The following is a 211,624-nucleotide window of genomic DNA, read 5'->3' as shown; positions in this document are numbered from 1 at the left end:
GCGCCTGATGCACCGCCTCGGACGCATTCCGCCGGCCGAAGCCGAAGCCCGCTACTATTCCCAACTCGTGACCGGTAGACCGGCCGGATCACAGAAACCTGAGGGTGCATGAAACCCGGGACGGTTCACACAACCCGGCACCATCGATCTCGGCAGCGATCTGCGCGATACGCCCATCAATGGCGTTGCGCTGACCCGCCAACTCCCCCAACTCCTCGAAAAACGCCTCAAGACGATCAGACTGACCCACCACACCACCAGTGCCAGTACCAGTCGGGACCCTCGAGGACATAACCCCATCCTCCCAGCACCCACCGACAAAAAACGGCCGCGCGAAACCGACTCAGGACGGCCTCTTTTCGCCGAATCGGCAGTAAACAGTCAGTGGTGAAATGACCGGGCCGTGCTGGTTCACTTGCTCTGCCTGTCTTGCTACGAAAAACGACATGCTTGCCGAGGATGCACGGCCTCGACCGGAAGCGCGCGCCCATTCCATACGACTCCGGGTCCGTAAGACGCTGCCACGTTCCACACCCCGGCTAGTCTCATGGGATGACTCGTGGCTTCCGGCGGGCGCCGGCGCTCACCTTGGCTGCTGCATGTGCGTTGACGGGCGGCGTGCTGTCCGCGGCGCCCGCGGCCGCGGCACCGTACGGCAGCAACGGCGTCTTCGGTGTCACCACCCAGCCCCGCGACGGCTGGGCGACCGCGTACATCCCGCCCGGGCACTACCGCGTAGACCAGTCCCCCAGCATGCAGCCTTACCAGAGCCCGCCCGGCCGCTGGTTCCGGTGCAGCGACTTCCCCTGTGCGCCAACATCTCCGGGGAACATCATCGGAATGGGCGCGGCCCTGCGGGACGTGCCGACGTTCGTCGAAATTCTGCCCAGCGACGTGGCCGTTGCGCTGCACAACGTGACGCTGACCCCTGCCTGAGGTTCAGCACACCAGGGCCGGATCGAAGGTGGCCCGCGCAGCGACGGAGGCCGCCGCAGCGGCCACCAGCACCGTGGCATCACCGTCGCGGCCCTTCGGGAGGACGATCTCCGCGCTGTCGGGACCGTCGCGGTGGGCCATCAGCCAGTCGTACAACAACCAGTCCAGCGCGCACGCGACGTCGTAGGGATCGGCATCGGTCTGCGCTGCAGATGAAACCACCTTCTGCATGGCCTCGCAGTGCTCACGGCGTGCGGCGTCCTTGTTGGTGCCCGAGCTGTCGTACAGCAACATCGACAACGTCAGCGGCAACCGGGTGCCCGCCTCGGTGCGCACCACCCAGCGGCCGCCTTTCCACGGCCGGGCATGGTCCACCTGCGCCATCTCGCCGTATCCGCCGACGACACCTGGCTTCGGTTCGTCGAGTTCACCGTCAAGGGGGGCCGGCCCCAGCATGTCCAACGGATGTCGGGCCAGAATCGACATCAGCACTGCGGTGCCGATGATCTGGCCGGCCCTGGAATCCGGCGCGAGTCCGAGACGCTCCACTGCTCGCGCATAGTCCAGGCACGCCCGGTCCACACTGCGATAGAGCTCGCCCAGATCCTGACGGTCCTGAACCGTCGGCCTCCGCCCGCCGCCGAGGAGCTCCCCGAACCGCCGGGAAGCATCGATCAGCGAATCGTCGAGCGCGGACAGATGCGTCGCCACCAACCGGTCGGGTTCGTCGTCCTCGCCGACGAGCACGTGCAGCGTGGTGGGCGCTCCGTCGGATGTCGTCCAGTAGAAACCGATCTGGCCGTCGTCCTGCACGATCAGCGGCCTCAAGATCGTCTCCAGATCATGACGCGGTTGTTGCCCGAGTCCGCAACGGCCAACAGATCGCCGTGCAGGCTCACGCCGTACGGCCAGCAGAGGGTGTCGCGCCCCACCAGCGACCAGCGGTTCTCGCCGTTGGACCCGAAGTCGGGTTGGGCCAGCACATGATCGGCCGGCCGACCCCCGAGCGCCCCCGCCTGCACACCGTCCCACACCAGGATTCGATTGTTGGCCGTGTCCGCCACGACGACGCAGCCACCGTCGAGGTCTATCGCGTACGGGAACCGGAACCTGTCACCGGTGTGCGGGCCATAGGGCCACTCCTGCGCGGTGACGAAATCAGGCTGTCCCAGAACGAGATTCGCGGGAGCATCGGCGGCCGGGTGCGGTGACCAGCCGAGCACGCGATGATCTCCGGCATCGGCGACCAGCAGCAGCTCCGACGTCCCGGCGATCGCATGCGGCCACCGAAAGCTCGCCGGTCCGACCGCCTGGCCCCGGTTCTCCTCCCTGGCACTCGCCGTCGGCTGCCCGAGCACGATGTCCGCCGCCTGCCCCGGTTCCGGGATGCCGCCGCTCCACCCCAACACCCTCCGGTTGCCGGTGTCCGCCACCCAGAACCGGTCACCGAGCCTTGCGAATCCGAAGGGCCAGTAGAAGGTCCCCGCCGAGCAGGCCCGGCCCGCATTGGGTTCCACGGATCCGGCGTCGGGCTGCCCGAGCACCACGTCGGGTGCCACATCGTCGGACTCGGGCACCCGGTTCCAGATCAGCAACCGATGATGCCACGCGTCGGCGACGATCAGCCGGCCGTCGATGATCGCGACGCCGGTCGGCAGGTTCATCCCGCGCTCGGGCCCGCGGCCTCCCGCCGCACGGCCCTCCGAAATCCCGTCCGGCTGACCGAGGACCACATCCGCGTCCTGCTCGTCGCTATCCGGCAGGCCGTGCCAGATCAGGACGCGGTGGTTGCCGGAGTCTGCGACGACGACGTGCTCGTCGTCGACGAAAACCCCACGCGGCGAATACATCCAGGCCATGCTTGGGGTCGCTTGGGGCAACGCCAACCCACCCGGCGCTGGTGCTCCCAGCCAGCGCAGCGGTCGCCAGCCGCCGCTGTTGTCCTCGGCCGGCGGCGCTTCCGGTGAGTGGCCGGCAGGCCGCCCGGCAATGGTGTGCCGCACCGTGTAACGGCTCATCGGCCGGTCCGAACCCAGACATCCCCATCGTCGATCCGCAACGGTAGCTGCTCCAGTTGCACCCCCGGCGCGGACAGGCACTCCCCCGACTCCGCGTCATAGCAGAACCCGTGCCACGGACACGTCAGCGTGCCCGCCGTGGCGTCGAAGACCGCATCGCCGAGCGGCAGCGCCTCGTGGGCGCACTCGTTGTAGAAAGCCGACAGTTTCTGTCCGATGTTGACCACGAGGACGTCGCCGCCGAGGACCCGGATCTCGTCGACGGCGATCGAGTCCACGCGGCCGACGTTCACCCATCCGTCCGCCTCCGCTCTGGGCGGTATCCGCAGCGCCTCGACCGGTATCAGCGTCGGTGTGGCCTCGCCGGACACCACCTCGACCGCCTCCAGATTCGGAACACCCTGCAACAGAGCGGCTTCGACGAGCTCGCGAAGAGTCACCGAGGCCATCGAACAACCGTTGCAGGCCCCTTCGAGCCGGACGAACGCCACGCGGTCGTCGACCCGCACCAGCGTCACGTCCCCACCATGGCTGTGCAGTTGCGGGCGAACGGCGGCCAGCGCCCGCTCGGCCAGCGTCACCGGATCGGGCCGGATGATGCCGTGCAGCGTCAGCAGCATCCGGACCACAGGGTCGTCGACCAGATCGAACAGCAGCGGCCGCGCAGCGTCGTCAGCCCGCATCCGGGCCACGATCGTCGTCAGCCCGGCGCGATGGATTTCCTCCACGGCCGCCTTGAGTTCTTCAGCCGCTGCCCGCGCGGTCGGGTCGAGTTCGGCCAGTGCCGCGACCGCAGCATCGACACGCCTGGCAAGAACCTCGAGATCGGCTGCGCCTGCGTCCACGGCAGTCATCGGGCGCCCTCGCGGGAGATCTCGTCGAGCACGCCGCGCACCGCGCGGACCGATTCGGTGTCCCCGTGCTCCTCGAAAAGGAAGCGCGCCTCGTACAGCCTGGCCTTCGCCTGGTCGAACAGACCGAGATGGGCAAGCACGTTGCCCTGGTTGGCCAGCACCCGTGCGCGCCCGTGCGGGTCGACGTCCCGGTCGCGGGCATCCAGCACGGCCTCGTAGATCTCAACCGCCTCGACAAGGTTCTCCTGGCGGTGACGAGAGGGGCTGTACACCAACGAGTTCGCCAAATTCAGCTGCACGCTCGCCCACCGTTGCGGATGCTCGTCGCGGGTGAACACCGTGAGCGCCTGGCGCAACGACTGCGCGGCGATGCCCAGCCGCAGCTGGCTCGACGCCTCCACCATCGGCATCGTCAGGTAGGCGGTGGCCAGATCGGCGTGACCCGAGGCCCACAGCAGCGGAGCGTCCTCGCAGCGGATCAACTGCAGTGCCGAGTGGTAGTGCGGTATCGCTGAGGGCATCAGCTCAGGTCGGAGCGCGGCCTGCTCGTGCAGCATGCCCGCGGCGGTGAGGTGCAGTTCGGCGCGAGCGACCTTCAGCCCGTCGGCACCGTCGAGCAGCGCAAGTGCCCGGTCCACCCGCGCCAGGGCGGACGGGTCGTCACCGTCGCGGCAGATACCGGCGGCCGCGCCGAGCAGGACGCCGGCCAGCGGTCTGCTCACCGGCGCCGCCGCCTCTGCGGCCGCGTCGAGCAGCTGCACGGCCTTCGCCGGTGCGTCCGCGGCGATCGCTGCCGACGCGGCGGTGGCGAGCACCGCGGCAGCAAGCTCGCCGCCGAGTCCGTCAGCGCCGGGGACCTCGTCACTGCGTCCGAGCGCGAACAACACCACGTCGACGAGCACCCCGAACTCGCCGAGATCTGCGCGTACCGCGTCGGGATCGGCCGAGTCGGGATCGAGAACGAACCGGTTGTAGCGCGCCACGGCATCGTCACCGGCCAGTGCCGCCAGCGCAGCGTCGCGGTCACCGACCAGCGCATGCCGGTGCCCGGCCAGCCGGTCGGGCCACACCTCGGGCAGGCGGCCGGCCAGCAGCGCAGCACGCACCGGGTCGGTGTCGTCGCCGGCGGGGATCAGCAGATAGCCGAGGGGAAGGCCGAACACACCGAGTGGTTGCGGTCGCGCCACCAGGTCCGCGGCGCCTCGCCCGGTCGGTTCAACGGCGGTGTCGGTCACGGCCCTCCCAGGGGACTCATCGCAGATCCCGTTCTGCGGCACGCTTGATCAGATCGGCCGCCAGATCCGCGCGGCGACGGGTGCGGTGCGTGCTGATCCGTCTGCGCACCACCGCGTCGTCGAACACGACGACGACATCGACGGCCCACTGTCCGCGTTCGGGCACCACCACTGCCTCGACGGCACGCGCATTGTCGTCACTCACGAGCATCACCGGTCCAGCCTCGGTTCGTCGCCGAGGGGAATGCGCAACGCCGACTGGTCATCGTCCCAGGATGCGCCCCGAACGCCCGTCATAGCGAGGTCCATGAGCACCTCACGAACCAGAACCGACCGGTCCCCGGCGGGTGTGCGTTGCTTGAGCAGCAGTCCGCCGCTTCGGGGGCCACGCAGCGGGATGAGCCATAAGGCACCGTCACGCACCACCGCGGCCACGGCGTCGGACGGAAACCTCGCGGCCGCGAGCTCGGCGTCCAGCCGCAGATATCCGTCCGCGGTGAACTCGACCGTGACCTCACGCCGGCCGGCGGGACGCAGCGGTGCCAGGTAGTCGCGCTCGACGATGGCCAGGACCTCTTCCATTGCGGTCGCCACCGGTTCCGAGAGGTCGGCCCCCATCTCGACGCTGTCGACCTCGATCAGGAACACGGTGATGTCGGTGGGACACGCGTCGCCCAGCGCCCAGCGCGCGAACGCGATCGCGTGATCCCAGCGGAACGAATGGGTGTGCAAACCCTGCAGCGGCGGCAACTCGGCGAGTTCCGCACCGGGCACCCGGAACGTCGTGCCGGGCGCCGAACCCGTGGCCGCCGCGTCGATGATGACCACCCGTCGAGCACCGTTCATCTGGAATGCGACGTCCATGCCGGCGGTGCCACCGTCGACGAGCTTCGCGCCGTCGGGCACGCCGCGCTCCCACAGGTGGCGGACCAGGACCGGACCGACCCCGTCGTCGCCGCGCAGCAGATTTCCGCAGCCGATCACCAGCAGCTCGCAACCCGGCGGCTGGAGGGATGCCGCCGGGCTGCAAGCTTCGGGATCTGTCCCAGGTGACGCCAGTTCACACCATCCCGTTGATCACGAACTTGCTCAGTTCCCGGCCGGTCTTGCCGTCGTAGGCATGCACCGTGCACACCAGGCAGGAATCGAAACTGCGGGCGACGTGGCCGAGTTCGACCGGATCCTCGGCGTCGACGATCGGGGATCCGACCAGCGCCCGCTCGATCGGGCCGAGCACCTCCGAGCCGTCCCGAGGTCCGATGTTCCACGCGGTGGGAGTGACCACCTGGTAGTTCTTGATCTTGCTGTCCTCGATCACGATCCAGTCCGACAGTGCACCGCGCGCGGCTTCGGTGGAACCGAAACCCTTGCCTTCGGCGTACTCGGTGGGCTTGGTGTAGAAGCTCTCCTTCAGCTCCAACGCATCGAGCCACTGCCGCGTCCACTTGTAGTACTTGGGTGCCTCGTGCATGCGGGCCAGTTGGCGCACCATCACCGACGGGCCGATGGTGTTGTAGATGTCGCCGAACAGCGGGTCGTTGTCCTGATGCGCGGCGGCGTCGGGTCCGGCCGCCGCCATGCGGCGCGCCAGCGGTCCTGCCTCCAACGGGATATTGCCCAGATCCCCCACGGCGTAGCGCGGCGACTTGGCCCAGCTGTACTTGCCCTGCTTGCGTCCCTGCTCGGGGTCGATCGGGATGGTCTCGCCGTCGAACGGGTGCAGTGGCCGGTCGCCCTGGTAGAAGGAGTGCGTGACGTCCTCGCGGACGTTGGCCTGGTCGAACTCGAAGTAACGACCGTCGGCGTACACCCCGGAGCGGCCGATCAATGCTGCGTTGCGGCCGTCGATCGTGGGGTTCTCGTACAGGGACGGCTCGAAATATGTTCCGGTGGCAAGGTAATTGCCCACCCCCTGGCCGTACTTGTCGAGCCCGACGTCCAGGCAGTACCTGATGAAGAACCCGCAGTCGCTGTTGTACTGCGCTTCGTTCTCGTCCACCCAGGCCAGTACGTCGTTCCAGGTCTTGTTTTCCAGCCAGCGGTCCACCGAACAGCCCAGCCACTGGCCTTCCAGCCAGGCATCGTTCCAGTGCTCGAGGATCGCGATGGAACGGGTGACGTCACTGAGCGTGGGGGCGCACATCACCCCGCCCGGAACCATGAAGCTCGAGTGGGGCCATTGCCCGCCGTAGATCGCATACACCTCAACAGGTTTGGCGCTCAACACGACACCGGGTTGGTAGCTGGTGCCGACATACGGCGCGAATCGGCGGACAGCCTCGTCATACAACGCCGACTTCGCATAGTTCTTGTTGGTCAGATCGATGGCGAACAGTGCATAGAAGTAGCGCGGGATCGACTGCAACGTCTCACACGCCTGACAGATGTTGCGCACCAGCGTCGCGTTGTGCGGCATGTGGGTGCGCCACGCGGTGTCCAAGGCATACGCGGACTTGTAGAGATGGCTTCCGCCGCAGATGCCGCAGATGCGCGGGCACACCACCAGTCCCGACTGAGGGTCCTTGCCCTGCAGGATGATCTCGAATCCGCGGAACATCGCCGCCTCGGTCCACGCCGAGGTGACGACCCCGTCCTCGATCGTGACGCGGACGTCGAGGTCACCCTCGACGCGGCCGAGCGGGCTGACGAAGAGATCCAGCTTTGACGCCATATGAAAAGTCCTTCCTCGGACGCGCTAGACCACGAACATGTCTTCTTTGGACCACTGCGGCGCCGCGATCCGCGCGGCCGCCGCCAGGCCCATGTACGTGAGGTGATCGGTTCCCTCGGGAACTTCCTTCGGGATCATGCCGCTGACCTTCTGCGTCTTGAACAGCGTCCCCGGCGCCAGGTCGAAGTGCGGGAACTCCGGTTCGGTGCAGCCGATGCAGGGCATCCCGGCCCGGGTCTTCGACGACTGCCGGTTCCACAGAATCCGGTTGCACGGGGAGTGCGTCATCGGACCGCGGCAGCCGAATTCATAGAACAGGCAACCGGTTCGGGTTCCCTCACCGAACGACAGGGTGGACTGCTTGTACTCGAAGAACTGCACCCGGGTGCAGCCGGTCTGGGTGAACGTCTTGAAGAACGTCTCCGGGCGGTGCAGGTCGTCGAGCGTGATGTCGCCGGCGCGGCCGGTGGCCAGCGCCACCAGGATCTGGGTGATCCAGTCCGGGTGAGCGGGGCAGCCAGGCACATTGATCACCGGGAGGCCCATCTTCGACCGGAAGTCGGGGCCGAGGAAGCCGCCCTTCTCCCGCTTGTGGAACTGCAGTCCGGTGGACCCCGACGGGTTGGGTTCCATCGCGGGGATACCGCCCCAGCAGGCGCAGTCACCGATCGCGACGACGATCTGCGCGGCTCCGGCCAGGTCGGTGACCCAGTCCTTCATCGGGCGGTCGGCGAACATGTCCGTGCGGCCGCCGTAGGCCTGCATGACCGTGCCCTCGAACACGAAGATGTCGAGCGGCCGCTGCCCGTCGGCGCAGTCCCGGAAGACCTTCTGGGCGTTCTCCCCGAGTTCGAGCCCCAGCGACGGGTGCCAGAGGAGATCGAGGCCGAAGTCGACGATCAGGTCGACGACGTTGGGCTCCTCGGCGTTGAGGAACGACATGGTGTTGCCACTACATGCCCCACCCTGGAACCACAGCACCGATGCCATGAGCACTCCTCTCGGTCACCGGAAGCGCAGGCCTCCGGAGCAATCAGTTCCCGAATTCAGTTGTGCGGGACCGCGTTGCGTGCGGTCAGACTCGTCGCCCGAAGGCCCGGGCCACTTCGAGCAGGTAGACGAGACCACGTGTGACGTCGGGATCCCTGGCGGCGCCGCGCAGCGTCTTCCACACCCCACGGACCCCGCGGGGCGACGCCGGCATCGACTGCCGCGCCGACACCAGCGCGTCGCCGAGGGCGGCGACCACGTCGGCGCCCTGCGGCTTGGTCAGTGAGGAGTTCAGCAGCGTGCTGATCGCCGGCGCCGCGTTCACCAGCCCACTCGTCAGAACGGCCAGGCTGGCCGACAACTCGCCGAGGTCACCGGTTTGGCCCTTGAGCTCACCGATCGCCGAGGTCAGGTTCGCGGTGATGTCGTCGCCGCGACGGACGAAACCGTCGAGCCCGGTGACCAGGACTGCCAACAGATCTGCATGCTCGAGCAACGTGTCCAGCGCTTCGGCGACCCGGGGGTCGTCGAGGCGGTCCCGGAGCGCGGCGGACGGTCCGGAGACGGTCGGATCCAGAACGGGAGTTGACGACCCACCGTTGGTGTTCACACTCGACCTCCCTGCCGACTCCCCCGCGCGGAGGGATGAACCTCAACGTACTCAGCCGTCGCGGCCCTGCCTATCGCTTTCGCGCAACCGCTATCAGGATTGCGCAGACATGACTACGCTGAAGCGAGTCCGATGTTTAGGAGACGTTGCCGTGCCGACGCGAATTCCGTTATCCCGCCTCGAAGTTAGCCTTCCCTATCTTGCGCGGAAATAGCGGTCCCGGTGTCGCGGCTGACGCGCTTGGGCTTCATCGACATCAGGCGCACGAGTGATCCGGTCCGTCGGAAGGTGCGTTCGCGCGGGGTGCCGCCGGCGCTCACCGAGCACGAGATCTTCTACACCGAGGACATCAGCAAGGCGAAGCGGCTGATCGGCCGCGCCTTGTCGCCGCTGACGCTGACGGTGGATCCCGCCGACGCCGACGGGTTCGCGGCCACCATGCACGGCATCCGGCTGCGCAACGTCAGCATGCTCTACCTCGACCTGCACGTGCCCGCCTCGATCGACATCCCGGAGTCGGGCCGCTACTACGCGGTGCACATGCCGATGAACGGGGTGGCCACGGTTCACCACCCGTCCTCGACGTTTCAGGCCAGCACGATGCGCTCACTGGTCTCAAGCCCGGGTGTGCCGCTGCGCATCGACCTCGGTGTCGACACCCCGCAACTGCTGATCCGCATCGAGCAGCAGGCGATGGCCGCCCATGTGACCCGGCTGATCGGCCGTAATCTGGCGCGGCCGTTGGTGTTCGAGCCCGAGTTCGACCTGGCCACCGAGGCGGCGATGCGCTGGCACGCGGCGGTTCAGCTCGTGCACACCGAGGTCTACCACGCCGGCTCGCTGATTCAGAAGGGTCGCGCGATCGGGCCGGTCGAGGAACTGGTGATGAGCAGCCTGCTGCACCTCCAACCGTCGAACTACCACGCCGACATCACCCAGCCCTCACCCCCGGATCCCCGCCGCACGGTCATCCAGCAGGCGATGGATTTCATCGACGACCATCTGGCGGAACGCATCACGATGGATTCGCTGGCGACCGCCGTGCACATGAGCGTGCGGTCGATTCAGCAGGGCTTCCGCTCCGAACTCGGCATGTCGCCGATGGCGTTCGTCCGTGAGCGGCGCTTGGAGCGGGTGCACGAGGAACTCGCCGACGCCATCCCGTCCGATGGTGTGACGGTGACCGCGGTGGCCGAGCGCTGGGGTTTCCACCATCTCGGCAGCTTTGCGGTGGAGTACCGGAAACGCTGGGGCGAGGCGCCGTCGGAGACGCTGCGCCGCTGAACCTCAGCAGATCCGTGGAAGTTGCTCCCCCAGTTCACGTTCCACCACCCGGGTGGTGCCGAACGGGGTGCGGGCCACCGCCATGCCGGGATGGTCGGCGACGACGCGCCCGATCACCGCGGCGCCGACGCCCTCGGGGCAACCACGCATCGCGGCGAGGACCGCCTCGGCGTGCTCGGGGGCCACGAACGCCACCATCTTGCCCTCGTTGGCGACCTGCAGCGGATCCAGCCCGAGGAACGAGCAGGCCGACGCCACGGTCTCGGGGACCGGAATGGCCGCCTCGTCGAGGTCCACGCCGACCGATGCGGCCCGGGCGATCTCGACGACCGACGCCACCAGGCCGCCGCGGGTGGGATCGCGCAGCGTGTGCACCGCACCGGGCTCGCCTGCAGCCAGCATCGCGCCCACCAGCCGGTGCAGCGGTGCGCTGTCGGTGGTCACCACGGTGCCGAAGTCGATCCCCTCGCGCACGCTCATGATGGCGACCCCGTGCTCGCCGATGTCACCCGAGACGATCACCACGTCGCCGGGGCGGGCCCGTTCCGGGCCGATCGCGACCCCCGGCGGGACGACTCCCACCCCGGCGGTATTGATGAAAAGCTGGTCGGCACCGCCCTTCCCGACGACCTTGGTGTCACCGGTGACGATGGGAACCCCGGCTTCGGCGGCGGCCCTGCCCATCGTCGCCGCGACGGTGCCGAGCACGTCGATCTCCAGGCCCTCCTCGAGGATGAACCCGGCGGTGATCCCGATCGGTTGCGCTCCGCTGCAGGCCAGATCGTTGATCGTGCCGTTGACCGCGAGGTCGCCGATGTTGCCGCCGGGGAAGAACAGCGGCTGCACGACGTAGGAGTCGGTGGTCAGCGCGATGCGGCCGGCGCCGGTGTCGAGCACCGCCGAATCGCGGCTCGGTCCGGGCTGAGATCCGAACGCCGGCAGGAAGAGGTTTTCGATCAGCTCCTCGGACAGCACGCCACCGCCGCCATGCCCCAGCACCACGCGTCTCGTCTCGCGCAGCGGCAGCGGGCACACCCAGTCGGCGGGGTCGACGGACACGGGCGTGTCAGGCATGCGCTGGCTTCGATGTCGGCGCCGGCGCGCCTCCGGCCGTTTCCAGCCGGCGGAACTGGTAGTACGCGGCACACGCGCCCTCGCTGGACACCATGGTCGCGCCCAGCGGTGTGCGCGGCGTACAGGTGCGGCCGAACGCCGGACACTCGTTGGGCTTGAGCAGCCCCTGCAGGACCTCCCCACTGTGGCACTCGGCGGATTCGGCCACCTGCAGATGCCCGACACCGAACCGCCGCTCGGCGTCGTAGTCCGCATAGCGTGGCGACAGGGTCCATCCGGACCGCGGGATCATGCCGATGCCGCGCCACTGCCGGTCGGTGACCGTGAACACGTCGGCGAGCGTCTGCTTAGCCACCACGTTGCCCTCGGCGCTGACGGCGCGGGGGTAGGCGTTGCGCAGCGCGGGTGTGCCCTCTTCCAGTAGCTCGACCACCTGCCGCACGCCTTCGAGCAGGTCCAGCGGTTCGAAACCGGTGACGACGATGGGCACCCCGAATTGTTCGACCAGGGGCTGATATTCGGCGGTGCCCATGACCGAGCAGACGTGGCCGGCGGCCAGGAAGCCCTGCACGCGGTTCGTCGGTGACGACAGGATCGCGGTGATCGCCGGCGGCACCAGCACATGCGAGACCAGCATCGAGAAGTTGGTCAGCCCGAGTCGCTGGGCGTGCAGCACCGCCATCGCGTTGGCCGGTGCGGTGGTCTCGAACCCGACACCGAAGAACACCACCTGCTTGTCCGGGTTGTCCGCGGCGATCCGGGTGGCGTCCAGTGGGGAGTACACGATGCGGACGTCTCCACCGCGGGCGCGCACGCCGAACAGGTCCTGGCTGCTGCCGGGAACCCGCAGCATGTCGCCGAACGAGCAGAAGATGACGTCCTCGCGCGCCGCGATGGCCAGGGCCCGGTCGATCATCTCCAGCGGCGTGACGCACACCGGGCAGCCCGGGCCGTGGATGAACTCGACCGCTCCGGCCAGCAACTGGTCGATTCCGTTGCGGATGATCGAATGTGTCTGTCCACCGCAGACTTCCATGATGGTCCAGGGCTTCGTGGCCCGACGGCGGATCGCGTCGACCAACACCGCTGCCGCCGCCGGGTCGCGGAACTCGTCGAGATATCTCATGCCGGGTCCCTCCTGCCCACCGGCTGCTCGCCGGCCAGTTCCTCGTCGAGGACGCCGAGCTCGGCGAACATGCGCAGCGTCTCGTGGGCCGACACCTCATCCAGTCGGGCGATCGCGAACCCGGCGTGCACGATCGTGTACTCGCCGACCTCCATGTCAGGGAGGTAGGCCAGGCACACCGTCTTGGTGGTGCCGCCGAACTCGACCGTGGACATCCGTGTCCCGGCCTCCTCCCAGATCTCGATCACCTTGCCGGGGATTCCGAGGCACATGGACCGCTCCTTTCCCGAAACATCCTTTGCGAGAGCGTTGCCGCTGCGACAGCCGCCTGCCCCAACGCCAGTCCGCCGTCATTGCACGGCACCACCCGGTGGGTGAGCACTTCCAGCCCGCGCGCGCGGAGGCCGCGGGTGATTCCGGCCAGCAGCCTGCGGTTGGCGAACACCCCGCCGGTCAGCCCGATGGTCGGGATACCCGCGGCCACCGCGGCGTCGCCCGCGGCCCGCACCGTCGCGCGCACGACGGCGTCGTGAAACGCCATGGCCAGATCGGCGGTGGGCACCCCGCGGCGCACCCCGTCGACCAACGCGGTGATCACCGGTGCCGGGTCGAGGACTCCGGCGGTCACCTCGAAGTCGACGGCCCGCCAGGGACGCCCGGCACGGGCCCGGTGCTCCAGCTCGATCGCGGCCTGACCTTCGTAGCTGACCTGCCGGCACACCCCGAGAAGGCTGGACACCGCATCGAAGAGCCGCCCCATGCTTGTGGTGGGCACGCATCCCACGCCGCGCCGCAGTTGCTGGGTGAGGATGTGCAGGCCGGCTGCGCCGAGGGCGGCCACCGGCGGGAGATCGTCGGACGCCTCGATCCCGGCCCGGTCGAGCAGGTCCAGCGCGATGCGCGCGGGTTGGCGCACCGCTCCTTCGCCACCCGGCAGCGCGAACGGTGCCAGGTGGCCGACCCGGGTGAAGCGAGCCGGATCGCGGACTGCGAGCAGCTCGCCACCCCAGATCGTGCCGTCGGTGCCGAAACCGGTGCCGTCGTAGGTGACCGCGATGATCGGCTCGCCGAGCCTGCGGTGTTCGGCGAGCAGCGAGACGACGTGTGCGTGGTGGTGCTGCACGGCCAGGAGCCGATCGCCCCGCCGTTGGGCCCACCGCGTGGTCGCGTACTGCGGGTGCAGGTCGTGCGCGAGCACGGTGGGCGCACTGCCGGTGAGAAAACCCAGGTGATCCACCGCGGCCGCGAAGCAGTCCTGGGTGCGCGGGTCGGCCATGTCGCCCAGGTGCGACGACAGATGTGCGCGGCCGTGCCTGCCTGTCAACGCGAATGTGGTCTTGATGTCACCGCCCGTGGCGAGGATCACCGGCAGGTCGTCGGGCTCGCCGGAACCGATGGACACCGGAAGTGGCGCGTAGCCGCGAGAGCGCCTCAGCGGGACCTCGTTTCCGTCATCGTCGATGCTCACCACGGAGTCTTCGCAGGGCACGTGAATCGGCCGGTCGTGGGTCAACACCGCATCGGCGAGGCCGTCGATCCAATCCAGGTCACCGTCGCGGAACACGATCGGCGAACCGCCCTGGTTGGCCGAGGTCATCACCAGTGCCGGCATGTCGGGCTCGGCGAACAGCAGGTGGTGCACCGGCGAGTAGGCCAGCATGACGCCCAGCTCGGTCAGGTTCGGCGCGACGTGGATGCTGACCGCTCCGGCCCGTGCCGGCAGCAGCACGATCGGGGCGGCCGCCGACGTCAGCGACCGAGCGGCGGCATCGTCGACATGGCAGATTCGGCGCGCCGCCTCGATGTCGGCGGCCATCACCGCGAAGGGCTTGGCAGGCCGGTTCTTTCGTCGTCGCAGCCGCGCGACAGCATCGTCGTCATCGGCACGGCAGGCGAGGTGGTAACCGCCCACGCCCTTGACCGCGACGATCAGGCCCGCGCGCAGCGCCGCGGCGGCCGACTCGACCGCACCGCCGTGCGGGCCCGGACCATGCCACGACAATGTCGGCCCACATTCGGGACAGGCGATGGTCTGCGCGTGATAGCGACGGTCGGCCGGGTCACCGTACTCGGCGGCGCATGACGGGCACATTGCGAACCCCGCCATCGTGGTGGTGGGGCGGTCGTAGGGCACATCGGTGATCACCGTGTACCGCGGTCCGCAGTTGGTGCAGGTGATGAACGGATGGCGGTGGCGCCGGTCGGCGGGGTCGAACAACTCGCGCAGGCAGTCTGCGCAGGTGGCGATGTCGGGTGACACCAGCGTGCGGTCACCGTCGTCACCGGACGGCGTGCTGTCGAGGATGCGGAAAACCGTCTCCCCGAGCGCCGGACGCATCTCGGTGGCGAACGAGTCGACACACGCCAGCGGCGGCGGGGCGTCGCGAAGGGTTCGGACCGCCACGTCGACGCGGGGTCCGGGACCCTCCAGTTCGCACCGGACAGCGCGCGCGTCGTTGAGAACAAAACCGGCCAACCGGTTCTGCGCGGCGATCCGCGCGACGGCGGGCCGGAAGCCCACACCCTGGACCACTCCGGTGATGGTCAACCGCACCCGCACGGTGTCACTCGGCACGGGCACCGCCGTGTTCTCCGAACGAGCGCTCATGGGCGCGGTCTCCTCTGAACTACAGCCGTCCTGCGTCCCTGGGCTGAGAGCGCAGACCGGTGTCGCCAGGTTAGCCCCGGCAACAGGTCACAACAATCGCAATCTCGCACAAGATGTCTGCGCGTTTCCGATGCCCGTGCGGGCTTATCCTTCGATCTGTGCACGAGTTGTCGTTATGTCACGCCATCGCCGGCGTGGTGAAGACGCATGCCGCCGGCCGTCGGGTCGATGTGGTGCGGGTGCGGGTGGGCGCGCTGCGCCAGGTGGTGCCCGACTCGCTCCTGTTCTGCTGGACGATCGTCCGTGAGCACGAGCACCTCGGCGACGCCGAACTGGAGCTCGAACGGGTACCCGCGGCGGTGGATTGCCGCGGCTGCGGACGGCAGTCCGAGATCGCCTCCCGGTGGTCGGTCTGCTGTCCCTCATGCGGCAGCGGGGATGTCGCCGTGGTGCGCGGCGACGAGTTCCTGGTGACCTCGATCGACGTGGCCTCCGAGGTCGGGCATGGGTAGGTTCCACCGCCATGACGACGGGACGGCGCACACCCACGACCATGACGGCAGCCCTTCCCACGACCACGGTGACCACAGCGGCTACCACACCGCCGCCGAGCGTGTCGACGTGCTGGAGGCCATCTTCTCCGAGAACGACCTGCGTGCCGCGGCGAACCGAAATGCCTTCGAAGAAAACGGGATCCGTGCGCTGAACCTGATGAGCTCGCCCGGATCGGGCAAGACCAGCCTGCTCGCGGTCACACTTGACGAGCTGGTCGGCGAGATCGCGATCGGTGTCATCGAAGGTGACATCGCCACCGACCTGGATGCCGCAAGGCTTGAAGGTCGGGGCGCGCAGATCTCACTCCTGAACACCGACAACGGTTTCGGCGGTGAGTGCCATCTCGATGCCCCGATGGTGCACCGGGCACTGGCCGGCCTCAATCTTGCCGGTCTCGACCTGGTCGTCATCGAGAATGTCGGAAACCTGGTGTGTCCCGCCGAATTCGACGTGGGCGAGCACGCGAAGGTGATGGTGTACTCACTGACCGAGGGCGAGGACAAGCCGCTGAAGTACCCGGTGATGTTCCGCGCCGTCGATGTGGTGCTGCTGAACAAGATCGACCTGGCGCCCTACCTGGACGCAGACGTCGCGACCTACACGGAGCGGATCCGGCAGGTCAACCCCACGGCCACGGTGCTGCCGGTGAGCGCGAAGACAGGCGAGGGCATGTCCGAGTGGTACCGGTGGCTACGGGCCTTCGCCAAGGACTGATGCTCACAGCGGCGAGGCGCCGCGCAGGTGCTCGAAGATCAGCGACGTCTGCGTGCCCGCGACGTCGGCGTCGGCGTTGAGATTCTCCACCACGAACGCCCGCAGGTCGTCGGTGTCACGGGCGGCCACATGCAGGATGAAGTCGTCGGCACCGGCCAGGAAATACACGTCCATCACCTGCGGCTTGCTGCGGATCTGCTGAATGAAGTTGCGGATCTTGCCGCGCGCAGTGAACTGCAGGCTGACCGAGATCATCGCCTGAAGTGTCAGCCCGATCGCCGCCGGATCGATGTCGGCGTAGAACCCGCGGATCACCCCCAGCTCCTGCAGGCGACGCACCCGGCCGTGGCAGGTCGACGGCGCGATGCCGACGAGTTCGGCCAGCGCACTGTTGGAGATACGCGCGTCCGAGTGCAGCGCGGTGAGGATCCGCCGGTCGATGTCGTCGACGGCGGCCCGAACATCCTTCGACGACACGGGCCCTTCCCCACGATAACCCGATGATTCTGCGGCCATAGCCCGATTCTAACGAATCTTCGACAAGAAGATTGCCAACAATCCGCTGTTTCTTCACACTTTGTCTAGCCAGTCATCACAGCGAGGAGCGATCATGCGCGTCGGCATCCCGACGGAGATCAAGAACAACGAGTACCGGGTCGCGGTCACCCCGGCAGGGGTTGCGGAGTTGGTGCGACGCGGGCACGAGGTCCTCATCCAGTCCGGGGCGGGTGACGGATCGGCGATCTCGGACGCCGACTTCAAGCGCGCCGGCGCACAGCTGGTCACCGGCGCCGACGAGGTGTGGGCCGAGGCCGAACTGCTGCTCAAGGTCAAAGAACCGATCGAAGCCGAGTACTCGCGGATGCGCGAAGGCCAGACCCTGTTCACCTACCTGCACCTGGCGGCGTCCAGGTCGTGCACTGACGCGCTCATGGCCTCACGCACCACGTCGATCGCCTACGAAACCGTCCAGACGGCCGACGGTGCGCTGCCGTTGCTCGCGCCGATGAGCGAGGTGGCGGGGCGACTCTCCGCGCAGGTGGGTGCCTATCACCTGATGCGCACCCAGGGCGGCCGCGGCGTCCTGATGGGCGGCGTCCCCGGTGTCGCGCCGGCCAAGGTCGTGGTCATCGGCGGTGGCATGGCCGGCGACAATGCCGCCGCCGTGGCCTGGGGCATGGGCGCGCACGTCACCGTGTTCGACCTCAACGTCAACACACTGCGCAAGATCGACGCCGAGTACGGCGGCGCCATCGAGACCCGTTACTCATCGAGGCTCGACCTGGAGGATGCGGTCAAGCAGGCCGACCTGGTGATCGGCGCGGTCCTGGTGCCCGGCCACAAGGCCCCCAAGCTCGTCACCAATTCGACGGTGGCGGCGATGAAGCCGGGTGCGGTCCTTGTCGACATCGCCATCGACCAGGGCGGCTGCTTCGAGGATTCCCGCCCCACCACCCACGACGATCCGACGTTCACGGTGCACGACACGGTGTTCTACTGCGTGGCCAACATGCCCGGCGCGGTGCCGCGTACGTCGACGTGGGCGCTGACCAACGCCACGATGCCCTACGTGCTCAAGATCGCCGACAAGGGCTGGCGGGATGCCTGCCGCGCCGATGCCGCGCTGGCGAATGGGCTCTCGACCCATGAGGGCGCGCTGCTGTCCGATGAGGTGGCCGCCGATCTCGATCTGCCCTACACCGATCCGGCCGACGTCCTGGCCTGAGGACATCAGTCGAACAGGTCACCGTCGACGTAGAACCACCGGCCGGCGCGCACCGCGAACCGGGACCGCTCGTGCAGGGCCCCGGTTCCGTGGTGGGCGAGGAACTCCACTTCGCCGGTCTGGTCACCGGGTCGGCCTGCGACGAAGTCGACCACCTCCAGCCGCGTCCACGTCACCGTGGCATCGTCGGCGATGCCGTCTGGTCGCGTGCGCGGATGCCACGTCCGCCAGATGTAGTCGGCCTCACCCGCGACGTACGCGCTGTAGCGCGACCTCATGAGCTGTTCGGCGGTCTGCGCCTGCCGCTCCCCTTGATGGAGCGGCAGGCAGCAGCGTCCGTACGGGTCACCGCTGCCACAGGGGCAGTCCTGGTCAGCTCGCATGGTCACAGTGTGCCTGATTTGACGGGTGTCAAGTACGATCGGCGGCATGGTTGCGCTGACCGACGTGCTCACCGACGTTCCGACCACCACCGCCGGGGCGCTGGAGCTCTTCGACTCCTGCCCTGCCATCGAGACCGACTTCATGCTCGGCACCTGGCACGGTGTGGAACTGCCGACCGGCCATCGACTGGACGGGCTGCTGGCCGCCAGCGGCTGGTGGGGCAAACACTTCAAGGACTGCGAAACAGTCCACCCGTTGCTCTTCCCCACCGCCGACGGCACCGGCCTGTGGCCGCTGAACCCGGTGCTGGCGTTCGCCGGCCTCGGAGCGGCCGCCAGGCTGCCCGCACTCGGGAGCCGCGGCTTCGCGGGCGTCATCACCGCGCTCAAACCCGCCCTCCGGGCGCGGGGGCCCAAGGCCAGGCTGCGCACCACCCGCTACCGCGGCGTGGACACCGCCACGATGATCTACGACCAGCTACCGGTCAACGACGTGTTCCGCTCGATCGACGACCGAACCGTGCTGGGCGCGATGGATCTGCGCGGTATCAGGACGCCGTATTTCTTTGTGCTGCAACGCGACAACTCGCTGCGACTAACCTAGTTCGGACAGCGCCAGCGCTGCCAGCTCACCGATGAGCGGGCGCAGACTCGGGGCGTCGGGGTCATCGATCGCGGACCTGGTCATCAGCGACAGCAGCACCTGCTGCCCGGCAGGACCGTACGCCACGCCGACATCGTTGGTGGTGCCGTAATCCCCGCTACCCGTCTTGTCCGCGCTGGTGTATCCGGCGGGCAGGCCCGCGCGCATGCTCGAGGTCTGATTGGCCAGCATCCAGTCCAGGAGCTGTCGGCGGGTCGGCGGATTCAGCACGTCGCCGGTCAGGATGTTGCGGTAACCGTCACCCAGCGCACGCGGCGTGCTGGTGTCCCTCGGATCCCCCGGCAGCGCGGAATTCAACTCGACCTCCCAGCGGTCCAACCGCGTGCGGTGGTCGCCGATGCTGCGTGCGAACACGGTGATCGCCTGCGGGCCGCCCAGCACGCGCAGCAGACCGTTGGCCGCTGCGTTGTCGCTCTGCTGCAGCGCGGCCTGACACAACTCGGCCAACGACATCGACGTCCCCACCCGCGGCTCGGTCACCGGCGAATGGGGACGGATGTCCCCGGGCTCGATCGGGATCGCGTCGTTGAGCGTCAGCTCACCCGTCTGGGTCCGCTGCAGCACCGCCGCCGCGGCGTAGGCCTTGAACGTCGAGCACATCGCGAAAGGTTCGTCAGCACCGAACTCGATACCCCGCTGCGTGTCCAGATCCAGTGCATACAAACCGATCTGAGCGTTGTGTCGCTGTCCGAGCGCCTCTATGCGTTGGTCCAGCGGAGGCAGCGGCTCGACCGGGTCGGCGAGAACGGTCTGCGGGGAACACGCGGCCAATGCCACCAGTGACACCCCGCCGAACAACACGTGTCGTCGGGAGAATTCCGTCATCGGGAGCCAGGCTACCGGTCAGCTCCCGATCCTCTGCAACGGCCGCGGCAGCGACCGCTTCCTGTGCACCGGGCCGAGCACCGCCGCACCGAAGGGTTTGGTGAGCAGTTGCCGCGCGACCGCGTTGACGTCCTCGAGGGTGACCTCGTCGATGCGCGCCAGCGTCTCGGCGATGCTGCGGTGCTTGCCGTAGTTCAGCTCGCTGCGCCCGATCCGGTTCATCCGCGACGCCGAATCCTCGAGACCGAGCACCAGCCCGCCCCGCAGCGACCCCTTCGCGATCCTGCACTCGTCGGCGGTGATTCCGTCACGGGCCACCTCGGTCAGCACGTCGGTGGTCACCCGCACGACCTCGTCGAACCGCTCCGGTAGGCACCCTGCGTAGATCGACAGCGCACCGCTCTCGGCGAAGGTGTCCACCGTGGAATACACCGAGTACGCCAGCCCGCGCGTCTCCCGGATCTGTTGGAACAGGCGCGAACTCAGGCCACCGCCGAGAGCGGTGTTGAGCACCGACAGCGCCCAGCGATGATCCCAGTTCCGTCCCGGGGTCCGCACCCCGAGCGACAAGTGGGTCTGCTCGGCGTCACGGTGCACCAGATGCAGCGACGGCTTGCCGTTCACCCGTCCCGCCCCCTTGCGGGGCGGCACCGGGGCCCGCCCGCGCACCAGCCGCGGACCGAAGTGCTCACGGACGAGCCGGACCACCTCGTCGTGCTCGACGTTTCCGGCGACGGCGACGACCATCCGATCCGGCGTGTAGCGGCGCAGGTGGAAGGAATGCAGCTGAGCCCGCGTCATCGCCGAGATCGACTCGACACTGCCGATCACCGGTCGGCCGACGGGGTGGTCACCGAACATCGCCGACAGGAAGACGTCGCCGAGCGTGTCCTCCGGGTCGTCGTCGCGCATGGCGATCTCTTCGAGCACCACGTCCCGCTCGATCTCGACGTCCTCGGCGAGGCATCGCCCACGCAGCACTACGTCGGCGACGAGATCGACGGCCAGCGCCAGATCCGAGTCCAGCACGTGTGCGTAGTAGCACGTGTGCTCCCGGGTGGTGAACGCGTTCAGCTCACCGCCGACCGCGTCCATCGCCTGGGCGATCTCGACCGCGGTGCGGGTCGGCGTCGCCTTGAACAACAAGTGTTCGAGGAAATGGGCCGCACCGGCCACGCTGCGGCCCTCGTCGCGGGATCCGACGTTCACCCACACCCCGACCGATGCCGAATGCACCGACGGGATGTGCTCGGTGACCACACGCAGGCCACCGGGCAACAGGGTGCGGCGGACCGCCTTCGACTCAGCTGCTCGGCGTCGCTGCATCAACCGGCGCGTCAGCGGGTGCGTCTGCGGCGTCTTCGGCAACCAGGACCAAGGAGATCTTGCCGCGGTTGTCGATGTCGGCGATCTCCACGCGGAGTTTGTCGCCGACCTTGGCGATGTCCTCGACCTTGGCGATCCGCTTGCCGCGGCCCAGCTTCGAGATGTGCACCAGCCCGTCGCGGCCCGGCAGCAGCGACACGAAGGCACCGAAGTCGGTGGTCTTGACGACGGTTCCGAGGAACCGCTCGCCGACCTTGGGCAGCTGCGGGTTGGCGATCGCGTTGATCTTGTCGATCGCGGCCTGCGCCGACTCGCCGTTGGACGCGCCGACGAACACGGTGCCGTCGTCCTCGATCGAGATCGACGCGCCGGTCTCCTCGGTGATCGAGTTGATCATCTTGCCCTTGGGGCCGATGACCTCGCCGATCTTGTCGACCGGAACCTTGATCGTGGTGATCCGCGGGGCGTACGGGCTCATCTCGTCGGGCCCGTCGATCGCTTCGGCCATCACCTCGAGGATGGTGATCCGAGCGTCCTTGGCCTGGGCCAGCGCGTTGGCCAGCACCTGAGACGGGATGCCGTCGAGCTTGGTGTCGAGCTGCAGCGCGGTGACGAAGTCCTTCGTGCCTGCGCACTTGAAGTCCATGTCGCCGAACGCGTCCTCGGCGCCGAGGATGTCGGTCAGCGTGACGAAGCGGCGCTCGGTCTTGCCATCGACCTCGACGTCGTCGGACACCAGGCCCATCGCGATACCGGCCACCGGGGCTTTCAGGGGCACACCGGCGTTCAGCAGCGACAGCGTCGAAGCACACACCGAACCCATCGAGGTCGAGCCGTTGGAGCTCAACGCCTCGGATACCTGGCGAATGGCGTAGGGGAACTCCTCGACGCTGGGCAGCACCGGCACCAAAGCCCGCTCGGCGAGTGCCCCGTGGCCGATCTCGCGGCGCTTGGGCGACCCGACGCGGCCGGTCTCACCGGTCGAGAACGGCGGGAAGTTGTAGTGGTGCATGTAGCGCTTGGACGTCTCCGGCCCCAGCGAGTCGATCTGCTGAGCCATCTTGACCATGTCGAGCGTGGTGACACCCAGGATCTGGGTCTCGCCGCGCTCGAACAGCGCGCTGCCGTGTGCCCGCGGGACGACCGCGACCTCGGCCGAGAGCGCGCGGATGTCGGTGACACCGCGGCCGTCGATACGGAAGTGATCGGTCAGGATGCGCTGGCGCACAAGCTTCTTGGTCAGCGCGCGGTAGGCGGCACCGATCTCCTTCTCTCGGCCGGCGTACTGCTCGGCGAGCCGCTCGAGCACCTCGGCCTTGATCTCGTCGAGGCGGTCATTGCGCTCGTTCTTGTTCGCGATGGTCAGCGCCTCCGACAGCGCCTCGGTGGCCACCGAAGCCACCGCGTAGTAGACGTCGTCGCCGTAGTCCGGGAACAGCGGATACTCGGCGGTCTCCTTGCCTGCGGCGCCCGCCAGCTCGGCCTGGGCGTCGCACAGCACCGCGATGAACGGCTTGGCGGCTTCCAGACCCTCGGCCACCACGGCCTCCGTCGGCGCACCGGCGCCACCGGCCACGAGATCGATGACGTTCTCGGTGGCCTCGGCCTCGACCATCATGATCGCGACGTCATCGTCCACCTTGCGGCCCGCGACGACCATGTCGAACACGGCATGCTCGAGCTGCTCGACGGTCGGGAAGGCAACCCACTGCCCACCCTCGGCGGTGCCGACAGTCGGATCATTGATGAGGGCGACGCGCACACCGCCGACCGGGCCGGAGAACGGCAGGCCGGAGATCTGGGTCGACGCCGAGGCGGCGTTGATGGCCAGCACGTCGTACAGATCCTTGGGATCCAGGCTCAGCACGGTGACGACGACCTGGATCTCGTTGCGCAGACCGCTGACGAACGACGGGCGCAGCGGCCGGTCGATCAGGCGGCAGGTCAGGATCGCGTCGGTGGAGGGACGGCCCTCACGGCGGAAGAACGAACCGGGGATGCGGCCGGCGGCGTACATGCGCTCTTCGACGTCGATCGTCAACGGGAAGAAGTCGAAATGCTCCTTGGGCGCCTTGCTGGCGGTGGTGGCGCTCAGCAGCATGGTCTCGTCGTCGAGGTAGGCGACGACGGCGCCGGCGGCCTGCTGGGCCAGCCGACCGGTCTCGAAACGAATGGTGCGGGTGCCGAAGCTCCCGTTGTCGATGGTGGCGGTGGATTCGAACACGCCTTCTTCGATTTCAACTACAGACATGGACGTCCGTATGACCTCTCTGATTCACATCAGCGGTTTCGCGTGAGCACGCGCGGTGTGTGCGGACAGCTCCGGAGACCCGGGATGCCGCGCCCGGATGCGTCGACGGCCGTCGATCGAAGCTGCCGGAGTGTTCCTCCGGCAGCCACTACCGAAGACCGCGCGATCGGGCGGTTCGTGTCATGTCACGCGGGAGCGGTGCACGCGGATCTGCGAGGACCGCACCCAGTGTTCGTGCCGTACGGCATCCGAACGCACCCATGCTACATCGCGGCATACCGGAAACCCCTAATCCACCGCACCTGGTCGAGCCGGAAACGCCCGTGGCCGTGACCGCGCGGGGCGGTCACGGCCACGGGGCTCGTTACGTGTGAGGATCCGGCGGTCAGACCGGACGCGTCAGCGGCGCAGGCCGAGACGCTCGATCAGCGACCGGTAGCGCTGCACGTCGACCTGGGCGACGTACTTGAGCAGTCGGCGGCGACGGCCGACGAGCAGCAGCAGACCGCGACGCGAGTGGTGGTCGTGCTTGTGCTGCTTGAGGTGCTCGGTGAGGTCAACGATGCGCTTGGTGAGCAGCGCGACCTGTGCCTCCGGAGAACCGGTGTCGGTGTCGTGCAGGCCGTACTGGCCCAGGATTTCCTTCTTCTGTTCGGCAGTGAGCGCCACGAAACAACTCCATCAATTCGGTCCGCGAACATTGGGGCCCGGTTCAGACACCAGCCCCGAAAAGCGCGGCCACCGCGAACTGCAGCACGCGCCGGGTCGGCGAGGAGTCTAGCAGCGGCCACAGCCGGCCGACGAATCGGCGAACGGGCCGGCTAGCGGGCCGACAAGATGGTGCGGGCACGTTCGGTGTCGGTATCCATCGCACTCACCAGATCGGCCACCGAGTCGAATTTCTCCTGCCCCCGCAGACGGGCGACGAAGTCGACGGCGACGTGCTGACCGTACAGGTCAGCGGTGGTGTCCAGCACGAACGCCTCCACGGTGCGGGTGCGCCCGGAGAAGGTCGGGTTGGTGCCGACCGACACCGCGGCCTGGTAGCGCTCGCCGGGAGTCACGGTGCCGACGACCGGACCGTGCCCGAGCACGGTGAACCACGCCGCGTAGACGCCGTCGGCCGGGATCGCCGAGTACATCGGCGGTGCGACGTTGGCGGTCGGGAAGCCGAGCACCCGGCCGCGTCCGTCGCCCCGCACCACCACACCCTCGACGCGGTGCGGCCGGCCGAGCGCCTCCGCCGCGGCGACCATGTCGCCGGCGTCGACGCAGGAGCGGATATAGGTCGACGAGAACGTGACGGTCTCGTCGCGGTGATGCTCGGCGACCAGCGAGAGCGAGTCCACCGCAAAGCCGAACCGCTCCCCCGCCTTGCGGAGCAGGTCGACGTTGCCCGCCGCCTTCTTGCCGAAGGTGAAGTTGTCTCCCACGACCACCTCGACCACGTGCAGCCGTTCCACCAGCAGCTCGTGGATGTAGCGCTCCGGGGTCAGCTTCATGAAGTCGGCGGTGAACGGCATCACCAGGAAAACGTCGATACCGAGTTCCTCGACCAGCTCGGCGCGCCGGGTCAGCGTGGTGAGCTGGGCCGGGTGACTGCCCGGGAACACGACCTCCATCGGGTGCGGGTCGAAGGTCATCAGCACGACCGGTACGCCGCGCGAGCGTCCGGCCTTGACCGCACGGCTGATCAGCTCCTGGTGTCCGCGATGGACACCGTCGAAGACCCCGATGGTGACGACACATCGGCCCCAGTCTGTGGGGATTTCGTCCTGCCCCCGCCAGCGCTGCACGCCGCTAGCCTACGACCCTTGCGCAACTCCGGCCTAAACACCGGCCGAGCGACACCCCCGGATCGAGTTTCGATTGCCTAAACTTCATCCTCGTGAGTCCTGACGGCAATTCCGCCAACCCCGCCGATCTGTCGACGGTCGCCCAGGACTATCTGAAGGTCATCTGGACCGCGCAAGAGTGGTCGCACGAGAAAGTCAGCACCAAACTGCTGGCCGAGCGGATCGGGGTGTCGGCCAGCACCGCGTCGGAGTCCATCCGCAAGCTGGCCGATCAGGGTCTGGTCGACCACGAGAAGTACGGCGCCGTCACGCTCACCGATGCCGGCCGCCGCGCCGCGCTGGCCATGGTGCGCCGGCACCGGCTGATGGAGACGTTCCTGGTCAACGAGCTCGGCTACAGCTGGGACGAGGTGCACGACGAGGCCGAGGTGCTCGAGCACGCCGTCTCCGACCGGATGCTCGACCGGATCGACGCCAAGCTCGGCTATCCGACGCGGGACCCGCACGGCGACCCGATCCCTGCAGCCGACGGCAAGGTGCCGACCCCACCGGCGCGTCAGCTCTCGGACTGTCAGAACGGCGAGGCCGGCACCGTCGCCCGCATCTCCGACGCCGACCCCGAGATGCTGCGGTACTTCGACACCGTCGGGATCAGCCTGGATTCACGGTTGCGGGTGGTGGCCCGCCGCGACTTCGCCGGCATGATCTCGGTGGCCATAGAGAATCCGGCGAATTCCGACGTGACGGCCGATGAAACCACTGTCGATTTGGGAAGCCCGGCCGCACAGGCGATCTGGGTCATAGCGTAGGAGTGCCGATGGCCAAGCTCGAGATGTCCCGTTCGCTACCGATGCCGGCCGAGAAGGCCTGGGGACACGCATCGGACCTGTCGACGCTGGGCGACTGGATGAGCATGCATCAGGGGTGGCGTTCGGAGCTGCCCGACCAACTCGACGTCGGCGTGACCGTTGTCGGGGTGGCCGGCGCGAAGGGCATGCGCAACCGGGTGACGTGGACGGTGCGCAGGTTCGATCCCCCGTCGGCGCTGGAGATCAGCGGCGAGGGTGTGGGCGGCACGCGCTACAAGCTGGCGATGAAGGTCGCGTCCTCCGGCGACGGCTGCATGTTCACCGTGCGGATGGACCTCGGCGGCGCCCCGCTGTTCGGCCCGATCGGCGCGGCCGCGGTGCGCGCCGTCAAGGGCGACATCGACAAGTCGATCAAGCAGTTCGAGCAGCTCTACGCGTAGCCACGGCCCAGTCGCACGTGTCGGCGTCTCGGCGTCGGTCGCGTACACATCCCGGCGGGCGGTCGCGGCAGGGCGGCGCTACAGCGTGGCAGGCCGGATCACCACCACGGACTTCGTCCGCGAGCCCGCGTCCTCCAAGAGCGCCATCACGCGCCCGTCCGGCGCCGTGGCGGCGTACACGCCCTCGATTCCGGCGGGCGGCAGGGGTCGCCCGTGGCTTGCGTCCACCGCCTCCGCGTCGGTGAGCTCGCGCCGCGGAAACGCCTGCAGGCACGCCTCGTCCAGCGAGTAACTGAGTTCCGGGCGCTCACCCAGCTGCTCCAGGGTGCGCGCCTGATCCAATCCGATTCCGCCCACCCGGGTTCGGCGCAGCGCGGTCAGGTGCCCGCCGACACCCAGCGCGGCGCCGAGGTCACGGGCCAGCGCCCGGATATAGGTCCCACTCGAACAGTCCACGGCCACATCGACATCGATGACGCCGTCGACTCCTTCGATCTCTCGCCGAACCTCCAGCACGTCGAAGCGGTCGATGCGCACCGGGCGGGCCGCCAACTCCACGGCCTGCCCTTCGCGGACCATCTGGTAGGCGCGCTTGCCGGCCACCTTGATCGCGCTGACCGACGACGGCACCTGCTCGATCGGGCCGCGCAGCGGCCCCAGCGCGGCCTCGATAGCCGAGTCGGTGAGGTGGGACGCCGAAATCGATTGCAGCGCTTCGCCTTCGGCGTCCTCGGTGGAGGTCGTCTGCCCCAGCCTGACCGTCGCCTCATACGACTTATCCGTCGCCGTCAGCAGACCGAGGATCTTGGTGGCGCGTTCGATCCCGACGATCAGCACTCCCGTCGCCATCGGGTCCAGCGTGCCCGCATGTCCGACCTTGCGGGTGCCGAACAGACGGCGGCAGCGGCCGACGACGTCATGGCTCGTCATACCGCACGGTTTGTCGACGACGACCAGCCCGGCTGCTGTCACAGGACGATCGCGGTCAGTGCGATCCCGTCGCGGATCGACCACCGCCCCGCCAGAGACGTCAGCGGCGGACCGGTCTCCGCTTGCGGGTCGATCAGGATCTCCGAGGTGAACGTTCCCGCCTGTCCGCAGGAGTCGACCTCGAACGTGATGTGCGCGTCCTCGAAACCCAGCCATCGGTGCGTCAGCGGGAACCACGCCTTGTATGTCGCCTCCTTGGCGCAGAACAGCACCCGGTCCCAGTGCACCCCGCCGGGCATCGCGGAGAGCTCGTGACGTTCGGCGGGCAGGCTGATCGCGTCGAGCACACCGTCGGGCAGCACGTCATGGGGTTCGGCGTCGATCCCCACCGACCGCACCTCGGCCCGCCGCCCCACGGCCGCGCCGCGGAAACCCTCGCAGTGGGTCAGGCTACCGACGATGCCGTCGGGCCAGCACGGTTCGCCCTTCTGGCCCTTGAGAATCGGTACGGGTTCCATCCCGAGGTCGACGAGAGCCTGGCGCGCGCAGTAGCGCACGGTGATGAACTCGTTGCGCCGCTTGGCCACCGACTTCGCGATCAGCGGCTCCTCTTCCGGCAGCGGAGCCAATTCCCGCGGATCCGAGTACATCTCGGCCGCAGCCAGCGCGTCGCTCTCGCCTGGGAGCACCCCGGCGAGCAGTTTGGCCGCGATCACGCCCGATCCCTGATCCGCTGCTGCATCTTGGCGGCGTTGTCGCGCATCTCCTGGGTGATCTGAAAGTGCCCACCGAACTCGTTGAGATAACCCGGCGCGTATTTCGGGTCCGGGAGAATCTGACGCAGCCAACGGTAGGGCCGCCGCCGACGCCACTCCCGCGGATAGCCGACCGAGACCTCTTCGAACCGCACGCCGTCGTACCAGGTGGTGCGTGGGATGTGCAGGTGCCCGTACACCGAGCAGACCGCGTTGTAGCGGGTGTGCCAGTCCGCGGTCGCGGTGGTGCCGCACCACAGCGAAAACTCGGGGTAGAACATCGCGTCGCAGGGTTCGCGCACCATCGGGAAATGGTTGACCTGGATCGTGGGCATCATCCAGTCCAGGTCCTCCAGGCGTTTGCGGGTGTAGTTCACCCGGTCGCGGCACCATGCGTCACGCGTCGAGTACGGCTCCGCGGACAGCAGATACTCATCGGTGCCGACGATATTGCGTTCCTTGGCGATCGCCAGCCCCTCGGCCTTGGTCCCGGCGCCCTGGGGCAGGAACGAATAGTCGTAGAGCAGGAACATCGGCACGATGGTCGCCGGCCCGCCCTCCTCGGTCCACACCGGGAACGGGTGCTCCGGGGTGACGATGCCCATCTCGTCGCACATGTTGACCAGGTAGTCGTAGCGGGCCTTGCCGAAGATCTGCATCGGGTCACGGTTGGTGGTCCACAACTCGTGGTTGCCGGGCACCCAGATCACCTTGGCGAAACGTTTTCTGAGCAGGTCCAGTGCCCACCGGATCTCGTCGGTGCGCTCGGCGACGTCACCGGCCACGATCAGCCAGTCGTCGGGAGAAGCCGGGTGCAGCGACTCGGTGACCGGCTTGTTGCCGGTGTGCCCGGTATGGAGGTCACTGACCGCCCACAGGGTCGGGCGCCGTTCGTCAGTGGTCACGACACCCAAGCCTACTGGTGGACCACAGGAGCCGGCCGGGCGGCAACTAGAACATGTTCTAGGTTCCCGCCCGGCGGCCCGGAGCCGACCGTTACACTCCCGGGCAGACCGGCGATGAACCAGGCGGCAGCCCGCGACGCGGCGGCCACGAGACCCAGGGGGTGTGATGGTCGCCAAGCTGCGACTGTTCTCGGCGCTGTGCGCGCTGGTCGCAGCGGTGGTCGTGGTGGTGCAGACCAGCCCGGCCGTGGTCACCGGCCCGGACGACGTGGACCTCCGCTCGACGTTCGTGCCGCTGCCGAACGCGACCACCACGATCAAGTCGCCGGTGCTTGACCTCACCGACCCCGATCCGTTCGACCCATGCCGGGACATCCCGCTCGACGTCGTCCAGCGCATCGGGTTGGCGTTCACCCCGCCGGCGCACGAGGACAGCCTGCGCTGCAAGTACGACGCCGGGAACTACCAGATGGCCGTCGAGGCGGTCGTGTGGCGCACCTATGAAGAAACGCTGCCGCCTGACGCGGTCGAACTCGACATCAACGGGCACCGCGCCGCCCAGTTCTGGATCATGAAACCGACCGACTGGAACAACCGCTGGTGGATCACCTGCATGGTGGCGTTCAAGACCAGCTACGGGGTGATCCAGCAGTCCCTGTTCTATTCGCCCATCTACTCCGAGCCGGATCCGGACTGCATGCAGACCAACCTGCAGCGCGCACACGAGCTGAGCCCCTTCTACATCTACTGATGAGATTGCTGGACCTACCGATATCCGCTGATGTCGCTCGGACATCTGGCGGCGGTGAACTGGCCAGTAGGGTTCGCTAGGTGAGCTCTGGAATCGTCCGCCGGACCCGGCACGCCGTCAGCCGCACCCTGGGGCTTCCGCCGCCGGTCTGCGATTTCACGGTGCACCGGGCGGTGCGGGTACCGATGCGCGACGGGGTCGAACTGGTCGCCGACCACTACGTGCCCCACACCGGCGTGCCCGCGGGCACACTGCTGGTGCGCGGCCCCTACGGGCGCGGTTACCCGTTCGCGGCGCTGTTCGGGTCGTTCTACGCCGCGCGCGGCTACCACGTCGTCTTCCAGAGTGTGCGCGGTACCTACGGCTCGGGCGGACAGTTCGACCCGTTCGTCAACGAGGTCCACGACGGCGCGGACACCGCCGCCTGGCTGCGCGACCAGCCATGGTTCACCGGCACGTTCGCCACGGTCGGGTTGTCCTACCTGGGCTTCACCCAGTGGGCGCTGCTCTCGGACCCGCCGCCGGAGCTCAGGGCCGCGGTGATCACCGTCGGCCCCACCGACGTCAGCGGGCCCCGCTGGGGCACCGGGTCGTTCGGGCTGAACGACTTCCTGGGCTGGAGCGATCTGGTGGGACGGCAGGAGGATCCGAACCGGCTGCGCACCCTGGTGCGTCAGGCCCGCGCACAGCGCCGCGTCACGGAGGCGTCGCTGGGGCTGCCGCTCGGTGCAGCCAGTCGCGCGCTGCTCGGTGACGGCGCACCGTGGTTCGAGTCCTGGCTGGACCACCCCGAGATCGACGACCCGTTCTGGAGCCGCCTCCGACTCCGCCGTGCGCCCGAACGCGCAGAGGTGCCGGTGTTGTTGCTGACCGGCTGGCAGGATCTGTTCGTCGAGCAGACTCTCGAGCACTACAGCCTGCTTGCCGGCCGCGGCGTTCCCGCCGGGCTCACGGTCGGGCCGTGGACGCACGGACACATGATGACCAAGGCCGCGCCGATCGTGCTCCGGGAAACCCTCGACTGGCTCGCCACCCATCTGGGCGGGGCGCCGCCGCAGCGCCGCTCGCCGGTCCGCATCCACCTGAGTGGCCGCGGCTGGCTCGACCTGCCGGACTGGGAACCCGCGATGCCGGCGCTGGTGCTGCATCCGCAGCCGGGCGGCGCACTGGCGGCGACGGCGCCTCATGACGGGGCATCGGCCACCTTCGTGTACAACCCGGCAGATCCGACCCCGACGGTCGGCGGGCGTCTGCTCTCCCCCGTCGGCGGCTACCGCGACGACACCGCACTGGCCCGTCGCGCCGACGTCGTCACGTTCACCGGCCCGCCGCTGGCCGCCGACCTGCACCTCGTCGGCGCGCCCGTGCTGGAGGTGGCACACTCGTGCGCCAACCCGCACAACGACCTGTTCGCGCGGATCAGTCAGGTCGACGCGCAAGGACGCTCCCGCAACGTCAGTGACGGCTACGTGGCGTCGGCACCGGACTCCGGCACCGTGCGAATCGAGCTCGACCCGACCGCCTGGACGTTCCCGGCCGGATCACGGATCCGGCTGCTGATCGCCGGCGGCTCCCACCCTCGCTTCCTGCGCAACCTGGGCACCGGCGAACACGCCGCCACCGCAACCGCATGTGCGACCGCCCGGCACACCGTGCACCTGGGAGCGGACACCCATCTGAGGCTGCCGGCCGGCCCACACCCGCCGTCAGCCGACTGAGCTCCGCACGAGCCCGGCGACGCGGTCCAGCTCGGAGTCGGTGTGCACCGGCGGGCCCCAGACCGGGTTAACGGGCAGCTGGACCCAGCTGGAACAACCGCGGTAGTCCGGGGTGCGCACCAGGCGGACCGGCTCGGCCAGCGGCACCGCCGAGACGACCAGTGCGGTCAGCCGATGCCGGGGGCGGAAGTCGAGCCGGTCGGACCGCACCGACTCTTCCGTCCAGATATGAAATGGCGCAACGGCTTTCAGCCCTTCTGGCCGCTCCACAGCGATAGCGGCAACCACGGTCGCACCCGCGCGCACCACGATGGCGTCCTCGGTGCTGTCGGCGGCTGCCGGCTCGAGCAGATCGCGGTGTTCAGGACGGACCCGCTCGGCGTGGCTGTGCGCGACGGTCGGGAACAACAGGAACCGCGACGCGGCCACTTCGGGAGCCACCTCGAAGCGCTTCTCGTGGATTCCCCCCTTGCGCAACAGCACGGTCTGCCTGCCGTCGAGCAGCGCGTGGATCGCCGCACTCCACTCCTTGAGGGCGGGCCGGGCCAGGGTGGCTGTCATGCCAGGTTCAGCCGTGCCCGCACTTCGGGGCGGCGCAGCGGCGGAACGGTCTTCGGGGGTTGCCGACGTGGCTGCAGGCCGGCCAGCAGTCTTCGGGTGGATTCGGTGACCTCGGCGACCGCGGCTTCGAACGCGTCAACGTTGGCCCCCGACGGCCGGGTGATGCCGCTGATCTTCCGGACGTACTGCCGGGCCGCGGCCTCGATCTCGTCAGCCGTCGCGGCCGGTTCGAGGCCGCGTAGCTCGGTGATGTTTCGGCACATGGAATCCACGATAGGGCGCGCAGGCGGGGGCCGATACGGTGTGGCGATGAGCACCGCAGAGGACGTCTTGCTGATCGACACCCAGGACCGCATCCAGATCCTGACGCTGAACCGGCCCGGGTCCCGCAACGCGCTGTCGGCCGCGTTGCGCGGCCGCCTGTTCGAGGCGCTACGTGAAGCGGAGGCCGACGATGACGTCGATGTGGTGATCCTTACGGGTGCCGATCCGGTCTTCTGCGCCGGTCTGGACCTCAAAGAGCTCGGCGACACCACCGAACTGCCCGACATCTCACCGAAGTGGCCGCCGATGACCAAGCCGGTGATCGGGGCGATCAACGGCGCCGCGGTGACCGGCGGCCTGGAGATCGCGTTGTACTGCGACATCCTGATCGCCTCCGAGCAGGCCCGCTTCGCCGACACCCACGCCCGGGTCGGCCTGCTGCCCACCTGGGGCCTGTCGGTGCGGCTGCCGCAGAAGGTCGGCGTCGGAATGGCCAGGCGTATGAGCATGACCGGCGACTACCTGTCGGCCGAGGACGCGCTGCGGTGCGGGCTGGTCACGCAGGTGGTGCCGCACGGCGAGCTGCTCGGCACAGCTCGCCAGATCGCGACGTCGATCGTCGGCAACAACCAGAAGGCGGTGCGCGCGCTGATGGCGTCCTACCACCAGATCGACGAGGCGCAGAACAGTGCGGCGCTGTGGCAGGAGGCGGCAGCGGCCCGCGAATGGATGAAAAGCACCAGCGGCGACGACATCGCGGCGAGCCGCAGCGGTGTGATGGACCGCGGCCGGACGCAGGTCCGGCAATAGGGCGAAGCCGGACGCAGGTCCGGCACCTACCTGGTACCGCGAACGTGCGTGTCTGTGCCCTCCGCCCCGGCGTGTCGCTCGCAGATCCGCACGCTCGGCGGCTTGACAGCGCCCCCGCCGGGTGCGCCAGAGTCGAGCCATGAGCGCAGTCGAACGCCCGGTCAACCACCATGGTGATCACCCGGGATTCTGCGGACTGACCGGTGATCTGTTCGCGGTGCTCTTCCTGCTCGCCGGCCGCCGCACCGCGGTGCTGGCGGCCGACCTGACCGACATCAAGGCGGGCGACCACGTCGTCGACATCGGGTGCGGGCCAGGCAACGGCGCCCGTACCGCGGCGGCGCGGGGTGCGCGGGTCACCGGTGTCGACCCGTCCGACTCGATGTTGCGGGTGGCGCGCGCAGTCACCCGGGGGCGTCCGGCGATCACCTGGGCCCAGGGCACAGCCGAGGTGCTGCCGGTGCCGGACGCGTCAGCGACGGTCGTGTGGGCTCTGGCCACGGTGCACCACTGGCGCGACGTCAGCCTGGCCCTGGCCGAGATTCATCGCGTGCTCGTGCCCGGTGGGCGGTTACTCGCCGTCGAGCGGCAGGTGGAGCCCGACGCCACCGGTTTCGCCAGCCATGGATGGACCGAACAGCAAGCGAGAACCTTTGCAACACTGTGCGACACCGCCGGACTGGGAGACGCCACAGTCGATGTTGCCCGCGCCGGCCGGCGCGAGGTGTGGACGGTCGCCGCGACACGGCGCCCGGCTGTATGAGGACGGTCTTGAAGGTGACCGTCAGCGGGTGCCGGGCACCAGCCAGCGGCCCGACAGCGCCCGCCAGCCGACGAACATCAGCCGCAGCACCATGAAGGTGCTCAGCCCGGCCCAGATCCCCAGCAGCCCCCACCCGAAGGCCAGCGACAGCCAGGTCAGCGGCAGGAAGCCGACCAGCGCGCTGATCAGTGTCGCGTTGCGCATGAACGTGGCATCGCCCGCCCCGAGCAGCACCCCGTCGAGCGCGAAAACGATTCCGGCGACCGGTAGCTGGGCCACCAGGAACCACCACGGCACGCCGATCTGGTCGAGCACCGAACGGTCGTCGGTGAACACCGTCGGGAACACCTGCGAACCCAGCGCGAACACGGCCGCCAGCACCACCCCGGCCACCGTTGAGAACAGCGTCACCCGCCACGCCACCGTCTTGGCGTGGTTCAGCTGACCCGCACCGAGCGCGGCGCCGACCAGCGACTGCGCGGCGATGGCCAACGAATCGAGGACGAGCGCAAGGAAGTTCCACAGCTGCAGCACCACCTGGTGCGCGGCGACGGCGGCGGCCCCGAACCGGGCGGCCACCGCTCCGGCGGAGATGAAGCAGGCCTGGAACGCCATGGTCCGCAGCACCAGGTCGCGACCCATCACCACCTGCGCGCGCAGCACTTGCGGCCGCAGCCGCAGCGGCACCTTCTCGACGACCAACGCGCGGGAGAACAATGCCGCCGCCAGGTACTGCCCCACCACGTTGGCCACCGCGGAGCCGGCCAGACCCAGGTCGGGGGCGCCCAGCCAGCCGTACACCAGCAGTGGGCACAGCACCGCCGAAACCGCGAAGCCGAAGATCACGTAGCGCAGCGGGCGCACGGTGTCCTGCACGCCGCGCATCCACCCGTTGCCTGCCGCCGCGATCAGGATCGCGGGCACCGCCAGACTGGCGATCCGCACCCAGGGCAGCGCCGCTTCGGCGATCTCGCCGCCGGCGGCCAGCGCCGACACCAGCGGCACCGCCGCCAGTTGGACGGTGATGACGATCGTGGTGCCGATACCCAGCGCCAACCAGGTGGCCTGCACGCCTTCCTCGACGGCCGCCCGCCGATCGCCGGCGCCGTAGAAGCGTGCCGCGCGTGCAGTGGTGCCGTAGGACAGGAAGGTCAGCTGTGAACTGAGCACGCCCATGATCAGCGCGCCGATCGCGAGTCCGGCCAGGCTCAGGGCGCCCAGCCGACCGATGACCGCCAGATCGAAGAGCAGATAGATCGGTTCGGCGGCGAGCACGCCGAGCGCGGGGAAGGCGAGCGCGGCGATCCGCCGGTTGGTCGCCGGGACCGGCTCAACCAAGGGCGGTACGCAGCGCCTCGACGAGGTCGTCGGCAGTTCCCGACGCGGAATAGCCGGCCGCCAACCGATGCCCGCCGCCGCCGAAAGTGCTTGCCACCGTGGACACATCCAGCGACTTCGACCGCATCGACACCGACCAGCGGCGGGGACCGATCTCCTTGAACACCGCCGCCACTTCGGCCTGCTGCGTGGTGCGCACGATGTCGACGATGCTCTCGATCTCCTCCGAGCGCGCCGCCGACCATTCCTCGTGGTCGACGACGGCGTAGACGAAACCGCGTCCGCCTGCCGCGTCGGTGTCCAGGCGCGCCGAACCCAGCACCCGCGACAGCATGGGCAGCCACGCGAACGGGTGGGTGTCGAGCAGAGTGCGGCTCACCGCGGCGTTGTCCACGCCGATCTCGACCAGTCGCGCCGCCAACCGGTGGGCGCGGGCACTGGCCCAGCGGAACGACCCGGTGTCGGTGGTCAGCCCGGCGTAGAGGCAGTGCGCCACCGCGAGATCGATCGGTTTGTCCCAGGCGTCGAGCAGGTCGGCGACCAGCATCGTCGTCGAATCCGCGGCGGGGTCGACGAAGTTGGCGGTGCCGAACAGCTGGTTCGACGCGTGATGGTCGATGACCAGGACGTCGCGGTCGGACTCGACGAGCTCGCGCAGCGCGCCCAGCCGGTTGATGCTGGGGATGTCGACGGTGACCACCAGGTCGGCATCCCGGCGCAGGTCCTGCGGCGCCACCAGCAGGTGCCCACCCGGCAGCGTGTGCAACGACTCGGGAAGCTCGTCAGGCTCGGCGAAGCTCACCTGGACGCTCTTGTCCGCCTGCGCGAGGACCAGCGCCAGCGCCAGTCCGGCGCCGATGGTGTCGGCGTCGGGAAAGACGTGACACACCACGCAGACACTGTCGGCCGCCGTCAGCAATTCGGCGGCTGCGGAGGCGTCGACGTGCGCGCCCAATCGGGCGGCGGCCGCACTGCTGACGGTGGCCGAGCCGCCGAATCGGGCGGTGGTCGGGACGTCAGTCGTCGCGTCTGTCATCGAGCGCGTCAAAGTCACCCGTGTCCTCAGCGTCCCCGGTTGCTTCGTCCTCCGCCCCCATTACACGGTACGGGTCGGTTTCCCCGGCGTGCTTGGCACCCTGCCGAACTCTCGCCAAATCCTCATCTGCGGCCCGCGCCCGGGCCAGCAGCTCCTCCATGCGGTGGGCCGCGTCGGGCACCGTGTCGCGGACGAACGACAAGGTCGGCGTGAACCGGACCCCCAACGAGGCGCCGACCCTGGTACGCAGCACACCTTTGGCCTTCTCCAGCCCGGCGGCAGCACCCTCGTAGTCGGGTTCCTCGTCAAGGGACCGGCCCAGCACCGTGTAGTACAGGGTCGCGTCGTGCAGGTCATTGGTGACCTTCGCGTCCGTGATCGTCACCCCGGTTAGCCGGGGATCTTTGATCTCGTACTCGATGGCTGAGGCGACGACCGTGGAGATCCGCTTGGCGAGCCGTTTCGCCCGTGCGGGATCAGGCACGACGCTCCTCGCGCGAGCGCTCGGTCACTACGCCCTCGCCTTCTCGACCAGCTCGTACGTCTCGATGACGTCGCCTTCCTTGATGTCGGAGTACGTCAAGGTCAGACCGCATTCGTAACCGTCGCGGACCTCGGTGACGTCCTCCTTCTCGCGGCGCAGCGACGACACGGTGAGGTTCTCGGCGACCACGACGTTGTCGCGCAGCAGGCGCGCCTTGGCGTTGCGCCGCATGATGCCCGACTGGACGAGGCAGCCGGCGATGTTGCCGACCTTCGACGACCGGAAGATCGCCCGGATCTCGGCGCGGCCGAGCTCGCGCTCCTCGTAGATCGGCTTGAGCATGCCCTTGAGCGCGCTCTCGATCTCGTCGATGGCCTGGTAGATCACCGAGTAGTACCGGATCTCCACGCCCTCGCGGTTGGCCAGCTCGGTCGCCTTGCCCTCGGCACGGACGTTGAAGCCGATGATGATCGCGTCCGACGCCGACGCCAGGTTGACGTTGGTCTCGGTGACACCGCCGACGCCGCGGTCGATGACGCGCAGTTCCACCTCGTCGTCGACCTGGATGCCCAGCAGGGCCTCCTCGAGCGCCTCGACCGTACCGGCGTTGTCGCCCTTGAGGATCAGGTTCAGCTGGCTGGTTTCCTTCAGCGCCGAATCCAAGTCCTCCAGGCTGATCCGCTTGCGGGTGCGGGCGGCCAGCGCGTTGCGCTTGCGCGCGCTGCGCCGGTCGGCGATCTGCCGTGCGATGCGGTCCTCGTCGACGACCAGGAAGTTGTCACCGGCGCCGGGCACTGATGTGAACCCGATGACCTGCACCGGCCGTGACGGCAGCGCCTCGGTGACGTCCTCGCCGTGTTCGTCGACCATGCGGCGGACGCGGCCGTAAGCGTCGCCCGCGACCACCGAGTCGCCGACCCGCAGCGTGCCGCGCTGGATGAGCACGGTCGCCACCGGGCCGCGGCCCCGGTCCAGATGCGCCTCGATCGCGACGCCCTGGGCCTCCATGTCGGGGTTGGCCCGCAGGTCCAGCGACGCGTCGGCGGTCAGGATGACGGCTTCCAGCAGCGCCTCGATGTTGGTGCCCGCCTTGGCGGAGATGTCGACGAACATCGTGTCGCCGCCGTACTCCTCGGGCACCAGCCCGTACTCGGTGAGCTGACCACGGATCTTGGAAGGGTCGGCGCCCTCCTTGTCGATCTTGTTGACCGCGACCACGATCGGCACATCGGCGGCTTGGGCGTGGTTGACCGCCTCCACCGTCTGCGGCATCACGCCGTCGTCGGCTGCGACCACCAGGATCGCGATGTCGGTGGCCTTCGCGCCGCGGGCACGCATGGCGGTGAACGCCTCGTGGCCCGGGGTGTCGATGAACGTGATGGGCCGCTCGTTGCCGTCCAGATCGACGGTGACCTGGTAGGCGCCGATGTGCTGGGTGATGCCGCCGGCCTCGCCCTCGCGGACGGTGGCGTTGCGGATCGTGTCCAGCAGGCGGGTCTTGCCGTGGTCGACGTGACCCATGACGGTGACGACCGGCGGCCGGAACTCGAGGTCCTCCTCGCCGCCCTCGTCCTCGCCGTAGGACAGGTCGAAGGACTGCAGCAGCTCGCGGTCCTCGTCCTCCGGGGACACGACCTGCACGACGTAGTTCATCTCGCTGCCGAGCAGCTCGAGGGTCTCGTCGCCGACGGACTGTGTCGCGGTCACCATCTCACCGAGGTTGAACAGCGCCTGGACCAGCGAGGCCGGGTTGGCGTTGATCTTCTCGGCGAAATCGCTCAGCGACGCGCCGCGGGCCAGCCGGATCGTCTCGCCGTTGCCGTGCGGGAGCCGCACGCCGCCGACGACCGGGGCCTGCATGTTCTCGTATTCGGCCCTTTTCGCGCGCTTCGACTTGCGACCACGCTTCGGGGCGCCGCCGGGACGGCCGAAGGCGCCTGCGGCGCCGCCGCGCTGACCGGGACGGCCACCGCCGCCACCGGGACGACCGCGGAATCCACCGCCTGCAGCGGCACCGCCGCCACCGCCGGCACCGCCACCGCGGTAGTTACCGCCACCGCCACCGCCGCCGGGACGGCCGACGCCGCCGGGTGCAGGGCGCGGGCCGCCACCGGGGCGAGGGCCGCCACCGGGGCGCGGGCCCTGTCCGGGACGCGCGCCGGCCGGGCGCGGCGGCATGTTGCCGGGCGTAGCGCCGGGGCGGGGGCCGCCACCGGGGCGGGGGCCGCCGGCACCGGGGCCGGACCGGGGCCCGCCCGGACCCTGCGGCCTGGGCGCCGGCCGCTCGACCGGTTGCTGCGAAGAGAAGGGGTTGTTGCCCACGCGAGGAGTCCTCGGCGCGGGCTTCGGGGCGCCCGGCCGGGGACCGCCGGGACCCGGACGCGGTCCGGGGGTCGGGGTGGGCCGTGCCGACGGTGCCGCGGGGGTCGCCTGCGGGGCCGCGGCAGCCGGGCTGGGCGGTGCGGCCGGGGGCTGCGCCGGCGCGGCCGGCGGTGCCGGAGGCGCAGGCGGTGCGGCCGGTGCCGCGGGCTGCTGGACTACGGGAGGGCCGGGCTTGGGCGCCGGCCGGCTCTGCGGCGCGGCCGGCTTGGCCGCGGCTGCTGCGGAGCCGTTTCCGCCGGCGGCACCGGCGGACTTGTCCGGCTTGGATCCGCCGAACGATTCACGCAGCCGGCGCGCGACGGGAGCCTCCACCGTCGAGGACGCCGACTTGACGAATTCACCCTGCTCACTGAGCCGGGCGAGCACTTCCTTACTCGTGACACCGAGTTCCTTAGCCAACTCGTGCACGCGGGCCTTACCTGCCACTACATCTCCTGTCTGGGAGGCGACAGCGGTGGTAGGCGCCGCGCCTCGGTTTAGCTATGACGCATGGTCATCGGGACTTCACGGTGTGCTCATGTTCTTCGCTTACCTGTTCTCTAGCCCGAGTGTGTCGTGGCGCCCCCGGTCGGGAACGCGTCGGACAACGCGGTGATGTCCGGTGAACCGGTGATCCGTAGCGCTCGGCTGAACGCCCGCCGCCGAACTGCGGCTTGCAGGCAACCCGGATCGGGGTGCAGCCAAGCGCCCCGCCCAGGAAGCCGTCTCGCTTCGTCAACGGTCACGGCGTGCTCGCCATTCCCGGAGTCGACAGCGACAACCCGGAGCAAATCGACGGCCAGCTCTCGTTTCCGGCATCCGATGCAGGTCCGCACCGGTGCACCCGAGGGTTTGACGGTGTTTTTCCGCATCCGAGCCGATGTCTCGCGCTGGACCACGGCTGAGTCTACCGTCACCGCAGTGCTGAGAGGAAAACCGGTGCGCAATGGCCAGTGGTGTCGGCTCAGTGTTCGCCGGACCGTTCGCCGGACCTCTCCGGTCGCGGCGCGTGCGCGGACGGGCCGGGATGCCCTTCGGCCGCCGCATCGTCGCTGCGGATGTCGATGCGCCAGCCGGTCAGCCGCGCCGCCAGGCGCGCGTTCTGACCTTCCTTGCCGATCGCCAGGGACAGCTGGAAGTCCGGCACGATGACCCGCGCCGCCCGTGCGGCCTCGTCGATCACCGTCACCGAGACCACCTTGGCCGGCGAGAGCGCGTTGGCAACGAACCGGGCGGGGTCCTCGTCGTAGTCGATGATGTCGATCTTCTCGCCGGACAACTCGCTCATTACGTTGCGCACCCGCTGCCCCATCGGCCCGATGCAGGCGCCTTTGGCGTTGAGCCCGGGCGCCCTGGACGCGACGGCGATCTTGGAGCGGTGCCCTGCCTCCCGCGCCACCGCGACGATCTCCACCGAGCCGTCGGCGATCTCGGGCACCTCCAGCGAGAACAACTTGCGCACCAGGTTCGGGTGCGTCCGCGACAGCGTGATGAGCGGTTCCCTGGCCCCGCGGGTCACCCCGACGACGTAGCAGCGCAGTCGGTCGCCGTGCTCGTAGCTCTCACCGGGCACCTGTTCGGCGGCCGGAATCACGCCCTCGGAACCCTTGGTCTCGCTACCCATCCGCACCACCACCAGACCGCGGGCATTGGCGCGGGCATCGCGCTGGATCACCCCGGCGACGATGTCACCCTCGCGGGCCGAGAACTCGCCGTAGTTCTTTTCGTTCTCGGCGTCGCGCAGGCGCTGCAGGATCACCTGCCGAGCCGTGGTCGCCGCGATCCGGCCGAAACCCTCAGGGGTGTCGTCCCATTCGTGCAGCACATTGCCGTCTTGATCGGTCTGCCTGGCCATGACCTTGACCACGCCGGTCTTGCGGTCGATGTCGATGCGGGCGTCGGGCTCGTGGCCTTCGGTGTGCCGGTAGGCCGTCAGCAGCGCCGTCTTGATGGTGTCGACCACCACGTCGACGGTGATTCCTTTGTCGGCTTCGATGGCATGCAGGGCCGCCATGTCGATGTTCATGCTCAGGCTTCCTCTCCGGAGACGCCGGCCAGCTCCAGCTCCCGTGGGTTCGGCGGCGAAAACTCCACCTGGACAACAGCTTCGGCGATCGAGTCGATCGCGATGTCGCGGACCGTCAGGTTGTTCCGGGCCTCACGCACGACGACCCCGACGGTGCCGTCGCCGACGCGGCCGATGCGGCCGGTCAGCGTCGAGCCGTCGACCAGCGCGATCCGGGCGAGCCGGCCCTGCGCTCTGCGGTAGTGCTTCTCGGTGGTCAGCGGGCGGTCCACCCCAGGTGACGTCACCTCGAGCACGTAGGGTGCGGTGTCGAGATCGTCGAGTAGCGCGGACGCCGTGCGGGACAGTTCGGCGATCGAATCGAGGTCCAGGCCCCGATCACTGTCGGTGACGACGGTGATGCGCGGCGGACGCGCGGCGGTGTCGATGACCACGTCCTCGATGTCGTATCCGGCGCGCGCGAATTCGCCGTCGAGCAGTTCGACCACCTGTCGTTGCGACGGTAATCCCGCAGACCGCTCCGCCACGGCGAGCTCCTCGTCTTGAGTTGTCCGGACACGGCCCGCAGGAAGGGCTCCTGCGAATCCGACACCCCACGATACGCCAGCGCCGAGGGGTCAAGGACCGAAAGCACGCGGCACCGGGACGGGGTGGCAGGATGTGGTCGTGCCGAGCCAGCCGCCGACCGTCAGCCGTCGACGTGTGCTCGTCGGTACGGCCGCCCTGGCCGCCTTGGGTGTCGGCGCTGCGGCCTGCGGCGCCCCGTCGCCTCCCCCTGACCTCGACGATCTCACCACCGCACTGGACCGGGCCCGCTCCGACAGCCGGCTCGCCGGCGACCTCGCCACCACGTCGCGCGGACAGCTCGCCGACGCGCTGACAGAGGTCGCCGCGCAGCGCTCGGCGCACGCCGAGGCGCTGGCCGAGGAGATCGTGCGCATGACCGGGCAGGCCGCCCCGACCACCAGCGCCACCGCCACGACGACGTCGACCCCGGCGTCGGTGCCCGAACCGCGGGTCGACGACGTGATCGGCGCGCTACGCACGTCGGCTGACAGCGCCGCGGCCGCGGCCGGCGCGCTGTCCGGATACCGGGCCGGACTGCTGGCGTCCATCGCCGCCTCCTGCACGTGCGCCTACACCGTCGCCCTGGCCGGCGCGGGGGGTGCGCGATGACCTCACCCCGCCCGGACGCGCCGTCGCGGCCCGACGACGCGGCCGACGGCGCGCTGTTCGACGCCCTGGCCACCGAGCACGCCACCATCTACGGGTACGGCCTGGTGTCCGCGCACTCGACTCCGGAGGTGAACTACCTGGTCTCGGACGCGATGGCAGAGCATCGCAAGCGGCGCGAAGCGGCCGTCGCCCTCCTGGAGGAGCGCGGGGTCGAGCCCGCCCTGCCCGCGGCCGGCTACCGGATGCCGTCGGAGGTGGACACACCGAAGGACGCGGTCAACCTCGCGATCACGATGGAGGAGGACGCCGCGGTGGCCTGGCGCGCCGTTGTCGAGCAGGCCACCGACCAGGACGTCCGAGCCTTCGGCGTGACCGCACTGACCGAATGCGCGATCACCGCCGCACGGTGGCGCACGATCCGCGGAGACACCTCGGTCACCGTCGCGTTCCCCGGCGGAACCGAATAGAGCCTCCCGTCACGCCCCGGCGAGCGCGGCGCTGATCAGCTCGGCCGCCTCCGCCGCGGGGATCTCGCGCTTGTCGCCGCCGAAACGGTCCCGCAGCTCGACCACCCCGTCGGCCCATCCGCGGCCCACCACGACGATCCACGGCACCCCGAGGAGTTCGGCGTCCTTGAACTTCACCCCCGGCGAGGCCGTGCGGTCGTCGAGCAGCACCTCGACACCGCGCCGGTCGAGTTGAGCGGCCAGTTCGGTGGCGCCGGTGCGCGCGTCGGCGTCCTTGTTGGCGATCACCACGTGCACGTCGAACGGCGACACCGACGACGGCCAACGCAGGCCGAGTTCGTCGTGGTGCTGTTCGGCGATCACCGCGACCAACCGCGACACCCCGATGCCGTACGAGCCCATGGTCAGCCGCACCGGTTTGCCGTCCTCGCCGAGCACGTCGGCGCTGAACGCATCGGCGTATTTGCGACCCAGCTGGAACACGTGACCGATCTCGATGCCGCGCGCGGCGACCAGCGGCCCGGCGCCGTCCGGGGACGGGTCACCCTCGCGGACCTCGGCGGCCTCGATGGTGCCGTCGGGGGTGAAGTCGCGGCCGGCGACCAGGTCGACGTAGTGCTTGCCCGACTCGTCGGCGCCGGTGATCCAGGAGGTGCCGTCCACCACCCTCGGATCGACCAGGTAGCGAACACCGTTGGCCAACAGCGCCTTCGGGCCGATGTAGCCCTTCACCAGGAACGGGTAGCGGGCGAAGTCGGCGTCGTCGAGCATCGCGTACTCGGCCGGTTCCAGCGCCGCACCGAGGCGTTTGTCGTCGACCTCGCGGTCGCCGGGCACCCCGACGGCGAGCAGTTCCCAGTCCCCGCCCGGCTCCCGCACCTTCATCAGCACGTTCTTCAACGTGTCAGCGGCGGTGACGGCCCGCCCGGAGAAGCTCGGCAGGTTCGCGCCGTTGGCCCAGTCGACCAGCGCGGCGATGGTCGGGGTGTCGGGTGTGTCGTGGGCGACGGCGTCGGGCAGGCCGTCGAAAGGGATCGGTTCGGGCGCGGTGGTGATGACGGCCTCCACGTTGGCCGCGTAGCCGGACTGCACGCAGCGCACGTAGGTGTCCTCACCGACCTCGCTTTCGGCCAGGAACTCCTCCGAGGCGCTGCCGCCCATCGCCCCGGACACCGCGGAGACGATCACGTAGCGAACCATCAACCGGTCGAAAATCCGTTGATAGGCCTCGCGGTGGGCGATGTAGGCGTTCTTGAGGCCGGCGTCGTCGATGTCGAACGAGTACGAGTCCTTCATCAGGAACTCGCGGCCGCGCAGGATGCCGGCACGCGGCCGCGCCTCGTCACGGTACTTGTTCTGGATCTGGTACAGCCGCAGCGGGAAATCCTTGTACGACGAGTACTCACCCTTGACGGTGAGGGTGAACATCTCTTCGTGGGTGGGCCCGAGCAGGTAGTCGTTGGCGCGGCGGTCCTGCAGCCGGAACAGGGTGTCGCCGTACTCGGTCCAGCGGTTGGTGGTCTCGTAGGGCGCACGCGGCAGCAGTGCCGGGAAGAGGATCTCCTGTCCCCCGATGGCGTCCATCTCGTCGCGGACGATTTTCTCGATCTTGCGCAGCACCTTCAGTCCGAGAGGCAGCCAGCTGTACAGGCCGGGGCCGACCGGCCGGACGTATCCGGCCCGGATGAGCAGCTTGTGGCTCGGGACTTCGGCGTCGGCCGGGTCGTCGCGCAGCGTGCGCAGGAACAGCTCGGACATGCGGGTGATCACAGGCGAACACCTTACTGACCCCGCACCTTCCGGCGGATTTCGGGACTTAGAGCTCCCCCGCGTCGATCGCGTCCTTGACTTCCTGGGCGTGCGCGACCTGCTCGGCGGTGTACTTGATGAACAGCGCCGCCCCGCCGACGACGATCGCGACCGCGGCCACCCACAGCAGGCCGTAGGCGTAGCCCTGATCCAGGGCGTGCAGCTGCGCGGGGTTCATGTCTTTGACCGGGCCGGTGGTGCCGCCGAGGTACAGCGTGCGCGACGTGATGACCGCCTGGATGATCGCGAGCACCACGGGACCGCCGAGGTTCTGCAGCATCAGCGCGATCGCCGACACCGGGCCGATCTGGTCGAAGCCGACGCCGGCGATCGCCGAGATCATCAGCGGCACGACGATCATGCCGATACCGAAGCCGCCGATCGTGATGGGCAGCACCAGATTCGGGAAGTACGGGATTCCGGCGTCCAGGGTCGAGCCGTAGAGCATCGCGGCCAGAACCAGGACGCCGCCGCCGATCACGAGCACCCGGGGCGGGAACTTCGACACCAGCGCCGAGGACAAGCCCAGCCCGATGCCGAGTGCGATCACGAACGGGATGAAGCCGACGCCCGCCTTCAGCGCGCTATAGCCCATGATGTCCTGCACGTACAACCCGATGGTCACGGTCAGGGTGAACATCACGCCGCCGGCGAGGAAGATGGCCGCGAACGTGGCGACCCGGTTGCGGTCGTGGAACAGCTCGAACGGCACGACCGGGTTTTCGGCGGTGCGCTCGACCCACAGGAATGCGAGCAGGCAGCCGACGGCGGCGACGCCCGAGGCGATGGTCACCGGCGAGACCCAGCCGGCCTCCGGGCCCATCGAGAACGCGAACACCGCCGCGGTGCAGCCCATGGTGGCCAGCAGGGCGCCGGCCGCGTCGAGCTTCAGGCGCTCGCGGTTGGTCTCGCGCAGAGTCTTGCGGGCCAGATAGATCATGATCAGCCCGATCGGCACGTTCACCAGGAACGCCAGCCGCCAGGACACCTCGGTCAGCGCGCCGCCGACCACCAGGCCCATCACCGAGCCGACGCCGGTCATCGCGGCGAACACCGCGGTGGCCGCGTTGCGTGCGGGGCCCTTCGGGAACGTTGTGGCGATCAGCGCCAGCGCTGTCGGCGACGCGATCGCCGCGCCCACCCCCTGCAGCAGCCGGGCGATGACCAGGGTGGCCTCGTCCCATGCGATGCCGCACAGGATCGAGGCGATGGTGAACAGCGTGACGCCGACGATGAAGGTGCGCTTGCGGCCGATGGTGTCGCCGAGTCGGCCACCGAGCAGCATCAGGCCGCCGAAGGTCAGCACATAGGCGGTGATGACCCAGCTGCGGCCCGCGTCGGAGAGGTTGAGTTCATCCTGAATCTTCGGCAGTGCGACGATGGCGATGGTGCTGTCCATCGTGGCCAACAGCTGCATGCCGCCGATCGCGATGACCGCGGCGATGAAGCGCCGCGACGGCAACCATGCCGGTGTCTTGCCAACTCGTGCTCCGTCGCCTCCGCGGCCGCCGGCCGTCTCACCCGTCCCCGTGACGCGGGCGGGCAGGGCTCGCTTCGGGGCCCGCTCCGAGCCCCGCTTGTCCCTGCCCTCTGCATCACGTCGGATGGCGGCACGCTCCGCATCGTTGAGAGCCGTCATAACGGGCTACCCTACAGTAATATTAAGAATCCTCTAAGCCCCGAAGCCGGCCACAGCGCCGATCACGATGATCGCCGGGGGCCTGATGCCGTCGGACCGGATCCGCTCAGGGGCGTCGGCGAGCGTCGCTCGCAAAGTCCGCTGCGCGGCGGTCGTGCCGTGCTGAACCACCAGAACCGGCGTATTCGCTGGTCTGCCGCCTCTTAGCAGCACTTCCACGAACTGTTCGATCCGTTCCACAGCCATCAGCAAAACGATGGTGCCGCTCATCGCGGCCAGCGCATCCCAATTCACTAACGATTCGGGGTGGTCCGGCGCAACATGGCCGCTGACCACCACGAACTCGTGGGTCAGACCGCGGTGCGTGACCGGTATCCCGGCCAGCGCGGGGACCGCTATGGCACTGGTCACACCCGGTACGACGGTGACCGGAACCCCGGCTTCGGCGCACGCGATCACCTCTTCGTACCCGCGGGCGAACACGAACGGGTCGCCACCTTTGAGCCGGACGACGAACTTGCCCTCCCGGGCCCGCGCGACGAGCACCTCGTTGATCGCGTCCTGCGCCATCGCGCGCCCGTACGGGATCTTGGCCGCGTCGATCACCTCGACCTCGGGCGAGAGCTCGGAGAGCAGGTCCTGCGGGGCGAGCCGGTCGGCGACCACGACGTCGGCATGCGCGAGCAGCCTGCGGCCCCGCACGGTGATCAGCTCGGGATCCCCGGGTCCCCCGCCGACCAGAGCGACGGTGCCCTTCGTCACCCCCGGCGCCGCCGAGCTGTCCACCCCGATCAAGCCCTGCGCAAGGGCCTCGTGAATCGCGGTGCGGATGCCGGCGGAGCGACGGTGCTCGCCGCCGGCCAGCACGCCGACGGACAGACCCTCGTAGTCGAAGGTCGCCGGCGTGACGGCGGTGCCCTCGACCGCGACGTCGGCGCGCACGCAGAACACATGCCTGCGCTCGGCCTCGGACACGATCGCGGCGTTCACCGCGGGGTCGTCGGTGGCGGCGATCACATACCAGGCGCCCTCCAGGTCGCCTTCACGAAACTCGCGCAGCGTCAGCGTGATTCCGTCGATGGCCTCGACCGCCGGGGTGGCGGCCTTGGTGATGACGTGGACGTCGGCGCCGCTGGCGACCAGCAGCGGCAGGCGCCGCTGCGCGACGGTGCCCCCGCCCACGACGACGACCTTCTTGCCGGCCAGACGAAGGCCCACCAGATAGGCGTTCTCGGAACTCACACTGCTCCTCGCGTCCGCCGAACTCACCCGGCGAGCTTAGAGGTTGCCGCGGCCGCGACGAAGCGGGCGACTGCCTGCGGGTGCGCGGCAGGGTGGGTGTGCAGATAGCCGGCGTGCACCCCGCCGAGCACCGCGCCGTCCTCGACCGGGCGTCCACCGCGGCCCGCGTAGCGCCATGCGGGTGTCCGGTCGGAGGCGAATTTCACTGTGGTCCGGTGGAATTCGTGACCGACCACCCGGTCTCCGACGGCGTGCAGCGACGAGTCCGCGACCGCCACCGCGTCACGGTAACCCAGCGTCAGCGAGTCGGTGAACGCCGCCGATCCGGACACCACGCCGCACATCGGGTGTCCGTCGAGGTCGTTCACCAGGTAGGTCAGGCCGGCGCATTCGGCGTGCACGGGGGCGCCGCGCCCGGCCAGCGCCCTGATCTGCGCCCGCACGGGTTCGTTGGCCGACAGCTGCGGCCCGAACTCCTCGGGGAACCCGCCGGGCAGCACCAGCGCCGCGCAGCCCTCGGGCAACGGCTCCGCCAGCGGGTCGAAGTCCACCACATCAGCTCCCGAAGCGGTCAGGATCTCGCGGTGCTCGGCGTATCCGAAGGTGAACGCCCGGCCCGCCGCGAGCGCGACGGTGACCCGCTCGGTCGGCGCGCACTGGGACGGGGTCCACGACGGACCGTCGACTCGGCTGGCGGCGACGGCGACGACGGCGTCGAGGTCGACGTGGCGGGCCACCAGCTCCGTCATCGCGGCGACCGCGGCGGTGGCCCGGCGGCCGTGTTCGACGGCGGTGACCAGGCCGAGGTGGCGCGACGGGACGGCGAGTTCGTCGGCGCGCGGGATGGAGCCGAGCACCGGCACCCCGGCCTGCTCACACGCTTGGCGCAGCACGTCGTCGTGGCGGGGCGAGCCGACCCGGTTGAGGATCACCCCGGCCAGCCGCACGGACCGGTCGAACGTGGCGAAACCGTGCAGCAGTGCGGCGATGCTGTGACTCTGGCCCCGCGCATCGACCACGAGCACCACGGGAGACCCGAGCAGCCCCGCCACGTGTGCGGTGGAGCCCCGGGCCGGGCCGGCAGCGATGTCGGCGATGCGGCCGTCGAACAGTCCCATCACCCCCTCGACCACCGCGATGTCGGCGTCGTCGCTGCCGTGCCGGTACAGCGGCCCGATCAGCGGCTCGCCGACCAGCATCGGGTCGAGGTTGCGGCCCGGCCGGCCGGTTGCCAGCGCGTGATAGCCCGGGTCGATGAAGTCGGGTCCGACCTTGAACGGCGCCACCCGGCGGCCGGCCCGGCCCAGCGCGCCCATCAGCCCGGTGGCCACGGTCGTCTTCCCGCTGCCGGAAGCCGGCGCGGCGATCACGACGGCCGGGGTGCTCACGCGCCGCTCCCCCACCTGCGCGAGCGTGCGTGTCTGCGGGCGACACTCCGCGGAAACTCCGAATATTGCGCACGCTCGGCGGCGGTACCACCGGTTGGGCGACACGCGTGCGCCGCGCTGGGACGAACCTGCGTTGATGGCGGGTGAGTGAGAGAGGCCGACCAACGTGCGCCGGCGCGGGACGAGTACAAGCTGAAACCGAACGAGCGTGCGCCGAATGCGGTGCGAGTGTGCGCTTTCTTCGGGAAATGCACGGCGTGTCGGTCGCAGACACGCACGCTCGCGCAGGGGGGGACGGCGCTCACCACTCGATGCCCTTCTGGCCCTTGCGGCCGGCGTCCATCGGGTGTTTGACCTTGGTCATCTCCGTGACCAGATCGGCCGCGTCGAGCAGCTTCTGCGGCGCGTCGCGGCCGGTGATCACCACATGCTGGGTGCCGGGACGGGCCGTTAGCGTGGCGACCACCTCATCGACGTCCACCCAGCCCCACTTGAGTGGATAGGTGAATTCGTCGAGCACATAGAAGTCGTGGCGCTCCTCGCCGAGGCGGCGCGCGATCTCGGCCCAGCCGTCCGCCGCCGCGGCTGCGTGGTCCACCTCGGAACCCGCCTTGCGCGTCCACGACCAGCCGGCGCCCATCTTGTGCCATTCCACCGGACCGCCGACCCCGCGCTCGTCGTGCGCGCGGCCGAGTTCGCGCAACGCGGTCTCTTCGCCGACCTTCCACTTCGCGCTCTTGACGAACTGGAACACCGCGATGTCGAAGCCCTGGTTCCACGCGCGCAGCGCCATTCCGAACGCGGCCGTCGACTTACCCTTGCCCGGCCCGGTGTGCACCGCCAGCAGCGGAGCGTTGCGCCGCGCGCGGGTGGTCAGGCCATCGTCGGGAACAGTCAGCGGTTGCCCCTGTGGCATCGCGCCACCTCCTATGCAGCGCCCCGGTCGGCCTGCGCCTTGACCAGGGAGGTGAGATTGTCGGCCCGCAGTTCGGCCAGCCGCACCGCCGGCGCGCCGAGCTGACGAGCCAGCTCCTGTGCCAGATCGAGCCTGATGTAGGACGTCTCGCAGTCGACGACCACCGCGGCCGCGCCTTCGGCGACGAGCCGGGCCGCCGCGGTCCGCGCGCGCCCCAGCGGGTCCGGCCCGCCGGTCGCGCGGCCGTCGGTCAGCACCACGACCAGACTGCGACGGGCGCGGTCCCTGGCACGTTCCCGGACCACCATGTCGCGTGCCGCGAGCAGCCCCTGCCCCAGGGGTGTCCGGCCGCCGGTGTCGAAGCGCGAAAGCCGCCGGCTCGCGATGTACACCGACGACGTCGGCGGCAGCAGCACACTGGCGTCCTGGCCGCGAAACGTGATGACCGCGACCTTGTCCCGGCGTTGGTAGGCATCCCGCAGCAGCGACAGGGTGGCACCCGCGACGGCCGACATCCGGTCCCGCGCCGCCATCGACCCCGACGCGTCGACGACGAAGATCACCAGATTGCCCTCGCGTCCCTCCCGGACCGCGCGTCGGACGTCGTCGGGGGCGGGCCGCACCGCGCCGGGACCGGCTTGCCGGCCCGCGGCCGTGAGCAGCGTGGCGAACACGTGCATCCCGTGGCCGGCGTCCGGCTCGGCGGTCTCCGACACCACGGTGCCGGTCCGGTTGCGTGCCCGGGAGCGACGCCCGGGCGCCCCTTCGCCGACGCCGGGGACGACGAGAGCGCGGGTTTTGAAGGTGGTCGACGGCGGTGCGCTCTGGCGCGGCGGCGCACCTGAACGGCGTTGCTGCCCTTGACCATCAGAAGGCTGCTCAGACTCGGGAGCCCCGCCGCCGGACGGATCCGGGTCCGGCTCGGGATCCGGCTGCGCCTCTGCTGATTCGGCCGCCTGCTCCATGGCCTCGTCGAGCCGATCCTGGTCCAGTCCGGGATCATCGAACGGGTCGCGGCGGCGGCGGTGCGGCAGCGCGAGTTCGGCAGCCACACGGATGTCCTCTTCATCGACCGTCACGTCACCCGTCGTTTGGCTCGCCCCGGGGGTCGAACCGCGCCACGCCGCGTGGGCCACCGCGGTGCGAGCCACCACCAGGTCTGCGCGCATGCCGTCGACGTCGAAGGCCGCGCACAGTGCCGCGATGCGCCGTAACTCGCTGTCGGGCAACACCACTTCGGCGACCAACGCCCGTGCCGCCGCGATCCGGGCGGCCAGTTCGGCGTCCTCGGCGGCGTACCGGGCGGCGAACGCGGCCGGGTCTGCCTCGTAGGCCAGCCGGGCGCGGATCACTTCGGCACGGACATCGACGTCGCGCGACGCCGCCACGTCGACGGTGAGCCCGAACCGGTCGAGCAACTGCGGACGCAGTTCCCCCTCTTCGGGATTCATCGTGCCGATGAGCACGAACCGCGCGTCGTGGCTGTGCGAGACGCCGTCCCGTTCGATGTGCACCCGCCCCATCGCCGCGGCGTCCAGCAGCACGTCGACCAGATGATCGTGCAACAGGTTGACCTCGTCGACGTAAAGCACTCCGCGGTGTGCGCGCGCCAGCAGCCCCGGCGAGAACGCGTGTTCGCCGTCTCGCAACACCTTCTGCAGGTCCAGGGATCCGACGACCCGGTCCTCGGTGGCGCCGATCGGCAGTTCCACCAGCTGCCCGCCCTCGTCGCCGGCCGTCCTGAACGCAGCGGCCAGCACCTGCGCAAGGCCGCGCACCGCAGTCGACTTCGCGGTGCCCTTCTCCCCGCGGATCAGGACTCCACCGATGTCGGGCCGAACAGCGCACAGCATCAACGCCAGGCGAAGCCGGTCGTGGCCGACGACCGCGCTGAACGGGTAGATCGGAGGGGACGGATCCAACGAGATCACGGCTTCACCATCGGCACGTGCGGGATCCCGTCGTCGAGGAACTCGTCACCGTTGCGGACGAACCCGTGCCTGCCGTACATCTCCTCCAGGTAGGTCTGGGCGTTGATATGGCAGGGGAAGTCACCCACCTCGGCCAGCGCGGCCTGCAGGAGCCGGGCGGTGTGTCCGCGGCCGCGGTCACCGCGTTTGGTGCACACCCGGCCGATCCGGAACGCCTTCTGCCCAGCCGGATGTTCCTCCATCAGGCGTAATGTCGAAATAACTTCTCCTTCAGGGTTTTCCAGCCAGAAGTGGCGCGTCTCGGCAAGCAGATCCCGACCGTCGAGCTCAGGGTAGGGGGTGGCCTGCTCGACCACGAACACCTCCACGCGGAGCTTGAGCAACTCGTAGAGGGTCGCGGCGTCGAGGTCCTTAGCCCAGCTGCGGCGCAGCGCCACTGTCATCCGGTGGTCCCGGCTCAGACGGTCGCCGCGGTGGTCGGGGTGTGTTCGGTGCCCGCCGTCGATCCGTCGCCGGTGATCGCCGGGACACCGCTGGCCGGCTGGTCAAGCTTGAGCACCTTGGTCCCGTGCGCCCATATTTGCTCGAAAAGCGCAGGCTCATCGGATAATTGGACCCCAAGTGACGGAACCATCTCCTTGAGCTTGGGTTCCCAGCCGGCGTAGCGGTCGGCGAAGCACCGCTTCATCACGTCGAACATGGCGGGCACCGCGGTCGACGCGCCCGGCGACGCGCCGAGCAGGCCGGCGATGCTGCCGTCGGCCGCGGCGAGCACCGTGGTGCCGAATTCCAGCACCCCGCCCTTGCCCTTGGCCTTGCGGATCACCTGCACGCGCTGTCCGGCGATGACGAGTTCCCAGTCGGAATCCCTTGCGCTGGGTGCGAAGTCACGCAGGTTCTCGACGCGGGCCGACTCACTGAGCAGCAGCTGACCGATCAGGTACTTCAGCAGCCCCATCTCGGTGAGGCCCACACCCAGCATGGACACCAGGTTGTCGGGTTTGACCGAGAACGGCAGGTCGGTGATCTTGCCCTGCTTGAGGAACTTCGGCGACCACCCGGCGAACGGGCCGAACAGCAGCCACGACTTGTCGTTGATGACACGGGTATCGAGGTGGGGCACCGACATGGGCGGGGCACCCAGCGGTGGAAGACCGTAGACCTTGGCCTGGTGGGCCGCAGTCAGCACCGGGTTGTCGGTGCGCAGGAACTGGCCGCCGACCGGGAAGCCGCCGAACCCCTTGGCTTCCTTGATGCCGGCCTTCTGCAGCAGCGGCAGCGCGCCGCCGCCGGCACCCACGAACACGAACTTGGCGTTGATGGTGCGCTTCTGCCCGGTGCGGCGGTTGACGATCTTGACCGTCCACGAGCCGTCGGAGTCCTGGCTGAGGTTGCGTACCTCGTGGCCGAACAGCGTGGTCATCCCGTTCTGGGCCCCGAAACCGATGAGCTGGCGGGACAGCGCGCCGAAGTCGACGTCGGTGCCGTCCTGCGTCCAGTTCAGGCCGACGGGCTCGGAGAAGTCACGCTTCTCGGCCATCAGCGGCAGCCGGCGCGCGAACTCGGCGGGATCGTCGATGAACTCCATCGTCGCGAACAGCGGGTTGGTGACCAGCGCGTCGTAGCGCTTGCGCAGGTACTGCACATTGTCGGCCCCGCTGACGAAGCTGACGTGCGGGATCGGGTTGAGGAAGCTGCGCACGTCGGGCAGCACGCCGGTCTCGACGGCGTAGGACCAGAACTGCCGAGACACCTGGAACTGCTCGTTGACGTTGACCGCCTTGGCGATGTCGATCGAGCCGTCGGGACGCGCCGGCGTGTAGTTGAGCTCACACAGGGCGGAGTGGCCGGTGCCGGCGTTGTTCCACGGATCGCTGCTCTCGGCGGCCGCGCCGTCGAGGCGCTCGACCAACGTCATCGACCAGTTCGGCTCGACCAGCCGCAGCAGCGCGCTGAGGGTGGCGCTCATGATGCCCGCTCCGACCAGCAGGACGTCTGTCTTCTGTGGTTCTGACACCTTTTCGATGGTCCTTCGTGGTCGCTGCCCGTTGAACACGGCTTACCGGTGTTCAGGTTATCCCGCCGACCTCCGGCGTAACCCGCCGACCACTGCCCCGACCACTAGGGTGGCGAACGTGTCTGGATGGGTGCCCGACGTGCTGCCCGGATATTGGCAGCGCACCTTCGCGCTGGGCCCCGACCCGGACGGCGAGGGCGCGCTGGAGGCGACGCTGGTGCGCCGGGGTGACCCGGATCCGTCGGCACGGCATGCGGTGTTGATGGTGCATGGTTTCACCGACTACTTCTTCAACACCGAGTTCGCCGACCACCTCGCGGCCCGGGGGTTTCGCTTCTACGCACTCGACCTGCATAAATGCGGACGTTCGCACCGCGAGGGACAGACTCCGCACTTCACCACGGACCTGGCCCGCTACGACGTCGAGCTGCAGCGTTCGCTCGCCGCGATCACCGCCGAGGCCCCGGGCAGAGTGCTGGTGTACGGACACTCGGCGGGCGGCCTGGTGGTGTCGCTGTGGCTGCACCGGCTGCGTGCCCGGCAGCCTGCCGCGCACCGCAGCGTGTCCGGGCTGGTGCTCAACAGCCCGTGGCTGGACCTGCAGGGTCCCGCGATCCTGCGCACGCCGCCCACGACGGCGGCGTTGACGGCCATGCGCCGGCTGCGCAAGCACTCGGTGGTGCGACGTCCGAGCCAGGGCGGCTACGGCGCCACGCTGCACCGCGACTACTTCGGTGAGTTCGACTACAACCTGCAGTGGAAACCCGTCGGCGGTTTCCCGGTGAAGGCCGGCTGGATCCATGCCGTACGGCGGGCGCAGGCCAAGCTGCACCGCGGCCTCGACGTCGGCGTGCCCAACCTGATCCTGCGCTCGGACCGCAGTGTGCGCGAGGTCGCCGACCCGGAGCGGATCCAGCGCGGCGACGCGGTGCTCGACGTCAGGCAGATCGCCCGCTGGGCAGGGTGCATCGGCAACCGGACGACCATCGTGCCGATCACCGACGCCAAGCACGACGTGTTCCTGTCCCTGCCGGAACCGCGCCGGGCCGCCTACATCGAGCTGGACCGCTGGCTGGACTGGCATCTGACCGGAACCGCTGGTGGTACAACGAATTTCGACGAAAGAAGAGGCCATGGCTGACTTCGACATCGCCATCATCGGGACCGGCTCCGGGAGCTCGATCCTCGACGAGCGTTATGTCGACAAGCGGGTGGCGATCTGCGAGCAGGGCGTGTTCGGTGGCACCTGCCTGAACGTGGGATGTATCCCGACGAAGATGTTCGTCTACGCGGCCGGGGTCGCGCATCAGATCGTCGAGTCGAGCCGTTTCGGCGTGGACGGCCGCCTCGACGGCGTGCGCTGGCCCGACATCGTGTCGCGAATCTTCGGCCGCATCGACCCGCTGGCCAGCGGCGGTGAACACTACCGGCGCTCGTCGCCCAACGTGGAGGTCTTCGCCGCCCACACCCGGTTCGCTGGGCGCAGGACCGGTGACGGCTACCGGCTGCGCACCGACGACGGTGACGAGTTCACCGCCGATCAGGTGGTGATCGCGGCCGGCGCGCGCGCCACCGTGCCGCCGGCGATCGCCGAGTGCGGGGTCAGGTACCACACCAGCGACACCATCATGCGGATCTCGGAGCTGCCCGAACACCTCGTCATCGTCGGCGGCGGCTTCGTCGCCGCCGAGTTCGCGCACGTGTTCTCCTCGCTGGGATCACGGGTGACGATCGTGCTGCGCGGCACCACGATGCTCTCGCACTGCGATGACACCGTCTGCGAACGGTTCACCGACCTCGCAGGCAAGAAGTGGGAGATCCGCAGCCGGCGAAACATCGTGGCCGGCGAATCCGACAGCTCGGGGGTGCGTCTGCGCCTCGACGACGACTCGACTGTCCACGCCGACGCGCTGCTGGTGGCCACCGGCCGCGTCCCCAACGGCGATCTGCTCGACGCGCACCTCGCCGGCGTCGACGTCGTGGACGGCCGGGTGGTCGTCGACGAGTTCCAGCGCACCACGGCGCGCGACGTGTTCGCGCTCGGGGACGTCAGCTCCCCCTATCAGCTCAAGCACGTCGCCAACCACGAGGCCCGGGTGGTCAAGCACAACCTGCTGCAGAACTGGGACGACACCGACGCCCTGATGCCCGCCAATCACCGCCACGTCCCGTCAGCGGTGTTCACCGAGCCTCAGATCGCCTGCGTGGGGCTCACCGAGAACGAGGCGCGCGCAGCCGGGTATCGCATCCGCTCCAAGGTGCAGGACTACAGCGACGTCGCCTACGGGTGGGCGATGGAGGACTCGACCGGGTTCGCGAAGCTGATCGTCGACGACGAGACCGGGCTGCTGCTCGGCGCGCACATCATGGGGCATCAGGCGTCGTCGATCATTCAGCCGCTGATCCAGGCGATGACGTTCGACCTGCCCGCCCGGGACATGGCCCGCGGCCAGTACTGGATCCACCCGGCCCTGCCCGAGGTGGTCGAGAATGCGCTGCTGGCGCTGTGCGGCGAGCCGCCTTGGCCGCCGTCGAAGAGGCACTGAAGACGCGGCAGAAGAACCCGCCCGGGATCTCCCGATGACACCAGCGGCCGGCCTCAGGCGGCCACGACGTTCCTCAGGTAGCCGCGGTCGACCGCGACATCGACCAACAACTTGCGCAGCGCGCGACGGCCACGGTGCAGTCGCGACATGACCGTGCCGACCGGAACGTCGAGAATGTGCGCAATCTCCCTGTAGCGCAAACCTTCTACGTCGGCGTAGTACACCACCAGACGCTGGTCTTCACGCAATGCGCCGATGGCATCCCTGACCTCGTCGTCTCCGAGCGCCTCGAGTGCTGCGACCTCGGCTGACGGCAGGCCGGTGGACGAATGGCGCGCTTGTCCGGCGAACTGGGCGTCGGTGATGTCTTCGGACAGAAGCTCTTCCGGCCGGCACCGAGCCCTGCGGTAGGAGGTGATCCACGTGTTGGTCATGATCCGCAGCAGCCAGGCCCGCGTGTTCGTGCCGTCCTCGAAACGGTGGAATGCGCGGTACGCCTTGACCATCGTCTCCTGCACCAGGTCCTCGGCGTCTGCGGGGTTGCCGGTGTGGCGGACCGCGGCGCGGTAGAGCTGATCGAGCAACGGCAGCACGTCGCGCTCGAATCGTTTTCCGACCAGGTCCTCCTGCACGGTGTCTTCGGACTGTCGCGCCATGGGTGAAACCTCCAATTGGATTCTCCGACTGTTGAATCCACTCTATGGACGAAATACGCGGCCAAGCGGTTCACATAGGAACCACAAACATTTGAGATTCGTGTGAATAGGTTCGAGGGCCGCACATGCAGGTGCACATATGAGATCTCTATGAGGGTGGTGACGTACCGCGGCACGGCGGCGACAATGGTCGGGTGACATTTGCGCCGATCGAGGACCAGGGGCCCCGTCGCGCGATCCTGGGCAAGCTGCCTCGGATGTACCGCGCGGACGGGTCACCGATCCGCGTGTTGCTCGTCGACGACGAGCGGGCCTTGACCAATCTGGTCAGGATGGCGCTTCAGTACGAAGGGTGGGAGATCGACGTCGCCCATGATGCCGCCGAGGCCGTCGCCAAACATCAGTCCGACACGTTCGACCTGCTGGTTCTGGACATCATGCTGCCGGACATGGACGGGCTCGGCGTGCTGGCGCGGCTGCGCGAGTCCGGTCCCTATACCCCCGCGCTGTTCCTGACCGCCCGGGACTCCGTCGCCGACCGCGTCACCGGCCTGACCGCCGGCGGCGACGATTACATGACCAAGCCGTTCTCGCTGGAGGAGCTCGTCGCGAGGCTGCGCGGACTGCTGCGCCGCTCGGCCTTTCTCACGCCGGCGGACGACGAGTCGCTGACGGCCGGAGACCTCACGCTCGACGCCGCGAGTCGGGAGGTGACGCGGGCCGGCGAGCCGGTCTCGCTGACCTCCACCGAATTCGAGCTGCTGCGACTGCTGATGCGCCATCAACGGAAGGCGTTGAGCCGCAGCGATATTCTCAGACAGGTCTGGGACTACGACTTCGGCGGACGCACCAGCATCGTCGATCTGTACGTGTCGTATCTGCGTAAGAAGATCGATGCGGGCCGGGAGCCGCTCATCCACACCGTCCGCGGCGTCGGCTACATGCTGCGGCCGGCCCGATGACACGCACCTGGCAGAGGTGGACGCTGTTGCGGCAGCTCGTCGTCGGGGTGTCGGTGGTCGTGATGCTCGCCCTCGTCTCCGTCGGCGCGCTGACAGTGATGACGATGCGGTCCTCGGTGCTGGGCATCATCGACACCCAACTGTCGGGCGCGGCCGACGGCAGCGTGAACTCGGTGGCCAAATATCGCAGCACACCGGGCCCGGACGGGCAGATGCCCGGACCCGCTGAGATGAAACCGCTGACCCATCTGATCGGCCAGGCACCCGGCAACGTCGTCGCGCTGATCCAGAACGGTCAGGTGGTGGACTCGGCCTACTTCGGTGACGGCGATGCGCAGGCGGCCCCCGCCGAGGCCGTCGCGAAGATCGCCGAACTGTCGTGGACCGACCCGCGGGCCCGCACCGTCGAACTGCCCGCGCTGGGCTGGTACCGGATGGTGAGCCGGCCCGGTGACGGAGACGAGGTGCTCGTCACCGGGGTGTCGCGGGCGCCGGCGTGGGACGTGATGGTCCGCGAGACCGTGATCGTCTCGGGGATCACCGCGGTCGCACTGCTGCTCACCGCGCTGAGCACGCTCGCCATCGTCCGATTCGCGCTGCGGCCGTTGCGTCGCGTCGCCGCGACCGCGGCGGAGGTGGCCGGTCTGCCCCTCGACCGCGACAACCACGCGATCACCGCGCGTGTGCCCGCCGGTGACACCGATCCCAGTACCGAGGTGGGGCTCGTCGGCCACACCCTCAACCGGCTCCTCGATCACGTCGAGCACGCGCTGGCCGATGCCGCGGCGTCCGATCGGCGGATGCGCCAGTTCATCACCGACGCCAGCCACGAGCTGCGCACGCCCCTGGCCGCCATTCATGGGTATGCGGAGTTGACCCGTCAGGACAGCTCGGTGCTGCCCGAAACCACCGAATACTCGCTGTCGCGCATCGAGTCGGAAGCCCGGCGAATGCACTCTCTGGTGGCCGATCTGTTGTTGCTCGCCCGCCTCGACGAGGGCCAGGACCTGCAGACAACCGAGGTGGATCTCACCGATCTGGTCGTCGACGCCGTCAACGACGCGACGGTGTACGCGCCGGAGCACCACTGGCTGGCCTCGGTGCCCGCCGATGTCACGCACGTGCTCGGCGATCGCGCCCGGCTGCACCAGATGCTGGCCAACCTGTTGTCCAACGCGCGCGTGCACACCCCGCCGGGCACCACTGTGACCACCACGGTTTGCCACGGCACAGCGGCCGACGGCACCGGGTACGTGGAGGTGACGGTGGCCGACGATGGACCGGGGATCGACCCGCACCTGTTGCCGCATCTGTTCGAGCGGTTCGTGCGCGCCGACAGGTCGCGGTCCCGCCAGACCGGCAGTTTCGGTCTCGGGCTGGCCATCGTCGCGTCGATCGTCGAGTCGCACGGTGGCGCGATCGCCGCCACCTCGGGGTCGGGGAAGACGACGTTCCGCATCCAGCTGCCCACCGTGGCGGTCAGGGCCGAGCAGCCGGCGTCAATGTGAGCCGACCGTGAAACCCCAGGGCAGTTCGAGGCGGTGTGCGGCAAGCAGTTCAGTGTCGGAGAGCACGTCTTCGACGGGCCCGTCGGCGACGATCACGCCGTGGTCCATCACGATCGCCCGTCGGCACAACTGAGCCGCATAGGGCAGATCGTGGGTGACGATGAGCATGGTCGCGTCCAGCCCGGACAACGTCTCGGCCAGCTCTCGGCGTGCGACGGGGTCGAGGTTGGCCGACGGTTCGTCGAGCACGAGCACCTCGGGTGCGCATGCCAGCACGGTCGCCAGCGCGGCGCGGCGCCGCTGCCCACCGGACATGTGGGCGGGGCTGCGTTCGGCGAGCTCGCTCATCGACACCGCGGCCAGCGCGTGGGCGACGCGCGCGTCCAACTCGGCTCCGCGCAGACCGAAGTTCGCCGGGCCGAAGGCCACGTCCTGGGCCAGGGTCGGCATGAACAACTGGTCGTCAGGATCCTGGAAGACAAGGCCAACCTTGCGCCGTATCTCGCGAAGGGTACTGCGGGACAACCGGATTCCGCCGATCTCGATGGTTCCTTCGAGCGCGGACAGCACACCGTTGAGGTGCAGCATCAGCGTGGTCTTGCCCGCCCCGTTGGGTCCGAGCAGAGCCACCCGCTCGCCGGGGGCGATGTCCAGGTCGATGCCCCCGAGCGCGACGTGCCCGTCGGGATAGGCGTAGCGCAGACCGCGCACCCGCACCGCCGGCGTCATATCGTCAGCCATGCGCTCGTGGCCACCACCGCGGCGGCCGCCGCGGGCAGCAGCGCCGCCGCCCACTGCCGCGGTGTCGCTGCGGCGGCGCATCCGGCGCCGACCGCGAGCGCGGGGACTCGGCCATCGAACCCGCGGGACAGCATCGCCAGGTATACCCGTTCCCCTCGCTCGTAGGACCGCAGGAACAGCGACCCGACGCCGGCAGCGGTCGCGCCGATCTGGTGCAGCATCCGCGGTGAGTCCCCGCGCGAGATGCGCGCCATCCGCATCCGGCGGACCTCGGCGGAGAGCACGTCCACGTAGCGGATCATCAGGGTCAGCACCGACACGATGACCGGCGGCACCCGAAGTCTGCTCAGCGCGACCGGCAACTCGCGGGCCGTGGTGGTGGCGGCGACGGTCAGCGACGCGGCCACGCCCAGAGTGCCCTTGATCACGATGCCCCACGCCGCATACAGACCGGCGACCGAGAGCTGCATGCCCGCGACGGTGATCCGCTCACCGCCCTCGGCGAACGGCAGCAGCACGGCGAGCACGATGAACGGCGCCTCGATCAGCATGCGCGGCGCGATCCAGGCCACCGGGATCCGCGCCACCCGCCACACGGCGAGCAGGATCAGCGCGTAGATCGCGAAGGGCCAGAACAGCTCTCGCGGGGTCGCCACGACTGCCAGGACGAAGACCACCAGGCCGACGATCTTCACCTCGGCCGGCGCGCGGTGGACCGGGGAGTCACCGTCGCGGTAGAGCGGATGCGAGTGACCGCCGCCCACGTCAATCCCCTACTGTGGGTTCGGGTTTGGACCGGGAACGCGCGATCAACCAGAACCCGGCGCCGGCGACCGCCACCGTGACGACAACGCCGATGATCCCGGCCAGCCCTCCGGTCCCGTCCCGGCCACCGATCGAGTAGTCCGCCAGTGGTGATTCACCGAGCGGGTGGTCCTCGGCATGCTGGGCGATGCACTCGCCGCGCAGTTGCTCACCGTCGGCGGTCTCGACGACCTCGCAGCCGCGCAGCGTCGCCGAATCAAGGCCGTCGGGGCTGGAACTGGCGAAGTACGAGACGCCACCGGCGATCAGCAGCGTGGCGAGCACGAACCCGATCCAGAACCACCGGCGGCGCGGTGTCGTCACGGTCATGCCGGAACCGCCGTCCGCGAGCGGTCGGTGCGCAGCAGGTACACCAGGTCCGGACGCGCCCTGACCACCGCCACCACCGTCAGCGCGGTGATGGCGCCCTCGCCGATCCCGATCAGGACGTGGGTGCCGAACATGTACGCCGCGACGGTGCCCAGTGATGTGGTCGCCGCCCCGCCGAGTGCGTACTCAAGCACGAATCCCATGGCCGCGCAGACCGTTCCTACCAGCCCCGAGACGAACGCGATGACCCCGACGCCCGCAACGGCGACGTTGTCGCGGCCGCGACGGATGAGCCGGTAGAGCAGCAGCGCCGTGCCGTAGCCGGCAGCCACCCCGAACACCGACATGTTCGTGATGTTCGTGCCGAGCGCGGTCACGCCGCCGTCGGCGAACAACAGCGCCTGCACGACAAGCACGATCGCCACGCACAGCGCTCCGGTGAACGGGCCCACCAGGATGGCCGCGAGCGCGCCGCCGAGGAGGTGGCCGCTGACCCCGGGCAGGATCGGGAAGTTCACCATCTGCACGGCGAAGATGAACGCGGCCACCAGTCCGGCCAGCGGCACCGTGCGCTCGTCGAGTTCCTCGCGGGCCCGCCACGCGCAGACCGCGAGCGCGGCGATCGCGACCATCATGAAGAACACGGAGACAGGCGCGCCGACGATGCCGTCGCTCATGTGCATCGCGACGAGTTGGGTGTTCACACCGCGAGCCTATTCCTGCATCTGAACATCTGTCTACCTGAACAGATGACTAGGGCGGGACCTGCCCGTCCGGACGGTTCAGCCGTGCCTGGCGCCGATCCAGTGCAGAAGATCGTGCACCGTCTCGTCCTCCAGGCGGTAGGTCACCGACCGGCCGGCGCGGGTGCTGTTGACCCAGCCCTGCTGGCGCAGCACCCGCAGGGCCTGCGACACGGCGTTCTCCGAACGTCCCAGCGCGGCGGCCAGATCGCTGACGCAGATGCCGGGCGCGCGGTGCAGGCACAGCAGGATCTCCAACCGGTGCGGGTCCGAAACCAGATCGAACCGCTGCGCCCAACCGGGAGTGTCCACTTCGGCCAGCGCCGACGACGCCCGCTCGACGAGTTGCTGATCCTCCACACGTGCAATCTAGCCCCCGCTCAGGACGCACTGACTGCCCGCTTCGGCGGCGTGTCGACGGGCCGTACGCGCCCCGGCGCCCCGATCTCAGTCCAGAAACCCGTGCAGCAGCGCCGCCGAACCCCACACGTGCGCGGCCATCGTCTCGGCCGCGGCGTCCGCGTCCCCGGCCAGGATCGCCATCACGATCGCCTCGTGCTGTTCATCGGAGTGCGCGATGTTGCGTGTCAGCAGCGGGATGCAATCCAGCAGTTCGTTCAGCCGCATCCGGTTCTGCGCCACCAACGGCACCAGTGACGGCACCCCGGCCGCCTCGGCGATCGCCAGGTGCAGCCGCGAGTCCAGCCGGCGGTAGTCCTCGGGGGCGCAACCGCGGACATCGAGCAACCGGCTCCACAGCGCCTCGCGTTCGGTCGCGGTCAAGGTACGCGCGGCCGCCATCCGCGCCGCGCCCGTTTCGAGGATCTCGCGCAGCCGCACCGCATCGTCGATGTCGGCCCGGCTAAACGCCACCTTCCCGGTCCTCGGCGCCGGAAGCGCATCGGCGAGAAACGTGCCGCCGTACCGTCCGCGACGCGACACCAGGTAGCCGGCGTCGGCCAACGACTTGATCGCCTCGCGGACGGTGTCCCGGCTGACGCCCATCTGCGCGGCGAGTCCCCGCTCCGGCGGCAGTGATTCGCCTGGCTGCAGCACACCGAGCCGGATCGTCTGCAGCAGCCGCTGGACGGTGTCCTCGAACGCGTTGAGCGGGCGCACCGGACGCAGGAGCGCATCTGTGGCCATCTCCTCGCGCAAGCGCTCGTCGGTAGCTGTCTGCTCCTCGCGCAAGCGCTCGTCGGGACCCTCCCGAGCATCCGGTTCCGCCATCGGGCACCTGCTACAGCGGCGTCACGTAGTGACCGCTGATGCCGCCGTCGACGAGGAAGGACGACGCGGTGATGAACGACGCGTCGTCGCTGGCCAGGAAAGCCACCGCGGCGGCGAGTTCCTCGGGCTCGGCGAATCGGCCGACCGGCACGTGCACCAGCCGGCGCGCCGCGCGTTCGGGATCCTTGGCGAACAGCTCCTGCAGCAGCGGGGTGTTGACCGGTCCGGGGCACAGCGCGTTCACGCGGATGCCCTGGCGCGCGTACTGCACGCCGAGTTCACGCGAGATCGCCAGCACACCACCCTTGGACGCGGTGTAGGAGATCTGCGACGTCGCCGAACCCATCACCGCCACGAAGGACGCGGTGTTGATGATCGAGCCCTTCTGCTGCGGCACCATGTGGCGCAGTGCGGCTTTGCAGCACAGGAAGACCGATTTGAGGTTGATGTCCTGGACCCGCTGCCAGGCGTCGAGACCGGTGTTCTCGATGAGGTCGTCCTCCGGTGGCGAGATGCCGGCGTTGTTGAACGCGATGTCGACCGAACCGTGCACCTCGGCCGCGGTGTCGAACAGCGCGTCCACCGCCACCTGATCGGACACGTCGACCTGGACGAACGTCCCATTCAGATCATCGGCCACGCTCTTGCCCGCGGTCGGGTCGATGTCGCCGATGACGATCGTGGCCCCTTCGGCGCGCAACCGGCGCGCGCTCGCCAGCCCGATACCGCTGGCGCCGCCGGTGATCACGGCGACCTTACCGGCGAGTCGTTGGGTCAGATCCATCTAGTTGGCCTCCTGAACTGCGAAGAAAACATTCTTGGTTTCGGTGAACGACAACGGCGCGTCCGGCCCGAGCTCGCGCCCGAGACCGGACTGCTTGAACCCGCCGAACGGCGTGTTGTAGCGCACCGAGGAATGCGAATTGACCGACAGGTTGCCGGCTTCCACCGCCCGCGACACCCGCATCGCGCGGGACAGGTTCTCGGTCCAGATCGAGCCGGACAGACCGTACACGGTGTCGTTGGCCAGTGCGATCGCGTCGGCCTCGTCGTCGAACGGCAGCACGGTGACCACGGGCCCGAAGATCTCCTCGGTGACCGTGCGGTCGTCGCGCTGCGGCGTCAGCACCGTCGGCGGGAACCAGAACCCCGGCCCCGACGGCGCGTCGCCGCGGAACGCCACCGGCGCCCCGTCCGGGACGTAAGCCGCCACCGAGTTCCAGTGCGCCTTGGACACCAACGGGCCCATCTCGGTGGCGTCGGAGGCCGGGTCGCCGACGGCCACACCCTTGACGGCGGGCTCGAACAACTCCATGAACCGGTCGAATACGTTGCGCTGCACCAGGATACGGCTGCGTGCGCAGCAGTCCTGCCCGGAGTTGTCGAACACCCCGTAGGGCGCCGTCGCCGCGGCACGCTCCAGGTCGCAGTCGTCGAAGACGATGTTGGCGCTCTTGCCGCCCAGTTCCAGGGTGACGCGTTTCACCTGCGTCGCCGCCCCGGCCATCACCCGCATGCCGACCTCGGTGGAGCCGGTGAACACGATCTTGCGGACATCGGGATGGCTGACGAACCGCTCCCCGACCACCGAGCCGCGCCCGGGCAACACCTGGAACAGATCGGCGGGCAACCCGGCCTCGGCGGCGAGTTCACCGAGGCGCATCGTGGTCAGCGGTGTCCACTCGGCGGGTTTGACCAGCACCGCGTTGCCTGCCGCCAGCGCCGGCGCGAACCCCCATGCCGCGATCGTCATGGGGAAGTTCCACGGCGTGATCACGCCGACCACGCCGAGCGGCTCGTTGAACGTCACGTCCAGCCCGCCGGCGACCGGAATCTGCTTGCCCGACAACCGTTCCGGCGCCGCGGCGTAGTACTGCAGCACGTCGCGGACGTGCCCGGCCTCCCACCGGGCGTTGCCGATCGGGTGACCGGAGTTCGCCACCTCGAGCTGGGCGAGCTCTTCGACGTGGGCGTCGACGATCGTGGCGAAGGCGCGTAGCGCGGCGGCCCGCTCGGCCGGCGCCTGCGCGGCCCAGCGGCGCTGGGCCGCCTTCGCCCGCGCCACCGCGTCGTCGACACCGGCCTCGTCGGTGTGCTCGACGCTGCGCAGCACCTCCTCGGTCGCCGGATTGATCACATCGCTGACGGTCATCGACTCACTTTCTGTCTCGTCTGCGCGGCATAACCGGCCGCGGCGCTCACCAGACCCGCGAACAGCCGCAGGTCGTCCAGTCGTTCCTCCGGGTGCCACTGCACCGCCACCACCCAGTGATCGGGGTAGCGCGCCGGGTCGGTCTCGACGGCCTCGATCACCCCGTCGGTGGTATCCGACGCACCGACGATCAGCCCGTCACCGAGCCGGTCGATGGCCTGGTGGTGGTAACACTGCGCCTGGGTGTCCGGCCCGACCAGGGCCGCCACCCGGGTGCCCGGCACGGTGGCGATCGACGACGTGCTGAACACCGCATTGCCCTGCTGGTGGCGGGTGTGTCCGACAACGTCGGGCAGGTGCTGGTGCAGCGTCCCGCCGAGCGCGACGTTGAGCACCTGCGCGCCCCGGCAGATGCCCAGTACCGGCACCCCGCGGCGCAGCGCGGCCCGCAGCAGCGCGAACTCGAACGCGTCGCGGGCAAGCCCGTCCGGAACGGCTTCGTCGGTGTTCGGATGCCGCCCAGCCCCATAGCTTGCCGGGTCCACATCGCGCCCGCCGGTGATGACCAGCCCGTCGAGTCCGTCGATCACACGCTCGGCGACGGCGTCGTCGGCCGGTTGCGGCGGCAGCAGCACCGAGATACCGCCCGCCATGCCGACGCCCTCGAAGTAGATGGCGGGCAGGAAACTGGCCCGCACATCCCACACTCCGGTCTGGGCTTGTTGCAGATACGTCGTCAGGCCGATCACCGGGCGCGCATCAGAGTCGCTCAAAGCCACGTTTCCTTTCCCAGTCCGTGACGGCGGCATTGAAAGCCTTGAGTTCAATCGCCGCATTGTTGAGGTAGTGGTCGACGACGTCGTCGCCGAACGCCTCCCGTGCGACCTTCGACTTGTCGAGCAGGTCGGCGGCCTCGGCCAGCGTGGTCGGCAGCCGGTCGGCGCCGCTGGTGTAGGCGTTGCCCTCCAACGGGTCGCCGAGCTCGAGCTCGTTGTCGATCCCGTACAGGCCGCCGGCGATCAACGCCGACACGGCCAGGTACTGGTTGACGTCACCGCCGGGGGCGCGATTCTCGACCCGCATCGCGTGGCCACGGCCGACCACGCGCATCGCGCAGGTGCGGTTGTCCAGTCCCCAGGCGACGGCGGTCGGAGCAAAACTGCCTTCCACGTATCGCTTGTAGGAATTGATGTTGGGCGCGTAGAACAACGTCATCTCGCGCATCGTGGCCAATTGCCCGGCGATGAAGCTGCGGAACATCTTCGACATTCCCAAGGGGTCCGAGTCGTCGGCCAACACCGCGCTGCCGTCATCCCCCCGCAACGAGATGTGGATGTGACAGCTGTTGCCCTCGCTCTCGTCGAACTTCGCCATGAAGGTCAGGCTTTGGCCGTGCTGGTCGGCGATCTCCTTGGCCCCGTTGCGGTAGATCGTGTGGTTGTCGCACGTCACACGGGCGTGGTCGTACCGGAATGCGATCTCCTGCTGGCCGAGGTTGCACTCGCCCTTGACGCCTTCGCAGTACATGCCCGCGCCGTCCATGCCGAGTCGGATGTCGCGCAGCAACGGCTCCATCCGGGTCGACGCGTGGATTGCGTAGTCGACGTTGTAGTCCGTCGCGGGCGTCAACCCGCGGTAGTCGGCCTTCCAGGCGTCGCGGTAGGTGTCGTCGAAGACCATGAACTCCAACTCGGTGCCGACGTAGGGCACCAGACCGCGCCCGGCGAGGCGATCGATCTGCTTGTTGAGGATGCTGCGGGGCGCCTGCGTGACGGGTGTGTGGTCGGTCCACGACAGGTCGGCCATGACCAGCGCGGTGCCCGGCAGCCAGGGCACCACCCGCAGCGTGTCGAAGTCCGGGGTCATCACCATGTCGCCGTAGCCGGTCGCCCAGCTGGAGATGGCGTAGCCGTCCACGGTGTTCATGTCGACGTCCACGGCCAGCAGGTAGTTACAGCATTCGGCGCCGTGGTCGGCGACGTCCTCGACGAACAGCCGTGCGGACACCCGCTTGCCCGTGAGCCGGCCCTGCATGTCGCAGAACCCGACGATGACGGTGTCAATCACTCCGTCCACCACCAGCTGCTCCAGCGCCGCCTTGGTCAACATGCCGCGTTTATTCATCACCAGCCCGACCTTCCTCGAGGTTTCGTCTGCCGACCGACCATTGCGGGGGCATCGGTGGCGGAATGCCCACTTTGCACGAACACATTTCCATGTCCAAAGGTAGGACACCAGACCAATAGCCGATCTGCTTGTGACGAGCGTCTCGATCTTGATCGCCGTGCCGGGGGTTAGGCGCGTTGACGCCGGGGTAATTACGACCGCACTGCCGGGCGTTGGCGCACGGCTGCGCCATTGGTCAGGTAGAGCCCGTCAAGCCGTCACAGAGTAGGGTCGAAAAGGTGTGTGGAGCCACCGGCGAGGTGCGCCTCGACGGAACAACCCCGAATATCAGCGCCGTCGCGGCGATGGCCGAGGTCATGGTCCCGCGCGGACCGGACGCCGCGGGGGCGTGGTCGCAGGGCCGCGTCGCCCTCGGACACCGGCGGCTGAAGATCATCGACCTGTCCGAGGCGGGCGCACAGCCCATGGTCGACTCCGAGCTGGGCCTGACCGTGGCCTGGAACGGCTGCATCTACAACTACGAGCAGCTGCGCGACGAACTGTCCGGCCACGGCTACCGCTTCTTCTCCCACAGCGACACCGAGGTGCTGCTGAAGGGCTACCACCACTGGGGCGACCGCTTCGTCGACCACCTCAAGGGGATGTTCGCGTTCGCGATCGTCGAACGCGACAGCGGGCGGGTGCTGCTGGGCCGTGACCGGCTCGGCATCAAGCCGCTCTACCTGAGCCGCACCAACGACCGGGTCCGGTTCGCTTCCTCGCTGCCCGCGCTGCTCGCCGGCGGTGACATCGACACCCGGATCGACCCGGTGGCGCTGCACCACTACATGACCTTCCACTCGGTGGTGCCCGCGCCCCGCACCATCCTGCGCGGCGTCGAAAAGCTGCCGCCGGCCACGCTGATGGCGATCGAGCCGGACGGCCAGGTCGCCACCACCACGTACTGGGAGCCCGACTTCACCCCCCGAGACGACCGCGCCGACTGGTCCGAGAAGGACTGGGAGGACGCCGTGCTGGAGTCGCTGCGGGTGGCGGTCAAGCGCCGCCTGGTCGCCGATGTCCCGGTGGGCTGCCTGCTCTCCGGGGGAGTCGACTCCAGCCTGATCGTCGGGTTGCTCGCCGAGGCGGGTCAGCACGGGCTGGCGACGTTCTCGATCGGCTTCGCATCGGTGGGCGGCGTGGCGGGCGACGAGTTCAAGTACTCCGACATCGTCGCCGAGCGCTTCGGCACCGACCATCATCAGATCCGCATCGGCACCGACCGGATGTTGCCCGCGCTCGGCGGGGCGATCGCCGCGATGAGCGAGCCGATGGTCAGCCACGACTGCGTGGCGTTCTACCTGCTCAGCCAGGAGGTCGCCAAGCACGTCAAGGTGGTGCAGTCTGGGCAGGGCGCCGACGAGGTGTTCGCCGGCTACCACTGGTACCCGCCGATGGGGGAGCCCGACGCGGCGTCGCTGGAGGGGTCGGTGGCCGGCTACCGGGCCGCGTTCTTCGACCGCGACCAGGCCGGGTACCGCGACATCGTCTCCCCCGCCTACCTGACCGCCGACGACCCGAGCGAGCTGTTCGTCACCGAGCATTTCGCCCGGCCGGGCGCACAGACCGGCGTCGACAGGGCGTTGCGACTGGACACCACCGTGATGCTCGTCGACGACCCGGTCAAGCGGGTCGACAACATGACGATGGCCTGGGGTCTGGAGGGCCGGGTGCCGTTCCTCGACCACGAGCTCGTCGAGCTCGCCGCCACCTGCCCGCCGCAGTACAAGACCGCCCACGGAGGCAAGGGTGTGCTCAAACAGGCTGCCCGACAGGTGATCCCGTCGGAGGTGATCGACCGCCCGAAGGGGTACTTCCCGGTGCCGGCGCTGACCCATCTCGAAGGCCCGTACCTGGACATGGTGCGTGACGCGCTGTACGAGCCGGCCGCCAAGGAGCGCGGGCTGTTCCGGCCCGAGGCGGTGGAGCGGCTGCTCGCCGACCCCAACGGCCGTCTCACACCGCTGCGCGGCAACGAGCTGTGGCAGATCGCGCTGCTGGAACTGTGGCTGCAGCGCCACGGCATCAACGGGCCGGCCGCATGACCGCAGACCCCACCGCCGACAACCCGGAAGCCATCACCCTGGCGCTGCACGAGGCCGCCACGCCCGACGTGCTCGACACCATGGCCGACGATGTGGTCCTCGAACTCGGTTGGGGCCGGCTGATTTTCGGCCAGACATTCGCCGATCCGGAGCATCTGGCCGACGTCCTGCGGCAGGAGGGACAGGGCCGGCGCGACATCTGCATCTACGCCCGCGAGCCGCACGTGCTGGTGTCCCGGGCCCCCGCCGAGCTGTTCATCGATCCGAGCCACACCTACCGGCTGAGGTTCGCCGACACCGCGATCGACACCAAATCACCGACCGGTTTCCGGGTCCGCGGACTGGAGAGCCGCGACGACGCCGACGAGATGAACCGGGTCTACGTGCGCTGCGGCATGGTGCCGGCACCGACCGACGTCATCTGGGACAACCAGCACGAACAGCCCGCCGTCGACTATCTGGTGGCGGTCAGCGACGAGGACGGCTCGGTGCTGGGCACCGTCACCGGTGTCGACCACCGCGCGCTGTTCTCCGACCCGGAGAACGGGTCGAGCCTGTGGACCCTGGCCGTCGATCCCGCCGCCGCCCTGCCCGGTGTCGGGGCCGCACTGACGCGCGGCCTGGCCGAGCTCTACCGCGAGCGCGGCCGCGCCTACATGGACCTGTCGGTCACCCATGACAACGACGCCGCGATCGCGCTCTACGAGAAGCTCGGGTTCCACCGGGTTCCGGTGATGGCGGTGAAACGAAAGAACGCGATCAACGAGCCGCTGTTCACCCATCCGCCCGAGACCGTGGAGGATCTCAACCCGTACGCCCGGATCCTCGCCGACGAGGCGCTGCGCCGCGGAATCTGGGTGGAGGTGCTCGACGCCGAGGCGGGCGAGATGCGGCTGTCCCACGGCGGTCGCAGCGTGGTGACCCGGGAGTCGTTGTCCGAGTACACCTCTGCGGTCGCCATGGCGCGCTGCGACGACAAGCGCCTGACCCGCCGCATCGTGTCGGAGGCAGGCATCGCGGTGCCGAAGGGGCGGCTGGCCACCTTCGACAAGGCCGACCACGACTTCCTGGCCCAGGTCGGCGACGTCGTGGTCAAACCCACCCGCGGCGAGCAGGGCAAGGGCATCACGGTCGGGGTCGACGGACCGGACGAGCTCGACGCCGCGTTGGCCCGGGCCCGCGAACAACACCCGGAGGTGCTGATCGAGCAGCGGGCCGAGGGCGACGACCTGCGCCTGGTCGTGATCGACGGCAAGGTGGTGGCCGCCGCGTTGCGCATGCCTGCCGAGATCACCGGCACCGGCCAGCACACCATCGGCGAGCTGATCGAGACGCAGAGCCGGCGCCGCGCGGCCGCCACCGGCGGCGAGTCACGCATCCCGATGGACGCGGTGACCGAGAACACGGTCCGGGAGGCCGGTTACTCCTTCGACGATGTACTGCCCGAAGGCGAGCGGCTGCGGGTCCGCAGAACCGCGAACCTGCATCAGGGTGGCACCATCCACGACGTCACCGCGATCGTCCATCCCGAGCTGTGCCGGGTGGGTGTCGCGGCCGCCGAGGCGATCGGCATCCCGGTGACGGGCATCGATCTTCTCGTGCCCGACGTCACCAAGCCGGAGTACGTGTTCATCGAGGCCAACGAGCGGCCCGGGCTGGCCAACCATGAGCCGCAGCCCACCGCGGCGGCCTTCATCGACTTCCTGTTCCCCGGCCAGCCCGGTCTGCCGCAGGCATGGACCCCGGACGAGGTCCCGGGCGCGCGCGCGTGACCGGCTACCAGGTGCTGGTGCGCATCACGATCTCGGCGGCCAACTGAGCGGTCGAATCGGCGGCGTTGCGCCGTCCGAGCAGATCGACGATGCGGTACTCGCCGTACACATAGCGCTGGCTGGCTTTGGCGACCGCTCGGGCGGCGCTGGTACTGACCAGTGCGGTGGTGTTCAGCTCCACCGGCGGACAGTGTTCGTCACGCACCACACCGTTGAGATCCGCGACCCGCGGGTGTCCCCGGTCGATGACGACCAGCCCGATGAACCGGTCCAGCCGGGTGGCGGCCAGCTCCCAGGCCAGCTCGCCGCCGAGCTTGTCGCCCACCAGCAGTGCCCACCGCACCTCGAGCGTGTCCAGGATGCTGATGACGGCCTTGGCGGTCAGGCGCGGGTCCGGGCCGATCACCACGGTTCTCAGCGAGGCGGTGTGCAGCCGCTGGCACACTCCCGCGTACGCGGCGGGTGACTGCTGGGCTGCACCGAGCAGCACCACCACCGACCCTCGCTCGGGACCGGTGACCTGGACGGGCACCGAGAAGCCGTCGACAGTCACCATGGGAGAGGGCATTGCGCCACGCTACAGTGCAGAGCCGAGTCGGCGCGGCGGTTTTCACGCTGTTGACCTGAGCCTGCGCCGGGCGTCAAACCGCTTGTGCGCGTTGGGCCTGCTTCCCGGTGACCTCCAGAAAGATCTGTGGGAGCGTGCCTTTGACGGCGATCGACGCGTCGTCGGTCGGGAACGCGATGCCGAAGACCGCCATCTGACCGACGTTCTCGAATGCGAAGTACACGCTGTTGTCGGCGCCGCGCAGGCGCATCGTCTGCTGATAGACCAGGGCGTCGCGACGCGGACTGGGCAGCGCCGTAGTAGTCATGGGGATGCCGGGGTCGCCCGGCTCGAAGAAGGTCTCGTACTCGGCGCACCGCCGCGCGGTGTCGGCGAGCCGCTCCAGATCCAGCCGCCAGGTCAGCAGCGTGATCACCATGCGGGCGCCGTCGTAGGCCGCCACATACTCCGCGGCGCTGCCCGGCCCCCATTCCGCGGTCACGGCGATGTCGCGGGTCAGCGCGTCGGCGCATCCTTCGGGGCGGGACAGCATGGCCGGGGGCCGTTCGACGTTGTCCCCGCGCGGTTCGTTGACGACGCGCTCGTAGCGCACCCCGGGAGGGAAGTCGGCCTCGGTGAGCACCGCACGCTCCAGCTTGGCGCCGGGCCAGGTTGCGGTGCCGGTGACGGCGTGACCGCACCCGGCGAGCAGGCAGCAGACCGCCACCGCGACGAGCCCGCGCCTGCCCATGGCGCCAGGCTACCGAGAACCTCAGAGTTGGGTGAGAATCTCTGCCCCGCTGTCGGTGACCACCAGCGTGTGCTCGAACTGGGCCGTCCACTTCTTGTCTTTGGTGGCCACCGTCCAGTCGTCGTCCCAGATCTCGTAGTCCAGGCTGCCCAGGTTGATCATCGGTTCGATGGTGAAGGTCATCCCCGGCTCGAGCACCGTCTCCACCGCGGGCTGGTCATAGTGCAACACCACCAGACCGTTGTGGAAGGTGGTGCCGATCCCGTGTCCGGTGAAGTCGCGAACCACGTTGTAGCCGAAGCGGTTTGCGTAGGACTCGATGACGCGGCCGACGATCGACAGGGCGCGGCCGGGTTTGACGGCCTTGATCGCGCGCATGGTGGCCTCGTGCGTGCGTTCGACGAGCAGCCGGTGCTCCTCGCTGACGTTGCCGGCCAGGAAGGTGGCGTTGGTGTCGCCGTGCACGCCGTCGATGTAGGCCGTGACGTCGATGTTGACGATGTCACCGTCCTCGATGACGGTCGAGTCGGGGATGCCGTGGCAGATGATCTCATTCAGCGACGTGCAGCAGGATTTCGGAAAACCCTTGTAGCCCAGCGTGGACGGGTACGCGCCGTGATCGACCATGTACTCGTGGGCGATCCGGTCGAGGTGATCGGTGGTCACCCCGGGCGCCACCGCCTTGCCGGCCTCGGCGAGCGCGCCCGCCGCGATCCGGCCGGCCACCCGCATCTTCTCGATCACTTCCGGGGTCTGCACCCACGGCTCGTGGCCCTCGGCCGCGGTCGGCTTACCGACATACTCCGGGCGCGGAATCGACTTGGGCACCGGCAGCACGGGCGAGACCGTGCCGGGCCGGAGGGCGGTCCTTACTGACATGTGGCAATGCTAGCGTTCCGCCATGCAGGTCACCCCGGGCCACTTGTTCGCCCAGATGGACTTTCGCGACGTCGAGGTCTCCGATGAGAGCGTGGTGATCGAACTGGACAACCGGCCCGATCTGACGAATCGGCGCGGCGCCCTGCAGGGAGGTCTGGTCGCGACGCTGATCGACATCGCCGCCGGCCGGTTGGCCGAACGCCACGTCGGGCCCGGCCAGGACGTGACCACCGCCGACATGACCATCCACTACCTGTCTCCGGTGTTGGAGGGTCCCGCCCGCGCCGAGGCGACCGTCGTCCGGGCCGGACGCCGCCTCTCGGTGATCGCCGTCGACGTCACGGACGTCTCCCGCGACCGGCTGGCCGCGCGCGGCACGGTCAGCTTCGCCGTCCTCGATCCGCGTTAGCGGAACGGGATCGACGTCAGTTCGTGCGCAGCGGTCCCACACGCCACGACTTGCGCGGTCCGCGGATGTCGACCGATCCGCACACCACCTTGCCGGTGAGAATCACGTGCGGGTTACCTTCGGCCGGAGCGTCCCTGCGGTGGTCACGGGCGCTGCCGACGTTGACCTCGACGTCGTCGATGGATGCGCTGGCCCCGTCGGGAAGGCGCAGGTCCAGACCGCCGAACTTCAGGTCCAGCTCGATGACCACGATGGGGCCCGCGAACCGGGCCTTGGTCAGATCGAGATCGACCGAACCCATCCGCCGGTGCAGCGCGAGCCGCGACGGCACCACCCACTCGCCCTGACGTTTGAGCGAGCCGAGCACGCCGCGCAGCTCGATGCGGTCGGCTGCCGACGTCACGATCGCGCCCGGGCCAGGCAGGTCGCCGACAAGGGCGTCGAGTTCTGAACGCATCCGCGCCTGCGACACCGCCGCCGACCGTTCCTCGAATTCGCCGATGTCGATGAGGCCGAGGGCCACGGCGTTGTGCAGCCGGCGCAGGGTGCCGTTGCGGTCGACGTCGGAGATGCGCATTTCGACGGCGTCGGCCGCGCGGGATCCCGAGTTGTCCGGGCGGCGTCGGCCGTGGTTGATGTCCGTCATGACGGTGTCCACGGTACCGCCGTGGGCGTCAGGCCAGATAGTCCGGCGGCAGGGCGTCGAGCATGCCCTTGAGCATCCGCACCGCGTACTCCGAACTGCCGCCGCCGACGATGAGCGCCGAGAACGCCATGTCTCCGCGGTATCCGGTGAACCACGAGTGCGATCCGCCGGCGAACTCGGCCTCGCCGGTCTTACCGCGCACGTCGCCGGCGCCCTGTAGGTCCTTGGCGGTGCCGTTGGTCACGACCAGGCGCATCATCGGGCGCAGACCGTCCACCACCTCGGCCGGGATCGGCTGCTGGTCGCCGGTGACCTGGGTGTCGCGCCCCTCGATCAGGCGCGGCACCGGAGTGCGGCCGGCTGCGACCGTGGCCGCGGCCAGCGCCATCCCGAACGGACTGGCCAGCACCTTGCCCTGACCGAAGCCGTCCTCGGTGCGTTCGGTGAGGTTCACCGTCGGAGGCACCGACCCGCTGACGGTGCTCAACCCGGGGATGTCGTAGTCGGCGCCGATACCGTACTGCGAGGCGGCCTGAGTGAGCCCCCGCGGCGGCATCCGGCTGGCCAGTTCGGCGAAGGTGGTGTTGCACGAGCTGGCGAACGCCCGGGACATCGGCACGGTGCCGAGGTCGAAACCGCCGTAGTTGGGCACGGTGCGGTGACCGATGTCCATACGCCCGGGGCAGCCCAACAGGGTGTTCGGCGTGGCCATCTGGCGTTCGATCGCCGCGCCCGCGGTCACGATCTTGAACGTCGACCCTGGCGGGAACAGGCCCATGGTCGCCAGCGGTCCCTCCCGATCGGCGGCGGTGTTCTGCGCCACCGCGAGGATTTCCCCGGTCGAGGGTTTGATCACGACGATCATGGCCTGCTTGTCGGTGACGTCGACGGCGTTCTGCGCCGCGGTCTGCACCGCACGGTCCAGGCTGATGCTCACCGACGGCGCCGGCTGGCCGGGCACCTCGTTGAGTACATCGACATCGACGCCGTTCTGGTTCACCGTGACGACGCGCCAGCCGGGGTCTCCGTCGAGATCCTCGGCGACCGTCTTCTTGATCTCGTTGACCACCGCGGGCGCGAATGTCGGGTCGGTGGGCACCATCTCCGGCTGCGGAGTGATCACCACCCCGGGCACCGACGCGAGGGCACCGGCCACCGCATCGTGGTCGGCCTGATTCAGCGTCAGCAGGCTCAGCGCGCCCTTCTTCGAGCTGGCCAGCTCGGCGAGGCGCTGCGCGTCGAGGGTGTTGTCGAACCGGTGCAGCGCGCCGACGATCTTGTGTGCGGTGGGCATCAGGTCGGCGCCGGCGGCCTCGGCGTCGAGCGCGAAGTGATACCGGTAGCCGGGCACCAGCACGTTGGTTCCCGTGCGCTCGTGCACCGAGGCCCGCGGCGGGGCGTCGGCACGCAGCGCGAACGTCTGGTTCTCCCCCAGCCTCGGGTGCAGTCCGGTGGCGCCCCAGCGCACCTCCCACCGGCCTTCGTCACGCACCATGTTGAGTTGGCCGTCGTAGGTCCAGGTCCGGTTCTTGGGCAGGTGCCACGTGTAGCGGTAGGTCACGCTGCCGGTGTCCTCCGCGTATTTCGAACTGAGGATCTGTGCGTCCAGCCCGGTCGCCTGCAGCCCCGCCCAAGCCTCGTTGAGCGCCGCCCGCGCCTCCTCGGGCCGGTCGGCCAGCTGCGCGGCGGCGCCGGTGTCACCGGTGGCCAGCGCGGCGAAGAACTCCTCGGCGGTTGGTTCGGGCCCGTTGGGCCGTGGCGTACACGCCCCGAGCGCCATCACCACCGCAGCCACGGTCGCGAGTCCGGTCATGCGCGTTGCAGATGTGAACAGTGATGCCATTGAGGCAAATGTTAAGAAGAAACGATCCGATTTCGGTGCAGGCGCGCGGCCCCTCCGCGCCGAAATTGCATTCCACGCGCGTCAAGTTGCGATATGCGCGCGCGGAACGCAATTTCGGCCGCGCGAGTGGCCCCCTGGGCGGTGGAGGTCACCCGCCGGCGGCGGGTGCGCGGACCACCAGCGGCACAGCCGGGAAGTAGGCGGCCATCTCCGAGCGCGACGCGCGCAGCGCCGCGGTGCCGTATCCCTGCTTGCGGTGAGCGGGGTGGATCCAGACCCGCACGCCGACCTCGCCCTCGGCCAGGTCGCCGAACACCATGCCGACCTTCGTCGATCCGACCTCGGCGACCAGCCAGGCAGACTCCTCGGCGGCCACCCGGGCCGCCGCCGCGGCGATCTCATCGCCGAGATCACCTGCGGGCGCGGCGGTTCCGTCCCCGGCCGAGCGCATGTCGTCGGTGCGCGCGGCGAAGATGTCGCGGTCCCGTTCAGGAGCGAACGGCCGCAGCATCAGCCGGCGCGCCGACCCGGCGGTCTGCTCGGGCGGGCGGTAGTCCTGCTCCTGACTGTTGAGGTCCTCCAGCTCGGCGGCGATCCGGCGCCGCGAGACCTTGGTGAGCCGGTCGAACGACAACCGCAGCACGGCCTCGGCAGCCTCGCCCGAGGTGTCGAGCAGATCGGCCAGCGCCTCGATCGCCGCGTCGTAGTCGTCGGAGGCGACGACCGCGTCGAGCACCTCGTGCCGGCGTTCCAGCGCCTGGACGAGCGCGGTCGCCATCTCGCGGCTCGCCGCGGCCGCCATCTCGCGGCTCGCCGTGGCCGCCATCTCGCGGCTCGCCGCGGTGGCCATCTCGCGGCTCGCCGCGGTGGCCATCTCGCGGCTCGCCGCGGTCGCGTCAGGCTCGGTCATAGAGGAAGCGTAGGCGCAGTTTCAGATCAGTCGAGCAGCACCGTCGCGAACGACGCGATCTCGGTGAAGCCGATACGGGCGTAGGTCGCCCTCGCCACGGTGTTGAAGCTGTTCACGTACAGGCTGGCGATACGGCCGCCGCCGACGATCGCGGCGGCGACCGTCGCGGTGCCGGCGGTGCCGATCCCCCGGCCGCGCTGGTCGGGGTGCACCCACACGCCCTGGATCTGCCCGACCGCCGGGGACTGCGAGCCGACCTCAGCCTTGAAGACCACCTCACCGCGGTCGAACCGGGCCCAGGCCCGCCCGGCGGCGATCAGTCCGGCGACCCGGCGGCGGTAGCCGCGGCCACCATCACCGACTCGAGGATCGATGCCGACCTCACCGATGAACATGTCGATCGCGGCGACGAGATAGGCGTCGATCTCCTCCATGCGCACCTGGCGCACGGCGGGATCGATGGCGCACAACGGCGCCGCGCTCAGCGCCATCAACGGCTGATGCGCCCGCACGTCGCGGGCCGGGCCCCAGACGGGTTCGAGGCGCTGCCACATCGGAAGCACCAACTCGGCGCGGCCGACCAGGGACGAACAGCGGCGGGCGCTGCTCATCGCCTTGTCCGCGAACGCATTCAGGTCGCCGGGGGCCCCACGCAGCGGAATGAGGTTGGCGCCGGCGAAGCACAGCGACTCGCTGGCGCGCCTGCGGGTCCACAGTTCCCCGCCGATCGCCGACGGTTCGATGCCGTGCTCGGCCACCCGCGAGGCGACCATGCAGGCGGCCACCGGGTCCTCGTCGAGAACCTGCCGGACGGCCACCATGTCGCGGATGTCGCGCACCACCGACACCCTTCGCTCATCTACGAGGCGAAATAGCGGAGGAGCCGACATCTGGACTCTTTCTGAGCTGACCCTGAGCCAATGGCCCCACGCGTGGGGCCGTCTCTCAGCTTACGGTCACAATAGGCGAACCGGTGGCACCTTCAGAACCCTGTGCGTCGCCCATCTCCGCACCCATCTCGCCGGCAAGGCGCAGCGCCTCCTCGATCAACGTCTCGACGATCTGCGCCTCCGGGACGGTCTTGATGACCTCACCCTTGACGAAGATCTGCCCCTTGCCGTTGCCGGACGCCACCCCGAGGTCGGCCTCGCGCGCCTCGCCGGGTCCGTTGACGACGCAGCCCATGACCGCCACGCGCAGCGGCACGTCCATGCCCTCCAGGCCGGCCGTGACCTCGTTGGCCAGCGTGTACACGTCCACCTGCGCGCGTCCGCACGACGGGCACGACACGATCTCCAGGCCGCGCGGCCGCAGGTTCAGCGACTCCAGAATCTGGTTGCCCACCTTGACCTCTTCGGCCGGCGGCGCCGACAGCGACACCCGGATGGTGTCGCCGATGCCCTTGGACAGCAGCGCGCCGAACGCGACGGCGGACTTGATGGTGCCCTGGAATGCCGGCCCGGCTTCGGTGACGCCGAGATGCAGCGGATAGTCGCACTGCGCGGCGAGCTGCTCGTAGGCGGCGACCATGACGACGGGGTCGTTGTGCTTGACGCTGATCTTGATGTCGCCGAAGCCGTGTTCCTCGAACAGCGAGGCCTCCCACAGCGCCGACTCGACCAACGCTTCCGGGGTCGCCTTGCCGTACTTCTGTAGGAAGCGCTTGTCCAGCGATCCGGCGTTGACGCCGATGCGGATCGGGATGCCCGCGTCGGCCGCCGCCTTGGCGACCTCGGCGACCCGGCCGTCGAACTCCTTGATGTTGCCCGGATTCACCCGCACCGCAGCGCATCCGGCGTCGATCGCGGCGAAGATGTACTTCGGCTGGAAGTGGATGTCGGCGATCACCGGGATCTTCGACTTCTTCGCGATGACCGGCAGCGCGTCGGCGTCCTCCTGGCGCGGGCAGGCCACCCGCACGATGTCGCAGCCCGACGCCGTCAGCTCGGCGATCTGCTGCAGCGTGGCGTTGATGTCGTGGGTCTTGGTGGTGCACATCGACTGCACCGAGATCGGGTGGTCACTGCCGACGCCGACGTCACGCACCATCAGCTGGCGGGTCTTGCGGCGGGGAGCCAGTACCGGCGCCGGCGCCGCCGGCATCCCCAGACCGATTGAGGTCATTGTTCGAGTCTCCTACTGGAACCTGCGTTCATTGGAACAGCGTGATCGGGTTGATTACGTCGGCGGTCACGGTGAGCAGCGTGAAGCCCAGCATCGCGATGATCACCACGTACGTCAGGGGCATCAGCTTGAGATAGTTGACGGGAGCCGCGGCGACTTTGCCTCGCGTCTGGCGGACCATGTTGCGGACCTTCTCGTAGAGCGCGATCGAGATGTGCCCGCCGTCCAGCGGCAGGAGCGGGATCAGGTTGACCGCGCCCAGCACGAAGTTCAGCTGTGCGAGAAAGAACCAGAACGCCACCCAGATGCCGTGCTCGACGGTCTCGCCGCCGATCCGGGACGCGCCGACCACGCTGATCGGCGTCTCGGGGTCGCGCTCGCCGCCGGTGATCGAGTGCACGAGCGCCCCGATCTTGGTCGGGATCTTCACGATCGCCTTGCCGAGTTCCACGGCGAGGTCCTTGGTGAACACCAGCGTCCCGGGGACCGCGGTGAGCGGGTTGTACTGCGTCGGCCCGAACTGCGCGGCCGTGACGCCGATGCTCCCGACGTCGACTGGCACGGCGGGACCCTCGTTCCCGCCGACGACGTAGCGCTGGCTCGGGGTGACGTCGACGGTGGTGGTGAACTCGCGCGTCTGACCGTTCTCGTCCCTTTGCACGGTCAGCGCGGTGGGGCCGTTCTCCTTACGCACCGCCTCGACGAGGGCGTCGAACGTGGCGACCTCGGTGTCGCCGACCTTGACGATGACGTCGCCGGCCTGGATGCCGGCGGCGGCCGCCGGGCTGTTGGCGATGCAGTCACCCAACTGGCCTTGCGCCACCTCGGATTTGATGCATGACGTCTCCCCGACCACCGCGGTGGTGGGGGCCTTGATGTTGGGCAGACCCCAGATGATCGCGATCGCGTAGATCAGCACCAGCCCGATGACGAAGTTCATCGCCGGCCCGGCGAACAGCACCGCGACGCGCTTCCAGGTCTTCTGCTTGTACATCGCGTACGGCCGGTCCTCGGGGTCGAGTTCCTCGACCGCGGTCATGCCGGCGATGTCGCAGAATCCGCCGAGCGGCACCGCCTTGACGCCGTACTCGGTCTCGCCCAGCTTGTTGGGCCGCCGGGTCGACCACAGCGTCGGGCCGAAGCCGACGAAGTAGCGGCGCACCTTCATGCCTGTGGCGCGCGCCACCCACATATGGCCGCATTCGTGCAACGCCACCGACACCAGAATGGCGATCGCGAACAGCGTCACGCCGAGCACGTACATCATCGGGCGGGGAGTCCTATCATCTGCGACCTGCGGGTTCCTGCTCGACCGCCTGTCGGGCCCGATCACGGGCCCAGTCCTGGGCGTCGAGTACGTCATCCACGGTAGCTGGTTCGGCCGCCCATCGGTCGGCAGCGCGCAGCACATGGTCGACGGTGCGCACGATGGCCGGGAACCGGATCCGTCCGGCGAGGAACGCCGCCGCCGCCTCCTCGTTGGCGGCGTTGTAGACCGCGGTCAGGCAGCCGCCACCCCGGCCGGCCTCGCGGGCCAGCGCCACCGCCGGGAACACGTCGTCGTCGAGCGGTTCGAAATCCCAGCGCGAGGCCGTGGTGAAATCGCAGGCCGCCGCGGCGCCGGGGACGCGTGACGGCCACCCCAGTGCGAGCGCGATCGGCAGCTTCATGTCAGGCGGGCTGGCCTGCGCGAGGGTGGACCCGTCGGTGAACGTGACCATCGAGTGCACGATCGACTGCGGATGCACCACCACCTCAATGCGGTCGTAGTCGATCCCGAACAGCAGGTGCGTCTCGATCAGTTCGAGCCCCTTGTTCACCAGCGAGGCCGAGTTCAGGGTGTTCATCGGGCCCATCGACCAGGTGGGGTGCGCAGCGGCCTGCTCGGGGGTGACGTCCTCGAGTCGCTCCGCGGTCCAGCCGCGGAACGGCCCCCCGGACGCGGTGAGCACCAGCTTCGCGACCTCGTCGCCGCTGCCGCCGCGCAGGCACTGCGCCAGCGCGGAGTGTTCCGAGTCGACCGGCACGATCTGGCCCGGGGCGGCCGCCTTCTGCACCAGCGGACCGCCCGCGATCAAGGACTCCTTGTTGGCCAGCGCCAGCCGCGCGCCGGTGGCCAGGGCGGCCAGCGTGGGTTTCAGGCCCAGCGCCCCGACCAGCGCGTTGAGCACCACGTCGGCCTCGGTGTTCTCGACGAGACGGGTGGCGGCGTCGGGACCCGAGTACATGGTCCCGCCCAGCGCGGCCGCGGCGGCCTCGTCGGCGACGGCGATGTTGGTCACCCCGGTCTCGGCACGCTGCCGCGCCAGCAGGTCGGCATTGCCGCCGCCGGCCGCGAGCCCGACGACCTCGAAGCGGTCCGGGTTGGCGGCGATCACCTCGAGCGCCTGGGTACCGATGGAGCCTGTGCTGCCCAGGATCAGCACACGCCGTCGCGCTCCGCTTTCGCTCACCGACCCATTGTGCCGGTCGCGCGGCCCCGGTCTCCAAGTGTGACGCGAGTGTGACGTCGGCGCCTGGGACCCATCCGCAGGCACGGCAGCTGGGAATCACCCGTGTGCGAACTCCAGTGCGGGCAACGGAGCCCCGTACTTGACGAAAGGGATCAGGAAATGATGACAGCTCGTCGGAAGACCGCTGCTGTGGCAGGAATCGCTGCCGTGGCCCTCTTCGGTGCCGCTTGTTCGAGCGAGGAAGCCGAAAGCACCGCGACGTCGGCCAGCGTCACAGCCTCGTCGGCCATGGAGTCGGCGACCAACGGGATGACGACGTCGTCGGCGGCGCCGATGGCGGATCCCGCGGCCAACCTCATCGGTTCGGGTTGCGCGGCCTACGCCGAGCAGGTTCCGGACGGGCCCGGCTCCGTGGCCGGGATGGCGGCCGATCCGGTGACGGTGGCCGCGTCGAACAACCCGATGCTCACCACACTGACCCAGGCGCTGTCCGGTCAGCTCAACCCGAACGTCAACCTCGTCGACACGCTCAACGGCGGCGAGTTCACCGTGTTCGCCCCGACCGACGACGCGTTCGCCAAGATCGACCCCGCCACGATCGAGACACTCAAGACCGACGCCGACCTGCTGACCAGCATCCTGACCTACCACGTGGTGCCAGGCCAGGCCGCGCCCGACCAGGTCGCCGGCGAGCACACCACGGTGCAGGGCGCACCCGTCACGGTCACCGGCGCAGGCAACGACCTCAAGGTCAACGAGGCCGGACTGGTGTGCGGCGGGGTCACGACTGCCAACGCCACCGTGTACATGATCGACACCGTCCTCATGCCGCCCGCTAACTGATCCACCAATCCATCACTGCAGGAAAGGAATTCACGATCATGACCGTCAAGTTGAAGTCTCTGGCCGGTGCGGGTATCGCGGTGGCAGCCGCCGTCGGGCTGTCCTTCGGAGCGGCCGCGACGGCCTCCGCGGCGCCGGTCGGGCCGGGGTGCGCGGGCTACGTGCAGCAGGTCCCGGACGGCCCCGGGTCGGTGCAGGGCATGGCGGCTTCGCCGGTGGCAACTGCGGCGTCGAACAACCCGTTGCTGACCACGCTGACCCAGGCCGTCTCCGGTCAGCTCAACCCGCATGTGAACCTCGTCGACACGCTCAACGGCGGCGAGTTCACCGTGTTCGCGCCGACCGACGACGCGTTCGCCAAGATCGACCCCGCCACGATCGAGACACTCAAGACCGACGCCGACCTGCTGACCAGCATCCTGACCTATCACGTGGTGCCGGGCCAGGCCGCCCCTGACCAGGTGGTCGGTGAGCACGTGACGGTGCAGGGCGCTCCGGTCACCGTGACCGGGTCCGTCGACGACCTGTTGGTCAACGACGCGTCGGTGGTGTGCGGCGGCGTGCAGACGGCCAACGCCACGGTGTACCTGATCGACACGGTGCTGATGCCGCCGGCAGCGTAGCCGGATCAGCACCACTGCAGAGGATCCCCCGCACGCAGTTCCCCCGGCCGGTGCGGGGGATCCTCCTGTCCACCGGAGTTGGGGCGGGAAGGTCTGGTCAGCGTCGCACCTTCGCGATCACAGTCTCGGCGAACCGCTCGATCGGCGCGCGGAACCGTTCCACGCCGCGGACGCCCCCGGTCTCGGCGCCCAGCCACGGCGCGACCATCACCGAGGTGATGCCGGCCTCCTCGGCGCGCAGATACAGATCGGGGGAGGCGGGCTCCATCAGGGCCAGCAGGATGTCGAACGGCTCGTCGGCCCGACCGTACTCTCGCCGCAGTTCGGTGAGTCGGCGCGCGTAGCCGACCGCGTCGTCCCACCGGTAGGCGTACCCGACCCAGCCGTCACACAGCCGGGCGGCGCGCCGCAGCGCGGCCTCGGACTCTCCCCCGGTCAGGATCGGCACCGGGCCCGGCGGGTGCGGTTCGATCATCATCTCGGGCACCCGGTAGTGCTCACCGCTCCAGGACACCCAGCCGCCCTGCCACAGCGCCCGAAGCGCCGGGATCATCTCGTCGAGCCGTCTGCCGCGGGTGCGGAAATCCTGGCCCATCAACGCGTACTCCTCGCGCATCCAGCCGATGCCTGCGGCCAGGCTCACCCGCCCGCCGGACAACACCGCCGCGGTGGCGACCTGTTTGGCCACCTCCAGCAGCGGCCGGGCCGGCGCGATGTACACGGCGTTGGAGAACCGCAACCGGGTGGTGACCGCAGCCATCGCCCCGGTCAGCACCCACGCGTGCGGCCATTCGGTCTCGGGCTGCCACGGCGGCGCCCCGCTCGCCGAATCGGGATAGGCCGAGTTCAGCGCGCGCGGATAGATCATGTGGTCGGAAGTCACCATGCCGTCGTATCCGGCTTCGTCGAGCATCCGCGCCAGCGGCACGGCCTCGGTCGCCTTCAGGAATGCCGCACCCGACCAGAACTGCACAGTGCTTACCCTTTCGTCACTTTCGCCGGCTCTTGTTTCTCTAGCGGAGTTTGGGGGCAGCATCAACGACATGCCCGCCGTGTTGTGGTTGCGCCGCGATCTGCGGCTCTCCGACCTTCCGGCCCTGCTGGCCGCCGCCGACGTCGACGGCGCCGACACCGAGGTGCTGGCCTGCTATGTGCTCGACCCCCGGCTGAAGGCTTCGTCGGGTCCACGGCGGCTGCAATACCTGTACGACGCGCTGCGCGACGTACACGACCGGCTCGACGGGCGGCTGCTGGTGACCGAGGGCCATCCCGGGACCCGGATCCCCGCTCTCGCGAAAGCCATCGGGGCATCGTCGGTGCACGTGTCGCAGGACTTCACCCCGTTCGGCCGGCGTCGCGACGACCAGGTGCGCGACGCGCTCGGCGACATCGAGTTGGTGGCGACCGGCTCGCCCTACCTGGTCTCCCCCGGCCGCGTGACCAAGGGCGACGGCACCCCCTACAAGGTGTTCACGCCGTTCTTCGCGGCGTGGCGCAAGCACGGCTGGCGCCGCCCCGCCGAATCGGGGCCGAAGTCGGCGCACTGGATCCACCCGTCCGACGTGAAGGGCGCTCGCGCGGTGCAGATCCCCGACGCCGGGGTTGAGCTCGAGCTCCCCGCCGGCGAGACGGCGGCGCTGCGGGCGTGGCGACAGTTCGTCGCCGATGGGCTCACCGGCTACGCGGAGGACCGCAACCGTCCCGATCTTTCGGCCACCAGCCGCATGTCGGCGCATCTGAAATTCGGGGCGATTCATCCGCGGACGATGGCCGCCGATCTGGGCCGAGGCAACGGCGCGCAGGCCTATCTGCGCGAGCTGGCGTTCCGGGATTTCTACGCCTCGGTGGTGTGTGAATGGCCGGACAGCACGTGGTGGAACTGGAACCGGAGTTTCGACACGATCGAGGTCGACGACGGCCAGGATGCCGAGACATCCTTCGAGGCCTGGAAGAAGGGCAGGACCGGTTTCCCGATCGTCGACGCCGGTATGCGGCAGCTGGCCGAGGTCGGCTTCATGCACAACCGGGTGCGGATGATCGCGGCGTCGTTTCTGGTCAAGGATCTGCACCTGCCGTGGCAGTGGGGTGCCCGCTGGTTCCTCGAACAGCTCGTCGACGGCGACATGGCCAACAATCAGCACGGCTGGCAGTGGGCGGCCGGCTGCGGCACCGACGCCGCACCGTACTTCCGGGTGTTCAACCCGACGACCCAGGGCAAGAAGTTCGATCCGTCCGGTGACTACGTGCGGCGCTGGGTGCCCGAGCTGGCCGGTGTCGACGACGTGCACGACCTCGGGGCCGACCGGCCCGAGGACTATCCGGCACCGATCGTCGACCACGGGCGGGAACGCGCCGAGGCGCTGCGCCGGTACGGCGCCATCGGCTAAAGCCGGTACGGCGCCATCGGCTAAAGCCGGTACGGCGCCATCGGCTGACTACTTCAGCGTCTGGCCCGCATCCAACGGGATCGCGGCGCCGGTCAGATAGCGGCCCGACGGCCCACACAGGTAGACCATCGTGTCGCTGACGTGGTGCGGTTCCATCATCGGCAGTTGCAGTAGCGCCTGCTGCGCGGCGCTGAACGACGGGTGCTCGCCGGCCCACTCGGCCAGTGCCTCGTTGAGCACCATCGGCGTGGCCACGCCGCCGGGGTGCACGGAGTTGACCCGGACGTTCTTCTCGGCCAGCGAGCGGGCGAAGTGGCGCATGACCCCGACGACGCCGTGCTTGGCGGCGGTGTAGCCGGCCGCGCCGTGGTTCATGGTGGCGAATTCGGTACTCACGGAGGTGAACCCGGCTGCCGAACTGGTGATCACGATCGCGCCGCCGTCTGGGTTGCGCAGCAGCGCGGGCAGGGCGGCCTCGATGGTGAAATACACCCCGTTCAGCATCACGGCGATCGCGTCGGTGAACGCGGTGATGTCGCGGCCCTGCGCTCCGGCGGCAGGAAGAATGCCGGCGTTGGCGAGTACGAAGTCGAGCCGGCCGAATTCTGCCACTCCCTTGGCCACCACGTCGGCGAGCCGGTTCCGGTCGCGGACGTCGCCCTGCTCGGCCACGATCCGGCGGCCGGTCTTCTCGACCAACCGCACCGTCTCGTCAAGGTCCTCGGGGGTGGCCATCGGGTAGGCGACGCACTCGAGTTGGTCGCACAGATCCAGCGCGATGACGTCGGCGCCCTCCTCGGCGAACCGAACGGCATGGGCGCGGCCCTGGCCGCGTGCCGCGCCGGTGATGAAAACGACCTTGTCCTGCAGGACCTGCGGTGCCATGACCGCCCAGCCTACCGAGTAGGCCCAAGGTCTACGGCGGTCCGTAGTAGGCCTGTGTCAGAATGACCGTTGACTGTCAGCCCGATCATGAGGAGCAGCCGTGGCAAGCACCGAGGTGGAACGACGCACTGGTGTCGACGTCGAGGACGTGCCGTCTGCCGAATGGGGCTGGTCGACGGAGAACTACCGCTTCTACCAGATCGGTGGGCTGCTGGTGGCGGGCTTCCTGCTGCTGATGATCCACGGCAATCACACCGGACGGGTGGAGGACTGGTTCATGGTCGGCTTCGCGGCCGTGGTGCTCGCGTTCGTCGCGCGCAGCTGGTACATCCACCGCCACCGCGACACGCAGTAACGGCGGGCGCCGGCGTCCACTAGCGATTCGGGAGCGGCACCAGATCGGCGCCGTCCGGCGGATACCAGAGCGCCGCGCTGACGAATTCCTCGACGGTCAGATCGGCAACGATCTGACCGGTTGTCTGCAATGCCCTGCTCTTGAACGCACGGGCGGCGGCACTGAGCCGGTGCCTTACCCGGTCGAATCGTCCGTCGGGACCGAACGAGCCCGCATCGCCCCAGACGGTGATCTCGGCGCGGGCAGCGTCGGCCAGAGCCGACATTTCTGCCCGCAACCCGGCGTTCTCCCGCAGCACTCGCGCGTCCATCGCCACGGCCGCGCCTGCGGTACCGCACAGCGCCTCGAGGAGGGACTCCTGCACCTCGACGTCAACCCCGAGGATCCTCAGGGCCCGGGTGTCGTGGCCCGGCGGAATCGTGACGGTGACCTGCCAGCCCGCCCGCGCGCGGTCGCACAGCCAACCGCCCGCGGCGCCGACCACGCCGTCGACGTCGGCGGCGAACACGGTCAGGTCGTAGGTGCGCAGGGTCTCGCCGGCGATGCGAACCCCGGACCGCCGTCGTTCGAACTGCGCGAAGTCGTCTGTCTCGAACGTCCGGCCTCTCACCGTCTGCCTCCAGTATGCGTCGCGCATCGCGTGACACTCCAGACAGGGTGACATTTTAGAGTCGATCTGTAAAGTCTCCATCCGATTTCCGCGCGCAGCGGCAGGACCTGCGACGCCGCGAAAGCGCGCGCCGATCAACAGGTTCCGAGGTTCAGAGGGCCGGAGCCAGCGGCAGGGTCTTCTCGACAGGTGTCAGCTTGTCTGACAGACCGGCCGCGGCGCGAATCTCGGCAAACGAGGCGATCAGCGCGTCGGTCGCCTCATGCGGGTCTTTCAGCGTCCGGTCGTCGGTGAGCACCGAGATCGACAGCTGGTCGACATAGCTCCACACCGTGATGTTCATCCCGCTGCCCGCGACGATCGGCCCCACCGAGTAGATCTCGTCCACGACCGCACCCTCCATCACCCCCCGCTCCTTCGGGCCCGGCACGTTGGAGATGGTCAGGTTCATCACCATCGCGGACTCCACCCGGCGGGCCTGCGTCCGGAAGATCGGCGGAGTGGCGGCCGGCGGCAGATAGGTCAACCAGGACGGCAGCAGTGTCGGCCCGAGCAGGCTGTGGTTCTCCTTCGCGATGGCGGTCGCGGTCGCGGTCAGCCGCACCCGCGCGATGGGATCGGGTACATGAACCGGTAAAGATGGTGTCATGTAAGTGAATTCGTTACCGACGAGCCGCCCGGGTGAGGTGTCGAAACTGACGGGCACACCCGCGATCAACGGCGAGTCGGCCTTCTTGTCGTAGCGCAGCTGCAGTTCACGTAGAGCTCCGGCCGCCGTGGCGAGCACGATGTCGTTGAGGGTGACCCCGAGGTGTCGGGCGGTCTCCTTGACGTCCGCGAGCGCCAGCGGGGCGGTGGCGAAGCGGCGGCCCGGCGTCACCACATGGTTGAGAAAGGTCGGCGGCGGCGCGAAGTTGCGCGCCAGGTCGGGATGCCGGCCACGCTCGCGGGCCTGCCTGCGCACCCGCGAGACACCGGCGGCGGTTTCGTTGACCAACCTGGGCAGCCGGCGCAGCTGACGCACGTGATCGCGGGCCGCGGCCTTGAGTAGGGCGCGCGGCGCTGTCGAGTCCGGGGGCGCCTCGGCGAGCTGACCCCCCACCTCGGGCTCGCGGGGCTGGATCGCCATCGCTAGCTGGTTCGCCGACGCGACACCGTCGGCGAGCACGTGATGTACCTTGTGGATCACGGCGATCCTGTTGTCCGCCAATCCTTCTGCGACATACATCTCCCACAGCGGGTATCGGCGGTCCAGCGGCGTGCTCGCGATCTCGCCGATGAGCTGGTCGAGCTCGCGCCGCCCGCCGGGAGCCGGCACCCGCGCTCGGCGGATGTGGTAGTCGACGTCGATCTGCGCGTTCTGCACCCACATCGGGTGATGGAACTTCAGCGGTATGTCCACCAGCTGGTAGCGCAACGGCGCCAGCGCGTGCAGCCGCGGCAGCGCGGCCCGGCGGAAGAACTCGAAGTCGAAGCCGTCGACGGCGGTCACATCGAGCACGCCGACCTTCAAGGTGTGCATGTGGATTTCCGGCGTCTCGCTGTAGAGCATCATGGCGTCCACGCCGTTGAGTCGTTTCACCCGCCACCTCGTTCGTCGTCCACCCGGCCTGCAGCGTGGTACCCGTTTCGTCGATTTTCGCCACTTCGCCGGTGCGCGGTCGCCCGAATCGCCGTTCCCGCGGGGGCGATGTCAGGAATGTCTCACCGTCCGGGCCCTCGAAGACGGACGCTGCTGTGACAATCCACCAGGAGTTTGTAAACTCCTGCAGGACGTCGCCGAGCGAAGGGAAACCGCTGTGATTTGTCCGAGAGTTGTTGGGGCCGGGGAATTTCGATGAGCCTGGTGGCCGGGCACGGTCCACTCAGCCGGGAGCGTGCCGGTCGGTTCAGTCCGCCGGTCGCCGGAGACCTGGTCTACCTTGAGCCGCATCCGCGGCGCGTACAGGCGTTTCTCGACGGCCTTTCGGTGATCGACACCGAGGACGCGTGGATGGTGCACCGCAGGGGTGCGCCGCTGAGCTACGCGTTCCGATCCGCCGACATCGGCGAGCTGCCGAGCACGCCGGTTCCAGAGCTGCCCGGTTATGTCGTGGTGGCCTGGACCGCGGTCGACACCTGGCTGGAAGAGGGGCGCCGTCTGGTGCACTACCCGCCCAACCCGTACCACCGGGTGGACTGCCGCCCCACCGCACGGAGACTGCGGGTGACCGTAGGGGGCAGCACGCTCGTCGACACCGACGACACGGTGATCGTGTTCGAGACGGCGCTGCAGCCTCTGCTCTACGTGGCCCCGGCGTTCGTCCGAACGGACGCGCTGCGGCGGTCGGACACCACCAGTTACTGCAACTACAAGGGCTACGCCACGTACTGGACCGCGGTCGTCGAGGGGACCGTCGTGGAGGACGTGGCGTGGAGCTATGCGGACCCGCTGCCCGAGAGCCTGGGAATCAAAGACATGCTCAGTTTCGACGGCGACAAGGTCGACATGACCGCCGACCTGCCGGGATCAGTTGCGGCCCGCTAGGGTCGACGTCTTGTGACAGGTGTCAAACAGAGCTGGATCGCCGATCTAGTGCGGTTCGATCGCCGCGACGACGTATTTGTGGCCTGCCCGGCGGCCGCCGGTCCCGGGTCGCGGTTGTTCGGCGGTCTGATCGCCGCGCAGGCGCTGGCGGCGGCCGGCGCCACGGTCGGCGCCGGCAAGCTGCCTCAGTCGCTACACCTGTGTTTCGTGCGGGGCGGCCGCTACGGGGTCGAGGTCGAACTCCACGTGGAGCGCACCCGGGACGGGCGCTCCTTCGACACCCGCCGCGTCACCGCGATCCAGCAGGGCGCAGTGATCCTGGAGATGATCGCGTCGTTCCACGTCCCCGAGCCCGGCCCCGATGAGCACCCCACCCCGGCGCAGTCGGTGACCCTGACCCGAAGCAGGGGGCAAGGAACCGGACATCGAGTTCGCCGACCGCTTCGACATCCGCACCAGGCCCGACGACGATTCGGTGTTCGCGGTACCGCCGTTCTGGATCCGCACCCGCGACGAGATCGAGGACGACCCGCTGATCCGGGCATGCACGCTGACGTTCCTGTCCGACTTCGGTCCGGTGCCGGTGGCGCGGCCGTCCGGGGCGCCGCTGGAGCCGGAAGCAGGGTCGGGGACCTTTGCGGCCAGCCTGGACCACTCAGTGTGGTTCCACCGGCCCTTCACACCGCACAACTGGCACCGCTACGAGGTGCATCGGCTCAACGTCGGCGATTCCCGCGGCCTGGTCCAGGGCTCGCTCTACGACACCGCCGGCACGTTGATCGCCACCACGACGCAGGAGGCGCTGTGGCGGTTGTGACCCGATAGGGGCTCGGCGGCAGTGTCGCTTCGGTAGGTTCGGCCGGGTGTCGACGTTGACGAACCGACAGATCGTGTTGCGCCACCGACCGCACGGGTTGGTCGCCCCCGGTGACACCGAACTGGTGACCGCCCCCGTGCCAGAACCCGCCGACGGTGAGGCACTGGTGCGTACGACGTACGTGGGCATCGATGCGGCGGTGCGGACCTGGCTCGACGATCAGCCGAGCTACCTTCCCCCGGTGCAGCTCGGCGAGGTGATCCGCGCGGCGGGGATCGGCGAGGTCGTCGAATCCCGTTGTGCCGCATACGCGGTCGGGGACATCGTGACCACGCTGACCGGGTTCCAGGAATACACGATCGTCCGCGACGACCTCTTCACCACACCGGTGCCGGGCCCCGGCGACCAGGTGGATCAGCTCGCGGTGATGTCCATCTACGGCCCCACCGGCGCCACCGCGTACTTCGGCATGACGGGCATCGGACGTCCGCAACCGGGCGAGACGGTCGTGGTGTCGGCCGCCGCCGGGGCCACCGGCTCGGTCGCCGGGCAGATCGCCAAGATCGCGGGCGCGCGGGTGGTGGGCATCGCCGGCGGCCCGCACAAATGCCGTGCGGTGGTGGAGGACTTCGGCTTCGACGCCTGCATCGACTACCGCAACGATGACCTGCGCGCGGCGCTGCGGGAGCACTGCCCGCGTGGGGTCGACGTGTATTTCGACAACGTCGGCGGCCCGATCCTTGACGCGGTGCTCGGCCGGCTCGCCCAGAAGGCGCGGGTGGTGCTCTGCGGGGTCATCTCCAGCTACCTCACCGGTGAGCATCCGGGGCCGGCCAACTACGTCAATCTGCTGTCCAAGACCGCGATGATGCAGGGATTCAACGCCCTCGACGAATGGGGCCGCTTCGACGAGGCGTTCGCGGCGCTGCGGAGCTGGGAGGAGCAGGGGCTGATCACCCACCGCGAGCACATCTTCGACGGCATCGAGTCCTGCGTCGACGCACTCAACGGTTTGTTCACCGGAGCCAACATCGGCAAGACCCTTGTCAAGGTCGCCGGGTGACCGGCATCGATGCGACGCGTGTCGCGGCTACTACGCCCCGATGACCGATCCGCCGAACTCCTCGATGGCCTCCAGCGTGTGCGCGAGGCTGTCCCCCGGCACGCTCACCTGAATCCAGGTGACTCCGGCCTTCTCGAGATCGGCGACGCCGGAGAGGAACTCGTCGGCGTTGAAGTCCGCGGCACCGGGAGCGCCACCCGCATCGTTGGTGAACGTGATGTCGATGTCCGACGGATCGCGGCCCTCGCCCTCCAGGCGACGGCGCAGATCGTCCACACCGGCCTGGAGATGGTCCACCGTCTCCAACGGCGCCGTACGGGCGGTCTGCGCCAGCACAGCCGGGGCCCGGAACGGACACCAGCCCTGCGCGTACCTCGCGACGCGCGCCCGCGCGGCCGAGGTGTTGCCACCCACCCAGATCGGCGGATGCGGAGCGCTGACCGGCCTCGGATGCGCGGTGATGCCTGTGGCGCTGAAATGCTTGCCGTCGAAGGTGATGTCATCGGTGGTCCAGACCTCGCGGATCACCTGCAACGCCTCTTCGAAGCGTACCGCCCGCTCGTCGAAATCCACACCAAGGGCGCTGAATTCGCGCTTGAGGTAGCCCACGCCCACCGCGAGGGTGAACCTGCCTTCGGAGATCAGGTCCAGCGTCGCACCGGCTTTGGCCACGACAAAGGGGTTGCGGTACGGCAGCACCACGATGTTGGGGATCAGCCGCAGCGTCGTGGTGTGGGCGGCGGCGAATCCCATCGCCACGAAAGGATCGAGTGCGTCGTGCCCACCGGCCTCCAGCCACCGTTGGGTCGGCGCGGGATGGTCGGTGAAGCCGAAGCCGGCGAACCCTGCCTTCTCGGCGGCCGCGGCCACCTTCGCGATCCCCGCGCCCGTGACGAGCTCGGGATTGTAGGGATGGCTGTGCATCGGATGGGTGATCGCGAACCGCATGGGCAGCCCTTTACGTCTCGTCGTCGTCAGAATTTGCTTCTCACTTTGCGAGAATGTCGTTACCATGCAGGCGACCGAAAGTACAGCACTGTCGATGGGGAGGGTGATGAGCAGGCCGGAGATCGGCATCTACCTGCCTCAAATGGGCTTCTCATTCGACGAGGTGTTGCACCGCGCCCGACGCTGCGAAGAACTCGGGATCGAATCGCTGTGGCTCTACGACCACCTGTACGGGCCCGGCATGCCCGACTATCCGTCGATGGAGGCCTGGACGCTGGCCACCGCGCTGCTCAGCCGCACCGACCGTCTGCGGGTCGGACATATGGTGCTGTGCAATCAGTTTCGGCATCCGGTCACGCTGGCCAAGATGGCCACCACGCTGGATCAGATCTCCGGCGGCCGGCTGAGCCTGGGCATCGGCAGCGGATCGATCGAGGACGAACACCGCCGGGCCGGTCTGCCGTGGGGCACCTTCGCCGAACGCTCCGAACAGCTCGGCGAGACATTGCAGATCTTGCATCAGGCCTTCACCGACGAGCGGATCGACTTTGCGGGCAAGCATTTCACCGTGCCCGACATGCCGATCAAACCGGGAGCGGTGCAGCAGCCGCGGCCCCCCATCGTCGTGGGCGGCGTCGGCGAGAAGTTCACGCTCCCTCTGGTGGCGCGATATGCCGACGTGTGGAACGTACCGACCTACGCACTGGGCCAGATCAAGGAGAAGATCGCGGCCCTGCGGTCCATCTGCGACGACGTCGGCCGCGACCCGGACACCATCACGCTCTCCATCGAGGCCGTGATGGCACTCGCGCCGGACGACGCCGCGCTGCCGAAGGTGCGAGGCCTGGCGGAAAAGCGGTTCGGTGGTGAAGGTTTCGGGCTACACGACACCGACTTGATCGGCACGCCGGCAGTGATGGTCGATCGGCTCGGGGCGCTGGTCGAGATGGGCTTCGGGCAGATCGTGCTTTTCACGCACGATCGGGGTTCCGATCAAACGCTCGAACTGCTGGCAGGGGAAGTGATTCCCCAGCTCTGATCACGCTTCGGTTTCGGTGCCCGCCAGGCGCTTCACGCATGCTTATCCACAATTGGCGAATCGGTTCACAGCCGGCCAACTACCGACCTGATTCGTCACAGCCCGCCGGTAGAATCGCACACATGTTCGAAGTATCGGTTCCGGAGCCCGGCCAGCTCACCGGGCTCTCGGATGCCGAGCTCATCGACGCCGCCGCGACCACCTCGCGGATGGAGAACGCGGTGTGTGCCCGCAAGCTGGCGGTGATGGCCGAACTGTTCACCCGCCGCGTCGACCTCGCCCCCGAAGACCGACTGGACTGGTGGGTCGACCCCGAAGCCGCGGTCACCGCCGAACTGGCCGCGGCGTATCGGATCACCCACGGGTTGGCGCTGCACCAGGCCTACCGCGCGGTGGAGCTGCGCGACCGCCTCCCCAAACTCGGGGCGCTGTTCCTGCAGGGGCTGATCAGCGAGATGTTGGTGCGCGCGATCATCACCCGCACCGACCTGATCACCGACCCGGACTTGATCGCCGCCGTCGACGCCGATCTGGCCGCCGACATCCTCGGCTGGGGACCGTTGTCGGTGAAAAAGACCGAAGCCGAGATCGACACCATCGTCGAACGCCACGACCCCGACGCCGTGCGCCAAAGCCGTGGAGGCGACTTGGGGCGCACGATCGAGTTCGGCAACCTCGGTGACGCGCCTGGGTTCACCACGGTGTGGGCGCGGATGTTCGACGGTGACGCCGCTGCTGGGGAACGCACCCTGACCGCGATGGCCTACAGCGTCTGCGACGCCGATCCCCGCACCCTCGACGACCGCCGCAAGGACGCCCTGGCCGCCCTGTTCCACGGGATCACCACCCTGGCCTGCCGCTGCGGCAACGGTGATTGCGAGGCTGCCACCAACCCCCGCCCAGTGCGCGAGATCATCGTCTACGCCCTCACCGACCACACCACCAAGCAGCAGGCAGACACCGACCGGGCGCCCGCCGAACTGCGCGACGACCCGCCCGGCGGCGCCGAGTCTGACGGGCCGCGGGGTGGGGGCACGGCGGCCACACCGCGGCGCAGCGCACCCACCCTGGTCCCGGGGCGCTCGGGCTATATCTTCGGGGCCGGGTTCATGCCTGCGCCGTTCTTCGACGCCATGCTCGACGGCGCCAAAATCCGCGAAGTCGTCCACCCCGGCAATTCCGGGCCGCAGCCTCGCTACACCCCGTCGGCCGCGCTTGCTGAGTTCGTGCGTTGCCGCGATCTGACCTGTCGCTTCCCCGGCTGTGACCAACCTGCCACCACCGCTGACATCGACCACACCGTCCCGCACCCTGTCGGGCCCACGCACGCGTCAAAGCTTAGGTGCTAGTAAACTACCCTCATGGCGAAGGTAAAGAGTCCAGGTCAGCGCGTCGGGGTGCGGTCAGTGGCGATCTATGCCCGAATTTCGGCGGATGTGGAGGGCACCGGGCTCGGGGTGGCGCGGCAGTTGGAAGATTGCCGCAAGCTCGCCGCCGATCGGGGCTGGCCGATCGGCGATGAATATGTCGACAACGACGTTTCGGCCTACTCCGGTAAGCCGCGCCGCGAGTATGCCCGCATGTTGGCCGACCTGACATCCGGTGCCCGGGATGCGGTGATCGTGTACAACCTCGATCGGCTGCACCGCCGGCCAGTCGAACTGGAAGAATTCGTGACGCTGTGTGAATCGTCGGGCGTGCGCGATGTCGCTACCGTGACCGCCGACATTGACCTGGGTAATGATGACGGGCTGTTCATGGCCCGCATCTTTGCCGCGTTTGCTGCCAAAGAATCCGGGCGCAAATCCGCCCGCGTGCGTCGCAAGCTGTTGCAGAACGCCGAACAAGGACTGCCGCACGGCTCGGTACGCCCATTCGGGTACGAGTCCGACAAGATCACCCTGCGCGACGCTGAGGCCAAGGTCATTCGCGAGATGGTCGACCGCTACCTGGCCGGCGCCTCGATCCGGTCATTGACCATCTGGCTCAACGATGCCGGCATTGCCCCGGCCGTCGCGAAGTCGTGGCAGACCTCCGCGGTACGCCAAATCCTTACCTCCGGGCGTATCGCTGGCCTGCGCGAGCACCACGGCGAGGTGATCGGCCCCGCGACCTGGACAGCGATCATCACTCCGGCCGAACGCGACCGCATCTTGGCCCGCATGGCGACCCGGGCACTGACCAAAACCCGCGCCCCACGCACCTACCTTCTGTCGGGCATGTTGCGCTGCGGGCGCTGCGGGAATCGATTGTTTTCCCAAGCACGCCACAGCAATCCAGACAACCGGGTCCGCCGCTACGTGTGTTTGAAAGGCCCCGATCACGGCGGCTGCGGCCGTCTGACGGTGGTGGCGTCGCCGGTCGAGGAACTGCTCACTGATGCTGTGTTGACCCGGTTGGACTCCCCGCAGCTCGCGGAGGCATTGGCAGGTAAGTCCAGTGTGGATGCTGATGTCGCCGCATTGGCGACCCAGCTGGAAGCCGACCAGGCCCGCTTGGATGAGCTTGCCGGACTGTATGCCGCCGGCGCGGTGTCTGCGCGGGAATGGATTGCCGCCCGCGACCCCATCACCGAGCGGATCGCCCAGGCTCGCCGCGACATCGCGCACGCTACCGACACTAGCTCGGTGGTGGATCTGGCTGGCTGCGGCGAGGTGCTGCGCGGCCAATGGGACGACCTCGACATCGACCGCCAACAAGCCATCATCAAATCAGTGCTCGATCACGCCGTCATCGCACCCGGCAACCCCGGCTCGCGCAGCCTCGACATCAATCGCGTCCAGCCAGCGTGGCGCATCTAGATGTCGTTCGGCGTGCCGTTGGCTTCTCGGATTTGAGCCAGCGTCGGTCGATCGCCAGTTCGCCCGGGGACGCGCCCACCGAGCGAGCGGCTGGCCAGGTCGGCGACGATTGACACGTATCGACGCGCTTCTCGTGCGGCTTTGCTTGCGCCCCAGAAACACTCCACTGGGAACCCTCCGCTTGCCGAACGTTTCAGGTGTGTCGTGGATATTGGTACCCGTCGCGGAGATCGGGCCGAGAGTCGATGTGTGCCCACAACTTTGACGAGTACGTTTTGTCCCTGCGGATGGTGTCGACGAGGTCGGCGAGCATCACCAGCCATGCCCATGGTGAGGCTGTCTGATATAGCTGCGGCTCGACGTGCTTGAATTTGTTGAGTACTGGTGGCGGGACGTCGGGAACGCGATGCCATACACGTGAGTGGTGAGCGCAGATGTTGCGCAGGACGACCATCGATCTCATGAGTGATGCGGTAAATCCGGAGTGGGGAAACCCGAAGGTTTTGCACACGGCGGTGCGCACGGTGTGCTGATCGAGCAGTCCATACATCTTCGACAGTGTTCCGAAGCTGAACACCTCCACCGCTGCCCATACCGGCGGCGTCTCGTTCTTTGCGGTGTGATGCGCCACGAATTTCTCTTTTGAGCGGGTGAGTTCGTCGTGGATGTCGGCGATCAGCAAATCGCGAAGAACGTTGCCGTAGCGGTCTCGCCTGTCGATGTAGGACGCCGGTTCCAGATAGCTATCCACCGGCATATGCATTGCGATGTAGTAGGCAAAGCGCGAACGGAAGGTCACTTCCAGGATCGACAGTCCCTCCATCAGGATGCAGCGAAGTTCGTGGTCGAAAGTGTAGGTCGCAGTGATCTGTGCCACGGTGCCGCCGGCGGTGAACCGGTTGTCCCCGTGTCCGGGCCGGACCTGGAAGTATCTCCAGTAACCCGAGAGTCGGTAGTAGTTGTTGTCGATCAGCAGGCGTACCGCTGCGTGGTACTCGGCCTTGCGCTGCTCGTAATCGTCGTCCGGTGGCAGCGGGATGGGCAGTCCTCGTTGGACCAGCAGCTCGATCTGCTTGTCAATCGGCAGTGCGGGTTTGGCCATTCCGGGGATACTAGCCAATAAAAAGCCCCGCCTGGTTGGGGAAGCTTGCGCTCTAGCCCTGGCGGGGTCTGTTAACTACAACCTACACGACTTTGGCGACAATGAAAACTGCCCGTGCATCGCGATGTTCACCACTGTAGATCACAGTATGTCGGGGAGGTTACCCGCTGTTGACCGTTCGTATGCATCGAAATGCCTGATGAGGTCGGTGTTCCGATGCCCACCAGTTGAGCGTCGGGGCCGACGAACGTCGGGGGCAGATACGACGTCATCGCTCGGGTAACCGTGTGCCGACCGAGGGGTCTGCCCGGCCAGCGGCGGGACTAGCAATGGGGACGACCCCGTCTGCCCGAGCAGTCGCGACGTGGTCACAGCGAACGGTGCGTTGCTGGGCATCTTCACGCCGGAACGTGATCCGCCGAGACCGTTCTCAGACGCACGAGGCAAGCACGCGGCGGCCAGCGTGCCTAGCCGATAGACAGCCTGCGCGAGATGGTGGTGTGCGCCCCCGTTCGGGATCAGTATCCACGTAGATCTTTGATCTCCGGGGGAACGTTGGTTGCGTGCTGTTTTGTCCAGGTGCCGTCGTTGTCGGGCGCGACGTGGAAGGTTCCTACGTCGCTGGACAGGATCCACAGCTGATTAGGTTCTGTCGATAGCCAGGTGAACAGCACGCCGTGGCGGGTGCTGTAGGCGGCATCGTCGCGGTAGACCTCGTTGCCGTCTTTGTCGCGGATGACATCGACCAACGTTTTCACGGTGTTCTGAGGAGCGCCGTCCTCGGCGTAGGCGGTATAGAGCCCTGATGGCGAGGGTTTCGGTTCGCCGGGGCGCACGGCGCGCTCATCGGTCTCGCTGTCGCGACCGAAGAGGCCGCAGCCCACAACGGCCGCAGCTACGGCGAGTACCAGCGTCACAGTGGTGACGATTCGGAATGTCATTGGTACGGGTAGCCTTTCGCGGTGACCAAAGCTCCGCTTTGGTCGAGGACAAACTCGGTTTGACTGTGCCAGCCGATGTGAATCTGGTAAGGGTGCGCCTGACCGAGGGTGATGATCTCGGCGATTCGGTCTTTGAACGTGTCCGTCGCATACTGAGCGTTGGCATCGATGATGTCGTTCCACTGATAGCCGCCGTCGACCGTCACCTTGTACGTGCCGGCGGATAGCGGTTCCACGTGGGTTGTCCCGTTGATTCTGAAGCCGCCCGCGTCATCGTTGGTGCCGTTGAGGTACTGGTATCCGGTGATGGATTCGCCGTTCTGCGTTGTCGCCGCGAACTGCGCAGAGTAGTCACGCTGCGCCCCGTGGCCGGCCAAGTACTCGTTGAGTGACTGTTGCGCCTGGCCACGTACCTGGCCGTCGAGTTCTCGGGCCAGCCCGTTGTGGTCCATCATGTACTGCGACCATTCGGGGTTGTCCTGGATGGTCCAGTCACGGCCACCGCCAACCAGGTAGCGATCGAGGATGGCCCGTCCCGCCCAGTCGCTGTCGAGCCAGTCAGCGCCGCCGCTGTCTCCGCCTTCGGGTCGCCGGAACAAGCCATCGTCGCGCACCCGCCGCCCGTACTCGCCGTCGGGATCGCGTTCGCGTCCGTCGGGATGGCGGGCGTCCCGATCGCGGGTTTCGCTGTCGACGAGCTGGACGGTGCCGTCGTGGCCACCGTTCTCCTCGACGAAGGTGATTCCGTCGAGTTCGGTGGCTTTGGCGGTGATCCGCCGGCCGATTAGGGTGTCGGTGGCTACGAGTTGTTCAGTGTTCCACCGGATGTTCTCGGTGTGCTCGGCGGCGGCAGTGTGGCGGGCGGCGATGGTCGACAAATCGAGGCGCCGAGTATCGGTCACGCTCAAGTCGTCGCCGACCCGAAACCCGTCGGCTTCGGCTTCGGCGATCGCTTCCAGCGCAGCCCGCTGGGCCGCCCGCAGATCGTCGGCGCCGGCCTGCGCTAGGTCGGCAGCGGCGCGCACGGTGTCACCGGCCGCGCGTACGACGTTGGTGTCCTGTGTGACCCGGTCGAGTGCGGCGTCTTTGGCGGTGCCTTCCCAGTCGGTGCCACCGGGCGCGGCGATGTTGCGGCGGTGCTGTTCGAACAGTTCCTCAGATTCACTGGCTGATATTCGCCATCGCGCTGCCGCGTGCTCAAGGTGGGTCCTGTCCCAGGTTTCGATCTGTGAGCGCGTCAGTAGCGCACCTACTGGTGTTGTCACCGCGCTCATATAGTCCTCGTCACGTTCTCGGCGGCGGCCTCGTCGCTGTGGGTGTACACCGTCGCCGCGGTCCGCAGATCACTGCCCTGGCCCGCGACCCGTCGGGATTGGCCAACCCGCAGCGCGGCCAGCGCGCGGTCCAGCGCCGCCACACCAGCATGGCTTGGCTGGCTCCCTCCTGCGTTACCACCGGAGTCGGTGGCAAGTCCTTGCGCGATCTCCGCACTGCCGACCGCAGCCTTATCGAGCCCCGCCGCGTCAACGGCCAGCCGATCTGTCACCACATCCCCCTCGACCACAGATAGCTATCCAGCACAGTATCACCTGACCACCACACTGTTCGCCAGCGTCGACGGGTTTGCTGTCACTCGATATGGCCCGCATAGGACCGGGTCGGACAGCCATCCCGACCGAGGAAACGGTGCCGTGCTCGTGGGGGCAGGGTGAAGAAGGTGAACGGCACGCCTTCGCTGGGCCAGAGGGCGCCATGCCGCATCAGCCAAGCGGCTTCAGCACTCACTGATTGTCTGAAGCTCCCCCGGCAGTGGTCGGGCGTCGACCGGCCGCAGTTCTTCGACGATCGTCTCGACTGCGCCTTGTTGGCGCATCGCCTCCGCGCGGTGCTGACCGTTCATGAACCTCAAGGGCTCGCCCGGTTCGCGGATGAGGCTGATCGGGTCCCACCACAACGACCGCGCGGCCTCAGCGATATCTGCCGGCAGGTCCGCGGGCAGATCGTGTTCGCTGCTGCCCTGCAGGGCAGCGATGCTGGCTGCGGCCCAGTCGACGGCCAGGTAACGCCCCATGTCTCGGAACGGCTGGCTGCCGGGGAGTTCACGCACCGGGATACGCCGGAGCACGACGGCATGGGTGGGAGGCGGCGGGGTGTAAGGGACGTATCCCCCGCCATGATCCCACTGGGCGCCCAGACGGTGCAGTGTTGCCAGTTCCTCGGCGTCGACCTCCCGGCAATGCGCGAACCTACCCTGGGTGTCGTAGTCGATCGCGACGACGTTCGGCCAGCCCTTGTAGCGAAGACGCGGGTTGAGCAGGTTGAAGATGAGGGTCGGCGGCGCTGTGTGCTTGCCGAAGAACTCCGCCCAGATGGTGCGTCGGTAGGCTTCGGCGGCGTTAACGTGACTGGCGCCGCGGTCACCGTCGCGCAAGGTGATCAGTGCCAGGCCGTGTCCCCGTTCGTCGCGGAACGCCTGGACGCGGGAAGTGGCGACAGCGTCGAGATGCCACATGTGGATGTCGGCCGTGCGGCCGGGGCGCTGCCACAATCTGCGCAGCGTTGCTGCTGCGTGGCGATGCCAACCAGTCATGAGATCAATTCTGACGGTGCGGCGCCCACCGTGGGTGCGACGCGCCGTGTCCTGCCGTAGCGAAGGGACGCGTGGTCATGTTGTGGCGATCTTCGGACACCGTGAGCAGGGAATCCCACCAGCGACCGCCACACCAATGCGGTCGCCGGCGGGCCGTTGGCCGGGGGGTTTTCTGGCCGCGACTGATGGTGCGCGGCGGCCAGGGGCTGGCGTCAAGGCGCGAACCGGGGTTCGCCCGCGTTGCAGCTGTGGCCTGGACATCAGCCCCCGCCCACCGCAAAGTGTCGTGATGCGCCCAGAGACCGAAAACAATGCTTGACCGGGCAACCTATCGGTAGTGCTCGCCCACGTTCGGTCAGGTGCTGCGCAGCAGGGTGGCGATATCGGCGAGAACAGCCGGGTTGGTGATGGTGACCGCGAGCTGTTGCCGCTCACAAGACTGCACAAGCCAGGCGGTGAATTCTTCACGACTGTAGGACTTTTCACTTTGGTGGTTGCTCACGTGCGCCTGTGGGTTAGCCATCGGGCACCTCGCCCTGCATGTCACGACGCTGGTTCTGTAGCGCTTCGCACGCAGTGCGTCGTTGCTGGATGCGGTGTAGTGCGGCGGTGATGGTCAGGGTGCGCTCACCGAGGCTGGTGTGGCCGGCGCGGTCGAACTCCCACGCCACCAGTTCATCGCCGTCCCCGTCTTGGGTGACCGGGTTGTGCTGGTGTGCAGTATTTTTCGCGTTCTGTTCGCGGGTCCAGGTGGCGCGATGTTGGCGTAGTGCGGTCATTGTGGTCGAGTAGCGGCGGGATTTGCTGGTGATGTGACCTCGGAACCCGAGGGTGTGCAGCCAGCGCCTGACGCCGCTGAGTCCTCTGTCGGCGAGATCGCTGATGGTGGTCAGGATTGCGCGCACATGCTCGGACACGTCCAGGTCGGGTATGGCTTCGGTGGACAGGCGGCGGGCGCTGATGCCGAGGTCGGCTAGGGATTTGGTGACGTATTTGGCGAGGTAGCGCGCTACCCGCCGGCCAGACAGTGACCGACCGGTCGACGAATCCTGCTCTGGTGACACCTTCTTCACCGGATCGGTGGGTGTGATGGGGCGGGTGTCGATTTGGCCGCCGAAGAGGATCACCCGCACGCCATCGTCCGCGCAGGGGTCGTTGACGGTCAGGCTGACGCTGCGGGCGGCGTGCTGGATGATCGCGGCGAGCTCGGTTGCGCCCACGGGTGATTCCCAGTCACTCTGCTGACTGTCGTCGTGGGGGTCCAGCCGGATCAGGGTGTGGATGTGTGGGATGGCGCGGGCTTGCAGTTCAACGACTTTGAGGAAGCTCACCCGGATCCAGTCGGGGTCGACCCCGACGGCTTTTAGGTTCTTGCGGAGTGCGCGGCGCAGGGCGATGGTGAATCGTCGCCACAGTTCGGGCAGGTGCCAGGTGAACAGCACGTGCCCGACATAGTCATAGCATTCGGCACACAATGGCTGACCGACCTGGTCGTCATCATCGTCATGGACAGTGCTGCACCACAACGGTTTTCCGTGGCGGCAGCGCTGATAGCCACCGGTGCGATGGTGGTCCCGACACACCCGCTGCTTGTGCGCGCTATCGCCTGTGGTGTGGACGGGGCCGAAGCTGGGCGCGGTCAGCGTGAGGAACACTTGCGGGCGATCGGCCACCGTGATGGGCATGTCGTGGTGGCCGCCGGCGGCACCGGCGTGCACGAGTTGCCAGGTGTCGCGGGCGTAGAGGTCCGAGCAGGAGGGGCAGATGTGGGCGCGGCGGTTGTTGCACCGCGTCCATACCACCCGCTGCCGCCCGTATTCATCGGCGCCGACCAGTTGGATGGGGTGGGCGCAGAAGCCGACCGATTCCGCACGCCGCCACCATGATTCGTACCCCATCGAGGCCGCGCGGCGCACCATCTCATCGATCACTGTGGCGGTGTCGACCGTATCCGGAATGCCGGGCAGGGCGAGTTGTGGTGGTGTGGGGTTATTCACCAGTGCCCTCGTTCGGCGTCCGGCCGCTGTCGGTGCTGCGTGGCCGCTGGTTGTGTGTCGGCCGCCGAGCGGGGCGCGGGAACTGTGTGGCGAGGGTGGTGATGTCGTGGTCGGTGACGTGGAAGGCCCGTACCCGCACGGGTTGGGTGGTTCCGTCGATGAGCATGTAGCCCACGCCCGGGGTGGCGTCGGAGATGCGGTCGCATTCCGCCCCGGCATCGCGGGCGCCTTGTCCGAGGACCATGGTGGTTTGGGTGGCTTCGGTCAGCCGCAGCCCGATCCGGACGGTGAACAGCTGCCGCACCGGGAGAGTGTCTTTGGCGGGGTCTTGCACCGCGGCCACCACCGAAATCCCCACCGCCCGGCCTTGGGAGAGCAGTAGCCCGAGCAGTTGTTCGATTTCGGTGCGGATCTTGCGGTCGGTCACATAGGCGGTGAGTGCGGCGATCTCATCGATCACCACCACAAACAACGGCTCAGATGGGGTCGGGGTGTGCAGCCGGGTGTGGCCGCGCAGCCGATTGGCCCGCTCGTGCATCACCGTGACGAGCGTGCGCAGGAGTTCGAGGGTGGTGTCGGTGGCGTCGTGGCTGAATACCGTGAACATGGGTGCGCCGGCGCCCAGTTCCATGCCGCCTTTGGGGTCGATGACACACAACCGGACCAGGCCGGTCTTGATCCCGGGCGCGATCCCGGCGATCAGCGACCACAACACGCTGCCTTTACCCGCGCCGGTCGCGCCCGCGACCAGGAGGTGATGCCCCAACAGCGGCATGTGCCAGGGGTGGCGGGTTTCGGTGATCCCGACCCGCACTGACTCCAGATCCACCGGTGTGGCCGGGGTGGGCATCGGTAGGGCGATCGGGTCGGCCAGCACATCCCCGCGCATCAGCGTGATCCGCAGTTCGCCGGGCGCGGTGGCGGTGATGGTGATCCGGTCGGCGCGCCAGGCCGCGGCCAGCGCCTCGGATTGTTTGTGCCAATCTGTCGGGGAGTGGCCGGTGACGATCCGCACCGCCAGCACATCGGTGGTTCTTCCGATCGTTACGGTGCGCAGGGTTGGTGTGAGGGTGCGGTCACCGAGTTTTGCGGTCAGTCCGTGCAGGGTGCATGTCGATTCCCAGGCGCGGGTGTAGCGCGACCAGGTCAACCAGCGGCGCCGTACCGGTTCGGTCACCCACGAGCGAAACGACCGCGGGTCCAGCCACGCCCACCCCGCATACCCGGCGCAGAACACGATCGCACAGACGATCCCGCCGCGGGGTCCGTGGGTGATGCCGAGCGCCAGGCTGGCGATGATCGGGAGACTGATGGCGGGGAACAGCACCGCCCACCACAGCAAGTATCCCGCGGCGGTGAAGAGTGACATGACCAGATCCCCGAGCCAGTCGTCATTGTCAGATTGAGTGTTGTTGGTGTTCTTATTGTTTGAAGTCATTGCAGGTGCCCTTCGTGAGCGAAGTGGTCGACGACAGACCCGGGGCCGGGCGTGACACGCTCTTGGTGCCGCGCCTCGGCCGCGGGGTGTTATTTCTGGGTGCGCGACCCCTGCTCACCTGTCGTGGCGCCGGTGATGGCATCGGCGCGGAAGGCCACGCCGCTGCGATCACCTTGCGCCCAGGGGATGGCGACCAGGCTGGTCACCGACACCGGTTGGGTGACCGTGACGTTCGGGTCTCCGGCTACCGTCACGTTCAACACTTCGCCGCCGGTGTCGTCCAATGCCAGCAGCTGCACCGAATGCTGGGGCAGGCCGGTGGAGGTGTCGATTTTGGGGCTGCCCGTCTCGAAGTTGAGTCGCGGCTCGGCCGCCCGGGTGACGATGAACCGTGTCCCGGAGGTATCGATTCTCAAACGCATTGTTCTGCTGTCCTTTACTGGGTTGTGGTGTGCGGTCGTGTGTGCCGCGATCCCAGGACAGCCCTCGGGTGGTGGTCGCCGGAAGTGACAGCCAGTAACAGCCGGTAGCACCCCGACACGCGCACGGCAGTGCTGAGCTGCGCTGATGTGTCAGGCATGATCGAAAGATGGCCGCCGCCGATCCGAACCGTGCGCGCAACGCGCAGCGGCTTCGCGATGCGCGCGCCGAGTACGGGTTCAGCCTCAATGAGCTGGCTGTGGAGGTGCAGAACGTTCGCCGGCTACGCGGCGATACCGAGATCCCGCAGCGGGAATCGTTGCGTCAGATGATTCTGAGTATCGAGCGTGGCGGTGCGTTCGGCGACATGTGGCGCGCCGATTTGGCCGCGGTGTTTGGCCGCGAGCCTGATGAATTGTTCAGCGTGCCGATCGCCTCACCGCTGCCGCACCCGTTGTTGTTGCGGCTGCCTGTCGACGAGGACATCCTGGCGGTGATCACGGCGCAACGCTCGGCGCATATTGAGGCCGAACATGCTCTCGGCCCGCAGCACGCCCGCCCGTTGGTGGAACGTGATCTCGATACCGTCGAAGCCCTCATCAAAACGGCGCCGCGACGGCTCAAACGCGCGGTGACTGAGGCGGCCGGAACGATCGCCGAGGTGGCCGGCTGGATCGCCCAAGACCTCGGTGATCACGCCGCCGCCCAAACTTTGACGCATAAGGCGTTTCTGCACCTGCGGATGGCCAGCCCCGAGGTGCAGGCGATGATCTTGATGCGCCAATCCAACATTCTGGCCCACAGTGAGGCGAGTCTGGCCGTCGATCTGGCCGCCGACGCCGCCGAACTCGTCGAGGGCCGCGAAGCGGGGCGCTTGAAGGCCAGCATTGCCCGCCAGCAGGCCCTGGCCGCGCTGCACAATGGTGATGAACGCAGTTTCTACCGGCACGCTGCCGCCGCACTCGATCTCGGTGATATCGACCCGGTGCCTGGTGATCGGGCCCCCTATGCCCACGCCGCCTATGTGGCCAGCGACATCGCCGCCGGGCATCTACGGCTCGGCAACAACGACAAGGCGCTGGAACTGCTCACCGGTCATCACGCGCAGTGGACCTCCCAGCAGCATCGCGACCGCGCCGTGGCCGATATGCGGCTGCTGCACGCCTACATCGCTGTGCGCGAATACCGCCTCGCGCTGGTGTTGGCCGACACCGCGATCCCCGCCTACCAATCAGCACCCTCACAACGCGCGCACCGACATCTTGCCCGGGCACACACGCTCGTGCGTAACCGCCGCCGCAACGACGCCGACCCGCTGCTACAAGCACTCGGTGCACGCATCCGAAACGCCACCCAAGGAGACCCGTCGTGAGCCACGACATCATCCCCGACCTCACCACCACCGACCCCGCCGCGACCAGCGCGGTCGCGGTGCTGCCGGTGGGGGCCTTCGAGCAGCACGGCCCCCACCTACCGTTGGGCACCGACACCCTGATCGCCTGCGCGATCACCGCAGCCATCACCGAGCACCACCAGGTTCTAGCGCTGCCGCCGATCACGTTCGGCTGCTCACATGAACACGCTGCCTACCCCGGCACCATCAGTATCAGCGCCACCACCCTGGCCGCGATCATCGCCGATATCGGCCAGTCCCTGACCGGCCAGGGCATGCGTGGGTTGATTGTGGTGAACGCGCACGGCGGCAACGCCGTGCTCACCAATGTCGTGCAGCAAGCCAACCAGCCCGCCGGCCCGCTGAACGTGGGCCTGTATCCGAGTCGTGAAGACTGGACCGAGGCCCGCACTGCCGCCGCCATCACCAGCAGCAACCACGACGATATGCACGCCGGCGAACTCGAAACCTCCATCCTCCTCGCCAGCCACCCCGACTACCTGCGCGACGGCTGGGCACAGACCGATCACACCGCCACCGACCGGCGCCACCTGACCACCCTCGGCATCAGCGCCTACACCACCACCGGCGTCATCGGCTACCCCTCACTGGCGACCGAAGCCAAAGGGCACGCCGCCCTCGACCACCTCGGCTGCCACGCCGCCACCCTCATCGACCTCCTCACCATGGTGCGCCGAACCTAGGCACCGCAGCGCAGCAAGGCCCCCGCCACCTGCCGGAACACAGCACTGCCACGAACCGAAACAGCCCCTGGTGTATCCCGAAACGAGGCGTCGCCCCCAGCCTTAACGACAGGGGGCGACTTCAGACAAGCCTCAGACTAAAGCGGCCGAACACCGCTCCCGAGGATCGCGGCGCGCGCGTTTCTCGACAAACAGCGGAACGAAATCCCGGATCCGACTCGCATCGAACCGCGCATACGCCCGCCGCACCGCAGCATCAATGTCCACGCGGGTAGTGCCAGGAAAATCCTGCACCAGCGTGCCCGTGATCTCCATCAGTAGCGTCTGCTCGGCCACCGCACTCATCACCCACCAGCATCCCCACACCACGGCAGCGCCGTCAACACACCGCAGCCAGCGCACGGACCTGTGCCGACGACCTCACAGCCACCGACACCGGGCCGAATCACCGAACGCTCTCGGCAGTCGTGTCCACCACCGCACTGGCACGTCGTCGCCCACGCACGCCATCACCTCATCTCTGACCACGGTTCCGTCACTTTGGCGGCTCCCTGCGGGCTTCGCTTCGCTCCCTGTGCTCCCGTCCGCTGGCGCTCCCGTCCGCGCCGGTCGCTACGCTTCACCCTCCGTCCGCCGCCCGTACGACCAAGCAGCCAGGACAATCATCCGACGCCCGCAGATCAACAGCCACCGCGACGATCCACAGCCTCATCGCGTCCGCCAGCACGACAACCGCCACCGGCAACCCAGTCGACAGCCCGCCCGGCAGTGGCAACACGAGCCGACGCCAACCATCAAGTCGCGGATAAAAGAACGTCTCTGACCTGCAATGTGAGAACTTTCTTTACTGGTATCGAGGAAAGTCCGGACGTTGACGGCGCTCATCGAAAATCCCCGGCTGTGCTCGCCGAAATTCCTCACCTGTGAGCAGCGGTCAGTGTAGTTGTTGGCGGGTGCCGGTGGTGGTCCGGCGTAGGGTTTCAGCGGCAGCGTGATGGTCGCGTAGCCGGTAGGACTCGCCGTCGAGGTTGATGACGACCGAGCGGTGCAGCAGGCGGTCGAGCATGGCGGCGGCCACGGTGGTGTCGCCGAGGATCTCACCCCAGGCTCCCACCCCGCGGTTGGTGGTGATGACGATGCTGGTCTTCAAATACCGTTGGGAGACAACCTGAAACAACGCCGAGGCGGCTTCGGCGGGCAACGGCAAGTACCCCAGCTCATCGATCACCAGCAGCGTCGGACCGGCGAAGAACCGCATCGTGGTGGCCCAGCGCCCCTCGATCGCTGCGCGATGACACCGGGCGGCCAGGTCGGCGGCGGTGGTGAAGTAGGTCCGGTAGCCGGCGTGTGCTGCAGCGCGGGCCAATCCGACGGACAGATGCGTCTTGCCGGTGCCCGGTGGCCCGATGAGCAGGATGTTGGTCGCCGATTCCAGGTAGCGGCAGGTGCCCAGTTCGTCGATGAGCTTGCGGTCGATCCCGGCAGCGGAGTCGACGTCGAAGTCGGCCAGGGTGGCCGGTGTGGGCAGGCAGGCGAACCGCAACCGGCCGGCCAGTCGGCGGGCGGTGGAGGCCTCGACTTCCACGGCCAGCAGCCGCTCCAATGCGACGGTCAGGGACAGGCCTTCGGCGGTGGCCTGGTCGAGCACCGCGGGCAGCGCTTCGGCGGCCGCGGTGAGTTTGAGTTCGGCCAGGTGTGAGCGCAGCTGCTGATAGCGGCTCGCCGCCGCCGACGGCGACTCCTGGGTGGCGGTTGTGGTGGTGGTCGTGGCGTTGGGCGGCGTGGCGGTCATTGGATGGTCCTGTTCTGGGCGGCCCGCTCGTAGGCGGACAAGTCGATGACGGTGGAATCGGTTGACGGAGTCGATGTTTCAATTGCGGTGGTGGATGGCCGCTTGATTGCAAGCAGTTGCGCGGCAGCGGCTTTGGCGGCCGGTCCCGGTGGGATGCGTTCCTTGCGGCGATGCGGACGCCCGGTGGCTGCGGTGGCCATCGCCGCGGTGTCCAAGGCGATGACATGCCCGCTGTCACGCACCATCACCCCAAGCCCGTCGGCGGCCATCCGGTGGCGAGCGACGATGATCCCGCTCGTGGTGGCGATGTCGCAGAACTCGCCGCCGACCGGATGGGACACCACGACCTGGGCGGCGGCCAGTTCCGGGGGCACCGAGTAGCGATTGCCGCGGTAGGGCACCAATGCCTGCCGGGACGCGGTCCGACGCTCGGAGACGATGACGGGATACGCCTGCGCCGGCGCCGGGTGTAGCGGTTCGGCCTTGGCCACGACAGCGACCGAGGACCGCCCGTCAGCGGTGGCCCGCATTCGGGTGTCACCACGGACCCGGGCGAAGCGATCCACGCTGGCCTGGGCCGCCTCCACGGTGGCCTCGTCGGCCAGGGTGCGCCACCAGCGTTGCGCGGCGGTGTGATTGACCTTCTCCACCACGCCCTTGCGGTTGCCGCGCCGGGCCGGGCAGATCGCCACCGCGACGCCGTAGTGCTTGGCCACCCCGGCGAACGATGCCGTCACCCGACCCGAGCCGGGGTCACACACGGTCGCCATCCGATCGAAGCGCCACACTCGCGTGAGTCCACCGAGGCCGCGGGTGACGCGGTCCAGGCCGGCGACCAGATGCGGCTGATCCTCCGAGGGCGCCAGATAGCCGCGCCACTTCCCGGAATGCGCCAGCGAGCCGACCAGCAGGTGCGCGGTCTTGCCCCAGCCCCACGACTGCGGTGGATCGGGCAATTCCAGCCAGTCCCATTGGGTTTCATCCCCGGGCTCGTGCGGGATCACCGCGTTCGGGCGCTGCGTGGCGGTCCGGCAAGCCTCACAGACCGGGCGCAGGCTGCGGGCGCGGATGTTGCGGGTCAGGCTCTGATACGACAACCCGAACCCCAGGTCCTCCAGTTCGTCGAACAGGGTGCGGGCCCACAGGTGCGGGTCCTCGGTCAGCCTCGCGGTGATGTAGTCGACGAACGGATCGAATGGATCCGGGTCGGGCCGGGCGCGGACCCCGGGCGTGCCGTCACCGGCCAGATACTTGCGGACCGTCTTGCGGTCGAAGCCGGTGTGGCGGGCGATCGCCGAGATCGTCCAACCACGTTTGTGCAGGGCATGTACTTCCACATCGTCCTCCCATGTGAGCATGAGAAAGCGGGCCTCCTTCGATGGAGCAACTGGCGTCAGACACCAGCAGCTTCGAGGGAGGCCCGCCCTTCTCGGCGGAGCCACACGGGTGGGGAATTTCGATGAGCGTCAGTGGGGAAATTCAGTGAGCGCGGTCAACGTCACAGAGCAGTGTGCTTGTCAACGGCAATCCGGGGAAACCCGCGGGACAGTGCCACAGAAAGTAGACCGCCACCCGCAAGGGAGGTAAGGGTGAAACGGTGCGGTAAGAGCGCACCAGCATCCCGGGTGACCGGGATGGCTAGTGTCCTGAGTCATTAATTACGGCTCAGTTGTTAGACTGGGTCATGCCCACTCCTCAGGCTGCTGCGATCGTGTTGACCGATACTGAACGTGCCGAGTTGGAGGGGTGGGCGCGGCGTCGGAGCAGTGCGGCGGGGTTGGCACTGCGGTCGCGAATTGTGTTGGCGGCTGCCGACGGCGGGTCCAACACAGAGTTGGCGGCCAACCTGGGGGTCTCGCGGTCAACGGTGAAACGGTGGCGCAATCGGTTCGTGGAGTTGCGCTGTGACGGCCTGCTCGACGAACCGCGTCCAGGCCGGCCGCGGGTCGTGGGTGACGAGCAGATCAAGGCGTTGATCACCCAGACGCTGGAGTCTGCTCCCAAGGACGCTACGCACTGGTCGACGCGGTCGATGGCCGAGCATCTCGGGTTGAGTCAATCGATGGTCTCCCGTGTCTGGCGGGCGTTCGGATTGGCGCCGCACAAACAGGACTCGTGGAAGCTGTCGAAAGATCCCTTGTTCGTGGAGAAGGTCCGTGACGTCGTCGGGCTCTACCTCGACCCGCCCGAACGCGCGGTGGTGCTGTGTGTGGATGAGAAAACCCAGATCCAGGCACTCAATCGCACCGCGCCGGTGTTCCCGATGCTGCCAGGCACCCCGGCGCGTGCCAGCCACGACTACGTCCGTCACGGTACGTCGAGCCTGTACGCGGCGTTGGATCTGGCCACCGGCCAGGTCATCGGCTCGCTTCACGCCCGGCACCGTAGCCAGGAATTCCTGGCCTTCCTCAAAAAGATCGACGCCGAAGTCCCCGCCGATCTGGACTGCCACGTCGTCCTCGACAACGCCTCCACCCACAAGACGCCGGCGGTAAAGCGTTGGCTGACAAACCATCCCCGGTTCGTCCTGCACTTCACACCGACAAGCTCCAGCTGGCTCAACCTCGTCGAACGCTGGATCGCGGAACTGACTACCAAGAAACTGCGCCGCGGAACCCACACCTCGGTACGCCAACTCAACGCCGACATCCGCGCCTGGATCCAGCACTGGAACAACAACCCCCGGCCCTACGTCTGGACCAAGACCGCCGACCAAATCCTGGCCAACATCGCCAACTACTGCACCCGAATTAATGACTCAGGACACTAGGTAAACCCCACCCGAAGCAAGGCCAAGAAGGCCGCAACCTGGTTGTGGCTGCGCAAGCGTTCAAGGGCTGCTCGCCCGAGTTTGCGGGTAGGCCGCTTGAGGCACCCGGCGACGGTGTGTCCAGATGGATGGTCGCCACCTCGCCGGAAGATCCCGGCGAGGTACAGAATCCGGCTTACAGGCCAACTCGTCCCACCGCTATTCACCACGCGATATATGGACGCTGAATCCCTCTGCTACGCAGCGACCACGCACGGCAGCTTACGATCCGGCTATGAAACATTCGGTGAGGTCAGGTGTCGAAGACCAGTGGCACCGGGCACGCCGCAAGCGGACGGGCAGGTGTTCTGCCCCGTAGCCAACTGGGGTTCCCCAGAAAAGTGCAGCGCGGCGGAACACGTGGAGAGTTGTTTACGACTCCACACCTATCCGGTGCCCGGGGTCAAACCCCGCCCTTCTCGCCACTCAACTCGCGGAAGAAGGCACTCGTGACACACTTCCTTCGCACGCCTTCAAAAATCTCTGTTGATAGCTGATGACATGGGGGCTGCTCGCCCAGCGCGCCAAATAGCGTGGATCAGTCGTGAGTAACACGCGATCCTGGAGATCGATGAACTCTGGCTCGACCAGCATCGACATCACCATCGGGAACAGCGTGTCTCCGTCGAGAGAACAGACGATCAATCGTGAATCAGGCAGATTTGATGCGCGCAGCCAGCGCACTGAGGCACGAGCGCTGTCCAAGCCATCGCTGCTTTCATTGTGGCGATAAGCCACCATCCGCTTGGCCTGAGACAGGGTTTCAAGGAGGTCGAGTTCAGCGTCGCCCTTACCCAAGTAGTGGTTCGCAATCAAGTACTGCCGAAGTTCTCTGATGAACCAGGAATCCTCAGTGGCTTCGAATGCGGCCAGCAACCCCGATATACGACGCGTGGCACTGAGCCGGTTACGTATGAAAGCGTTGATGAAATATGGCCGGATCTGCAATGCGAGAGGTGTCTGATACGGCTCGAACATAAGCGTGAAGTTGACGCGGTGACCCAACTCATGCAGCTTGTGCGCCAAGGAATGTCCGCGTAGGAGATCCTCGGGAGATCCGTCATAGTATCGGTTGTTCAGTAGACCATCGCCAGTCAGGAGCTGACTCGAAGCTGAGGGTGAGATCGCTCCTGTATGAGGGACTTTGACCACCAGGCGGTAGCGCGACAGGATATCCTCGTACATCTGAATCTCGTCGAGTATCTTGGCGAAGTCCTGTTCGTACGGATCGTGGAGTTCGACGGAGATGTCACACCCGGGGCCGACCTCGTCTCCTATTGCCTGTAACACTTCGTTGAGATCAGAGAATTGGCCGCCAACGTTGGCCTCCGGGTTGTTGAGAAAAAGGTCGTAGACGATCCCCGGATTGCAGGTCACATTGGCAATCAGATCGCGACATTCGGCGATTTCGTACGGGTTGGCAGAGTCTGCCGAGAACAGCAATGACGTCGGCCTACGTTGCCCATCCCGGGCATAGCCGATATCGCGAACGAGATCCAGGGTGACAGAGTGTGTCCCGGTGGTCTCCACACGGAAACCGGCTGGTGTGGATTCTCGCTTCGGCTCGAACAGATCAACAACCTCGCGGAAGCGAGCAGAGACATTCACCGCCGAACCAGTCTCGACCTGCGCCAGGATCGAGGGGTGAACTGCGTGAACGTATTCCGAGGCCCCCGACTCGACCCGCAACTGTCGTTCCCTGATCACTGTGGCGGAGTCGAGGTTTGGGTGAAGGGATGTTACGAGCACTGCACTTCCTTTATCTCAGTGGTGGCTTTTACCAGACTTAGGCTGTCTTGGAACGCTTTGCTGGCGGCGATGTCGTCCAGGCGCGTCATACAGGCGCGGCTATAGGCGGAATGGTCGAACTCGGTGAAGTGCGTGGTGCTGGCCGCCGCCGCCCATAGCGCCTCGCGCAAGCGGCTGTGGAAGCGATACATTCGCAGAGCCGCGAGCAGATATTCGAGTGAATCCCCCGTCGAGTTGTACTCGTCGGCGAATTGGCGTTCCTCGACGGCACTCAACTCCCACTTCTCGGCAAAATCACCACAATCGAAGAACCTGTCTCCGCCGCCCGCATACTCCCAATCGATGAGGCTTACGCCCGACTGCGAGACCAGCACGTTGCCAACCGAAAGGTCTGCGTGTAGCAAGCAGGGTTCGTACGTGCCTCGAGCCCGCTGGCAGCGCCTACTCAATTCGATCGCCCACGTGAAGGGAGCGGACGCCTGCGGGATCAATTCCTCGACCCTCCGGAATAGCCACTCAGCGCCATCGAACGGGTCCGAGATGTAGTTTCGCAACCGAGTCCCGCGGGTGTTCTTATGCAGTCGAGACAATGCGGCGGCAGCCAGGGTGATTACCCGCGAGCGGTCTTCGGGTCCGGATGCGCCGGCGTTCTCGAGGAAGTCAGTGATCAGAGCACATGGATCGCCTTGTCGCCATGCCACGAGTTTCGGGCCCAGCTTCAGTTCTTCGACAATCGGCATTACCTGCTTCTGAGTGTGGCGGTTGATTCCGATACGCGCTGCGAGCTCGTTGGAGAGCAACAGTTGAACGGCGAAATCCTCTTGTGCGCCACTGGAATCTGATTCGACGGTGACCCGCCAATTACGATTCGTCATGCCGCCGTCTAGCGCGACCGACTTCCAGGGTCGGCTCGGCCATTGCGCTCGAACGACGGTTTCCAAGTCACGCTGTGCGGTGGAATCTGAGTTAGTCATGGGTCGCCCTGGCCGCTACGCGTGTGTGCCGGAGTCGAGGAACGGTTCGTCCTTCTGAGCCAATCGCTCAGCGGTGGGTACCGCGATGTAGCGTGCCAGGACGATGGCGAGAATGGCCGCAGTCAGCTTTCCTACGAGCACAGCGCCGATCAAGTTTGGCTGGAAGTTGGCCGTGAATGACAGGTGATCGCCCAGCAAGAAGCCACCACATACCACGAACGCGATCGATATCACCTTATCCCGCGGCGACATGTTCTTGACGACGTGGAAGAGCGCGAGCGCATTTGCAGCACCGCCGAGCATTCCGGTGACTCCGGTTTCGCCGATTCCTACCCGATTCCCCAGGCGGCTCAGTGGCCCGGCGAGAAATTTGTTGATCGCGTAGACCATGGGAAACGCACCTGCGAGCATGATTCCGACCGCACCGACGACCTCGAGGGCACGGAAGTGGTCATCCGCCGTGGCAATGATCGGCTCGAATCCCCACGCTCCGAACATCTTCGTGAAGATACCGGTGAAGTACTCGACGATCGACAGTGCGAGGATTATCTTCACGGCCGCATCGATCAGGCGGCCAAAGATGATGAACGCCTTGATCATAAATCCCGGTGCGAACTTCAGTCCGGCGGCGATGGCTACGACGATCAGCAGCAGGGGGAGCAGATTGGCGAGTAGCTCTTGAATGTTGAGGCCGTCAATCACAGTCTCCGAAGGCCCGGTTGTTCGCACATCTCCACGGATGAGCGGACGCGTGATCATTATGATCACCATGGTCACCAAGACCCCGATCGGGATTGTGAGCACGCCCGACATGATGCCCAATGCCATGTATCGCTGGTCGGTCTTCTGTAGCATCGCGAGACCAACGGGGACGGTGAACACAATCGTCGCACCGGCCATGAACCCTGTCACCATTGCCGTGATCCACGCTCCGCTATCACCCGCCGTAGCGAAGGCAAGTTGATACCCGCCCATATCGGAAGCGATGAATGTGGTTGCCGCGATCGAAGGGTCGGCCCCCAATGCTTGCCAGATCGGCCCGGCGCCCTTCTCGACCGCGGTGGTCAGGTATGGGATGGACGCCATGATCCCCGCTACCGGGACGAACAAGTGGCCGATGGAATGAATACCTTGAAGAAATTCCTTCCCAATTCCGGAATCACTGTTACGTATCGCAAATGCAGCACCGATGAGGACGAACGCCATCATGGTGTAGAGAACTATGTTACTGACTATTTGCATGACCCCTCACTTCTGTATGCGGAGCCTTGACGTTCAGGAGTTCTAATAGATGTCTGTATTCGACTACTCCGTCAGTCATGCTCTCGTCCAAACCTTTCCCAGCGTTCTGTATCGGTTGGCCCGGGTCTCCGAGCTCGCTGACGACCACTGCTGCAGCGCTGAGATCTTCATGGATCGTGTAAGTGCTTGGTGTCGCGATTACAGCAGTGATGCCGGCTGTGAGCGCCGCCTGTACACCTATCGCGGAGTCCTCGACAACAACTGCGTCCCCGGCCTTGACGCCCAACCGATTGAGGGCAAGCAGATAAATGTCCGGTGCAGGCTTCTTCAGCTGAACATCATCGCCCGCGCACACAGTGAAGTGGCCGGCCAGGTCCGCTCCCATCACCTTGTTCAGGACCGCACGGACTGATTCGTGCGCAGAGGTCGACGCGACTGCGAGTAGCCAACCTTGTCGAAGCGCTTCGCGAGACAACCGTCGAACGCCGGAGCGAGCCTTAATTGCACCAGAGTCGAGCAATTCGACATATAGTTCGGTCTTTCGCCGATGCCATGTCGCGATCAGGGTTTCGAGTTCGATTCCATTGGTGAGTTCGTGTTGCTCGAGGAATTCTCGGGATAGGAGAGCGCGTAGCCGCTCCTTGCCGCCGCCGACCTGCAGAGCCTGCCGGTAAGTCTCGTCGGTCCACTGGAATGCGACTTTGTTTTCCGCAAAAACCCTATTGAACGCGACTCGATGGCCGTCCCGTTCGGTGTCGGCAAGAACACCATCGCAGTCGAGAATAAGCGCTTTCACGACGACACCGAGCCGGCACTGCCGAACTGTCGGATGTAGTGGACCACGATCTGTTGAAGGTCTTGCCGTACTTGCGCGATTACTGTCAGCGGTTCCGCGGCCGAGGGGTGCGCAGTGAGATAATTTCGGTATCCCTCGATAAAGGCACGCTTCAATGCGGTCGAAATGTTGACCTTTGCACACCCCGCGGCGATCAGTTCGCCGAATTGTTCTGCAGAGAGTCCCGATCCGCCGTGCAAGGCCATAGGGATGTTTGTGGCGGCGACGAGATCCCGGACCCGCTGGATATCCAGCTGGGGCTCTTGCTTATAGAGGCCGTGTGCGTTTCCGATGGCTGGTGCGAAACAGTCGATCCCGGTGACATTGATGAACTCGATGACCTTCTCGAGCGGGTACAGAGTAGGAGCGTCGTCGCTGCCGATGCCGTCCTCGACGCCTTGGATTCCCTCGACCTCGCCTTCGACGTTCACCCCGCGGGCGTGAGCTTCCTCCACCACCTCTTTGGTCTGGGCAGTCGCCTCGCCCAACGACAAGTGGGATGCATCGAACAACACCGAATCCCAGCCCTCGCGGATGCATTCTGAGATGACACCCCGGTCCGGGCAGTGGTCCAGGTGCAGTGACACCGGCGATCCGGAAGCTGAGGATACCAGCTTGAAATGATCCGATAGGCGCCTTGCGCCAATGGATTTCACTGTCTTCACAGATGTCTGGATGATGATCGGCGCTTTCTCTGCCTCTGCAGCCTCAACGGCGGTTCGCAATGTCAACTCATCAAAGACATTGAGCCCCAGGACGCCGTAGTGACCGGCCAGCGCCGCACTGACGATCTCGTTGAAAATGTTGCTTGCCAATTTATTTCGTCCGTTTCGAGGAGGTTGACCAGCGTCCGATACCGAAGGCGGCCAGCGGTACAACGCCCAGAACTGCCAGAACGACGGACACCAGTGGTAGATCGGATCTCTCTAGCGTGACCTCGGATCGCCACGCACCCAGCGAGGCCTTCACGACAATACGGCGGTCTTGGATATGGACACCGTCGACGGTTACGGGGAATCTCCCTACGGGCGACAAGACTTGCATGATCTTCTCCAGTGTTCGTGCCTCAGCGGAGGCGGCTGTCTATTTGACGGACGGTTTCGGTCGCCACAGCCAGCGACTCGTGATCTGTCTTTGGATCCGCCGTTGAAAAGCACTCGTAGACCGTCGGAGCGTCGGAGAACACGGCTCCCTCGATGTTGCGCATAGGAATTCGCCCGGCGGCCAGGATCACCGAGTCCGCGTGAAGCTCTACAGGACCGTCCGCAGTCTCGATCACGAGAGTGTGAAGGCGCGGAAAGCCAAGCACGGCTTTGGGAGTCGCCTGGTCGTATACCTGCACGCCTGCTTGCCATACACCTGTTCCCGGCCCGGCAGTCACCACGGTCACTCGCTCAGCACCCTTGCTCAGCAGCTTGCTGCTCAGGTGATGCGCCAACTCGCCGGCACCGATAACGACGGGTCGACGGCCAGGCAGTAAGCCGGCGTCCAGAAAGTGAAGGGCTGCTGATCCCGGCAACACGCCACTTCCTCGCTCACCACCGATGTTGAGCTCAGCTCGGGTTCGGGGTCGCGTTCCAGTCGCGAGAACGAGCGCTGTGATAGCGGTGCTGGTGGCGCCGTCGATACCCAGTGTCGACAGGCTTCCGTTACGGTATTCGACTGCCAGCGTGCCCAAGACCAGCTTGACACCCGCGGCTTGTGCCGCTTTGACCAGTGTCGCCGCATCGCGCTCAGGCTCCTGCCCCCCGGCCTGTGGGAGTCGTTCCACCAGAGTCACCGTCAACCCTCGTTCGGCCAGCATCCGGGACGCGTGAAGTCCACAGCGGCCACCGCCGGCCACCATCACGTCAGTCATTGGTGTTTCCCACCCCCAAGTCGGAGCCTTCTTCGTGATATGGGATCTGCCAGGGCTCATGGCCCGTGTAGAGCGAGGTGATGAACGAAACACCGGACAGACACGCTGAACCTTGGCACCGGCCCCATGTTGCGTGTGTTCGGCGGGCGACGCCGGCGATCGACGTCGCGGGCAAAGGCGATGACAGCGCTTGGTGAATATCAGCCGCAGTGACCTTCTCGCACGCGCAGATGACGGTGCGCCCGAGCGGGTCGGCGGCTGCGCGTGCACAATCCAGGTCCTGCCAGAGCGGGCTAGAGTAACTCAGGGTGCGAACAGGATTCGGCGCCGCATGGGTGCTAAGGCCTCGTTCCCAGAGCAGGGTGGTCACGTACGGGCCAATCCCCGGCGAAGCCGAGACGCCAGTGGAGCGAATTCCGGCGACTTGCAAGAGATTCTCGGCAGACTCCGACCATCCGATGCGATAGGTCGGATCGGAATTGGCGCGCACGCCGGCAAAACGTTTGGTCACATAGCTCAAGTCGATAGACGGCATCATGTCCATGCACCGACGCAGGACGGCGTCGAGCCCGTCCTCATCCGTTGACCGGTCGAGCTTGTCGTCTTGGTCTTCGGCTGTCGGTCCCAACAACACCGAGCCGTGCGCGGTGGGCAGCACCATCGGGCCGTGCCCAAGCTTCCCCGGGACCCCGGTCAGCATGCCCGGGACCTGGGCGCCGAATTCGCGGTCGAGCAACGCCCACTGTCCGCGTCGCGGCGTGACCGTGAACTCTTCGCCGCCGAGTGCGCGCGACACCTGGTCGGCACCGAGCCCGGCGGCGTTCACCACGAACCTGGGCCGGAAGGTTCGTCGTGAAGTCTCGACGGACAACACCCGGCCGTCGTCGTTCTTCGCGCTCTTGACCGGTTCCGAGAAGTAGAAACGGACACCGTTGAGCGCAGCCTGCTCGGCATAGGCCACCGATAGGCGCACCGAGTCGACCACGCCTTCGTCGGGGATGTGGAGGCCCGCGAGCGTTTTGGTGGACGCGTGCGGTGCCTCCTGAGACACCTCGTCCCCAGTCAGGAGATGGGCGTCGACCCCGTTTTTCTGGGCACGTTCGGCCCACTTCGGCAACTCTTTGACCTCGTCCTCGGTCAATGCGAGCATCGTGATTCCCACACGACGGAAGGCGACACCGAGATCTTCCGCGATCTTCTCCCACTGGGGCGCCGAAGCCAGGATCAGCTGCGCTTCCAGGCTGCCCGGGGCAGCCGACCATCCGCAGTTGGCCACACCACTATTGGCTTTGGACGTCTCTTCTCCGACGTCGTGCCATCGCTCAACCACGGCGACGTCGATGTCGAGGAGCGAGAGCTCCCGCGCGATCGATGTTCCCACCACCCCTGCGCCGATGATCAAGACGTCAACAGCGTTGTCTCGCAACGACAATCTGGCACCTCATTCGATTAAATCTTGGTCCACCCACTGCCCATTTGGACGTCCACCGAAGAATAGGATTAGCCGATATCAAAGGCCAAGGAAACGGCGTCGTATATATGCAAATGGCATATGACCGAGATCGGACCTCGGAATTACCAATAGGTGGACGGTAGCCAACGCGCACATTCACAGCGGGCAGGGTGAAGCGGTGGCCAGCTACGGGCTGGCGACGCCTCAGGTTCCAGATCCCTTGGCGATCGCTTCGGTGAGCAGCGCCTGGAAGTATCGATCAGCGGGTGCCTGGACTACGTTCCGCAATGTCACCGCACGGACATCCCGCTGGCCCCAATCGACCCCCGAGACCGTGAAGTCGACGAGCTCACCGCGCCGTCGCTCATCCGTAATGGCATAAATGGAAACGAACCCGATTCCGGTGCTCTGGCGAGCTACGCGCTTGATCGCGTCGATCGAGCCCATCTCCCACACCGCACCCCAACCCGGATCTGCCGTGTGCAGCCGCAGGGCTTGCGCACGGGTGCTCGAACCATGTTCCTGAACCAACAGTGTTCGAGACTTCAACTGGTCGAGGGAAACGCAGCCATCGGAGGAGATGTCGACTGCGCCGGGACTGCAGATGCCGACGATCTCGTCAGCGCCGATGCTCTCGGAGCGAAGACCGGGCAACTTGGACTCACTGCAGATGATGGCAAGAGTAATCCGCCCCTTGTGTAGCCACTCCATCACGGCTTCAGTCGAACCGACGGAGACCCTCACGGCGACGTCTGGGCAGCGGGCGATGAAAGACGCGACGACAGCGGGCAAGATGTAAGTACCTGGCACCGACGACGCGCCGACGGATAACACTCCCGATCGCAATCCGGCGCGCGCGGCCAGCGTTGATTCACCTGCAGCGAGGCTGGCCAGTGCCTGCGAAGCGCAGCGTGCCAGGATCTGGCCCGCGGGGGTCAGTACCAGTGACCGACCAGAACGTTCGGCTACGGGCTCGCCGGCTGCCGAGTTCAACAGACGTAAATGCTCGCTGGCCGAAGGCTGGCTGATTCCGATGGCAGCAGCCGCTGCGGAGAGGCTCGAAGCCCGATCCAGTTCGATCAGCAACCTCATCCGTGTGGAATCCCACACATCCATCAGTGTCGGCATGACGTCATAGTTCCCTAGTCGGGGCGACATGACCAGCCTGAATCGCTTTGAAGCGCCCGAACCGGCGCTGGCGTGAAGTCGATGAATCTCACGCTGCCTTATCACGCGCACGCCGTCGAAGCGGGCCGGGTCGGCGATCAGCACTCGCTGGCCTTCGGCCAGGACGGCGTTGTTGGCGGTGTTCCACGATACTGCCAAGGCTTCGGCGACGCCGGTGACGGTCAGGTGTTGGCAGACAATGGCTTTGAGCGCCCACTGCAGAGCGCTCCGGGATAGCTTGGCGCGTGGTTCGGCGGCGTTGCTGAGGTCTTGGCGCCACACACGGGCACAGCCGGCGCAGCGGTAGCAACGGATCGTGACCAGCAGTGTGGTGGGGCGCCCGAACGGCTCATGAGCCAGTTCTCGGGTGAGGCTGTCACGGGCACGGCCTTCCTCGCCGCAGCGGCGGACCAGCGGTCCTCGTCGGTGACTCGGCACGCCAGTACCGCGTGATCGGGGTGGACCTGCTGGCCGGTCACCTCCAACCCGAGGTCGTCGAGGCGGCAGAAAGTGGTCAGGTCAGCGCAGGCGAAGCCCGCTCGACCGGTAGCGTTGGGCACGTCGAGGTCTTTCGGATGAGGCGTGTAGGAACCTTCATCTTCGAGAGACCTCGACCCCTATCCGGCAGCGACGCGCCGATCACCTCTACACCCTCAACTGCGAAGAGCCCCTTTACCCGGCTAATCTTGAGCCTCCTGGCGACCGGTATCGCACCGCGCTCCTTCTATTCCGCCGAAAACGCAGAATCCAGGATTACCGCTCACTTTGACGGCCTGCCGGCAGATTTCGTCGCTGCGGCAGTTGCAGCACTTGGCTCACAGTTCGAAGAAGGGTTTCATTCGTACAACGTCGTCAACCCGCATGAAGACGCCGTATCGTTGGATGTCATCGTCGACTGGCTCATTGAAGCGGGCGAGCCGATCCGACGCATCGACCACTATGGTGATTGGTTTATGCGGTTCGATACTGCTGTCCGCGGACTGCCAGAATCATTACGGAAGTACTCCGTCTACACACTGATGGACGGCTACCGGCAACCGCAAACTGCGCTGAGCGGCTCAGCCGTCCCGGCGGATAAATTTGCCACAGCTCTCCGAGAATCGGGTAATGGCACCTCGTCCATCCCGCACATTACTCCGGGCCTCGTCGCGAAATACGATAGCGGACCTGAGGAAACTTGGCCTGGTGGGACTCGCGTGACCTACCGCTCGTTGTGGCAGTCACTGAGCTGATCATCCTGAGCGCCATCAACAAGTTGACACGGGCGAATAGAAGCAAGCCATTAGTTATATAAGGAGACGCAAATGATACGACCCGGAACTACTGCACTAATTACGGGAGCAAGCGGCGGCATAGGCGCAGAGTTCGCAGCACAGCTCGCTGATCGAGAGGTCGACCTCGTCTTGGTGGCACGTAATACCGATAGGCTCGCTGAAGTCCGCGACGTGCTCAACAAGCGCAAACCTCGCGTCCGTATTGATTTGATAGAAGCCGATTTGTCGACTCCTCAATCGGGAGCGGAGATTTCTCGGCAAGTAGCCTTACTCGACCGGCATATCGATGTTCTGATAAATAACGCGGGCGCAGGTATTCATGGTGATTTTTGACTCAGAATATTGAAACGCATTTAGCGCAAATTCAACTTAATAGTATAACTGTAGTAGACCTGACTGCGCGGTTCCTTCCGGGAATGGTGAAGGCAGGCCACGACCTTGTCATCAACATCGCTTCGACCGCCGCGTTCCAACCAACTCCCAGCATGGCGGTGTATGGAGCAACGAAGGCGTTTGTCCTCTCTTTCACCGAGGCTCTATGGCAGGAAACCCGCGAAGCCGGCGTCCGTGTGTTGACCGTATGCCCGGGACCAACCGAGACCGAGTTTTTCGCACGCTCGGGTGAGCAGTTCATGTCGGAAGCGCGACAGACGCCAAAACAAGTTGTAGACGCTGCCCTTAGTGCTGTTTCTAAGTCCACCCCTACCGTTGTATCGGGTGCACGGAACAGTTTACTTGCCTGCTGTTACCGCTTTATGCCAAGACGGGTCATGCTGAAGGTCACACAACGGATGATGAGGCCAGCAGCCGTTCACTAGTAACACAGGGGTGCGACCCGCGGCAACGAGTCGGGCAGGATTCCAATCAAGCCACCGAAGCAGGACCGGGCCGGCGTTGCCGCCCCCGATCGGATGGACAGATCCTCGGAAGAGCACCCTTCACGGGGGCCCGACGATTCACGAGTCACACCCAATCAGGAGGGCGACAGCGATCCTGTCAGCCAGCACAGGGCCAGCCATGCAAATACTTACAGACGGTTCACACTGCCCGAACACACCCCATAGCCAGGCCCGCAACACCAAAACACCGTGGGCTCCCGATGAAACCCCTTCAGTCCGAACGAACCCACGGGACTGGGACGTATTAACGACTTGTCACCAACTTGAAGTGTCTGTGCCGTTTTCATCATTTGCTGAAAACTTTTTGGACCGGACTCGGCGGGTGGCGTGACCGTCAAGACCCCGACGGCACCATCACCTGGACCTCGCCCACCGGCCACACCTACACCACCCACCCCGGCAGCCGTCTCCTCTTCCCGGCCCTGTGCAGGCCGACGGCCACCCTCTGGACCGGTGACCCACCCACCGTCCCCATGACCGACAACCGCGGGGCGATGATGCCCCGGCGCACACGCACCCGCGCGCAGGGCCGCGCCGCCTACATCACCGCAGAACGACAACGCAACGCCGAAACACGCGCCGAAGGCCCGGGCGGCAACGACCCGCCCTTTTAGCGGGGCGGCGAATAGTTCGGCCGGCCGAGCCCGAGGACGTGCTGGGCGATCATGTTGCGGAACACCTCGAGCGTGCCGCCGTAGATGCCGGTCGGTCCGGCCAGCCGGAACAGGTACTCGCCGCTGAGTCCGTCCGGCACCGCGGCCACCGCCCCGCGGACGTCCATCAGTTCCGGGGTGATGTCGCGGAGCGTCTGCGCGATGGCCACCCGGCCGAACATCTCCGGCGTGCTCAGGGCCGCTTCCAATCGGGCGATGCTGCGCCCCAGCCGGTATGCCACCGAGTCGTCGTCGAGCCGCCCGTTCGCGGATACCTCGCCGGCCACCCGGTCGACCTCGTCGGCGAGTAGTAACGCGTGTTCGGACATGACTGCGATCTTGCTCAGCCCGCCGGCGTCACGCTCGACGGTTCCGTGCTCGGCGTTGAGCGCCTCCCGCAGCACGGCCCAGCCGCCGTTGACGGCGCCGACCCGGTATCTGTCATCCACGCGCACATCGCTGTAGTAGGTGATATTGGTGCGGTCGCCGTCAACGGTTCGGATCGGCTGGATGTCGACGCCGGCCGAGTCGAGTGGCACCAGGAACATCGTCAGGCTCTGATGTTTGGGCGCCGCCGGGTCGGTGTTGGTGATCAGGAAGACGTACTGCGCGTGGTGGGCGTTCGACGTGAACATCTTCGAGCCGTTGATGATCCACCCGTCACCGTCACGCACCGCGCGGGTCTTGCACGTGGCTACGTCGGAGCCGCCCTCGGGCTCCGTGTAGCCCAGACAGAGCCGGAACCGTCCGCTCAGCACCTCGGGCAAGATTTCGTCCCTCAGCTCGTCGGACCCGAACCGGTCGACCGCATTCGCGACCATCGACGTGGTGCCCCAGTGGAACCACGGTGTGTGCGCCCGTCCGATCTCCAGCTCCCAGATCCGCCGTTGGACCGGGGTGAAGCCCCCGTCGTGCGCGGCGCGCCAGTCCCGTTCGAGATACCCCGCTGATCCGAGAGCCAGGTGGACCGTCTCGTCGAAGTTATCGCCTGTGCGCCGGTCCCTGGCGATGACGTCGTCAGTCACCACCGACGCCAGGAATTCCCGCAGCTCTGCCTGGAAAGCTCTGTCTTCCTCGGACAGTGCGACTTCGGAGAAGTCCATCGTGACACCTCCCGCTCTTGGCACCGCTGTGGCAAGCCACTCCGCAGCGTGACATTATGACGTGGATTTGTAAAGCACGTGGGACGTCGAAGAGGAGTCGGTGTGGGAATCGTGACGACGACGTCGGAGACCGCGTTCACCCAGTCCCCCGAAGTCATCTACGACTTCGTGACCAATCCGGTGAACTGGACGAAGACGTATCCGGGCAGCGCGCACGTCGGGAAGGTGCCGGACAAGTTGCCGCTGGAGGTCGGTGACACCTGGACCGAGACCGGCCCGGACGGCGAACGGATCTTCACCTGGCATCTGGCCATCGCGATGCGGCCGAAGTTGTGGATGTTCAACTCCTTGGGCAACCTCGGCCACGACCGGGACGGCAACGGCGGTATGCCCGGCCGGATCAGCGTCCAGTACAAGTTCACCCGGCCCGGCGAGGGAATCACCCTGTTCAGCAGGACCATGACGGTGGAGGCGTACAAGGACGCGCCGATGCCCGACGGCTTCTTCCGGATCGTGAACCCGGCCAACATCGACGCCTACCACCAGGCGATCGCCCGGGAATTAGCGAACGAAGGCACGGCGTAACGCCGCACCCTGGAGGTTGAAGAGCGCTTCGCTGATCTCCCATTCCGGGACCAGCGAATCGAAACCGTGGCAGGTGCCGCTGAACACATGCAGATCGGTGGCTACACCCGACCACAGCAGTCGTAGCGCATAGTCGATCGCTTCATCACGCAGCGGATCGAGCTCCGAGCAGGTGATCAAGGCGGGCGCCACTGCGGAGAAGTCCTGCGCGCGGGCCGGCACCGCGTCATCTGGAACCGGCCCGTCCGCCCCGTAGTGCCGCCACATCCAGTGCACGGCTTCGCCGTCGAACCCCGGCGTGGTGGTGAACTCCGCCTTCGACGGCGACGGACGGTCGTCGAGCACCGGTTGGTGCAGCATCTGGAACACCACAGGCGGCGCGTCGCCGGCCGCGGCCCGTTGCGCGAGGCCCGCCGCCAGGGCCGCTCCGGCACTGCTGCCCGCCACGGCGATCGTCGCGGCATCGACACCGAGCTCTGCGGCACTGTGGGCCGCCCAGTCCAGGATGGCAGCGGCATCGTCGAGCGCTGCCGGGTACGGGTGTTCGGGGGCCAGCCGGTAGTCGACCGACAGCACGATGCATCGTCCCCGGCGGGCCAGCTCGATGCACTGCCGGTGGTCGGTGTCCAGATTGCCGAGCACGAACGCCCCTGAGTGGCAATAGATCACCGCACCGCACCCGGGCGGTCCGCCGCGGTAGATCCGCACCGCGACCTGGTGCCCGTGCGGGACCGGGACGAAGCGCTGCTCGATCTCCACGCCGACGGGGTCGAGGGTCTCGGCCGTCTCGGCGCGCCGTTGGTTCAGCGAGTCCCGCACCGCGCCGAGGACCGGCGGCGACAGGTCGGTGCGAGCCTGCGCGAGGTGGCGCAGCGCCGGGTCGAGACGCTCGACGATGTCACGCTCGGTCACGGCGGCCTACCGCTGTCCCGCGGTCTGGGCGCCGACACGGATGGCCGACCGGCTCTGCGGTGCGGCGAAGACGTAGTCGCGCGGCCTGAACCGGCGCGTCATCTGCCAGAAGGCCCGAGCGCTGCGCGGCCACTGGGTCACCACGCGGCCGTTGGCGGCGCGGAAGTAACTGCTGCACCGGGTCAGCCACACGGTGCCCTGCATCCAGGCGTCGATCGACTCCAGGTAGCGCGTCATCACGTCGGACCGCACCTCGATGTAGGCCCTGTTCCTGCGCCGCATGTGCTTCAGCGCCCGCACGACGTAGTGCGCCTGCGCCTCCAGAATGAAGATGACGCTGTTGGAGCCGACGTTGGTGTTGGGGCCGTAGAGCATGAAGAAGTTGGGAAAACCGGGCACGGTCATCCCGAGGTAGGCGAACGCCCCGTCGCGCCAGGTGTCACGCAGCAGCGCCCCGTCGGCGCCCCGCACCTCGATCTGCCCGAGGTAATCTGCTGCCGCGTATCCGGTGGCGCACAACACGACGTCGACGTCGAGTTCGGTGCCGTCCTCGGTGACCAGTGATCGCGACCGGAGTCGGCGTGCGGGGCTGGACACCACCTCGACATGCGGCTGGGTCAGCGTCTGCATGTAGTCGGTGGCGAACACCAGACGCTTGCAGCCCAGCGGATGGTCCGGGGTCAGCTTGGCGCGCAGTTCCTCGTCGGGCACGGTCGCTTCCAGCGATCGCAGCGCAACGCTGGTGAATTCCTCGGTCTTGTCACTGCCGTTCTCGATGACCGAGATGTTCGATTCGCTGCGCAGCCACAGCCGGGTCCGGTAGATCTTCTTGGCCAGCGGGACGTGGGCGAACACCCACTTCTCCCGCGCGGTGTACTCGCGGTCCGGTTTGGGCAGCACCCAGGTGGGTGAGCGCTGCACCGAGTACACTTTGGCCGCCTGCTTGGCGACCTCCGGGACCAGTTGGGCCGCAGTCGATCCCGTGCCCAGCACGGCGACGCGGACGCCGCGCAAGTCGACGGAATGATCCCAGCGCGCGGTGTGCATCATCGTCCCGGTGAACGGTTCCTCCTCGACGAGGTCGGGCATCACCGGCTGGGTGAACATCCCGATGGCGGAGACGACGACGTCGAAAGTGTGTTCGTCGCCCGCGGCGGTGGTCAGCAGCCAAGTGCGGGATTCGGGAACCCATTCCGCCGACGCGATCTCGGTGTTGCAGCGCAGGTTCTCGTGCAGGCGGTAGCGCTGAGCGCAGCGTTCGAAGTAGTCCAGGATCTCCTGCTGGCCCGACCACAGTCGCGACCAGTGCGGGTTCAGTTCGAAAGAGTAGGAGTACAGGTGCGATTTCACGTCGCAGGCCAGGCCGGGATAGGTGTTGACGCGCCACGTACCGCCGACGCCGTCTTCGCGGTCGAAGATGGTGAAGTCGGTGAAGCCCGCCTTGCGCAGGAAGATCCCGAGTGCAAGGCCTCCCGGACCGGCGCCGATGATCGCCACGGAGAGCGTCTTGGCCATAGAGATCGTCATCCAATCTGCAGCGACTGCCCACCGTCGACGATGAGCTCCGAACCGGTGATGAAGGAGGCATGCTCGGAGACCAGAAACGCGACCGCGTCGGCGATCTCGGTGGGTCTGCCGATGCGGCCCATCAATGCCGCGCCCGCCAGCCGCGACTGGGTGGCCGGATCCAGCATCGGTGTCTCGACGGGCCCGGGGAACACCGCGTTCACCCGGATCCCCGCAGGCGCCAACTCGACGGCGGCGACCTGGGTCAGGCCGCGCAGAGCCCATTTGGACGAGCCGTAGGCGCTGTGGTTCGGGAACGGGCGGATCGCCCCGGTGCTGCAGGTGTTCACGATCGACGCGTTGGGGACGCCGCGCAGATTCGGCAGTGCCGCCTGGATGCCGAGGAACGGCCCCAGACAGTTGACCCGCCAGCTACCTTCGAAGCCTGCCGCAGTCTCGTCCGACAACGGAGCGCGGTGCAGCACACCGGCATTGTTCACCAATGCGGTCAGCGCACCGAACCTCTCCACTACCGACGCGACCGCGCCGCACCACTGTTCCTCGGAGGTGACGTCCAGGTCGACGGCAACTGCCCTGTCGCCGAATTCCGCCACGGTCTGCCGTAACTCGTCGGCACGCAGATCGCATGCGGCGACGCAGAACCCGTCGCGCACCAGCCGGGCTGTGATCGCCGCACCCTGCCCGCGGGCGGCACCGGTGACCAGTGCGACCCGGTTCGGCGCCATCAGGAGTACCTCGTCGACGCCGGCGCGTCGGTCTGCCCGCGCGCCTCGGCCAGGTGCGCGGCGGCGCCGCGGCGCAGCGCTTGCGACTCCGAGGCCAAGGTGATCATCCGGAATCCTCTCTGCGCCATCTCATTACCGACCAGGCCGGTGTTGGCGTGAACGCCGGCCACCAGGCCGGCACCGGTGGCGACGTGCTGGAGGCGACACATCGCGTCCAGCACATCGGGGTGCGTCCACGCGTCGACCGGGCCGTGCCCCATCGAGATCGCGAGATCGGCAGGGCCGACGTAGATTCCAGCCAGTCCGTCGACACCACAGATGTCGTCGATCGCGGCGAGACCACGGGCGGTCTCGACCATCGCGAACACCGACACACGTTCCTGCAACGCCCTCGGATCGCTGCCCAGGCTCGCGCGCAGCGGCCCGAAGCTGCGTACGCCGGCGGGGGCGTACCGGGTCGCGGCCACCGCCGCGGCGGCCTGTTCGCCGGACTCGACCATCGCTACCACCACACCGTCGGCGCCGGCGTCGAGCACCCTGCCGATCGGCGCCGCGTCGGGGCCCGGCAACCGCACGACCGTGGCGATCGGAACGTGCTCCAGCCGGCGCAGCATCAGCGCGACGTCGGCGTCGCGCAGATACCCGTGCTGGACATCGAATCCGACGTAGTCGTAACCCGCGGCGGCGAACTCCTCCGGCCCGAGCACCGTCGGACCAACCACCCAGCCGCCCCAGATCTGCGCCTTGCCCGACAGGGCCTCCTGCAATCGGCTCGCCATGTCAGGCCACGATCGCGATCTTGATGCGGCCAGGCATGGGGCGCGAGGCCATCTCGAACGCCGCCGTCGCCTCGTCGACCCCGAAGGTGTGGGTCAGGTAGCGGTCCAGCAGCCCCGGGTGGTCGCGGGCGAACGCGTCGGCTTCGGCGAGCACCCGCCTGCGCTCCAGGGTCACCCCCGACTTCAGTGTCAGGTTGTTACGCAGCATGGTGCGCATGCTGATCGGGTACCAGTCGTCGTCGGGCACACCGAAATAGAACACGGTGCCGCCGAACGCCGCGGCCTCGACCGCATGCGACAGCGTGGCGACCTGGTGTCCCACCGCCTCGATCACGATGTCGGGCTTGGTATCTGGACCCAGTCGGCTGACCCAGCGGTCGCTGGTGGCCCGCACCACCGTGTCGACCCCGAAGTCCGGGCCGGCGGCGGTACGGTCGACGGGGTCCACGCCGGTGACGTGCGCGGCCCCGGCGGCCTTGGACACATACGAGAACAGCAGACCGATCGAACCCTGCCCGAGCACGGCGACGTGGCGGCCCCTCAGGTCCGGTAGTTGCTCGACCGCGTACAGCACACACGCCAACGGCTGCAACGCCACAGCATGAGCGGGGCTCAGCGACCCCGAATAGGCCGCCAACCCGTCGCCGTCGGCGACCACCTGCTCCATCAGGCCGTCGAAGCCGGACGCCCACCCGACGACCCGGTCTCCGGTCCGGTGTTCGGGATGCCGGCTCGCGATCACCTCACCGGCGATCTCGTGGATCGGGAAGCCGTTCATCTCGGCAGCGCACGCACCGGTGTCGCCCGGAAGTTTGCCTTGGGCGCCCCGGAACCCGGGCAGATCGGACCCGCAGATCCCCGCGGCGAGGAAGCGCAGCAGCACCTGGCCCTCGGCGAGCGACTCCGGAGAGCGTTGCGGCACCTCGGTTTTCTCGAAGGTGAACGGCGCGACGAGACGGTAGGCCCACACGTCAAATCTCCACGGGGAGGTTGTTCCAGCCCCACTGGAAGCTCGACGGGGGCCGCGACGCGGCTTCGGTGTCGACGCGGAAGTCGGGCACCCGTTTGAGCCATTCGGTCACCATGATGGCGATCTCCAGTCGCGCCAGATGCGCTCCGAGGCAGAAGTGCTGCCCGCGGCCGAACGCGAGCAGCCTGGCCATCGGCCGGTTCCAGAGGAACTCGTCGGGCTGCGGGTATTCGCGCTCGTCCCGGTTGGCTGAGGCGAGCAGTGAGATGATGCGCTGGCCCGGGCGGATAGTGGTGCCGTGCAGGGTGAACGGCCGGCGCAGCGTGCGCGCGAACCACTGGGCGGGCGCGCAGTAGCGGATCATCTCCTCGCGCGCGACGGGCACGTTGGCGTCCAGATCCGAACGCACCTCGGCGAGTTGACCCGGCTGCGCCGACAGCTCCCACAGTCCGTGCGCGACGATCTTGGGCACGGTCTCGGTGCCGCCGATGAAGACACCCAGCATCTGCACCGCCGCTTCGGTGTCGGACAGCGCCGACCCGTCGGGCAGCCGGTAGGCCAGCAGGTTGTCGACGATGGGCAGCGCGTCGCCCTGCTGTGCGCGCCTGCGCTGCACCACCGGGGTGAGGTACTCCAGGTAGCCGGGCCGCGCGTTGGCCACTTCGACGCCGCTGCCCGGTTGCGCAAGGCTGCCCGCGTTGACAGTGGCCAGCACGTCGCCGGCGAGATCGGTTGGCAGGCCGACGAGTTCGCACACCACTGAGGCCGCGACGATCCCGCCGTAGTCCTGCGTCAGGTCGAACCGGCCCAGTGGTAGCAGTTCGTCGAGCCGCTCGTTGGCCAGCACCCGGATGCGCTCGCCGAGCCTGGCGACGTTCTTGGGCCGGAACGGCGCCGCGGTGCAGCGCCGGACCTCGTCGTAGATCGGCGCATCGAAGTTGGCGTGGAACGGCATCGGGTGCAGGGGCGGATCCGCGACCGGTCCGTCGTTGTGTTCGGCGAGCACCGCCGCGGCCGGCAGCGTCCCCTCCGACGCGACGAACGTCCCGTCGTCGATCTCCAGCACCCGCCAGATGTCGTCGAACCGTGACAGCGCGTAGGTGTCCCACTTGTCCAGGTAGTGGACCGGGTGCTCGTCGCGCAGAATGCGGTAGTACTTCAGCGGGTCGGCCATCACCGCCGGATCGAACGGGTCGTAGGTGAAGTCCGGTGCCACGGTCACATTCGCCCTCACTGCAGCGGGGACGGGGGCAGCGCGGCCAGGATGGAATCCTCCCAGCCGTCACGCAACGCGGGAGCGACGCTCATCCAGGTCACGATCTCGGCCGGCGGACTGTCCTTCCACGACGGGTAGTGGTTCTCGAAGCAGTCCCAGTCCCCTTCCAGCGCCCAGTAGTGGATCACCTCGTTGAACCGGAAGGTGGTGATGAACGAGCCCAGCCAGCGCTTGCCGGTCGATTCCGACCACGGCACGTAGAGACGTTCGAGCTCGCGGATGTAGTCGTCCTGGCGGCCGGGCTTGGTCTGCATGATCTCCTGAATCACCAGTCCGGCCTTGAAGTCCGACTGTTGCAGCTGTGCCAGGGTCTTGTTGCTGCGCCCGGCGTACATGATTCGGCCCTCGCCGCGCGCCCCGGTCTCGCGCAGGAATGCCGCCCACTTGCCTGCTGCGGCCTCGTGGCTGCCGCTGCGGGCCTGGGCTCGGCCGATGCGCGCGTAGTCGGCGAACGCGTCGATTTCCCAGACGACGGTGACCTGCGGCCAGTGTCCGTTGTACGGCGTTGTCTCCCAGAGGGCGAACAGCCGGGCGCCGAGCTCGGTCATCATCGGGTGGTACAGGCCGTCGAACTCGGCGACGAACCGCTGGCTGCCCGCCGACCCGAGGTCGATCGTCTCGTGCAGGTAGAGCAATGTGTGGCTGTGGTATTTCTTCATGTTCACGACATGCTCCCGGTTGACAGCTGCACCCAGCGAGCGTGACACTTATCCGGTGTTTTGTAAAGTCATGACATGACGTCCACTCCGCTGGCCAACGGCTTCTGCTTCGGCGAGGGGCCGCGCTGGTTCGAAGGCCTGCTGTGGTTCTCCGACATGCTCGGCGAAGCGGTGCACACCGTGACGCTGGCCGGTGAGATGAGCACACTCAGTCTGCCCGGCCACGCCCCGTCCGGGCTCGGTTTTCGGCCGGATGGATCGCTGTTGATCGTCTCGACCGAACACCGGCACGTGCTCGGCTACGACGGCGAGTCCGTGACCACCGTCGCCGACCTGTCCGCGATGGTCCCCGCCGCGCTCGGGGACCTGGTGATCGACCGGCACGGTTGCGCCTACGTCGGTTCCCAGGCCCGCGAGGGCGGCGTGATCGTGCGCGTCGATCCCGCCGAACAGCGCGCCGACGTGGTGGCCGACGGGCTGGCCTTCCCCAACGGGATGGCCATCACCGCCGACGGACGGACCCTGATCGTCGCCGAATCGACCGGGCGGCGCCTGACGGCGTTCAGCATCGACGACGGCGGATCTCTATTCGCTCCAAGGGTTTTCGCCGATAGCCTGGACGGCCCCCCGGACGGCATCTGCGTTGACGCCGCGGGCGGGGTGTGGGTGGCGATGACGCTGGCGCACCGGTTTGACCGCATCGAGGACGGCGGCACGGTCACCGACCGGATCGATGCCGACGGCCGCGCCGCCATTGCGTGCAGCCTGGGTGGCCCCGAGGACCGCACCCTGTTCCTGCTGACCGCTCCGGACGCCTACCCTGAGCGCCTGCGCGGCACCAAGCTGTCCCGTCTGGACGCCGTGACCGTCGACGTCCCGGCCGCCGCGCCGGCCTGACCCGCCCCGATCGGCCCCGAGAAAGGCAGCGATGTCCGATTCCTATTACGAACTCGTCGACACCGCCGAGGACCGCGGAGAGAAGTTCACCGCCACTGACTTGGTGCGCAGTACGTGGTCGGCGGCCATCCAGCACGCCGCACCGGTGTCGGCACTGCTGGTGCGCGCCCTGCAACGCTGCGAGCCGCGGGCCGACACCAGACTCAGCCGCGTGCTGGTCGACCTGCTCGGCCCGGTGCCCGCCGACGGTGAATTCTGGGTCCGCGCGCGACGGGAGCGTCCCGGTACGCAGATCGAACTGATCAGCGCCGAGATGCTGGCCCCGGGGCCCGACGGCCGGCTGCGGCCGGTGGCCAGGGCCAGTGGCTGGCGGTTGCAGACACTGGACACCGCCGCGGTGGCGCACGCCCCCGCCGAACCGCTGCGCCCGCTCTCGGAGGCCCGCGGCCGGGACATGAAGAAGGACTGGGACCGCAACTACGTCCACAGCCTGGATTGGCGGTGGCTGACCACGCCGATGGCCGCGGGTCCCGGCGAGTCGTGGATCAAACCCGAGGTCGACCTGGTCAGCGGCGAAGCGATGACGCCGCTCGAGCGGTTGTTCGCCGTGGCCGACGATGCCAACGGGATCGGCACAAGACTCGACATCCGCACGTGGACGTTCCTGAACACCGATCTGGCCGTCCACATCCATCGGGTGCCCGCCGGCGAGTGGATCGGGATCCGCGCCGAAACCAGCTACGGCCCGGATGGAATCGGCGCCACACTGGGCACGTTGTTCGACGAGTCCGGACCCGTCGGAGCGATCCAGCAGTCGGTCCTGCTCCGCCCCCGCCCGCCCAAACCCTCTCCCGCGGAATAGCGTTCCTGGCTGCCGCCGGGCCCTCGGCCACGACCAGGAACTCTATTCCGCGGCGAAGTACAGGGCGGCCGCGGGGCACTGCGTCACGGCCTGCTGCATGCGCTCCCGGTCCGACTCAGGACGCTCGGCGCCACGGATGACGACGGTGCCGTCGTCCTGCACCTCGAACACGTCCTCGGCGAGCGATTCGCAGATGCCGTGCCCGGTGCACTTGGTGAGATCGACTCCGACCCTCATGAACGCTCCGATCCTCAGCGCAGATTCCGCAGCTCCGTCTTGGCGGGCTGATCTCCCAGGCGGGGTGCAGTCACCGAAATAGCGTGACACTTAGCCGTAAATTTGTAAAGCTATCCTCATGCCGCAACGGACGCCGGATGCTCGGCCAACTCACGATGCCGACGACCCGGACATCTCCGCGCGTCAACGCATTCTGAGTGCTACGGCAGAAGTGTTGGGCCGCAACGGTATGACAAAGCTCTCGCTGTCGGAGGTGGCGGCCCAGGCCGGGGTCTCGCGGCCGACGTTGTACCGATATTTCGCCGACAAACGGGAACTGCTCGACGTGTTCGTGGTGTGGGAGCGGCAGTACTACGAACAGGCGATCGCGCGCGCCACAGCCGGCCTACCCGAATCCGAGCGCCTCGACGCGGCTCTGCGGGTCATCGTGGAATATCAACTGTCCTACCCAGGTTTGCGCATGGTCGACGTCGAACCCGACCAGGTGATCCGGCGACTGGCCCGCGTGCTGCCGCTGATGCGCGAGCGGCTGCAGCGACTGTGCACCGGACCGGACGCCGCGCTCGCCGCCGCCACCGCCGTGCGGGTCGCGATCTCGCAGTACCTGGTCCGCAGCGACGATGCCGAGCAGTTCCTCGACCAGCTGCGCCACGCCGCGCGGGTCAGGAACCCAGGACCGTAGATACGTCCGCGCGGTACAAGGATCGCCTATTCCGAGCTGAGCGCACGCGCAGCGACCTCGGCCAGCACCTCGTCGGTGTGCTCACCCAGACCGGGTGCAACACTACGTATTTGGGCGGGAGTGCCGTGAAAGTCGGCCGGGGTGGCAACCATCGGCACCGAACCGCCGCCAGCGTCGGGGACGTACACGATCCCGCCCGCGGCATGGAACTGTTCGTCGGCGACGACCTGCTCCAGCGAGTTGATCGGCGACCAGAACAGATCCGGCTGTCCGGCAAAGACTTCCGCCCAACCGGCGAGGGTCCTGCTGGCGAAGATCTCGTCGAGCTCGGCGATCAACTCGGTTGCGTGGGCGGCCCGGGCGCGGCCCGTGGCGAACCGTTCGTCGGTCAACCACCCGGGTCGCTGCACCGCCGCGCACAGCGCGGGCCAATGCCGATCACCCTGCAGGCCCACCAGCCAGAACCGTCGTCCGTCGCCGGCGGTGTAGTTGTTCATGCACGGGTTTGCCATCGACTCGCGTTGTCCGATGGCGATCGGATGGCCGGTGATCAGGAACGTGTTGAGGTCGAAGCTGACCGTGTAGGCGCCCTGGCGGTACAGCGAGGTCGTCACGAGTTGCCCTGTCCCGGTGCGGTTACGCGCCACCAACGCAGCACAGACCGCCCCGGCGAGCGTCATACCCGCCATGTGATCGCCCATGCCGCCGCGCTGAAACGGCGGGGTCTCCCCCGGGCGCGTGAGCAGATGGGCCAGGCCGGCCCTGGCCCAGAACGCGGCCACGTCGTAGGCCGGCCGGTCCGCGTCAGGGCCCTGGCTGCCGTATCCGGTGATCAAGCCGTAGACGAGCCGCGGGTTGGCCGTCGCGACCTCGTCGAAGTCCAGCCCGATGCGGCGCAACGCCCCGGTGCGGATGTTGGTCAGGAACACGTCGGCGCCGGCCAGCAGATCGCGCGCTGCGGTGTTGCCGTGAACCGTCGTCAGGTCCAGCACGACGCTACGCTTTCCGCGGTTGTCCATCTCGAACGGCGGGCTGACGTGGTGGCGATCCTGCGGATCGATACCGAGCATCCGGCCGAACGTGCGCGCCGGATCGCCCTCGGGAGGTTCGATCTTGACGACGTCGGCCCCCCAGTCGGCAAGGATTCCGCCGGCGGCCGGACCCGCTACCCACACGCCGAGTTCGACGACTCGAACACCCGCCAACGGACCCGTCATACCGACCACCTCGCGACACTTTACAAAATTACGTCGATTTGTAAGCCTTTGTGAGCTACCGGTCCAAGCCTAGGAGTCAACTGGTGTCCGTCATCGCCAATCGGATCGTTCCCGCCGCGGGGTTGGCCTCCCATCTTGGCCGCGGTATCCGCCGGATCGGGACCGACGCGCTGATCGGCCACCGGCGCGCACTACCCCGCACCCTCGCCGACCTCGACGCGACGGCGATGTCGTCGCTCATGGGACGCACCGTCACATCGGTGACGGTGCTCGACGGCGACGCCGGCACCTCCTCTCGTGCCCGGCTGGCGCTGACCGGCGACGACGTGCCGGGGTCGGTGTTCGTCAAGATGGCGGCGGAGACCGTCGCCATCCGAATCATGGGTGAGCTGGGCAACCTCGCCGCGACCGAGACGCGCTTCTACCGCCAGCTCGCCCCGGAGCTGACCGGCGTACCGGGCAGCTACGGCTCGCGGTTCGACCCGGTCACCGGACGCTTCGTTCTGGTGCTGGAGGATCTGGCGGACCCCTCGAAGGCGCCGTGCGAGTTCCCCGACACCCTGCACCCGATCGATCCGGAGCGGGCCGCTCTGGTGGTCGAACTGCTCGCCCGGCTGCACGCGACGTTCTGGGGCCGATTGCCGGAGCGCAGCGGGACCGGTCCGCTGGGCTGGCTCTACACCGCGTCCGGCGACAGCGCGTCACTGCTCACCGCGCCGCTGCTGCGGACCTCGGCACGGCGGCTGGCCGAGCGCACCGATCTACCGGTGTACCGCGGCCACTTCATCTGCGAGAACTACCGCGCCGCGGCCTCGCTGATCGACCGGCCGCCACACACCGTGATGCACGGCGACGCCCACCCCGGCAACCTGTACTTCCGCGCAGGCCACCCCGGCCTGCTGGACTGGCAGGCGGTCAGGCGTGGACACCCCAGCCGGGAGCTGGCGTACACGCTGGTCACCAGCATGACCGGCGAGGACCGGCGACAGTGTCAACGCGATCTGCTCGACGTGTACCGGGGGGCGCTGGCGGCGTCCGGCGGTCCGGAGCTCGACCGCGACGAACTCTGGGACCGCTACCGGCAGGGCGCGATGTACCCGTATGTCGCGGCACTGATCACCGCCGGGATGGGCGGAATGCAGGACGAGCAGATCGCGGTCAAGGGAGTGGAGCGCAGCCTTGAGGCGCTGGAGGACCTCGACACCGTCGCGTTGCTCGACAAGAGTTTGTGACCGACAGGCCACGCTTTACGATCGACACCGAACCCGTAAGTGAGGCCCCTACGTGAATCAATCCGCAGCCGACGCCGCCGAGGACACCTCGACGAGGACCAGGATTCTCGCGGCCACCGCAGAGGTGCTGGGCCGTTCCGGTCAGACCAAGCTGAGCCTGTCCGAGGTCGCGTTGCAGGCCGGGGTGTCGCGACCGACGCTGTACCGCTGGTTCGCCGACAAGCAGGCGCTTCTCGAGGCGTTCGGCGTTCATGAACGGCAGATGTTCGAGACCGGCATCGCCAAGGCCACGGCCGGCCTGCGGGGTAACGACCGGGTCGATGCGGCGATGCGGTTCATCGTCGAATATCAGCAGTCCTATTCGGGAGTGCGGCTCGTCGACATCGAACCCGAGGTCGTCATCTCCCGGTTGTCCCACATCATTCCGGTGATGCGCGCGCAGTTGGAGAAGCTGCTGCCGGGCACCAACGGTGCGGTCAAGGCCGCCACCGCGATCCGAGTTGCGGTCTCGCATTACATCGTGCGCGCCGACGACGACGATCAGTTCCTGGCTCAGTTGCGCCATGCGGTGGGAATCAAGACAAGCTAACCGAAACGCGTGACACTCGGCGGAAAACTTGTAAAGCTGTCCCCATGACGACAGCGGAGACCGAAACCGGAGTGCTCGCCGGCGACGAGCGCATGCTCATCGACGGGGAACTGCAAGCCACCGGAAGCGGAGCCACCTTCGAGGTCATCCATCCGGCCAGTGAGCAGGTCGCCGGACACGCCACCGACGGCACGGTCGAGGACATCCAGCGTGCCGTCGGCGCGGCGCGGCGGGCCTTCGACGAGACCGACTGGTCGCGCGATCTCGACTTCCGCTATCACTGCCTCAGCCAGTTGCACGATGCGCTGGAGCGCAACAAGGAGCGGCTGCGTCGCATCTTGATCACCGAGGTGGGCTGTCCCGTCTCGGTGACCGGCAGCCAGATCGAGAGCCCGATCGAAGAGGTCAGGCACTGGGCAGAACACGGCCGCAACTTCGACTATCTAATCGACAACGGCGTCCATGACACGCCGCTCGGGCCGGCACGACGCAAGATCCACTACGAGGCGGTCGGCGTCGTGGGCGCGATCACCCCCTGGAATGTGCCGTTCTATCTCAACATCGCCGAGACGGTGCCGGCGTTGATGGCCGGCAACACCGTGGTGCTCAAGCCCGCCCAGCTGACCCCGTGGTCGGGCACCGAGTACGGCCGAATCGTGGCCGAGGAGACCGACATTCCGGCCGGGGTGTTCAACGTAGTGGTCTCCAACGCCAACGAGGTGGGTGCCGCGCTGTCCGCCGATCCCCGCGTGGACATGATCACGTTCACCGGGTCCACCGCGACCGGGCGGGCGATCCTGGCCGCGGGCGCGCCGACGGTCAAGAAGACGCTGCTCGAACTCGGCGGCAAATCGGCCCACATCGTCCTCGACGACGCCGACTTCAACGCCGCGCTGCCGATGGCGGCGATGATGGCGTGCGTGATGTCAGGCCAGTCCTGCATCCTGCCGTCCCGGATCCTGTTGCCGCGCAGCCGGTATGACGAGGGCATCGATACGCTTCGGACGATGATGGAGAACTTCCCGGTCGGGGATCCGTGGACGCCGGGCAACATGCAGGGACCCCAGATCAGCGAGACGCAGCGGCAGAAGGTCCTCGGCCTGATCTCCTCGGGTATCGACTCCGGTGCGCGGCTGGTCACCGGCGGTGGCATCCCGGAGAACCTGCCGGTGGGGTACTACACACAGCCCACCCTGCTCGCCGACGTGGATCCGAATTCGGTGGTGGCGCAAGAGGAGATCTTCGGGCCGGTACTGACCGTCACCCCCTACGGCACCGACGACGAAGCCATCGCGATCGCCAACAACACGATCTACGGTCTGTCCGGCGAGGTCAGCAGCGCCGACGTTGACCGCGCGTTCGCCGTCGCCTGCCGGATGCGCACCGGCAATGTGACCATCAACGGCAAGAGCCACTTCGGCATCGGCAGCCCGTTCGGCGGCACCAAGCAGTCCGGCCTGGGGTACCGCAACGGTGAAGAGGGTTACAAGGAGTATCTGGAGGCCAAGACGATCGGCATGCCGGACCAGTGAGTCTGCGGCAGCTGGCCGATCGTCTGGAGATCGAGAACCTGCTGACGCGCTACTGCCGTGCCGTCGACTTCAAGGACTGGGCGCTGTACCGGTCGATGTTCGCCGACGGCGCCCGCGTGGACTATTCGGCGGCCGGCCTGTTCGCAGGCACCTCCGACGATGCGGTCGGATATCTCACCAGGCACCAGGGGTCGATCACGGTCGGCATGCACTACGTCACCAACATCGAAGCCGAGATCGACGGCGACACCGCCCGCGTGGTGGCCATGTGGTTCAACGCCGTTGAGCTGCCCGGGAAGTCGGGCATCAGTTTCTTCGCCGGGCGGTGGCACGACGAGATGACACGGACTCCGCAGGGCTGGCGGATCCGCGCCCTGCGACTGGAGGTGGTGTGATGACCGACGCTTCCCGGGTGAGCGACGAACTGGAGATCCGTGATCTGTTGAGCCGCTACGCCCGCGGCGTCGACACCAAGGACTGGGAGCTGTACCGCTCGGTGTTCACCGAGGACGCGGTGATCGACTACTCGTCGGCAGGCATCCCGCCGGGCTCCCGGGACGAGATCACCGGCCTGTTCAGCAAGGCGTTCGCGGCGATTCCGTGGACGATGCACTACATCACCAACATCGAGGCCGAGTTCGATTCGGGGCCCGATGGCGACACCGCCACCGTGCGCGCGATGTTCTACAACCCGATGCAGCTGCCGGGCATGGCGGAACAGAGTTCGTGCGGCGGGTACTACTTCCACGACCTCGTCCGCACGCCGGACGGCTGGCGCAGCCGCCACCTGCGGGAGGACAACGTGTGGTTCGTCAACCGGCCCGGCGCCACGCCGTGACGCGTCAGCTCTGAGCAGCGAGTTGGCCGCAGGCGGCGGCGATTTCGCGGCCGCGGGTATCACGCACGGTGCAGGAGACCCCACGCTCGCGCACCCGCCGGACGAACTCGCGCTCGACCGGCTTGGGGCTGGCGTCCCACTCACTGCCCGGGGTCGGGTTCAACGGGATCAGGTTCACGTGCACCAGGGGGCCGAGCTTGCCGTGCAGCTTCTTGCCCAGCAGATCCGCCCGCCACGGCTGGTCGTTCACGTCGCGGATCAACGCGTATTCGATCGACACCCGGCGCCCGGTCACGTCGGCGTAGTAGCGGGCCGCGTCGAGGACTTCGTCGACCTTCCACCGGTTGTTCACCGGCACCAGGGTGTCGCGCAGCTCGTCGTCGGGGGTGTGCAGCGACACCGCCAGCGTCACGTTGAGCCGCTCGTCGGCCAGCTTGCGGATCGCCGGGGCCAGGCCGACCGTCGACACCGTCACCGACCGGGCCGAGATGCCGAAGCCGTCCGGCGCGGGCGCGGTGATTCGCTTCACGGCGGCCAGGACGCGGTTGTAGTTGGCCAGCGGTTCGCCCATGCCCATGAAGACGATGTTGGACAGCCTTCCCCCATCGCGGTTGCGCAGTTCGGCGCCGGCGAAGCGGACCTGTTCGAGGATCTCGGCCGTCGACAGGTTGCGCTTCAGTCCGCCCTGCCCCGTCGCGCAGAACGGGCACGCCATCCCGCAGCCGGCCTGTGACGAGATGCACACGGTGTTGCGGTCGGGATAGCGCATCAGCACCGACTCGAACGTGGTGTTGTCGCCCGCGCGCCACAGCACCTTGCGGGTCTCACCGGAGTCGCACTCGATCTCGCGATCGGCGTGCAGCAGCGTCGGGAACAGCGTGGCGCCGACCTGGTCGCGTACCGCAGCGGGCAGGTCGGTCATCTCGCGCGGGTCGGCGATCAGCCGGCTGAAGTATTGGTTGGCCAGCTGTTTTCCCCGGAAGGCGGGTAACCCGAGCTCGGCGACCGCGGCTGACCTCTCGGCGTCGGTGAGGTCGGCGAAATGCTTCGGCGGCAGCGCGCGGCGCGGAGCGTCGAAGACCAGAGGAAGTGGATTCGGCATGACTGCCGTCCAGTATCCCCTGCTGACGGGCGCTCAAGCCAACAGCGGCGGTCAGGCCAGCAGCGTCAGCACGATCCAGGTGGCGACCGCCGACGGCAACATGGCGTCGATGCGGTCCATCATGCCGCCGTGGCCGGGCAGCAGATTGCTCATGTCCTTGATGCCGAGGTCGCGTTTGAACTGGGACTCGACCAGATCCCCGAGGGTGCCCGTGATCACCAGCATCAGGCCGAGCGCGACGCCGGCCCACCACGGCTTGTCGAGCAGGAAGACCACGGCAAGCACCGACGCGGTCACGCCGAACAGCAGCGAGCCGGCCAGTCCCTCCCAGGACTTCTTGGGACTGATCGCCGGGGCCATGGTGTGCTTGCCGAACAGCACTCCGGCGATGTAGCCGCCGATGTCGGAGAACACCACGCCGAGCATCAGGCAGAACACGCGGTTGGCGCCGTCCTCGGGGTAGATGAGCAGCGCGCCGAAGCTGGCGAACAGCGGCACCCAGGTCGCGAGGAACACCGCGGCGCCGATGTCACGCGAGTAGTTCTCCGGCGCGTGTTTGAGGCCCTGCCCGACCAGCCGCCAGATCATGCACACCACGACGGTGGCGGCGAAGCCGCCCAAGGCTCCCGCCGGACCGAACGGCCAGGTCAGCCACAGCGTGGCCTGACCGCCGACCAACAGCGGCACCATCGGGATCCGATATCCGGCCTCCCGGAGGCGGCTGCTGACCTCATAGGTGGCGATCGCGACCGCGGACGCCACCAGGGCGAGCCACAGGTAGGGCGCGAAGAGCAGGATCGCGATCAGTCCGCCGCCGAGGGCGGCGCCCACGGCGATGGCGGCGGGCAGATTGCGCCCGGCACGTGACGACTTCGTCGGCGGCTCGTCGACCGGCTGGGGTCCCACGGGGGTCGAGTGCTGGTCGGTCATGGTCAGACCTCCAGCAACTCGCCTTCCTTGTGCTTGACCAATTCGTCGATCTGGTTGGTGTACTGGTGGGTGGTCTTGTCGAGGTCCTTCTCCGCGCGGGTCACCTCGTCCTCACCCGCGTCGCCGTCCTTCTTGATGCGCGACAGCTCCTCCATCGCCTTGCGGCGGATGTTGCGCACCGACACCTTGGCGTCCTCGCCTTTGGCCTTGGCCTGCTTGACCAGGTCGCGGCGCCGTTCCTCGGTGAGCTGCGGGATCGACACCCGGATGACGTTGCCGTCGTTGGTCGGGTTCACCCCCAGGTCGGAGTTGCGGATCGCGTCCTCGATGTTGCGCAGCTGGTTGGACTCGTAGGGCTTGATGACGACGAGCCGGGCCTCGGGCACGTTGATGCTGGACAGCTGGGTGATCGGGGTGGCGGCGCCGTAGTAGTCGACGTGGATGCGGTTGAACATCCCCGGGTTGGCGCGGCCGGTGCGAATCGACGCGAGGTCGTCGCGTGCCACCGAGACGGCCTTCTCCATCTTCTCCTCGGCATCGAAGAGGGTTTCGTCGATCACTGCTTGTCTCCCGTCGCTGTCGCTGCCCCGGTGCCCACGGCTAGGTGGTGACCAGTGTCCCGATCTTCTCACCCGCGACGGCGCGCGCGATATTGCCGTCGACGAGCAGATTGAACACCAGGATCGGCATACCGTTGTCCATGCACAAACTGAACGCCGTCGCGTCGGCGACTTTGAGCCCGCGGTCGATGACCTCGCGGTGACTGATCGCGGGGAGCAGTTCTGCGTTCTGGTCCACGCAGGGGTCGGCGGTGAACACCCCGTCGACCGCCTTGGCCATCAGCACCACGTCGGCCCCGATCTCCAGCGCACGCTGGGCGGCGGTGGTGTCGGTGGAGAAGTACGGCAGCCCCATGCCGGCGCCGAAGATCACGACGCGGCCCTTCTCCAGGTGCCGTACCGCGCGCAGCGGAATGTAGGGCTCGGCCACCTGTCCCATGGTGATGGCCGTCTGCACGCGGGTGTCGATGCCCTCCTTCTGCAGGAAATCCTGCAGCGCAAGGCTGTTCATCACGGTGCCGAGCATGCCCATGTAGTCCGAGCGGGTGCGCTCCATGCCCCGCTGCTGCAGTTGGGCACCGCGGAAGAAGTTGCCGCCGCCGATGACGACCGCGACCTGCGCCCCGCTGCGGACGACTTCGGCGATCTGGCGGGCCACCAGTGCGACCACGTCGGGATCGAGCCCGACCTGCCCGCCGCCGAACATCTCGCCGCCGAGTTTCAGCAGGACCCTGCCGTACGCGGGTCTGATCGGGGAGGACGGGTCGGCGATCGGCTTGGCCGTTGGGTCTGCCATCGGGCTCCTTCCGGACTGCGAACGCGACACGATTGCCCCAATCCTGCCAAACTCGCGCGCCACTTTTTCCCGCGACCGTGCGAGTCTGCGGCCGCCACGCCGAGAAATCCTCCGACTCGGCGCACGCTCGCCGCCGCCACACGTGTCGCCGCGGTCTCGCCAGCCCAGGTAGAGGGGGTGACGCCACGGCTTTTCCCGGCGCTGACCCCGGCCGCCGGCGCCGCGCCGGCGGTGGTCGGGAGGTAGGTGAGTGCGTTCGGCTCAGGACTCCAGGGCCCGGTCCGCCACGGGCAGGGCGGCGTGACCGCTGTGGCAGGCCTTGGGTGGTGACGGCGGCAGATCCAGCGCCGGGTTCCCGTCGAAGAAGCCGATCGGCTTCAGATGGAACCCGGTGTACGCGCACGGCATCACCGGCCAGTCCTCGGGCCGCACGACGTGGTGGGCGCCGAGGGTGTACCAGAGCACGACGTCGGTGTTCTCCAGCGGCGCGTCGTCGGCGATGAACTCAGGCAGACCCTGGACGTCCGCCGACTGGTACATGTAGTCGCCCGCCGCGAACCGCTCGGCCGGGTCGTACTTGGTCACCCAGAGATTGTGTTGCAGGAACCGGGCGCGGTCGTAGATGTAGGACCCCTCCTGCACCATCACCGGCACGATGTCCTTGGGCACCAGCTTGTAGGCCACCGGGATGCCGAGTTCGTTGGTTTTCGACGGGTTGGTGATCTTCCAGTACCGGCCGGTGGACCAGTTCCAGTCACGCGCGCCGCAGGCCTCGGAGGCCACCACGGTGTCCTTGGTGATCCACGCGTTGCGGTGCGGGTTGAGCGCCGGATCCGGTTCCGGCACCGAATCGACTTCGTAGACACTGTTTCCCGGACCGTCGATGCACATGTCGAGGCGGAAGTTGAAGAAGTGCCGGTGATTCGGGCCGTAGATTCCGGGCGCGACCATCTTGCCCCAGCGCGGCTGCTCCCCCGGACCGACCTCGACCGCCCCGGTGGTCAGCACACCGGAGAGCTTGACCTCGACCTCGATTGACGCGTCGTTGTAGAAGTACCAGAAGAACCCGTACTCGTAGTTGCCCACGGTGCAGATCATCGAGATCACCAACCGGCGGGAGCGCCGGACCTCCACCTCGCCGGTGCGGAAGTCGGTGTGCTTCCAGGAGATTCCGAAGTCCTCTTCGTGCATGCAGATCGCGTTGGGGATGGTGACGGCGTTGCCGTTGGAATCGTTGACCGTGCCGTCGAAATAGTGGATCTCGCCGAGGCAGTCGCAGCCGAGCGTCAGTGGGTTCGCCGAGAACCCCATCCCGACCTCGCCCATGTCGAAGACGTTCTTGTTCCAGTGGGTGGGCGCGCTGTCGCCGTAGGGCACCACCATCTCCGACAACGATGCCCGGTACATGATCGGGCGGGTCTCGCCGCGGTCGGTGTAGGTGCCCTCGTGCAGTGTGATGCCCTCGCGAGGGTTGAACCCGATCCGCAGAGACCACTTCTGCCACTGCACTTTCCAGCCGTCGACGGTGAAGCTGGGGCCGTCAGGCTGGGTGATCTCGATGGCTTTCACGTCGTCGCGGAACTGGGTGAACGCCGGCCGGTTGTTCGGGTCGAACATGAACTGCTCGGTGTAGTTGCCCGCGGTCGGGGGCAGCGGCACCACGCCGTGGTCTTCGACGTCGAGGACGGTCATGGCGTCGAGGTCGAACGTGACGATCAACCCCTCGACCGGACGGGCATACCCGTGTTCGGAGGGGGCGGCACGCACGAAGGTCAGCGGCCGGCAGATCAGCGCGGAGCGCTCGTAGTGGTCCTGCGCACCGTAGTAGCCCGCCGGCCACGGGTCGATCATCGCCAGGCCGAAATCGGTGACCCCGCGCTTTCGCATCGCGTCCTGCCAGCGGGGGTCCTCCCGGACCTTCTCCTCCACCCCCGTCATGTGCTCGACGAGATACGACGGAAATCGTCCCGGGATGGGGGTCCAGGAGTCGATCACGCGCGCGGTGAGGTCGACGACGGCCTCGTAGATCAGCTTCGCCGCGGCGTCGTACATGGTCAGGAACGCCCGCCGGGCGACGGCCTGCCCCTCGAAGGTCAGCGCCGGGTTCTTGTCCGGCTCGGCAAGCTGGATCATCACGAATTTCAGCGTGGTCGTTGCATATTCGGAGGCCGTCACCACCGCCGCGGCGGCCTCGATCTCAGCTCCGGTCAACGGATCGAGCGGGTAGGCCCCGAGCGCCGCATCGTGCTCGCCGCGAGTGCGGGTGTCCTCCATCGTCATTTCGCGGTTTCCTCTTTCCCTGTGGTTTCTTCTGTGGTGGTGAGATCGAAGACCGCAAGGTGTGCCAGCGCGTCCTCCTGACTGACCTTGTGCGCCGACCGCCGGCCGAAGATGTACACCGTCAGGCCGAGGACGAACATGCCCAGGCTGATGCCGCCGACCCAGGTCATCCAGGTGGCGCCGGGCACGTCGATCCACGGCGTGGCGAACGAGTAGTAGATGCCGCCGACGGTGCCGACAGACCCGACGACGACCGCAGTCCACACCCCGGCCATACCACCGGGAATCCGCCAGAACTGTTCGCTGGCATACCGATCCGCGTACTTCTTGCGTGCCACCACCACCGGGATCAGGAAGAAGAAGCCGGACAGCAGCCACACCGTCGACAGGCCGCCCTGCAGGTAGATGGTGACGTTGGCCATGCTGCTCTGCGAGTACAGACCGACCAGGATCACCGAGGAAATCACGCCCTGGATCAGGATGGCGGTCACCGGGTTCCGCGTGCGCGGGTTCAGATGGGTGAAGAGCCGGGGCAGGTGGCGCTCCAGACCGGACACGAAGATCAGTCTCGAGTAGGCGACCTGGTAGGTCATCAGGGCCACGATGATGATGAACGCCAGCACGACCGCGCAGACCTCCATCAGACCGGGGAAGCCGGCGACGTCGAGCATGCCGATGACGCCGGTCACGGGATCGATTTCGTCGCCGGGCAGCGCCATCATGGTCCCGAGCGTGGTCATCAGGTAGATGGCGACCAGAGCCGTTGATCCCCAGAGGATCATCTTCGGACCGCTCTTGCGCACCGACAGGAACTCCGCGCCCATGTTGTAGGGCGTCTCGACGCCGAGCAGGTACAGCAGCACCGTTCCGTACAGGAATCCGGCGACCGCGAAGTTCGGGATGGTGGCTTCGGCCCAACTGAACGGAGTCGCCGACCCGTTGTCGACGGCAAACAGCAGACCACTGAGGAAGATGGTCAGTGCCAGCACCCCGTAGACCACGAAGACGACATTCATGATCTTCTGGTTGGCGGCCAGCTTCGCCAACGCCAGACCGATCACCGTCCACAGGATGACCAGCTGACAGATGATGCTGGTGGTGAGGCCGAGTTCGGCGTGGAAGGCCAGCAGCAGGAACTGCAGCACCACCGCCGGCGAGGACGCGGCGTTGAGGATCACCGGCACCCAGGACAGATAACCGCCGATGAATCCCCACGTCTCCCCCATGGTCCGGGTGGCCCAGATGTAGACCCCGCCCTGGCCCGGCCACAGGTTGCCGAGTTCGACGACCGCCATCCCCGCGGGGACCAGGAAGGTGAGGATCCCCAGCACCCACATCGGAATCGCCGTCCACCCTCCGGCTGCCATCACCGAGGAGCCGGTGATCCAACAGATGATGAAGACGTAGGCGGCCGTGAGGCCGAAGGTGGTCATCACCTTGGGCAGGATCTGTTCGGGGACCAATTCGGTGGTCATGAGTTTGTCGCGCTGAGCCGACGCCGCGGGCTCGGTTTGGGTCATTGTGCTCTCCCACTGGGATTCTCGTTCAGTTGACGATCTGTCCGTCTTTCATCCGGACGACACGGCTCGCTTCGTCGGCCACCGTGGGGTCGTGGGTACTCGCGACCACGGTCACGCCGAGGGTCGAGCACAGGTCGCGCAGCATCCGCACCACCGTCTCGCCGGTGCGGTGATCGAGATTGGCGGTGGGTTCGTCGGCCAGCACCAGCTTGGGGTTGCTGATCAGCGAGCGGGCGATCGCGGTGCGCTGCTGTTCCCCGCCCGACATCTTGGTGGGCTGATGGTTGATGCGATGTCCGAGCCCGACCAGCTCCAGAAGCTCGATGGCGCGGGTACGCAGCGCTTTGCGGTCATAGGGCTCGAACATCAGTGGCAGCTCGACGTTCTCGACGGCCGACAGGAACGGGATCAGGTTGTAGCTCTGGAAGATGAACCCGATCGTGTCGTGGCGCAGGGCCGCGTACTGGCTCTCGGTCAGCGTCGCGGTGTCTTGACCGGCGATGCGCACGGTGCCCTTGGTGGGCCGGTCCAGACCGCCGATGATGTTGAGCAGCGTGGACTTTCCGCTGCCGCTGGGTCCCATCAGGCACACGAACTCACCGGGTGTCACCGTCAGGTCGGCGGCCTTGAGCGCCTTGACGACCTCGTCGCCGAGTTTGTGCAGCTTCCACACGTCGGCGATCTCGATCACCGGTGCGGCGCCGGTGGTCTCCTCGAGAGCGGTCACGGTCAGCCTCCTGAGGCCAGGGAGCGGATCGGCGGCCGCGACGCCGCCTTCCAGGTGGGCACGATGCTGGTGGCCAGCGCGGCCACGACGCTGACCAGGACCGCGACCGCGGCCCCGACGGCCAGACCCGGGTAGGAGACCCCGGTCGCGACGACGCCCAGCAGCGCCAGCACGATCCCGGCCGCGACCGCCAGGGCGGCACCGGCCAGCGCGCCGAGTACGGCGGCGGTCACCGGCTCGACGAGCAGCGCGGCCACCACCGGCCCGCGCCGCACACCGTTGGCGGCCAGCACACCGAGTTCGCGGGTGCGGTGGGCAACGGTCCTGGTGGTCGCCACGGCGACCTCGGCGATACCGACGAGAAGGACGGCGATGGCGATCAGCACCACGGCACGGGCGATTTCGTCGGCATGTCCGAGCGAGGCCGATTGGGCGCGGATGCCGTCGGACATCGCGAAGACCAGCACGACCAAGAACGCGCCGGTGGCCGTCGTGACGGCGGGCAGCACCAGTTCCTGCGCCCGCCGGCGGGTCGCCAGCCAGCCGTATGCCAGACCTCTGCGGGTGCTCATCGGTCCCCCAGCAGCGCGACCGGCCGTTGTTGCAACAGGCGGTGGACCGGGACCAGCGCGCCGACGATCGCCATGGCCGGTAGGAACATCGCGGTCAACGCCGCGCCCTGCAGCCAGGACCCCAACGACGAGATCTCCGGAATCACCACCGCGACAACAGCACCGGCGGTCACGACGCCGACGACGTACGCGGTGAGGAAGATGAGTGCCGACTCGACGAGAAAGAAGTACAGCACCTCGTCGGCGAGGCCGATGCTCGACATGATCCCGAACTCGCGTCGCCGTTCGGTCACCGCGGCCAGGAACGACGACACCGCGATCACGAAACCCAGCCCCAGCCCGACGGTCGAGATCAGTCCGAGCGTCGATCCGGTAACCTTGCCCGAGAACAGCGCGGAGTACTTCTGTTCGAACGTCAGGGGTCCGGAGCCGCCGACGGTGTCGTAGATCAGCCCCGCTCCGGCGGGATCCGGTGCCACCGCTGGATCCGGCGTCGCCGGAAGACCCACCGCCGCGCCGAAGATCTGGGCGAGATCACGGCGTTGCTGCTGGCCCTCGGGCGCCCACACCGTCCACCAGCCGTGGTCACCGATCACGGACCGCGCCACCGAGGTCGGGACCGTCAGCGACTGCCCGGTGCCGTCGATCGAAACTGCCAGTTGTCGGGTGCCGACGGTGATACGGTCGCCGTAGGAGAGCGAAAGACGCTCTGCTGCAGCCCCTCCCAGCAGAGCGTCACCGGTGGGGACATCATCTGCGCCGCGCAGCGCTACGGTGTGACCGCCGAGTTGGATGACGCCGGATACCGTGCGCGTCGCGGTCCAGCCGTCGGGTAGGGCGATGGCCGGGGGCGGTCCGTCGGCGACCAGCGCCTCCGCGGCGGGGTCGAAGTGCACGCCCGCGGCGGGCACCACCCAGAGTTGTGCTCCGCCAAGCACTTCGGCGACCGAAGCTTCACCGGTGGTGGCGAATCCGGCGGAGACGGTGCGCACCACCGTCACTCATGCGATGGCCAGCGCGATGCCGAGCACCGAGAGCACGAAGCGCTCCGGGCGGCGTGCGACATTGGCCAGCGCGAACCGGATCAGGCACATGAACGTGCTTGCTGACCCGGTGGGGAGCTGCGGCGATCGCACTGCGGTCGGCGCTGCACCGGCCTGACTGGTCTCCACGAGAAGCGATGGTGCGAGCCGAACGTTTCGCGCACCGCGCTGCGCAGTGTCGGGGTTGTTAACAGCACCCCGGTGCCGTTACGGCGTCGTGTCGTCGCCGCAACGGATTTCGCCGGTGGGGCCGGTCAATCCTGGATCCGACGCCAGGGTTGCGCCTCTTCGAGCTCGAACGCCAGCCGCAGCAGGCGGGCCTCCTCTCCCACACCGGCGGAGAACATCATGCCGACGGGGAGCCCGTCCTCGGACTGCGCCAGCGGCAACGAGATTGCCGGCTCGCCGGTGGCGTTCTGCAGCGGGGTGAACGCCACCCAGTCGACGAGCCGGTCGATGATCTGCCGGTACGGCGCGGTCGGGTCGAGATGCCCGACGCGCGGCGGCACGTCGGCCAGGGTCGGCATCAGCACCACGTCGTAGCTCGCGTGCAGTCGCGACGTGACGCGGCGGACCCGGGCCAGCCGCGCGATCGCGGTCGGCAACCGGTGCAGATTGCGGGCGGCGTGCTGCTCGAGGCCCAGCGACAGGTTGTCGAGGCGACTGCGGTCGAAGGTCGGACCGAAGCTGCGCCGGCCGCCACGCACGAGGGCGAACGCCAGGAACGACCAGTAGAGCAGGAAGTCGTCCATGAACCGCTGCGGCACCGGGTTGTCGATGACGGTGATGCGGTGGCCGAGGGACTCCAGAAGGGCCGCCGTCTTGAGGGTGAGTTCGCTGACCTCGGGCCCGGCTTCACGTGCGATGGACTGCGTGCACACCGCGATGCTCAGGCGCCGCGGGTCGGGTCCGGCGACGTCGCCGATCCTCGGCAGCTTCGGGTTCATCACGACCTTCTCCATCTCGCGGTAGAAGGCCGCGGTGTCGCGCACCGACCGCGTCACCACGCCGTTGGCCACGATGCGCAACGGCATCTGACGCATTTCCTTGTCCAACGGCAGCCGGCCGCGGGACGGCTTGAGCCCTACCAGCCCGTTGCACGAGGCCGGGATACGGATGGAGCCGCCGCCGTCGTTGGCGTGCGCGATCGGCACCACACCGGCGGCGACGAACGCCGCGGATCCGGAGGACGAGGCGCCGGCGGTGTGGTCGGTGTGCCACGGGTTGCGCACCGCCCCCAGTCGGGGGTGCTCGGCGGCGGCACTGAATCCGAACTCCGACATGCGGGTCCGCCCGAGGGGTACCAAACCGGTGGCCAGGTACGCGGCGGCGAAGTCACCGTGGTCGGGGGCGGGCACCGGATCCCAGGCGTCGGTGCCGTTCATCGTGGGCATTCCGGCGACGGCCACGTTGTCCTTGACGAAAGACGGCACGCCGTCGAAGAACCCGCCGTGGGGGCGATGCGCCCGGCCGCGGGCCCTGGCCCGGTCGTAAGCCTCGTAGGCGAGACCGTTCAGAGCGGGGTTGACCTTCTCGGTGCGGGCGATGGCGGCCTCGAAGAGTTCGCCGGCGGACACCGCCCCGCGCTTGAGTGCGTCGACCAGGCCGACGGCATCGGAGTCACCCAGGGCGTCGTCGCCGAACGCGTGCACACGATCCATGGCCGAACGGTACCAAAGCGTACCGAGTGGGACGGGATGTTCGCCGCGGCCGTCACTCCGCGCGGCGCAGCACCGCTCCCACGGTCATCGCCAGGACCTTCCAGTCCAGCCACAGCGACCAGTTCTCGATGTAGAAGTTGTCCCATTCGGCGCGGTCGGCGATCGAGGTCTGCCCGCGGAGGCCATGCACCTGCGCCCAGCCGGTGATACCGGCCTTGACCCGGTGCCGATCGCCATAGCGCGCGATCTGGATGTTGAACAGGTCGACGTACTCGGGTCGTTCCGGCCGCGGTCCGACCAGGCTCATCTCGCCCTTGATGACGTTGATCAACTGAGGCAGTTCGTCCAGCGACGTGGCCCGCATGATCTTGCCGATCGCGGTGCGCCGATCCTCCCCCTCGACACCGCCGGGCGCCGAATCCGGGTTCAGCGTGAACGCGGCATCGGATTCCCTGGGCGGGCGCATCGAACGGAACTTCAGGCATCTGAACACCCGGCCGTCGCGGCCGACCCGAGGCTGACCGAAAAAGATCGGCCCCGGGGAGCTCAACCGCACCAGCAGCATCAGGGTGAGGAACAGCGGCGAGATCGCGACGAGGCCCAGTGTGGCGACCACGCGATCGGACACGTGCTTGGCCACGAACTGCCAGCTTCGCGGATCGGTGCGTGGCGCGGCGATCAGCGGCAGGCCACCGATGTGGTCGATGCGGGCGTGCACGCCGATGGTGTCGAAGATCCGCGGCACGATCCAGACCGCCACCCCACGGTCGTGCGCGATGCGGACCGCCGCGGACAGCGCCTCGTCGCGGGTGCGGGAGAACGCGACGACCATGCATTCGGCGCCGGTGAGGGTGATCGCCTCATCGAGGCGGTCCAGCTTGCCTAGATACGGGATGCTCGACGGCTTGTCCCTGTCGATCCCCATCGACGGCGCCTCGTCGTCGACCAGTCCGACGGGCCTCAAGCCGTACTCCGGGGTGACGTCGAGCCGGTCGACGACCTTGGCGGCGATGCGCCCGTTGCCCACGATCAGGGTGGGCGCGGTGAGGATGTTGCGCCGGAACAGCCGGCGCCTGATCGAGAAGCGCAGCAGCCTGCCGAGGGGCACCAGGATGGCCGCGCACATCCAGATCCGGGCCACAGCTCCGCTGCGAGATCCCTCGATGGTGGTGTTGAGAACGAGACCGGACAGCAACAGCATCGCGGCGAGCGCCGTGACCGCCTGGATCGTGGGCAGCTCGTCCAGAAAGGTGCGCTGCAGGGAGCGCTGGTAAAGGCCACGGATCGCGCTCATCGCGACGATCGTCGGTGCGAAGAACCATAGCATCCAGATCGGAGGACCTTGCACGTCCGCGTGGGTGGCCCACGTCATTCCGACGGCCACCGAAATCGACCCGGTCGTCAGGTCGACCAGCGGACCTGCAACCGACTCCCAGGCCTTGCGCAGACGTAACTGTCCGAAGTCGACTTCTTCGTCGACCGCATAATCTTCCCCGACATCGCTGTTTGCCGTGCGGCGGGACTCAACGGTGTCGGTCACCGCGGACCATGGCGGTTTTGCCCGGCGAACATGCAGTGAGGTTAACTCTGAACCGCCAGATTCTGGCAAAAATTGAGCCTTGACGCGGCCATCAATTGGCAACCGGGTTAGCTGTAGGTTTTGCTGCGTGTAATGATCTTGATCGGCGGCAAAGACTGGGGAAGCCCGACTGGCGCACGTGGGCGATGTTGCGCCGGTTGCGTCAGGTACAGCAAACAACCCGGGCCGGAGCGGCATTCCGTGCGTCGCACTCCTGGCACCAAGCACAAGGCCCCCGAGACGTGGTCTCGGGGGCCTTGGCGGATGTCAGCGGGTCAGGCCTGACCGACCTCGAAACGGACGAAGCGCGTCACAGTGACGCCGGCTTCGTCGAGCAGGGCCTTGACCGACTTCTTGTTGTCGGACACCGACGGCTGGTCGAGCAGCACGACGTCCTTGTAGAACCCGGTGACGCGACCTTCGACGATCTTGGGCAGCGCCTGCTCGGGCTTGCCCTCGTTGCGGGCGGTCTCCTCGGCGATGCGCCGCTCGTTGGCGACGATGTCCTCGGGCACGTCCTCACGGGTGAGGTACTTGGCCTTCAGCGCGGCGATCTGCAGTGCGACCGCGTGCGCGGCCGACTTGTCGTCACCGGTGTACTCGACCAGCACACCCACAGCGGGCGGCAGGTCGGCGGCGCGCTTGTGCAGATACGTCTCGACCGTGCCGTCGAAGTAGGTGGCACGGCGAAGCTCCAGCTTCTCACCGATCTTGGCCGACAGGTCCGCGATGGCCTGTTCGACGGTGGTGTCTCCGAGCTTGACGGCCTTGAGGGCCTCCACGTCGCCCGCCTTGGCCCCGGCGGCCGCGGCGACGACCTGGTCGGCCAGCGCCTGGAACTCGCTGTTCTTCGCGACGAAGTCCGTCTCGGAGTTCAGCTCGATCAGCGCGCCGTCCTTGGCGGCGACCAGGCCCTCGGCGGTGGCGCGTTCGGCCCGCTTGCCGACGTCCTTGGCGCCCTTGATGCGCAACAGCTCGACGGCCTTGTCGAAGTCGCCCTCGGCCTCGACCAGCGCGTTCTTCGAATCCAGCATGCCGGCACCGGTCAGCTCCCGGAGGCGCTTGACGTCGGCGGCGGTGTAGTTAGCCATAGGTGTCTTTCCTTAAAAGGCGTCGCGAATTAGGAGGACTGCTCGGGCGCGGCGGCCTCGCCGGCCGCCGCCTCGGGTGCGGCGGTGGTGGCACCGGCAAGGAGCTCCTGCTCCCACTCGGCCAGCGGCTCGGCGGCCACCCCTTCTTGGCCGGCGGCCTGCTTGTCCGAACCGGCGCCGGCACGAGCCTGCAGGCCCTCGGCGACCGCGGAGGCGATCACCCTGGTCAGCAGCGCGGCCGAGCGGATGGCGTCGTCGTTGCCCGGGATCGGGTAGTCGACGAGATCCGGGTCGCAGTTGGTGTCGAGGATCGCGATGACCGGGATGCCCAGCTTGCGGGCCTCACCGACGGCGATGTGCTCCTTGTTGGTGTCCACGACCCACACGGCGCTGGGCACCTTCTGCATGTCGCGAATACCGCCGAGGCTGCGCTCGAGCTTGTTCTTCTCGCGGGTCAGCATCAGGATTTCCTTCTTGGTGCGACCCTCGAACCCACCGGTCTGCTCCATGGCCTCGAGTTCCTTGAGGCGCTGCAGACGCTTGTGCACGGTGGAGAAGTTGGTGAGCATGCCGCCCAGCCAGCGCTGGTTCACGTACGGCATGCCGACGCGAGTCGCCTCCTCGGCGATGGATTCCTGGGCCTGCTTCTTGGTGCCGACGAACATGATCGAACCGCCGTGCGCGACCGTCTCCTTGACGAACTCGTACGCCTTGTCGATGTAGGTCAGCGTCTGCTGCAGGTCGATGATGTAGATGCCGTTGCGGTCGGTGAAGATGAACCGCTTCATCTTGGGGTTCCAGCGACGGGTCTGGTGCCCGAAGTGTGCGCCGCTGTCGAGCAGCTGCTTCATGGTTACAACAGCCATAATCGGCCATACCTCTTTGGTTGTCGGTTGTCGTCCGGCATCGGGTGAGCCGAACCCTGGCGACTGCTTCGATGCCGGACCCGCTTTCGAGGAGAACCCCGGGGGCGGGACCGCCCGGCATACGAGGTAACGAACCGGTGGGTTCGTGCCACAGACGCGCGAAGTCAGCCCGCGCAAACGAGCTGCGGGTAGGAGTTTACACGCTCGGAGCAGGTGCTTTTACCACCCAGCGGCGCTTCGGCCGGTGATCCACAGGTTCGAATTCTCCGACTTCATCTTTCTCGCGACACTCCGCTGAACTGGGAAGATGCGAATCAACGGGGTGGCCGGCGGGGTGGCCGTGGTCGTCGGGCTGCTCTGTGCGCCGTCGGCCGCGGCCGACGAGGGCCGGCTCGGGTGGCCGCTGCAGCCGCGTCCGGCGGTGGTCCGAACGTTCGACGCTCCGTCGCCGAACTGGCAGCGCGGGCACCGCGGGGTTGATCTGGCCGCTTCCGCCGGGCAGCCGGTGTATGCGGCGGCGGCGGGCACGGTCGTCTTCGCCGGTGAGCTCGCGGGCCGGCCGCTGGTGTCGATCGCCCACCCGGGCGGGCTGCGCACCAGCTACGAACCCGTCGATCCCGCCGTGAGGCAGGGCCAGACGGTGGCACAGGGCTCCGCGCTCGGTGTGCTCGTCGCAGGGCATCCGGGGTGTGCCGCAGCCACCTGCCTGCACTGGGGCGCGATGTGGGGGCCGGCGGCGCGCGCCGACTATGTCGATCCGCTGGGGCTGGTGGCCACCACACCGATACGGCTGAAACCGGTGCGCTGAGCATTTCAGGCGAACACTGCTGCGGCGCAGACGGATCGGGCTCACCTATGCGCGCGGATGGGCCTGATCGTGCACGGCACGCAGCCGCGCGACGGTGACGTGGGTGTAGAGCTGGGTGGTGGCCAGCGTCGAGTGGCCCAGCATCTCCTGCACGACGCGCAGGTCGGCACCGCCCTCGAGCAGATGGGTCGCGGCGCTGTGCCGCAACCCGTGCGGCCCGATGTCGGGTGCGCCGTCCACCGCGGCCATCGTCTGGTGCACCACGGTCCGGGCCTGGCGGGGGTCGAGGCGTCCACCTCGGGCACCGAGCAGCAGTGCGGGCCCGGAGCCGGCGGTGACCAGTTCGGGACGACCGTCGGTCAGCCAGGAGGTCAGCGCGGCGTGTGCCGGTTCCCCGTACGGCACGGTGCGCTGCTTGTTGCCCTTGCCCAGTACCCGCACCAGCCGCCGCGACGTGTCGACGTCGTCGATGTCCAGCCCGCAGAGTTCGCTGACGCGGATCCCGGTGGCGTAGAGCAGCTCGACGATGAGGCGATCGCGCAACGCGAGCGGATCCCCCTGCTCCGCACCGGAGGTCGCGGCCTCCATCGCGTCGCGGGCCTGATCCTGGCGCAGCACCGCGGGCAGCGTGCGGTGCGCCTTGGGCACCTGCAGCCGGACCGCCGGATCCTCGGTCAGCAGTCCGCGCCGCACCGCCCAGGCCGTGAACGTCTTGACCGCAGAGGTGCGGCGGGCCAGCGTCGAGCGGGCCGCGCCCGCGCTCGCCTGCGCCGCCAACCAGGATCGCAGGACCGGCAGGGTGATCGCCCCTGGTCCCGCCCCGGGGCGGCGTTCGTCCACGAAGTCGAACAGCGAGCGCAGATCGCCGAGGTAGGCGCGGCGGGTGTGGTCGGAGCGCCCGCGTTCCAGCGCGAGGTATTCGTCGAACTCGTCGAGGTAGGCCTCGATGGCCGGGTCGCTGCGCTCCTGACCGCCGGTCTGCACGCCCCTACCGTGGCAGAACCCCGTCCGGGGTTTCAGAGGACGCGCCGCACCGTGTCCGGAGTGAGATCCGCCAGGCTGCGATAGCCGTCGACGGCCATGATCAGATCGGTCTCGGCCAGCAGCGACCGCAGCACATGCACGAGCCCGTCCTCACCGCCACCTGCCAGACCGTAGGCATAGGGCCTGCCGACCCCGACGGCGGTGGCGCCGAGGGCGAGTGCCTTGACGATGTCGGCACCGCTGCGGATCCCCGAGTCGAACAGGACCGGCAGGCCGTCGGCGGCCGCCACCACCCCGGGCAGGCAGTCCAGTGCCGGCAGTCCCCCGTTGGCCTGACGTCCGCCGTGGGTCGAGCAGTAGATCCCGTCGACGCCGGCGTCCTTGGCGCGGCGCACGTCGTCGGGATGACACAAGCCCTTGAGCACCAGCGGCAGGTCGGTGAGTGAGCGCAGCCAGGGCAGGTCGTCCCACGTGAGCGGATTGCCGAACAGCCCAACCCATTTGAGGACGGCGGCCTGCATGTTCTCCTCCGGCGGCTGGGCCAGGGAGGCCCGGAAGACGGGGTCGCTAGTGTAGTTGGCCAGGCAGCGCCCGCGCAGCTGCGGGAAGTTCGACATCGCAAGGTCGCGCGGTCGCCAGCCCGGGATCCAGGTGTCGAGGGTGACGATGATCGCCTTGTAGCCGGCGGCTTCGGCGCGGTGCACCAGGCTGGCGGCCAGGTCCCGGTCGGTCGGGGTGTACAGCTGGAAGAAGCCCGGGGTGTCGCCGAACTCTGCGGCGACATCCTCCAGCGGGTCCTCGGTGAGCGTGGAGACGGTCATCGGGACCCCCGTGCGCGCCGCGGCACGGGCGGTCGCCAGATCGCCGTGGCCCGTCTGCGAGCAGATGCCGATGACGCCGATCGGCGCCATGAACAGCGGCGACGGCAGCCGCATCCCGAACAGGTCGACGGTGAGGTCACGTTCGGTGGCACCGACGAGCATCCGCGGGATCAGTCCCCAGCGGTCGAACGCGGTGCGGTTGGCGCGCTGGGTCTGTTCGTCCCCGGCCCCGCCGACGACGTAGGACCAGACAGATGGCGGCATCGCCGACTCGGCTTTGGCCTCCCATCCGGCGTAGTCCATCGGGAAATTGGGCAGAATGCCGGACAGGCCCTGCAGATAGATCTCGAGCTGGTAGTTGCCGAAGGTCATGGGGCTAAGCGTGCCATCGACGTGCCAGCCCGACGGTCATCGGGCTGTGCCAGCGTTGGTTCGGCGCGCCCTACGTCGACTCGGCCTCGGCGAGCTCGCGCTTCCACTGCCGGAACGTCTCCTCGGTGCGGCCGCGCCGCCAGTACCCCGAGATCGAGGACGCCCACTTGGGCTCGACCCCGCGTTCCTTGCGGATATAGGGCCGCAGGTTGTGCATCACCGCCTGAGCCTCACCGTGGATGAAGACCTGCACCTGCCCCGGCAACCACGGCGTCTCCTTGACTGCTGCGATCAACGGGGCGTGGTCGCCCGCCACGTCGTCGAAGACCAGATCCGCGCGGCCGCCGCGATAGATCCACGACACGTCGACGCCGGGGGGCGCGTTCAATTCGATCTCGTCTTCCGGACCGGCGACCTCGATGAACACCTTGCCGATCGCATCGTCGGGCAAGGCTTCCAGCGCGACGCTGATCGCCGGTATCGCCGACTCGTCGCCGGCGAACAAATGCCAGTCGGCGGCAGGATCAGGGGCGTAGGCGCCGCTAGGTCCCATCACGAACAAGCGCTGCCCCGGCGCGGCTGATGCCGCCCACGGACCGGCGACGCCGTGTTCGCCGTGCACGACGAAGTCGATGGTGAGCTCCCGCCGTTCGGTGTCGGCGCGGCGAACGGTGTAGGTCCGCACGGTGGGCCGCCGTTCGGGCGGCAGCGCGTTGAAACTGTCCTGCGTCAGAGGCTGCGCGAGTTGCGAGGCGTCGACGTCGTCGGCGACGAACACCAATTTGACGTAGGAGTCCGTGTACTGGCTCGGCGTGAACGTATCGAAGCCGTTGCCGCCGAGTACAACTCGCACGATATGAGGGCCCAGTTGCTCGGTGCGTACCACCTCGAAGGTGTGCACGGGACGTCCTGCCACTTCACTTCCTTTGCTACTCAGCTGTCCTTGACGACTATACGAGCGGAAGCCGCCGCGCAGCGGCCTCCCCGGCCGGGCACTTACCCGCTACGTGACCGCCGATGCCAGCGCCGCCAGTTTCGCGTCGAGTTCGCGGGCCGCGGCCGACAGCTCCGGATTCGGTGTGACCACCATCAGCGACGACGGTTGCACGTAGATGAGGCTGCTGCGACCCGCGGGCTCGTCGGTGATGAGCAGTTCGTGGTGATCCAGCCGCCGTGGTCCAGCGTCGCGAACAGCATGAACCCGTGCGGCCCGGCGTGCGGTGCGACGCGTGCACGGTAGTCGGCCCAGTCGGTCGATGCCGCGGCGATGTCCTCGATTCTCACGGGTTCCTCGCCGACGTCGGTGTTCAGCGCCCGCACCAGGTCGTCGAACGTCTTGCCGCTGTCGTACCCGATTCGCACACCCTGAAACGGGATCCGTTGCGGCACAACATCGGACATGATCTCTCCCTTATAGCGCGCGTCGCGGGCATCACCTGGACATCGGCGGCCGATGCGCTCACCCCTGGCTCCACGCCGGCGGCCGGTGATTTCATTTCCCCGGGACCGGCTCAGGTCAAGCGCCACTGACCCCCCTCACACTCGACGAGGCCGTCGATCTCCATCAGCGCCAGCGGGCCCAGCACCTGTTCGGGCGCCACCCCGGCACTGACGGCGATCTCGTCGACGGTGCGCACGCCGCGCCGCGGCAACGCCTCGTAAACCTGGCGCTGCACCTCGCTCAAGTGGTCCAACGGCGTGACCGGATGCTCCAGATCGGGGGCAAACTCGCCGATGTGTCCCATCACCTCGACGATCTCCGGCGCGCGCGTCACCAGCACGGTGTGTTCCCGCCGCAGCAACTCGTGACAGCCCGCCGACGCGGTCGAGGTCACCGGGCCCGGAACCACACACACCCGCCGGCCCAGCGACCTGGCCCAGGCCGCGGTGTTGGCCGCCCCGCTGCGCAGCCCCGCCTCGACCACCACCGTCGCGCCCGTCAGCGCGGCCACCAGCCGGTTACGCGTCAGGAACCGGTGCCGCGCAGGGCGCACACCCGGCGGATACTCGCTGACCACGAGGCCGTTACGCGCGATGCGATGCAACAGCGCCGAATGCCCGGCCGGATACGGCACATCCACACCGCACGCCAGCACCGCCACGGTCTGGCCGTCCGACCCGAGCGCCGCGCGGTGCGCCGCGCCGTCGATGCCGTAGGCACCGCCGGATACCACCGCGACGTCACGCTCGACCAATCCTGCGGCGAAGTCCGCGGCGACGTACTCGCCGTAGGCCGTCGCCGCGCGTGTCCCGACGATCGCGACGCTCCGTTCAGTGAGGTCCGCCAAATGTGCAGGGCCCAGCACCCACAGCGCGAGCGGCGCCAGACCCTGCGGTCGCTCGGCATGGTCGACGCCGGCGAACGAACGGAATGCCAGGGTCGGCCACTCCTGGTCCCCGGCGGTCAGCAGCCGCCCGCCCATCCGGTCCAGAGTCTCCAGATCTGTTGCCGCGCAATCGACGGCGTGTCTGGCTTCGGTGGCCCCCAGCAGGTCGCCCCCGACGACGCGGCGGCGGACGCGCTCGGCGGCCGCGACCGCCCCCTCCTCGGACACCAGCTCGGCCAGCGCCTGATTGGGCGGTTCGGCCACCCTCGACAGATAGGCCCACGCCCGGCGCGTGGTCTCGTCCATCAGAACCCCCGTCCCTGACGGAAACTCATCGCGGTGGCGACGTCGTCGAGGTTCGGTGTGGTGCGACCTGCCAGATCGCACAATGTCCACGCGACGCGCATCGCCCGGTCCATGCCGCGGATACTCATGGTTCCGCGGTCCACCGCCGCGCGCAGCGGCTTCATCGCCTGCGGGCTCAGCCGGAACCGGCGCCGCAGCAGAGCTCCGCTGACCTCGGCATTCGTAGTGATCCCGTGTGGTCGCCAACGGTCCTCGGCCGCAGCCCGTGCCGCCCAGACACGCTGCCGGACAACCGAAGTCGTCTCCACTTCCTGATCGGTGAACGTCCCCTCCCGCGACGCGTGCATCTCCACCCGCAGATCCACCCGGTCGACCAACGGCCCGGACAGCTTGCTGCGGTAGCGTCGCTTCTCGGCCACCCCGCAGATGCAGTCGCGGGGATCCGGCGGCGCGCACGGGCAGATGTTCGCGGCCAGGACCAACTGGAAGCGGCAGCGGTAGCACGCCACGCCGTCGCGCCGGGCCAGCCGGATCTCGCCGTCCTCCAACGGGGTTCGCAGCGCCTCCAGCACCGCCGAGTTGATCTCGGCGAACTCGTCGAGGAACAGCACTCCGCGGTGGGCCCGACTGACCGCGCCGGGGCGCGCCATCCCCGAGCCGCCGCCGACGAGCGCGGCGACACTGGTGGTGTGGTGTGGGGCAACAAAGGGCGGCCGGGTGATCAACGGTGCGTCACCGGCCAGCAGACCCGCCACCGAGTGGATCGCGGTGACCTCGAGTGACTCGGCATCCGACAGGGGCGGCAACAGTCCCGGAAGCCGCTGCGCCAGCATGGTTTTCCCGACCCCGGGCGGGCCGGTCATCAACAGGTTGTGAGCGCCCGCTGCGGCCACCTCGACCGCATAGCGCGCCTGGGTCTGCCCGATCACATCGGCGAGGTCGGGCACCTGCTCGGCCATCTGCGGTATCTGCTCGACCGGCCGCTCCAGATCCCCTGTGCCGGCCAGCCACGCGTGCAGCTGCCGCAGGGTGCCCACGCCCCACACCTCGATTCCGTCGACGAGGCTCGCCTCGGCCACGTTGGCCATCGGCACCACCGCCGCCGGCCAGCCCTGTCGCTGGGCGGCCAGCACCGCGGGCAGCACGCCGTTGATCGGGCGCACCCGCCCGTCCAATGCCAGCTCGCCGAGCAGCACCGTCTTCTCCAGCCGCGGCCAGGACTTCTTCTGGTCGGCCGACAACACCGCCGCAGCCAGCGCGATGTCGTAGACCGAACCCATCTTCGGCAACGTCGCCGGTGACAACCCCAGCGTCAGCCGCGCCATCGGCCACTCGAAGCCGCAGTTGCTGATCGCCGCGCGGACCCGGTCACGCGACTCCCGCAGCGCGGCGTCGGCCAGACCGACCAGATACACCCCGGGCAGGCCCGAGGAGATGTCAGCCTCGATCTCCACGATCTCGCCCTCGACCCCGCGCACCGCCACCGAGAACGCCCGGCCCAGCGTCCCCATCACCCCACCGCCTTCACATGGGTGAGCTCCGGGGTGCGCCGGCGCCCGACCCGCACGGTGATCACGTCGACCCGCACCGCAGCCCAGCGCTCGCTCTGGGTGGCCAGCCACAGCCCGGCCAGTCTCCGCAACCGGCGCACCTTGGCCGGGGACACCGCCTGCGCGACCCCGCCGTAGTGCTCAGTGGTGCGGGTCTTCACCTCGACGAACACCACCACGCGGCCGTCCGCGGCGATGACGTCCAATTCCCCGTAGCGGCAGCGCCAATTACGCGCCAGCACCCGCAACCCCAAAGCCTGCAGGTACTCCACCGCGAGCTGTTCGCCCAGCGCCCCGATCTCGGCGCGGCTTTCTGTTCCGGTCATACAGCCACCGTTGTCGATGGCGCCGACAGAACCGCCGACCCATCCCCAGACCCGAATCGATCCCCAGAATGCGACAGTTGTGGGAACCCACAGTTTCTGTGAGAGGACAGATCTGGCATATCCGGCTCGCCGCCACCACGCGAGTGTCACGCTGGTGACACCGAGGTCGTCTCTGGGGAAGATGCGGTGGCACCAACGGGAAGCCGTCGTCGCTCTGGAACTTCGCGGCGAACACCGCGCTGCCGCATCCACCGAGAACCAGCCAGAACGTTCCGATGAACTCGGCTGCAAGACGATGAAAAAGTGTGGGATCGCGCATGGTGCCGCACTCCTGCGAACCCGATACCCCAGAACCTGCGCGATCCAGTAGGACGGCAGTGCCCTCCATTCCACCCGTCGCGCCAGGGCTGCGCCCAGCGTCACCGCGGGGTTGAAATGCCCGCCGGAGATCGTGCCGAACGCGTACACACCGGTGAGGTCTGCTCGCCGGCCTGGTGATCTTCGTGGTCGCGCGCGGCCGAGCCGGCTGGACGGCGACCGGCAACATGGCCGCCAACGGATACGGCGCCCACTCCCCCGGCGGCTACACACTGTGGGCGGTGCTCCTCGCCGAGGTCGTTCTGACCTTCATGTTCCTGCTGGTGATCCTCGGCGCCACCGATGATCGCGCGCCCAAGGGATTCGCCGGACTGGCGATCGGCCTGACGCTCACACTCATCCACCTCATTTCCATCCCGATTTCGAACACCTCGGTCAACCCGGCGCGCTCGACCGGCGTCGCCTTCTTCAACGGCGACGGCGCACCCGCGCAGTTGTGGGTGTTCTGGCTGGCTCCTCTGATCGGCGCCGCGATCGCCGGGCTGGCCTACCCGTTCCTGTTCGGCCACCGGGAAGAACTGGCCGACCGCCCGGTGCGCACCGACTCATTGGATGTCGACCTGGAAGTCGACGACACCCGCTGACTCTCGGTGGGCTCTGCGGACGATCGCTACGCTCCGCTGACGCCGGACGCCCGTCTTCGGGAACGTCGTTTCACCGGCGTCAAATCGGGGGATCCCGGGACCATCAGTCGACCAGGAGGACCTCCGATGGGTACCCGACCTTCTGCAGCGTCGCTGCACCGCTCCGCCCACGGCGCCGCCGACCGCGCCACCGACAGCGGCGCGTTCGAGTATCTTGCCCGGGCGGGTTTCGCCGCCAGCGGTGTGTTGCACCTGCTGGTCGGCTTCATCATCGCCCGGCTGGCGTTCGTCGGCGGCGGGTCTCCTCAGGGCAACGCCGACCAGTCCGGTGCGCTAGCCACGCTGGCCCACCAGACCGGCGGCACCGTCATCCTGTGGGCGGCGGCGGCGGGACTGGTGGCTCTGGGGTTGTGGCGCGTCGCGGAGGCCGTGATCGGCGCCAAACCGGGTGAGAGTTCCGGGCGCCGGGGCGACAACCCGGCATGGAAACGAGGCAAGGCTCTGGCGCTGGCCGCGGTGAACTTCGCGATCGCGTTCTCGGCCGCCCGCTACGCGATGGGCTCCGGCCAGTCCAGCACCCAGCAGAACGCCGGTATGTCCGCGCAGCTGATGCAGTCCGGGTGGGGCAAGGCCGTGCTGATCGCCGTCGGCGTCGGCGTCGCCGCGGTCGGCGCCTACCACGTGTACAAGGGCGTATCGGAGAAATTCCTGGACGACCTGCGCGTCTCGGGTGGCACCGCGGTCACCGCGATCGGCATCACCGGATACGTGGCCAAGGGTCTGGTCCTGGCCGGTGCCGGTCTGCTCGTCGTGATCGCGACCCTGCAGGCCGATCCGTCCAAGGCCACCGGCCTGGACGCCGCGGTCAAGACGCTGGGTCAGGCGCCGTTCGGAAAAGTACTGCTGATCGCCGCGGCGCTGGGTATCGCCGCGTTCGGTGTATACAGCTTCATCAGGAGCCGGTACAGCCGGATGTGACGGCTGGGGCCCCGAGGTGAGGTGAGGGTATCTTCACTCGGGTGGACAGGCTGGTCGACCATCTGCGCGGTCACGGTGACCGTCCCGCGCTGTTCACCGTCGACCAGCAGCTCAGCTACCGCGAGCTCGCACAACGGGTCGACGACTGCGCGCAGACGCTGGGACCGCGTCGTCGGCTGATCCTGCTGGAAACCAGGAACGACGTCACCGCGCTGGTCCGCTACCTCGGTGCGCTGGCGGGCGGACACGTCGTACTGCCCGTCCCCGCCGGGCGCGACCACAGCGACATGATCGCCACCTATCAGCCCGACGTGGTCATGAACACCGCAGGCGTTCACGTCCACTCCGAGGCGGCCCATACACTGCACGACGACCTCGCGCTGGTGATGTCCACGTCGGGCAGCACCGGCTCTCCCAAGCTGGTCCGGCTGTCGCGCACCAACCTGCTCGCCAATGCCAGGTCGATCGCCGAATATCTGCAGATCCGCCAAACCGACCGCGCCGCAACCACCTTGCCGATGTCGTACTGCTACGGCCTGTCGGTCATCCACAGCCATCTGCTCATCGGCGCGGCGCTGATCCTGACCGAGAAGTCGGTGACCGACGACTGTTTCTGGGAGTTGTTCAACGGCCGACGCGGCACCACCTTCGCCGGCGTCCCATACACCTTCGAACTGCTCGACCGAATCGGCTTCGAGTCCCTTCACCTGCCGGATCTGCGCTACGTCACCCAGGCCGGCGGCCGGATGGCCCCCGAGCGGGTCCGCAGATACGCAGCCCTCGCCGACCGGCAGGGTTGGGAGCTGTACGTGATGTACGGGGCCACCGAAGCCACGGCCCGCATGGCCTACCTACCCCCCGATCTCGCCCGAACGCGCAGCACCGCGATCGGGCGCCCGATCCCGGGTGGGTCGTTTGCCCTCGAACCCGTCGACGAGTGGCCCGAGCCCGGCGCCGGCGAGCTGGTGTACCGGGGCGCCAACGTGATGATGGGCTACGCCCATCACCCGGCCGACCTCGCCCGCGGCCCGGAACTCGACGCGTTGCGCACCGGTGACATCGCCCGCCGGGGCGCCGACGGGTTGTACGAGGTGATCGGCCGCAGAAGCCGGTTCGTGAAGATGTACGGTCTGCGCCTCGACCTCCAGCAGCTCGAGGACACGCTGGGCGACGCCGGGGTGCGCGCGCTGTGCACCGACAACGGCGACCGCCTCGCCGTGGTGGCCACCGCCGACCACGACGCGGACGAGGTGCGACGCATTGCGGCCGGCGCGGCCGGGGTACCGGCGGGCGCCGTCGACGTCGCCTGCGTGCGCGAACTGCCCACCTTGCCGAGCGGCAAGCCCGACTACCGCGCCGCCCGGGCCCTGACCGCGCGCGCTCCCCGCCCGGCGAAGCACGACGGTGACCTGCGGCGGCTCTTCGCCGACGTACTGCATCTCGACCCGGACACGATCGACGACCACGCCAGCTTCGTCGATCTCGGTGGCAACTCACTGAGCTACGTCACCATGTCGGTACGGCTGGAGCGCACCCTCGGTCGGCTGCCCGCCGACTGGCAGCGACTGTCGCTTCGCGAACTGCAGAACCTGCCCGCGCCGCGACGGCCACGGTGGCAGGTGTGGGCCGGCACGCTGGAGACCAGCGTGGCGCTGCGCGCCGTGGCGATCCTGCTGATCGTCGGTTCGCACGCCGAACTTTTCGAGCTGTGGGGCGGCGCGCACATCCTCCTCGGCGTCGCCGGCTACAACTTCGGCCGGTTCTGCCTGACGCCACTACCACGCACCACCCGCATCAGGCACCTGCGCGCCACGATCGCGTGGGTCGCGGTCCCGTCGATGCTGTGGGTGGCGTTCACGCTCGCCGTCACCGATGACTATCACGCGTCGAACCTGTTGCTGGCCAACAAGTTCCTCGGGCCGCACGACAGCATGACCGCCGGGCGGCTGTGGTTCGTCGAAGTGCTGGTGTGGACGCTGGTCGCGCTGGCCGCGCTGTTCTGGATACCGGCCGCCGACCGCCTGGAACGCCGCCAACCATTCGCCGTCGCGATGGCGTTCCTGGCATTGGGAATGCTGCTGCGTTACGGCGTTCTCGGCGGCGACACCAGAGACGCCTGGTTCACGATGTTGGCGTTCTGGTTCTTCGCGGCGGGATGGGCCGCCGCGAAGGCCTCCACCGCGTGGCAGCGCGCCGCCGTCACCGCGGTGCTGTTGGCCGGCATATACGGCTACTTCGACGACCCACTCCGCCAGTTCCTGGTGTTCACCGGTCTGGCGCTGTTGATCTGGCTGCCCGCGGTCCGCTGCCCATCAGGTATCGCCGTGGTGGCCGGTGTCATCGCCGAAGCGTCGCTGTACACCTATCTGACGCACTACCAGATCTATCCGCTGTTCGGCAGCCACGAACTGGTCGGCGTCGTCGCCTCGGTCGTCGTGGGTGTCACGGTGTCCGCGGCGGTCACCCTGGCCCGGCAGCGGTGGCATGGGCGCAGACTCAGCCGGCCGGGTCCGGCGCGGGCTCCCGCTCTGCGATGAGTCCCTCCTGAACGAGGGTCGCCGCGACGATGCCGTCGGCGCCGATGAGGCTGGCGGTCACCACGCCGCGGCCCCGCGCGGCGGCCGGTGACCGGCACTCGAGCAGGTTCCATTGATCGGCACGCAGCTCCCGGTGGAACCACACCGACGAATCGGTGGTGCCGCTGCGGTGGGTGCGCGCCCGCATCGAATGGCCGTGGACCTGCAGGGCGGGATCGATCAGGTACACATCGGTGACGTAGACGGCGACGAGCGTGTGCAGCAACGGTTCGTCGGGCAGGTCGACAGTGGTCCGCCACCACAGCCGCCGGACGAAGTCCTCGCCGGTGCCGGAGTCGACGAAGCGGAGGTCGAGTTCGTCCAGCGGCATCGACGGCGCCGGCCCGGCCGGCCCGGTCTTCGGCAGCGTGCCGGGATCCACGTCCGGCCGTATCCTGCGGCCGTGTTCGGGACCGGGCAGCGCGGCCGCGAAAGACACCGTGGCCGTGGTGAGCGGCCGCCCGTTCTGCGCGGAGTCGATCCGCCGCGATGCAGCGGTACGGCCGTCGTGAACCTTCGCCACCCGGTAGTCGACCGGTTCACCGGCCTCGCCGCCGCGCAGGAACTGCAGGTGCATCGCCGTCGGCGCCTTCGCGGGGTCCACGGTGCGGGCGGCCGCCGCGAGGCTCTGCGCCACCAGCTGTCCCCCGTAGGCGCGTTTTCCCGCCGGCCCGCCGGCACGCCCCCGCCAGATGTCGGGCCCGCTCGCGGTGACGTCGAGCAACTCGCGCAGCACGCTCACGCGACGGTGCCCGACCCGTACAGGTCCTCGATCTGGCCGCGGTCCATGGCCAACCAGTCCTCCAGTACCGCGGCGGTGTCGTCGCCGAGTGCCGGGGCGGGCACAGCGCGCGGATAGGCGCCGTCGATCGACACCGGCAGACCGGCCGCCAGGTAACGACCCACCCGCGGCTGATCGAGCTCGGTGAACAGCGGGTTGTGGGTCACCCGGGGATCGGCGGCGGTCTCGCCGAAGGTCTGGTAGCGCTCCCACAGCACCGATGTCGTCGACAGCGCGGTCGCGATCTCGGCGCCGGTGCGGGCGCTGAACCACTCGGCGAACAACGCGCTCAACGCTTCCCGGTGCCGGTACCGCTCACCCTCGTCGGAGAAGTCGGCGCCCAGCGAATCTGCGAGCGCGGCAACGGCTTCGGTGGTCCCGGTCAGGGAGGTCAGGTCACGGAAGTGCCGGCCGGTCAGCGCGACGACCATGTAGGAGACTCCGTCGCTGCTGGTGAAGTTCTGCCCGTAGGTGCCGTAGACGGCGTTGCCGATGCGTTGGCGCGAGGTGCCGTTGATCATCGCCTCGGTGAGCAGGCTGAGGTTGCCCGCGGTCGCCAGCGCGACGTTCTCCAGCGGGATGCTGACCTGCTGGCCGCGCCCGGTGGCGTCGCGGTGGCGCAACGCAGTGAGCACCGAGAGTGCCGCGTAGAGACCGCAGCTCACGTCCCACGCCGGAAGCACGTGATTGACCGGGGTGCTCAGCTCCGCGGGACCGGTCACCAACGGGAACCCGATGGCGGCGTTCACCGTGTAGTCGACTCCGGTGCCGCCGTCGTGGCGCCCGGACACCTCGACATGGATCAGGTCGGGGCGCACCCTGGCCAGGGTCTCGTAGGAATGCCATTGCCGCCCAGCGACATTGGTGATGAACACGCCGGCATCGGCGACCAGGCGGGTGACCAGTTGCTGCCCGTCCTCGGAGCGCATGTCCACGGCCAGCGACCGCTTGCCCTTGTTCAGGCCGGCCCAGTAGATGCTGTCGCCGGATTCGGTGAGCGGCCAGCGGCGGTAGTCCGCAGCCCCGCCGACCGGATCGACGCGCAGCACCTCGGCGCCGAGCTGAGCCAGGGTCATCCCCGCCAACGGGACTGCCACGAAACTCGAGATCTCGACGACCCGTACTCCGGCCAACGGCCGCGCCGGGTCGGGCGCTGATTCGGTCATCCGCTCAAGCTAGCAAGCGCCGGATCACACCAACTCGATCGCCTCGGCGATCGACGGCAGCACCCGGCTGGGGCGGAACGGGTAGCGCTCGACGTCCTCGATGGTCGTCGACCCGGTCAGCACCAGGATGGTCTCCAGCCCGGCCTCGATACCCGCCACCACGTCGGTGTCCATCCGGTCCCCGACCATCACGGTGGATTCAGAATGCGCCGCAATGCGGTTCAGCGCGCTGCGGAACATCATCGGGTTCGGCTTGCCCACGAAATACGGTTCCCGCCCGGTGGCCTTGGTGATCATGGCCGCGACCGATCCGGTGGCCGGCAACGGCCCCTCGGCCGACGGTCCAGTGACGTCTGGGTTGGTCGCGATGAACCGCGCGCCACCCAGGATGAGGCGCACGGCCTTGGTGATCGCTTCGAACGAGTAGGTGCGGGTCTCGCCGAGCACCACGAAGTCCGGCGAGATGTCGGTCAATGTGTAACCGGCCTCGTGTAGTGCCGTGGTCAACCCCGCTTCCCCGATCACGTAGGCGGAGCCGCCGGGCAGCTGGTCGGCCAGGAACGCCGCGGTCGCCAGCGCGGAGGTCCAGATCGAGCCCTCCGGGACGGCCAGCCCGGAGCGGACCAGCCGGGCGGCCAGATCCCGGGGGGTGAAGATCGAATTGTTGGTGAGCACCAGGAACGGCCGCTCCCGGTCGATGAGACGCTGCAGGAATTCTGCAGCACCCGGAAGCGCGTGTTCTTCGCGGACGAGCACGCCGTCCATGTCGGTCAGCCAGCACTGCGGTGTGGAACGCACGCCCTCCAGTGTGTCAGCCGTGGCAAGTGGCCGCGTCGTCACTCACCGCTGAGCACGGGCATCCGCGCCCAGCCCCGCACGCTCGACGTCCGGGCCCGACGGGCGTTGTCGTAGTCGACCTCCCAGTCAGCCCACCGTTTGAGCACCTCCTCGAACGCCACCCGGGCCTCCAACCGCGCCAGCGCCGATCCCAGACAGAAGTGCAGACCCTGCCCGAAGCTCAGGTGTCCCCCCGTGCGATGGATGTCGTAACGGTCGGGATCGATGAAGTGCTTGTCGTCACGGTTCGCAGATCCGTTGAGCAACAGCATGAACGAGCCCTCGGTGACGGTGTGCCCGTAGAGTTCGACGTCGCGGGCCACGTAGCGCGCTTGCACCGGTGACGGTGGCTCGAAGCGCAGAGTCTCCTCGACCGCGGACGGGATCAGTGACGGATCGGCGGCCAGCTCGCGACGCTGGTCGGGATGGGTGCCGAGCAACTCTCCCATGAATCCGATCAGCCGGGCCGTCGTTTCGCCACCGGCACCGGCGATCATCGCGGTGTAGGCGAGAACCTCGGTGCGGTCCAACGGGCGCCGGGTGCCGTCCGGTTCCTCCACCTCGGCGTTGAGCAGTTCGGTCATCAGGTCGTCAGACGGATGTGTGGACCGCCACTCGATGTACTCGGCGAACAGAGCGAGCGACTCGGCGAAGACCGTCGCGCTGACGTCGCCGACGTCGTCGCCCACCGCGATGTTCTTGTCGGTGCGGTCACGAATCTTTTGCTGACCCTCTTCCGGGATGCCGAGCAGATAGCCGATGGTGCGCATCGGCATGATCGCCCCGAGGTCGGCCACGAAGTCGAACCCGTCCCCATCCATCAGTGGATCCAGGGCACGGGAACAGAATCCGCGCACCAAATCCTCCACCGCCAGCATCCGGCGCGGGGTGAAGACCCGCGACAACAGCCGACGGTGCAGATCGTGCAACGGTGGGTCCTCGAACAGCAGGATTCCCGGCGGCACCTCGATGTTGTTGAACAGGATGTCTGCGGTGGTGCCCTTACCCGACCGGTAGGTCTCCCAGTCCGGAAGTGCTTTCACCACATCGTCATAGCGGCTCAGTGCGTAAAAACCGTACTTGTCGTTGTAGTACAGCGGCGCCTCCTCCCGCATCCGCCGCCACACCGGATACGGGTCGTCGTCGATCGCGTAATCGTAGGGATCGTAGTACAACTCACCAGTCACGGCGCTTACCTATCTGGGCTGATTCTCGATGGGGGGCCACAACTGCTCTGTCGGCCCCTCAGTCACAAAGCCGCCCAGCTTGGTCGCCAAATGTGGCGCGAACACCGCGCCGTACATGACGTGGCCGACGACCACCACGGCGGCAACCGACAACAGTGCCGAGCCGACCTTGCTCGGGGATCGTTTGTCCGACCAGACCTCAATGACGTTGCGGCCCTGTTCGTCGGTGCGGCCGAGCAGATAGGTCAACACCATCATCTGCAGTCCCATCGCGACCGCGTCGTAGACCGGGTACTGGTACCTGGTGCCCTCAAACAGTGCCAGACCGTCGATCACGTAGCCGTAGACGAATACCCCGAGCCGCGGGCCGAAGAAGCCGTTGAACAGCAGTGCCCAGCAGAAGCCCACCCCGAAGCCGACCGCCAGCAGGGTCTGCGGCCTGCGCCAGCCGAACCGTTCGACGGCCCTGCGACCCAGTCCCGCGCCGATGACCGCGGGCAGCACGAAGTAGGCGATGTAGCCGATGGGTACCGCCGACGGCAGTCCCCCACCCCAGGTCATGTTCAGAGGCCACCATGACGGCATCCGCGGCAGCTCCGGCGGGAACTGCGCGTACACCGCCCAGTCGTACGGAGCCTCCACCCACGAGAACGAGATCGCCGAGATCGACACCAGCAGAAGCGGATGCAGGCGGCCGCGCCGCACGCTCAGGTAGACCCCGAACGCCAGGAACGCGATGCCGCCGATGTAGGCGAAGGCCTGGCCGACCACCAGCGCGGGGGGCATCCCGGAGTCCATCAGCGGTCCCGCCTTCCGCTCGTCACGCCACCGTCCTTCGTGGTCGGCTCCACGCAGGGCCTCATCGGTCGCGAGCCTCCGGGTCGAGGTAGACGACCAATCCCACGATCAGAACCGCGATCCCGATCAGCGTCCCGAGCATGATGAGAGCTCCCACACCCGTTCCTTTCCGTCGCCGACTTTAATAGTGGACACTATTACATAGCCCACGGTCAAGACCCGGCTATGGTGAAGTCCAGTGCACCAGCGAAGTTCGTCCCCGAAACAGGCACCGACCGCCCGCCGCCCCCGCGGCGAGGCGCGGCGCCTGCTGCTCGATGCGGCCCGAGACCTCTTCGCCCGCAGGGACTATCGGTCCACCACTACGCGCGAAATCGCCGAGGCAGCCGGGGTCAGTGAGTACCTGCTGTTCCGCCACTTCGGGTCCAAGGCGGGGTTGTTCCGCGAAGCCCTGGTGCTGCCGTTCACGAGCTTCCTCGACGAGTTCCGCGACACGTGGCGGTCGGTGGTGCCCGAGGAGACCGACGAGGAAGAACTGTCCCGGCAATTCGTGGGACGGCTCTACGACGTGCTCGTCGACCATCAGGGACTGCTCCTCACCCTCGTGGCCGCTGACGGGCTCAGCGACGACGACATCGAAGCAGCCGGCATCGCCGACATCCGCCGGGCTCTGAACATGCTCGGCGAGATCAGCGCCGAAGGAATGCAACTGCGCGGCAAGCGATCACGTCAACCCGACATGCCCGCGCACTCGACCGTGGCGATGATCGTCGGCATGGTGGCGCTGCGGTCGACCTTCTTCGGCGGCACCCCGCCGCCGCGGGAAGCGATCGTGGACGAACTCGTCCAGGCGATACTGCACGGCTTCCTGCACCGGCCGGACTAGGCCCGCTATCCCCCAGGTCCATTGGGCCACTTGAGCAGTGATCCCGCGTCGACGCGGATCTGCTGGCCGGTGATATAGCGGCTGTCGTCGCTGGCCAGGAAGACCCCGAGATGGGCCATGTCCTCGGGCTCGATGTACGGGATCGGCATCGCCTGGAAGAGGCTGAACAGCGGTTCGGCGTCCTCGCGGGTCGCGGTCTTGCCCTCCATCTTGAGGTCGGGCCGGAACACCCCGTACATCCCCTCGTTCTGCAGCAGATGAGTGTTGCAGTTGGTCGGATGGATCGCGTTGACCCGGATCATCCTCGGTGCCAGATGCAAGCTCATCTCCTCGACGTACTCGATCACCACGCGCTTGCTCCACCCGTAACCGGCGCCGCCGGGCCCCATGTCCGGGCTGGTGGTGGTGCCGCGGATCATGCCCGCGGTCGAGCCGGTGACGATGATGGACGCACCGTCGGGCAGGTGCGGGATCGCCACGGCGACGGTGTTCATCACCCCGAGCAGGTCGACATCGGAGGCGTCGACGAAACCCATCGGGTCTGGGTTGCCCATCGCCATCGGCAGGATGCCGGCGTTGGCGACGACGATGTCGATCTTGCCGAGATCGGCGACGCCCGCCTCGACGGCCTCACGCAGTTCGTGACGTTCCCGCACGTCCGCCACCCGCGCCAGCACCCGTCGGCCTGCCTCCTTCACCGCGCGCTCGGTCTCGGCGAGATCCTCCGGCGTGGCCAGCGGGTAGGGGTTGGAGGGAATGTCGCGGCAGATGTCGACGGCGATGATGTCGGCGCCCTCCCGGGCCATCGCAACCGCGTGCGCACGGCCCTGGCCGCGCGCCGCGCCGGTGATGAACGCAACCTTGCCTTCCAGCTTTCCGGTCATTGTTGCTCCCTCTCACCCGGCGGGTGTGAACGTGATGTGCAGCTCGGACAGGCCGCGCATGATGAATGTGGGTTCGTAGCTGTACCGGCGGGCGTCGGCGGGCCCGTGATGCGGCTCGGAGATCGCGATGTCCGTCATCCGGTCCAGGATCCGCTCCAGCGAGATGCGGCCCTCGGCCCGGGCCAGCGGTGCGCCGGGACACGAGTGCACACCGCGGATGAACGCGATCTGTTCCCGCACGTTGGCGCGGTCTGCCTGGAATTCGTTGGGAGCATGGAACTTTCGCGGATCACGGTTGCATGCCCCGGGTAACACCATCACGGTCGTTCCTGCGGGCACCTCGACGTCGCCGATGGCGGTGGTCGTGCGGGCCATCCGGAAGTGCGACTTGACCGGGCTCTCCAGCCGCAGCGTCTCCTCCAGGAACGCCGGGATCTTGCTGCGGTCCCGGCGCAGCATCCCCTCGAAGCCCGGGTTGTCGGCGATGAACCGGACCGCGGAGCTCACCAGCTTCGTCGTGGTCTCGGTGCCCGCCGCGAACAGAAACGTCGAGAGGTTCATCACGTCGTCGATGTCCGGTGTCGATCCGTCCTCGTGTTTGGCCAACGCGAGCTCGGTCAGCACATCCTCGCGCGGGGAGCGCCTGCGGTCCTCGATGTAGGCGTGGAACTTGTCGTTCAACCACTGCAGCGGATTGTGCGTGGTCGGCGCCTCCTTGCCGAGCTCGCCGACCGTCTCCAGCGCGAACGCGGCCTTGAACTCCTCGTGGTCCTCGGCGGGCACCCCGAGCAGATCGGCAATCACCAGCAGCGAAAACGGCTTGGCGTAGTCGGCCAGGAACTCGGCGCTGCCGCGCTCGATGAACGTGTCCAGCTGCCGATCGGCCAGCCGCCACATGAAGTCCTCGTTCTCCTTGAGACGCTTCGGGGTGATCAGCCGGCTGAGCAGGCCGCGGGTGCGGGTGTGCAGCGGTGGGTCCTGGGAGGTGATGTGCTCGGACATCGGCACTGCCATCCGATGTTCCTCGATCAGGTCGGACACGTCGTCACTGTCCCCCGGACCGAACGGCATACCGGAGAACGGTCCGGCCACCGAGTTGCACGACGAAAAAGCAGGGTTCTTGTACACCGACAGGGCCTCGTCATAACCGGTGACCGCCAGTACCCCGAACGGGGTCGCCTTGGCCACCGGGCACTGGGAGCGCAGGTGGTCGAAGTACGGATAGGGATCCGGCACCAGGGCCTCGTCGGTGAAATAGTCGACGGTCTCGAAATCGACGGACCGAGTGGGATCTGTCACTGTCAGCTCCTCTGGGCCTCGAACAGCACCGGCAGCGACGTCGGTGACCGGAAGACCTGGCCGCGGATGTGCGGATCGTCTTCGTCGGGGTCGAGCCGCAGATTGGGCAGGCGGTCGAGCAGAAGATTGACCGCCGTACGCATCTCCAGGCGCGCCAGGTGCATGCCCAGGCAGACGTGCACACCGTGCCCCCAGCCCAGATTCGCCTTCGGCTGCCGGAAGATGTCGAAGCGGTCCGGATCCGGATAGCGCTGCTCCTGCCGGTTCGCCGCACCCAGCATCGGCATCACCGTCGCCCCTGCCGGGATCGGCACGCCGCCGAGCACCGTGTCCCGCGTGGCCACCCGGGTGATCGTCAGAAGCGGGGACTCCCAGCGCACCGCCTCCTCGATCGCCTGTGGCAGCAGCGACCGGTCGGCCTTGACCGCTTCCAGCTGGGCCGGATCCGACAGCAACGCGAACAACAGGCTGCCCAGAGAGCGGTAGGTCGTCTCGACGCCGGCGGGCAGCAACAGCCGCAGGAACGAGAAGATCTCCTCGTCTTCGAGCTTGTTGCCGTCGATCTCGGCGGCCGCCAGCGCACTGATCAGATCTTCGCGGGGCTCGGCCCGGCGGGCCTGCAGGATCGGCGCGAAGTAGTCGCACAGTGCCGCCGACGCGGCGAGCCCGCGCTCCGGGTTCATCAGCCAGCTCAACAGCGAGATCGACCATCGCTGGAACTGCGGGTAATCCTCCTCGGGCAGGCCGAGCAGTCCCGCGATGATCTGGCTCGGATAGTCGAAGGTGAACTCCTTGACCAGATCCGCGCTGCCGTTGGGGGCGAAGTTGTCGATCAGGCCGTTGGCGACCCGCCCAACCAGTTCATCTTCCCAGCGCGCCAACGCCTTCTGTGTGAACGCCTTCTGCACCAGGGCGCGCAACCGGCCGTGCACCGGCTCGTCCATACCGAGCATCACCCTCTCGCCCAGCACCGGTCCGAAGGCGGCGATGACGCTGGCCGACGAGAATGTCTCGTTGTCGCGCAGCATCTGCTGGACTTCCTCGTGCCGGTAGACGATGAACATCGGTAGCGATTCCTCGTGCGGCAGCGCCCCGGAGGTTTCCAGGCGCTGCACAGGTTCCTCACGACGCAACCGCGCCAACTCGGTATACGGGTCACGCACGTCACCCGAGATCGCATCGTCGAAGGACCCGAAGTCCTCGAGGTCGTCAAAAAGCTGTTCCATGGTCGAACTCCTTCAGGCGTTCTGAGCTGGGTAGGCCACCGATTTCACCTCGGTGTACTGGCTGAATCCGACGATGCCGTTCTGGCGGCCGACGCCGCTCTCCTTGTAGCCGCCGAACGGCGTGTCGGCGCCGTAGCCGGCGGTGCCGTTGAGTCCGATGAAGCCCGCCCGCAGCCGTCGCGCCACGGCCAGTGAGCGTTCCAGCGACGCGGACATCACGTTGCCGGCCAGCCCGTAGGGGCTGTCGTTGGCGATCCGGACCGCGTCGTCCTCGTCCTCGTAAGGGATCACGGCAAGCACCGGACCGAAGATCTCCTCCTGCGCGATGGTCATGGAGTTGTCCACGTCGGTGAAGAGCGTTGGGCTGACCCAGAATCCCTTGTCGAACTGTGCCGGCGCATGGGTGCTGCCGACCAGCAGGGTCGCTCCCTCCTCGACGCCCTTGCGGATGTAGCCGAGGATGCGGGCCTGCTGCTTGGCCGAGATCACCGGGCCGCACAGCGTGCCTGGATCCTGCGGATCCCCGGCGGCGATGTTCTCGTAGATGCCCTTGAGAATCTCGACGCCTTCGTCGTAGCGGGAACGCGGCAACAGCATTCGCGTCGGCGCCGCGCAGCCCTGGCCGGCGTGCATCAGCGGACCGATCCCGATCAGGCAGGCGGTGTTGAAGTCGGCGTCCTCCAGAACGATCGTCGCCGACTTGCCGCCGAGTTCGAGGAAGAGCCGCTTCATGGTCGCGGCACCCTTTTCCATGATCCGCTTGCCCACCAGGGTAGAGCCGGTGAACGAGATCATGTCCACCTTCGGCGACAGCGTGAGCTCCTCGCCGACGAAATGGTCCGATGCGGTCACGACATTGACGACACCGGCCGGAAAATCGGTTTTTTCGGCGATGAGCCGACCGAGCCTGGTGGCGTTGAAGGGTGTATCGGGTGCGGGTTTGAGCACGACGGTGTTGCCCGCCGCCAACGCCTGCCCGAGTTTGTTGATGGTGACCTCGAACGGGAAGTTCCACGGCGTGATGGCGCCGACCACCCCGACCGGTTCGTGCCACACCTTCCTGGTGGTGTTGACACCGGTGACCGATACGACGGTGTCGCCCAGATCGGTTTCCCAGGGGAAGGTTTCGATCAGGCGGGCCGGATACCTGAGGCCGTCGGCGAAGGGCGCGTCCAGTTGCGGTCCGTGAGTGACGGCGCGTGGGGCCCCGACCTCGCGGATCAGTTCCTCCCGCAGGTCCTCCAGTTCACTCTCGATGGCCTCGTGCAGCTGCTCGAGGCACCGCTTGCGGAGTTGGCGGTTCGTGGACCAGTCGGTCTCGTCGAACGCGCGGCGGGCGGCGTCGATGGCGCGGTGCATATCGGCCTTCGACGCGTCGGCGACCTCGCCGAGAACGTCTTCGTTCGCTGGGTTGATGTTGGTGAACGTGCCCGCCTCGCCCTCGACCAGCTTGCCGTCGATCATCATCCTGGACTCGAAAGCGTGCGCGTCAGCCATTACCATTGCTCCCCTGTCGGGCGGTGCGTTGGGCCGCCCGTTCTGCCAGTCGTGTCATCACCGGTTGCGGTATCACCTTGGCCGCCAGAACCATTCCGCGTTGTGCGATCGTCAGCGGCCAGGCCCCATTCCGCATCGCGCCCTGCCGAGGAATTCCCAGCGCCAGTCGCGACATGTGGTGCATTCCGACCGACGGAAGAATCCTGTTGAAAATCAACAACATCGACGCGTCGGGGCCCACCCCGTGGCGACGGAACGCTCCCGTGTCCGCCAGCGCCTTTACGAGGCCGTCCGTGAACCGCTCCGGTGGCCGGGCGAACTTGATCGCATACCGGCCGCGGCTGTTCATCGTCTGGTGCAGGCGTGCGTACGGCCCGGCGAAATCACGGTCGTCGGTGGTGCCGGCGTCGGTGATGATGTCGGTGTCGTAGGTGCCGGTGATCAGGCTCGTGACCCCCAGGCCGAACGGGGCGATCTCCGCGGCCAACGATTCGCCCCAGCGTTCCATGGCGCCCTTGCTGGCCGAGTAGGGCGCGGTCCCCGGCTGGCCGCGCACCCCCGCCGAGCTGCAGACCAGCACTATGCGTCCCTGCCCCGCAGCCCGCATCGACGGCAGCAACGCCTTGGTGAGCGCGACCGGGCCCATCACGTGGGTGGCGAACATGCGCTGCCACAGGTCGATCTCCGCCTCCTCGACCATGCCCGCCGCCGAGATCCCGGCGTTGTGTACGATCGCGTACGGCGCCCCCACGCGATCTTCGATCACTTTGGCGGCGGCCGCGATCGACGCCGAATCCGTGAGGTCCAGCTGGACACCGATCAACCGATCGTCGTCTTCGCCGGCCCCCGTCGCCTCACGAAGCAACGGCATTCCCGTGTCGGGCGTGCGCATCGCGGCGACCACCAGCCAGCCCTCCCGGTAGAGGCGCGCCGCCGAGGCGAGCCCCAGACCACGGGCCGCGCCGGTGATAACGACAACACGCTCTTCGCGCGAGCGCTCATCGGCGGCCCGAGGCTCAGCCATTCTGCTGCTCGGGTGCGCACCGGTCGCTCTTCGAACCCAGCTCGACGTCAGGGTTGCGCAGCGGCCCCTGCTGCCAGGTGGACCACTTGCCCACCGAGTACGGCCCCTCCGCTCCGTTCGCCCTGTAATATCCCTGCGGGTCATAGATCTTCGCTTCCGGATACGGCCACGGGCACGCGACGGACGTCGCCAGCCCGCTGGCCTTGATTGCCCAGAACCAGCCGCCGTAGGCGAAATACGACACGTTGATGATCGCGAACATCACCAGGAACGTGCCGAGCACCGGCTTCCTGGGGAACAGCCTGGCCTTCGCAGCGAGCTTCTCCGCCACCGACTTTCCCGTGTCGTCGCGGTACACCAGGATGGCCGCCGGAATCATCACGAACGTCACGGACAGTGACTCCCAGATGAGCGGGAATTGAAAGGTGGTGCCGGCGAACAACGTGCCGAACGGAATGGCCTGCGAGTAGATGTACAGCCCGGTGCGGACCAGGCTGACTTCGAGGACAGCGTCGAAGATAAACCCGATTACCAGCACCAGTGCGCCCAAACTGATCAGAGGGTGTCGGGTGACGAATGCCTCCGGACCACGCTTGGCCTGCATCTTGCGGAGAATCCACACCGCCGGGAAGTACGGGCCGAAATAGAACAAGACGTAGCCGAACACGATGAAGGGTTCGACAGTCGGCGACATCATGATCAGGTACCAATTCTCCGGCCAGTGCAGGAGCATCGGGTTGTACACCGCATACGGTGACCAGTTCATGATCGGGTCCTGCCACACGATCAGCGTCGTGCACAGGACCATGAGCAGCACCGGACTGCCAGGGTTCTTCCGCCAGCCGCGGATAAAGGCAATGGTGAAGGCCACGACGATGATCACCGCACCCACCTGCGGGATGACCTGCCAGTCATCGAACGCCGTCAGGAACTCGACCGGCCGGGGCCGCCCCTCGACGTTCGGGTTTGCCACCCGTGGGTCGACCTCCGTCCGCCCGACGGCGGCGAACAGGCCAAGGAAGCCGAGCCACGCGAGCAACGAGATCACCCGGCCCCAGTTCGGTCCCTTGCGCCCCGGAGACGGCGAATCAGCCTGCGTATCAGGAGGTCTGGATTCCTGGGTGGTCATCGATTCAGCCTTCCTCTCCGAACCGGTCGACAAGATGCGAGTTCACCCCGTCGGCGTCGAGCGTGCGTGCGACCAGGTACCCGGCGCCCATCCACGCGCGGCGCGTCCATTTGCCGAACGACACCCGGGTGCCGGGCGCCCCGGAGGCGGCGGGCATCATCTTGACCCGTTCCAGCGCCTCTTTGACACCGCGAGGACTCAGCGGATGGGCATCGGTGAAAGCGCGCACCAGCGTGGCGGCGACGTCGTGGTTGACCACCGACACGCAGTACTCGGGCCGGCTGCCGTCGTACCTCTTCGCATACCGGTCCAACCAGGCCTGGCCGATCTTGTTGCCCTCGTCGTATTGATCGACCCCGACCCACCCGAGGAACGCGTTCCACATGATCGGGTTGACCCACGCGTTCTGGAACGCGGTGGTGGTGAACCGCGGCGGATCCCAGTCGACGGCTTCCAGTGCCGGGTTGATGAAGACGATCCCGAAGCCGAACCCGAGGTGGACAATCGCCTCCGACTTCGCTTCGTGAAGCGTACGGACCGCGTCGTTGATGTCCTGGGCGGTCTGGGCGATAGCAGCCTCAGCGACGATGCGGATTCCCTTGCGCGCAGCTGCACTTCGGAGGTTCCGCAGATAGCTGTCGCCGATCAGATTCTGCTCCACCAGCACACCGATCTCGGTGATGCCGCGCTTGGCAACCAGGTCGATCAGGAAAATCGGCTCGTCAGTCATCGAACCCTGCGGAAAAGCGAAGGTCCACTCCCCCAGCCAGTCGTCGGTGCCGGTCACACTGATCGCCGGCACCTTGAAGCGTTCCTCGATCGCCTCGCGCAGAGGCACGCAGTTGTCCGTGATGTTGGGACCGAACACCGCCAGGCAGCCCTCATCGACCAGTTCACCGTAGGCGTCGATGACCGCCTTGACCGACCCTTTCGGCAGCCCCTCGACTTCGCGATAGATCATCTGGACCGGGCGATCCATCAGCCGCTGTTCGACGGCCTCCTCGAAGACCAGGTCAAAGGTGCGGGTGAACGAGGCCTGCAGTTCCTCCGAAAATCCCGGCGGCAGGGTGAAGTCCATCAGGTAGCCGACCTTGATGGGCTCAGCAGTGCTCTCGTAGGACATCCGACCTCCTCGGCAGACGTGCGCTTTTCGCAGCGCCTGCTAGCCCTGACCTAATATTTGTTCTGACCCTAGCGGCGCTGCCCTGCAGCGTCAATCACCGGTCACCGGCTGGCCGAGGTAGACATCGATCATCTCGGTGAGACCGCGGATCACGTTGGCGTCGTCGGTGAGCGGGCCGGCGATCGCCGCGCGGGCCGCCTCGCTGATGGTCAGCCCCTCGACGGTCAGCCTGCCGGCGGCGATCAGAACACGGGTGGAGGCCACCTCGCGCAGGCCCCCGGTCTCCAATCGGCGGATCGCCTGACCGAAGCGCACCAGCGCGGCGGCGGTGGCGGTGTCGACACCGGCTTCGTGCGAGACGATCGACTCCTCCAACTCTGGCGCAGGGAAACCAAACTCGATCGCCACCATCCGCTGCCGGGTCGAGTCCTTGAGGTCCTTGAGCACGCTCTGATAGCCGGGGTTGTACGACACGACCAGGCCGAACCCGGGTGCGGCGTCCAACGTCAGGCCCAGGCGTTCGATCGGCAGCTGACGACGGTGGTCGGCGAGTGGGTGCAACACCACCGTCGTGTCCTGCCTGGCCTCGACCACCTCGTCGAGGTAGCAGATCGCCCCCTCTCGGACGGCTCGTGTCAGCGGACCGTCGACCCAGACGGTCTCGTCACCGCGCAGCAGGTATCTGCCGACGAGATCCGCGGTGGTGAGGTCGTCGTGGCACGCGACGGTGATCAGGGGCCGGCCGAGATCGTGCGCCATGGCCTCGACAAACCGGGTCTTGCCGCATCCCGTCGGACCTTTCAGCACGATCGACAGACCCTGGCGGTATGCCGCCTTGAAGACCGCCTCCTCATTCCCCACCGGCGCGTAGTACGGAGGTTGGCTCTCCGTACGTTGCGCGCCGTTCTGGTGGGCGACCTCGGGCGCGAACCCTTCCGCCAACCCTTCTTCGATGGCCATTGCGTTCCTTCCTCGACCGCCTCGTTGCGGTGTCAGGAGCCTATATCGGAACAGATATTTGTTTCAACCATCATCACGCGACTCGCCGACGGACCTCCGCCGCGCGCAGCGCAGACCGGAAGAGCGGGCCGATCACGCCGGAAAGCTGGTCTGGGCGCCCGATCGTGGCGTGTGCCGCGCTGCCGAACACGCTGCGTAGCGATGGGGCATCGGTGTTCGCGCCCACGGTCAGGCACACGCAACCGGTCCCGCGGCGGCGGGCCTCGGTCAGCGCGCGGCGCGCGTCGGCGGCGCCGTAGTCGCGTTCGTAGCCGTGGTCGTAGGCCAGGCCGTCGGAGAGCACCACCAGCAGTCGCCGCGACGTCCCGCCGCGGGACTCCAGTACCGTCGACCCGTGGCGGATGGCCGCGCCGAGGCGTGAATAGGCGCCGGGTTCAAGGCTATTGAGCCTTCGGGCCACACGGGCGTCTAGGTGGTCATCAAATCGCTTGACCGGCACCATCGTGATGTCTTTGCGGCCATGGGAGAAGTACGCGTACAGCGCGACACGGTCGCCGAGGTCGTGAAGCGCAACAGCGAGGTTGGCCACCGCCTCACGCTGCTGCTGATGGACCGTGCGCCCGACGGTGCCGGGTTCGGCTGTGGAGCCAGAGATGTCGAGCAGCAAGAGGACCGACAGGTCGCGCCGGCGGCGCAGGCTGTCGAGATAGACAGCCTCGTCGGGAACCGAGCCCGCCCTGGCTTCCACTCGCGCCTCGATGGCGGCGTCGATGTCGATGTCGTCGCCCTGGGATTGACGGTGGCGGCGGTGCAGACCCATCCCGAGCCGTGCGAGCGGCCGGCGTACCCCGAGGGCCGCGTCAATGCCTTGGGCGGCCGACGCCTTCACCCGGGGCTCCACCTCGCGCACCGTGCACCAACCCGGTCGGTAACTCTTGCGTTTGGCGTCCCATTCCGGGTAGGTGAAGCCATCGGCTTCGATGTCGGCGCCCTCCTCGGCCGACGCGGACGCCAGCGACGACACGGCATGCACACCGCGCTTGGCTGAGTTGATGCGGTGTGTCGGCGAGTCGGCGCCCGGCGGTCCCCCGCCACTGCCCGTCTTGCGCGACGCGGACAGCATCTTCTTCAGCCACTTGCCAAGGGCTCCGCCGCCGCCGACGGGGCTGGTGAATAGGTCGGGATCGTCGGTGTCGTCGACCTCGCCGTCATCGAGTTCCTCTAGCTCCTGCCTGCTGTCTTGGGGGCGCGGTATGTGTCCGGGTGTCTCGTGGTCCACCTGTTGGGCCGCACGGCTGGTCGCGGCCAGCACCTTCTTCGGCCGGAGGACACCGAACACATCGGGCGGTTCGCCGAGCTCATCCTTCCCCGAAGCGATCGACAACGAGGTCGCGGCCGAATCACTGCGTCGTCCGATGCCGCGATCGGCAAGCGCGCCCAGAACACCCGGCAACAGGGCGCCGTTGGCGAGCAGCGCGCGGTGTCCCTCGACGGCCAGATACCGCTTGGCGATTCGGGGATGACGCACCATGGCCTCGACGACGTCGGGCACCAGGCTGCCCGCGGCGACCAGCGAAGCCGCAACGGCGACCGCCTCCAGGGTGTCTCGCGCCGCTGCCGATGGGTCGACGAAAACGGTCTGGCCGTCGGTCCACGGTGGCTCGCCGGATTCCGACGGCGCCACCGCCATCGCGCGGCCGGCGAGCGCAGACGCCAGCATGGCGAGGCCGGGATACCGGTCGTGATCAGCACCCTCGGCCACTCGACCACCTCCGCATTCACCCACCGTTGTTGACCAAATATCTGTTCCACCGTAGAGTTCCGGCCGACCATAGTCAATCAACGTGAGGTCGCCGGAGAGACGTGGATTTCTCGTACCCCCAAGAGGCTGAACAGTTCCGCAAGGAATTGCGCGCATGGCTGTCAGCCCATCTGACCCAGGCCGTGATCGACAGCGGTGAGCGGCGCGGCGCGGACGACGCCGCGTTCGAGACGTTGCGCGCATGGAACACGACCGTCGCCGACGCAGGCTGGGCGGCAGTCTCCTGGCCGACGGAGTACGGTGGCCGCGGCGCCTCCCCTGTCGAGCAACTGGTCTACGCAGAGGAGATCACCCGCGCGCGAGTTCCGCTACCGCTGAACATCATCGGGATCAACAACATTGCGCCGGCGATCATGCAGTACGGCACCGAAGCCCAGAAGCGGGACCTGCTTCCCCGCATGCTGCGCGCCGATGACATCTGGTGCCAGGGCATGTCCGAACCGGAAGCGGGATCGGATCTGGCGTCGTTGCGCACCCGAGCTGTCCGCGACGGCGACGACTTCGTCGTGACCGGCCAGAAGATCTGGACCTCGCTCGGTCATCGCGCTGACTGGTGTCAGCTCTACGTCCGGACCGATCCGGACGCGGCCAAGCACGAAGGGATCTCGTGCCTGATCGTCGACATGTCGTCGCCCGGTATCGAGACCAGGCCTCTCGTCACGCTCAACGGCGAATCCGATTTCGCGGAGGTGTTCTTCGACGACGTCCGCGTACCGGCCGATGCGCTGCTCGGACCGCTCAACAGAGGGTGGCAGGTCGCCACCACCACGCTGAGCTTCGAACGCGCGGCGGCCGCGCGGCTTTACGCCGAGATGCAGGTGCGTCTGCACGACCTCGTCACTGATCTGGAACGCAGCGACGGATCCCCGCTCGACGATCCGTCGACGCTGCGCGGCCTCGGTGAACTCGATGTCCGGATCAAGAACCTCGAAGTGCTGTGTCTGCGCTCCATCTCGGCCGGCATGCACGGCGGAGACGGCTTCGCCACGGCGAGTCTGGCCAAATCCGTCTGGGGCGAGATCGGCAAGGACATGGCCGCGTTGGCTTTCGACACCCTCGATCCCGGCGCGGCCGACGGTCGCTGGGACGCCTTCCGTCTGACCTCCCACGCGTTGACCATCGCGGGCGGCACCACCCAGATCAACAAGAACATCACCGCACAACGCGTGTTGGGACTCCCCCGCTCGTGAACCTCGAACTCACCGATGAGCAACTGGCTCTCCGCGATACGGTTCGGAAGTATTTGTCGGAGAAGGCGAGCGTGGCCGGCCATGTGCGGCCGATGCTCGACGATCCGACGGGCACGACCGCTGCGGTCTGGCGCGGCCTGGTCGACCTCGGGACCACCTCCCTGCTGATCCCGGCGGATCGCGGCGGTGACGGCACGTCGATGGTCGAAGCCGGGCTGGTGTGCGAGGAGTTGGGTGCTGCACTTCATCCGGGCCCCTGGTTGTCCAGCGCGGTCGCTGCGCCGCGGGCGTTGGCACGATTCGGCGCCGACGGCGATCGGGCCCGCGAGCTACTGGCCGGGATCGCCGACGGCTCGGTGGTGGCCACGGTCGCCGTTCCCTCGCGGGACGGCACATCCTTCGTCGTGGACCGGCGCGAAGACGCGGTGACCCTTCGCGGGGAGATCGGCCGGGTTCCCGATGCGGCGGCGGCAGACGTCCTGCTGGCGGTCGGGGATCATGCGGAACTGTACGCGGTGAGCCTGGACTCGCCCACCGTGGACGTCGACGAGATCGTGGGAATCGATAAGAGCCGGAAAAACTTCCGCTTGACGTTCGACCATGCCGCCGGCCACGTCGTCGCGGTGGCCGACGGCATGAACTGGGCCGCCGAGGCGCTCGTCGACGACATGATCGTCGCATGGGCGGCCGATGCGCTCGGTGCCGCCAGACAGGTTCTGCAGATGACGGTCGAATACGCGAAGGTGCGCCGCCAGTTCGGTGCCCCTATCGGCAGCTTTCAGGCGGTGGCGCACCTGTGCGTCGACATGCACGAGACGGTCGAACTCGCCCGCAGCGGCGTGCAGTACGCACTGTGGGCAGCAGACTTCGCCGACCGGGAAGAACGTCACCGCGCCGCGCTGCGGGTCAAGGCGTTCGCCGGAAGTCTGGCCAGCGTCGGCGACCTGGCGATCCAGGTGTTCGGCGGAATCGGGTTCACCTGGGACCACGACGCGCAGCTGTACCTCAAGCGGCTGCTGAGCAACAGCCGGTTCCTCGGCAGCCCGGGAAAGTACCTCGAACAGGTGGGGCGCCAACTCGTAGGGAGTTAGCATGATCGATTTCACCGACAGGGTGGCCGTGGTGACCGGGGCCGGACGCGGGCTCGGCCGGCTCTACGCCCTCGACCTGGCACGCCGTGGAGCGTCGGTGATCGTCAACGACCTCGGCGGCACCATGCACGGCGACGGATCGGACACCGCCGTAGCCGACCAGGTGGTCGAGGAGATCACGAAGGCCGGAGGCCGGGCGGTCGCTTCCTACGATTCGGTGGACTGCCCTGAGGGCGGGCAGGCGATCGTCGACACGGCGGTGGAGCGTTTCGGCCGGCTCGACGCCGTGGTCAGCAACGCAGGAATCTTCAACAGCATCCCGTTCGAACAGCTCTCGGCAGACGACTGGCGGCGCATGCTGGCCGTCCATCTCGACGGCGGCTTCTACCTGAGCCAGCCTGCGTACAAGGTGATGATGGAACAGAAGTACGGGCGCTTCGTCTTCATCTCCTCCTCGGCAGGCAACTTCGGTCAGCCGATGGAGGCCCACTACGCCGCGGCCAAGGCCGGCCTCGTCGGCCTGTCCAACGTCATCGCCATCGAGGGCGCGGCGCACGGCATCAACTCCAACACTGTTCTGCCGACCGGCTTTTCGCGGATGGTGACCGAGACGGTCGGTGACGAGAAATTCCTCACCGAGTCCGGGTTCATGCGGGCCATCCGGGCCGAGCTCGTCGTCCCGCTGGTGAGCTTCCTTGCGAGCAGCAACTGCACGTTCACGCATCGCAACTACTCGGCATGCGCAGGGCGCTACGCACGGGTCTTCGTCGGACTCGGCGACGGCTGGCTGGCCGACACCGACAACGAGCCCACGGCCGAAGACATCGAGACGCACCTGGACGAGATCTCGTCCACCGATGCATTCATCATCCCGGATTCGATCGTCGACGAAGTGTTGCAGCTGTGCGACCGGCGAGGAATCAGCGCGATGCCCGACCACGCGGACGTCGCATTTCCGGAGCCCAAGGGCTGACGAGGGCAGCCAACTATGGACGCTGGCGAGCTGCTCACCACGACGCGATCCGCGCGCAAGGCGCTGGACCTCGACGCGGCAATCGATCTCGACGAGGTTCGCGACTGCCTGCGGATCGGCCTGCAGGCCGCCAATGGATCCAATCAGCAGTCGTGGCGGTGGGTGATCGTCACCGAAGCACGTCTGCGCGACGCGATCGCGCAACTCTACCGCCAGGCTTACCTCGCCATGGTGGGAGGGCAGCTGATCGCTGGGCTGATGCCGTCCGGAACCCCGGAGCACCGGCTGATGTCGTCGACCGAATGGCTGGTCGAGAACATGGCACGGGTACCCGCGCTGGTGATCCCGTGCTACGAACCGGTCATGCCTCGCTCCGACGGCGACGAATCCTTCTACCTGGCAGCACTGTACGGTTCGATCTTTCCTCCGGTGTGGAACTTCCAGCTCGCGTTGCGCACCCGCGGCTACGGCACCTGTGTGACAACGCTTCACCTCCATCACGAGGCGCAGGTCGGCCAACTCCTCGGTATCCCCCGATCGTACGTTCAGGGTTGTCTGCTTCCCGTTGCCCGACTGCGCGGGGGGATCACGTTCTCTCCTGCTCCACGGCGGCCATTGGACGAGGTCGTCGCGATGAACGGTTTCGATGTGGAGGCGCGATGACCGACGATCTGCACGACACACTGCGCCGGCTCGTCGACCGCGCGGAGATCTCCGACTGCATGCAGCGCTACGCCAGGGGTATGGACCGTCAGGACCGTGCCCTGCTGCGGTCTGCCTACCACGACGGCGCGGTCGACGACCACGTCGGCTTCGTGGGGCTTGTCGACGATTTCATCGACTGGGCGTTCGCCTATCACGGCACGCAGACGCGCTACCAGCACTACCTGCTCAACCACACCTCAGAGATCGACGGCGACGAGGCGCACGCAGAGACCTACTATCTGTTCGTCGGCACCGACAAGGAGCCCGCGAACCACATGACGCTGTCCGGCGGCCGCTACATCGACCGTCTCGAGCGCCGCGAGGGCAGGTGGGCGATCGCCGAGCGCGTCTGCGTCGTGGAGTGGAATACGGAGTCGACATCCCAGATCACCGACGAGGTGATCGCGATCATGGCGGGGTCGATGCGGGTTGCGACGCACGACAGCACCGATCCGTCCTATGAGCGTCCCCTGGTCGCGGCACGCGGTCGGTAGGATCACCACCGTGCAAAGATCCTCTGGCAGCGTGCGCTAGCGATGGCGCGCGCCGACGCCACCGGGCGCAACCCTAGACGCGGCCGTCCCGCGGCCAAGAAGCGCGCCGGGGACGCGAAGCTCACCGCGGTCTCGGACTCGCCGCCGGTCGACGCGACACGGCGGACCGAGATCCTCAAGACGGCCAACACCGTCATCGCGACGACCGGTCTGCGCAGTTCCCTGCAACAGATCGCCGACGCAGCGGGCATTCTCGCGGGCAGCCTCTACCACCACTTCGAATCCAAGGAAGCCATTCTCGTCGAGTTGATCAGGCTCTATCACGCCGACCTGGATCGCATCGGCGAGGTTGCGCTCGAACGACTCGACGAGGCCGACCCGCGCACCGTGACCGAACAGATCACCGCGCTCGGATGCGCGATCGCCCGGTGTGCGGTCGAGCATCGGGCCGCTCTGCAGATGTCCTTCTATGAGGGGCCGAGCAACGACCCCGAGCTGATCGAACTGACCAAGCGCCCACCGACGAAGATCCAGGCCGCGATGCTGCAGGCACTGCGGGCCGGCCGGTGGAGCGGTGATATCCGCTCCGACATCGACCTACCGACCCTGGCGGACCGGCTGTGCCAAAGCATGTTGCACGTCGGTCTCGACGTGATCCGCCACGACGCCCCTACCGACGAGGTGGCCACGCTGAAGTGCCGGATCGCTCTCGAGGGTCTCGCCGCCCAGCCGCCCTCCGACGCGGACCTGGATCGCTCGGACGCGTTCACGGTTGCGGACAACATCATCCAGAGCTGGGGTGACATCGAGGATGACACCGACCTCAAAGCCGCGCACGTGCGTGCGGTGGCGCGCGCGGAGTTCGGCCGTCGCGGTTATGAGATGACCACGATTCGCGACATCGCCTCCGCGGCGGGCCTGGGCACCGGTACCGTCTACCGGGTCATCGGCTCGAAGGACGAACTGCTGATGTCGATCATGCTCGAGTTCGGCCACAAAGTCGGCGGCGCATGGACGGACATCGTGCGCTCGGACTCCACAACGGTGGAAAAGCTTGATGCCCTGAGTTGGCTGAACATCAACGCTCTCGACCAGTTTCCCGACGAATTCCGGATCCAGCTGGCCTGGCTGCGCCACTCGCCGCCGGATTCGGCGAATCTCGCGTGGTCATTCACGACACGGATCCGCCAGATGAAAGCCCTTCTGTCCGAGGGAATCCGCAGTGGAGAGATTCACATCGACAGCGCCACAGACATGCTGACCCGCTGCATCATCGGTGAGCAGTGGATCCCGGAGAACATCCTTCAGGAGATCGGCACCCGAAATGCGTTGATCCTGGCCCGGGACACCGTCTTGCGTGGAGTGATGGTCCGCCGTTCGTGAGGCGTGCCCGATTCCATCGGTGACCGCCCCCTGACCGGAGGCGGTCCACCTGGCGTGGATTCAGTCCTTCGTGCCGGTCAATTCCTTCGCACTCGCCGCGAAGTCCGCGAAGGTGGCACCGGTCTTGTCCTTCTTCGACAGCGCCTGCACGGACACGTCGTGGCCCTCGGCGGCTTTGCGCAGCGCGCCGACGGTGGCCCGCTCTTTGGAGATGTGGGAGAAGGGGTCCCAGTGGTACCAGCGCATCGCGTTCTCGTAGGTCATCTTGTTGACATCGGCGTCGGGCACATCGTGTTCGGACAACACCTCGTGCAGTTGTTCGGGCGCGCCCGGCCACATCGAATCCGAGTGCGGGTAGTCGGCCTCCCAGCAGATGTTGTCGATTCCCACCTGGTGGCGTAACGCCACTCCCACGTGGTCGGAGATGAAGCAGGTCAGGAAGTGGTCGCGGAACACCTCTGAGGGCTTCTGCTTTCCGAAATCCTGACCGGTCCAGCCGGAATGCATCTCATAGGTGCGATCCGCACGCTCGAGGAAGTACGGGATCCACCCCGTCCCACCCTCGGACAGGGCGATCTTCAGATCCGGATACTTCTTCACCGGGGCCGACCACAGCAGATCCGCGGCGGCCTGCACGATGTTCATCGGCTGCAGCGTGATCATCACGTCCATCGGCGCATCCGGCGCCGTGATCGCCAGCCGGCCCGACGACCCGATGTGCACATTGAGGACGGTGTCGGTGTCGACCAGCGCCTCCCACAGCGGCTTCCAGTACTCCAGATCATGGAAGGACGGATAGCCCATCGCGGCCGGGTTCTCGGTGAACGTCAACGAGTGCACCCCCCGCGCGGCGTTGCGGCGAATCTCGGCCGCACACGCCTCGGCGTCCCAGATCACCGGCAGCGTCATCGGGATGAACCGCGCCGGATAGGCGCCGCACCACTCTTCGACATGCCAGTCGTTGTAGGCCTGCACCAGCGCCAGCGAGAACTCGGGGTCCTCGGTGGCGAACAGCCGGCCCGCGAAGCCGGGAAACGACGGGAAGCACATCGACCCGAGGATGCCGCCGGCGTTCATGTCCTTGACCCGCTCGTCGACCTTCCAGCACCCCGGCCGGATCTCGTCGAGCCCCTGCGGTTCCAGCCCGTACTCTTCCTTGGGCCGGCCCGCGACCGCGTTGAGTGCGACGTTGGGGATGACCACGTCGCGGAACTGCCAGGTGTCTGATCCGTCGGGGTTGTGGACGAGTCGCGGCGCCTCGTCCAGATACTTCTTCGGCAGGTGGTTGGCGAACATATCCGGCGGCTCGACGATGTGATCGTCGACGCTGATCAGAATCATGTCGTCTTTGTTCATCAGTCAGTCACTCCATCTGTTGGTTGGCAGGGTCTTCACGCACTCATACAGCTGCAGCAGAGACTTCGGGCAGCACGACCTCGGCAACGCGCCTCAGGTACGGCCACGCGATCTCAGGGGGCAATCCGCCACATAGGGGTGCGAGATTGAGCAGCCCTCCCCCATGGACGAACTCGACGGCTTCGGACACCGCGAAGATGCGATGGGAGGCCGATGTGTCGCGGAGATCGGCGACGGACTCGGCTGCGGAGATGCCGGCAGACGTGTCGTTGCCCGGGTTCCACTGCGCGTACATCCGCGCGTCGTGGAGCAGGTGGTGTCCGATCTCGTCCCATGCGTGATCCACGTCGTCGGCCACGAAACACACTGTCGGAGTGTCCCGGTCGGGCAACACCGTCAGCCCCGGCTCGAAACCGTGAGCCCGGCAGGCGGCCTCATACGCCTCCTGCATGCCCGATACCTTGCCGTTCGCCAACAGACCCAGCCCATATCTACCGGCGCGTCGCGCCGCGGCAACGCTGCCACCGCCCCACATCAGCATCGGGCCGCCCGGGGTCAGCGGCCGGGGAGTCAACGTCGCCGAGTCGACGGTATGCCCCGCCAGTAGCCGCCGCAGCACTGTGATCTTCTCGTCGGCCAACCGGCCACGGTCGTGGATGTCGACGCCGAAATGCGCGAATTCCTCAGCGCGGTAACCCAGGCCGAAGATGTAAGATGCCCGGCCATTGCTGATGAGATCGAGGACGGCGATGTCTTCGGCCAGGCGGACCGGGTCGTAGAACGGCAGGATCACCGTCAAGGTCAGCATCATCTTTTCGGTTCGCGAAGCGATGGCAGATGCGAGGACCATCGGCGACGGCAGGTAGCCGTCGTCGGAACCGTGATGCTCACAGAGCACGGCGGCGATGCAGCCACGTTGCTCGGCCCATGCACACATCTCCGGGGCGGCCCTGTACAGCGAGTCCGCGGATGCGCCGCCTGCGGGTGCGCGCATATCGAACCGAAGCGTGTACACGACGCCTTCCGCTTTGACCAAATATTTGTCCCACCCACGCTAGGGGCCGTCGTGGAAAGTGTCAATCAATCGAATGCGTGCCGCGGCAGGGTGGGCTGCAGGTCGAGCGAGCTGAGCAGGCCCGCAGGCGCGTCCACGACGAAGGGGATCGCATTGACCACGCGCATTGCAGTGGCCGCCATGGCCGCCCGGCCCGCTCCGTGGCCTTGGGCGTCCCCCAGGTTCATTGCACAGTGGATGTCGGGGTCGCCCTCGATGTCCACCCGGTAGGTCGCGTCGAATTCCGATGCCGGCCAGTCCGGCGCCACATCCCTCGACATCCGGATGATGTGCTCGACGACGATCGCCTCGTGGCCGTTGACGACCCCGGCGGCGCGGGTGCACACCGCTGCGCACGTGCCCGCAGGGATGGCGCCGAAGGCCACCTCGATGTCCCGATCGGTGGTGCGCCGGTCAAGGGTGCCGCGGATCTCGGTCACCTCCACGCCGAGGGCATCCGCCATCAGGTGAATCGGTGCCTTCCAAGCCATTTCGATGAAACCCGGCGTCTTGAGCATCGGCTCGAAGTCCAAGGCGCGGGCGAAGCCCATGCCGTCCATCATCACGTCGGCCACCGGGTAGTGGTCGTTGAGCGCCACCTCGGTGACCTTCAGGCACGTGATCGTCTTCGACTGTGTCGCCAGCAGGAGCGCCAGCTCATCCGAACCGAAGCCTGGGAAGATGCCCGAGGCGTAAAACGAGACGTTTCCGGACTTCGCCGCCGCGGCGAGTTGATCGCGCCACTCGGCCGAGTAGTAGGCAGGCGGGTAGATCAGACTGGTGGAACTGGTTGACACGACGTTGATCCCGGCCTCGAGTAGCTTCAGGTAAACGGGAACGGCACCCGCGTCGCGGTCCGGACCGCTCGCGGCGTAGACCACACAGTCGGGTTGCAGGGCGATCAGCGCGTCGGCATCTCCGGTTGCCGCCAGGCCGAGCGGGTCACGGCCTGCGAGTGTCCCTGCGTCCTGGCCCACCTTGTCCTGTGAGTGGACCCACACACCGACGAGTTCGAGATCGGGTCGCCGGGTGACCGCGTCGATGGCGATGGACCCGACTCCACCGGTCGACCAGACCACAATGCGCAAGGGCCGTAGGGGTGCGGACATTCGAGCTCCTTCAGTCAGGTCCCGAGGCAGCCAGAACGGCGCGTTCGAAATAGGGCCAGGCCACGCCTGGCGGGACGCCCCCGCACAGCGGCAGCAGGGGCAGCGGCGCGCCCTTGGCGACGTGTTCGGCGGCCTCAGCCGATGTGAATATCCGGTACGGGCCGCCGGATTCACGGAGTGTTTCCACGGTGTCGGCGCGGCTGATGCTCGCCACCGAATCGTCACCGTGCCGGTAGGACGCGGCCGTCACGGCGTCGTGCAGGAGGTACGGCCCGAGTTCGGCCCACGCCGCGTCGACGTCGTCGGCAACGAACACCGTGGTGGGCGCCCCCGTAACCGGGAACTGCATCAGCCCCGGCTCGTGGCCGTGGGCACGGCATTGCGATTCGTAGAAGTCGCGCAGCGCAGGCGAATCGGTCTGGGAGATGAAGCCCAGGCCGTGTCTGGCTGCACGGCGCGCGGCCGCCTCGCTGCCGCCGGCGATCAGCAGTTGGCGCCCTCCACTCGCGCACCCCGGCGTCACGCGGACCCTTCGCCCGCGATACTCGACCTCCTCGCCCCGAAGCAGTCCGATGAGCACCACGAGGTTCTCGTCGGCCAGGCGGCCGCGCTGATGGATGTCGACCCCGAAGTGCTGGTACTCCTGCGGTCGATGGCCAACGCCGAACGCGTACATGACCCGGCCCCGACTGATGATGTCGAGTGTGCAGATCTCCTCCGCCAGGCGCACCGGATCCCAGAACGGAATCGGCACCGCGGCCAGCATGATGGCCAACTGCGAGGTGCGGGCGGCGATAGCCGAAGCCAGCAGATGCGGGGCGGCAAGGTGCCCATCCTCGGTGCCGTGATGTTCAGACAGCACCGCGACGACGGCTCCGCGGGTCTCGGCCCACGCGCACATGTCGACGGCCGCGGCGTACAGATCCGCGGTCGATGCGCAGCCTCCCGGTGCCCGCATGTCGAAGCGCAGCGTCAACATCAGAGCCGCCTCGGTGCTGGCATTCGCACGCCGACCAATCTAACCTAATTTTTGTTTCAGTCCTCGGGTTACCCCACCCTTGACCGAACGGATGAACGGCTGCTAGTTTGCGGAGCAAACATTAGGTTCAATGTGCTGACGACGGATCCGAGGTTCCACGATGGCCCACACCAACGCGGTCGGCCCCGCGGGCACCGCTTTGGCGAACCGTTGACCCGGCCGGCTTCGCACCCACATCTCACCGGCCTCGCCGCCACGCCCGGCCGGCTCGGATACTACTGCGCTGCAGCAGCTTTCGTCGTATTCCCGATGGCCTTTCCAAGTACGCAGACCGACCCGCAGGGACCGCTCAATCGCTGACGCGTTCACCATCAGGAGGATCGAATGACAACGGAGAGCCAGCGCGTCGTCGTGTGGGCCACCGGTGGCATCGGATCCATCGCCATCCGCACCATCACCGATCGGCCGAATCTTGATCTGGTCGGTGTGTGGGTGCACTCGCCGGACAAGGATGGCAGGGACGCCGGTGAGCTCGCCAACGGTGAAGCGATCGGACTCAAGGCCACCTCCGATGCCGATGCGCTGATCGCGTTGAAACCGGACTGCGTGGTCTACGCGGCGAGCGGACCCGAGCGTGACGCGTTGGCGATGCCTGACTACGTCAAGCTGCTCTCCGCCGGAATCAACGTGGTCACCACCAGCACCACGCGCTTGGTCAACCCGCACGCCTACGTGCCGGTGGAGTGGCGGGACCAACTCGCCACGGCCGCGAAGGAAGGCCAGGCCACGCTGTACGCGTCGGGCATCGAACCCGGCTTCGCCGCCGACTACCTCCCGCTGGTGCTGTCCACCCAGTCGTCGTCGATAGAGAAGATCCACGCGTACGAGATCGGCCTGTACGACGACTATGGAGTGCCCGACATCATGAGCGATGCACTCGGATTCGGGCGCCCACTTGACTACCAGCCCTGGATCAGCTTCCCGGGCGCGATCGCCGGCGAGTGGCAGGGACAGCTCAGGTTGGTCGCCGACGCCCTCGGCGTCGAGTTGGACGAGGTCCGGGAGACCTTCGATCGTGCCGTGACCGATCGGCCGCTGGAGGTCGCCATGGGTACCGTCGAGGCCGGTACCTGCGGCGCACTGCGGATGCAGGCGATCGGCGTGGTCAACGGACGTGAGGCCATCGTCATCGAGCACGTCACCCGGTTGGCCCACGACGTCGCGCCGGATTGGCCGCGGGGCATCGGCGACCTCTCCTACCGGGTCGCGATCACGGGGTCGCCGGACATCGACTGCACCCTGGCCGCGACGCTGCGCGACCGCCGCAGAGCGGGGATCGAGGGCATGACATCGGGAGCCGGCGCGATGGTGGCCACGGCGATGCGGGTCGTCAACTCGATCCCGTATGTCGTGGCCGCAGAGCCGGGATTGGTCAGCTCGGTGGATCTGCCGCTGACGATTCCCCGTGGATCGTTCGGGGCCTAGCGCACCAACCACGTCGCTGGGGGAAAGGAGTACGGGGTGCGACCTGCACTGGCGCGTCCGCTAGCCGGGTTAGTCACTGTCGCGACTGCGGTTGCGGTAGTGGCGGTGTCTGCCGCCCTGTTCCGCGACGACTTCTCCGATACCGTTCCGCTGACCGTCATCTCGCCGCGAGCCGGCCTGGTGATGAATCCCGACGCAAAGGTGCAGATCCACGGCGTGCAGATCGGAAAGGTAGAATCGATCGACGAGCGTTCCGACGGTACCGCCGCGCTCCACTTGGCGATCGATCCCTCCCGGCTGCAGATCATTCCCGAGGACGTTTCCGTCGACATCGCCTCCACAACGGTGTTCGGCGCGAAAGTGGTGCGCCTCATCGCGCCCCACGACGCCTCACGGGACTCGGTGAGACCCGGGCAGATTCTCGGCGCCGACCACGTGATGATCGAAGCCAACACACTGTTCGAGCAGCTGGTGTCCGTGTTGTCCACGATCCAGCCCGACAAGCTCAACGAGACTCTGGGCGCGATCGCGACCGCGATGAGGGGACGCGGCGAGAAGATCGGCCAGAGTCTCACCGACCTCAACTCGGCACTCGGGCAGCTCAACCCGCACCTCGACGCGCTCAACCGTGATCTCGCGGCGGCCCCCCCAGTGCTCGGCGCCTACGCCGACGCCGCTCCGGACCTGATGTCGATCGTCGACAGCGCAACAAGAATCAGCACCACCGTCATCGCCACCGAACACGACCTGGACGCCGTCCTGGTGAGTGCCATCGGCCTCAGCGACATCGGAAGCCCCGTGCTCGCTGAGAACGGGCAACCGCTCGCCGACGTGTTGAGCCTGCTGGCACCGACCACTGCGTTGGTGCGCGATTACCATCCAGCGCTGACCTGCGGTCTCGGTTCGATCACCGTCATGGCCAACAATCCGCCGCTCAACGTTCCCGGTGTCGAGGTGCTCGCCGGCTTCTTCTGGGGTCAGGACCGTTACCGGTACCCGGCGGATCTGCCGAAGGTCGCTGCGACCGGCGGCCCGCAATGCACGGACCTTCCCAAGATCCCCTACGGTAAGGCGCCCCCCTTCGTCATCGCCGACACCGGCGCCAACCCGTGGAAGAACGCAAACCGCGGGCCGATCGTGAACTCCGACCTGTTGAAGCAGATCATGTTCGGGCCGATCGACGGACCGCCCCGCAACAGCGCGCAGATCGGGCAACCGGGATGAGGCGTCGTGGTGTCCTCGTCAAGTTCGGCGCCTTCGTCGCGGTGATGGTGACACTCACCGCATGCCTGTTCGCCGTCTTCGGACAGTACCGCAACGGGTCGACCAACACCTATTCCGCTGTGTTCAAGGATGTTTCGAATCTACAGGAGGGCGAGAGCGTCAGGTTCGCGGGCGTGCGTGTCGGCACGGTCAAGGGCCTGTCGATGCAACCGGACAAGACCGTCGTGGTCTCGTTCGACGCCGACCGCAAGGTGGTGCTGACCAGCGGCACCCACGCAGTGGTCCGCTATCTCAATCTCGTCGGCGATCGATTCCTGGAAATCGTCAACGACGATGGCTCGACAAAGATTCTGCCCCCAGGTTCGCAGATCCCGATCGGACAGACCGCCCCCGCGCTGGATCTGGACTTGCTGCTCGGCGGGCTCAAGCCGGTCATCAAAGGTCTCAATCCGCAGGACGTCAACGCGCTCAGCGCGTCTCTGATCCAGATCATCCAGGGCCAGGGTGGCACCGTGGAATCCCTGCTGTCGCGAACGTCGAGGTTCTCCAACGCCCTGGCCGACAAGAACCAGGTGATCGACCAGCTGATCGACAACCTGCGCACGACCCTGGCCACCCTGGGGACCCAGCGAGATCAGTTCGCCGGCGGTATCGAACGCCTCGAACACCTGGTCACCGAACTCGCAGCCCGACGGGAACCGATCGGTACCGCCATCGACTCGCTCAGCGCCGGGACCGCCTCCCTGTCCGATTTGCTCACCGATACCAGGCCACCGCTGGCGGCGTCCATCGACCAGCTACACCAGTTGGCACCGAACCTCGAGAGCAAACTCGATCGCGTCGAAACCGCCATAACCAAAGCACCTGAGAACTACCGGAAGCTGGTCCGCATCGGTTCCTACGGCAGTTTCGTCAACTACTACATCTGCTCGCTCGGTGTCCGCGTCACCGACCTGCAGGGCCGTACCGCGGTCTTCCCGGTGTTCAGACAGGACAACGGAAGGTGCGTAGAGAACTGATGCTGAAGTATCGGGGGGCGAACACCATCCGGGCCGGGTTCATCGGCGTGGTGCTGCTCGTCCTGGTGATCGCGGTCGGGCTGGCGCCCGAGCGAATCCTGGCCTGGGCCACGTCGATCCGCTACCAGGCGGTGTTCGCTGACCTCAGCGGGCTGGCGGTCGGCAACGACGTCACGGTCTCGGGAATGAAGCTCGGCACGGTGACAGCGGTGTCACTCCAGGACCCCAATGCGCTGGTGACCTTCACCGTTGACAGCAAGACCGCACTCGGCTCGCAGACCACCGCACATATCCGCACCGGAACGCTTCTGGGACAACGGAATCTGACCCTGGAGTCGTCGGGTCAGGGCACGTTGTCCCAGATGGCGGTCATCCCGCTGACCCGGACGTCGTCGCCGTACACCCTGACCGACGCCATCGGCGAACTGACCAGCAACACCGCCGGGACCGACACGGCCGGTCTCAACCAATCCCTGGACACGCTGTCGGCCACCATCGACCAGATCGCCCCGCAGCTCGGCCCGATGTTCGACGGATTGTCCCGCGTCTCGGAGGCTCTCAACGCCCGCAACTCCGCGCTCGGCGAGCTGTTCACCAGCGGACGGGAGGTCACCGAGGTGCTCGCCTCCCGCAGCGACCAGGTGTCGGCGCTGATCCTCAACGCCAACGATCTCGTGGGCATGCTCTCCGACCGCAGGCAGACGATCGTGGAACTGCTGATCTACACCTCGGCCGTCGCCAAGGAGGTCACCGGGCTGGTACACGACAACGAAGCCGCGCTCGCGCCCACCCTGGAGAAGCTGAACAAGGTGCTGGCGATGCTGGAACGCCAGCGAGACAACATCGCGCTCGCGATCCCGCGTCTGGCGAAATACCAGACCACTCTCGGCGAGACGGTCGCCAGCGGTCCCTACTACTCCGCCTACATTCCCAACCTCGATCTGCCGCCCATCCTTCAACCCTTCCTGGACTACGCGTTCGGATTCCGGCGCGGCGTCAACGCCGGACAGCCGCCCGACAACACAGGACCACGGGCCGAGCTGCCCTTCCCCCGCAACGGGATTCCGGAAAGGCCTCCGCGGTGAAACGGGCGACGCTGACCAGACTGACCGCCGTCGCGCTCGGCGTGCTAATCCTGTCTTCGGCTGCCTTCCTGACGGTGAGTCACGTCTTCGCCCCCACCACGATCACCGCGATCTTCGCCAATGCCAACGCCATTTATCCCGGCGACGACGTGCGCATCGCGGGCGTAAAGGTCGGGACCATCGCCGGCATCCGGCCCGACGCCACACAGGCGGTCTTCACCCTGGACATCGATCACGGCGTGCGGGTGTCCGCCGGCGCGAAAGCCGTTGTGGTGGCCCCGAATCTGGTATCAGCACGTTTCGTCCAGCTCACGCCGGGCGGGACGACGGGTCCGGCCATGGGTGACGGGGCCACCATCCCCCGGGAGCGGACGGCAGTACCCGTCGAGTGGGACGAGGTCAAGGAGCAACTGAACAGGCTGGCCACCGATCTCGGGCCCTCCGCAGCGACGTCGACCGGCTCGGTGGGCCGGTTCATCGAAAGTGCGGCAGATGCGATGGACGGCAACGGGGAGAAACTCCGGCGGACCCTGCGCGAGCTGGCGGGCATCAGCCGGGTGATCGCCGACGGCAGCGGCGATATCACCGCGATCATCGGCAACCTGCAGACGTTCGTGGCTGTGCTGCGGGAAAGCAACGAGCAGATCGTGCAGTTCCAGGACCGGCTTGCCACCCTGAGCAGTGTCCTCGACGGCAGCGGCAGCGACCTGGACGCGGCGCTGGTCAACCTCTCCGATGCCGTTGGCGAGGTGCAACGCTTCGTCGCCGGCAGCCGCGACCGCGCGTCCGAACAGGTCACCCGACTGGTCAACGTCACCCAGAACCTCGTCGACCACCGCGCGGATCTTGAACAGGTGATGCACGTCGCGCCCTCGGCACTGGCGAACGCCTACAACATGATGGATCCCCGCACCGGGGGTGCCAGTGGCGTGTTCGTACTCAACAATCTCGCAGACCCGAATGCGTTCTTCTGCGGCATGCTCGGCGCGCTGGCCAATGTCACCGCGATCGAATCCGGCAAGTTGTGCCAACAGTACCTGGGACCGGGTCTGGACACCATGAGGCTCAACTACCTGCCGTTCCCAGTGAATCCGCTTCTTACCCCGGTCCCCTCCGACAGCAAGTTGATCTACACCGAGCCGCACTTGCGGCCCGGCGGCGCCGGCACCCGGTCAGGGTTCATGCCCATCGCTCCTTCGGACTCGGCGTACCAGCCCGTGCCCGGCGCCCCACCACCACCGGGCCCATCGCCGCCCGCCGCGACGCCACCGACGCTTCCCGAGATACTTCTGCCCGCTGAAGGACCGACGCCATGACGCGCACTGCCATCCGCCGCACCATCGCCCTCAGCGCGACGGCGATCGTGTGCGTGTCCGCATGCGGTTTCCAGGGGGTCAACTCACTGCCCCTGCCGGGCACCGTCGGCACCGGCAAGGCGGCCACCACCTACACCGTCGAGCTTGCGAACGTCGGTACGTTGGAACCGAATTCACCAGTGATGATCGACGACGTCGTGGTCGGCAGTATTCGCGATATCCAAGTCGCGGGCAGGCACGCCGAGGTGAAGATCTCGGTCGAACCCGGGGTCCGGCTGCCGGCCGACGCCACCGCCGCGGTCGGCCAGACCAGCCTGCTCGGCTCGATGCACCTCGAGCTGACTCGGCCCGCAGGCAGACCATCGGCCGGCGCCCTGCCACCCGGCGCGACCATCGCGCTGGACCGCTCCTCGACCTATCCGTCCACCGAGCAGACACTCGCAGCACTGTCATCGGTCGCCAACGCCGGCGGGTTGGGACAGCTCGGCGAGATCATCCACTCGTTCAACGGTGTGTTCACCGGACGACAGAGTGACATCCCGGAGCTACTGGGCCAGCTGGACACTTTCGTGGGCACGCTGAATGACCAGCGGGACAACATCATCGCCACCGTGACCGAATTGAATCGGTTCTCGGCCACGCTGGCCGATCAACGCGACGTCGTCTCCCGCGCCCTACAGAACATCCCTAGGGCACTGGATGTCCTGTTGCGCGAGCGACCGCGATTCACCGAGGCGTTGGACAAGCTGCGGACATTCAGTGACACGGCGACAAGCGTGGTACAGAAGGTCACGAGCGACCTGGTTGCCAACCTGGCGAATCTTGAACCGGTCTTCCGCGCGCTGGTCGACGTCGGGCCCGACATCGACACCGGACTCGGATACGCATTGACGTTCCCGCTGAACCAGAACATCATCGACCGCGGGATTCGCGGCGACTACATGAACCTGTTCGTGACGGTGGACTTGACGCTCGACCGGTTCAAACGCGGATTGCTGGCGGGCACGTCGTTCGGTGACGAGAACTCCCCGCTGGTGCCGGCGCCCGGGGACCCCGGCTACGACTCGTTCTATTCGAAGAATGCGCAGGGCGAGGCGGTGGCACCGCCGCCCGGGGTGATGGGTCCGGACCGGCTACCGACAGGTGGCGGCTGATGTTGACCCGCTTCGTCCGAATCCAGTTGGTGATCTTCATGATCGCCGCGATCGTCGGCGTCACCACGATGATCGTCAAGTACATCCAGGCGCCCACGCTGCTCGGTATCGGTCGTATCGAGGTCACCCTGCAGCTGCCCGAGGCCGGCGGCCTGTACCGGTTCGCCAATGTCACCTACCGAGGTGTCCAGATCGGCAAGGTGACGGCGATGGACGTCAACCGCAACGGTGCGGTCGCCACGCTGTCGCTGTCGAGTTCGCCCGAGGTTCCGGCGGACCTGACGGCCGAGGTACGCAGCGTCTCGGCCGTCGGCGAACAGTACGTCGATCTGCAACCGCGCAGTCACTCCGGCCCCTACCTTCGCGACGGCTCGGTGATCCCCGCCTCCGCCGCCGTGGTGCCACAGCAGGTCAGCCCGATGATGGACCACCTCAGCGCGATGGTCGCGACCATCCCCAAGGACAAGCTCGACAAGCTGCTCGACGAGTCGTTCACCGCGTTCAACGGTGCCGGTTACGACCTGCAGACTCTCGTCGAGTCCACCTCCACGATCGCGCGCGATACCGACGCGGTCGCCAGTCGCACGTCGGCACTGATCGAGGACACCGGGCCGGTGCTCGACGGCCAGATGGCCAGCGCCGACGCACTCCGTACCTGGTCCGCGCGGCTGGCCGGTGTCAGCGGGCAACTGGTGGCCGACGACCCCGCGATCCGGACCATTCTGCAGACCGGACCCGGTGCCGCACAGGAGGTTTCGCGACTTCTCGAGCAGGTCAAGCCGACGTTGCCGGTGTTGCTGGCCAACCTCACATCGCTGGGACAGGTCGCGCTCACCTACCGTCCCGGACTCGAGCAGCTGCTGGTGCTGCTCCCCCCCGCCTCCGCCTTCTACCAATCCGCGGTCGGCTCGAACAACGCGACCGGTATCCCCGTCGGCGACTTCAGGATCTCTGTCGACGATCCCCCGGCCTGTACCGTGGGATTCCTCCCGCCGTCGTCGTGGCGCTCCCCCGCCGACACCACCACCCTCGACACCCCCGACGACCTGTACTGCAAACTGCCCCAGGACTCGCCGATCGCCGTGCGCGGGGCCCGTAACTTTCCGTGCATGGACGTCCCCGGCAAATACGCCCCGACAGTCGCACAGTGTAAGAGCAACAGGCCTTTTCAACCGCTCGCAACGCGCCAGCACGCGCTGGGACCGAGTCCGTTCGATCCGAACCTGATCGCCCAGGGAGTTCCTCCCGACGACTGGGTCACCAGGAACGAAAACATCTTCGGGCCGCTTCAAGGCACGCCGCCGCCCGGACCGGCCGCTCCTCCCGCACCGCCACCGGCCGCCCCCAGTGGCTTCACCGGTACGCCCGGCGCGGGCCCGTCGGTAGCCGTCGCCCATTACGATCCACAGACGGGGCGGGTCGCCGCCGACGGCGGAGCCCAGCAGCAGACCGATCTCGTCGCTCCCGCCGCGAGTTGGAAGGACCTGGTGTGGCCCGCGCTTCCGTGATCCGGCCGGTCCGGGTTGCCGTCTGCGCGCTCGCCGCGGCGCCGGCCATCGCGGGCGCACCGGCGGCTCATGCGTGGGACGACAACAGCCCCGCCCTCAACGGCACGTTCACTGCTTTCTCGGACGGAAAATGGGCGAAGACGAACGAGATCATGGCCTACCAAGCCGATGTGATCGCCACCTGGACGATCACCTCGTCGTGCACCACCTTCCAGGACTGCACCGGCACCGTCGTCAGTGATCAGGGCTGGACGGCGGAACTCATCTATCAAAGCCAGCGATGGCGCACCACCCACACCGTCGAAGGCTGGGAGAAGTGTCCCGACGGCACCACCGCACCAGGTGAGCAGTCCTTCACGTTCTGGGCGGATCGGCTCGACGCGCCCGACCGTCACGACAAGCTCAGCGGCTTCGATCAGACCATCGGCCCCACCGGCGCCTGTGGGGTCAACCGCTCGCTCAACATCCGGATGCCGCTCACGCTGACCCGGATAGCCTGACCTGGCCTCCTAGAACACCAGCGTCCATGATCCTCGATTAACGCGTCTGACGAACGCGTACTGACCCAGCACGAGTCGGGGACGAACCACGCCGCTTGGACCGCACCTCACGGGCTGCTTACACATCGCGCCCGACTTCCTCGGGTGCGGGGTTCCCCCTCGGTTCGAGATTTAGCCTCGCCCAGCGAGCTTTCAACGTGCCGCCCGCCGCACTCCGCCCTCCGGGACCCCTTTCCCGGATGGTCGTTCGCCAAACGCCTCCGGCAGATGAAAATCCCTCTCACAGAAGCGATTCGGCTGGGCCAGATCCGTACCGACAGTTCCTCCAAAGAGATGCTGGCTCGGTCGGTTAATGGAATCGGCTGGGTCCCGGAGTACATCCGCCGCGAACGAGGCACGCCCCGCCGATCCCCTGGGCTACTCGGGCAACCGCAACTCGGGCTTCTCGACCTCTTCGATGTTGACGTCCTTGAACGTGATCACCCGGACCTGCTTGACGAACCGCGCCGGCCGGTACATATCCCAGACCCACGCGTCGCCCAAACGCAGCTCGAAGTACACCTCGCCGTCGGCGTTGCGCGGGATCATCTCGACGCTGTTGGCCAGATAGAACCGCCGCTCGGTCTCCACGACATAGCTGAACTGCCCGACGATGTCCTTGTACTCGCGGTAGAGCGAGAGCTCCATCTCGGTTTCGTACTTCTCGAGATCTTCGGCACTCATCGGCTCAGCTGTCCTTCGGGTTGATCGCCGTCCATCGGCATGTCCACCAGCATTGTCCCGCACACCAGTTCTGCATGCTCTTGGGGTTCCCCGTCGATCACCAAACGCCGCACATTGATGAACGAGTACCGGTGCTGACGGGACGGTCCCAGCCGGTTCAGCGCCGCACTGTGGGCGCGCGTGCTGTATCCCTTGTGCTCGGCGAAACCGTAGCCCGGATGCTCGTCTTCCATCGCCACCATCAACCGGTCGCGGCTCACCTTGGCCAGCACACTGGCTGCGGCGATGCAGGCCGCGGCCGCATCGCCGCCCACCACCGGCAACGACGGCATCGGCAGACCGGGCACCCGGAATCCGTCCGAGAGCACGTACCCCGGCCGCACCGACAACCCGGCGACCGCGCGCCTCATCCCCTCGATGTTGGCCACGTGCACCCCGCGCCGGTCCACTTCCTCCGACGGGATGAACACCACGTGGTAGGCCAGCGCGTAGCGGCGGATCAGCGGGAACAGTCGTTCACGCTCGGCTTCGTTGAGCTTCTTCGAGTCGTCGAGGGCAGCCAGGCTCTCCAGCCGGTTGGGTCCGAGCACACATGCGGCCACGACCAGCGGGCCGGCGCAGGCGCCGCGGCCGACTTCGTCGACGCCGGCGACCGGGCCCAGGCCGGCCCGGTAGAGCGCCGACTCCAGGGTCCGCAGTCCCGACGCTTTGCGGATGACGGTCCGTGGCGGCCAGACAGGCACGTGTCCCCCGTTAAGTCTGCGGGTTCACCGAGCTCACAGCGCCCCACCGCCCGGGCGGCCAGGCGATGAACCGGGCCTTTCCGATGACATTCTCCTCCGGGATCGTCCCGGCCGTCGGGTCACCGGTGCAGAGCAGGCCGCGCTGTGCGTCGGCGGGCACGTTCGCGCAATGCGTCCGCGAGTCGGCCGAATGGGTGCGGTTGTCGCCCATCACCCACAGCCGGCCCTCGGGCACGGTCACCGGCCCGAACTCGTTGCCCAGGCACGGGTACACCGCGGGGTCGGCCATCATCGTCTCGGGGTCGAGGTACGGCTCGTTCAGCCGCTTGCCGTCGACCGTCAGACCGGTGTCGACCCGGCACTGCACGGTCTGTCCGCCCACGGCGATGATCCGCTTCACCAGATCGTTCTGGTCGGGAGGCACGAAACCGATGACCGACAGCGCGTTCTGCACCCATCGAACCGCGGTGTTGTCGGAGCGGATCGATTTGTAGCCGATGCTCCAGTTGGGCGGACCCTTGAAGACGACGACGTCGCCGGGCTCGGGCGAGGAGAACCGGTAGGTCAGCTTGTCGACCATGATCCGGTCACCCACACACCCGTTGCAGCCGTGCAGGGTCGGCTCCATCGACTCCGACGGGATCAGGTAGGGCCGCGCGATGAACGTCAGCATCACGTAGTACAGCACCAGCGCGATGCTGATGAGGATCGCAGCCTCACGGACCGCACCGCGCTTCTTCTTGCCCGGCAACTCGTCGCTCTCGGTCGCGACGGGATCGGGCTTTTCGAGTGTGCGCTCGGCGGACGAATCGTCGGGACCCGAGGATCCCGCGGGCCCGGAGGGGTCGGAAGCGGATGTCACGGGATCAGCGTAGCCACCGCGGCGTCACCGCCTGCGCGGTGAGCAGGCTCAGCGCTTTTCCTTGATCTTGGCCTTCTTGCCACGCAGCTCGCGCAGGTAGTACAGCTTGGCCCGGCGGACATCACCGCGGGTGAGCACGTCGATGTGATCGATGTTGGGCGAGTGCACGGGGAAGGTGCGCTCGACGCCGACGCCGTAGCTTTCCTTGCGGACCGTGAACGTTTCGCGAACCCCGCCACCCTGACGGCGGAGGACGACACCCTTGAAGACCTGGATGCGTTCCTTGGAGCCCTCGATGACCTTCACGTGGACGTTGACGGTGTCACCGGGGCCAAAGTCCGGGACATCGTCACGCAACGACGCCTGGTCGACGAAATCCAGCGTGTTCATCGGTGACACTTCCTTGCTGTTCGCGGCTCCGTACCGGCGTCGTGGTGACGCACACGGGACCGATGGGGTTTCGGACGTCTTGGGCAGGTCGTGCGGCGTGGACGTACCCGCCGTGCACAGACAACTGCCCAATTGTGCCAGACGCGGGGCTTATCCCCGAAATCCGGTGGCCACCGCCACGTCGGCGACGTGTTTGCGCCACCCGCGGCCGGTCTGTACCCGTTACCCTGGCTGTACCGGGCGGCAACGGCACGCTGTCCGGATTCGGGGACAGCGTCGGCCCACACATTACGGAGGAAGCACGATGCGACGGCCGTCACGGCTGTTCACGACCACCGCGGCGCTGACCGTCGCCGCGGCCACCGCCGCAGGGTGCACGGCCACGGGCAATTCGTCCTCACCGCCCCCGAACGGTCCGCACCTCACGGTGGTGGCGCCGCTGGGCACCATGGCCCCGCTGCCTGAGGCTCCTCCCGACGAACCTCCGGCCGCCTTCTCCGGTCTGCCCGACCGCGCGGCCCAGGCGACCGCGCAGGCCGCGGATGCCGGCGCAGAGATCACCACGGCGGTGCTGGACCGCAACACCGGCCAGCTGGTGACCAACGGCAACGACATGACGATCGCGATCGCCTCGGTGGTGAAGCTGTTCATCGCCGACGACCTGCTGCTTCAGGTCGCCAACGGGGATACCGAGCTGTCCTCCAAGGACCGCGCGTCGCTGGACCTCATGCTCCGGGCCTCCGATGACAGCGCCGCGGAGGTTTTCTGGAACCGCAGCGGCAGAAGCGCGATCATCGACCGGGTGGTCAAGCGCTACGGGTTGTCCGCCACCCGCCGGCCCGGTAACGGCCGCTGGTTCAACACCACCAGCACCGCGACCGACCTCGTCCGCTACTACGACATGCTGCTGTCCGGGGCCGGCGGCCTGCCGCCCGAGCAGGTGAAGATCATCCTGTCGAACCTCGCGGCGTCCACTCCCACGGCGCCGGACGGGATGGTGCCCGGCGGGGTCTACCCGCAGCGGTTCGGCATCCCGGAGGGCTTGTTCGCCGAACGCGTCGCAGTCAAGCAGGGCTGGATGTGCTGCGTCGGCGCCGACTGGATGCACCTGTCGACCGGTGTGGTCGGCACCGATCGCCGCTACATCGTGGTCATCGGTTCGATGCAGCCGGCCAGTGACGATGTCGCGCGTCAGACCATCACCGACGCCGTCAAGACGATGTTCCCCGGCGGCCGGATCTAGTCGGGCCGGTCCTGGCCGTCGTTGCGCTCCAGCAGGTCCGGGCGCCGCTCCTGCGTGCGCTGCAGCCCCTGCTCGCGTCGCCAGGCGGCGATCCGGGCGTGGTTACCGGAGAGCAGCACCTCGGGAACATCGAGTCCGCGCCAGCTCGCGGGCCGCGTGTAGCTGGGCCCCTCCAGCAGACCGCCGACCAGTTCGGAGTGCGAATCGTCCTGGTAGGAAGCAGGATTGCCCAGGACGTCGGGCAGCAGACGCACGACGGCCTCGATCATCACCACCGCGGCGGACTCACCGCCGGGCAGCACGTAGTCGCCGATCGAGACCTCTTCGACCCGCATCCGCCGGGCGGCGTCGTCCATCACCCGCTGATCGATGCCCTCATACCGCCCGCATGCGAACACCAGGTGGCGCTCCCCCGCCCACCGCTGCGCGGTGGCCTGTGTGAACAGCCGTCCTGCCGGCGACGGCACCACCAAAAGGCTTTCCGGCGTGCAGATCTCGTCGAGCGCCGCACCCCAGACCGGCGCTTTCATCACCATTCCGGGGCCGCCGCCGTACGGCGAGTCGTCGACCGAGCGGTGCACGTCGTGCGTCCAGTCCCGCAGGTCGTGCACCGCCAATCCCACGATCCCCGCCTCGATCGCTTTGCCGGGCAACGCCTGCCGCAGCGCGTCCAGGAACGCGGGGAAGATGGTGACGACATCAATCTTCACGGGCTCTGCATCCTCAGAGGTCGAGCAGACCCTCGGGAGGGTCGACCTCGATCGCGTTGTCCGCCAACGACACCGACACCACGATCGCCGACACGAACGGCACCAGCACCTCGGCGCCGTCGGGATCACGCACGGCCAGCAGTTCGCCCGCGGCGGTGTGCAGCACCTCGGCGACGGTACCCACAGGCCGGCCGTCGGTGGTGGTGACGACCATGCCCTCGAGTTGATGGTCGTAGAACTCGTCGGGGTCCTCGATCGGCGGCAGATCCGCCGAGTCGACCAGGAAGATCGTGCCCCGCAACGCGTCGGCGCCATCGCGGTCGCCGACACCCTGCAGGCGGACGAGCATCCGATCCCCGTGGGGACGCACGGTCTCGATGACGTAGTCACGCTCGGCGCCACCCCGCGACGGACGGCCACGCAATACGGCGCCGGGAACAAAACGGGCTTGGGGGTCGTCGGTGCGAACCTCGACCGAGAGTTCACCCGTGACGCCGTGCGCTTTGACGACGCGCCCGACAACCAGGTCCATCAGGTGCGACGCTACTGGTCGGTGTCCACCACGTCGACGCGGATCCCTCGACCGCCGATGCCCGCCACCAGGGTGCGCAGCGCAGTCGCGGTGCGACCGCCCCGGCCGATGACCTTGCCGAGGTCATCGGGGTGGACGTGGACCTCGACGGTGCGGCCACGGCGATTGGTCACCATGTCGACACGGACGTCATCGGGGTTGTCGACGATTCCGCGGACCAGATGCTCGACGGCGTCGACGACGACAGAGCTCACGTCCGCGCTCAGCTCTCGGACTCAGCAGGAGCCTCGGCGGCGGGCGCCTCGGCCCCGGTGGTCTCGGCCGACTCGGCGGCCTCGTCCTTCTTGGCCGGCGCCTTCTTCTTCTTCGGCGTGGTGGCCGCGGTGGCCGGGGCGCCGTCGGCCTCGGCGAGGGCGGCGTTGAACAGGTCCAGCTTGGACGGCTTGGGTTCCTTGACCTTCAGCGTGCCTTCCGCACCCGGCAGGCCCTTGAACTTCTGCCAGTCGCCGGTGATCTTCAGCAGCTGCAGCACGGGCTCGGTGGGCTGGGCGCCGACGCCCAACCAGTACTGTGCGCGCTCCGAGTCGATTTCGATGACGCTCGGCTCTTCCTTCGGGTGGTACCGGCCGATGACCTCGATGGCGCGACCGTCGCGGCGGTTGCGCGCATCGGCGACGGCGATGCGGTACTGCGGATTGCGGATCTTGCCGAAGCGGGCGAGCTTGATCTTGACAGCCATGGTTGAGCGACTTCTCCTGTGATTGCCACGTTTGCAATTCGAGCGATCACCGGCGGGATGCCGGGACCCGGTTTTGCCTTACGCGTGTGACCGCCACACGGCACATCCCGTCGAGGAAGCCGTGCGCGGACAGCCGCCTATTGTGCCAGACCGGCGCCCACCCGAGGAAATCCGCGGACCACCCGCCGCCTGTACCTTTACAAAACTGGCCCCGGATGTCACCTTCTAGCCATGGATGACGCCGCCGTGCTGGTGGAGATCGAGGCGATCAAGCAGCTCAAGGCACGCTACTGCAGATACCTGGACACCAAGGACTGGAACTCCTGGCGGTCGCTGTTCACCGACGACTTCCACAGCGACACCACCGGGGCCGGCGGCACAGTGATCGACGGCGCCGACGAGTTCGTCGCGTTCACCCGCAAAAGCCTCGGCGCCCGCGCGACCGTGCATCAGGTACACGCGCCGGAGATCGCGCTGTCGTCGCCGACGACCGCGAACGGGGTCTGGGCGCTGGAGGACGTGGTGCGGCTGGCGCCCGGGGTGAACATGCGCGGATACGGCCACTACACGGAGGCCTACGCGAAGATCGACGGCCGCTGGGTGATCACCTCGTCCACGCTGACCCGGCTGCGCGAGGACATCTTCAACCTCGCGGTGTCGGTGTACGTGTCGGACCGGATCAAGCGGACCGTGGGCCGGGTGGGCCGCCGGTTGGTGCGCTGAGCGCACAGCACCGTCAGGTCTCACATCAGCTTGTCGAAGCACTTCTCCTCGACCCGCCGGCTCATCCGCCACCCTTGCCGGGTGCGAACGAACTCGTCGACGTACCAGATCCCGACGAAGTAGATCTGCGGGTTCTCCCCGCCCATCACCATCGGATTGAAACAGATCGCCCGGCACGACGCCCTGTCGCCGTCGATGCGGATGTCGGCATTGCTGACGAGGTGGTAATACGCCGGGAAGTTCGGCAGCACTTCCTTCAGCCACGCCTTCACCTCGGGGAAGGCCCCGTCGACGCCGCCGCTGACGCGGTAGTCGATGTAGGCGTCCGGGGTGAAGACGGCGTCGAGGTCGTCGAACCGCCGTCCGTCGATCGCGCTCGAGTAATCGATCAGCAGTTGCTGGATCTCCAGCCGGTCCGAGATCTCCTCAAGGCTCAACATGGCTCGATTGAACACGACCGGGGCGCGGTTTAGGCTCACCTGTCGTGCGAACGCTTCTCGCGTGCCTCGGCGCCGTGCTGTGCCTGACCGGTGGGTTCTCCCTTCCCCCGGCCGCCGCAGTGCCTGTCACGGGGATCGTGCAGCCCGCAGGGTCGACGCCGATCCCCGACGGCCCCGCCCAGGCCTGGATCGTCGCCGACATGGACACCGGCGAGGTGTTGGCCGCCCGCGACGAGCACGGGCATTACGCCCCGGCCAGCACCATCAAGGTGCTGCTGGCCATGGTCGTGCTCGACGAACTCCCGCTGGACGCGACCATCGTCGCCAAC

At 67.6% G+C, this 211,624-nt stretch carries 206 protein-coding genes, 1 other RNA gene and 9 pseudogenes (1 of these 216 cut by a window edge); 70 read left to right on the top strand and 146 right to left on the bottom strand.

The window, feature by feature from the left end; all coding sequences use genetic code 11:
* Nucleotides 1-130 precede the first annotated feature (130 nt).
* A pseudogene (locus ACTWP6_RS03105) lies at nucleotides 131-292 on the bottom strand (HNH endonuclease); the annotation flags it as partial.
* A 260-nt stretch (nucleotides 293-552) separates the two neighbouring features.
* On the opposite strand from ACTWP6_RS03105, the gene ACTWP6_RS03100 reads away from it, so the two are divergent.
* On the top strand, nucleotides 553-936 hold the full coding sequence (locus ACTWP6_RS03100; protein WP_260751620.1) for a hypothetical protein: 384 nt from the start codon (nucleotides 553-555) through the stop codon (nucleotides 934-936).
* A 3-nt stretch (nucleotides 937-939) separates the two neighbouring features.
* Here the strand turns inward: ACTWP6_RS03100 and ACTWP6_RS03095 are convergent, their stop codons facing one another.
* The 9 genes from ACTWP6_RS03095 to ACTWP6_RS03055 form a co-directional block, all read right to left on the bottom strand.
* A complete protein-coding gene (locus tag ACTWP6_RS03095) occupies nucleotides 940-1,764 on the bottom strand; it encodes a hypothetical protein (RefSeq protein WP_222881202.1) in 825 nt (274 codons plus the stop codon).
* A complete protein-coding gene (locus ACTWP6_RS03090) occupies nucleotides 1,761-2,954 on the bottom strand; it encodes an NHL repeat-containing protein (protein WP_222881201.1) in 1,194 nt (397 codons plus the stop codon). Before ACTWP6_RS03090 ends, ACTWP6_RS03095 begins: the two co-directional genes overlap by 4 nt.
* Entirely contained in the window at nucleotides 2,951-3,808 is an 858-nt protein-coding gene (locus ACTWP6_RS03085) for a NifU family protein (protein WP_260751618.1), read from the bottom strand. The genes ACTWP6_RS03090 and ACTWP6_RS03085 overlap by 4 nt, the downstream gene beginning before the upstream one ends.
* Nucleotides 3,805-5,043, bottom strand: a complete 1,239-nt coding sequence (locus tag ACTWP6_RS03080) for a hypothetical protein (RefSeq protein WP_260751617.1) — start codon at nucleotides 5,041-5,043, stop codon at nucleotides 3,805-3,807. The genes ACTWP6_RS03085 and ACTWP6_RS03080 overlap by 4 nt, the downstream gene beginning before the upstream one ends.
* A 16-nt stretch (nucleotides 5,044-5,059) precedes the next feature.
* On the bottom strand, nucleotides 5,060-5,254 hold the full coding sequence (locus ACTWP6_RS03075; RefSeq protein ID WP_260758059.1) for a hypothetical protein: 195 nt from the start codon (nucleotides 5,252-5,254) through the stop codon (nucleotides 5,060-5,062).
* Nucleotides 5,254-6,027: a hydrogenase maturation protease gene (locus tag ACTWP6_RS03070; protein ID WP_222881198.1), complete on the bottom strand. Its 774-nt coding sequence runs from the start codon at nucleotides 6,025-6,027 to the stop codon at nucleotides 5,254-5,256. The genes ACTWP6_RS03075 and ACTWP6_RS03070 overlap by 1 nt, the downstream gene beginning before the upstream one ends.
* Nucleotides 6,028-6,103: 76 nt before the next feature.
* Nucleotides 6,104-7,714 carry a nickel-dependent hydrogenase large subunit gene (locus ACTWP6_RS03065; RefSeq protein WP_105388585.1) on the bottom strand — a complete coding sequence of 537 codons (1,611 nt, stop codon included), beginning with the start codon at nucleotides 7,712-7,714 and terminating at the stop codon, nucleotides 6,104-6,106.
* Between the two features lie 24 nt (nucleotides 7,715-7,738).
* Nucleotides 7,739-8,704 (bottom strand): hydrogenase, encoded by a 966-nt coding sequence (locus ACTWP6_RS03060; RefSeq protein WP_222881197.1) that lies wholly within the window; start codon nucleotides 8,702-8,704, stop codon nucleotides 7,739-7,741.
* Nucleotides 8,705-8,789: 85 nt separating this feature from the next.
* Entirely contained in the window at nucleotides 8,790-9,314 is a 525-nt protein-coding gene (locus tag ACTWP6_RS03055) for a DUF1641 domain-containing protein (RefSeq protein WP_222881196.1), read from the bottom strand.
* Nucleotides 9,315-9,602: 288 nt separating this feature from the next.
* Here ACTWP6_RS03055 and ACTWP6_RS03050 point away from each other — a divergent pair, with 288 nt between their 5' ends.
* A complete protein-coding gene (locus ACTWP6_RS03050) occupies nucleotides 9,603-10,598 on the top strand; it encodes an AraC family transcriptional regulator (RefSeq protein ID WP_260751612.1) in 996 nt (331 codons plus the stop codon).
* Between the two features lie 3 nt (nucleotides 10,599-10,601).
* Here the strand turns inward: ACTWP6_RS03050 and hypE are convergent, their stop codons facing one another.
* From hypE to hypF, 4 genes are read right to left on the bottom strand one after another with little or no spacing between them, the layout of a single operon-like run.
* The gene (gene hypE, locus ACTWP6_RS03045) at nucleotides 10,602-11,672 is read right to left on the bottom strand and encodes a hydrogenase expression/formation protein HypE (RefSeq protein WP_222881194.1); all 1,071 of its coding nucleotides are present in this window, start codon (nucleotides 11,670-11,672) and stop codon (nucleotides 10,602-10,604) included.
* Nucleotides 11,665-12,798: a hydrogenase formation protein HypD gene (gene hypD / locus ACTWP6_RS03040; protein ID WP_260751609.1), complete on the bottom strand. Its 1,134-nt coding sequence runs from the start codon at nucleotides 12,796-12,798 to the stop codon at nucleotides 11,665-11,667. The genes hypE and hypD overlap by 8 nt, the downstream gene beginning before the upstream one ends.
* Entirely contained in the window at nucleotides 12,795-13,070 is a 276-nt protein-coding gene (locus tag ACTWP6_RS03035; protein ID WP_222881192.1) for a HypC/HybG/HupF family hydrogenase formation chaperone, read from the bottom strand. Before ACTWP6_RS03035 ends, hypD begins: the two co-directional genes overlap by 4 nt.
* A complete protein-coding gene (hypF, locus tag ACTWP6_RS03030) occupies nucleotides 13,043-15,406 on the bottom strand; it encodes a carbamoyltransferase HypF (protein ID WP_260751606.1) in 2,364 nt (787 codons plus the stop codon). Before hypF ends, ACTWP6_RS03035 begins: the two co-directional genes overlap by 28 nt.
* 158 nt (nucleotides 15,407-15,564) lie before the next feature.
* Between hypF and ACTWP6_RS03025 the strand changes: the two genes are divergently transcribed.
* Together ACTWP6_RS03025 and hypB are read left to right on the top strand one after the other, a co-directional pair.
* Complete coding sequence (locus ACTWP6_RS03025) at nucleotides 15,565-15,918, top strand: hydrogenase maturation nickel metallochaperone HypA (RefSeq protein WP_260751605.1); 354 nt, start codon at nucleotides 15,565-15,567, stop codon at nucleotides 15,916-15,918.
* Nucleotides 15,911-16,675, top strand: a complete 765-nt coding sequence (gene hypB / locus ACTWP6_RS03020; protein ID WP_011779583.1) for a hydrogenase nickel incorporation protein HypB — start codon at nucleotides 15,911-15,913, stop codon at nucleotides 16,673-16,675. The genes ACTWP6_RS03025 and hypB overlap by 8 nt, the downstream gene beginning before the upstream one ends.
* Nucleotides 16,676-16,678: 3 nt before the next feature.
* Here the strand turns inward: hypB and ACTWP6_RS03015 are convergent, their stop codons facing one another.
* Complete coding sequence (locus ACTWP6_RS03015; protein WP_041306267.1) at nucleotides 16,679-17,191, bottom strand: Lrp/AsnC family transcriptional regulator; 513 nt, start codon at nucleotides 17,189-17,191, stop codon at nucleotides 16,679-16,681.
* Nucleotides 17,192-17,285: 94 nt separating this feature from the next.
* Between ACTWP6_RS03015 and ald the strand changes: the two genes are divergently transcribed.
* Complete coding sequence (gene ald / locus ACTWP6_RS03010) at nucleotides 17,286-18,401, top strand: alanine dehydrogenase (protein ID WP_260751603.1); 1,116 nt, start codon at nucleotides 17,286-17,288, stop codon at nucleotides 18,399-18,401.
* A gap of 5 nt (nucleotides 18,402-18,406) precedes the next feature.
* On the opposite strand, the gene ACTWP6_RS03005 is transcribed toward ald, so the two are convergent.
* Complete coding sequence (locus tag ACTWP6_RS03005) at nucleotides 18,407-18,784, bottom strand: YchJ family protein (RefSeq protein ID WP_260751602.1); 378 nt, start codon at nucleotides 18,782-18,784, stop codon at nucleotides 18,407-18,409.
* Between the two features lie 46 nt (nucleotides 18,785-18,830).
* Here ACTWP6_RS03005 and ACTWP6_RS03000 point away from each other — a divergent pair, with 46 nt between their 5' ends.
* The gene (locus ACTWP6_RS03000) at nucleotides 18,831-19,388 is read left to right on the top strand and encodes a DUF4334 domain-containing protein (protein WP_041306264.1); all 558 of its coding nucleotides are present in this window, start codon (nucleotides 18,831-18,833) and stop codon (nucleotides 19,386-19,388) included.
* On the opposite strand, the gene bla is transcribed toward ACTWP6_RS03000, so the two are convergent.
* The 5 genes from bla to ACTWP6_RS02975 form a co-directional block, all read right to left on the bottom strand.
* Nucleotides 19,380-20,273, bottom strand: a complete 894-nt coding sequence (gene bla, locus ACTWP6_RS02995) for a class A beta-lactamase (RefSeq protein WP_260751601.1) — start codon at nucleotides 20,271-20,273, stop codon at nucleotides 19,380-19,382. The two genes, ACTWP6_RS03000 and bla, sit on opposite strands and share 9 nt — an antisense overlap.
* 18 nt (nucleotides 20,274-20,291) lie before the next feature.
* The gene (locus ACTWP6_RS02990) at nucleotides 20,292-21,599 is read right to left on the bottom strand and encodes a M16 family metallopeptidase (protein WP_443186764.1); all 1,308 of its coding nucleotides are present in this window, start codon (nucleotides 21,597-21,599) and stop codon (nucleotides 20,292-20,294) included.
* Nucleotides 21,577-23,850: a polyribonucleotide nucleotidyltransferase gene (locus tag ACTWP6_RS02985; RefSeq protein WP_443186763.1), complete on the bottom strand. Its 2,274-nt coding sequence runs from the start codon at nucleotides 23,848-23,850 to the stop codon at nucleotides 21,577-21,579. The genes ACTWP6_RS02990 and ACTWP6_RS02985 overlap by 23 nt, the downstream gene beginning before the upstream one ends.
* A gap of 399 nt (nucleotides 23,851-24,249) precedes the next feature.
* Nucleotides 24,250-24,519, bottom strand: coding sequence for a 30S ribosomal protein S15 (gene rpsO, locus ACTWP6_RS02980; RefSeq protein WP_260751597.1), 270 nt, complete (start codon nucleotides 24,517-24,519; stop codon nucleotides 24,250-24,252).
* A gap of 152 nt (nucleotides 24,520-24,671) precedes the next feature.
* Nucleotides 24,672-25,646, bottom strand: coding sequence for a bifunctional riboflavin kinase/FAD synthetase (locus ACTWP6_RS02975; RefSeq protein ID WP_260751596.1), 975 nt, complete (start codon nucleotides 25,644-25,646; stop codon nucleotides 24,672-24,674).
* Nucleotides 25,647-25,738: 92 nt separating this feature from the next.
* Between ACTWP6_RS02975 and mntR the strand changes: the two genes are divergently transcribed.
* Together mntR and ACTWP6_RS02965 are read left to right on the top strand one after the other, a co-directional pair.
* Nucleotides 25,739-26,455 (top strand): manganese-binding transcriptional regulator MntR, encoded by a 717-nt coding sequence (gene mntR, locus ACTWP6_RS02970; RefSeq protein WP_260751594.1) that lies wholly within the window; start codon nucleotides 25,739-25,741, stop codon nucleotides 26,453-26,455.
* An 8-nt stretch (nucleotides 26,456-26,463) separates the two neighbouring features.
* Nucleotides 26,464-26,895 (top strand): type II toxin-antitoxin system Rv0910 family toxin, encoded by a 432-nt coding sequence (locus ACTWP6_RS02965; RefSeq protein ID WP_260751593.1) that lies wholly within the window; start codon nucleotides 26,464-26,466, stop codon nucleotides 26,893-26,895.
* A 78-nt stretch (nucleotides 26,896-26,973) separates the two neighbouring features.
* Here ACTWP6_RS02965 and truB read toward each other — a convergent pair whose 3' ends face one another.
* From truB to ACTWP6_RS02950, 3 genes are read right to left on the bottom strand one after another with little or no spacing between them, the layout of a single operon-like run.
* Nucleotides 26,974-27,867 (bottom strand): tRNA pseudouridine(55) synthase TruB, encoded by an 894-nt coding sequence (gene truB, locus ACTWP6_RS02960; protein WP_396884392.1) that lies wholly within the window; start codon nucleotides 27,865-27,867, stop codon nucleotides 26,974-26,976.
* Entirely contained in the window at nucleotides 27,864-28,541 is a 678-nt protein-coding gene (gene pptT, locus ACTWP6_RS02955; protein WP_313901309.1) for a 4'-phosphopantetheinyl transferase PptT, read from the bottom strand. Before pptT ends, truB begins: the two co-directional genes overlap by 4 nt.
* Entirely contained in the window at nucleotides 28,538-29,485 is a 948-nt protein-coding gene (locus tag ACTWP6_RS02950) for a metallophosphoesterase family protein (protein WP_260751592.1), read from the bottom strand. Before ACTWP6_RS02950 ends, pptT begins: the two co-directional genes overlap by 4 nt.
* 166 nt (nucleotides 29,486-29,651) lie before the next feature.
* Here ACTWP6_RS02950 and ACTWP6_RS02945 point away from each other — a divergent pair, with 166 nt between their 5' ends.
* Entirely contained in the window at nucleotides 29,652-30,236 is a 585-nt protein-coding gene (locus ACTWP6_RS02945; protein ID WP_260751591.1) for a DUF3558 domain-containing protein, read from the top strand.
* An 80-nt stretch (nucleotides 30,237-30,316) separates the two neighbouring features.
* The gene (locus tag ACTWP6_RS02940) at nucleotides 30,317-31,954 is read left to right on the top strand and encodes a CocE/NonD family hydrolase (protein WP_443186762.1); all 1,638 of its coding nucleotides are present in this window, start codon (nucleotides 30,317-30,319) and stop codon (nucleotides 31,952-31,954) included.
* On the opposite strand, the gene ACTWP6_RS02935 is transcribed toward ACTWP6_RS02940, so the two are convergent.
* Together ACTWP6_RS02935 and ACTWP6_RS02930 are read right to left on the bottom strand one after the other, a co-directional pair.
* Nucleotides 31,943-32,515, bottom strand: a complete 573-nt coding sequence (locus ACTWP6_RS02935; RefSeq protein ID WP_443186761.1) for a DUF1802 family protein — start codon at nucleotides 32,513-32,515, stop codon at nucleotides 31,943-31,945. The genes ACTWP6_RS02940 and ACTWP6_RS02935 overlap by 12 nt on opposite strands.
* A complete protein-coding gene (locus tag ACTWP6_RS02930) occupies nucleotides 32,512-32,778 on the bottom strand; it encodes a DUF2277 domain-containing protein (protein ID WP_443186760.1) in 267 nt (88 codons plus the stop codon). Before ACTWP6_RS02930 ends, ACTWP6_RS02935 begins: the two co-directional genes overlap by 4 nt.
* Nucleotides 32,779-32,824: 46 nt before the next feature.
* Here ACTWP6_RS02930 and ACTWP6_RS02925 point away from each other — a divergent pair, with 46 nt between their 5' ends.
* Both ACTWP6_RS02925 and ACTWP6_RS02920 read left to right on the top strand, forming a co-directional pair.
* Nucleotides 32,825-33,589, top strand: a complete 765-nt coding sequence (locus ACTWP6_RS02925; protein WP_260751586.1) for an enoyl-CoA hydratase — start codon at nucleotides 32,825-32,827, stop codon at nucleotides 33,587-33,589.
* Between the two features lie 139 nt (nucleotides 33,590-33,728).
* Entirely contained in the window at nucleotides 33,729-34,352 is a 624-nt protein-coding gene (locus ACTWP6_RS02920) for a class I SAM-dependent methyltransferase (RefSeq protein WP_443186759.1), read from the top strand.
* Between the two features lie 21 nt (nucleotides 34,353-34,373).
* Here ACTWP6_RS02920 and ACTWP6_RS02915 read toward each other — a convergent pair whose 3' ends face one another.
* From ACTWP6_RS02915 to rimP, 7 genes are all read right to left on the bottom strand, one after another.
* Entirely contained in the window at nucleotides 34,374-35,690 is a 1,317-nt protein-coding gene (locus ACTWP6_RS02915) for an MATE family efflux transporter (protein WP_443186758.1), read from the bottom strand.
* Nucleotides 35,683-36,726, bottom strand: a complete 1,044-nt coding sequence (locus tag ACTWP6_RS02910) for a DHH family phosphoesterase (protein WP_443186757.1) — start codon at nucleotides 36,724-36,726, stop codon at nucleotides 35,683-35,685. Before ACTWP6_RS02910 ends, ACTWP6_RS02915 begins: the two co-directional genes overlap by 8 nt.
* Nucleotides 36,707-37,210, bottom strand: coding sequence for a 30S ribosome-binding factor RbfA (gene rbfA / locus ACTWP6_RS02905; protein WP_260751582.1), 504 nt, complete (start codon nucleotides 37,208-37,210; stop codon nucleotides 36,707-36,709). Before rbfA ends, ACTWP6_RS02910 begins: the two co-directional genes overlap by 20 nt.
* Nucleotides 37,211-37,237: 27 nt before the next feature.
* On the bottom strand, nucleotides 37,238-40,018 hold the full coding sequence (infB, locus tag ACTWP6_RS02900) for a translation initiation factor IF-2 (protein ID WP_443186756.1): 2,781 nt from the start codon (nucleotides 40,016-40,018) through the stop codon (nucleotides 37,238-37,240).
* A gap of 113 nt (nucleotides 40,019-40,131) precedes the next feature.
* Entirely contained in the window at nucleotides 40,132-40,443 is a 312-nt protein-coding gene (locus ACTWP6_RS02895; RefSeq protein ID WP_396884386.1) for a YlxR family protein, read from the bottom strand.
* A gap of 92 nt (nucleotides 40,444-40,535) precedes the next feature.
* Nucleotides 40,536-41,597, bottom strand: coding sequence for a transcription termination factor NusA (gene nusA, locus ACTWP6_RS02890; RefSeq protein WP_260751580.1), 1,062 nt, complete (start codon nucleotides 41,595-41,597; stop codon nucleotides 40,536-40,538).
* 2 nt (nucleotides 41,598-41,599) lie between these two features.
* Entirely contained in the window at nucleotides 41,600-42,124 is a 525-nt protein-coding gene (gene rimP / locus ACTWP6_RS02885) for a ribosome maturation factor RimP (RefSeq protein ID WP_260751579.1), read from the bottom strand.
* A 139-nt stretch (nucleotides 42,125-42,263) separates the two neighbouring features.
* Between rimP and ACTWP6_RS02880 the strand changes: the two genes are divergently transcribed.
* Nucleotides 42,264-42,773 carry a hypothetical protein gene (locus ACTWP6_RS02880; RefSeq protein WP_260751578.1) on the top strand — a complete coding sequence of 170 codons (510 nt, stop codon included), beginning with the start codon at nucleotides 42,264-42,266 and terminating at the stop codon, nucleotides 42,771-42,773.
* On the top strand, nucleotides 42,770-43,240 hold the full coding sequence (locus ACTWP6_RS02875) for a ferritin-like domain-containing protein (protein WP_260751577.1): 471 nt from the start codon (nucleotides 42,770-42,772) through the stop codon (nucleotides 43,238-43,240). The genes ACTWP6_RS02880 and ACTWP6_RS02875 overlap by 4 nt, the downstream gene beginning before the upstream one ends.
* 9 nt (nucleotides 43,241-43,249) lie before the next feature.
* Here ACTWP6_RS02875 and ACTWP6_RS02870 read toward each other — a convergent pair whose 3' ends face one another.
* The 8 genes from ACTWP6_RS02870 to mqo form a co-directional block, all read right to left on the bottom strand.
* Nucleotides 43,250-45,010 carry a proline--tRNA ligase gene (locus ACTWP6_RS02870; RefSeq protein ID WP_260751576.1) on the bottom strand — a complete coding sequence of 587 codons (1,761 nt, stop codon included), beginning with the start codon at nucleotides 45,008-45,010 and terminating at the stop codon, nucleotides 43,250-43,252.
* 46 nt (nucleotides 45,011-45,056) lie between these two features.
* Nucleotides 45,057-46,688, bottom strand: a complete 1,632-nt coding sequence (locus ACTWP6_RS02865) for an MFS transporter (RefSeq protein ID WP_260751575.1) — start codon at nucleotides 46,686-46,688, stop codon at nucleotides 45,057-45,059.
* A 33-nt stretch (nucleotides 46,689-46,721) separates the two neighbouring features.
* Nucleotides 46,722-47,930 (bottom strand): uroporphyrinogen-III C-methyltransferase, encoded by a 1,209-nt coding sequence (cobA, locus tag ACTWP6_RS02860; protein ID WP_260751574.1) that lies wholly within the window; start codon nucleotides 47,928-47,930, stop codon nucleotides 46,722-46,724.
* Between the two features lie 23 nt (nucleotides 47,931-47,953).
* A complete protein-coding gene (locus ACTWP6_RS02855; RefSeq protein ID WP_443186755.1) occupies nucleotides 47,954-49,318 on the bottom strand; it encodes a cobyrinate a,c-diamide synthase in 1,365 nt (454 codons plus the stop codon).
* Nucleotides 49,319-49,619: 301 nt separating this feature from the next.
* Entirely contained in the window at nucleotides 49,620-50,234 is a 615-nt protein-coding gene (gene cobO, locus ACTWP6_RS02850; RefSeq protein ID WP_260751572.1) for a cob(I)yrinic acid a,c-diamide adenosyltransferase, read from the bottom strand.
* A gap of 11 nt (nucleotides 50,235-50,245) precedes the next feature.
* Nucleotides 50,246-52,087 (bottom strand): VWA domain-containing protein, encoded by a 1,842-nt coding sequence (locus ACTWP6_RS02845; protein WP_260758055.1) that lies wholly within the window; start codon nucleotides 52,085-52,087, stop codon nucleotides 50,246-50,248.
* 74 nt (nucleotides 52,088-52,161) lie between these two features.
* Entirely contained in the window at nucleotides 52,162-52,608 is a 447-nt protein-coding gene (locus ACTWP6_RS02840) for a GNAT family N-acetyltransferase (protein WP_260751570.1), read from the bottom strand.
* Nucleotides 52,609-52,622: 14 nt separating this feature from the next.
* A complete protein-coding gene (mqo, locus tag ACTWP6_RS02835; protein WP_260751568.1) occupies nucleotides 52,623-54,182 on the bottom strand; it encodes a malate dehydrogenase (quinone) in 1,560 nt (519 codons plus the stop codon).
* Between the two features lie 118 nt (nucleotides 54,183-54,300).
* On the opposite strand from mqo, the gene ACTWP6_RS02830 reads away from it, so the two are divergent.
* Both ACTWP6_RS02830 and mtr read left to right on the top strand, forming a co-directional pair.
* A complete protein-coding gene (locus tag ACTWP6_RS02830) occupies nucleotides 54,301-55,323 on the top strand; it encodes an alpha/beta hydrolase (protein ID WP_260751566.1) in 1,023 nt (340 codons plus the stop codon).
* The gene (mtr, locus tag ACTWP6_RS02825) at nucleotides 55,316-56,728 is read left to right on the top strand and encodes a mycothione reductase (RefSeq protein WP_260751565.1); all 1,413 of its coding nucleotides are present in this window, start codon (nucleotides 55,316-55,318) and stop codon (nucleotides 56,726-56,728) included. The genes ACTWP6_RS02830 and mtr overlap by 8 nt, the downstream gene beginning before the upstream one ends.
* Before the next feature lie 53 nt (nucleotides 56,729-56,781).
* Here the strand turns inward: mtr and ACTWP6_RS02820 are convergent, their stop codons facing one another.
* Nucleotides 56,782-57,384 (bottom strand): sigma-70 family RNA polymerase sigma factor, encoded by a 603-nt coding sequence (locus ACTWP6_RS02820; protein ID WP_260751563.1) that lies wholly within the window; start codon nucleotides 57,382-57,384, stop codon nucleotides 56,782-56,784.
* Between the two features lie 257 nt (nucleotides 57,385-57,641).
* Between ACTWP6_RS02820 and ACTWP6_RS02815 the strand changes: the two genes are divergently transcribed.
* Complete coding sequence (locus ACTWP6_RS02815) at nucleotides 57,642-58,346, top strand: response regulator transcription factor (protein ID WP_260758054.1); 705 nt, start codon at nucleotides 57,642-57,644, stop codon at nucleotides 58,344-58,346.
* Entirely contained in the window at nucleotides 58,343-59,854 is a 1,512-nt protein-coding gene (locus tag ACTWP6_RS02810) for a sensor histidine kinase (RefSeq protein WP_260751562.1), read from the top strand. The genes ACTWP6_RS02815 and ACTWP6_RS02810 overlap by 4 nt, the downstream gene beginning before the upstream one ends.
* Here ACTWP6_RS02810 and ACTWP6_RS02805 read toward each other — a convergent pair.
* From ACTWP6_RS02805 to ACTWP6_RS02760, 10 genes are all read right to left on the bottom strand, one after another.
* Nucleotides 59,846-60,595, bottom strand: a complete 750-nt coding sequence (locus ACTWP6_RS02805; RefSeq protein WP_260751561.1) for an energy-coupling factor ABC transporter ATP-binding protein — start codon at nucleotides 60,593-60,595, stop codon at nucleotides 59,846-59,848. The two genes, ACTWP6_RS02810 and ACTWP6_RS02805, sit on opposite strands and share 9 nt — an antisense overlap.
* Nucleotides 60,580-61,359, bottom strand: a complete 780-nt coding sequence (gene cbiQ / locus ACTWP6_RS02800; protein ID WP_260751560.1) for a cobalt ECF transporter T component CbiQ — start codon at nucleotides 61,357-61,359, stop codon at nucleotides 60,580-60,582. The genes ACTWP6_RS02805 and cbiQ overlap by 16 nt, the downstream gene beginning before the upstream one ends.
* Before the next feature lies 1 nt (nucleotide 61,360).
* Nucleotides 61,361-61,729, bottom strand: a complete 369-nt coding sequence (locus tag ACTWP6_RS02795) for a PDGLE domain-containing protein (protein ID WP_260751555.1) — start codon at nucleotides 61,727-61,729, stop codon at nucleotides 61,361-61,363.
* A complete protein-coding gene (locus ACTWP6_RS02790; RefSeq protein WP_396885468.1) occupies nucleotides 61,726-62,412 on the bottom strand; it encodes an energy-coupling factor ABC transporter permease in 687 nt (228 codons plus the stop codon). Before ACTWP6_RS02790 ends, ACTWP6_RS02795 begins: the two co-directional genes overlap by 4 nt.
* A gap of 99 nt (nucleotides 62,413-62,511) precedes the next feature.
* Nucleotides 62,512-62,832 carry an ArsR/SmtB family transcription factor gene (locus tag ACTWP6_RS02785; protein ID WP_396884377.1) on the bottom strand — a complete coding sequence of 107 codons (321 nt, stop codon included), beginning with the start codon at nucleotides 62,830-62,832 and terminating at the stop codon, nucleotides 62,512-62,514.
* A gap of 87 nt (nucleotides 62,833-62,919) precedes the next feature.
* Nucleotides 62,920-63,618: a FadR/GntR family transcriptional regulator gene (locus tag ACTWP6_RS02780; protein WP_260758052.1), complete on the bottom strand. Its 699-nt coding sequence runs from the start codon at nucleotides 63,616-63,618 to the stop codon at nucleotides 62,920-62,922.
* A gap of 94 nt (nucleotides 63,619-63,712) precedes the next feature.
* Nucleotides 63,713-64,486, bottom strand: a complete 774-nt coding sequence (locus ACTWP6_RS02775) for a 3-oxoacyl-ACP reductase (protein ID WP_260751553.1) — start codon at nucleotides 64,484-64,486, stop codon at nucleotides 63,713-63,715.
* Nucleotides 64,487-65,854: an aldehyde dehydrogenase family protein gene (locus ACTWP6_RS02770; RefSeq protein ID WP_260751550.1), complete on the bottom strand. Its 1,368-nt coding sequence runs from the start codon at nucleotides 65,852-65,854 to the stop codon at nucleotides 64,487-64,489.
* A complete protein-coding gene (locus tag ACTWP6_RS02765; protein WP_396884375.1) occupies nucleotides 65,851-66,663 on the bottom strand; it encodes a gamma-glutamyl-gamma-aminobutyrate hydrolase family protein in 813 nt (270 codons plus the stop codon). Before ACTWP6_RS02765 ends, ACTWP6_RS02770 begins: the two co-directional genes overlap by 4 nt.
* Nucleotides 66,614-67,978, bottom strand: coding sequence for a glutamine synthetase family protein (locus ACTWP6_RS02760; RefSeq protein ID WP_260758051.1), 1,365 nt, complete (start codon nucleotides 67,976-67,978; stop codon nucleotides 66,614-66,616). The genes ACTWP6_RS02765 and ACTWP6_RS02760 overlap by 50 nt, the downstream gene beginning before the upstream one ends.
* Nucleotides 67,979-68,259: 281 nt before the next feature.
* Between ACTWP6_RS02760 and ACTWP6_RS02755 the strand changes: the two genes are divergently transcribed.
* Both ACTWP6_RS02755 and ngg read left to right on the top strand, forming a co-directional pair.
* Nucleotides 68,260-70,065, top strand: coding sequence for an N-acetylglutaminylglutamine amidotransferase (locus ACTWP6_RS02755; RefSeq protein ID WP_443186754.1), 1,806 nt, complete (start codon nucleotides 68,260-68,262; stop codon nucleotides 70,063-70,065).
* Nucleotides 70,062-71,837, top strand: coding sequence for an N-acetylglutaminylglutamine synthetase (gene ngg, locus ACTWP6_RS02750; RefSeq protein ID WP_260751544.1), 1,776 nt, complete (start codon nucleotides 70,062-70,064; stop codon nucleotides 71,835-71,837). The genes ACTWP6_RS02755 and ngg overlap by 4 nt, the downstream gene beginning before the upstream one ends.
* A gap of 4 nt (nucleotides 71,838-71,841) precedes the next feature.
* Here the strand turns inward: ngg and ACTWP6_RS02745 are convergent, their stop codons facing one another.
* The 3 genes from ACTWP6_RS02745 to map all read right to left on the bottom strand — a co-directional run bounded on the left by ACTWP6_RS02745 (nucleotide 71,842) and on the right by map (nucleotide 74,014).
* Nucleotides 71,842-72,405 (bottom strand): alpha/beta fold hydrolase, encoded by a 564-nt coding sequence (locus ACTWP6_RS02745; RefSeq protein ID WP_260751543.1) that lies wholly within the window; start codon nucleotides 72,403-72,405, stop codon nucleotides 71,842-71,844.
* Between the two features lie 73 nt (nucleotides 72,406-72,478).
* Nucleotides 72,479-73,135, bottom strand: a complete 657-nt coding sequence (locus ACTWP6_RS02740) for a hypothetical protein (protein WP_260751542.1) — start codon at nucleotides 73,133-73,135, stop codon at nucleotides 72,479-72,481.
* Nucleotides 73,136-73,156: 21 nt separating this feature from the next.
* Nucleotides 73,157-74,014: a type I methionyl aminopeptidase gene (map, locus tag ACTWP6_RS02735; RefSeq protein WP_260751540.1), complete on the bottom strand. Its 858-nt coding sequence runs from the start codon at nucleotides 74,012-74,014 to the stop codon at nucleotides 73,157-73,159.
* 22 nt (nucleotides 74,015-74,036) lie between these two features.
* Between map and ACTWP6_RS02730 the strand changes: the two genes are divergently transcribed.
* Nucleotides 74,037-74,423 (top strand): PaaI family thioesterase, encoded by a 387-nt coding sequence (locus ACTWP6_RS02730; RefSeq protein WP_260751539.1) that lies wholly within the window; start codon nucleotides 74,037-74,039, stop codon nucleotides 74,421-74,423.
* Nucleotides 74,424-74,439: 16 nt separating this feature from the next.
* On the opposite strand, the gene ACTWP6_RS02725 is transcribed toward ACTWP6_RS02730, so the two are convergent.
* The 7 genes from ACTWP6_RS02725 to dxr form a co-directional block, all read right to left on the bottom strand.
* A complete protein-coding gene (locus ACTWP6_RS02725) occupies nucleotides 74,440-75,069 on the bottom strand; it encodes a DUF1707 SHOCT-like domain-containing protein (protein WP_260751538.1) in 630 nt (209 codons plus the stop codon).
* Nucleotides 75,070-75,097: 28 nt separating this feature from the next.
* Entirely contained in the window at nucleotides 75,098-76,912 is a 1,815-nt protein-coding gene (locus ACTWP6_RS02720; RefSeq protein ID WP_260751537.1) for a penicillin-binding transpeptidase domain-containing protein, read from the bottom strand.
* Nucleotides 76,913-77,060: 148 nt separating this feature from the next.
* A complete protein-coding gene (locus ACTWP6_RS02715; protein ID WP_260758050.1) occupies nucleotides 77,061-77,714 on the bottom strand; it encodes a GNAT family N-acetyltransferase in 654 nt (217 codons plus the stop codon).
* A 134-nt stretch (nucleotides 77,715-77,848) separates the two neighbouring features.
* A complete protein-coding gene (locus tag ACTWP6_RS02710) occupies nucleotides 77,849-78,712 on the bottom strand; it encodes a GNAT family N-acetyltransferase (RefSeq protein ID WP_260751536.1) in 864 nt (287 codons plus the stop codon).
* A gap of 55 nt (nucleotides 78,713-78,767) precedes the next feature.
* Complete coding sequence (gene ispG / locus ACTWP6_RS02705; RefSeq protein ID WP_260751534.1) at nucleotides 78,768-79,946, bottom strand: flavodoxin-dependent (E)-4-hydroxy-3-methylbut-2-enyl-diphosphate synthase; 1,179 nt, start codon at nucleotides 79,944-79,946, stop codon at nucleotides 78,768-78,770.
* 28 nt (nucleotides 79,947-79,974) lie between these two features.
* Nucleotides 79,975-81,213 carry a M50 family metallopeptidase gene (locus ACTWP6_RS02700; RefSeq protein ID WP_260751533.1) on the bottom strand — a complete coding sequence of 413 codons (1,239 nt, stop codon included), beginning with the start codon at nucleotides 81,211-81,213 and terminating at the stop codon, nucleotides 79,975-79,977.
* A 16-nt stretch (nucleotides 81,214-81,229) separates the two neighbouring features.
* Nucleotides 81,230-82,399 (bottom strand): 1-deoxy-D-xylulose-5-phosphate reductoisomerase, encoded by a 1,170-nt coding sequence (gene dxr, locus ACTWP6_RS02695; RefSeq protein WP_260751532.1) that lies wholly within the window; start codon nucleotides 82,397-82,399, stop codon nucleotides 81,230-81,232.
* 159 nt (nucleotides 82,400-82,558) lie between these two features.
* Between dxr and ACTWP6_RS02690 the strand changes: the two genes are divergently transcribed.
* Nucleotides 82,559-83,242 carry a fasciclin domain-containing protein gene (locus ACTWP6_RS02690; protein WP_443186753.1) on the top strand — a complete coding sequence of 228 codons (684 nt, stop codon included), beginning with the start codon at nucleotides 82,559-82,561 and terminating at the stop codon, nucleotides 83,240-83,242.
* A gap of 38 nt (nucleotides 83,243-83,280) precedes the next feature.
* Complete coding sequence (locus ACTWP6_RS02685; RefSeq protein ID WP_313901308.1) at nucleotides 83,281-83,865, top strand: fasciclin domain-containing protein; 585 nt, start codon at nucleotides 83,281-83,283, stop codon at nucleotides 83,863-83,865.
* A gap of 97 nt (nucleotides 83,866-83,962) precedes the next feature.
* Here ACTWP6_RS02685 and ACTWP6_RS02680 read toward each other — a convergent pair whose 3' ends face one another.
* Nucleotides 83,963-84,838: a TIGR03619 family F420-dependent LLM class oxidoreductase gene (locus tag ACTWP6_RS02680; RefSeq protein ID WP_260751529.1), complete on the bottom strand. Its 876-nt coding sequence runs from the start codon at nucleotides 84,836-84,838 to the stop codon at nucleotides 83,963-83,965.
* Nucleotides 84,839-84,908: 70 nt separating this feature from the next.
* On the opposite strand from ACTWP6_RS02680, the gene ACTWP6_RS02675 reads away from it, so the two are divergent.
* Complete coding sequence (locus ACTWP6_RS02675; RefSeq protein ID WP_260751528.1) at nucleotides 84,909-86,252, top strand: cryptochrome/photolyase family protein; 1,344 nt, start codon at nucleotides 84,909-84,911, stop codon at nucleotides 86,250-86,252.
* A gap of 48 nt (nucleotides 86,253-86,300) precedes the next feature.
* Here the strand turns inward: ACTWP6_RS02675 and ACTWP6_RS02670 are convergent, their stop codons facing one another.
* On the bottom strand, nucleotides 86,301-87,137 hold the full coding sequence (locus tag ACTWP6_RS02670) for a mycofactocin-coupled SDR family oxidoreductase (protein ID WP_260751527.1): 837 nt from the start codon (nucleotides 87,135-87,137) through the stop codon (nucleotides 86,301-86,303).
* Between the two features lie 100 nt (nucleotides 87,138-87,237).
* Between ACTWP6_RS02670 and ACTWP6_RS02665 the strand changes: the two genes are divergently transcribed.
* Nucleotides 87,238-87,492, top strand: coding sequence for a DUF2631 domain-containing protein (locus ACTWP6_RS02665; RefSeq protein WP_260751526.1), 255 nt, complete (start codon nucleotides 87,238-87,240; stop codon nucleotides 87,490-87,492).
* Nucleotides 87,493-87,511: 19 nt separating this feature from the next.
* On the opposite strand, the gene ACTWP6_RS02660 is transcribed toward ACTWP6_RS02665, so the two are convergent.
* Nucleotides 87,512-88,102, bottom strand: coding sequence for a hypothetical protein (locus tag ACTWP6_RS02660; protein WP_443186752.1), 591 nt, complete (start codon nucleotides 88,100-88,102; stop codon nucleotides 87,512-87,514).
* Between the two features lie 151 nt (nucleotides 88,103-88,253).
* The gene (locus ACTWP6_RS02655; protein WP_443186751.1) at nucleotides 88,254-89,684 is read right to left on the bottom strand and encodes a WS/DGAT/MGAT family O-acyltransferase; all 1,431 of its coding nucleotides are present in this window, start codon (nucleotides 89,682-89,684) and stop codon (nucleotides 88,254-88,256) included.
* A 255-nt stretch (nucleotides 89,685-89,939) separates the two neighbouring features.
* On the opposite strand from ACTWP6_RS02655, the gene ACTWP6_RS02650 reads away from it, so the two are divergent.
* From ACTWP6_RS02650 to ACTWP6_RS02640, 3 genes and pseudogenes are all read left to right on the top strand, one after another.
* Nucleotides 89,940-90,629, top strand: coding sequence for a DUF427 domain-containing protein (locus ACTWP6_RS02650; RefSeq protein WP_443186750.1), 690 nt, complete (start codon nucleotides 89,940-89,942; stop codon nucleotides 90,627-90,629).
* A gap of 12 nt (nucleotides 90,630-90,641) precedes the next feature.
* A pseudogene (locus ACTWP6_RS02645) lies at nucleotides 90,642-91,446 on the top strand (acyl-CoA thioesterase).
* Nucleotides 91,447-91,492: 46 nt separating this feature from the next.
* Nucleotides 91,493-92,509: an NADP-dependent oxidoreductase gene (locus ACTWP6_RS02640; RefSeq protein ID WP_260751518.1), complete on the top strand. Its 1,017-nt coding sequence runs from the start codon at nucleotides 91,493-91,495 to the stop codon at nucleotides 92,507-92,509.
* Between the two features lie 30 nt (nucleotides 92,510-92,539).
* On the opposite strand, the gene ACTWP6_RS02635 is transcribed toward ACTWP6_RS02640, so the two are convergent.
* Nucleotides 92,540-93,457, bottom strand: a complete 918-nt coding sequence (locus ACTWP6_RS02635; RefSeq protein WP_260751516.1) for an LLM class F420-dependent oxidoreductase — start codon at nucleotides 93,455-93,457, stop codon at nucleotides 92,540-92,542.
* Nucleotides 93,458-93,563: 106 nt separating this feature from the next.
* Between ACTWP6_RS02635 and ACTWP6_RS02630 the strand changes: the two genes are divergently transcribed.
* The 3 genes and pseudogenes from ACTWP6_RS02630 (at nucleotide 93,564) to ACTWP6_RS02620 (ending at nucleotide 97,297) form a co-directional block, all read left to right on the top strand.
* Nucleotides 93,564-94,496 (top strand): LLM class flavin-dependent oxidoreductase, encoded by a 933-nt coding sequence (locus ACTWP6_RS02630; RefSeq protein WP_260751515.1) that lies wholly within the window; start codon nucleotides 93,564-93,566, stop codon nucleotides 94,494-94,496.
* A gap of 122 nt (nucleotides 94,497-94,618) precedes the next feature.
* A pseudogene (locus tag ACTWP6_RS02625) lies at nucleotides 94,619-95,842 on the top strand (DUF222 domain-containing protein); the annotation flags it as partial.
* A 15-nt stretch (nucleotides 95,843-95,857) separates the two neighbouring features.
* Nucleotides 95,858-97,297 carry a recombinase family protein gene (locus ACTWP6_RS02620; RefSeq protein WP_073908059.1) on the top strand — a complete coding sequence of 480 codons (1,440 nt, stop codon included), beginning with the start codon at nucleotides 95,858-95,860 and terminating at the stop codon, nucleotides 97,295-97,297.
* Between the two features lie 193 nt (nucleotides 97,298-97,490).
* Here ACTWP6_RS02620 and ACTWP6_RS02615 read toward each other — a convergent pair whose 3' ends face one another.
* The 9 genes from ACTWP6_RS02615 to ACTWP6_RS02575 all read right to left on the bottom strand — a co-directional run bounded on the left by ACTWP6_RS02615 (nucleotide 97,491) and on the right by ACTWP6_RS02575 (nucleotide 105,787).
* A complete protein-coding gene (locus tag ACTWP6_RS02615) occupies nucleotides 97,491-98,399 on the bottom strand; it encodes an Abi family protein (protein ID WP_051558597.1) in 909 nt (302 codons plus the stop codon).
* A gap of 518 nt (nucleotides 98,400-98,917) precedes the next feature.
* The gene (locus ACTWP6_RS02610) at nucleotides 98,918-99,316 is read right to left on the bottom strand and encodes a hypothetical protein (RefSeq protein ID WP_185291709.1); all 399 of its coding nucleotides are present in this window, start codon (nucleotides 99,314-99,316) and stop codon (nucleotides 98,918-98,920) included.
* 20 nt (nucleotides 99,317-99,336) lie between these two features.
* Entirely contained in the window at nucleotides 99,337-100,614 is a 1,278-nt protein-coding gene (locus ACTWP6_RS02605; protein ID WP_067991401.1) for a hypothetical protein, read from the bottom strand.
* A complete protein-coding gene (locus ACTWP6_RS02600) occupies nucleotides 100,611-100,886 on the bottom strand; it encodes a hypothetical protein (RefSeq protein WP_036376325.1) in 276 nt (91 codons plus the stop codon). Before ACTWP6_RS02600 ends, ACTWP6_RS02605 begins: the two co-directional genes overlap by 4 nt.
* 228 nt (nucleotides 100,887-101,114) lie before the next feature.
* Entirely contained in the window at nucleotides 101,115-101,930 is an 816-nt protein-coding gene (locus ACTWP6_RS02595) for a hypothetical protein (RefSeq protein WP_051558595.1), read from the bottom strand.
* Nucleotides 101,931-102,285: 355 nt separating this feature from the next.
* Entirely contained in the window at nucleotides 102,286-102,453 is a 168-nt protein-coding gene (locus ACTWP6_RS02590) for a hypothetical protein (protein WP_165804665.1), read from the bottom strand.
* A complete protein-coding gene (locus ACTWP6_RS02585; RefSeq protein WP_229480067.1) occupies nucleotides 102,446-103,927 on the bottom strand; it encodes a replication initiator in 1,482 nt (493 codons plus the stop codon). Before ACTWP6_RS02585 ends, ACTWP6_RS02590 begins: the two co-directional genes overlap by 8 nt.
* On the bottom strand, nucleotides 103,920-105,365 hold the full coding sequence (locus tag ACTWP6_RS02580) for an FtsK/SpoIIIE domain-containing protein (RefSeq protein ID WP_036376246.1): 1,446 nt from the start codon (nucleotides 105,363-105,365) through the stop codon (nucleotides 103,920-103,922). The genes ACTWP6_RS02585 and ACTWP6_RS02580 overlap by 8 nt, the downstream gene beginning before the upstream one ends.
* A gap of 89 nt (nucleotides 105,366-105,454) precedes the next feature.
* Complete coding sequence (locus ACTWP6_RS02575) at nucleotides 105,455-105,787, bottom strand: hypothetical protein (RefSeq protein ID WP_036376243.1); 333 nt, start codon at nucleotides 105,785-105,787, stop codon at nucleotides 105,455-105,457.
* A 167-nt stretch (nucleotides 105,788-105,954) separates the two neighbouring features.
* On the opposite strand from ACTWP6_RS02575, the gene ACTWP6_RS02570 reads away from it, so the two are divergent.
* Entirely contained in the window at nucleotides 105,955-107,157 is a 1,203-nt protein-coding gene (locus tag ACTWP6_RS02570; RefSeq protein WP_067991398.1) for a hypothetical protein, read from the top strand.
* Entirely contained in the window at nucleotides 107,154-107,882 is a 729-nt protein-coding gene (locus ACTWP6_RS02565; RefSeq protein ID WP_036376238.1) for a creatininase family protein, read from the top strand. The genes ACTWP6_RS02570 and ACTWP6_RS02565 overlap by 4 nt, the downstream gene beginning before the upstream one ends.
* A gap of 132 nt (nucleotides 107,883-108,014) precedes the next feature.
* On the opposite strand, the gene ACTWP6_RS02560 is transcribed toward ACTWP6_RS02565, so the two are convergent.
* The 3 genes from ACTWP6_RS02560 to ACTWP6_RS02550 all read right to left on the bottom strand — a co-directional run bounded on the left by ACTWP6_RS02560 (nucleotide 108,015) and on the right by ACTWP6_RS02550 (nucleotide 111,032).
* The gene (locus ACTWP6_RS02560; RefSeq protein WP_036376236.1) at nucleotides 108,015-108,227 is read right to left on the bottom strand and encodes a three-helix bundle dimerization domain-containing protein; all 213 of its coding nucleotides are present in this window, start codon (nucleotides 108,225-108,227) and stop codon (nucleotides 108,015-108,017) included.
* A 589-nt stretch (nucleotides 108,228-108,816) separates the two neighbouring features.
* Nucleotides 108,817-109,674, bottom strand: a complete 858-nt coding sequence (istB, locus tag ACTWP6_RS02555) for an IS21-like element helper ATPase IstB (protein ID WP_070356438.1) — start codon at nucleotides 109,672-109,674, stop codon at nucleotides 108,817-108,819.
* The gene (locus ACTWP6_RS02550) at nucleotides 109,671-111,032 is read right to left on the bottom strand and encodes a Mu transposase domain-containing protein (RefSeq protein WP_070356439.1); all 1,362 of its coding nucleotides are present in this window, start codon (nucleotides 111,030-111,032) and stop codon (nucleotides 109,671-109,673) included. The genes istB and ACTWP6_RS02550 overlap by 4 nt, the downstream gene beginning before the upstream one ends.
* 142 nt (nucleotides 111,033-111,174) lie before the next feature.
* On the opposite strand from ACTWP6_RS02550, the gene rnpB reads away from it, so the two are divergent.
* Nucleotides 111,175-111,326, top strand: an RNA gene (gene rnpB, locus ACTWP6_RS02545) — RNase P RNA component class A.
* Nucleotides 111,327-111,358: 32 nt separating this feature from the next.
* On the top strand, nucleotides 111,359-112,444 hold the full coding sequence (locus tag ACTWP6_RS02540; protein WP_036376233.1) for an IS630 family transposase: 1,086 nt from the start codon (nucleotides 111,359-111,361) through the stop codon (nucleotides 112,442-112,444).
* Nucleotides 112,445-112,909: 465 nt separating this feature from the next.
* Here the strand turns inward: ACTWP6_RS02540 and ACTWP6_RS02535 are convergent, their stop codons facing one another.
* The 9 genes and pseudogenes from ACTWP6_RS02535 to ACTWP6_RS02495 form a co-directional block, all read right to left on the bottom strand.
* A complete protein-coding gene (locus ACTWP6_RS02535) occupies nucleotides 112,910-114,172 on the bottom strand; it encodes a transaldolase (RefSeq protein ID WP_133167750.1) in 1,263 nt (420 codons plus the stop codon).
* 50 nt (nucleotides 114,173-114,222) lie between these two features.
* Nucleotides 114,223-115,206: a phosphotransferase gene (locus tag ACTWP6_RS02530; RefSeq protein WP_073908056.1), complete on the bottom strand. Its 984-nt coding sequence runs from the start codon at nucleotides 115,204-115,206 to the stop codon at nucleotides 114,223-114,225.
* Nucleotides 115,207-115,221: 15 nt separating this feature from the next.
* Nucleotides 115,222-116,415, bottom strand: a complete 1,194-nt coding sequence (locus tag ACTWP6_RS02525) for an ethanolamine utilization protein EutH (protein ID WP_158498048.1) — start codon at nucleotides 116,413-116,415, stop codon at nucleotides 115,222-115,224.
* Nucleotides 116,416-116,431: 16 nt separating this feature from the next.
* Nucleotides 116,432-117,244, bottom strand: a complete 813-nt coding sequence (locus ACTWP6_RS02520) for an HAD-IA family hydrolase (protein ID WP_073908053.1) — start codon at nucleotides 117,242-117,244, stop codon at nucleotides 116,432-116,434.
* On the bottom strand, nucleotides 117,241-118,098 hold the full coding sequence (locus tag ACTWP6_RS02515) for a class II fructose-bisphosphate aldolase (protein WP_067991392.1): 858 nt from the start codon (nucleotides 118,096-118,098) through the stop codon (nucleotides 117,241-117,243). Before ACTWP6_RS02515 ends, ACTWP6_RS02520 begins: the two co-directional genes overlap by 4 nt.
* A gap of 251 nt (nucleotides 118,099-118,349) precedes the next feature.
* Nucleotides 118,350-119,141: an FAD-dependent oxidoreductase gene (locus ACTWP6_RS02510; RefSeq protein ID WP_067991389.1), complete on the bottom strand. Its 792-nt coding sequence runs from the start codon at nucleotides 119,139-119,141 to the stop codon at nucleotides 118,350-118,352.
* Complete coding sequence (locus ACTWP6_RS02505; protein ID WP_082902014.1) at nucleotides 119,134-120,573, bottom strand: NAD(P)/FAD-dependent oxidoreductase; 1,440 nt, start codon at nucleotides 120,571-120,573, stop codon at nucleotides 119,134-119,136. The genes ACTWP6_RS02510 and ACTWP6_RS02505 overlap by 8 nt, the downstream gene beginning before the upstream one ends.
* Before the next feature lie 225 nt (nucleotides 120,574-120,798).
* Nucleotides 120,799-121,686: a LysR substrate-binding domain-containing protein gene (locus tag ACTWP6_RS02500; protein WP_229480072.1), complete on the bottom strand. Its 888-nt coding sequence runs from the start codon at nucleotides 121,684-121,686 to the stop codon at nucleotides 120,799-120,801.
* Between the two features lie 135 nt (nucleotides 121,687-121,821).
* Nucleotides 121,822-122,321: pseudogene (locus ACTWP6_RS02495) on the bottom strand (ISL3 family transposase); the annotation flags it as partial.
* Between ACTWP6_RS02495 and ACTWP6_RS02490 the strand changes: the two are divergent.
* The 4 genes and pseudogenes from ACTWP6_RS02490 to ACTWP6_RS02475 form a co-directional block, all read left to right on the top strand.
* Entirely contained in the window at nucleotides 122,220-122,993 is a 774-nt protein-coding gene (locus ACTWP6_RS02490) for a hypothetical protein (RefSeq protein ID WP_185296625.1), read from the top strand. The pseudogene ACTWP6_RS02495 and the gene ACTWP6_RS02490 sit on opposite strands and share 102 nt — an antisense overlap.
* 72 nt (nucleotides 122,994-123,065) lie before the next feature.
* Nucleotides 123,066-123,368 (top strand): SDR family NAD(P)-dependent oxidoreductase, encoded by a 303-nt coding sequence (locus ACTWP6_RS02485; RefSeq protein ID WP_084182408.1) that lies wholly within the window; start codon nucleotides 123,066-123,068, stop codon nucleotides 123,366-123,368.
* Nucleotides 123,365-123,853 carry an SDR family NAD(P)-dependent oxidoreductase gene (locus ACTWP6_RS02480; protein WP_306666500.1) on the top strand — a complete coding sequence of 163 codons (489 nt, stop codon included), beginning with the start codon at nucleotides 123,365-123,367 and terminating at the stop codon, nucleotides 123,851-123,853. Before ACTWP6_RS02485 ends, ACTWP6_RS02480 begins: the two co-directional genes overlap by 4 nt.
* 338 nt (nucleotides 123,854-124,191) lie before the next feature.
* A pseudogene (locus ACTWP6_RS02475) lies at nucleotides 124,192-124,548 on the top strand (HNH endonuclease signature motif containing protein); the annotation flags it as partial.
* Here ACTWP6_RS02475 and ACTWP6_RS02470 read toward each other — a convergent pair.
* Entirely contained in the window at nucleotides 124,545-125,690 is a 1,146-nt protein-coding gene (locus ACTWP6_RS02470) for an acyl-CoA dehydrogenase family protein (RefSeq protein WP_443186749.1), read from the bottom strand. The pseudogene ACTWP6_RS02475 and the gene ACTWP6_RS02470 sit on opposite strands and share 4 nt — an antisense overlap.
* Nucleotides 125,691-125,792: 102 nt before the next feature.
* Here ACTWP6_RS02470 and ACTWP6_RS02465 point away from each other — a divergent pair, with 102 nt between their 5' ends.
* The gene (locus ACTWP6_RS02465) at nucleotides 125,793-126,275 is read left to right on the top strand and encodes an SRPBCC family protein (protein ID WP_260751512.1); all 483 of its coding nucleotides are present in this window, start codon (nucleotides 125,793-125,795) and stop codon (nucleotides 126,273-126,275) included.
* Here the strand turns inward: ACTWP6_RS02465 and ACTWP6_RS02460 are convergent.
* From ACTWP6_RS02460 to ACTWP6_RS02430, 7 genes are read right to left on the bottom strand one after another with little or no spacing between them, the layout of a single operon-like run.
* Entirely contained in the window at nucleotides 126,252-127,187 is a 936-nt protein-coding gene (locus ACTWP6_RS02460; protein WP_260751511.1) for an alpha/beta hydrolase, read from the bottom strand. The genes ACTWP6_RS02465 and ACTWP6_RS02460 overlap by 24 nt on opposite strands.
* Nucleotides 127,188-127,193: 6 nt before the next feature.
* On the bottom strand, nucleotides 127,194-128,702 hold the full coding sequence (locus tag ACTWP6_RS02455) for a flavin-containing monooxygenase (RefSeq protein WP_260758048.1): 1,509 nt from the start codon (nucleotides 128,700-128,702) through the stop codon (nucleotides 127,194-127,196).
* Nucleotides 128,703-128,710: 8 nt separating this feature from the next.
* The gene (locus tag ACTWP6_RS02450; RefSeq protein WP_260751510.1) at nucleotides 128,711-129,439 is read right to left on the bottom strand and encodes an SDR family NAD(P)-dependent oxidoreductase; all 729 of its coding nucleotides are present in this window, start codon (nucleotides 129,437-129,439) and stop codon (nucleotides 128,711-128,713) included.
* A complete protein-coding gene (locus ACTWP6_RS02445) occupies nucleotides 129,439-130,218 on the bottom strand; it encodes an HpcH/HpaI aldolase family protein (RefSeq protein WP_260751509.1) in 780 nt (259 codons plus the stop codon). The genes ACTWP6_RS02450 and ACTWP6_RS02445 overlap by 1 nt, the downstream gene beginning before the upstream one ends.
* A 1-nt stretch (nucleotide 130,219) precedes the next feature.
* Nucleotides 130,220-131,188, bottom strand: coding sequence for a zinc-binding dehydrogenase (locus tag ACTWP6_RS02440; protein ID WP_443186748.1), 969 nt, complete (start codon nucleotides 131,186-131,188; stop codon nucleotides 130,220-130,222).
* 1 nt (nucleotide 131,189) lies between these two features.
* Nucleotides 131,190-132,362 (bottom strand): cytochrome P450, encoded by a 1,173-nt coding sequence (locus ACTWP6_RS02435; RefSeq protein WP_443186778.1) that lies wholly within the window; start codon nucleotides 132,360-132,362, stop codon nucleotides 131,190-131,192.
* A 56-nt stretch (nucleotides 132,363-132,418) separates the two neighbouring features.
* Entirely contained in the window at nucleotides 132,419-133,123 is a 705-nt protein-coding gene (locus ACTWP6_RS02430) for an NIPSNAP family protein (protein ID WP_260758040.1), read from the bottom strand.
* A gap of 75 nt (nucleotides 133,124-133,198) precedes the next feature.
* Between ACTWP6_RS02430 and ACTWP6_RS02425 the strand changes: the two genes are divergently transcribed.
* A complete protein-coding gene (locus tag ACTWP6_RS02425; RefSeq protein ID WP_443186747.1) occupies nucleotides 133,199-134,020 on the top strand; it encodes an SMP-30/gluconolactonase/LRE family protein in 822 nt (273 codons plus the stop codon).
* Nucleotides 134,021-134,051: 31 nt separating this feature from the next.
* Nucleotides 134,052-134,882, top strand: coding sequence for a thioesterase family protein (locus ACTWP6_RS02420; RefSeq protein WP_443186746.1), 831 nt, complete (start codon nucleotides 134,052-134,054; stop codon nucleotides 134,880-134,882).
* Nucleotides 134,883-134,924: 42 nt separating this feature from the next.
* Here ACTWP6_RS02420 and ACTWP6_RS02415 read toward each other — a convergent pair whose 3' ends face one another.
* Nucleotides 134,925-135,119, bottom strand: coding sequence for a ferredoxin (locus ACTWP6_RS02415; RefSeq protein ID WP_260751505.1), 195 nt, complete (start codon nucleotides 135,117-135,119; stop codon nucleotides 134,925-134,927).
* A 118-nt stretch (nucleotides 135,120-135,237) separates the two neighbouring features.
* Between ACTWP6_RS02415 and ACTWP6_RS02410 the strand changes: the two genes are divergently transcribed.
* The gene (locus tag ACTWP6_RS02410) at nucleotides 135,238-135,801 is read left to right on the top strand and encodes a TetR/AcrR family transcriptional regulator (protein WP_260751504.1); all 564 of its coding nucleotides are present in this window, start codon (nucleotides 135,238-135,240) and stop codon (nucleotides 135,799-135,801) included.
* Nucleotides 135,802-135,827: 26 nt separating this feature from the next.
* Here ACTWP6_RS02410 and ACTWP6_RS02405 read toward each other — a convergent pair whose 3' ends face one another.
* Complete coding sequence (locus tag ACTWP6_RS02405) at nucleotides 135,828-137,018, bottom strand: CaiB/BaiF CoA transferase family protein (protein ID WP_260751503.1); 1,191 nt, start codon at nucleotides 137,016-137,018, stop codon at nucleotides 135,828-135,830.
* 80 nt (nucleotides 137,019-137,098) lie between these two features.
* Here ACTWP6_RS02405 and ACTWP6_RS02400 point away from each other — a divergent pair, with 80 nt between their 5' ends.
* From ACTWP6_RS02400 to ACTWP6_RS02380, 5 genes are read left to right on the top strand one after another with little or no spacing between them, the layout of a single operon-like run.
* On the top strand, nucleotides 137,099-138,250 hold the full coding sequence (locus ACTWP6_RS02400) for a phosphotransferase (protein WP_443186777.1): 1,152 nt from the start codon (nucleotides 137,099-137,101) through the stop codon (nucleotides 138,248-138,250).
* 52 nt (nucleotides 138,251-138,302) lie between these two features.
* Nucleotides 138,303-138,839 (top strand): TetR/AcrR family transcriptional regulator, encoded by a 537-nt coding sequence (locus ACTWP6_RS02395; protein WP_443186745.1) that lies wholly within the window; start codon nucleotides 138,303-138,305, stop codon nucleotides 138,837-138,839.
* Between the two features lie 44 nt (nucleotides 138,840-138,883).
* A complete protein-coding gene (locus ACTWP6_RS02390; protein ID WP_260751500.1) occupies nucleotides 138,884-140,371 on the top strand; it encodes an aldehyde dehydrogenase family protein in 1,488 nt (495 codons plus the stop codon).
* On the top strand, nucleotides 140,368-140,766 hold the full coding sequence (locus ACTWP6_RS02385; RefSeq protein ID WP_260751499.1) for a nuclear transport factor 2 family protein: 399 nt from the start codon (nucleotides 140,368-140,370) through the stop codon (nucleotides 140,764-140,766). The genes ACTWP6_RS02390 and ACTWP6_RS02385 overlap by 4 nt, the downstream gene beginning before the upstream one ends.
* Nucleotides 140,766-141,209, top strand: coding sequence for a nuclear transport factor 2 family protein (locus ACTWP6_RS02380; RefSeq protein WP_260751498.1), 444 nt, complete (start codon nucleotides 140,766-140,768; stop codon nucleotides 141,207-141,209). Before ACTWP6_RS02385 ends, ACTWP6_RS02380 begins: the two co-directional genes overlap by 1 nt.
* A 4-nt stretch (nucleotides 141,210-141,213) precedes the next feature.
* On the opposite strand, the gene rlmN is transcribed toward ACTWP6_RS02380, so the two are convergent.
* From rlmN to rpsB, 13 genes and pseudogenes are all read right to left on the bottom strand, one after another.
* Nucleotides 141,214-142,311: a 23S rRNA (adenine(2503)-C(2))-methyltransferase RlmN gene (gene rlmN / locus ACTWP6_RS02375; RefSeq protein ID WP_260751497.1), complete on the bottom strand. Its 1,098-nt coding sequence runs from the start codon at nucleotides 142,309-142,311 to the stop codon at nucleotides 141,214-141,216.
* Nucleotides 142,312-142,362: 51 nt separating this feature from the next.
* A complete protein-coding gene (locus ACTWP6_RS02370; protein WP_443186744.1) occupies nucleotides 142,363-143,241 on the bottom strand; it encodes a phosphatidate cytidylyltransferase in 879 nt (292 codons plus the stop codon).
* A gap of 2 nt (nucleotides 143,242-143,243) precedes the next feature.
* On the bottom strand, nucleotides 143,244-143,801 hold the full coding sequence (gene frr / locus ACTWP6_RS02365; RefSeq protein ID WP_443186743.1) for a ribosome recycling factor: 558 nt from the start codon (nucleotides 143,799-143,801) through the stop codon (nucleotides 143,244-143,246).
* A 40-nt stretch (nucleotides 143,802-143,841) separates the two neighbouring features.
* Nucleotides 143,842-144,597 carry a UMP kinase gene (pyrH, locus tag ACTWP6_RS02360; protein ID WP_443186742.1) on the bottom strand — a complete coding sequence of 252 codons (756 nt, stop codon included), beginning with the start codon at nucleotides 144,595-144,597 and terminating at the stop codon, nucleotides 143,842-143,844.
* A 261-nt stretch (nucleotides 144,598-144,858) separates the two neighbouring features.
* Entirely contained in the window at nucleotides 144,859-146,877 is a 2,019-nt protein-coding gene (locus ACTWP6_RS02355) for a primary-amine oxidase (protein ID WP_443186741.1), read from the bottom strand.
* Nucleotides 146,874-148,397, bottom strand: coding sequence for an APC family permease (locus ACTWP6_RS02350; protein ID WP_443186740.1), 1,524 nt, complete (start codon nucleotides 148,395-148,397; stop codon nucleotides 146,874-146,876). Before ACTWP6_RS02350 ends, ACTWP6_RS02355 begins: the two co-directional genes overlap by 4 nt.
* A 25-nt stretch (nucleotides 148,398-148,422) precedes the next feature.
* Nucleotides 148,423-149,124, bottom strand: coding sequence for an ABC transporter ATP-binding protein (locus tag ACTWP6_RS02345; protein ID WP_260751492.1), 702 nt, complete (start codon nucleotides 149,122-149,124; stop codon nucleotides 148,423-148,425).
* Between the two features lie 2 nt (nucleotides 149,125-149,126).
* Complete coding sequence (locus tag ACTWP6_RS02340; protein WP_260751491.1) at nucleotides 149,127-149,696, bottom strand: FtsX-like permease family protein; 570 nt, start codon at nucleotides 149,694-149,696, stop codon at nucleotides 149,127-149,129.
* Nucleotides 149,693-150,868: pseudogene (locus ACTWP6_RS02335) on the bottom strand (FtsX-like permease family protein). Before ACTWP6_RS02335 ends, ACTWP6_RS02340 begins: the two are co-directional and overlap by 4 nt.
* A 125-nt stretch (nucleotides 150,869-150,993) precedes the next feature.
* Nucleotides 150,994-152,400 (bottom strand): amidase, encoded by a 1,407-nt coding sequence (locus ACTWP6_RS02330; protein WP_443186739.1) that lies wholly within the window; start codon nucleotides 152,398-152,400, stop codon nucleotides 150,994-150,996.
* A 52-nt stretch (nucleotides 152,401-152,452) separates the two neighbouring features.
* Nucleotides 152,453-153,940, bottom strand: coding sequence for a sugar transferase (locus ACTWP6_RS02325; RefSeq protein ID WP_443186738.1), 1,488 nt, complete (start codon nucleotides 153,938-153,940; stop codon nucleotides 152,453-152,455).
* Nucleotides 153,941-154,254: 314 nt separating this feature from the next.
* Nucleotides 154,255-155,070, bottom strand: coding sequence for a translation elongation factor Ts (gene tsf, locus ACTWP6_RS02320; RefSeq protein WP_260751488.1), 816 nt, complete (start codon nucleotides 155,068-155,070; stop codon nucleotides 154,255-154,257).
* Between the two features lie 29 nt (nucleotides 155,071-155,099).
* Nucleotides 155,100-155,936, bottom strand: coding sequence for a 30S ribosomal protein S2 (gene rpsB / locus ACTWP6_RS02315; protein WP_260751487.1), 837 nt, complete (start codon nucleotides 155,934-155,936; stop codon nucleotides 155,100-155,102).
* A 307-nt stretch (nucleotides 155,937-156,243) separates the two neighbouring features.
* Between rpsB and ACTWP6_RS02310 the strand changes: the two genes are divergently transcribed.
* Nucleotides 156,244-156,744: a M23 family metallopeptidase gene (locus ACTWP6_RS02310; RefSeq protein ID WP_260751486.1), complete on the top strand. Its 501-nt coding sequence runs from the start codon at nucleotides 156,244-156,246 to the stop codon at nucleotides 156,742-156,744.
* 45 nt (nucleotides 156,745-156,789) lie between these two features.
* Here ACTWP6_RS02310 and ACTWP6_RS02305 read toward each other — a convergent pair whose 3' ends face one another.
* The 8 genes and pseudogenes from ACTWP6_RS02305 to ACTWP6_RS02270 form a co-directional block, all read right to left on the bottom strand.
* A complete protein-coding gene (locus ACTWP6_RS02305) occupies nucleotides 156,790-157,692 on the bottom strand; it encodes a tyrosine recombinase XerC (RefSeq protein WP_443186776.1) in 903 nt (300 codons plus the stop codon).
* A gap of 68 nt (nucleotides 157,693-157,760) precedes the next feature.
* Nucleotides 157,761-158,921, bottom strand: a complete 1,161-nt coding sequence (locus ACTWP6_RS02300; RefSeq protein ID WP_260751485.1) for a lactate 2-monooxygenase — start codon at nucleotides 158,919-158,921, stop codon at nucleotides 157,761-157,763.
* 70 nt (nucleotides 158,922-158,991) lie between these two features.
* The gene (locus tag ACTWP6_RS02295) at nucleotides 158,992-159,837 is read right to left on the bottom strand and encodes a siderophore-interacting protein (protein ID WP_260751484.1); all 846 of its coding nucleotides are present in this window, start codon (nucleotides 159,835-159,837) and stop codon (nucleotides 158,992-158,994) included.
* A gap of 87 nt (nucleotides 159,838-159,924) precedes the next feature.
* Nucleotides 159,925-160,322: pseudogene (locus ACTWP6_RS02290) on the bottom strand (DUF302 domain-containing protein).
* A gap of 110 nt (nucleotides 160,323-160,432) precedes the next feature.
* On the bottom strand, nucleotides 160,433-161,554 hold the full coding sequence (gene dprA / locus ACTWP6_RS02285; protein ID WP_260751483.1) for a DNA-processing protein DprA: 1,122 nt from the start codon (nucleotides 161,552-161,554) through the stop codon (nucleotides 160,433-160,435).
* Nucleotides 161,554-163,065 (bottom strand): YifB family Mg chelatase-like AAA ATPase, encoded by a 1,512-nt coding sequence (locus tag ACTWP6_RS02280; RefSeq protein WP_260751482.1) that lies wholly within the window; start codon nucleotides 163,063-163,065, stop codon nucleotides 161,554-161,556. Before ACTWP6_RS02280 ends, dprA begins: the two co-directional genes overlap by 1 nt.
* Nucleotides 163,065-163,430: a YraN family protein gene (locus ACTWP6_RS02275; protein ID WP_260751481.1), complete on the bottom strand. Its 366-nt coding sequence runs from the start codon at nucleotides 163,428-163,430 to the stop codon at nucleotides 163,065-163,067. The genes ACTWP6_RS02280 and ACTWP6_RS02275 overlap by 1 nt, the downstream gene beginning before the upstream one ends.
* Before the next feature lie 345 nt (nucleotides 163,431-163,775).
* A pseudogene (locus ACTWP6_RS02270) lies at nucleotides 163,776-163,907 on the bottom strand (aquaporin); the annotation flags it as partial.
* Here ACTWP6_RS02270 and ACTWP6_RS02265 point away from each other — a divergent pair.
* The 3 genes and pseudogenes from ACTWP6_RS02265 to ACTWP6_RS02255 all read left to right on the top strand — a co-directional run.
* Nucleotides 163,907-164,392 (top strand): annotated as a pseudogene (locus ACTWP6_RS02265) (aquaporin); the annotation flags it as partial. The pseudogenes ACTWP6_RS02270 and ACTWP6_RS02265 overlap by 1 nt on opposite strands.
* Nucleotides 164,393-164,518: 126 nt before the next feature.
* Nucleotides 164,519-165,370 (top strand): DUF1206 domain-containing protein, encoded by an 852-nt coding sequence (locus ACTWP6_RS02260; protein WP_260751480.1) that lies wholly within the window; start codon nucleotides 164,519-164,521, stop codon nucleotides 165,368-165,370.
* A 41-nt stretch (nucleotides 165,371-165,411) separates the two neighbouring features.
* Nucleotides 165,412-167,907 (top strand): AMP-binding protein, encoded by a 2,496-nt coding sequence (locus ACTWP6_RS02255; RefSeq protein ID WP_443186737.1) that lies wholly within the window; start codon nucleotides 165,412-165,414, stop codon nucleotides 167,905-167,907.
* On the opposite strand, the gene ACTWP6_RS02250 is transcribed toward ACTWP6_RS02255, so the two are convergent.
* From ACTWP6_RS02250 to ACTWP6_RS02230, 5 genes are read right to left on the bottom strand one after another with little or no spacing between them, the layout of a single operon-like run.
* Nucleotides 167,867-168,688, bottom strand: a complete 822-nt coding sequence (locus ACTWP6_RS02250; protein ID WP_443186736.1) for an acyl-CoA thioesterase — start codon at nucleotides 168,686-168,688, stop codon at nucleotides 167,867-167,869. The genes ACTWP6_RS02255 and ACTWP6_RS02250 overlap by 41 nt on opposite strands.
* The gene (locus tag ACTWP6_RS02245) at nucleotides 168,685-169,893 is read right to left on the bottom strand and encodes a CoA transferase (protein WP_443186735.1); all 1,209 of its coding nucleotides are present in this window, start codon (nucleotides 169,891-169,893) and stop codon (nucleotides 168,685-168,687) included. The genes ACTWP6_RS02250 and ACTWP6_RS02245 overlap by 4 nt, the downstream gene beginning before the upstream one ends.
* A 24-nt stretch (nucleotides 169,894-169,917) precedes the next feature.
* Nucleotides 169,918-170,691: an HAD-IIA family hydrolase gene (locus tag ACTWP6_RS02240; protein ID WP_260751476.1), complete on the bottom strand. Its 774-nt coding sequence runs from the start codon at nucleotides 170,689-170,691 to the stop codon at nucleotides 169,918-169,920.
* 38 nt (nucleotides 170,692-170,729) lie between these two features.
* Entirely contained in the window at nucleotides 170,730-171,917 is a 1,188-nt protein-coding gene (locus tag ACTWP6_RS02235) for a cytochrome P450 (protein ID WP_443186734.1), read from the bottom strand.
* A 9-nt stretch (nucleotides 171,918-171,926) separates the two neighbouring features.
* The gene (locus ACTWP6_RS02230) at nucleotides 171,927-172,703 is read right to left on the bottom strand and encodes a spirocyclase AveC family protein (RefSeq protein WP_443186733.1); all 777 of its coding nucleotides are present in this window, start codon (nucleotides 172,701-172,703) and stop codon (nucleotides 171,927-171,929) included.
* A gap of 250 nt (nucleotides 172,704-172,953) precedes the next feature.
* Here ACTWP6_RS02230 and ACTWP6_RS02225 point away from each other — a divergent pair, with 250 nt between their 5' ends.
* On the top strand, nucleotides 172,954-173,601 hold the full coding sequence (locus ACTWP6_RS02225; RefSeq protein WP_443186732.1) for a TetR/AcrR family transcriptional regulator: 648 nt from the start codon (nucleotides 172,954-172,956) through the stop codon (nucleotides 173,599-173,601).
* 5 nt (nucleotides 173,602-173,606) lie between these two features.
* On the opposite strand, the gene ACTWP6_RS02220 is transcribed toward ACTWP6_RS02225, so the two are convergent.
* The 9 genes from ACTWP6_RS02220 to ACTWP6_RS02180 all read right to left on the bottom strand — a co-directional run bounded on the left by ACTWP6_RS02220 (nucleotide 173,607) and on the right by ACTWP6_RS02180 (nucleotide 184,463).
* Nucleotides 173,607-174,485, bottom strand: coding sequence for a mycofactocin-coupled SDR family oxidoreductase (locus tag ACTWP6_RS02220; protein ID WP_443186731.1), 879 nt, complete (start codon nucleotides 174,483-174,485; stop codon nucleotides 173,607-173,609).
* Nucleotides 174,486-174,497: 12 nt separating this feature from the next.
* Complete coding sequence (locus ACTWP6_RS02215; RefSeq protein WP_443186730.1) at nucleotides 174,498-175,784, bottom strand: cytochrome P450; 1,287 nt, start codon at nucleotides 175,782-175,784, stop codon at nucleotides 174,498-174,500.
* Between the two features lie 2 nt (nucleotides 175,785-175,786).
* Entirely contained in the window at nucleotides 175,787-177,010 is a 1,224-nt protein-coding gene (locus ACTWP6_RS02210) for a cytochrome P450 (protein ID WP_443186729.1), read from the bottom strand.
* Between the two features lie 12 nt (nucleotides 177,011-177,022).
* Nucleotides 177,023-178,507, bottom strand: coding sequence for an aldehyde dehydrogenase family protein (locus tag ACTWP6_RS02205; protein ID WP_443186728.1), 1,485 nt, complete (start codon nucleotides 178,505-178,507; stop codon nucleotides 177,023-177,025).
* Nucleotides 178,500-179,531, bottom strand: coding sequence for an SDR family oxidoreductase (locus ACTWP6_RS02200; protein ID WP_443186727.1), 1,032 nt, complete (start codon nucleotides 179,529-179,531; stop codon nucleotides 178,500-178,502). The genes ACTWP6_RS02205 and ACTWP6_RS02200 overlap by 8 nt, the downstream gene beginning before the upstream one ends.
* Nucleotides 179,524-180,660, bottom strand: coding sequence for a spirocyclase AveC family protein (locus ACTWP6_RS02195; RefSeq protein ID WP_443186726.1), 1,137 nt, complete (start codon nucleotides 180,658-180,660; stop codon nucleotides 179,524-179,526). The genes ACTWP6_RS02200 and ACTWP6_RS02195 overlap by 8 nt, the downstream gene beginning before the upstream one ends.
* Before the next feature lie 4 nt (nucleotides 180,661-180,664).
* Nucleotides 180,665-181,783, bottom strand: a complete 1,119-nt coding sequence (locus ACTWP6_RS02190) for an ABC transporter substrate-binding protein (RefSeq protein WP_443186725.1) — start codon at nucleotides 181,781-181,783, stop codon at nucleotides 180,665-180,667.
* A gap of 90 nt (nucleotides 181,784-181,873) precedes the next feature.
* Entirely contained in the window at nucleotides 181,874-182,743 is an 870-nt protein-coding gene (locus ACTWP6_RS02185; RefSeq protein ID WP_443186724.1) for a CbbQ/NirQ/NorQ/GpvN family protein, read from the bottom strand.
* 73 nt (nucleotides 182,744-182,816) lie between these two features.
* The gene (locus tag ACTWP6_RS02180) at nucleotides 182,817-184,463 is read right to left on the bottom strand and encodes a nitric oxide reductase activation protein NorD (protein ID WP_443186775.1); all 1,647 of its coding nucleotides are present in this window, start codon (nucleotides 184,461-184,463) and stop codon (nucleotides 182,817-182,819) included.
* A gap of 143 nt (nucleotides 184,464-184,606) precedes the next feature.
* On the opposite strand from ACTWP6_RS02180, the gene ACTWP6_RS02175 reads away from it, so the two are divergent.
* Genes ACTWP6_RS02175 through ACTWP6_RS02150 form a run of 6 tightly spaced genes read left to right on the top strand, consistent with a single transcriptional unit; the run spans nucleotide 184,607 to nucleotide 190,401 of the window.
* Nucleotides 184,607-185,755 carry an acyl-CoA dehydrogenase family protein gene (locus ACTWP6_RS02175; protein WP_443186723.1) on the top strand — a complete coding sequence of 383 codons (1,149 nt, stop codon included), beginning with the start codon at nucleotides 184,607-184,609 and terminating at the stop codon, nucleotides 185,753-185,755.
* Nucleotides 185,752-186,846 carry an acyl-CoA dehydrogenase family protein gene (locus ACTWP6_RS02170; RefSeq protein WP_443186722.1) on the top strand — a complete coding sequence of 365 codons (1,095 nt, stop codon included), beginning with the start codon at nucleotides 185,752-185,754 and terminating at the stop codon, nucleotides 186,844-186,846. The genes ACTWP6_RS02175 and ACTWP6_RS02170 overlap by 4 nt, the downstream gene beginning before the upstream one ends.
* Nucleotide 186,847: 1 nt before the next feature.
* Nucleotides 186,848-187,819, top strand: a complete 972-nt coding sequence (locus tag ACTWP6_RS02165) for an SDR family NAD(P)-dependent oxidoreductase (RefSeq protein ID WP_443186721.1) — start codon at nucleotides 186,848-186,850, stop codon at nucleotides 187,817-187,819.
* Between the two features lie 15 nt (nucleotides 187,820-187,834).
* Nucleotides 187,835-188,482 (top strand): nitroreductase family protein, encoded by a 648-nt coding sequence (locus ACTWP6_RS02160; RefSeq protein WP_443186720.1) that lies wholly within the window; start codon nucleotides 187,835-187,837, stop codon nucleotides 188,480-188,482.
* Nucleotides 188,479-189,018, top strand: a complete 540-nt coding sequence (locus tag ACTWP6_RS02155; RefSeq protein ID WP_443186719.1) for a nuclear transport factor 2 family protein — start codon at nucleotides 188,479-188,481, stop codon at nucleotides 189,016-189,018. Before ACTWP6_RS02160 ends, ACTWP6_RS02155 begins: the two co-directional genes overlap by 4 nt.
* Before the next feature lie 42 nt (nucleotides 189,019-189,060).
* The gene (locus ACTWP6_RS02150; RefSeq protein ID WP_443186718.1) at nucleotides 189,061-190,401 is read left to right on the top strand and encodes a TetR/AcrR family transcriptional regulator; all 1,341 of its coding nucleotides are present in this window, start codon (nucleotides 189,061-189,063) and stop codon (nucleotides 190,399-190,401) included.
* A 60-nt stretch (nucleotides 190,402-190,461) separates the two neighbouring features.
* Here the strand turns inward: ACTWP6_RS02150 and ACTWP6_RS02145 are convergent, their stop codons facing one another.
* The 4 genes from ACTWP6_RS02145 to ACTWP6_RS02130 all read right to left on the bottom strand — a co-directional run bounded on the left by ACTWP6_RS02145 (nucleotide 190,462) and on the right by ACTWP6_RS02130 (nucleotide 194,899).
* A complete protein-coding gene (locus ACTWP6_RS02145) occupies nucleotides 190,462-191,757 on the bottom strand; it encodes an amidohydrolase family protein (RefSeq protein ID WP_443186717.1) in 1,296 nt (431 codons plus the stop codon).
* 43 nt (nucleotides 191,758-191,800) lie between these two features.
* A complete protein-coding gene (locus ACTWP6_RS02140; protein ID WP_443186716.1) occupies nucleotides 191,801-192,772 on the bottom strand; it encodes an LLM class flavin-dependent oxidoreductase in 972 nt (323 codons plus the stop codon).
* A gap of 65 nt (nucleotides 192,773-192,837) precedes the next feature.
* Nucleotides 192,838-193,920 carry an NAD(P)H-dependent amine dehydrogenase family protein gene (locus tag ACTWP6_RS02135; RefSeq protein WP_443186715.1) on the bottom strand — a complete coding sequence of 361 codons (1,083 nt, stop codon included), beginning with the start codon at nucleotides 193,918-193,920 and terminating at the stop codon, nucleotides 192,838-192,840.
* Nucleotides 193,921-193,930: 10 nt separating this feature from the next.
* The gene (locus tag ACTWP6_RS02130; RefSeq protein ID WP_443186714.1) at nucleotides 193,931-194,899 is read right to left on the bottom strand and encodes an LLM class flavin-dependent oxidoreductase; all 969 of its coding nucleotides are present in this window, start codon (nucleotides 194,897-194,899) and stop codon (nucleotides 193,931-193,933) included.
* Between the two features lie 384 nt (nucleotides 194,900-195,283).
* Here ACTWP6_RS02130 and ACTWP6_RS02125 point away from each other — a divergent pair, with 384 nt between their 5' ends.
* From ACTWP6_RS02125 to ACTWP6_RS02090, 8 genes are read left to right on the top strand one after another with little or no spacing between them, the layout of a single operon-like run.
* Nucleotides 195,284-196,384 (top strand): NAD(P)H-dependent amine dehydrogenase family protein, encoded by a 1,101-nt coding sequence (locus ACTWP6_RS02125; protein WP_443186713.1) that lies wholly within the window; start codon nucleotides 195,284-195,286, stop codon nucleotides 196,382-196,384.
* A 36-nt stretch (nucleotides 196,385-196,420) separates the two neighbouring features.
* Nucleotides 196,421-197,608, top strand: coding sequence for an MCE family protein (locus ACTWP6_RS02120; protein ID WP_443186712.1), 1,188 nt, complete (start codon nucleotides 196,421-196,423; stop codon nucleotides 197,606-197,608).
* The gene (locus ACTWP6_RS02115) at nucleotides 197,605-198,627 is read left to right on the top strand and encodes an MCE family protein (protein WP_443186711.1); all 1,023 of its coding nucleotides are present in this window, start codon (nucleotides 197,605-197,607) and stop codon (nucleotides 198,625-198,627) included. Before ACTWP6_RS02120 ends, ACTWP6_RS02115 begins: the two co-directional genes overlap by 4 nt.
* Complete coding sequence (locus ACTWP6_RS02110) at nucleotides 198,627-199,712, top strand: MCE family protein (protein ID WP_443186710.1); 1,086 nt, start codon at nucleotides 198,627-198,629, stop codon at nucleotides 199,710-199,712. Before ACTWP6_RS02115 ends, ACTWP6_RS02110 begins: the two co-directional genes overlap by 1 nt.
* Nucleotides 199,709-201,028, top strand: coding sequence for an MCE family protein (locus ACTWP6_RS02105; RefSeq protein ID WP_443186709.1), 1,320 nt, complete (start codon nucleotides 199,709-199,711; stop codon nucleotides 201,026-201,028). The genes ACTWP6_RS02110 and ACTWP6_RS02105 overlap by 4 nt, the downstream gene beginning before the upstream one ends.
* Complete coding sequence (locus ACTWP6_RS02100; RefSeq protein WP_443186708.1) at nucleotides 201,025-202,182, top strand: MCE family protein; 1,158 nt, start codon at nucleotides 201,025-201,027, stop codon at nucleotides 202,180-202,182. The genes ACTWP6_RS02105 and ACTWP6_RS02100 overlap by 4 nt, the downstream gene beginning before the upstream one ends.
* Entirely contained in the window at nucleotides 202,182-203,690 is a 1,509-nt protein-coding gene (locus ACTWP6_RS02095; protein ID WP_443186707.1) for an MCE family protein, read from the top strand. The genes ACTWP6_RS02100 and ACTWP6_RS02095 overlap by 1 nt, the downstream gene beginning before the upstream one ends.
* Nucleotides 203,672-204,190, top strand: coding sequence for a hypothetical protein (locus tag ACTWP6_RS02090; protein WP_443186706.1), 519 nt, complete (start codon nucleotides 203,672-203,674; stop codon nucleotides 204,188-204,190). Before ACTWP6_RS02095 ends, ACTWP6_RS02090 begins: the two co-directional genes overlap by 19 nt.
* A 417-nt stretch (nucleotides 204,191-204,607) precedes the next feature.
* Here the strand turns inward: ACTWP6_RS02090 and ACTWP6_RS02085 are convergent, their stop codons facing one another.
* Genes ACTWP6_RS02085 through rplS form a run of 4 tightly spaced genes read right to left on the bottom strand, consistent with a single transcriptional unit; the run spans nucleotide 204,608 to nucleotide 206,908 of the window.
* Nucleotides 204,608-204,913, bottom strand: coding sequence for a DUF2469 domain-containing protein (locus ACTWP6_RS02085; protein ID WP_011895015.1), 306 nt, complete (start codon nucleotides 204,911-204,913; stop codon nucleotides 204,608-204,610).
* Nucleotides 204,910-205,656 carry a ribonuclease HII gene (locus ACTWP6_RS02080; protein WP_260751475.1) on the bottom strand — a complete coding sequence of 249 codons (747 nt, stop codon included), beginning with the start codon at nucleotides 205,654-205,656 and terminating at the stop codon, nucleotides 204,910-204,912. The genes ACTWP6_RS02085 and ACTWP6_RS02080 overlap by 4 nt, the downstream gene beginning before the upstream one ends.
* A 10-nt stretch (nucleotides 205,657-205,666) precedes the next feature.
* On the bottom strand, nucleotides 205,667-206,518 hold the full coding sequence (gene lepB / locus ACTWP6_RS02075; RefSeq protein ID WP_443186705.1) for a signal peptidase I: 852 nt from the start codon (nucleotides 206,516-206,518) through the stop codon (nucleotides 205,667-205,669).
* 48 nt (nucleotides 206,519-206,566) lie between these two features.
* A complete protein-coding gene (gene rplS, locus ACTWP6_RS02070; protein WP_260751473.1) occupies nucleotides 206,567-206,908 on the bottom strand; it encodes a 50S ribosomal protein L19 in 342 nt (113 codons plus the stop codon).
* A 304-nt stretch (nucleotides 206,909-207,212) separates the two neighbouring features.
* Between rplS and ACTWP6_RS02065 the strand changes: the two genes are divergently transcribed.
* A complete protein-coding gene (locus ACTWP6_RS02065; RefSeq protein ID WP_443186704.1) occupies nucleotides 207,213-208,151 on the top strand; it encodes a serine hydrolase in 939 nt (312 codons plus the stop codon).
* On the opposite strand, the gene trmD is transcribed toward ACTWP6_RS02065, so the two are convergent.
* From trmD to rpsP, 4 genes are read right to left on the bottom strand one after another with little or no spacing between them, the layout of a single operon-like run.
* Entirely contained in the window at nucleotides 208,148-208,861 is a 714-nt protein-coding gene (gene trmD / locus ACTWP6_RS02060) for a tRNA (guanosine(37)-N1)-methyltransferase TrmD (RefSeq protein WP_443186703.1), read from the bottom strand. The genes ACTWP6_RS02065 and trmD overlap by 4 nt on opposite strands.
* A 13-nt stretch (nucleotides 208,862-208,874) precedes the next feature.
* Entirely contained in the window at nucleotides 208,875-209,393 is a 519-nt protein-coding gene (gene rimM / locus ACTWP6_RS02055; RefSeq protein WP_260751468.1) for a ribosome maturation factor RimM, read from the bottom strand.
* An 11-nt stretch (nucleotides 209,394-209,404) separates the two neighbouring features.
* Nucleotides 209,405-209,647, bottom strand: a complete 243-nt coding sequence (locus ACTWP6_RS02050) for an RNA-binding protein (RefSeq protein ID WP_003928628.1) — start codon at nucleotides 209,645-209,647, stop codon at nucleotides 209,405-209,407.
* A gap of 8 nt (nucleotides 209,648-209,655) precedes the next feature.
* Entirely contained in the window at nucleotides 209,656-210,132 is a 477-nt protein-coding gene (rpsP, locus tag ACTWP6_RS02045; RefSeq protein WP_260751452.1) for a 30S ribosomal protein S16, read from the bottom strand.
* Between the two features lie 231 nt (nucleotides 210,133-210,363).
* Between rpsP and ACTWP6_RS02040 the strand changes: the two genes are divergently transcribed.
* A complete protein-coding gene (locus ACTWP6_RS02040) occupies nucleotides 210,364-210,855 on the top strand; it encodes a nuclear transport factor 2 family protein (protein ID WP_260751451.1) in 492 nt (163 codons plus the stop codon).
* A gap of 20 nt (nucleotides 210,856-210,875) precedes the next feature.
* Here ACTWP6_RS02040 and ACTWP6_RS02035 read toward each other — a convergent pair whose 3' ends face one another.
* The gene (locus tag ACTWP6_RS02035; RefSeq protein ID WP_443186702.1) at nucleotides 210,876-211,295 is read right to left on the bottom strand and encodes a nuclear transport factor 2 family protein; all 420 of its coding nucleotides are present in this window, start codon (nucleotides 211,293-211,295) and stop codon (nucleotides 210,876-210,878) included.
* A 44-nt stretch (nucleotides 211,296-211,339) separates the two neighbouring features.
* On the opposite strand from ACTWP6_RS02035, the gene ACTWP6_RS02030 reads away from it, so the two are divergent.
* Nucleotides 211,340-211,624: the 5' end (the start) of a D-alanyl-D-alanine carboxypeptidase family protein gene (locus ACTWP6_RS02030; protein ID WP_443186701.1), read on the top strand. It continues 600 nt past the right edge of the window; 285 of the gene's 885 nt are visible here — the first part of the coding sequence; the start codon lies at nucleotides 211,340-211,342; the stop codon falls past the right edge of the window.

It is taken from the genome of Mycobacterium sp. 4D054 (assembly GCF_052245755.1).
Classification (GTDB): domain Bacteria; phylum Actinomycetota; class Actinomycetes; order Mycobacteriales; family Mycobacteriaceae; genus Mycobacterium.
This window is presented reverse-complemented; position numbering and strand designations above follow the sequence as displayed.

What these genes read in the sequence shown, in the direction of transcription:
- ACTWP6_RS02745 (WP_260751543.1), bottom strand. Translation starts at nt 72,405, where the DNA reads ATGCCCTCTCCCATGGTGACTGTCGACGGCTTCTCGGTGCCCGTCCAG.
- hypB (WP_011779583.1), top strand. Translation starts at nt 15,911, where the DNA reads ATGGGTAGGTTCCACCGCCATGACGACGGGACGGCGCACACCCACGAC.
- ACTWP6_RS02095 (WP_443186707.1), top strand. Translation starts at nt 202,182, where the DNA reads ATGTTGACCCGCTTCGTCCGAATCCAGTTGGTGATCTTCATGATCGCC.
- ACTWP6_RS02370 (WP_443186744.1), bottom strand. Translation starts at nt 143,241, where the DNA reads ATGACCGACCAGCACTCGACCCCCGTGGGACCCCAGCCGGTCGACGAG.
- ACTWP6_RS02125 (WP_443186713.1), top strand. Translation starts at nt 195,284, where the DNA reads ATGACAACGGAGAGCCAGCGCGTCGTCGTGTGGGCCACCGGTGGCATC.
- ACTWP6_RS02205 (WP_443186728.1), bottom strand. Translation starts at nt 178,507, where the DNA reads ATGGCTGACGCGCACGCTTTCGAGTCCAGGATGATGATCGACGGCAAG.
- ACTWP6_RS03075 (WP_260758059.1), bottom strand. Translation starts at nt 5,254, where the DNA reads ATGCTCGTGAGTGACGACAATGCGCGTGCCGTCGAGGCAGTGGTGGTG.
- ACTWP6_RS02525 (WP_158498048.1), bottom strand. Translation starts at nt 116,415, where the DNA reads ATGATGGCGTTCGTCCTCATCGGTGCTGCATTTGCGATACGTAACAGT.
- rpsP (WP_260751452.1), bottom strand. Translation starts at nt 210,132, where the DNA reads ATGGCTGTCAAGATCAAGCTCGCCCGCTTCGGCAAGATCCGCAATCCG.
- ACTWP6_RS03085 (WP_260751618.1), bottom strand. Translation starts at nt 3,808, where the DNA reads ATGACTGCCGTGGACGCAGGCGCAGCCGATCTCGAGGTTCTTGCCAGG.
- ACTWP6_RS02930 (WP_443186760.1), bottom strand. Translation starts at nt 32,778, where the DNA reads ATGTGCCGAAACATCACCGAGCTACGCGGCCTCGAACCGGCCGCGACG.
- ACTWP6_RS02435 (WP_443186778.1), bottom strand. Translation starts at nt 132,362, where the DNA reads ATGGCCGACCCGCTGAAGTACTACCGCATTCTGCGCGACGAGCACCCG.
- ACTWP6_RS02445 (WP_260751509.1), bottom strand. Translation starts at nt 130,218, where the DNA reads ATGGCGAGCCGATTGCAGGAGGCCCTGTCGGGCAAGGCGCAGATCTGG.
- ACTWP6_RS02875 (WP_260751577.1), top strand. Translation starts at nt 42,770, where the DNA reads ATGACCTCACCCCGCCCGGACGCGCCGTCGCGGCCCGACGACGCGGCC.
- ACTWP6_RS02730 (WP_260751539.1), top strand. Translation starts at nt 74,037, where the DNA reads ATGCAGGTCACCCCGGGCCACTTGTTCGCCCAGATGGACTTTCGCGAC.
- ACTWP6_RS02115 (WP_443186711.1), top strand. Translation starts at nt 197,605, where the DNA reads ATGAGGCGTCGTGGTGTCCTCGTCAAGTTCGGCGCCTTCGTCGCGGTG.
- ACTWP6_RS02810 (WP_260751562.1), top strand. Translation starts at nt 58,343, where the DNA reads ATGACACGCACCTGGCAGAGGTGGACGCTGTTGCGGCAGCTCGTCGTC.
- ACTWP6_RS02415 (WP_260751505.1), bottom strand. Translation starts at nt 135,119, where the DNA reads ATGAGGGTCGGAGTCGATCTCACCAAGTGCACCGGGCACGGCATCTGC.
- bla (WP_260751601.1), bottom strand. Translation starts at nt 20,273, where the DNA reads ATGACGGAATTCTCCCGACGACACGTGTTGTTCGGCGGGGTGTCACTG.
- ACTWP6_RS03005 (WP_260751602.1), bottom strand. Translation starts at nt 18,784, where the DNA reads ATGCGAGCTGACCAGGACTGCCCCTGTGGCAGCGGTGACCCGTACGGA.
- ACTWP6_RS02685 (WP_313901308.1), top strand. Translation starts at nt 83,281, where the DNA reads ATGACCGTCAAGTTGAAGTCTCTGGCCGGTGCGGGTATCGCGGTGGCA.
- ACTWP6_RS02605 (WP_067991401.1), bottom strand. Translation starts at nt 100,614, where the DNA reads ATGAGCGCGGTGACAACACCAGTAGGTGCGCTACTGACGCGCTCACAG.
- nusA (WP_260751580.1), bottom strand. Translation starts at nt 41,597, where the DNA reads ATGAACATCGACATGGCGGCCCTGCATGCCATCGAAGCCGACAAAGGA.
- ACTWP6_RS03100 (WP_260751620.1), top strand. Translation starts at nt 553, where the DNA reads ATGACTCGTGGCTTCCGGCGGGCGCCGGCGCTCACCTTGGCTGCTGCA.
- ACTWP6_RS02720 (WP_260751537.1), bottom strand. Translation starts at nt 76,912, where the DNA reads ATGGCATCACTGTTCACATCTGCAACGCGCATGACCGGACTCGCGACC.
- ACTWP6_RS02650 (WP_443186750.1), top strand. Translation starts at nt 89,940, where the DNA reads ATGAGCCTGGTGGCCGGGCACGGTCCACTCAGCCGGGAGCGTGCCGGT.
- ACTWP6_RS02595 (WP_051558595.1), bottom strand. Translation starts at nt 101,930, where the DNA reads ATGACTGGTTGGCATCGCCACGCAGCAGCAACGCTGCGCAGATTGTGG.
- ACTWP6_RS02590 (WP_165804665.1), bottom strand. Translation starts at nt 102,453, where the DNA reads ATGGCTAACCCACAGGCGCACGTGAGCAACCACCAAAGTGAAAAGTCC.
- ACTWP6_RS02570 (WP_067991398.1), top strand. Translation starts at nt 105,955, where the DNA reads ATGGCCGCCGCCGATCCGAACCGTGCGCGCAACGCGCAGCGGCTTCGC.
- ACTWP6_RS02635 (WP_260751516.1), bottom strand. Translation starts at nt 93,457, where the DNA reads ATGCGGTTCGCGATCACCCATCCGATGCACAGCCATCCCTACAATCCC.
- ACTWP6_RS02945 (WP_260751591.1), top strand. Translation starts at nt 29,652, where the DNA reads ATGGTCGCCAAGCTGCGACTGTTCTCGGCGCTGTGCGCGCTGGTCGCA.
- ACTWP6_RS02195 (WP_443186726.1), bottom strand. Translation starts at nt 180,660, where the DNA reads ATGACCACCCAGGAATCCAGACCTCCTGATACGCAGGCTGATTCGCCG.
- ACTWP6_RS03060 (WP_222881197.1), bottom strand. Translation starts at nt 8,704, where the DNA reads ATGGCATCGGTGCTGTGGTTCCAGGGTGGGGCATGTAGTGGCAACACC.
- ACTWP6_RS02260 (WP_260751480.1), top strand. Translation starts at nt 164,519, where the DNA reads ATGGGTACCCGACCTTCTGCAGCGTCGCTGCACCGCTCCGCCCACGGC.
- ACTWP6_RS02355 (WP_443186741.1), bottom strand. Translation starts at nt 146,877, where the DNA reads ATGACGATGGAGGACACCCGCACTCGCGGCGAGCACGATGCGGCGCTC.
- ACTWP6_RS02530 (WP_073908056.1), bottom strand. Translation starts at nt 115,206, where the DNA reads ATGACTAACTCAGATTCCACCGCACAGCGTGACTTGGAAACCGTCGTT.
- tsf (WP_260751488.1), bottom strand. Translation starts at nt 155,070, where the DNA reads ATGGCTAACTACACCGCCGCCGACGTCAAGCGCCTCCGGGAGCTGACC.
- ACTWP6_RS02895 (WP_396884386.1), bottom strand. Translation starts at nt 40,443, where the DNA reads ATGCGGAAAAACACCGTCAAACCCTCGGGTGCACCGGTGCGGACCTGC.
- pyrH (WP_443186742.1), bottom strand. Translation starts at nt 144,597, where the DNA reads ATGGCAGACCCAACGGCCAAGCCGATCGCCGACCCGTCCTCCCCGATC.
- ACTWP6_RS02765 (WP_396884375.1), bottom strand. Translation starts at nt 66,663, where the DNA reads ATGCCGCCGTCACGGACTGGGAAAGGAAACGTGGCTTTGAGCGACTCT.
- ACTWP6_RS02340 (WP_260751491.1), bottom strand. Translation starts at nt 149,696, where the DNA reads ATGAGCACCCGCAGAGGTCTGGCATACGGCTGGCTGGCGACCCGCCGG.
- ACTWP6_RS02220 (WP_443186731.1), bottom strand. Translation starts at nt 174,485, where the DNA reads ATGACCGGAAAGCTGGAAGGCAAGGTTGCGTTCATCACCGGCGCGGCG.
- mtr (WP_260751565.1), top strand. Translation starts at nt 55,316, where the DNA reads ATGGCTGACTTCGACATCGCCATCATCGGGACCGGCTCCGGGAGCTCG.
- ACTWP6_RS02160 (WP_443186720.1), top strand. Translation starts at nt 187,835, where the DNA reads ATGGACGCTGGCGAGCTGCTCACCACGACGCGATCCGCGCGCAAGGCG.
- hypE (WP_222881194.1), bottom strand. Translation starts at nt 11,672, where the DNA reads ATGCCTGACACGCCCGTGTCCGTCGACCCCGCCGACTGGGTGTGCCCG.
- ACTWP6_RS03065 (WP_105388585.1), bottom strand. Translation starts at nt 7,714, where the DNA reads ATGGCGTCAAAGCTGGATCTCTTCGTCAGCCCGCTCGGCCGCGTCGAG.
- ACTWP6_RS02780 (WP_260758052.1), bottom strand. Translation starts at nt 63,618, where the DNA reads ATGGCCACAGATGCGCTCCTGCGTCCGGTGCGCCCGCTCAACGCGTTC.
- ACTWP6_RS03090 (WP_222881201.1), bottom strand. Translation starts at nt 2,954, where the DNA reads ATGAGCCGTTACACGGTGCGGCACACCATTGCCGGGCGGCCTGCCGGC.
- ACTWP6_RS02425 (WP_443186747.1), top strand. Translation starts at nt 133,199, where the DNA reads ATGACGTCCACTCCGCTGGCCAACGGCTTCTGCTTCGGCGAGGGGCCG.
- ACTWP6_RS02790 (WP_396885468.1), bottom strand. Translation starts at nt 62,412, where the DNA reads ATGCACATGAGCGACGGCATCGTCGGCGCGCCTGTCTCCGTGTTCTTC.
- ACTWP6_RS02630 (WP_260751515.1), top strand. Translation starts at nt 93,564, where the DNA reads ATGAGCAGGCCGGAGATCGGCATCTACCTGCCTCAAATGGGCTTCTCA.
- ACTWP6_RS02405 (WP_260751503.1), bottom strand. Translation starts at nt 137,018, where the DNA reads ATGACGGGTCCGTTGGCGGGTGTTCGAGTCGTCGAACTCGGCGTGTGG.
- ACTWP6_RS02805 (WP_260751561.1), bottom strand. Translation starts at nt 60,595, where the DNA reads ATGGCTGACGATATGACGCCGGCGGTGCGGGTGCGCGGTCTGCGCTAC.
- ACTWP6_RS02350 (WP_443186740.1), bottom strand. Translation starts at nt 148,397, where the DNA reads ATGACCCAAACCGAGCCCGCGGCGTCGGCTCAGCGCGACAAACTCATG.
- ACTWP6_RS02420 (WP_443186746.1), top strand. Translation starts at nt 134,052, where the DNA reads ATGTCCGATTCCTATTACGAACTCGTCGACACCGCCGAGGACCGCGGA.
- ACTWP6_RS02845 (WP_260758055.1), bottom strand. Translation starts at nt 52,087, where the DNA reads ATGCTGTGCGCTGTTCGGCCCGACATCGGTGGAGTCCTGATCCGCGGG.
- ACTWP6_RS02760 (WP_260758051.1), bottom strand. Translation starts at nt 67,978, where the DNA reads ATGAATAAACGCGGCATGTTGACCAAGGCGGCGCTGGAGCAGCTGGTG.
- hypF (WP_260751606.1), bottom strand. Translation starts at nt 15,406, where the DNA reads ATGAGCGCTCGTTCGGAGAACACGGCGGTGCCCGTGCCGAGTGACACC.
- ACTWP6_RS02540 (WP_036376233.1), top strand. Translation starts at nt 111,359, where the DNA reads ATGCCCACTCCTCAGGCTGCTGCGATCGTGTTGACCGATACTGAACGT.
- ACTWP6_RS02210 (WP_443186729.1), bottom strand. Translation starts at nt 177,010, where the DNA reads ATGGAACAGCTTTTTGACGACCTCGAGGACTTCGGGTCCTTCGACGAT.
- ACTWP6_RS02700 (WP_260751533.1), bottom strand. Translation starts at nt 81,213, where the DNA reads ATGATGTACGTGCTCGGCGTGACGCTGTTCGCGATCGCCATTCTGGTG.
- ACTWP6_RS02710 (WP_260751536.1), bottom strand. Translation starts at nt 78,712, where the DNA reads ATGTCGGCTCCTCCGCTATTTCGCCTCGTAGATGAGCGAAGGGTGTCG.
- ACTWP6_RS03015 (WP_041306267.1), bottom strand. Translation starts at nt 17,191, where the DNA reads ATGGCCGCAGAATCATCGGGTTATCGTGGGGAAGGGCCCGTGTCGTCG.
- ACTWP6_RS02550 (WP_070356439.1), bottom strand. Translation starts at nt 111,032, where the DNA reads ATGCTCACATGGGAGGACGATGTGGAAGTACATGCCCTGCACAAACGT.
- ACTWP6_RS02775 (WP_260751553.1), bottom strand. Translation starts at nt 64,486, where the DNA reads ATGGATCTGACCCAACGACTCGCCGGTAAGGTCGCCGTGATCACCGGC.
- ACTWP6_RS02145 (WP_443186717.1), bottom strand. Translation starts at nt 191,757, where the DNA reads ATGAACAAAGACGACATGATTCTGATCAGCGTCGACGATCACATCGTC.
- ACTWP6_RS02300 (WP_260751485.1), bottom strand. Translation starts at nt 158,921, where the DNA reads ATGACCTTCGGCAACTACCAGCTCGAGATCTATCTGCAGGGCCTGTCC.
- ACTWP6_RS02410 (WP_260751504.1), top strand. Translation starts at nt 135,238, where the DNA reads ATGCCGCAACGGACGCCGGATGCTCGGCCAACTCACGATGCCGACGAC.
- ACTWP6_RS02815 (WP_260758054.1), top strand. Translation starts at nt 57,642, where the DNA reads ATGTACCGCGCGGACGGGTCACCGATCCGCGTGTTGCTCGTCGACGAC.
- ispG (WP_260751534.1), bottom strand. Translation starts at nt 79,946, where the DNA reads ATGACCTCAATCGGTCTGGGGATGCCGGCGGCGCCGGCGCCGGTACTG.
- map (WP_260751540.1), bottom strand. Translation starts at nt 74,014, where the DNA reads ATGTCAGTAAGGACCGCCCTCCGGCCCGGCACGGTCTCGCCCGTGCTG.
- ACTWP6_RS02280 (WP_260751482.1), bottom strand. Translation starts at nt 163,065, where the DNA reads ATGGGGACGCTGGGCCGGGCGTTCTCGGTGGCGGTGCGCGGGGTCGAG.
- ACTWP6_RS02065 (WP_443186704.1), top strand. Translation starts at nt 207,213, where the DNA reads ATGCGACGGCCGTCACGGCTGTTCACGACCACCGCGGCGCTGACCGTC.
- ACTWP6_RS02795 (WP_260751555.1), bottom strand. Translation starts at nt 61,729, where the DNA reads ATGACCGTGACGACACCGCGCCGCCGGTGGTTCTGGATCGGGTTCGTG.
- ACTWP6_RS02430 (WP_260758040.1), bottom strand. Translation starts at nt 133,123, where the DNA reads ATGAAGAAATACCACAGCCACACATTGCTCTACCTGCACGAGACGATC.
- rpsB (WP_260751487.1), bottom strand. Translation starts at nt 155,936, where the DNA reads ATGGCTGTTGTAACCATGAAGCAGCTGCTCGACAGCGGCGCACACTTC.
- ACTWP6_RS02150 (WP_443186718.1), top strand. Translation starts at nt 189,061, where the DNA reads ATGGCGCGCGCCGACGCCACCGGGCGCAACCCTAGACGCGGCCGTCCC.
- ACTWP6_RS03035 (WP_222881192.1), bottom strand. Translation starts at nt 13,070, where the DNA reads ATGTGCCTCGGAATCCCCGGCAAGGTGATCGAGATCTGGGAGGAGGCC.
- ACTWP6_RS02330 (WP_443186739.1), bottom strand. Translation starts at nt 152,400, where the DNA reads ATGGATCGTGTGCACGCGTTCGGCGACGACGCCCTGGGTGACTCCGAT.
- ACTWP6_RS02920 (WP_443186759.1), top strand. Translation starts at nt 33,729, where the DNA reads ATGAGCGCAGTCGAACGCCCGGTCAACCACCATGGTGATCACCCGGGA.
- ACTWP6_RS02770 (WP_260751550.1), bottom strand. Translation starts at nt 65,854, where the DNA reads ATGACCGTCAGCGATGTGATCAATCCGGCGACCGAGGAGGTGCTGCGC.
- ACTWP6_RS02040 (WP_260751451.1), top strand. Translation starts at nt 210,364, where the DNA reads ATGGATGACGCCGCCGTGCTGGTGGAGATCGAGGCGATCAAGCAGCTC.
- dprA (WP_260751483.1), bottom strand. Translation starts at nt 161,554, where the DNA reads ATGGACGAGACCACGCGCCGGGCGTGGGCCTATCTGTCGAGGGTGGCC.
- ACTWP6_RS02100 (WP_443186708.1), top strand. Translation starts at nt 201,025, where the DNA reads ATGACGCGCACTGCCATCCGCCGCACCATCGCCCTCAGCGCGACGGCG.
- ACTWP6_RS02615 (WP_051558597.1), bottom strand. Translation starts at nt 98,399, where the DNA reads ATGGCCAAACCCGCACTGCCGATTGACAAGCAGATCGAGCTGCTGGTC.
- ACTWP6_RS02035 (WP_443186702.1), bottom strand. Translation starts at nt 211,295, where the DNA reads ATGTTGAGCCTTGAGGAGATCTCGGACCGGCTGGAGATCCAGCAACTG.
- rplS (WP_260751473.1), bottom strand. Translation starts at nt 206,908, where the DNA reads ATGAACACGCTGGATTTCGTCGACCAGGCGTCGTTGCGTGACGATGTC.
- ACTWP6_RS02820 (WP_260751563.1), bottom strand. Translation starts at nt 57,384, where the DNA reads ATGGCGCGACAGTCCGAAGACACCGTGCAGGAGGACCTGGTCGGAAAA.
- ACTWP6_RS02560 (WP_036376236.1), bottom strand. Translation starts at nt 108,227, where the DNA reads ATGAGTGCGGTGGCCGAGCAGACGCTACTGATGGAGATCACGGGCACG.
- ACTWP6_RS02620 (WP_073908059.1), top strand. Translation starts at nt 95,858, where the DNA reads ATGGCGAAGGTAAAGAGTCCAGGTCAGCGCGTCGGGGTGCGGTCAGTG.
- ACTWP6_RS02725 (WP_260751538.1), bottom strand. Translation starts at nt 75,069, where the DNA reads ATGACGGACATCAACCACGGCCGACGCCGCCCGGACAACTCGGGATCC.
- ACTWP6_RS02670 (WP_260751527.1), bottom strand. Translation starts at nt 87,137, where the DNA reads ATGGCACCGCAGGTCCTGCAGGACAAGGTCGTTTTCATCACCGGCGCG.
- ACTWP6_RS02310 (WP_260751486.1), top strand. Translation starts at nt 156,244, where the DNA reads ATGCGAATCAACGGGGTGGCCGGCGGGGTGGCCGTGGTCGTCGGGCTG.
- ACTWP6_RS02690 (WP_443186753.1), top strand. Translation starts at nt 82,559, where the DNA reads ATGATGACAGCTCGTCGGAAGACCGCTGCTGTGGCAGGAATCGCTGCC.
- ACTWP6_RS02925 (WP_260751586.1), top strand. Translation starts at nt 32,825, where the DNA reads ATGAGCACCGCAGAGGACGTCTTGCTGATCGACACCCAGGACCGCATC.
- ACTWP6_RS02840 (WP_260751570.1), bottom strand. Translation starts at nt 52,608, where the DNA reads ATGACAGTGGCGCTGCGCCGCAGCTGGGCTAAGGACCTCGACGCCGCG.
- ACTWP6_RS02575 (WP_036376243.1), bottom strand. Translation starts at nt 105,787, where the DNA reads ATGCGTTTGAGAATCGATACCTCCGGGACACGGTTCATCGTCACCCGG.
- ACTWP6_RS02275 (WP_260751481.1), bottom strand. Translation starts at nt 163,430, where the DNA reads ATGACCGGAACAGAAAGCCGCGCCGAGATCGGGGCGCTGGGCGAACAG.
- ACTWP6_RS02185 (WP_443186724.1), bottom strand. Translation starts at nt 182,743, where the DNA reads ATGGCCATCGAAGAAGGGTTGGCGGAAGGGTTCGCGCCCGAGGTCGCC.
- ACTWP6_RS02990 (WP_443186764.1), bottom strand. Translation starts at nt 21,599, where the DNA reads ATGCAGCGACGCCGAGCAGCTGAGTCGAAGGCGGTCCGCCGCACCCTG.
- ACTWP6_RS02510 (WP_067991389.1), bottom strand. Translation starts at nt 119,141, where the DNA reads ATGACTGACGTGATGGTGGCCGGCGGTGGCCGCTGTGGACTTCACGCG.
- ACTWP6_RS02965 (WP_260751593.1), top strand. Translation starts at nt 26,464, where the DNA reads ATGGCCAAGCTCGAGATGTCCCGTTCGCTACCGATGCCGGCCGAGAAG.
- cobO (WP_260751572.1), bottom strand. Translation starts at nt 50,234, where the DNA reads ATGCCACAGGGGCAACCGCTGACTGTTCCCGACGATGGCCTGACCACC.
- ACTWP6_RS02910 (WP_443186757.1), bottom strand. Translation starts at nt 36,726, where the DNA reads ATGACAGACGCGACGACTGACGTCCCGACCACCGCCCGATTCGGCGGC.
- ACTWP6_RS03000 (WP_041306264.1), top strand. Translation starts at nt 18,831, where the DNA reads ATGGTTGCGCTGACCGACGTGCTCACCGACGTTCCGACCACCACCGCC.
- ACTWP6_RS02675 (WP_260751528.1), top strand. Translation starts at nt 84,909, where the DNA reads ATGCCCGCCGTGTTGTGGTTGCGCCGCGATCTGCGGCTCTCCGACCTT.
- ACTWP6_RS02985 (WP_443186763.1), bottom strand. Translation starts at nt 23,850, where the DNA reads ATGTCTGTAGTTGAAATCGAAGAAGGCGTGTTCGAATCCACCGCCACC.
- ACTWP6_RS02935 (WP_443186761.1), bottom strand. Translation starts at nt 32,515, where the DNA reads ATGACAGCCACCCTGGCCCGGCCCGCCCTCAAGGAGTGGAGTGCGGCG.
- ngg (WP_260751544.1), top strand. Translation starts at nt 70,062, where the DNA reads ATGACCGCAGACCCCACCGCCGACAACCCGGAAGCCATCACCCTGGCG.
- ACTWP6_RS02165 (WP_443186721.1), top strand. Translation starts at nt 186,848, where the DNA reads ATGATCGATTTCACCGACAGGGTGGCCGTGGTGACCGGGGCCGGACGC.
- hypD (WP_260751609.1), bottom strand. Translation starts at nt 12,798, where the DNA reads ATGAGATATCTCGACGAGTTCCGCGACCCGGCGGCGGCAGCGGTGTTG.
- ACTWP6_RS02380 (WP_260751498.1), top strand. Translation starts at nt 140,766, where the DNA reads ATGACCGACGCTTCCCGGGTGAGCGACGAACTGGAGATCCGTGATCTG.
- ACTWP6_RS02580 (WP_036376246.1), bottom strand. Translation starts at nt 105,365, where the DNA reads ATGACTTCAAACAATAAGAACACCAACAACACTCAATCTGACAATGAC.
- ACTWP6_RS02200 (WP_443186727.1), bottom strand. Translation starts at nt 179,531, where the DNA reads ATGGCTGAGCCTCGGGCCGCCGATGAGCGCTCGCGCGAAGAGCGTGTT.
- ACTWP6_RS02180 (WP_443186775.1), bottom strand. Translation starts at nt 184,463, where the DNA reads ATGCTGGCGTCTGCGCTCGCCGGCCGCGCGATGGCGGTGGCGCCGTCG.
- ACTWP6_RS02740 (WP_260751542.1), bottom strand. Translation starts at nt 73,135, where the DNA reads ATGGGCAGGCGCGGGCTCGTCGCGGTGGCGGTCTGCTGCCTGCTCGCC.
- ACTWP6_RS02130 (WP_443186714.1), bottom strand. Translation starts at nt 194,899, where the DNA reads ATGTTGACGCTGCGCTTCGACATGCGGGCACCGGGAGGCTGCGCATCG.
- ACTWP6_RS02085 (WP_011895015.1), bottom strand. Translation starts at nt 204,913, where the DNA reads ATGAGTGCCGAAGATCTCGAGAAGTACGAAACCGAGATGGAGCTCTCG.
- ACTWP6_RS02500 (WP_229480072.1), bottom strand. Translation starts at nt 121,686, where the DNA reads ATGAGGTTGCTGATCGAACTGGATCGGGCTTCGAGCCTCTCCGCAGCG.
- rlmN (WP_260751497.1), bottom strand. Translation starts at nt 142,311, where the DNA reads ATGCCGAATCCACTTCCTCTGGTCTTCGACGCTCCGCGCCGCGCGCTG.
- ACTWP6_RS02865 (WP_260751575.1), bottom strand. Translation starts at nt 46,688, where the DNA reads ATGACGGCTCTCAACGATGCGGAGCGTGCCGCCATCCGACGTGATGCA.
- ACTWP6_RS02190 (WP_443186725.1), bottom strand. Translation starts at nt 181,783, where the DNA reads ATGTCCTACGAGAGCACTGCTGAGCCCATCAAGGTCGGCTACCTGATG.
- ACTWP6_RS02110 (WP_443186710.1), top strand. Translation starts at nt 198,627, where the DNA reads ATGCTGAAGTATCGGGGGGCGAACACCATCCGGGCCGGGTTCATCGGC.
- istB (WP_070356438.1), bottom strand. Translation starts at nt 109,674, where the DNA reads ATGACCGCCACGCCGCCCAACGCCACGACCACCACCACAACCGCCACC.
- ACTWP6_RS02470 (WP_443186749.1), bottom strand. Translation starts at nt 125,690, where the DNA reads ATGGACTTCTCCGAAGTCGCACTGTCCGAGGAAGACAGAGCTTTCCAG.
- ACTWP6_RS02485 (WP_084182408.1), top strand. Translation starts at nt 123,066, where the DNA reads ATGATACGACCCGGAACTACTGCACTAATTACGGGAGCAAGCGGCGGC.
- ald (WP_260751603.1), top strand. Translation starts at nt 17,286, where the DNA reads ATGCGCGTCGGCATCCCGACGGAGATCAAGAACAACGAGTACCGGGTC.
- ACTWP6_RS02135 (WP_443186715.1), bottom strand. Translation starts at nt 193,920, where the DNA reads ATGTCCGCACCCCTACGGCCCTTGCGCATTGTGGTCTGGTCGACCGGT.
- ACTWP6_RS02155 (WP_443186719.1), top strand. Translation starts at nt 188,479, where the DNA reads ATGACCGACGATCTGCACGACACACTGCGCCGGCTCGTCGACCGCGCG.
- ACTWP6_RS02245 (WP_443186735.1), bottom strand. Translation starts at nt 169,893, where the DNA reads ATGACCGAATCAGCGCCCGACCCGGCGCGGCCGTTGGCCGGAGTACGG.
- ACTWP6_RS02390 (WP_260751500.1), top strand. Translation starts at nt 138,884, where the DNA reads ATGACGACAGCGGAGACCGAAACCGGAGTGCTCGCCGGCGACGAGCGC.
- ACTWP6_RS02450 (WP_260751510.1), bottom strand. Translation starts at nt 129,439, where the DNA reads ATGGCGCCGAACCGGGTCGCACTGGTCACCGGTGCCGCCCGCGGGCAG.
- ACTWP6_RS02715 (WP_260758050.1), bottom strand. Translation starts at nt 77,714, where the DNA reads ATGGCGGCCGCGGCGAGCCGCGAGATGGCGACCGCGCTCGTCCAGGCG.
- ACTWP6_RS02455 (WP_260758048.1), bottom strand. Translation starts at nt 128,702, where the DNA reads ATGGCCAAGACGCTCTCCGTGGCGATCATCGGCGCCGGTCCGGGAGGC.
- ACTWP6_RS02230 (WP_443186733.1), bottom strand. Translation starts at nt 172,703, where the DNA reads ATGCCCCCCGCGCTGGTGGTCGGCCAGGCCTTCGCCTACATCGGCGGC.
- rimM (WP_260751468.1), bottom strand. Translation starts at nt 209,393, where the DNA reads ATGGACCTGGTTGTCGGGCGCGTCGTCAAAGCGCACGGCGTCACGGGT.